Consider the following 208,556-nt stretch of genomic DNA (forward strand, 5'->3'; position numbering starts at 1 on the left):
TTCAAAAATGGCTTTAAATAGCAGGTAATACGGCCCTTCTAAGTCGGTATGCAAGTCATAAAGTATTTTGAGTTTTTCCTTTACGCTTGTGTTGTGGTCGTACTCGACCATTGCAATGACTTTCTCCTGTAGCCGTTCTTTTTGCACGAGTAGGCAAATTTCGATAAACCGCGCTTTGGACTGAAAATAATGATAAAAAGTCTTTTTTGTAATTTCAGATTCTCTCACAATTCTATCGACGCCCACTAAATGAAATCCGTGGTGGTGAAATAAATCAATCGCCTTATTAATAACTTTTAAAGCACGTGTAGAAAATACTAAAGGTGGCATAGTTTTTACCGTTATAAATTCTTGTTGTTTCTAAAAGAGATAGAAATGCCATCACTCTTAAAATGAGTGCTAAAAAAAGGCATGTAAAAGCGGCACAATTAAGGTGTGCTCGCCTATCTCAGGTTTATTGTTGCTATGATTTTTGAGTCGTAACGATTCTTAAGGTGCAGAAAACCTAAAGTCGATTAAACCGATTTATAGAATGTTTAAATGGTATGGACAGAGAGATTTTGGCAAAGGCCAATAAATAAGATGAATTAGTACGCATAGCGGACTCCTTGTGTGTAAAGAAGTTCTACCAGATCACTGTCAAATGATTATGGTGGTAGAACGAGAGAAGGTTGACAGACTGACACACAAGAATCAGCACGCACAAGGCGTCCCTCCCTCGCCCTACCGCTACGAAGGGGGACGAACGAGTTCGCCACCAAAAAGAGAACTTTTTGATGTCTTGTGTGTTAAATCGATCTGTCAAAATCGACTGGCAATGTAGGCCAGCAGGCAAAGGATAATCGGAGAGATTTGGGGTGTCAATGTGATATTGGCTAGAAAATGGATAAATAATTTTTTGTTTTTCATTAGATTAGATTCGTTAATCTATTGAATAGAATATATTATATTTGCTTAACGCACATTAACTTATAAATATGAATACGATCTCAGCTACTCTTTTACGTGAACACCCAATTGAGGGATGCATTAAAGATGCAAATGGCAATTTAAAACCATTTCCTATTCTCGCAATTGATAATGTTCCATTAAATATATGGATGCATCAAAATGCGCGCGTTATTGACGACATGAATGATTTAGTTCCAGCTCAAGGTTGGTTATATGATCATGATAGTGAGTTAGCATTAAGTAACGCATGGAAACTTCTTAAACCAGAAGCTTATGAAAATGTAGCTATTTCAACAGTGGTTCCAATCTTAATTTGCCCTGATGATTTAGATCTAACATGTAGCGTAATTATGGTTGAACAAATTGTTTCCGCAGATCAAGTCATATGGGCTCGTTTTGGTTACGCATTTAACCATATTCACGATGTTGTGACATCTGTAGTCTGGAAAACCTCACCTTCTGCTCCGCGGTTAAGTTTTTCGTTGAGCGAATTTGAAAAAGCATATAATGATTTAAAAGAATTAGACAAAAAATGGAGTGAAGGTTTTATCTAGTTTTTTTAAATATGACCACATATTGAAAGATGCTGCTCTTACCTTCTCTAAATATCATGTAATAAATTTAGGCTAAATAAATGTCTAATAGTTATAAATTTCAATTAAAAATGGAGCTAGATCTAAAATTAATCACGCCTGAAGAGATTCAGAACTGGGCCGTGCATGCACTAGAGAATGATCCAACAAATGAGCTAGCTTTAGACATCTGTTTTTTATCAAACACTGAGCAAATATTACAATATTTCAGACTCACAGAAAAAAGTGAATTTTGTTCATGTTCACGAGATCGCTTAGCAATAAAAGTTATGGAAAATTATATTTTTAAGCATTTAAATACTTGGAATTATAAAGATCAGGTAGATTCTTTCTTTCAGAATACTCATTACCTGATTCATTATTTAGAAAATGCAGAACTAGGTTTGTTAATTCGATCATATAAGAGTCAATTAGATGTGGCATTTCAAGGTTACTCACAATTAGAGCCTGAAACATTATGGGAAAATTTTAAATTAGAGTTAAAAGAACACCTCTCATCTTCGACTCATTCTCATACCTAAAATATGATCACCAATAGATCTAAAACTAGATGGTTTTTATATTGATTAGATTCTTAATAATTATTTTCTGATTTAACTGATAGTGATACACCGATAAAATGGAAATATATTTTATTATTCATTTTATCGGCTTAAATGCTAATTTAATAGTTTTATTCAAATTCCATCTTATTTTTTAACATAATTTGGAAAGTCTTTTAAAATTTCTTTGCATAATTGAGCTTTAGGGGTTTCATCCTCACGCTCTTCGAATTGACTAATACCAAATTTTAAAACCTCTTCAGCATACTCATCACCTAGCTCATGAATCGTACATTTTTTGACATCTCGCATGAATTCTTTTGAATAATACCGATAATTACAGTCATATTGCGCGCGGCTTAAAAAACCATGTAAAGCTACAACTTGCTCGCAGTATGTTGGTTCTTCCCCATTTTTAGGTTGCATTGCATAAACTGATGTTCCTAAGAAAACAGTAAAAACCATAATTAAAAAATTCCGCATTATTTCCCCAATGAAGTTATTAAAAAGTATTATTGATAATGTGACACACGTATTAAATAATAATTATTGATAAAAATCTATTCATTATAAAAAATAGAATAAACTATTTTATAATTTCAATCAGAAATTTAGGATAGGTTAGCTGTATAAAAAATTTACAATTATTACTTGATGCTTATTAGGCTAAAAATTGATGTTTTAGACATATGAGTCAATTCAAGAAAATTTGATTAATAGCAATTGTTCTTAAGTATACAGAAGATTATAAAAATATCTAACATGGAGTTAGACACTAGAAAAACAAACTTCATCAAATGAGAGAGCAAATATGATGAAAAAAATTTGCTCTGATACTATTTTAATTAGAAATATATATGCAGCTACATATTGACAGAAATCCCACTATTTTCTAAAATAATTATGAAGGTGACAGCGACCTATGCGGATCAGTGGATCGAGTTTTTCTTGTGAGACTCCCGTCGTTGGAATAGCTGTTACATTAAGCCCGTCTAATAGCGGGCTTTTTGTATTTTAAGGCATATTTATAATTCTGTGATACATAGCAACGAACATCTGTAATCAGGGAAGAAATGTTAAGTCTATTATTATAATTAAAAAACAAAACTAAAATATGATCATTAATAGATCCCCAATTAGCTAATTTTATATTGATTAGATTCTTAATAATTATTTTCTGATTTAACTGAAAGTTATATACTGTGATACACCGATAAAATGAATCATAAAATCCATTTTATCGGCTTGCCTACAGAAGCTTTTTAAAATTCCATTTTATTTTCTAATATAGTTTGGAAACTCTTTTAAAACCGTGCTACATAATTGGCCTTTCATATCTTCACGTTTGCGTGCTTCAAATTGGTCCATACCTAATCTCATAACTTCTTTACCATACTTTTCACCTAGTTCATGTTTGGTACATTTTTCAGATTCATGAACTAATTCTTGTGAAGTATAGTGATAATTACAATCAAGTTGAGCACGGCTTAAAAAACCATGTAGTTGTACTGTTCTCTCGCAAGTTGTTCGCTGTATATAAGTTTTAGGCTCTTGAGCAGCAGAAACTGATGACCCTACCAATAAAGTGAAAACTGTTACTAAAAAATTACGCATTATTTCCCCGATAAAATTATTAAAAGTATAAGTGGCAATGTTGCTGGTGTATTAAATAATAATTGTTTATAAGTGTCTATTAATAATAAGAAAGTTAGATAAATCCTCTTATCTTTTGAATATTTCATCACCTTATTAAAATTATGGAATTAATTTTTTATGAATAAGTGATATAAGTTTTTATAATTATCTTTATTAGTTAAATTAAATCTCTATTCTAGTTAGCTAGGCATTCTATTAAGCTTAATAAAAGAGATTATAAAGCTATATAAGAATAGCTATAAAATAAAAATGAGAATTAACTTCATTAAATCAGTGCATTTAGTCTTTTGAAAGAATATGCGATAGACATGCAAATAGATTTTTTTAAATAAAATTAAGATATATGTGAAAGTTGTTTTTAAAGCAATTTTCGAAGCAAAAAATACGCATATTTAAATTTTTATAAGATCCGCAAAGAGCACTGTTTAGTCACCCTTACTTAAACAGTGCTCTTTGCTCCATCACAACTCCTATCCAGTAGAGTCCGATGCATAGAAATAGTGTATGGTTGTCTCACTTAAAATGTTGACTGTATTTTCAGTTTTTTTAAATGATCTCAGCATAAAAATCACGTATATTAAAAATTAACAGAAGAATCTTCTTTGGTTTATATTTTGAACAGCACAGAATACACACTAGATCGCATAGATCGGAAAATGTTATCTGCCCTTCGTGGAAATGGCCGCTTAACAGTTGCACAGCTCGCCGAAGAAGTTGGGCTTTCATCCTCGCCCTGCTGGACTCGACTCAAACGTTTAGAAACTCTAAAAATTATTGAAGGCTATACGGTAAACGTAAACCCAAAAGCGATTGGCATTCACGAGTTATTCTTTATTGAAATTACGCTAGAACGCCACGATGACGAAATGCTAGAAAACTTTAGTGAAGCTTTGGCAGATATTCCTGAAGTGGTCGAGGCGCATTTAGTTACGGGTGACTATGATTACTTGGTGAAAGTGGCCGTAAAAGATGCCGAACATTACGAACGCTTTTTACGTAAAAAGCTCTATTCGATTAAAGGTATTCGGCACACGCGTTCAACCTTTGCTTTACGACCACTTAAATCTGCTAATACTGCCGACTTAATGTTGATTGAATAATTGACTTATATAAGCCGCTTTAGATACCTCATTGTTTTAATTTGATTTTATTCAATGTTGCACATAAAACCTTCTTATCGGCTTCTTTTAGCTGAGGGTGCTGAACTGGCCACATATAGCTACAGCCATGCGGTGCCTTGTTATTATTTTTCTTAAGTTCATAGGCAATATTTTTTAAAAGTTCGGTGTTTAAAGAACTAATTTTTAAACGCACTTCGCTTAAGTCCTGAGGCTTCCAGTTGGTTTCAGGGCTAGACAACCAATCTGCTCTATATCGGTACTGAATAGCTTTGGCTACATTCATTTGTGTCACTATAAACGGCTTTACCGTTTCGCTATTCAGTCCAAAAGATTCGGCCTCAGAAAGTGATTGGTCAAGTACTTTCTTTTCTTGAGCTAAATCTTCAATCGGTAAATGCTGCTCTGCTTTATAGCCTGCGACATCTTTCATATAAGATAAGCGCTCGTTAACTAAACGTGCTGTTTGATCATATTGATATGCTTGTGCCAATGAAGAAAAGCACATCAAAGCTGCCACTGTAGTCGCTACTTTAACCGTTTGTTGAGCGTTCTTAATATTTAACATTTAAGTACCTATCGAAATTATTGTTGTGCTGTCATTCCAAAGCAGTACTCTATTTTAAGAACACTCGAAAGTAAAATCTCACGATATGCTAAGTTCTTGGCTCCATGCAGAGTCAGGTTGACGATAGATGTGCTGGCACACTTGTTTTACAGATGAAATAAAGTGCGGGTTTTGTCCATCCCATTTTTCTACCATGCAATACGTCACATGTATGCCTTTGGGCTGAAACTCTCTTGCCAATGACTGCGATAACGCACGAATACCCGCAAACATACTTTGGCTTAATACATCGTGGTGAGGTGAATTGTGAGATGGTGCTCCAAGAAAAATAACTGTACCTCTTTGCTGCTTTAGCATCGGTTTAAGCACTAATTGCGACACGCTCACTGCACTTAAACCTGTAGTCTGCCAACTGTGCTCAATTTCTTCTAAAGATAAAGATTCAATATTTGGCGCAGATGAAAAATTTGGCTGAAAGACGCATAACTCAATGGTATGGCGATGCTCTGTTATATATTTCAGCAGACTTTTTAAATGCTTAGTATTTACCAAGTTTAAACGAACACTTGTTATGCCATCATTTACAGAGCTAACTTGTATGTTCTGAACAATTGAATCATGTACGACTTGATAAACGTGTAATGGAGATTGGCTGTGTTTATCTAAAATTACAAAACTTTGATCAGGTAGTTCTATATCATGGCCTGCAACCACTACACAGCCCTGCTTTTTTTGAAACTTCTGAAATATTGTTTTTAGCATATAAGTCTCTCAAAATTTTTCTTGGTATGGGCGTAAATCTAACTCATGTGTCCAGAGTTCAGGACTTTGTAGGTAAAGCATCCAATAGTTTTCTGCTATTGCATTAAGATTAAGCCCGCCTGTCCCACGTGTAAGGCGTGCTAAACGGCCTAGACCAAATAAAGCTTTATTCACTCTGTCTCCATCAACCATTCCATCAATAATGACATGCGCAATATGAATGCCTTGAGTTTTATATAGTTGAGCTAGATTTAATGCATAAGCTCGTAAGGCAGATTTGCCCATCGTAAAAGCAGCGAAAAAGGGCTTTCCACGTAATGAAGCACTCGCCCCAGTAAAAATAAGCGTACCGTGTTTTTGTTCTTTAAAAATTCTTAGACTGCTTTGAGAAACCAAATAAGCTGATAAAAATGTGGATTGCCACATTTGATTGAAAAATGAGAGTGGACTACGTAAAAAAATTGAGGGAATATTTCCTCCGACATTATGAATAACAGCAGTAATACGTTCGTTTTGACTAGTAATGGTGTCAAACAAGGCTTGTACTTGATGTATATCTTCAGCATCTAAACGAAATGCGGTAGCCTCACCGCCTTTTGTATGAATTTCGGCAGCGACTGCTTCAATTTTCTGGAAAGTTCGCCCAGCAACGTAAACTTTTAATCCTTCTTTTGCAAAATGATGACAAACGGCTGCACCAATCCCCTGTGAAGCTCCGACACCAATAATAACTGCGCAATCTCGTGTTTTACTCGGTGGTTCTAATGACATAGTCGTTTCACCCTGTTTGTTTTTTATACCATAAAGCAATAAACGGACGATTCAAAATTTCTTTACTAAACTTTTTACTTGTTCGAACGACTTCACCAAGTTGAGCAACCACAGCAATGTCCGCAATCGTTTGGTTATCTCCAACCAACCATTCACTTTGTGATAACACCTGATCAATACGATCTAAGTGTTTAATAAACTCTGCTTCAACATTTTCAGCTTTCATTCGACCTAAACCTTGGAAGAAGAGCTGTGTTTTTAATTCGGCTAAAATAAAAGCTTTTACCATTGGCTTTTCATACGCTGGGCGCCCAATGCTACTAATACGGATGGCTTCCTCTAAAGCCTCCGAGTCATTTACCCTTAAATACACCTCATAAAAATAAAGAGACTCATCTGCCCAGTCTTCCCACAGTTCGGCAAGTGCTTTTTCATTTAGATCTTCGGGATAAAATCGCGGTGTATCTGGATAGGCTTCATCTAAATAACGAGCAATACGGGTACTGTCTTGTATACGTTGCCCTTTATCATCTATAACGGGGACTTTACCCACTTTACTCAGCAAAGGAACTTTCGCTCCAAGAATGCCGTTATAATTCACTGTATCAAATGGAATTCCCTTAAATTTCAAAGCTCTTGCAACTTTTTGACAAAATGGGGAAATTTCCCATTGATGCAAAATAATATCCGACATTTATTCACCTTTATTTTTAATTGCCTGTTTTACTTACCAGTTCTTTTTTAGAACTAATCAATAAATATACAGAATAGCTTTTTAAGTCAAACCAATTTTGATGACGGTCAAGTTTCGAATACTAAGAATTATTTGATTTTTATTATTTATATTTTAGCAATTTCCAGACAATACAGTTTGAATTATAAGAAGCTCTGTCATAAAAGAGCTTCTTATATAGCTTTAAAATAATTAATAAGTCACCGTAACCACAACATTATCAGAGTAGTTTCCTGGTTTACTTGCAATGGATGTACCTTGCGGAATTTTTCCATACACTGTAGTGGTTTGAGCATTACCTGTTCCAGTGCCCGACACTCCACCTGCCCCACCAACACTAGCTACCCCACCTGTAGCATCCCATACCGAACTATAAGCGGCATCTTTGTATAACTGATAGGGAACATAATCATTAGTATCATGTTTCATACGCCTGAATCCTCCGCTTATACGGTTATCACCGTCACCCAAATAAATCGTATATGGCGTTCCAGAGTTACATGTTGTATTTATAGCCCCTTGAGTGGTGTAATCGCGACTAGTCGTACTAATATCGTTAATATTGCCAAAATCGACAGTTGAAGTTGAGTTTAATTGGCAAAGCGTCGGCACTACAAAGTTTGCTGTTAAAGTTACATTTCCAGAACTCCAACTGATGACATCTCCTAAACATAACGCCGCTAGAAGATCCATATCCCAAAATAGTTGAACCGTAGCTGTATAGGTTCCTTGAGGGTATGCAATGAGTGACCCCGTTCGCGCGGGTACTTTCACATTTACAGAGTAACTAAGAATATTATTTGAAGCGATTGTTACCACTGGACCATACCAAACATTGGAAGTTTGATTGGTGGTAGAAGAACCTGCTCCGCCTACAGTTGCTGTAACTGTATATGGTAACGATACGCTATTATTTGTAGTAGTTGCCCCTGTAAATACTGTCTTCATACACATAAATGGAGAAATCTGAGGTAGTCCTCCATTCGTGCAAGTAATTGTTCCTGAAAAGTTTACAGTTGCATCGCTATTAATATTTGCTGCAGTGTAAATAAACGTGTTATTTGTGGTTCCAGCTACCGTACAAGCAGCATGTGTTGGACTAAAAAAAGCGTAAACGAGATAAAATAAGCAAATACCTATAAAGTACTTTAAAGATAAGGAATTTTTTTTATAGCTCTCTATTTGAGCCTTATTCATAATATTTAATGACATATATAAGGTCCCAATTTTTTAGTTGAGTACTGATTACTGTTATACGTAAATTCAACTTGGCATGAACCATGATCAAGAAGATCTACCTCAAGTTTGTTTTGTTGTAATAGGTTTGGAATAAATACTTCACCGTCATAGCCCACTACGGCATCTTGTTGCCCATTAATTCGAACGCTATAACCCGGTAATAATGGTGAGTTGTTTTTATCAACTACTCTCACCAAACCTGAAATAACCTGATGAGCACCAAAGTCGACTAAAGTCCCTTGGCGATAGCCTACTACTGTTTTTTGATCTGTAGATTTAACATTCCAATTTAAAGGCAGATATGATGGATCTAAATAAATATGGTTCTCTCTATACGGCATAAGGCTTGGTATAAGAAACCTTCCAGACTTGTCCGTTGTTCCTAAATTTATTCCGCCATTTAAAATTTGGCTTTGCGGTCCGGCATTGGTGACAACAGCATAACCATCTCCAATTTCATTCGCCGCAAATATACGGCCTGCTGCTGCAACTAAAGATCCTGTCGCTGAAAGTGCAACTTGGTCATTATCTCCAATTCGGTTATAGCGACCTGTCAAGTACGCAGCTCGTGCTCGATAAGAGCCATAGACTGATGCATTATTGTCATGCGTATCCTGATTGCGCTCAACATAACCACCCCATCCAAATGAACCAACTTGCGGTTCCGATAAAACAAATACTTCTTGGCGATAACTCAGCCTGCCACTATCACTGGATACACTAGAAATCGCATTGACTCTGGTAGATGGCGTATAGCGCAGCGCAAAGTAAATGCCATAGTCCTTATGGTTTTCATAATCCTTATATGCTGAACTATAAAAACCCCAGTTTTTGTTCAAACTTCCACTTAAGTTGGCAGACAGTAACTTATACGAGTTATCACTGTATTTGATCTGGTTATAGCCGACATAAACACCATAGCCTGTATAAAAGTTATAGTTAATCCCTGCCCTAATAATCTCGTCTGCCAGCGCGCTATAGCTCAAATAATTTTGTGATTCAGCATTAACCTGATTTTCTTTTAAATATCGAATTTGCGACACCCGTGCCAAGTCAAAGTAGTTATCAAATACTTTGCGGTAGCTGGTGTTAAATGAAATATTCTTACTAATTCGCCCTTCTAAACCAACCAGAGCCGAATAGCCATTTTCATCTTTATACTGACTTGCAGCAATGTCGGCATTAATCACCCCAACACCAAACAGGTTCTTGGCAAAACCTGTGCCTAGATTCGACAGGCCATCTGTTGAAGCCTCTGCACCACCGCTTAAAGTCAGTGAGTTGCTGTAGCCGTATCGAATCGCGCCCGAAGCAAAAGTGGCATCATCATAATCGTTTGAGTACAGCCCATAGTTATAACGTGGAACCCCAACATCGACTGAAAACTCATTTATGCCTTTTGCCAGAATCTTCGATGAAAAGTAATAAGGTTTTTTGGTAATGGTTTGCTGACCTGTCGCATCGGTAGTTACCAGCGTGACTTCATTTCCTGAAATAAACGGCAGCTGTTTAATGTCAAATGGGCCTGAAGGAACAAGGCCTGAATAAATTTTTTGTTGATTAACGTATAAGTCTAGTGTTGAAGGCAGTGCTGCTGAACCGGAAAACTGCGGTAATGCCGAGGTAACAATATCACCACGCTGGGTATAGGCACTCGACCACTGCAAACCGGCAAGACGTACACTACTGCCCCAGTCAGAACTATTAGAAATAAAGTCACCTAGGGTATATATCCTGACTTTTTCAGGGTCTACATATTGCCACTTAGTTTCCAGTCGTACCCACTTTTCATGGCTATAGCTCGTTTCATTACTACCGTTATATAAAACGCCTGAAGAAAAGTTACCGATGGCACTGTTAAAAATTCCTTCAGCCGAACCAGAGAAAATACTCTCATCATTGGTTATGGTGTGATACAGGCTGTAATTCAGGAGTGCCGCATTTAAGGGTTTCATTTTTAGCAGACTAGAGCTAGTGGTCTGTTGCCCCGTTAAGTCAACTGAATAACCCATTAACATGTTTGACGGAACTTGTAAGTTTACAGACTGCTCGTTTTCCAGATACTTAAACTGGATTCCTTTAAGTTCGTTAAGACACACCCATTGGCTGTCAGGGAGATGTTCATCCATTTTTACTCTTAAGGTTTTTAAATCACTAGATCGTATATATAACTTTCCGTCCTTAGATTGTTTTACGGAAAACAAATCTTCTGAAGGATTAGAGTTAATAGAAATATTTAAAAACAGCTGAATAAAATTATTTTCTTGTTCTTGTCCATCCGTCTTTTCGTGCATATATTTATTATTGTTACTTATAGACTTAGGAACACTGGGAACCGCAGTGTTTGTATGATCTAAAAGTTGTTCAGCAAATAAATGTGCTGGAAAATATGCGACACATAAGACACCTATAATATATTTCATATAAGCCTCTTAAAGTGTGGTTTTTTTACCATTAACTGTTAGAGAAATACTATATTTGTGATTTGGCTGATATATAAAATTATTAACTGAATAACTTCGTGCTTGCCCTGCAAGGATATAACCATTTATGGTATTTACTTTAATCGGATAACTCTTATTCTCTGTGTTATCTACAAGGTTTAAATCATTTAAAAGTGCATGTCTGTTACCAATATTACTAATATTCAAGGAAGTATCATTTTGCTTCGCATCAATTTTCCAGTTCAGTTGGGTAATCGCATCTTTATTCACTACAAATACAGGTAATGATGAGCGAAGTAATACATTTACACCTTGAGATGCTTTACGGCTATCGATGGGTTTTGGTAATTCATCAAGAATAATACGATAAGTTTTTTCACCAGAAATTGGTTCTGGCTTAATGCGGACTACACGTAAATTATAAGAGTCATTAGGTTTTAATTTTAAGAAAGGTGGACTAATTGCAATATCATCTGTTGGAATTAATTGATCTTGTCCAGCATTCTGAGTCCATTCAAATATACGTATTTGTAAGTCAGCACTTTCGTTCGACTGATTATATAAACTAATTGAAGAAGCTTTTTGATGACTTAAAATTTCCACAGTAACAGGTGAAAGGCGAATTGTAGCCGCGCTGATAGTGCTACATAAAGATATTAATAATCCCATAACAATAAAAATATTTTTTTTCATGTTTTACTCAAATATATCTTTTTTAATATATTAGCCCTTTCGAAAGGGCTAACAGTTTTTCTAATTTGTACGACTTAATAAGTTACTGTTATTGTTACTGTATCAACATAGCTACCAGCGCTTGGCAAAGCTGAACCAGCAGGAATACGTCCATATACATTCACTGTTTGTACAATACCAGTACCAGTTCCACTATAAGCTGTTGTTGCAATACCAATTGCAGTCGCACGGCCTGTATCTGAAAACAGGTTGTAAGGAATATATTCGTTACTCGTTGCCCCACCAATCATACGGCGTTGGGTTGTTTGAGCATTTTTTCCACCGTCAAAAGACAAAGTCCATGGCACAGTGTTGTTACATAAAACTTTGATTGAAGTTCCCCCTGTCGTTGTAGTATCAGCATCTTCATTGGTTGCTAAAGAACTTAGTGTGCCAAAATCTAAAACGGCATTTGTTGTGGTACCGGTTGCAGAGGTATTAAGGACACAACTATTCGTGATTGCAGCTTTAACAGTTAATGTCCCTGTTGCTGTAGCAGCATTTGCTGCATTAACAGAAATTAATGCTATAGCAAGTGCTGATAAATTTAAAAAAGTCTTTTTCATGACTAAAACCTTTTATATTAAGTTGCCAAATTAATAGATATAAAAAAATTAACTCTTATCCTTACAATCATTTTTATTTGACTGCTCTTTTAAAGCTTATTTTTTATCCTATTTTAAATATCATACATAAAAATAATTAAAATGCATGAGTTTGCTATTATTTTTAATTTCCAATTAACAAAATATTGTTAATAAAACTTAATTTCCAATTATAAAAAAAGACATAACACAGTTACAAATAATTGATTTATCTTAATTTAAAATAGATTCAACAATATTTACCTGTAAAAATTTAACCAAATGTTTCAATCTACATTTTTATTGAATTTGATCACAAAAATCAATTTTTTAACAAAATAATTCACTTAAAATTAAAGTATTTTATTTTTTAATATATTTAAACAATACATTTAATATTAATTAAAAAACTTTATAGTTTAAAAATACAAAATAATGACCAAAATAAAGGCCTCATACGAGACCTTTATTAAGTATTTTTAAATAATTAAACGCTTAACATACTATTTAAAGTTTCAGAAACGTTTTTAGATTTCACTTTAGGCTGTAATGCCTGCAAAGCTTGTTGCACTTGCGTACGTTGAGGCTCTGCAAGCGTATACCAGCGTGACAATACCTGTAATAAACGTGAACCTAAAATCGGGTTTTTCTCGTCAAGATATTGCGCAAGATTAATAAAGTGCGCTACACCAAAGCCCCAAGTATTTTCAGGGTTATTTGACAAGCCCCCACTTACGGCGCGAATACGGTTTGGCGTCGTGAGGTCATAATCAGGATGCTGAGTAAGATATTCAATCGTCTCAACAGTGGCATTTGGATTTGCTGCCTGAATCATAAACCATTGATCTAAAGACAATGCTTCATCTTTAAAACGGTCATAGAAATCAGCTAGGGCATTTTGAGCTTGAGGTGCATTTTGCCAAACCAATACACGTAATGCACCTAAACGTTCAGACATATTACCTGTGTTTTGGTATTGGTCATAAGCCAATTCAAATGCAGTTTGATCGCCCTGACGAGCCATCATCATCAGCATGATATTTTTTAATGCACGAACACCCATCGCTAAAGAGAATTCTTTTTGCAAATCTGGGTCAAGGGTAAGATAAGTATCTTTCCAGAAAGAACCTAACTCTTGTGCTAAACGATTCAGCAAGGCTTCACGTTTTACATGAACATCGGCTGGTGCATAGTTCTGATCAATACGGCTTCCCAAGTAACCTTCACTTGGTACATCAAACAATCGTGATGCTAAAAGTGGGTCACGGCCAACTAGTTCAGGTAAAGTGCTCTGAATAGCTTGAATGTACGCATCGGCAGAATGGTCTTCTAACAAAATACGTTCAAGCAAGGTTTGCGTTGCTTGCCACTGGTTAAAACCATTCGTTTCGTGTTGAATTAAGAAAGCTAATTCTGCATCGGTATAATCAAATACAAGATTTACAGGCGCAGAGAAATTACGAAGTAACGAAACAACTGGTTGTTCAGTCACACCTGTGAATTCAATGGTTGCCTCATCTTGATCAAACAAGTACACACCATCTTTAACATCATTAACGAATAAACTATCACTGTGCAATGTATATTGCTCGCCTGTTTTAGCATTAAATAGCGCTAAAGCCACAGGAATTGGAACAGCTTTTAAATTTGGATATTTAGGATGAGCTTTCAGACTTTGTTTAAAGCTTAAACGGTAAGTTTGTGCTGCTGCATCGTACTCACCTTTTGCTTCAAGCTTTGGTGTACCCGGTTGGTTATACCAAGTTAAAAATGCAGATAAATCGACACGCGAACCTGCTGATAATGCAGCAACCCAGTCTTCTACAGTTACGGCTTGTCCGTCATGACGGCGGAAGTATTCGTCTGTTCCCTTACGGTATTTTTCTTTACCAAGTAAGGTCGACATCATGCGGTTAATTTCCGCACCTTTTTCATAGACTGTCGCTGTATAGAAGTTATTAATTTCTACAAAGTGGTCTGGACGTGGTGGATGCGATAATGGACCTGCATCTTCAGGAAATTGGTGTGATTTAAGTACAGCAACGTCATCAATACGTTGAACCGCAGCAGATTGTAAGTCTTCCGAGAAAGATTGATCACGAAATACCGTTAAACCTTCTTTTAAGCAGAGCTGGAACCAGTCACGGCAAGTAATACGGTTACCTGTCCAGTTATGGAAATATTCATGGGCAATCACCGACTGTACACGCATAATCGCAGCGTCAGTTGTGTATTCTTCATCGGCAAGTACACATGAGGTATTAAAGATGTTTAAACCTTTATTTTCCATTGCACCCATGTTGAACTGGCTCACCGCAACAATCATATAGTTGTCGAGGTCATACGCACGGCCGTAGTGTTCTTCATCCCAACGCATTGAATGCTTTAAAGCTTCCATTGCGATATGGCATTTTGGAATGTCTTTCTCGATGGCATAGATTTCTAAGGCAACATCACGACCTTCAGAGGTCGTATAACGATCTTTAAGTACAGCTAAGTCACCAATAACACAAGCAAACAAATAGCTTGGTTTTTTAGTTGGGTCTTGCCAGATTGCAAAGTGACGGTTTTCACCCGCTTCACCTGTTTCAAGCAAGTTACCATTGGCAAGTAACACAGGATATTTTTTGTCTGCTTCTACACGTGTAGTAAAGACGGAAAGTACGTCTGGACGGTCTGGATAGAAGGTAATTTTGCGGAAGCCTTCAGGCTCATTTTGCGTAACAAACAAATCGCCAGCTTTATATAAGCCTTCAAGCTGAGTATTGGTTTCCGGATGAATAATCACTTGAGTCTGTAAAATGACTTCATCTGGTGCGTTAGTGATCACCAGTTGCTCACTATCGAGTAAATATTGTGCAGGAGTAAGCGTTTGACCATTGAGCTGAATAGATTGCAACTCAAGGTCACGGCCCAACAGCACCAAGTCTCCAGCAGTTTGACGCTTCATGACTAAAGTTGAATCAACAATTGTTTTATCGTCATAAACTTGAATATCAAGATTAATGGATTCAACCAAGAACGAAGGTTTTTGATAATCTTTTAAATAAACTGTTTGATCTGCCTGAACGGGAGGCTGTGCCGCAATATTCATCTTTATTCCTTATATACTTTTCGAAAACCGTAGTACGAATTTTATGAACTTGATCATACACATTCATACATACTATGTTTGCTTACCTTAATAAAATTAATGGGACTTGATTTATACATTTCAAATTAGAATCTGGTTTTATTAGCACAGATTAGACCAAAATTACGATAATCGTTGTTTATATAATCAATCTATACAATAAAAATAAAACTCCTTTCGCTTTTAACATTTTTTAGGAGCTGCTTACATTTTAGGCATGGTTCTTGCCTTAGCTCATATACCAGTATAAGTATTTCGATCAGAACAAGAGGTAGCTACTATGGAATTAAAAACTTATTTACATCGTTTAGAAAATATTAAAGCTATTCATGATCTAGATGCAGCGGGACTCGACCATCATGTGATTGCCGTGTTTTTAACTGCTGAAGGTATTTCAATGACTGCTCAGGAGGTAACAACTATCGTTAATACTTATGACGCATTAGGTAAAGTGAAATTACCAAGTAAAAAAGTACAGGCGCTTATCAATGCTAAAAAACTTGGACAACATGACGAGAGCTTACCGTGCCCTGTTTAACCTTAACTTTTAACCCCTTATGAAAACCTAAAATCTTTATTTTGATTTTAGGTTTTCTATTTTTGCACCAAACAAAAATACAATCTCAGCTATCGGCAATGCGGCTGTGTATAATAGGTCAATCATGATTGAGTTAAGTGTTCGGAGCGAAATGGCCTTACAAATTCTACAGAAACAGCTAGATGAAAGTAGCCATTGCCCACTCTGCCAAGCTTCAATGTATTGGGTAGATGCCGAACAATTTGAGCAAGACATTCAGTTTCATGAATGCAGTCATTGCCAGCACCGTGTATTTAAAGACACAAAAATGACGTGTCACTGTGACCAATGCACTAAACAAAGAAAGAAACTTTTACAGCAAACCCGCCTACAAGAACAACGCCAGTTTAAGTCAAAAGATCAACCTCAACGTAGTCTGGAGCAACTTAGTTTTTTAAATAAACTTTTTCTGCTTAGCCTGCTCGATGATTATGCACGTGACGATGTTGCGCATGACGAATATATTCACTGGGACCAAATAAAATATCAACCTATTACACCCAACTGGATGTTCCAAAATCATCTCATTAAACAGCTTCATAAAGATGGGATTTTAAATGCACAGGATCAATCTGACGAACCACAGTGCTTTTATTTAAACATTCGCCTAGATGGCTATAGTGACCCAAGCTTATACAGTGTAGCCCAACAACTACGTCATTGGTTCTATGAAAACTTAAGTCTTGGTATTCCATTTCGTAGTGCCGACGAAGTGAAAGACGTCCTTTTTCAAGTGCTCTATCAAGAAATTATTCAGTTTACTCAGTTCTATTGCCGAACATGGGGTATTCAAATTGCTGGTAGCTCTAACTTTCAAACTTTTTGCTATCGTTTAATGGACTCATTGGCCATTGGTCAAATTTATTATTTGATTCAAACTGCACTCGAATATCTTTATAAACAAAAGGCGCTACAGCCACGTAATGAAAAGTTTATTAATACCAATTTATTAAAGAAAACTTTAGAGCAATATCGGGAACGGGCTTTAGCTGAAAAGTGGGAAACTTCAATATTGCCACGCCCTTACAATATCCCCTACAGTAAAATGAGCCACATTTTGTTTAACCGCTTTTTAGGTTATGACGAACACATTTTTGTACAACCTGTATGGAAAGCATGGCGAAAAATTGAACCTCGGTTAAACTTTTACTCGGTTAAACGGTGTATGCATTGTGGTTCAAATGATTTAAGTGTTGATTATGATGCAGCAGATTATGTTTCTTTGATTTGCGAAAGATGTAAGCATCAAGATCACTATTTTACCCGTTAAATTCGTTATCTCTGGCTTATAAGGATAATCAGATGACTTCAACATCCAACCTCATAGAACAGGTGATTGAAGCTTGGCAAAACATGCAGGCTCAAACGCCTCTTGTGCAATGCATCACCAATAGTGTTGCAGCCAACTATACAGCCAATGTGTTACTGGCTTCTGGTGCATCACCTGCGATGATTGATAATCCTTATGAAGCAGAAAGCTTTACCAAAATTTCATCGGCTTTAAGCATTAATTTGGGGACACCTACTTCAGAGCAAATGCAAGCCATGCAAATCTCTGCCAAAACAGCACAGCTTAACAATATTCCTTGGGTACTTGATCCAGTCGGTTACGGCCCAATTTTAGCTTGGCGTAGTCAAATGACAGACGAGCTTTTACAGTTCAAGCCAAGCGTTATTCGTGGTAATGCCTCAGAAATCAGTACCCTTGCAGGCAATCAGGTTCAATCTAAAGGTGTAGATAGCACTTTAAGTAGCGACCAAGCCTATCAACAAGCTTTTCCTCTCTTAACACATGCAAGTTGTATCGCTATTTCGGGCGAATCAGATTATATATTGTCTCATGAAATAGATGCAGTGATTCAAGTGAACGGCGGAAGTCCTTTACAACCAAAAATTACTGCAACAGGCTGTGCTTTAGGTGCGTTAATTGCCGCATATAGCGCTGTGACAACACCAACTATTGCTGCTCTCTCAGCTCATGTTCATTTTGCAATTGCAGGTAAACTTGCTGCAAATCAAGCGCAAACGATGGGAAGCTTTAGTAGCATCTTTATGGATTATATCCATATGCTAGATGACAACCTGATTGAACAATATGCAGATATCAAACTTATAAAGATACAGGCATAACCTAATCTATGCCTGTATCAGATTAGACTCACTTTAGAAGTAAGTAAATGTCGGTAACAAGGTCACACTCGTTCACTTCGTGCACAAAGTTGTGATAGTGAAAGAAAACTGGATAATCCCCTGCTTCTTCTGGTTGTTCAGGTAACCAGTTTCTAAAGATGTAATACACGCTATCTTTAATCTGGTCATGGCTACCCAAATGTCTTACGGTTGCATAGCGCCCCGCAGGAATTTCACCTGTCTGCACGCCGTAACTATTTTCAGGTACAGCTTTTTCAATTGAACCTGCAATATCAAACCGAAATTCATCAGATGGTGTCTGATCTGGGTCAGCAAAAGGAATACCATAAGTTTTAGACTTGGTTACGGGCGATAAACCTGTTTCTTTACGCCAAGCAATAAAACGCGCAGCTGTTTCCAAGACTTTATCTGGACTTCCTAAATGCGATAGATAGGCAATCTTTTCAGCAGGACGCTCAACAATATTTACATTCATTTTTAGCTCACTTTTTGGAATCGTAAAAACAAACTTCTGGTGCCAAGATTCCCAGTCTGGTTTATCTCTAAAAGCCCGAGGAGTTTGATCAAATGAACGCTTAAATGCACGAGTAAATGCCTCGGGACTGTCAAACCCTGCTTGTAATGCAATCTCAATAATCTTGAGATCGGGTTCAAAAGCCAGTTGAAAAGAGGCCCGCTTTAAACGAGAAAGTTGAATAAACTTCATCACATTTAAACCAATATGAATGGCAAAAATGCGATGAAAATGAAACTTAGATAAGGTCGCAATCTGGCTCAATCGGTCAACATCTAAATCTTCGTCTAAATGTCTTTGAATATAATCGCAAACCAGTTGCAGCTTTTGTGTATATACAGCCATACATTTATGTCTGTTCATTCGATAGCACTACTTTTACATAGTGCTCATCGCTATTCTTGATCGAAATTGCGCTTTTTATAGTTATACAACTTGCTTAAAATAATCTTCTCTTGGCATGTCAATTAGCTCAACACACAATTGAATTTCTTTATTAAACCCTTGTTGTAAATATCTTTTGTTGCTAAGTGCTGCTAATAATTGCTCACCCACAAGCTGTTTTTGTTCAGCCGTTCTTCCCGACAAAATATACGCCTTTACATGAATATAAGCTTGATCAGCTCCTAAGCCAATGAGGAAAACATCATCTTTACGCGCACGGCTTTTAATGTCTTCTGGGCTAAATAACTCTGTCTCAATGAGCGTACTATTAATTTCTTCAAGTAATTGTTTTGCGTTCAATCCAGTTAAATTTTCTGAATAATCCACTACTACGTGCGGCATAGCCACCTCAATTTATGTAATAAGTAATTAAGCCAATCAAACTTTATTCAATAAATAATAAAGCTAATCGAACCTGATCATATCCCATTCGAGGACTGGTTGCTTCAACAATTGGTCTTAGTTTGATCGAACCATCATCAGAAAAATGATCTGGATTTTGACGTTTTTTCAATTTCTTATAAATTTTACGGACTTCTTCGACCACTTCTTCACCCGGATGGGCAACCGAAATATCTAGCTTTTGTTCTTTATGAAGTCGAGCCAAATGATTAATAATCGTCGCTGGTGTCAGACCACGTTCATGCGCGATGTCTTCAATCTCGTAGCCTTCTTCAAACAATGCACGTGTTTCATCTAGCGTTGCCGTAGCATAATTTTGCTTGCCACCTTTTGCGAGTTTCTTCTCATTCCGAGAAATCTCGGTTTCATTTAAGGTGCCTCCACAGTGACGAATAAAGGCTTTATGCTGAGCCGTTAAATCTACATCTGCAAAGTTATCTTCGGCTTCAGCCGATAACTCCTGAAAACGGCGATCCGCTTTGACCGCTAAACTATCTAACTCTAAAGCTTGTTCATTAATACCTAATAACTTTAATCCAGTTAAAGATTTTAAGCGCGAAAGAGCAACATAACCTTGCCCTTTCTCAAAGGTGTTCATGAGGTTAATTTCTGCAGCTTCTAAAGTCATACCCTGACTTTTATGAATAGTAATCGCCCACGCTAAACGAAGTGGAATTTGCTGAAAACTTGCAATCACTTTGCCTGCTTCATTTTCAACTGACCATGTTTCAGGGGCAACGAGCAATGTCGTGCCATCGGTTAGTTTTACTTTCGGCAGTAAGCCATTTTCGTCATCTTCTTCAAAGCCGATAACTTCACCTAAACTACCGTTGATATATCCCATATCAAAGTTGTTTTTGACAAACATAACTTTGGCATGCTTTTTCAGTGTGAGTTCTTCTGGTGCGCGTACCGAAGATTTTAAAGTTTCTAATAACTTTTCATTACCATCTAAAACAGCATTGAATTGATGCCCTTCATTATCAATTTCATTTAAGTGCTGATAATTGATATTGTCGACATCCATATTGTGCGTATAAAGACGAGTAAAGGTCTCACCAATATCATGCGAGCGAGATTGACGCAGTGCGTGTAAATGATCTGATTGAATATTCTGCGCACGAATGGCATTTAAAATTTGATTCAGAATTTCATCGTCTTGGCGGTGTTGTTCTGTTAAATAACATACACGAAATTTGGCTTCGACCCATGCATCTGACATAAAACAGAATTTGTCACGATTAGCTTCACCATTACGTCCTACAGGTGGTAACTGGAAGAAATCTCCAGCCACAATGACTTGAATGCCACCAAATGCCTCATCACTTTCTTTAAAAAATTTTAGGACTTGATTGACCAGATTGAGCTGCTTGGCATGTAGCATCGAAATTTCATCGATAACGAGAACTTGCGCATTTTCAAGGTGTTCCTTGAGATATTTACGCTCTTTCATACGTTTTAGGTCATCGTCAGTTAACTGATCTTTAATACCGATGCCCGCCCACGTATGAATGGTCATGCCATTCATATGCGTTGCCGCAATACCTGTAGATGCTGTAATGGCCACAGGTACTTTACGTGCTTTTAGATATTGGATGTACTGATTGAGTGTATAGGTTTTCCCTGCACCAGCCGAACCGGTTAAAAAAACATTTTCACCTGCTTTGAGCAGTTTAAGCGCAGTTTCCTGTTTCATAATCTCATATGTACATCTTCAACAGCCCATAGCTTAACGATTTTCCCGAAAAAATTAAATGAATGCGCCAAATTTTATATAAAGTCATTAAAAATCAATAATTAAGTCCTAAGTAATATTTGGTAGGTTTTTGGTAGGTAGGAAAATAATCTTCAGATCACAATACTAAGCCCATGGTGAGGCTCACCTGTAATAACAAACAATGGATTTATGGAAAAAGGAATCACTCCATGGCTTTTAAAAATATTGCAGATCAAACAAACGGTTTTTATATTCCTTGCGTATCACTCTTTGGACCAGGATGTGCTAAAGAAATTGGTACGAAGGCACAAAACCTCGGCGCAAAAAAAGCATTAATTGTGACCGATGAAGGCTTATTTAAATTTGGCGTTGCAGACCTTATCGCAAACTATTTAACTGAAGCAGGCGTTTCGAGCCATATTTTCCCGGGTGCAGAACCTAACCCAACCGATATTAATGTTCACAATGGCGTGAAAGCCTATAACGACAATGGCTGTGACTTTATTGTCTCTCTAGGTGGCGGTTCATCTCACGACTGTGCCAAAGGTATTGGCCTAGTTACTGCAGGCGGTGGTCATATTCGTGACTATGAAGGTATTGATAAAAGCAAAGTGCCAATGACACCACTGATTGCAGTGAACACAACGGCTGGTACTGCATCTGAAATGACTCGTTTCTGTATTATTACCAATACAGACACTCATGTAAAAATGGCAATTGTTGACTGGCGTTGTACCCCACTCATTGCAATTGACGACCCGAAACTCATGATTGCAAAACCAGCTGGTTTAACAGCGGCAACAGGTATGGACGCGTTAACTCATGCAGTTGAAGCATATGTTTCTACTGCGGCAAACCCGATTACTGATGCGTGTGCAGAAAAAGCGATTACGATGATTAGCCAGTGGCTCCAACCCGCTGTCGCAAATGGTGAAAACATCGAAGCGCGTGATGCAATGAGCTACGCACAATACTTGGCTGGTATGGCATTTAACAACGCGTCATTAGGCTATGTTCATGCCATGGCGCACCAGTTAGGCGGTTTTTACAACCTACCTCACGGCGTATGTAATGCAATCTTGTTACCACACGTTTGTGAATTTAACTTAATTGCTTGCCCAGATCGTTACGCAAAAATCGCCGAGTTAATGGGTGTAAGAACTCACGGGTTAACAGTGATGGAAGCTGCTTATGCTGCAATTGACGCCATTCGTAAACTGTCTTCATCAATTGGTATTCCATCTGGTTTAACAGAGCTAGGTGTGAAAAATGAAGACCTTGCGGTCATGGCAGATAATGCTCAGAAAGATGCATGTATGCTGACCAACCCTCGGAAAGCTAATCATGCTCAAGTTGTGGAGATTTTCAAAGCAGCTCTTTAATCCTGATGTAATAGCATGTCCCTCTAGTAAGTCAAATCCCTCCGACCGTTGACTTACTTTTTTGGGGAATACTTAGCTCCAGCGGTATTCCCTTTTTTTAGAACCTATACTCCAACCTTCTCTAAACCTGATTGACAATTCGCCCATTTCATTGAAGGATACTCAGCATGTCTTAATTACAATAGCCCGATAACAATGAATACATCTTTAGCTACTCAAACTTATGTTCCAGATATTTTAGGTACTGGCTACGAACAGCTTACCCTCAACTTTCCTGATGATTATGAAGGTAAAGTTGTAGCCACCTTAGTCCGTAAAAAAGCCGCTCAACCGACTCAAAAAGCCGTACTGTATATTCATGGTTTTTTAGATTATTTCTTTCAAACCGAAATGGCTGAGCAATTTAATGCTCATGGTTATGACTTCTATGCACTTGATTTAAGAAAATATGGGCGTTCAAAATTGCCTCATCAAATTTTCTATAATGTGCATGATTTAAATGAATACGACGCCGAAATTACCCAAGCATTAGAGATTATTGGCGAAGAGAAACATACCCAAGTCTTACTTGCTGGGCATTCGACTGGCGGATTGACAGCAACGCTTTATGCAACACATCACCCGAATCACCCTCTTATTAAAGCACTATGGGCAAATAGTCCGTTTTACGACTTCAATTTAAGTCTAGTCGAAAAGAAATTTGGTATTCCAATGCTCAGTCGAGTAGGAAAATATCTGCCAAAAGTTAAATTTCCAAGCCAACTGAACAAATGGTACGCCACCAGTCTTCATAAAAAATATCAAGGTGAATGGGACTTCAACCTCGACTGGAAACCTGCATCTGTTTCTACAGTTCAACTCAGCTTTATTCACGCCATTCATACGGCTCAAAAAGAGATTCATCACGGAGTTAAGCTAAACGTTCCTGCACTGATTATGCACTCGCACCAAACTAAAAACCCTAAAAAATGGGGACCAGATGCGACTCAAAGCGATATCATTTTAGATGTTAAAGACATTGCCAAATTTGGTAAAAAAATGAAAGGCGATGTCTCTGTGGTTTCTATTCACAATGGATTGCATGACTTAGTGCTTTCAGGCCAGCCAGTACGGGAACAAGTCTATCAACAATTGTTCCAGTGGCTAGATCAAAAAATCACTTAACTGAGTTTAGGTGAGTCAAGGTATTTCACCAGCAGTTGATGCGCAGGATGTTCACTCGGTAATAGCTCCATAAGGCGTTCTACCGCATCAATTGCTTCAGGAAAATGAGCTAAATGCTTAAGTAATAAATCTGTTTCTTGTGTTTTAAAAATTGCATCACTTAAGCGTGATTCAAGACAGTCACGCCATGCACATAAAAATGGACTTTCTGTTTTTGCAAGAAATACACCTGTGTAAAGCTGCAAAGCTGAAGCTGCATATCCCGCATCTAGTGCTTGTTCAGCTTGTAAAAAATCGGCTTCAACATGTACAAGTAATCGATATGGACGTGAACCAAGCAAACCGCCCAAAATATCGCGTAGTTGAGACATTTCAGCTTTAAGCGTGCCCATGCTGACTTTACGTTCGCCATAGAGTGCCTGATAAAGATGCTCTAAAGTTAGACCATGTGGACATAAAGCCAATATCGTCAATATTTCAATTTGACGCGGCGTTAATAACAGACTTTTGCCATTAAATTTAACTTGTGGTGTCGAAAAAGCACGAATATGTAATTGCTGGCGCTGCTGCTCTAGCAAAGCGGATTGAATAATGGATGCACAACGTTCAGCAGCCAATATTCCTAAACTATTATGATTCTTCCAAGTGGTTGATAAATCAACAACCCCTAGAGTTTGTTTTGAGTATGGATCGATAATCGGCGCAGCATAACACACCCAATCATGAATCGATTCCATGTAATGTTCGTTTGAAAAAACACAGCTTGATTGTTGAGTTTTTAAAGATAACGCTAAGGCATTGGTGCCCACAAATTCTTCACGCCATTGCCCACCTTGTACAAAGTGAACACGCTCAGCTGCACTTTGCATTTGAGCACTTGTTGCCGTCCAGATAATCGTACTGCCGATATCACCGACAGCAATCACCATTGAAGATTGCTCTGCAATATGACGTAAGTCGTCGGCACATTGGCTTAGAGCCATATCTAAAGCGTTTTGTGAAGCAGTTTTTTTCTCGACTAATGGAGCCGCAAAACGTTCTTTAGGAATCGCTGCAGAAGCTGATCGTTCCCACGAGCTTGCAATACTTTGGCCGAGTTTGGCAGCATTCTGAGGAGAGAGACTATTTTGCGTGCGCAGTTGATCAATCAGCGTCCGTTGCTGCAATAAATCCTTTTTTGTGAACATTTGTAAATTCCTTATATATCCACATTTCTATTCCAACCTTTCTCCAACCTTCTTCTTTATATCCTAATTATACAAAGTACGAAAGTACCTACTGACAGGGTTCTTGTTAGTCTTTAGTCCTAAAAAGCAAAGGAATATTTATATGCGCTATATCGATCCAAATCAACCAGGCTCAAAAGTTCAATTTAAATCACAATACGAAAATTTTATTGGCGGTGAATGGGTAGCACCTGTAAAGGGTGCATATTTTGACAATGTATCTCCTGTTGATGGAAAAGCTTTTACACGTATTCCACGCTCTAGTGCCGAAGATATTGAGCTCGCTCTAGATGCAGCGCACAAAGCGAAAGCAACATGGAATAAAGCATCACCAACGGTACGCTCAAATATCCTTTTAAAAATTGCTGATCGTTTAGAAGCAAATCTTGAAATGCTTGCTGTTGCAGAAACTTGGGATAACGGTAAAGCGGTTCGTGAAACTTTAGCAGCAGACCTCCCACTTGCGATTGACCATTTCCGTTATTTCGCTGGATGTATTCGTGCTCAAGAAGGTGGTATTTCTGAAATTGATGAAGATACCATTGCGTATCATTTCCACGAACCACTCGGTGTCGTTGGTCAAATCATTCCATGGAACTTCCCAATTTTGATGGCAGCATGGAAACTTGCACCAGCTTTAGCAGCTGGTAACTGCGTTGTGATTAAACCAGCTGAGCAAACTCCAGTGGGTATTTTGTTGGTGGCTGAACTCATCCAAGACATTTTACCGCCGGGTGTACTCAATATTGTCAATGGTTTCGGTTCAGAAGTCGGCCGTCCTTTAGCGACAAACCCACGTATTGCAAAAATCGCGTTCACAGGTTCAACTCAAACTGGACAAATGGTGATGCAATATGCGACTGAAAATATTATTCCAGTTACCTTAGAACTTGGCGGTAAGTCACCAAACCTTTTCTTTGAAGATATCATGGATAAAGAAGATGACTTCTTAGAAAAAACACTTGAAGGTTTTGCTATGTTTGCCTTAAACCAAGGTGAAGTATGTACTTGCCCTTCTCGTGCTTTAGTACAAGAAAGTATTGCTGATCAGTTCTTGGAGATGGCTGTCGAACGTGTAAAACGTATTAAAACTGGTCATCCACTTGATACTGAAACCATGATTGGCGCTCAAGCATCTCTACAACAACAAGAGAAAATCTTACGTTGTATTAACACTGGTCGTGAAGAAGGTGCAGAACTCTTACTTGGCGGTAGCGGCCGTAAAGAAGTAGGTGATGGTTACTATGTCGATCCGACTATTTTTAAAGGTCACAATGGCATGCAAGTTTTCCAAGAAGAAATTTTTGGACCTGTACTTGCTGTGACAACGTTCAAAGACTTTGACGATGCAATTAAAATTGCCAATGACACCATGTATGGTTTAGGTGCAGGTGTATGGTCACGTTCAGCTCACATTTCTTACCGTGCAGGTCGTGCTATTGAAGCGGGCCGTGTCTGGACAAACTGCTATAACATCTACCCTGCACATGCTGCATTCGGTGGTTACAAGAAGTCTGGTATTGGCCGTGAAAACCATAAGATGATGCTAGATCACTATCAACAAACTAAAAACTTGTTGGTGAGTTATTCAACTAAACCAATGGGCTTCTTCTAAGTTTCGCACCAAGTTGATACCAAACTATCAACACTAGAAAGAAGTAAGATGACTAATTATATAAGAAGCCAGTAATTTAGATTGCTGGCTTCTTCATTTACGATTGTTAAGCTTGAATTTTTATCATTTAGAATAAAAAAGTTCTATCTACTCTCTGAAATGCTTCATTTAGGCATTGCTTTTGCATTGATTCATACAAACCCACTCGCAGGAGTATTGTATGAATCAACCAGAAACAGCTTCCGTCATTTCTTCAGGCACAGAAGTCTCATCAGCCGAATATTTTGCTCAGCGTCAACTCAAACAAGGTACGGTTGGTTGGTTACTCCTGATTGGTTTAGGCGTAGCTTATGTGATATCGGGTGATTTTGCTGGCTGGAACTTCGGCATTGCTCAAGGTGGTTGGGGTGGCATGTTTATTGCCACTGCCCTCGCCGCAATCATGTACCTATGTCTATGTCTTTCTATGTCAGAAATGTCCACCATGATGCCAACAGCAGGTGGCGGTTATAGTTTTGCGCGTGCTGCTTTTGGTCCTTTTGGGGGCTATTTAACAGGAACAGCCATTTTAATTGAATACGCGATTGCCCCTGCTGCTATTGCTGTCTTTATTGGTGGTTATTGCGAATCTCTATTTGGCATAAATGGCTGGATGATTTACCTCGCCTGCTACGCCATTTTTATGGGCATACATCTTAAAGGTGCCGGTGAAGCTTTAAAAATCATGTTCGCAATTACCCTTGTCGCTGCTGTTGCTCTTGTTGTATTTATTGTGGCAATGATTCCACACTTTAATGCACAAAATTTATTTGATATTCCAATTGGTACAGGTGTAGGCGCAAGCAGTTTTCTACCTCATGGCTATTTAGGCATCTGGGTCGCAGTTCCCTTTGCAATCTGGTTTTTCCTTGCAGTTGAAGGTGTGCCATTAGCAGCCGAAGAAGCAAAAGATCCAGCCAAATCTCTCCCACGTGGTTTAATTGGTGCAATGCTCATCTTAACAGCGTTTGCCATGCTCATTTTATTCTTGGGTGCGGGCGCAGCAGGTGCAAGTACTTTACAAAAATCAGGCGCTCCGCTCGTAGATGCTCTGGTTAAAGTTTATGGCACCAACACTTGGCTTGCGACTTTCGTAAACTTTGTCGGTTTAGCTGGTTTAATCGCGAGTTTCTTTTCAATCATCTATGCCTATTCACGTCAAATTTTTGCACTCTCTCGTGCTGGTTACTTACCGACATCACTCTCTTTAACCAATAAAAATAAAGCGCCTTATCTGGCAATTATTATTCCAGGCATTATTGGATTCTTGCTTTCACTCACCAAAGAAGGCGATTCACTGATTTTAATCGCGGTTTTTGGTGCCACAATTTCTTATGTATTGATTCTTTTATCCCACATCAAACTACGCCTCTCTAAACCCGACATGCCTCGTCCTTATAAAACTCCTGGGGGAATCGTTACTTCAAGTATTGCGTTAGTCCTAGCAGTCGCTGCTGTAGTTGCAGGCTTTGTTGTTAACCCAAAAGTTTGGTTTATTGCTGCCGCTATTTATGTCGTATTTATTGCTTACTTTTTATTCTACAGCCGTTATCATTTAGTTAAAGGTACACCAGAAGAAGAGTTTGCAAATATTAAAGCCGCAGAACAAGAACTATAAAATAGGATGCAACTATGAGTTATCGCAATATTGTGGCCAATCAACAGTATCACTTTGCTGATTTGAAGACCTTGATGGCGAAAGCTACGCCGCTACGTTCAGGAGATGAATTAGCAGGTGTAGCTGCCAGAGATGCAACCGAGCATGTTGCGGCACAAATGACTTTGGCCGATGTACCACTTAAAACCTTTTTAAATGAGGTTGTGGTCGATTACGAAACCGATGAAATTACACGACTGATTATTGATGAACATGATCTGGCAGCCTTTGCCCCTATTTCACACTTTACAGTAGGTGATTTCCGAAATTGGTTGCTTGGAGAAGAAGCAACTGCCCAAAGCTTAAAAACATTAGCATCGGGCTTAACTCCGGAAATGGTAGCTGCTGTCAGCAAAATTATGCGCAATCAAGATTTGATTTATGTCGCAAGCAAATGTGAAGTGGTTACCCAATTTCGTAACACGATTGGTTTAAAAGGCCATCTTTCTACCCGCTTACAACCTAATCATCCTACGGATGATGTGCTTGGTATTTCTGCCAGTATTTTAGATGGTTTGATGTATGGCAATGGTGATGCCGTTATTGGCATTAACCCCGCAACAGATAACCTACATAATTTGTCAGAGCTACTAAAACTACTTGACCATGTCATTCAGGAATATCAAATTCCGACACAATCTTGTGTACTTACCCATATCAGCTCAGGTATTCAACTTGCTGAAAAAAATGTGCCAATTGATTTAATGTTTCAATCAATCGCAGGGACCCAACTGGCAAACGAAGGATTTGGAATTTCACTCGATTTACTACAAGAAGGATATGAAGCCACACTCGCACTCAAGCGCGGAACCATTGGACAAAATGTTATGTATTTTGAAACGGGTCAAGGCAGTGCCTTATCCAGTAATGCACATCACGGCGTTGATCAGCAAACATTAGAAACGCGTGCTTATGCAGTAGCTCGTAAATACAATCCGCTTTTAGTGAATACAGTCGTTGGCTTTATTGGTCCTGAATATCTTTTTAACGGTAAACAAATTATACGTGCAGGACTAGAAGACCACTTCTGCGGTAAGTTACTCGGAGTACCAATGGGTTGCGACATTTGTTACACCAACCATGCCGATGCAGACCAAAACGATATGGATGTTCTCCTTACTTTATTTGGTGCTGCGGGCATTAACTTTATTATGGGAATTCCCGGTTCGGATGATGTCATGCTCAACTATCAAACGACCTCATTCCATGATGCCCTCTATTTAAGACAACTCCTCGGTTTAAAACCCGCCCCTGAGTTTTCAGCTTGGCTTGAACAGCAAGGTATCTTTAAACAGCAAAACTCTCAAATCTGTTGGGCAGACCATATGCCTGACCAATTCTCTCGTCTGCTCATGAACTAGGGAGAACACCATGAAACTGAATCGTGATATTCAATATCCATCTTCTACTCATCAAGACCAGTGGGAAAAACTTAAACAGTTTACCGATGCCCGTATTGCTTTGGGCCGCGCAGGTTGTAGCATCCCCACACAAGCCTTACTTGAGTTCCAATTGTCTCATGCACAAGCAAAAGATGCAGTTTATCAAGATATGGATGTTTCCTATTTATCTGAGCAATTAGCGCAAAGACAGCTACAAAGCATTCATGTTCAAAGTAATGCCCCTAATAAGGAAATCTATCTTAAACGTCCTGATTTAGGCCGTCAGCTTTCAAACCTATCAAAAGTAGCCTTAATTAAGAAGTATGCAGAAAATCCGCAACAATATGATGTTTGTATTGTGGTCGGTGATGGACTCTCTGCAAGAGCGATTGAAGCGAATGCCATCCCATTCATTACATCGTTAAGTGAGCAAGTTCAGCAAGAAAACTGGACTCTTGCACCCATTGCACTGGCAACAGGCAGTCGGGTTGCTTTAGGTGATGAGGTTGCTGAAATCTTTAAAGCACCCATGCTAGTGATGCTTATCGGAGAGCGCCCAGGTTTAAGCTCTCCTGACAGTATGGGAATTTACTACACATGGAATGCATATTCAGGCTGTCTCGATGCCAAACGTAATTGTATTTCCAATGTACGCTCAGCAGGCTTAAGCATTCCTGTTGCAGTACAACGGTTAATGGCACTCATGAAAAAGTCAAAACAACTTGGCTTTTCAGGCGTTAATTTAAAAGATGAACATCAACTTGCAGATATAGGCCTTGAGACAACTCAAAAGCTATTATTTTAAACAGTAGAATATGCAAACAGATTCATTCAAAATAGGTAATCGTTTGCATAACAACATTATCTTAACGAAAAATATCAATTTTCAGGTATTGACGATTTATACAGATATTTTCTTCTTTATATTTATCGCTATACTCCACCTATTGATCTTCTATGAATCATTTGTATGAGCACAACAAACGCCTTCCCAAAAACTATTTATGCCATTCAGCATCTTGCTTTCGAAGACTTAGGTTCATTAGAAGATGTCTTTTATCAACTTGGCTTCCGCGTCCGTTATTTTGAAGCGGGTGTAGATGATTTAACTGCTGCTTTTGCACACGATGGATTAACTATTATTTTAGGTGGTCCAATCGGAGTTTATGAAACTGAAGATTATCCATTTTTAAAAGATGAAATTGCTTTACTTAAACAACGTTTAGCAGCGGATAAACCCACACTTGGTATTTGTTTGGGTGCACAGTTAATTGCTTATGCACTTGGTGCTAAAGTATATGCAGGTCATCAAAAAGAAATCGGTTGGAGTCCACTCAGCTTAAGTTTACGTCCTAATCAGGTATTATCTCCTTTGCTTAATAATGTTCATGTTTTACATTGGCATGGCGATACTTTCGATCTTCCTGAAAATGCTGCCCTTTTGGCTAGCTCAGATATTTATACCAATCAGGCATTTGAAGTTGGTAATAATATTCTCGCGTTGCAGTTCCATATTGAAACTACTGAAGAACATTTTGAAAAATGGCTTATTGGCCATACATGTGAACTTCGTAGTGCCAATATTTCAATCCAGAAACTTCGTGAAGAAAATAAAAAATATGCTCAAAACCTCGAACATGCTGCTTTTGATGTTATTCAAAAATTTCTTAAACGAATTGGATATAGTGGTTAATATTTAATTCAATATATTAGTTAAATTATACTTAGAAAGCCAAGTGCTCATTTTTTACCCAGAGATGGATTATTAATCCGTCTTTGGGAACCTTTATAATTAATTTCCGTGTATTATTAATTTATTAACTTTGTAACATAAAATAAACGCTGATTTACTATGGAAATCCTGAAATTTATTAAAAGCTTTAATACAGTGAACACTTATTTATTGCTAGCATCTATTCTTCTTATAATCATTGTTCTTTATTTCTACGTGGTTAATCCGGCTTAGCCTATTTGCCAAAGCACCATAAAGCATAATATGTGTAAGAAAATAGATATAAAAAGCCCAACTGAGTTGGGCTTTTTATATCTGCTATTTGCTCAAAAACATTTTACGCGTCTTACTTTTTCTCAGGTTTGAAGCTGTCTTTCAAATCAAGAACGCGGTTAAAGACTGGTTTTTCAGGAGTGTGATCATGTTGATCAGCAACAAAATAACCTTCACGTTCAAATTGGAAACGATCTTCAGGACTCGCTTGAGCTAAAGCAGGCTCAATCACAGCCTGTACCACTTTCAACGATTCTGGATTAAGGTTTGCCAAGAAGTCATCATCTGCATCAGGCGCTGCTTCAGTAAATAAACGATCATAAATACGCACCTCAGCAGGAATACCTTTTGTCGCAGATACCCAGTGAATTACGCCTTTTACTTTACGGCCTTCAGGGTTCTTACCTAAAGTTTCAGGATCAATTGAACATTTCAGCTCAATCACTTCACCATTAGCATCTTTAATGACTTCATCACACTTGATGACGTAAGCATGGCGTAAACGCACTTCACCATCAGGTGTTAAGCGCTTAAAGCCTTTAGGAGGAACTTCTTCAAAGTCTTTACGGTCAATATAGATTTCCTTGGTTAAAGGAATTACACGGTCCCCCATATCCACGTTAGGATGGCGAGCATGTGTAAGATCCATATCTTCTGGTAAATTGGTCAAAGTCACTTTAAGTGGGCTTAAAACAGCCATGCCGCGCGCAGCAGTATTTTCTAAAGATTGACGAATGCAGAACTCAAGCATAGCAACATCAACAATACCGTCAGTTTTAGACACACCTACACGTTTACAAAAATCACGTAAGCCCTCTGGCGTAAAGCCACGACGGCGCATACCGACAACTGTTGGCATACGTGGATCATCCCAACCATTTACATAACCACCTTCAACCAACTTACGCAATTTACGTTTAGAGGTAATCGTATAGTCTACGTTTAAACGAGAAGATTCATATTGGTGTGGAACAGATTTAGATTTAACCTTTTCAACAATCCAGTCATAAAATGGACGGTGATCTTGGAACTCCAATGTGCAAAGTGAATGAGTGATTCCTTCAATTGCATCAGACAATGGATGAGCATAGTCATACATTGGGTAGATTTTCCATTTGTCACCAGTTTGGTGATGCTCTGAATGCAAAACACGATACAAAATCGGGTCACGCATATGCACGTTCGGGCTTGCCATATCAATTTTGGCACGTAGAACTGCTTCACCTTCTTTGAGTTCACCGCTGCGCATCTGTTCAAAGCGAGCAAGGTTCTCTTCTATAGAAGCATCGCGATATGGAGAATTTTTACCAGGTTCGACAAAATTACCGCGATTTAACTTAATTTCTTCAGGAGATTGCAAATCAACATAAGCATCACCTTGCTCAATTAACTGAATTGCCCATGCATAAAGCTGATCAAAATAACCAGAAGCATAGCGTGGTTCACCATTCCAGTTAAAACCAAGCCATTTCACGTCATTGGCAATACCATCAACATATTCTTGTTCTTCTGCATCTGGGTTTGTGTCGTCAAACCGTAAATTACAAAGGCCATTAAACTCTTCAGCAACACCAAAGTTTAGACAGATTGCTTTTACGTGACCAATATGTAAATAACCATTTGGTTCTGGCGGAAAACGCGTTACGATTTGTTGTGCACGTCCGGCAGCCAAATCATCAGTAATGACTTGGCGAACAAAATCTAATCCAGCCTGTTGTTCTTGCTGCGCAGAATCGACAGAGGCATGAGTATTCGGTGTCGGGTTGTTTGGCAGGTTCGAGACAACATCATTAGGCTTCATAGTGTATCAATCACTTCTTTGTAGATAAAATTTCGAAAAAATAAACGCTATCTTCATTTTTCACAAAGATTTTAACGTTTTTTACTTGCCTTGTAGTTTACAGTTTGCTTATGCTTCTCTCAACCAAAAAACCCATGGTCATAAGCCCATGTTTAGGAGATTAATGTAATGAGTTTTCCTCAAGTCGAATTAAACACCAATAAAGGTCGTATTGTTCTTGAACTAAATACTGAAAAAGCACCAAAAACAGTAGCAAACTTTTTAGAATACGTACGTGACGGTTTTTATGACGGCGTTATTTTCCACCGTGTCATTGATGGTTTCATGATCCAAGGCGGCGGGATGGATGAAAACTTCAAAGAAAAAGCAACTCGCGATGCGATTGAAAACGAAGCTGACAACGGTTTAAGCAATGATGTTGGTACAATTGCTATGGCACGTACTCAAGCGCCTCACTCTGCTTCAGCACAATTCTTCATTAACGTAAAAAATAACTCTTTCTTGAACCATACTTCAAAAACTGCTCAAGGTTGGGGTTATGCTGTATTTGGTAAAGTTGTTGAAGGTATGGACGTTGTAGAAGCAATCAAAGGTGTACGTACAGGTAACCGTGGTTATCACGCTGACGTTCCTTTAGAAAACGTTGTTATCGAATCTGCTAAAATTATTTCTGAATAATTTTAGGAATAAGCTGTGACCTATCTGTTTATTTCAGATTTACATTTGTCACCTGAACACCCTCGACTCGTTCGAGGGTTTTTAGATTTGTTGATACATTATCAAAATAAGCAAACACAGCTTTACATTTTAGGTGACTGGTTTAACGCTTGGATTGGTGACGATTATTCAGCCCCTTGGCTCGATGAAATTGTCGAAGCTTTAAAAGCATTTAATCAAAAAGGTAATCGAGTATACTTTCAAGTCGGTAACCGCGACTTTGCTCTAAATCAGGTTTTCCTGAATAAGTTTAATGGTGTGCTATTACCAGATACGTATTATCTTAATATTTCAGGACAGCAATATCGTTTAGAACATGGTGATGCGTTGTGTACAGATGATATTTCTTACCAAAGATTTAGAAAAATTATTCGAAACCCGCTTTTAGTGGCTTTTTTACGTCGAACCCCTCTCAGTTTTCGCACAAAACTGGTCAATGGTTTTCGTAAAAAGAGTCATTCTGATAAACAACAAAAAAGTTACGAGATTATGGATGTGAATGAACAGGCCGTAATTGCTGCTTTAGAAAATGTTGATGCACTTATTCATGGTCATACTCACCGTCCCGCAATTCATGAGATACAACAAAAGCAAAGAATTGTATTAGGTGATTGGCGTGAAGATCATGCAAAGATTTTAGAAATAGATCCCTCTTCACATATGAAACAAATTAAACTAACTGATTGGTATTATTAATTAATAATTATTTATTTTTCAAATGTCTAGCTTGTTTATATAAATCGAAATCCCAGATCATACATAGACAGGTAATGAATACAAATTTCCAGTTTATATGTCCGTACTTTTGATATTCGATATATAAAATTAAAATGCACAATACAAATGCAAAAATTAGAAAAGCTTTAACAATTCTAATTTCTCGCAGTTTACTTTTTCGATTAATTGATATTAATTCAAACATTTTCAATAAATTAGTAAAAAATCTATATAAGTATTATATTTATTTATCACATTAAAATGCAGATGTTTTTCTATAAAATCGCGTATGATGCCAAAGATTAAAGCCCTTCCATTGTAATATGATTGATATGGAGTAAAGTATGGATATATTAAATACGGTTAAAAGTCGCTACACCACAAAAGCCTATGATCCTGAGAAGAAGATTCCTCAAGAAAAATTCGATAAATTACTAGAAATCTTACGCTTTACACCTTCTTCAGTAAATATCCAACCTTGGCATTTTTTAGTTGCTGACAATCCTGCGGCTAAAGAACGTATTGCTAAGGCTTTAACAGGTCGCTACGCCTACAATGCGCCAAAAGTCCTTGAGTCATCACATACACTCGTATTTTGTACAAGAACAGATATTTCACCTGAGTTTTTAAACCAGTTACTTGAACAAGATGATTTAAGTGGCCGATTCAAAGATGAAAAAGCAAAACTCGGCCAAAAAGATACTCGCCATGGCTATGTAGAGTTTTATCGCAATGAGCAGAAGAACTTATTTGGTTGGATGGAAAATCAAACCTTTATTGCTTTAGGGCAACTACTTTTTGCAGCTGGATTAGAAGGGATTGACGCAACACCCATGGGTGGTTTTGACGAAGATATCTTAAATGAAGAATTTAGTCTAAAAGAAAAAGGCTTACGGAGTTCAGTCATTGTATCACTTGGCTATAGAAGCGAAAATGATTTTAATGCCAAGCTCCCAAAATCTCGCCTACCTGACGATGTGATTTTTACTCACTTATAAACTTAGCAGAGTTCAAAAGAACTTTCTTTTGGACTCCTATTTCATAGTAAGTGCTAAACATACTAGACCACTTATTCCTAAAATTGTTCCTAACATGGTTGGCAGTTTTAATTTTTCTTTATATAAAACTACACCACAAACGATGCCAAGCAACACGACTAAAATATTCATGCTTGCAAAGACAATTGCGGGAGAGTCTTTAAGTAAAATATGGGCTTTTACATATAGAGCTATGTTTGAAAAATTCAGAACTCCAAGTAACAATCCAGCCAGTGTATTTTTAAAATTCCATGCTGACTTTTTTTGGAAAAATAAATAAATAATTGATAAGACAAAAGATGTCATAAAAATTAGATTCAAAGTTAACGTAAACTGCAAACCTAAACTACTCGTATATTTTAATAAGATATCTACTGCTGCATAACCAAACCAAACACTCATCAAAGCAAAAACTGCTTTTTTTGACTGCTGGCCTGAAGAACCATTGAACTGTCCAAATACAATTAAAAAAACAGCAAAAATTCCTAAACCGATTCCCAACAATTTAAGAGAGCTAAACTGTTCATGAAAAAAGAAATAAGCTGCTAACAAAGAAAGTACTACTGATAGCCGCTGAGCGATTTCAGTTTTGACAATACCAGCATATTCTAATGATTTTGCAAGACACAAAAAAATACTCGGTAGAATGATCCCTAATGCAAAAATTAGCCACCAAGGCGTATTCTGTATAGATATATGCTGTATATCTGGCTTAAACCACCAATAGCATAACAAGCTTGCACTTGCATAATTCCATGCAATCATCTGCATGGGCTGGTATCCCTTTTTCTTTAAATTTTTTAGCAGCACGGAAACCAAAACACTGCACAGTGCTGCAGCAAATATTAATATCATTCGCAAAGAACCTATTAATTAACCAAAATTTTAAGAAATGAGATGAACTGAAAGCTGCCTAATTTATTTTTATATTTTTAAAGCCATAAAAAAACCAGTCAGTTTATGACTGGTTTTTTATGGTAATCAATTAACGATTATTTTCGTCTTCTTGACCATCTTCAAATTTAGAATCGCCATCAAAACCGCCTTGGTGTCCACCGAAGCCACCTTGACCGCCGAAGCCGCCACCTTGACCACCGAAGCCACCTTGACCACCGAAGCCACCTTGACCGCCGAAGCCGCCACCTTGACCGCCGCCAAAGCCAGTACCTTGACCACCGAAGCCACCTTGACTACCACCCTGAGCTGGGAAACCTGCACCTTGTGCACCTGCTGGACGAGGGTTACGAGCTGGAACAACCGTAGAAATAGCGTGTTTGTAAACCATTTGACTTACAGTATTTTTTAATAAAACAACATATTGGTCAAAAGATTCAATATGACCTTGTAATTTAATACCGTTAACAAGGAAAATAGAAACTGGGATACGTTCTTTACGGAGAGAATTTAAGAACGGATCTTGTAAAGTTTGACCTTTAGACATTTTTAACTCCAAAAAAAAATTTTTAAATCAGCGCAAAAAAACTATCTTTATTTTTCAACTAAAAATTATAAAAAGACAGTGTGCAAATTTTGCTTTATCCATAAGAGTTTCGCAAGTCTTCTTTCGCCTGCTTTATCGTCAAGTAAGTTTTAAAATCGTGTATTTCTTGCAAAGAACGTAACCACGTATATTGACGTTTGGCAAGTTGTCGTGTTGCAAATAAGGCTTTATCCTCCATTTCGTGCTTTTTTTTGAGACTCATATCACTTTTTAATAGAAATTCTAGAGCTTGTCGATAACCAACTGAACGCATAGAGGGTAAATTTTCATCTAAATCGTATTTTTCAATTAGAGACTCAACTTCACTCAAAAAACCGATATCCCACATTTTGCTCAATCTTTGCTCAATGCGTTGATGTAATTCTAACCGATCTGGAAGCAAAGCATAGTTATGAAATATGTATCGATATGGTACATTTTTTGGTTGTTCAGCCTGCAATTTAGTAATTGGTTGACCTGTAATACGATAAACTTCAAGCGCTCGGATAATTCTTTGCTTATCAGAAACTTTAAATTTTCCAGCAGCAATCGGATCTACTAGCAATAAATCATTATAAACGGCATCCCAACCTTCATTTGCCGCTTTTTCTTCAATTGCTGCACGAACATTTGCATCAGCACTTGGTAAATTACTTGATAAGCCTTCCAAGAGCGCCTTGAAGTACAACATGGTTCCTCCTACCAAAATAGGAGTTTTACCGCGCGAATGCATTTCATCAATTAAAGCACATGCATCTTCAACAAACTGAGCAGCCGAATAAACTTCAAGTGGGGTAATAATATCAATCAAATGATGTGGATATAGCTCCTGCTCTTCACGAGTAGGTTTAGCTGTACCTATATCCATATCTTTATAAACAAGTGCAGAATCAACTGAAATTAACTCAAAATTTCCACGCTCATAAAGTTCACATGCCAAAGCGGTTTTTCCGCTTGCAGTCGGTCCCATTAAATTGATGACGGGCAATTGATTTGACATGTAAAACTACTCTCCTCGAGCAAATAATTTATCTAGTTGAGATAATGGAAATGCACGCCAAGTTGGACGGCCATGATTACACTGACTCGCAAATTCAGTTTGTTCCATTTGGCGCAGCAAAGCATTCATCTCAGAAAGGCTGAGTTGTCTGTGCGCTCTAACTGCCCCATGACACGCCATACCTGCTAACAGTTCATCACGCTTTTGCAATAACCCTTGTGCTTCATCATTTGGATCTAAATCATTTAGAAGTTCTGGAATAAGATTTTCAAAATCTGCTTTTTGCAAAATAGCTGGCACACCACGCACAATCACTTGCTCGTCGCCATACAAATCAATCTCCAACCCTAAACGCTCAAGTTGAGGTTTTAAATCCTCAACCCGTACAGCTTGCATACGGCTAATTGAGATCACTTTAGGTATAAGCAACTGTTGAGATGTCCAAAACTCAGGTTTATCCCAAGCATTTTTCATTTGTTGCAGCAAGATACGTTCATGTGCTGCATGCATATCAACAATAATAAGACCTTCCGTATTTTGCGCCAGAATATAAATTCCATGAAGCTGAGCAATGGCAATACCTAATGGAAATTCATCTACTTTAGCAACAGGCTCAATATTTTCCTCAACTGAAAAATTGGCAGCAGGTTGATCGCGTAAAGGTGCTAAGTAAGTCTTTAATGCATTATTTAACTGCACAGAACCATTATATTTTTGGGGTTGTTCTGCATAGTGAATAGCTTGCGGGCGACTATTATTAAAATCAGTTAAAAGTTCAGTAGCGGGCTGATAACTACTCGGTTTGTCTACTGTTGCATCAACAGCTTGCTCTGTACGATGCAATGTGAATTGTTCTTGATATTTAGGCTGAGGCTGTACCCATGAGGCCTGAGTATCGTCCACTTTCATGGCTTGTGCCAAATCAGCACTCGCTGTCTGAAATTGTGCTAGAGTTTCTTTAGCGTAATGTCTTACAAACTCATGTACTTCACGTTGATTTAGAAAACGAATCTCATGTTTGGTTGGGTGAACGTTAACATCAATATTTTCAGGATCAACTTCTAAGAAAAGTAAATAAGATGAATGCTGATGACCATGTAAAATACCGTCATATGCCATTCTTAAAGCATGTGAAATGGTTTTATCTTTCACAATTCGGCCATTTACATAGACATATTGTAAGTCTGCTTGAGCACGTGCATCTGAAGGATGTCCTAACCAACCCGACAAACGCATGTTGATACTGTCAGCATCTATCCAGTAAGCATTTTGAACAAACTGTTGGCCCAATAATTGCTGTACACGCTGAAATCTTAATTCACCGCTATCGGCTATTGGTAAATTAATCCGAATATTATCGTTATGCTCGAGTACAAAACGTATATCAAAATGTGTTAAAGCCAGACGACGTACAATTTCTTCAATATGACCAAATTCAGTGGTTGGTTTTTTTAAAAATTTACGGCGAGCAGGAACGTTAAAAAATAAATCCTGAACTCGAATATGAGTGCCCTTTTGTGCAGCCACAGCTTGTACTTGTTGATGATCAAAAGCTGTACCATTCACTTCAACCTGATGACCAATTCCGCTTTCATCTTGGCTACTGGTTAAAGTTAATCGTGAAACCGCAGCAATAGAAGCAAGCGCTTCACCACGGAAACCTAAACTGACGATTGCTTGTAAATCTTCTGCTGTTTTAATTTTACTTGTTGCATGACGCATGACTGCCAATGGTAAATCATCAGAATGTATTCCATGCCCATTGTCAATGATCTCGATTAGTGTTGATCCGCCTTGTGCAATCCGCACAATCAGTTCAGTTGCACCCGCATCAATTGAATTTTCTAATAACTCTTTTACAACCGATGAAGGACGCTCAATTACCTCTCCGGCAGCAATCTGGTTGGCTAACGCGGCGTCTAATGTATGAATACGACGTTGTGCTAGCTTTTCATCAGTCATGAAGCTGTTCCTGCAAAGTCTGGTACAAATGCTCTGTTGGTAAAGTTAAGGTGACGAAACGATTAAGTTCATCATCTGATTTTTGAATATCAATAACAATATCTGCCTGTGGAATTTCGTCTCCACCTTTCGACGGCCACTCAAATAAAAATAGTGCATCCTGAATGTCTAAATAATCACGGATTCCCATTAATTCAAGTTCGTAGGGGTCATTCAAACGATATAAGTCAAAATGAAAAATTTCTTTATTATTGATTTTGTATGGTTCAACAAGTGTATAGGTAGGACTTTTAACCGAGCCTTTATGCCCTAAAGACTGCAAAAAATAACGGGTTAATGTCGTTTTACCGGCACCCAAATCGCCAATCAGATAAATCACGCCAGCTTGAACATGCTGCGCCAATGCCTGAGCTAAACGCTGGGTATCTTCTTCATGATTTAAGACAATTTTCAATGAATACGACATAACACACATAACATGATTCAAAATAATCGATATGATACCATTGCCCTGCTTTAAAGCCTACTTAAGTCCTTAACAATGGCTTTTTTTACACCACATTTATTAAATATTGACACACTTTTATGTCTAGTCCGATTGAATTTTTCCCACCTATGATTGATGGCGTAAGCGCAAGCCAAGTCTATCTTCCGACTCAAACAAATGCTCAGACCATCTATCAATTTCTCTGCGAAAATTTTCCTCATATAAAAACAGTTGAGTGGCAACAACGTTTTCAAGATGGGCTTATTTCCGCGGCAAATGGCGAAAAATTAACATTAGACAGCCCCTATATAGCAAATACTCATATTTTTTATTATCGCTTTCTTGCTTATGAAGCCCATGTTCCCTTTGAACATCAAATTTTATTTGAAAATGATGACTTGCTTGTTGTAGATAAACCTCATTTTTTAACCATTAGTCCAACAGGGCAATATGTACAAGAAACGCTATTAGTCAGATTAAAAAAACAAACGGGTAATGAGTTTTTAACCCCAATCCATCGATTAGACCGTGAAACTGCGGGAGTCGTTTTATTTTGCAAACGGCCACAGTCACGCGGGGTTTACCAACAGTTATTTGCAGATCGTCAAGTTCATAAGATTTATCATGCAATCACTCAATATAAAGCTGAATTAAAATTTCCTCAGACTTTAAAACTCTATTTAGATAAAGGTACGCCCTTTTATACAATGTGCGTTATTCCCCATACTAAAACCAATACAGAAACAAAAATTGAGTTACTTGAGCATAACCAATCTTGGGCTAAATACTGTTTAACACCCACTACAGGAAAACAACATCAACTCCGTGTGCATTTAAGCCATTTGGGAATTCCGATTAAAAATGATCCGTTTTACCCAATAGTTCAACATAAAGCTGACGATGATTTTTCTCAACCGTTACAGCTATTAGCTAAGCAAATTTCTTTCATAGACCCCCTCACAAAACAGGAAATGGTTTTCAATTCTCACTTTGAATTGACACTGTAATCATATCGTAATGACAAAAAGATTATTTTTTATGCTGAAAGACATTGAAATTACATTCCGATGGTTTAAAATAAATCCCTAAAAATTAAAAATCATTTGGTTTTGTTATTCATGCGAAAAACAGAAGTTTATCAGGTTCGACTTGACTCCCAAGAGAAAAAACAGGCTTTTGCTGTTTTTAAACAATTGGGGATTACCCCTGCCCAAGCAGTGCGACTGTTCTTTAAACAAGTCGTCTTAACTAAATCTATTCCTTTTGCTATCGAAAATCAGAACATTAATATGGAACAATTATTAAAACTGAGAAAAGCGAAAGCATCTTCCTTAAATCAGAACCCTTCAAGTTTAAATGAAGATGATGACCACGAAGATTTATTTGAAGAGTTAAATGCCTTATTAGGTGAAAGTGACAACACTTAACAGTGTTGCATTTTTAAACAACTTTTAACGTCAATTGGTTGGTTTTTTAGTTATGCTCTCTTTGTAAAAACATAAACATAAATACAAGGAGCGCCTAATGATTGTAAGACGAGCGACCAAAGAAGATTTAACACAACTTGCTGTCCTATTTGATGAGTACCGTCAATTTTACGGTGCATCTTCGAATCTTGATGAATCACATCATTTTTTAAAACAACGTTTTGAAAATAAAGAAAGTGTATTCTTTATTCATATTAAAGATGAAAAAATCACAGGTTTCGTATTACTGTACTTAGGTTTTTCTTCAGTGGCTTGTTCAACTTATTACATCTTAGATGACGTATATGTTACTCCAATGTTCCGTCGTCAGGGTTCAGCAAAACAGCTTATTGATACAGCTATTTTATTTGCAAAACAAGAAAATGCTTTACGTATTAGCCTAGAGACTCAAACGAACAATCATGAATCTCACCGCCTCTATGAAAAAATGGGCTTCATTAAAGACAGTGAATTTCAGACATTTCATTGTTTTCTTAAATAATATTTTGAGCGAGTTGTTTTTCCTGCTCAGACAAATACACCCAATCCCCTTCCTCAATTTCAGGTAAGACCAGTTGGCCTATTTGATATCGATGCAGTTTTACGACTTTATTGCCAACAGCAGCAATCATTCTTTTGACTTGATGATATACACCTTGATGAATGGTCATCGTTAACTGATGAGTTCCAAGTAGTGCTACATCTGTAGCAGCAAATATCCCTTTTTCTTGGTGTAAATTAACGCCTTGAGTAAGCATTTCAATTTGTTCAGGTGTGACTGGGTCATAAGTCGTCACATGATAAACCTTTGGAACATGTTTACGAGGATGTGTTAAAGCTTGAAGATATTTACCATCATCAGTAAGTAACAATAAGCCAGTTGTATCTTGATCTAAACGACCAATGGCTTGCACACCACGTTGAATCATAGTTTCAGGCAATAAGCTAAAAACACTTTGATGATGCTGAGGATTGTGCGAACACTCGAAACCTTGCGGCTTTTTCAGAGCAATATAAATTTTTTCTCGATACAGATAATTTTGACCAAAAACAGAAAATTCAAAATTTTCAGGAGAGAATTGCTTTTTAAGATCACTCGCAACCTCTCCATCAATACTTACAGAACCATTTTTTATTAACTGCTGGCAATATTTACGTGAACCGAACCCTTGTGATTGCAAAATTTTTTCCAGCAGCATAAAGCCTTCTCTTTAAAACCAAACCATTATTTTAACGCAGTTTTAGAACTTTATTACCCTTTTTGCTTTATCAACTTTGTACTTAACTCTCATCATTTTGAAGTTATTCTTCAATGACGCGATAAATTTTCTCGTTTTGTTCACTTTCAAATAACAATTCAGTCGTAGGCAAGATAATTTCATTATCCACAATAATATGTTCAATTCGCTGACTTAGCTTTAGAGGCTCATTTCCATGTTCAACTAAATTCTTCTTTAACTGAGCTTTTGCATCATAAATTTTTTCAAATTGATCTTTAATTTTAATATCGACAATGTCCATATGAATCATCCTAAAATTATGACTAATGATTATTTTTATATCACAACATTTCAAAAGAAGAGTTTTTAACTTGTTAATTTATATAACATCGTTTCCAATCGTAACCAGAAAGCAAAACTCTTTATGATTGAATCATATAGACTAAAATTGTCATTACAAATTCATACTCTAATCTTTGCAGCTTTTAAAAGCTTTCACATTTTGATTCTCAATTATTATACAATTCAAATTATTTGCTTTCCTTGCCACTCTCCATGCTTGCCCAATTCGATGTTAATTTAGTTGTTTTACTGGTTTTGCTGATTTGTGGCTTATTGAGCCAAAATGCTGCTGTAACAATTGCAGCAGGTGTGCTTATTGTGATTAAAATTACCCCGCTAAATGACTTTTTTCCTTATATCCAAGCGCACGGTCTTAATTTAGGAATTCTTATTTTAACGATTGGCGTACTTACCCCCATTGCGAGTGGCAAGCTTAGTGGAGAAAGTATTTTAAAATCGTTTGTTAGTTTTAAATCTTTAATTGCCATTGCAATCGGTCTACTTGTTGCTTGGTTAGGTGGACGTGGTGTAAAACTTATGTCAAGCCAACCTGATGTAGTTGCAGGCTTACTCATTGGTACAGTTGCAGGCGTTGCACTCCTTCGTGGTGTACCAGTTGGGCCACTCATTGCAGCAGGGCTATTATCTTTATTTATAGGCAAATAAAAAGGCACATTTAAGTACCTTCTCATTATTAATTGGACTAAGTGCCCATGTTTAGCCTGAATAATAAGAATTTCGCTTTAAAGAGAACTTTTCTAACTGTTTTAAAAATCCCTCAAAATAGCTCTTCTCTTTTTCTTCAACTCGATAGCCTGCATATAATGTACGTCTTAAACCATTTTGAGAAACACAATCTAAACGGCGGCTAGTGACCCATCCCTTTTGCTCATATTCATTTACTACCCAGTCTGGTAAAGCAGCAATACCTCGCCCACTCGCTACAAGCTGAATAAGCATTTGAGTTAAATCTGTTGTGCGAATTTGTTTTGGTTGAATATTGGCAGGTATAAACAGTTTCGACATGATATCTAAACGATGCTTATCAACGGGATAAGTAATAAGAACTTCTTCTGCAAGGTCTTGGACCGTAATATTTTCAGCACGTACCAATCGATGAGTGTTTGATAGAACTAAACGTGATTCATATTCAAAAATTGGAAAATATTCAATTCCTTTTAATGCAATTGGATCGGCTGTAATGAGTAAATCAAACTCGCCATTTTGTAAAAGCTCATGTGGGTTTGACTCAAAGCCTGAAGCAAAATCTAAATCAACATCTGGATATTGATGACGGTATTGATTGAGCAAAGGCATTAGCCAGTCAAAGCAGCTATGGCATTCAGAAGAAAAAATAATTCTACCCGTTTGCCCATGCACAATACGAGTAATATCACTTTGAGTAATTTGAATCTGTGGCAATACATCATCAGCCAATTTGAGCAAGCGCTGTCCAACGTTAGAAAAGCTAACAGGTCTGCTTCGACGATTCACAACCTCTACCCCATACCAATGATCTAATTCTTTTAATTGGTGAGAAATAGCAGAGGGCGTTAAACACAAATCATTAGCTGCCGCAACAAGTGAACCATGTTCACGTAATGCAACCAAAGTTTTAAGATGACGAATTTCTAACATGGGCAAAAGCCTAAATAAATAGATTTATCCATAAATTTTGAAAATTTTCTCTTATTTGAAGAAAATAGAGTGAGTCTAGATAAATCATTATTAATGAATAGTATTCATCTTATCACAATATTAATTAATGTGTCTCAACTTACTTTTTACTTGATTATTTTTAAGGTAAATAAGCCAATTAAATTTTAAGACAATGATTTTATTTAATATAATTTTTTAACATATACAAAGAAAAAGGCCTAACGGCCCTTTTCATTTCATCACTCTGCTTTTGGTTTAGGGAATGCCTGCTCAAAATCGATGAGCTTAAAACTTTTCACCAAATCATCTTGCCCGTACGTTACTTCATAAGAAGTTTCTTTCCCACTAAAATACGCCTCAGTTGGTGTTCCAAATACTTCCCATAGCCCGAATGACGCAACATCCGCTATACCGTGTCCAAATGCACGGCTGACTTTCGCCCATTTTGGATAGCCTTGTTGGAAAGTATAAATCTCGACTCTTGTACCATCACGATATTCAGAAAGTACAGGTGCTCCTAGCTCAGCAATGACATAATTGCGAGAACTACCCGGATTTAACACGTTTAAATTTTTTTTACTTGGTTGATTACCCGCCATAAAGACTGAGCAACCTGACGTAGATAACATAACCAACCCCATAAGGCAGGCAATACTTAATTTTCTCACGATTTAGATTCTCTATTTTTTAAATATTTATACAACTTATTGTAATGCCTAAAGTATTACGAACTTATCATATATAATTTATTAAAAAATTTCGATAAATTATTTAAAATAAATATAAAATGCTTTTGCTTAAAACCTGCAACTGTACGCTCAATGTTTTAGTTTTTTATTATTTTGACCTCTTTTCCCTTATACTTTCATTTTTGAGTCTCCTTTTTTAATTTATTATGGCGTCCCCCCAATCTTCATCCAACACACCTCAACATTATTCACTGTTCTTAGCAATTTTCTCTCTCGCAGTTGGTGGTTTCTGTATTGGCACCACAGAATTTGTGGCAATGGGCCTTATTCAAGAAATTGCACACAACCTAAATATTACAGTACCTGAAGCTGGACATTTTATTAGTGCGTATGCATTAGGTGTTGTTATTGGTGCCCCTATTATTGCTATTTTGGGTGCTAAAGTTCCTAGAAAGACTTTATTGCTTTGTCTCATGCTGTTTTATGGTATTGCTAATGCTTGTACAGCCCTAGCAGATACGCCTGAGACCATTTTAGTTTCTCGTTTTATTGCAGGTTTACCCCATGGTGCATATTTTGGAGTGGGTGCTCTAGTCGCTGCTGAACTTGCAGGCCCATCACGAAGAGCTTCTGCAGTTGCACAAATGATGATGGGTTTAACCGTTGCTACTGTTATTGGCGTACCTTTAGCGACATGGTTAGGCCAACATTTTGGTTGGAGAGCAGGTTTTGAATTTTCAGCAACGATTGCATTTTTTACTTTAATTGCTGTAGCTTGCTTTGTGCCGAATATTCCGGTTCAAGCTACTGCCAGTATAAAAACAGAATTGGCTGGGCTTAAAAATATAAATATGTGGTTAACCCTTGCGGTCGGTGCAATTGGCTTTGGAGGCATGTTTTCGGTATATAGCTATGTCTCACCTATTTTGACTGAATATACAAAAGTTAATATTCAAATCGTTCCTATTGCGCTAGCACTGTGGGGAATCGGAATGGTGATTGGAGGTTTAGCAGCTGGCTGGCTTGCAGATAAAAACCTCAATAAAACCATTGTAGGCGTACTTATTAGTTCAGCAATCGCCTTTGTTGTTGCAAGTTTTCTAATGAGTAATATATATAGTGCTATTGCTTCTTTATTCTTAATTGGATTGACTGTAATGGGCTTAGGCGGAGCATTACAAACACGCCTGATGGATGTTGCAGGTGATGCACAAACACTAGCAGCTTCGCTTAATCACTCAGCTTTTAATCTTGCGAATGCATTAGGTGCATTTTTAGGTGGTTGGGTACTGAGTCATCAGATGGGCTGGATTGCACCGATCTGGGTAGGATTTGTATTAAGTCTTGGCGGTCTTATTATTTTACTTATTGCATTTGCTGTCGAGAAAGCAACTCAAAAAGCCTGACTAGCGCCAGACTTTTGACCAAAATACTAGTCTGTTAGCTTTCCACCACAATGTGGGCAATAACATTTCTTTTCCCTTTCCACTTCTTTTTCTTCTAATACCTTTTCGCGCATGATTTGAATAATCAGATTATGCGCTTGTTCTTTTGGCAATCCGACTTTTTGCCGAATACGTTCTATTTCAATTTCATCGTGAATGATATCTATACCACGCACTTGAAGTAACTCTCGGAACTCTTGTTCAAGGCGCTGATTACGCTGGTTCAGTTCATTAGCTAAACCAGAGGCTAAAATACCAGCCGGTAAAGCAGCAATCCCTACCCCCAAAATTGTAATCAAAGCACCTAGCAACTTTCCTAAGCTGGTTACGGGTGTGACATCACCGTATCCGACTGTAGTTAAGGTAACGACTGCCCACCACATTGCTTTTGGAATAGAGCTAAAAGCTTCTGGTTGAGCTTTATTTTCAACCACATAAATACCTGAAGCAGTCATAATAATCATAATGATTAAAATGAAAATTACTGCCTGAAACGAGCCCTTTTCCCTTTTAATGACACAAAGCAATATTTGCAAAGAGATAAAATAGCGGGTTAATTTTAAGAGTCGAAGTAAACGTAAAATTCTAAGCATACGAAGATCTATTCGTACAAAGAAATTTAGATATGCAGGCAGAATTGCCATGAGGTCAATCAGTGCCTCTCCACTCTTCATCCAAGCAAAACGCTGTTTCCAAGCAGGTTGTGTCGGATCACGTTCGACTACACTCCAGAGGCGCAAGAGATATTCAATACTGAAAATTGTGATAGAGATATTTTCAAAGTAGTCAAACCATATACGATAGCTGTAATACAGATCATTTACTGTTTCTAGCAATACCGCAATTACATTACCTATAATTAAGAAAACCAAGAAATAGTTAATACATCGACTTACTGTCGTTTCGTAATCATGATCATGAAGGTTGTTATAGAAGAACTTACGTAATGCCTTCCAAGCTAAAACTCGCATACGGATCTGAGCCACATTATTTTGAACATATATTAAGCTCACATACGTAAATTCACCACTATAACTCTTAATAAAATATTTTATTAATTGTATTAGCTAAACAATCATAAAGAATATTTCATATTTTCTAATTATATTTTAATGGGCAGCAACATATCTAAACTCATTTTCTTCCCACCATTGCACATCATAAATACCACCATGTGATTTCAAAATGACATTAATATAATTTTGAAGCAGCATAATATGATGAGTAATATCCAATTTTCTAAAAAGAAATCTTTTCAAAATTGGTGTATTTGGTGAAATAAATATTGCGAAACCATTGCTATATTCTTCATAAACACTAATACCAATATACATCGTGATCTCTGGTAGAGGTACTTCTATTTCCCAACCCCAACGCTCAGGATTTAATTCGATATTTAAGTGATATCTATTTTTCAAGATACTATAAATATATTGTGCAATATCCTCAGTTTTCTGTACTAATGTATTTCCGTCTTCTGTTGATAATTTTTGATCATATAACTGATAGTCATCAAATTTAAATTCAACAATTGTCTTTAGCATTTTTAAGTTCCATATATAAAATACCCGTGTTCTTTTTAATTATTTTTAAGTTCATGAAAACATTTTAAAACAAAAACTTCTTTAATATCTAGCGCTATATTTATTTTTACATTTTAAATATACAAAATATGATCTATTTAATATTTTAATTTGAAAATTGTGTATTAATTCTCTTTTAAATAAAAAAGGAGCTGAATAATCAGCTCCTTTTTTGTACTAAATTGAGGTATTAAGTCAATTGAGCAGCAGCAATTTTCTTAGTATCTACTTTATCAGCAGCATTTGTATATTCGCCCATTTGGTCGAAATTCAAATATTTGTAGATGTCAGCAGACATACTGTCAATTTGAGCTGCATATTGTTGATATTCTTCTGGAGTTGGTAATTTACCAAGTACAGCAGCAACAGATGCAAGCTCAGCAGATGCTAAGTAAACGTTAGAACCTTGACCTAAACGGTTAGGGAAGTTACGTGTAGAAGTCGATACAACAGTTGTGTTCGGCGCAACACGTGCTTGGTTACCCATACATAATGAACAACCAGGCATTTCAGTACGTGCACCAGCACGGCCATAAGTGTTATAGAAGCCTTCTTCCATTAACTGGTGTTCGTCCATACGTGTTGGTGGAGCCAACCATAAACGAGTTGTTAATGAACCGCTTGGTACTTTCTCAAGTAACTGACCAGCAGCACGGAAGTGACCAATGTTCGTCATACAAGAACCGATGAATACTTCATCAATTTTGTCACCTTGAACATCAGAAAGAAGTTTTGCATCATCTGGATCGTTCGGGCAGCAAAGAATAGGTTCTTTGATTTCTGACAAATCAATTTCATACACTTTAGTGTATTCAGCATCCGCATCAGCTTTAAGTAGGCTTGGGTTTGCTAACCATTTTTCCATGTTTTCAACACGGCGAGCCATTGTACGAGCATCACCATAGCCTTGTGAAATCATCCACTTAAGCATTGTGATGTTAGAACGTAAGTACTCAGCAACCTTCTCTTCAGAAAGTGTGATTGCACAACCAGCAGCTGAACGTTCAGCAGAAGCATCAGAAAGTTCAAATGCTTGCTCAACTGTTAAGTCAGTTTCCATTTCTGTTAAGTCGATTTCTAAGATACGACCAGAGAAGATGTTTTTCTTACCTTTTTTCTCAACAGTAAGATCGCCTTCTTTGATTGCATAGTAAGGAATCGCATGTACAAGGTCACGTAAAGTGATACCAGGCTGCATTTTACCTTTGAACTTAACAAGAACTGATTCAGGCATATCTAGTGGCATTACACCAGTTGCAGCAGCGAAAGCTACAAGGCCAGAACCTGCTGGGAATGAAATACCAATTGGGAAACGAGTATGCGAGTCACCACCAGTACCTACTGTATCTGGAAGAAGCATACGGTTTAACCAAGAGTGGATAATACCGTCACCTGGACGTAAAGACACACCACCACGGTTCATGATGAAGTCTGGAAGTGTATGTTGCATTTGTACGTCAACTGGCTTTGGATAAGCAGCAGTGTGACAGAAAGATTGCATAACTAAGTCAGCAGAGAAGCCCAAGCAAGCTAAGTCTTTTAACTCGTCACGAGTCATAGGACCAGTTGTATCTTGAGAACCAACTGTAGTCATCTTAGGTTCGCAGTAAGTACCAGGAATTACACCTTGACCTTCTGGAAGACCACATGCACGACCAACCATCTTCTGAGCTAAAGTGAAGCCTTTGCCAGTTGCAGCAGGTTGTACTGGAGTACGGAATAATGTAGATGGTGCAAGACCTAAAGCTTCACGCGCTTTAGCAGTCAAACCACGGCCAACGATCAAGTTAATACGACCACCAGCACGTACTTCATCTAAAAGAACTGGAGTTTTGAGTTCAGATTCAGCGATTTGCTCACCGTTTTTGAACGCAGTTACTTTAGCTGCTGAGTGATCAATCTTAAGAACGATTTCGTCGCCCATGTTCATGTTCGCAACGTCAATTTCTACAGGTAACGCACCAGCGTCTTCCATAGTATTGAAGAAAATCGGAGCGATTTTAGAACCTAAGCAGAAACCACCGTCTTTTTTGTTTGGAATGTGAGCGATTTCGTCACCGAAGAACCAAAGCACAGAGTTTGTTGCAGATTTACGAGATGAACCTGTACCAACAACGTCACCTACATAAGCAACTTGGTTGCCTTTAGCAATAAGTTCTTTGATTTGATTTAATGGACCAACTTCACCTGGTTTTTCAGGATTGATACCATCACGCTCGTTTTTCAACATTGCGTTTGCGTGTAATGGGATATCCGGACGGCTCCAAGCGTCTTGAGCTGGAGATAAGTCATCGGTGTTTGTTTCACCCGTTACTTTGAATACAGTAAGTTTGATTTCTTCTGGTACGTCTTTACGGCTAGTGAACCATTCAGCATCAGCCCAAGATTGTAAAACAGCTTTTGCATTCGCATTGCCAGCTTTAGCTTTGTCAGCTACGTCATGGAACGCATCAAATACAAGTAATGTTTTTTTCAATGCTTCAGCAGCTAAGCTACCTAATTCAGCATCATCTAGAAGCTCAACTAAAGGCGCTACGTTATAGCCACCAAGCATCGTACCTAGTAAATAAACTGCACGTTCTTTAGAAACTAGCGGAGATGTCGCTTCGCCTTTTGCAATCGCTGCCAAGAAAGCTGCTTTTACGTAAGCTGCTTGGTCAACACCTGCAGGAACACGGTTTTCAAGCAAATCAACCAAGAATGCTTCTTCACCTGCCGGTGGGTTTTTTAATAACTCAACAAGTTGAGCAGTTTGAGCATCATCAAGTGGCTTCGGTGGGACTCCGAGTGCGGCACGTTCAGCAACGTGTTGGCGGTAAGCTTCTAGCACGGTGTTCATTCCTCTTTTTTTAAAAAATTACTTGTAAATTCCAGCTTTCACAAAGCTTCACAAGTAATATGGACTACAAAATTTTACTAGAGTTCAAGCTAAAAGTTAATGCGCGCGGGGTGTTTCTCCGTGATGCCCATTATTTTGTAACTAAATACCCCTGTGTAAATAATGATCTTAATGACTGACTTATCATGCGATATTTTGAATTGAAAGAACACTCCACCTTAGTGGAGTGTTGACGATGTCTTGCACACTTAGAACTTTTTGTAGTTTGGCATTTTGTCATGTGGTGTAACTAAGCATTCATCTGCCATTTGTTTTCTAATTTTTTCTTGTAGGGCTTCTGGGTTAGTTTTTAGCTCATCTTGTGGAATAGCATAAACTTTCTCAATAATATTCAAGATGAATTTTTTGGTGATCTCATCTTCAATTTTATTTGCATGCTCAACCGCTTGAGACTTTTCAATTGCTTGCTGGCGGTCAAACACAATACTTCTAGCTGCATTACCAACACTGGTACAAAAGCCATGCCATTGTTCTTCAGGTGTCAAAGGTTTTTTCTCTGTACAGCCGACTAACAGCATTCCCATCAAGACAAATAAAACTTTTTTCATCATTACTCTACACAGACTAAGCTGCCCACATCATACTGAATCTGACAGACTTTGCAAAAACTGCCATAAAAAAACCGAGATACTCGCTCACGGTCTTTTATATGAAGTGTCAAAAATATAGGTTGCTTTACTCAAATTAATTAAAGAACTTAATATCAGTAGGTGTAGATATTTTTGCAGCATCGCCAGCAGGTTTTAAACTACCGCTTTTTGCATCAAAGCGGAACAAACTGATGTTATTACTATATACATTCGTCACATATAAATATTTACCTGTTGCATCAAAGGAGAAAGCTCGTGGTTCAATGCCATTAGCTTTATAAATGACTGGTTGACCTAACAACCCATTTTGTTGAATTTTAAATACCAAAAGTTTGTTGTCTGCACCACGATTGGCAGCAATGATATATTTGCCATCTGGACTCAAGATAATTCCACTCGCACTCTTAAATTCAGGTGTTTTATCTTCGTGTACCAACTTTAGCTCAGCAATTTTTTTCAAATGTCCATCTTGTACATTAAACGCTACAATTTCACTTCGCATTTCTGCGGTAATGTACGCATGTTTGCCATTTGGAGAAAACACCATATGGCGCGGTCCAGAACCATGAACAAACTTCACATCTCGACTGCTGTCTGCTTCAAGTGGTTGGGGTTTGTTAGGGTTATAACGAAAGGCATAGACTTTGTCATTTCCTAGATCGCTCGCATATAAATACTTACCATCTGGGCTGAAAGTTGTCGAATGTGCATGACCACTTTCCTGACGACCTTTGACATGGCCAGAACCTTCCGCGAAAACAATATTCTGTACCATTTCACCTACATGTCCATTTGGCAAAATTGGCAAAACGGCTACACCACCACGACCTTTATCAAATGCAGAATAATTCGACACGAATAGGAATTTACCATCTAAACTGATTGAGGCGTGTGTTGGATGCCCACCATGGCTATCTACTGTGTTTAGCACCTCTACCTTTCCGTTTTGAACTGATAATGCAGTGACCTCTCCTAAATTTTCTTCATTTGTTGTATATGCAAAACGGCCATCTTTCGATTTCACAATCCAAGAAGGACTTTTCATTTTTAAAACTTTAATAGGAGTTAAAGTCCCATCCGTATTAACTTTAAACTGGTACAAACCTTCACTGGCCTGTTTTGGTTTTTGCACAAGTGGTGCATTAGGAATAGATGTCCAAGTTCCCACTAAAGCGATTTGTTGATCTGCGGCATTCACCATGTTGCCCCACCCAAGTGATAAAAACGTCAACGACAAAGTTGCTGTTAATTTCTGAATCAATGCACGATATTTAAGCTTTATATCGTTATCCTTGCTCTCTGTAATTTCAACACAAATAACTTTTTTCACTGGCATTTCCTTGAAAATTCACCTTATTTGTAATTATCAACAAGGCTTTATCGATCTAATTTCATTTAATGATTTTGAAAATTAATTTATAAAACAGCAATTTTCAAGTGAAGTTTCTTTAACCAGAACCGTGTTTAATATGTGATTACTTCAAAGTAAATTAATGATCTATATGAGAATTATTAATTTTTTTAAAATGGTATAACCTTAATAAAATAAGAGCCCACTTAAAGTGAGCTCTTAATTCATACATTTAGAAACGCCAGTTGTAGAATAAGTCGATCGCTCTTTCTAAAGACTGACTTGCTTCTAAATATAAACGGCGATTCATTTGATAACGTAAGGTAAGTTTATTGACTGGCGTAAATACACCAACACCATAACGAATAAATAAGTCAGGTGTGATATATCCAGTTAAGCTTACCTGAGTATCATCCCCTGTACCTTGGGCATCTAAGGCAAGTCCACTTAAACCAAAAGTACGACCAATTTGATTCGTTAAAGCACGAGTGCCACCTAAGCCCATACTAATACCTGCGGCAGCAATAGTATTGTTTACATCAGATTTAAAACCTTCCGAATTACTTAAACCGCTTGAACCTTCATTAATACGACCTGTTACCAATGCATTCAAGGCTTCTTGTTCAGACAAACCAGCATCATTATAAACTTGAATACTTGGTGATGACGCAGTACCCGTAACACGCACACCAACCATACTGCCCTGAACATTTTTATTCGCATCAATATCTAAAGTCGGGTTTGACAGTGGCCCATTGAAACGAGCAATTGCACGATTTAAATCTAAGCTTTGACCGTATGCTTCAATTTTCACTTTTTGACTTACACCAATAGCACCCATCGCGCGCATCGCAGTTTCATAACCACGTTGAGTCAAGTTCAAACGACCAACTAAAGGAATATTACTGTTAAAGCCTTGGAAGATTACTTGGTTACCAATATTCACCGAAATATCAGCACGAATATCCCAAGGTTTAGCTGCGCGTAAAATTGCAAGTGGGTCTTGGCCCTGACGGACGATACGCACATCTGAAGATGTATTAATAACAGGTGCCGTTGTTTCAGGCATTGAAATACGTGCACGAGGAACATCTACAGACCCTTTCAAACTTAAACGTTTATCGAAAGGATACATATCAAGTGTCAAATTCGGATTTGCAATTGCTGTAATTAATGGTGCTTGGCGTACCAGTAAGTTATCACCTTTTAAGTTCAACTGTAGACGCGGTGAATCTTTCCAGTCGAAACTGCCTTTAAGTAAACCTACCCCTTGTCCACTGTTAAATGCACCATCAATTGTTGCCATATCCTGACGAATAGATGAATACACTTGTACGTTGGTTAAGTTCACTGGCAGGGAAATCATACTGATCGCCCCGTTTTTCAATCGCATTTCACCCGTAAACTGCGGTTGGGTTAAAGTACCATTTACTTTACCAGCTAAAGCTAACGTACCACTCATTGAGCGTACATCTTGAATAAATGGTTTCAAAACTTTTAATTGCACATCATTAAAGGCCACCTCACCACGCATTGGCATAGAGGGTTGGTATGGATTAATAATGACATTTGCATAGCCAGTACCAATATCAGGTGTTTTGACATCAACGCGTAACAATAGACCATCTGAAATGCTTTTCGCAATTACACTGAGCTCGTCATAAGTCAACGTGGTTGGCGGATCCTGAGGATCTTCAGCAGCTAGGCCTAGTTCACCTTTTCGAGTTACTAAACGTGCGTCAAGTTTAGGATGCCCACCATTTACCCAAGAAGCTTTTGCATAACCATTGAGCTGACCTGTCATTGCCAACCCTTCTGGCATGAAAGCAGCAAAATCACCTAAATCCAGATTTTGAGTAACAAATGAAATATTACCCTGTGCTTTACTTACACGTACAGGTTGATCAAGACATAACTGACTATTTTTACTCTGCCAACAATGTTGCCCAACAAATAATTCAGAACGTGCTGATGAGAAAATAATAGGTGCATTTTGATTTTGTGCTAAACGAATTCGTCGCGAATCAAAACTTCCTTTTTGAATTTGGCCTAACCAATCATTATTTTGGTTAAAACCACCTGCTAACTGAACATAGAATTTAGAAACATTATTATTTGCCTGCACTTTTAATAAATGCGCTTTCCGTGTTCCTGTTAAATTAACTTCAGCAGACTGAATTAGACGGCTACCACTACGTAAATTATCTAACTTAGCTGTGAGCTGGGTTGGTGTTGTTTCAGATGTTGGTAGTTCACCCTGTATACGCAGTTTTTTAATGCTCACTAAATTAGTATACGCAAAGTTATCAACTGCAATATTCGCGGTAGCTTTTAGGCGAGGTTGAGATTGGACACTCAAATCTCCATAGGCACGTCCACTCAAACCAGGATACAACTCATAAAGTGCAGGTGCATTGAGCTTAATTTTTAAATTTTGCGCATTACCCGTTGCTTGTAACTGATTTTGTGCATAAACCAAAAATAAATTATTCGCTTCGAATTGTTGAGGTAAAAAGCCCTTTTGGTTCGAATCCATAAGTACAGATAAGTTACCTTTACCTCTCACTGGCTTGTTATTCAAAAATCCTGCAAGATTCAACTGTTGAATATCAATACGCTTTAACTTATCAGACCAAACACCTTGCGTTTTTACATTTCCTGAAATTTCGCCTTTTACACTTGAAGCAAAATATTGAGGTTTAAAACGTACAAGCGAGCTATTGATATCCCAAGCAATACGATCTTTTAAGTTTACTGAGCCAGTCGCATAGATTTTTCCAGCAACACCATCATGTTGTAACTGGTTAATTCGAATAAACTCTGGAGTACCCGCAATAGAGAACTTTAATAATCCATTCGCCTGATTAAGTGCTTTCAAAGATCCATCATAATTAACTGCAAAACCTTTAAACCCACCACCTGCTTTAACATCATTAAATAATAAAGCAGCTGTACTTTTCCCTGCTAACGCAACCGTTTCTTGGCCTGCTTGAGCCAATTGACCTTTTAAATCGATTTTTTCAAGTTGAATAATTTGTTGATTTAGCTTTGCAAAACCACTTGCTTTGATTGATCCATTAAGTAGGTTAACAGGTGCTGCTGTATGAATACTTTGCGGATTAAAGTCTTTTGCATTTAATAAGGCATTCCAAGCCAGCTGACGTTTTTCAGTAGGCAATAAAACCTTGGCCTGACCTGTAAGACTGCCTTTTTGAGCAGCAAAACTAAAACTAGGAACATTGAGAATATTATCTTTCACATTCAACGTTGCGAGATATTGTCCTGCTGGTAATAGAGTCTGTTCATGCTGATATACTTTGGTTGCGACTTTAATATCTTGCTGACCATCTCGCAAAGTCAGATCAACTTGTCCACTATCACTGCTCAACCAACCTATATATGGCATAGCACGGTCTATTTTTGACCAAGCCACATTCATAAACATTGGTTGAGGTTTTTTATTCTTTTCAGGTGCTTGGTTTAATTTAAGTTTCCAAGATTCATAACGGTCGAAGTCTACATTCGCTAATACTTCAGTGCCTTTTTCTAAAGAACCAGTGGAAGAAACTGCTGCATCTAAACTTGGTGGTAAGAAGTCCTGAACGACTTGAGGAATCGCTTTATCTTTAGGATTAACATGATCTAAACGACCTTTTATGTCCCAAGTAACATAGTCTTTCCAGCTCACTAACCCTTTAAGGTTAATTGCACCTTTCATGACTTGGCCATTAAAGTCAGTAATATTCAACTGATGTACTAAATCAGTATTCATTAAGGCATTGTATTGGCCTTCAGGTAAGTTCGCACCTTTTAAATCTGTATCAAGTGCTAAGTTAAGCTTTTGAACATTACCCTCAAATTTAATAACACCATTTTTAGCAAATAATTTTTGATCAACTAGTAAAGGCAAGTGATAATTTTTAAGTGACAAAGCCCCTTGCATTGGAACTTCATGACGAACTGGATGTAAAACAACCCAGCCTGTTAAGAGGTCTGGTGTTGTCGTTGCTACGCCAGCTTGTAATGTATCTAAACTTCCTCTGGCTGCAACTTTTATATTTTGAATATTTAAGCTTTTTAAAGAAGGAATTCTTAAATCTGCTGTCGCATTAAGCGGATATTTCCCACTAAAATCCATGTTCCCTGTTGCGTTATGTACAGAAAGATAACCCATATCCATACTTGAGTTTTCAAACTTCAGCTTTGTCTCTGACCACAGCGCATCGTTTAAGTGGACATCATGAAAATTTACAACAGAACCCGAATTTTTAATTTCTAAATGATCAACATCTGCCTTGTCTATACGTAAAACAAATGGCAGTTTTATAGGTTTAAATCCAAATGGTTTATCTGACGGCGGCGCTTTATTAATAATGATTAAGTTACGTACATCTGCGTTGCTTAAATGGACTTCTTTTTCTAATAGTAAAGAACGCCATCCTAAGCGAACATCAGCTCTATCTAAAGTAACATCGACTTCTGCCAACTGAACAATAATATTTTTAAGGATAATCCCTCTAAGTAAATTACCCCCTTCATATTCATATTTAATGACTTGTTGAGCTTGTAAAACACGGTCTAATAAAAAACGGCTTCCACGGTCAGTCGACATCATAATAATGATGGAAGCAACAAGTAATAAAAGTATGATTAATATTGTCAGCAAGAAGCTACGCAAAATACGTCGCTTCTTAGGAGAGCTTGGTGCCGAAGTGGGCTGCTGTTCTACTTCCGCCATAAAATAAACCTAATAAAATTTTATTTTTAAAGTTGTGGACCAATAAAGAAATGCAAACGAATTGGATGATTTTCATCTGAAATACCCGAAGCTACATCCAAACGAATTGGGCCAATAGGTGACTTCCAACGAATACCAACACCAACGCTATAAGCGGTCGGGTTACTAAAATTCTTATCGTAAGCATTACCAAAATCAGAAAAAATTGCTGCTCGCCAACCTTCTTTGAATTGATAGTTGTATTCCAGAGAGCCTACCGCTAGAGCTTGTCCACCAATTTTATATCCATCTACTTCCGGAGAAAGACTTTTGTAGTCAAACCCACGAATTGTTTGGTCACCACCTGTAAAGAATCTTAAATTGTATGGAACTTTATCAAACTCATCGGTAAAAATATAACTAAGATCTGATCGGCCCACAAACTGATGGTCATCATGCTCACCTAAAGAATAAATAAATCTCCAACCAGCTGTTGCAATTGCCATATTGGCATCGGAAAGTAAACTGCTACTTCCCAGTTCTAACTTATAACTTTGTTTAAATGCTTTAGTTGGGTTTAAACGTGTATTACTTGAAGTTTTAGAAGTTTCATAACCAAACAATAACGCTTCTTGCTCTGAAGCGGCAGTTTTAAAAGCATCGGGTAACTCAGAAATATCGACATTTCCTTTTTGAGTTAAACGATCCAGACGATAACGAACTCCAATGGTATGTTGCCAATCACCTAACGGTTTTTTAATAACGCGCTCTCCACCAAACACGGCAGATTCGGTTAATAAACTGACATCAGGCCCAATATTATCTCTAGTCTCACGTTCATAACCACCCACAATGTTAAAGTAGTCATTTAATGGGTGTTTATAAGGAATACTATAACGGCCATCTATGGACTGACGAATTTGAGAAAGCTCAAAGTTCGCGTCAAATGAATGACCATATTCGTTCACAATTGAACGACGATATTGACTACGTAAGCGAGCTCCCGTATCGGTACCATAACCCACACCAGTTTCCAGACTATTTAATCTGTCTGCATTTAAAGTCACAATAACTGGAATTCTTTTTTCTTCACGTGCTTTGGCTTGTAAACGGTCTTGTTCCGATTCTTGCTCTTCATGATCTGCTGCAGTTTTTAAAGCGGCTGGAGCTGCAGCTAATTGTGCATTTTCAGTCCCAGCAAATTGTTTTTCGTCTACAACATTTTGACTAACCTCTTTAGTAGGTGAGGCTAATTGACGTGCTTTAGCAAGTTGTTGTTGCTCTGGAGAAAGCAGTTTTGATTCGTCAATCGTAACATTCTGCTGATCGACCAGTGCTTGTAAATCTGGAGGTAACTCAAGCGGCTTTTCAATTGGATCAGGTTTAATTGAATCGACCAGAGTATAGTTAAAATACCGCGAGTTAGTCAGGTTATTAGCTAAAGCATTTACACGCCAAAATGTATAGTCATCGCCCTCTTTCCAAGGCGCCATACTTTCCAAAATATTTAATTTGATAGGTAATGGTTTTGAAGGATCGCTCATACGAAACTCAACCTTACCAAGCTTGTATCGCTCACCCGTTTCATATTTGAGATTAATATCTGCTTTGTTTTCAGGTTGGCTGACTTTTACATCGTGTAACCGCCAGAATGCATCAAAGTATCCATTATTTGATGCAGCATCTACAATTCGGCTTTTAGTTGTTTCATACAGACCATGGTTAAAAATATCTCCTACATCTTGGTCTGGAACTAAACGAATAACTTGGAACTGTGGTTGTTTTGCACCTGCTCCACTAAATTCAATATTTTGTTCATTAATTCGAACAGGTTGATTTGGTGTGACTTTTACGCGTACTCGACTTGCACTTAATTTTTCAAAACGAAATTCGGCATTGTAATAACCTACAGCTTGTGCGGCTTGGTTACTTAAACTTCTAAGCTGTGGTAACGCAGAATTAAAATCTTCAAATGATTCTTGGGTAAATGTAGATAACTTACCTTTGATATTTTTAGCAAGATCATCCGGTGCACCACTAACCTCCGCAGTGATACGTGGAATTTGTTCCATCGGAGTCACACGCGGCGGACGAATTTTATTGATAATACGTTTAAAGAAACCTTTCTCTTCAGGTGGTTCTTCTGTAGCGGCTGTAAGTTCTGGTAAAGTTTTTCCTGTTTCATTTGCTTCGACTACAATCTTACTATCCGATTGAATCTCACTCATGAGTTGGTCAATATTTACAGGTGCTTGAGTAATTTCATGTAATTCTGCTTGAGATGCATCATTGACCACCATTTCTGGATGTTTTTGAGTTCCATTTTGGAAGTTTTGCGCTTCAGTTTTTGCCTCTTCTGCAACCCGATAAATTTCATTTGCCATACTCTGATCAACAGGCATAACAGGTAAATCATCAAGGTTATCCAGCGTGATTGGCTTAAATTCTTCAATCTGATTTGGAAATTGTTCTTGTTGTTGCAATATAGCCAAGCTATCTTGTTGCTGCTGTGCTTGAGTTACAAGCGTCGCAACATCCGTAATTGGAACATCATTTTGGTTATTTGTACTCGTTTGTTGTAGTGATAAATCAGTTACGGTCTGTTGGGCTGGTGGTGTTACTGTTTCTGCCGAACTTTCGGCATAACAAGGAGTAACACATAAACTTAACAATAAGCTGCTACAAATAAGTTTAGGTATACTCTGCATTTTTAAGATTAAATGCATAGAGTGAGAAAGAGTTGACTGTTTAAACTTAATTTTAGAAGGCATGGAAAACTCTAAACTTATTTTTTAATAAACGCACCAATATGAGGATAAAACTCACTCGAAACCATTGATTTTTCATTTAATCAAGCGTTAAAAATATCATACATGGTTTTCGATGCAAATTAACACTCGGTCACATTTTTTAATAAAACTCAATGAAGCTTGCACATGATGAAACAAGATGAATCCCTGATGACATCACGTCGGTTTGTACCGATGTTTTTTACACAGTTTTTTGGCGCATTAAATGACAATGTTTTTAAGCAAGCTTTATTGTTAGTCATTACGTATGGTTGGATTCAACAACAATCTGCCCCAGTAAGCACACTCAATAATTTAGCAGCATTATTGTTTATATTGCCATATTTCTTTTTTTCAGCAACTGCTGGACAAATTGCAGACAAATACGAACGATCACAACTTGTACGCGGCATAAAAATCTTAGAAATTATTATTATGCTCATTGGTTCTGCTGGCTTTTTATTGGGGCATTTATGGTTGCTGCTCTTCGCCTTATTTTTAATGGGTACACATTCAACTTTCTTTGGCCCAATTAAATATGCAATTTTGCCTGAAATTTTAAAACCAAACGAACTCATGTCGGGTAATGCCTTATTTCAATCTGGTACATCGATGGCGATCTTGTTCGGCATGATTTTAGGTGGTGCCGTAATCGCATCATCAGAAGGCAATTTACTGTGGATTAGTATGACTGTAGTCGCTATTGCTTGCATAGGCTATGTGTTTAGTCGCTTTATTTTGCCACAGAAAGTTGCTGCGCCAGATTTAGATATAGACTGGAACTTTATTCGGACAAGCTTCCAAACCATTACATATGCCAAAAGTTTACCGTTAGTGTTCACAATTTTATTAGGTAACTCGTGGTACTGGTTTTATGGGGCAACTTATTTAACGCAAATTCCGCAGCTGACTCAGCAAAATCTTCATGCATCGGAAAATGTAGTTAGCCTGTTACTCACCTTCTTCTCTGTCGGAATTGGTGTTGGTTCATTACTTTGCCGTAAAATTGGTGGTTCGGAAATTAATATCAAAATGGTGCCAATCGGTGCAATTGGCCTTACTGTTTTTGCACTTTACCTTGCAGCCAGTCTAGCTTTTGTACCTGAAAGAACTGGAGCATTACTGACCTTAAAAGATATTTTCACTCAAGGTTGGGTTTACTACCACGTCATGATTGCTGTTACTTTATTGGGTATTAGTGGTGGTTTTTATATTGTTCCTTTATATGCCATGATGCAGGCTTACTCACCACGCTCACATCGTGCCCGTGTTGTTGCAGCGAATAATATTTTAAATGCTGTATTCATGGTTTCTTCTGCAATTTTCTCAATCTTAATCTTAAGTGTTTTAAAAATTGATATTAAAATACTATTTATTATTACAGCTGTACTTAGTGCAATCTTTAGTATCTGGCTTCTCGCCCGACTAAAACCGATGCTTGCCACAGCACATCTTTCTTTGGAGGACTAATTTATGCGCCACTACACAGGAATTGATCAACTTATTAACTCCTTTGATCAGGCATTACGTAGTCTTGTCCCAGGTGCAACAGCAGCACAGCGCCAAAATCCGGCTGAAACGGCTGAAACAAAACTTGGAGTAGAAGATGCTCGCCATGTTGCGGGCTTAATGCGTGTTAACCATAGCGGTGAGGTATGTGCTCAAGCGCTTTATCATGGACAAGCATTAACGGCGAAATTGCCAAATGTGCGCCGCGAAATGCAACAGGCAGCGATTGAAGAACAAGATCATTTAGCTTGGTGCGAAGATCGTTTAAAAGAGTTGAATAGCCATACAAGTTTATTAAACCCTATCTGGTACGGGCTATCATATGGTATGGGTGCTCTTGCAGGTATTGCTGGTGATAAATATAGCTTAGGCTTTGTTGCTGAAACTGAGCGTCAGGTGAGCATGCATTTGCAAGATCATTTAAACCAATTACCTGCTCAAGATGAACGCTCTCGTAAAATTTTAGAGCAAATGAATGAAGATGAATTACATCATCGTCATACAGCACTCGAAGCAGGTGGTGTTGAATTACCTTATGCGGTAAAAATCAGTATGACCGCTATTTCAAAATTAATGACAAAAACGAGTTATTATCTTTAAAAAAACAAAGGATTGATCTCATTCAGATCAATCCTGTTTTAAATATTATTTTAATCCGTGATCATATTTGAAACGTTCAATATCTCGAATTGAGTTCCAATAGTTACGATTAATACGGTCACGATCATTTTGTAGATCTCTTAAAAGCTTACGATAACGTTCACGTTCTTCTGGCTTTAATTTTTCGTTATAAGCACTGTCAGAATACTGCTTAAACTTTTCATCATAACGGTCGTATTCATTTTTTGCATTGTAGTAATCTGAGGCAGCTCGATAATAAGGTCTTAAACGATTACGCTGCTCGATTGGGCATACATTAATATTACCGTTCCCCTCTAAAGCGTTATAAAAAATGTTTGATGGCTGGCAATAATACCCTAGACCTTCTTTATAGCCACGTTCATATGACTTTTGATCTGGAACAATATTAGCTTTTCCACATGCTTTGTAATATTGATCTAAGCGCGGTGAAGAACCTTTTGCTCCATCTTTCTCACCCACTAATGACCAATTTGCAGTCTTACATTCTTCTACGCTCATTGCAGCACAACCTGAAAGGCTGATTGCTAAAATGGCTAAACCGATATTTTTCATATTAAGAGAACTCAAAAATAAAATTTAAAAAACGCAAAAAAAAAATTTCATTACATACCTATATAAGTCCTACTTTATTCGAGACTTATACATAAATGTTTAACTGGATAAGCATTTTAAGTTTAAATCAGTTTCACCATCTGACCAAATGATAGAGTTCAATTTCCAACCACATTTAACTTTAGAAAGTGAAATCCGTAGAAGTTTTATATCTCTCCTACTATTCATATACGCTAATTTTACTTTAAAAATCCATTATCAAAATAAATCCCAATACATTGATTATAAATATAAAAAATTAAATTTTTCATAAAATATTCTTCAACCATCTTTACTCTTTTTTTACGCGATTTCCTTCAAAGGCTCAGGTAGGATTTGAGTTAAATAACCACCAAGGTTTTTTATAATGAGTACGCTTATTTACCCCAATTTAAACTTAAAAGATTCTCACTTTAAGGCATTTAAAATATCAGATGATCTTATTCCACAAACGAAAATCGATACCTTTAACTCAGAACTTTTTTTAAAAGAAGTTGATGAATATTTAAGTTTATATCCTCAGACTCAACACATTGATATTTGTCTACACGACTTAAACGGGCATATTCGTGGTAAACGTATTGATGTTAAGAGTCTAAAAAATCTATCGAATGGATGTTATTTTCCACTTTCTGTTTATGCCATGAGTCTTGATGGTAAAGTGATTGAAGAGACAGGCTTAGGAAAATATATTGGTGAACCAGATAGACTTTGTCTACCCATTTTAGGCAGTTTACAACCTAGTGCTTTATCTCCTGAATTAAATGCTCAGCTTTACCTATCCATGCAAGAAGAAGATGGTACAGACTGCCGCTATGAACCACGCAATATATTAAAAAAAATATTAAATCAGTTACACGATCATAATTATTTTCCTGTCATGGCTGCCGAGCTAGAGTTTTATCTTTTCTCACCTCAGTATCAGGCTGAAACATGTATAGAAAACCAATGCTTTGATATAGATGCACCAAATAACTATCAACAAGTCCTAGATGAGGTTGAAAAAGCCGCTCTACTACAATCTATTGAAATTACAGCTATTGTTGCAGAGTCATCTCCTGGACAATATGAACTAAATCTTCAACACAGCCATGACATTTTGAAGCTATGCGATCAAATTAATGCTTTAAAAAGAATTGTAAAGCAAGTCGCAAGAAAGCATGACTTAACTGCTTGTTTCATGGCGAAACCGAACTTAGCAAAAGCTGGAAGTGGCATGCATTTTCATATGAGCATGCTGAATCAATACCATGAAAATATATTTAGCTCAGAAGAAGAAAAAGATGAGCTGGCAGCGAAATTACTCAACGCGATTAGCGGACTCATTGAGTTAATGCCTGCATCTATGGCGATTTTAGCGCCTAATATTAATTCTTATAGACGTTTTAAAATTGGTCATCATGTGCCATTAGAAGCCAATTGGGATACCAATAATCGTAATGTCGCAATTCGTATTCCATGCTCAGATGTACAAAATCAACGCTTAGAATATCGGGTTGCTGGAGCTGACTGTAACCCCTATCTGGTTACAGCCACTATTTTAGCGGGCGTATCTTATGGCTTATCTCATAAGTTACCGCTACCAAAACCTGCACATCTTTTGAAGTTTCAAGATGAGCACATTTTATTAGCCAACAATCAGCCGGAAGCCTTAAAAATATTTAAAGGAAGTCTTATTTTAAAAGGGTATTTAGGGGCAGACTTTGTAGAACATTGGTACACAGTGAAACAAGCTGAATATCAAAACATTTATAGCCAAATGACTGAAGCAGAACAACATTGGGATATATAAATAAAAAAGCAAAAAAACTATAAACCACTTTGCAAACCCTTAGGGAGAAATACCCTAAGGTTTTTTTTATATCTCATTAATGATTTTTCTGTTTAGCTAAAAAGCGTAATCCCACACCAGGTTCAGTAGCAATATAACGTGGTTGAATCGCGTTATCTCCCAGTTTACTGCGTAACTTACCCACCAAAATACGCAAATAATGCGTATCTTCCTGATGGGTTGGTCCCCATAATTCTTTTAAAAGTTGTGGCTGGGTTAAAAGCTGCCCTTGATAGCGTATTAATAGCGTTAAAAGTTGAAACTCTTTTCGAGTTAAAGTAATTGACTGTTGCTCGACCCAAACCAAACGTTGTGTGACATCGACTTTAAGATAACCATCGTCATAAATATGTGCTTCTTGCTGAATCGGTTGATTTCTTAAGATGACACGTATGCGTGCCAAAAGCTCTTGGACACTAAAAGGTTTGGTCATGTAATCATTTGCGCCAGCATCGAGCAAAGCAACTTTTTCGTATTCATCAGCGCGTACAGATAGCACAATAACCGGCACATTTGACCAGCTACGTAACTCTTGAAGGACTTCTTTCCCATCTAAATCGGGTAAGCCCAAATCTAGGATAACCAAATCAGCCCCTTGTGTTGCTAAAGCTTCTAGACCTTTATAACCCGTTTCGCAGAGCGTGGTTTTATACTTTTGAGTTCTTAAAGCAATGTCTAAAAATTTACGGATTTGAGGCTCATCATCAATAATCACAATGCGTGTTTCTACAGGTGATGTTTCTGAACTTATCATGAATTTACAACTTATTCTTTTACTGGGTGAATGGGTAATCTGATTTGAATTAAAGTACCTTTATTTTGGCGCCCTGAAAATGCTTCTATTGTACCCATATGAGCACCAATAATCGCTTTTACGATTGTAAGCCCTAAACCAGTACCAAATTTTCCACGGTCTCCTCGTTCCATCGTATAAAACATATCAAAAATACGATGTCTTTCGTCTTCAGGAATTCCCGCACCTCTATCTTCAATTTCAATTTTTACTTCATCTTCTGATGAAAGTTGAGCACGAACCATGACAGATTCATCTGGAGGTGAAAAGTTTGCGGCATTTTCTAAAACATTAAAAATAGCTTGCTCTACCAGCGCTGGGTGAACATACAAACTAATGGATTTCTCAGGTAACTGAACAACCACTTGAGTATCTGGTTTATAACGCTTTAAACGGCGGGTTGCCGAACCAATTAACTCATCTACTCCAATCCAGTCTCTTTTTAAAGTTAAGCCTTCGTGGCCTAAGCGCGTCATATCAAGCAAGTTTTGAATATAACGGTCTAAACGCTCACCTTCTAAATGAATTGTTTCAAGTAAATCTTGCTGGTCTTGTTCTGACATCTCAGCTTTAAAATTGGCAAGCGTGTCTGCTGCGCCAATAATAGAAGCAAGTGGTGAGCGTAAATCATGCGATACCGAAGATAATAAAGCTGAACGTAAGCGCTCTGTTTCACTAGTAACTTTTGCTTGTTCAAGTTCATTGACCAATTGGGTTCGAAGTGCTGCCTGTGCAATGTACTCAATTACACTTTCAGTTAGTTTTTTTTGCTCAAAATTTAGAGAAACTACATCATCCTTAAAGTAAATTCCCACTATACCTAGGCTATTTTTCTGTTCTAAAAGTGGTAAAAACCACCAGTTTGATTGACTAAGAGTATCGGTAAAACGCCCACACGGTTGTTGATGTTTTAAGCACCATTCTGCGGCTACTTTTTCTTTATCATTTAGCTCAATATCAGATGAAATGACTCTATCTTGAATAGAAATCCACACTTTAGTTTGAAGCTGGGTTTCTAAAGTCATACGTCCTGTTTGCATGACTTCTTCAAGGTTCACCGCACTAGAAAGCTTACGTGCCAAGTCTTGCATCACTGTGGTGTAGGCATTGGCAGCTTTTAAAGACAAAACTTGCTGGCGTAACTGAGAAGCCAACCGCCCAGCGATTAAAGCTGCTGCAAAAAAAGCAACAACGGTAACTACACCTTGGTGTGCTGAAATTTGAAATGTAAAACGTGGTGCTATAAAGAAAAAATTGTAGGCTAAGAAACAAATAAGAGCGGCTACTACTGCAGCAAGCATTCGGGTTTTCGTTGCTACAATTAAAACTGAAATAATGAAAATGACAGAAAAGTCTTCAATACCCAATAGAACTTCGGCAAAGTGAGCTATAAAAATACTGACACATGTAACCGCTAAAACAAAAACACTTTCTTTTAATGATAAAAATGATGGCTTTTCAAGTTGAGTTGTCTTTTTAGTGCCCTGTTCTGGATGCAAAATCGTTAAAGCAATCGAATTTTCTTGATTTAATAATTGCTGAGCTAAATTTTTCTTAAATAACTTTAACCACCACGGCGAAATACTTTTGCCAATGACCAGATTGGAAATACCTCGATCAAGTGCAGCATCCATTAACACTGATGCAACTCGATGCCCATATAAAACTTCTGTTCGCCCCCCGAGTTGGCGAGCCAACTCAAATGCTCGGTCAATTTCGATATATTCTTTTTTATATGAATTTCCTGAACTCTGCCCAAAGTCCAAACTTTTAGCAACATTCACTACAGTCCATGTTGCTCCATAGCGTTCAGCTAACCGACAACCTGCCCGCACTAAATATTCAGAAGAACCTTGTCCATCTATCGCAATCATCAATTCATTTTGCAACGAGATAGACTTCAAACCCTTAGAGGTGTAACTCTGTTTTAAATCTAAATCGACATGCTCAGCAACACATTGCATTGCTAGTTCACGCAATGCTGTCAAATTTGAAATGCTAAAAAAGCCTTGCAATGCCAGATTCGCTTGCTCCGGCACATAGACTTTTCCTTGATGGAGCCTTTCAATGAGTTCACTGACAGGTAAATCAATTAAACGAATATCTCGAATACGATCAAATACACGATCTGGCACAGTTTCATTTACTCGAATGCCCGTAATCTGATGCACCACATCGTTTAAGCTTTCTAAATGCTGAATATTCATGGTGGTAAATACATCAATACCTGCATCTAGCAATTCATTGACATCTTGCCACCGTCGTTCATGGCGACTATTGGGTATATTGCGATGAGCCAACTCATCAACTAAAACAATTTCCGGATGCCTGAGTAAAATAGCATCCAAATCCATTTCTTCTAAAGTATGCCCCTGATATTGCATTTCCTTTCTAGCAATTTGAGGCAAGCCTTCCAAAATTTTTAGAGTTTCTATTCTTCCGTGGGTTTCAACAATACCAACAACAACATCTGTACCTTGTTGAAATAACTCTTTAGCGCGGGCAAGCATGGCATAGGTTTTGCCGACACCAGGCGCTGCACCGAGAAAGACTGTTAGTCGACCGGCTTGATATCTATTTACATGATTTAATAAGGCTTCAGCCTGATTTTCGCGATTGCTTTGCACTTGATATCATCCGGTAAACTAACAATTTTATTTTCAAGTTAATGTGTAGATTGTAATTGATCTAAAGCGATATTGAGTTCTAATACATTAACACGAGCTTGCCCTAGTACACCAAACTGAACTGGTTCAATATGCTTTTGTAGTAACTCTTCTACAACTTTAGGGTCTAAATGACGCGCTTGAGCCACTCTGGCAACCTGTAACTGAGCTGCCTCAGGGCTAATATGCGGGTCGATACCACTACCTGATTTCGTCACTAAATCACTTGGAATAGGGACATTACCTGTGCGGTCTTGTTGTTTAACCGCAAGAATCTGAGCATCAATTTGTTTTTGAAGCTCTGGATTGGTAAGGGCTAAGTTTGTGGCCCCCATAGATATTGGGTCATAAGCAACCGCTGAAGGACGTGGATGAAAATAAGCCTCTCCTACAAATGGCTGAGCGACTAATTTTGACCCTAGAACTTTATGGTTTATTTCAATCAAACTACCATTTGCTTGATTGTTAAATAACACCTGTCCCGCACCTGTAGCGATCGCACTATAAACAGCACCACAACCGACAAGGGTAAAAATTAGAAGTCCGAAAGATGCTCTTAAGGTCTGACCCAAATTTGCTTCTGAATTTTGTGCATAAGTTTTCATTTCAAACTCCAGATTACAAACCAAATAATTGAACAATAACAACATCAATCGCTTTAATGGCAATGAATGGTAGAACCACACCGCCCACCCCATAAATCAACATATTTCGACGTAGTAACTGAGTTGCAGTTGAAGGTTTAAATTTCACGCCACGGAGTGCGATTGGAATTAATAGCGGGATAATAATCGCGTTAAAAATTAATGCAGATAAAATCGCGCTATTTGGACTCGCCAAATGCATCACATTCAATACTTGCATTTGTGGAATCGCAGCAGCGAACAATGCAGGCAAAATGGCAAAGTATTTAGAGACGTCATTTGCTAACGAAAATGTTGTCAAAGCACCGCGGGTAATCAGTTGCTGTTTCCCAATCTCAACCACAGCAAGAAGTTTGGTTGGATCTGAGTCTAAATCAACCATGTTGCCGGCTTCTTTTGCAGCTTGTGTACCCGAGTTCATGGCTAAGCCAATATCGGCTTGTGCTAGTGCTGGCGCATCGTTAGTTCCATCACCGACCATCGCAACTAAACGACCTTGTTGTTGTTCGGTGCGAATACAAGCGAGTTTATCTTCTGGTTTTGCTTCGGCAATATAGTCATCTACACCCGCTTCAGCAGCAATCGCAGCAGCGGTTAATGGATTATCACCTGTGACCATGACAGTTTTAATACCCATTTCTCTTAAACGAGCAAAACGTTCTTTAATACCGTGTTTAATTACATCAGAGAGTTCAATCACACCCAATACATGATGTTGATTTGCAACAACCAACGGTGTTGCCCCTTTTTTAGCAACTTGTTCAACACGTGCTTTTAACTCTAGATCTTGAGAATAATCTTCATCTACAAATTTCAAGATTGCATCTAAAGCACCTTTACGAATTTGCTCACCATTCGGTAAATTCACACCAGAAATTCGAGTCGAAGCACTAAAAGAGATAAATTCGGCTTGCTCAGGTTCTTGCTGTTTTAAACCTTGTTCTTTTGCTAACTTAACAATCGATTTCCCTTCTGGTGTTGGGTCGGCAAGTGAACTTACCCAAGCAGCAGCTCTCAACTCCGACTCACTTACAGAAGTTAAAGGATAAAAAGAAGTCGCTTGACGGTCACCATAAGTAATGGTTCCTGTTTTATCGAGTAAAAGCACATCAATATCACCCGCAACTTCTACTGCTTTACCTGATTTCGCCAAAACATTGGCTTTGAGCGCGCGGTTCATACCCGCAATACCAATCGCAGGTAACAAGCCACCAATGGTTGTTGGAATTAAGCAGACTAACAATGCTACGAGTACAACCGGATCAAGTTCAATATGCAAATAATGAGCAATAAATGGTAGGCTAATCACAACAATTAAGAAGGTAATTGTCATCACCATTAATAAGAAGCCAAGTGCAATCTCATTTGGTGTTTTTTGACGATTTGAACCTTCAACCAAAGCAATCATACGGTCTAAGAAACTTTGACCAGATTCAGCAGTCACTTGCACAACAATACGATCTGTAAGAACTTTAGTCCCACCAATAACACCTGAACGGTCAGTTCCAGCTTCACGTAGCACAGGTGCAGACTCACCTGTAACAGCCGATTCATTAATGGTCGCAAAGCCTTCTACAATTTCACCGTCGGCTGGAACAAGCTCACCTGCATGAACTTCAATATAATCATTTAAATGAAGTTCAGTGGCTGCAACTTGAGTTGCTTGGCGGTCTGTCAAAGAATTAAGTCTTCGAGCAGTCAAGTTTTCTCTTGCTGCACGTAATGAAGATGCCTGTCCACGACCTCTAGCCTCTGCAACTGCTTCAGCATAGTTAGCAAATAAAATCGTAATGAACAAAATTGCTGTGACGACCAAACCGAATACCAGTGTGGCATATCCCATTAAGGTACTTAGAGCAGTGATTACTGTTCCAAGCCATACAATTGCCATGACTGGATTTTTAATTGCATGCTGGGGTAACAATTTTATAAAAGCATTTTTCCAAACTTCAAAACTTGGTACTGCCACAGTTGTTTTATGGCTATTTATATGAGTTTGTGTATTCATTTTCACTCGCCTCCTTAGCCTTTAACCAACAACAGTTGATCGGCAATTGGCCCAAGGACAAGAACTGGCATAAATTGTAATAAGGTAAGCAATACAACAATCGTAATCAGCGTTAAGGCAAAGGTTGGCGTTTCAACCTGAAGGCTACCTGTTGTTTCGGGTGCTTTTCTTTTTGCTGCTAAACGTGTCGCAATCATTAATGGCAAAATTAATGTCGGGAAGCGTCCTAAAAGAAGAGCAAGACTACAAGTGACATTCCACCATACGGTGTTGTCTCCAAGGCCTTCAAAACCTGAACCATTGTTGGCAAACGCAGAAACATATTCATAGAACACTTGGCTAATACCGTGTGGTCCAGGGTTTGTGATACCTGATAATCCCGGAATACTAAGACTCAAGGCTGTAAAAGCCAGAATAATAAGAGGCTGAATTAAGATAATAATCGCAAGTAACTTGATCTCTGCTGCTTCAATTTTGCGTCCAAACAATTCAGGTGTACGGCCTGTCATTAAGCCTGCAATAAATACAGCGAGTAACAGATAAATCATAAACTGTTGCAGACCACAGCCTACACCGCCCCAAATGGCATTAATCAACATATTAATGAGTTCAACCAGCCCAGTAAGAGGTGCCGAAGAATCATGCATCATATTGACCGAACCATTATTTACTTGTGTGGTCAGCGCAGCCCACACTGCTGATGATGCAGCTCCAAATCGTTGTTCTTTACCTTCCATTACGGCAATTTGCGATGCTGTCGATGACATACTTTCAGACCAGACAGCTGCTGCACCTGAAATAACCGACATTAAAAGCATGCTACCAAACACAAAGTAGGCAAATTTTTTACGTCGAGTAAAATGTCCCACCATAAAAACGACTGTGATTGGAATGAGTAAAATCGCTATCATTTCTAATAAATTAGATAGCGGCGTTGGATTTTCTAAAGGTACAGAACTATTTGGACCATACCAGCCACCACCGTTACTACCCAATTGCTTAACAGCAACCATGGGTGCAACTGGACCTAATGGAATTTTTTGGGTTTGTACGGTATTCGCTTTATCAATAAGCTGTACTTCTGGCCCACCCTGAAAAGTTGCTGGTACGCCTTGGCTGTTAAGCAACAATGACCAGACAAAACAGAGTGGAAGCAAAAAGCGGACTGTAGGGCGTATTACATCTGCCCAATAGTTACCAATTAAAATTTGATCTGGCTGTTCAGCAACATCGGCCGCAATATGGCTAGGACGTTGATAAAAGAAAGCTCTTAAGGTCGCAACAACTAAAGCTAATCCCATCATTGGTGTGATGACTTGCAAACCTACAATACCTGTCATTTGCGACAAATAAGACAATTGAGCTTGACCAGAATAATGCTGTTGGTTTGTGTTGGTTAAAAATGAAATAACTGTGTGTAATGCTAAATCCCAACTCATATTTGGTGCATGATTTGGGTTTAATGGCAGCCATGCTTGCGTCATAAAAATAGCAAAAACGGCTACAGCTAAAAAAATACAGCTAACAACAAATGCTAAAGAATATTGTTTCCAGTTCATTTGTTGTTGTGGAGATATACCTAACAAGCGATATACAGGATTTTCAATCCAACGAAATAATCCATCGCCAACCATCGGCTGATTTGCCATTACTTGCGATAGATATTTGCTAAGGCACCATGCTAAAAAAATAGCAATAAATAAAACAAGGATAAGTTCTAACATGGCTATTCTCCTCTATACCCCTTGGCTTGATTTGCCAAAATGGAAATAAGGAGAGATGAAGAAATATCACTTTTTTTGAGTCCGCATAAGGCTATGCCAGACTGATGCAAGATGCGCATTTGAGAATTTATAAGCATCTTTATTGTCCTGAAGTAACACTAATTTAGTGGATTTCAGTATGGATAAAATGCTCGTAAATTCTCTATTGAGGAACTCAAAGGCCGCGTAAATTTTGCGTAAATTTTAGTTTGAAAGACCTTAAAATTTAAAATTAACAACTGGGTAAAGCGTACTATCAGCCTTTAGTTTTTCACAATGCCAAAGTTCATATAAAGGAATTTTTACATCGAGCGCCAAAGGTAATTTTTTAGAATTAAATTGCATATGGTCCAGATCACTTCCCCATGCAATCAAATCTACATCTAAAGAAATATGATGCGATGGTCGAACACGTCCAGAATCTGACTCAAGTTTCTTTAAAAAAGATTCAACTTGTTCAGATGATAAGGTGCTTCGTAATAGACACGCTGAATTCCAGTAATCATCTCCAATACCATCTCGGCATGGAATTTGATAAACAGATGAAAACTGCACTTTCCCCAAAGTTGCTAATTGCGTATAAGCAAAAGTAAAGTGCTGATCTGCGTCTAAATTACTCGCTAGGGCGAGTGCAAAAATTGTTTCTGGTGCGTTCAAGACGAATTCCTACAGCATTAGCTTCTGCAATGATGGCTGGCTTACGGATGGTTATGGTAATTTTTTCAATTGTTGGAAAGGTTTCAAATAAACATTGCAAAACTAGATGAGCTGCGTGCTCGATTAACTCAGGTTTGGCTTGCTGAATAGTTTGAGCCGATAACTCACAAATCTGGGCATAGTTGAGTGTGTCCTCAAGTTTGTCAGATGCTGCAGCTCGGCTCAAATCATTATGGATGGTTAAATCCAACATTAAAGGTTGAATGATTTGTCTTTCCCAGTTGAAACAGCCAATCACTGTCTCAACATTCAAGCCTTCAATAATAATGGCATCCATAAATTTAAACTGACCTTAGTGCTTTAACAACGAAGCAGGTTCCATATTTTGAACCATTTTCAAACGTTGGTCTGCATAAATATCAGTATATGGTGCGAGTACGCGCATAAAACGATCGAAATAAAGCATTTGCTTAAATAATAAGGCAAAATCTCGAGGGAATTTAATACCGTGGCGCTCACCAACCCCTACCATATCCATCATAATGTCGTTTAAATCGGCAGGATTAGTAGACAGAATCTGCTGTGGATCGGCCATTAATACGCCATTAAACAAACGCTCTAAATCTTGAGCTAAAACCTGAACATCGACCTTGTTATGGGTCATACCCATTTTGAGCATATTTTCAGCCATAGCCTGATAATCAGTCTTTTGCAAAGCATCCATAAACGCGATACATGCTGTCCAGACTTCTGGTTTTAACTGACCCACAATACCGAAATCGATAAAACCAATTCGGCCATCTTCAAGCAACATTAGATTTCCAGCATGTAAGTCAGCGTGGAAACTCTTACAGAGCATAAGACTACCAAACCATGTATTCATGGCAGTAATGAGTACTTGTGACGGATCTTTAGCATATTGTTTCACGACACTAAAATCTGTCAAAGACACACCATATAAACGCTGCATGGTCAAAACACGGCGTGTAGAAAACTGATGATAAACTTTAGGGGCTGTCGCAGCTTGGTTTTGTGAAATATTTAAATATTCCACAAAGTCATCTAAGTTCTGGGCTTCCTCAATGAAATCGACTTCACGCACCATACGAGTTTTAATTTCATCAACAATGTCAGAAAGAGCAGCAAACTTGATTTTAGGGACTGCACGTTCAAGCAGCTTTGCAGCCCAATGCACCACATTTAAGTCAGTGTATAAAATAGTTTCTACGCCAGGTTTTTGTACTTTGATAACGACATCTTCACCTGTCGTTAGTTTAGCTGCGTGAACCTGAGCAATTGAAGCAGAAGCTAAAGGTTTTTCATCGATATAACTAAAAATCTCGCTTAAATCACGCCCTTCAAATTCAGAGGCAAGTACGCCTTGAATATAGCTAAATGGCAGAGTTGGAGTCTGATCCAAACAACCTTGAAATTCTTCTACATATTCACGCGGAAATAGCGATGGTGTACTCGCGATAAACTGACCAAGCTTAATATATGTTGAGCCAAGCGACTCAAAAGTCTCACGCATGAGTTTGGCATTACTTGGCTTATCAGTTGCGTACTTAATACCAGCTTTAGCCGCAACCACTGCGGTTTCACCGATACGGGCAACTGAGCGCAATCCATCAAATAAAATATTTTTTTTCATATTTCTTTAGAACCAGAATATTCGTCTCAAGTGTAGCAAATTTTGCTTTATTTGCTGATTAGCTTGCCTGACAAAGTGGACAATTTATATCTTTATCAAAATTAACAATACGTTGCGTCATATTTAACCCATCCCAAAGTAACAGTTTTTGTTTCAGAGGAGTGCGATTAAGCCCTAAATATAATAAAGTGTGATGTGCTTGTAATGACGCTATCATTACAGGAGTTGTTGCAAGCACTCCTGACTCTGCACAGCGAAGGCCTTCATTGTCATGCTGTTCTTTTGGGAATAAACATTCATAACAAGCTGAATCACCTTCAACCATAAACATTTGCGCCCGAAAGCCAATTGCAGAAGCACTAATTAATGCGACCTGATGCTTTTTACAAGCACTATTCACTAAATAGCGAGTTGTAAAGTTATCACAACCATCCAGCACTACATCTTGGTGTTCAACAAGTCTATCAATGTTATTTTCGTCTAAACGTTCATTAAAGTATTCAACACAGATATAAGGGTTAATTTTCTGTAACCGTTTTGCTAAAACTTCAGCTTTATAACCACCAATATCTTCATGACCAAATGCAATTTGACGCTGTAAATTACTTATCTCAATGGTATCGGCATCAATGAGTGTAATTTTTCCAACCCCTGCTCGTGCGAGTAGCTCTGCACTGCTACAACCTATACCACCAGCACCAACAATCAGTACATTGGCAAGTTTGAGTTTTTCCTGAGCTTCAATATCCCATCCATCAAGTAAAATCTGACGGCTATAGAGATGCATTTCTTCATCACTTAACTCTACAAAATCGATATCTTGAAGCTCGGTCACACGTTAATCCTTTCATTTAGAAGCCAAATGATTTTATGACTAAGTCAATCATTATGAAAGCTATAAAATAGAAACAGTTTTTTATTCGGTTACTGCTGTATTGTTCACATTACTTCTTTCACACTTTCTGCAACAATAGAACGAACTAGTTTCTTTGTTACTTAGGCTAAATATGTCTCAATCATATATTGCACCAGTAGAGTTAGAAAAAGCTTATCGTTTATTAAATCATGGTCCAACTGTGCTGGTTTCTGCACAACATGGTGATGACTGCAATGTAATGGCTGCCGCATGGGCATGTGCCTTAGAGTTTAAACCTGCCAAAGTGACGGTCGTTTTAGATAAAAGTACTAAAACCCGACAGCTGGTTGAGCAAAGTGGTTATTTCACACTACAAGTTCCTTGCTATGCACAGCTCAATATGACCAAGCAACTTGGTACCATTAGCAAATTACATGACCCACAAAAACTTGAACACTGCGGGGTTGAGCTGTTTTATCAAAAAGATCTGACCAGTCCGCTTGTATCAGGTTGTATCGCATGGCTGGTATGTAAACTTATTCCTGAACCACATAATCAGTCAGCTCATGACCTATTTATTGGTTCTGTTGTGGGCGCCTGGGCAGATAGCCGCGTTTTTAGAGATGGGCACTGGCATTTTCAAGATGCACCAAAAGAACTTCGAAGCCTGCACTATATTGCAGGTGGAACGTTTTACTTAATTGGTGAAGAAGTGAAAGCCGACATCTAATATAAAAAATAAAGGGAAATATTTATAATTTCCCTTTATTCAATTTAGTTTGCGTAGGCTTGCTGCATTTTTGCAATTTCTTGCTGCTTCAACAGTCCTCTTTGAATTTTACCGCTCGTGGTTTTTGGTAGACTGTCCACAAACTCAATTTCTTTTGGATACGCATGACGAGATAAACGGTTACGAACATATTGCTGTAACTTATCTTTTAATGTTTCACACGCTTGATAAGCAGGCTTAAGTACCACAAAAGCTTTGACTATTTCGGTTCGTTCCGGATCAGGTTTACCTATTACAGCTGACTCTAATACTGCCTCACATTCTAACAAAGTACTTTCAACATCAAATGGTCCAACTCTATAGCCCGATGTTGTAATGACATCGTCAGCACGCCCCACAAAATCAATGCCGCCATGTTCATTTAAAATGACCGTGTCACCTGTTAAATAATACTTACCAACAAATGATTTGCGATTATTGCCACCATAGCCTTTAAACCACATTAGTGGGGATTGCTCCGAGTCCATCGCCAAAATACCAACACCACCTGTTGGTAATTCTTGATAATTTTGGTCTAACACCGCAAAACGATGCCCTGGAATTGCAAAACCAGCTGAACCTACTTTTAATGGATGCTCAAGCGCATGGTGGTTCGCAATTACCATGCCGAGTTCAGTTTGGCCATACTGATCAAAAATATTGACCTCTAAATCCTGTTTAAACCAGTTCACAACCTCAGGAGTTAATGGCTCACCTGCACTACTCACTACGCGTAAATGTTGTTTAATTGAAGGGTCAAATTTTTCCTTAAACCCAAAGAACATTCGAAATGCCGTCGGAGAGCCGGTTAAATTACTTACTTTATACTTTTTAATTAACTCAATTGCCTGATCTACATTAAATGAACGCTCATCCATAATAATGCTATGCCCCAAGCTTAAAGGCCCGGTAATGCCATAGTACAAACCATATGCCCAGCCCGGATCTGCCAGATTCCAGAACATATCCTCTTCACGCAAATCGACAGCATGGGTCATATAACCTTTAAATGCCAAAATTGCTTTTAGTGGAACGGGTACAGACTTCGCCAGTCCAGTTGTACCAGAGGTAAACATCATTAAAAAGTCATCTTCAAAGCTACGATTTACTGGCTCACATTGCTCAGAATAGCGCTGTAAAGATTGCCAAAAATCGAAGTCATGCTCAGACAAAGGACCAGTCTGATGAACAGTGACAATAACCGGAACATTCAAGGTATTCAGTTTAGGGCGCTGTTGATCATTGGTCACAATCAATTTAGTTTGAGCAGTCGTAATACGGTGATCAATCGATTTTGCTTCAAAGGCAGTAAATAAAGGCTGATAAATAGCGCCTATACGCCACGCTGCCAAAATTGTAATTAATAACTCAGGCGTTCTCGGTAGAAGTCCTGCAATACAATCTCCAGATTGAATTCCTTGCGCTTTAAAGAAGTTAGCAAGTTTTCCAGAAAGCTCAGCAAGTTGTTCGAAAGTATAGTGCTCTGCCTGTCCGTTTTTTCCTTCCCAAATGAGCGCTATTTTATTTTTTCCTACATAACGCTCACAGCACTCAACATAAGCATTTATCGCTTGGGGATGCCCAACAAGTTGCCCTTCAATAAGTTTTGCAAGATCAAATTGTTGATAAGCTTCTGCCAAAGTTTTCATGATGCTCACCTTCATTCCGTTTGATGATTAATTTTGTGTTAGGCCACAAAATCTGTCCTGACTGTTATTGTTTTTGCTAAAGCTCGAAGAATATTTCTTCAACTTTTCCATCTATTTCAAATAAAACTAATAGCAAAAATGTTCCATTTCAATTGCAAGAAACCGCACATGATGTGCGGCTTCTTGCAGTTTTAAGTTTAAAAACTCAATATCTTATGAACTAAACTTGAGCCACTTCACGAGCAATCACCAAACGTTGAATATCTGAAGCACCTTCATAAATCTGGCTTACACGGACATCCCGATAAATTCTCTCAACAGGGAAATCACTGACGTATCCATAACCACCATGAATCTGGATTGCATCCGAACACACTCGCTCAGCCATAGTTGATGCAAAGAGTTTCGCCATTGAGGCCTCTTTTAAACAAGGTAGTCCCGCATCTTTTAAAGTTGCCGCGTGCAATACTAGCTGATGTGCAGCTTCAATCTGAGTTGCCATATCAGCTAAGCGAAAACCAACCGCCTGATGCTGAACCAGCTCTACACCGAAGGCCTTACGTTCATTTGCGTATTGGACAGCAGCATCAAAAGCAGCTCTTGCCATACCGACAGATTGAGCCGCAATACCAATACGACCAGCCGCTAAATTAGATAACGCAATTTTATAACCTTCACCTTCTTGTCTAACCAAATTTTCTAAAGGAATTCGGCAGTCCTCTAACGTTATGGTCGCTGTGTCCGAAGCATGTTGACCCATTTTGTCTTCAATTCGAGTCACCAAGTAGCCTTGTGTATTGGTCGGTACAAGAAAGCATGAAATGCCTTTTTTGCCAGCTTGTTTATCTGTAACCGCAAATACCAAAGCCACTTGAGCATTTTTACCACTGGTAATGAATTGCTTTACGCCATTGAGTACCCAATGGTCGCCATCTCGCTCGGCTTTACATAAAATCGCGCTCGCATCGGAACCAACATGTGGTTCAGTTAAACAAAAGCACCCTAGCCATTCGCCAGAAGCAAATTTTGGCAAATAGGTTTGTTTTTGCTGCTCTGAACCGTATGCCAGTGTAATACCGCAAATCAAAGAGTTTTGTACGCTGACGATTGTCGAAATAGCACCATCACCTGCAGCAATTTCCTCAATTGCGAGTACTAAAGATACATAATCCATTCCGGCACCGCCCCATTCATCGGGCACAGTCATTCCCATAGCGCCTAGTGCACCTAAATCTTTTAACTCCTGAGCCGGAAATTCATGGGTCTTATCGCGATGTGCAGCTGTTGGTTTTAACTGATTTTGCGCATAGTTACGCATCATCTCCTGAACCATGCTTTGTTCAGCATTTAGAATCATTTCAACATCCTTATTTTATTATTTTGCGGCCATACGAATTGCACCATCCAAACGGATAACTTCACCATTTAAATATGAGTTTTCGGCAATGTGGGCAACCAAACGAGCAAACTCTTCTGGTTTTCCTAAACGAGATGGGTACGGAACCATTTGCCCCAAAGCATCTTGTACATTTTGTGGCATACCCTTAAGCATTGGAGTTTCCATAATTCCCGGTGCAATGGTCATAATACGAATAGCATGTCTCGCTAACTCACGAGCAATCGGCAAAGTCATCGCCACAATAGCGCCTTTTGATGCAGAATAAGCTGCTTGTCCAATTTGACCGTCAAATGCTGCAACAGAAGCAGTGTTAACAATGACACCACGGTCCTCTTCACCTTCTTCAACCGTGTTTTTACTCATTGCATCTGCTGCAAAACGCAGCATATTAAATGTACCAGTGACATTAATATTTAAAGTCTTTGTAAATAATCCCAAGTCATGAACACCCTCACGACCAACTACTTTTGCAGAAGGGCCAATACCGGCACAATTCACCAAACCATGTAAATGACCATGTTTAACCAACACATCTTTAAAGAACTGCTCAGCAGCAACTTCATCGGTTACATCAAGTTTTACAAAGTCAGCTTTTGGCCCTAACTGTTTCGCCTGCTGCTCACCTGCTTCTACATTCATGTCAACTAACGTGACTGAGGCGCCTTGTTGCACTAAATATTCAGCCGTTGCAGCCCCTAAACCAGAGCCACCACCTGTAATCACGAAATGTTTTCCTTGAATTTTCATTATGTAATGTCCTATAGAAATGTTCTTTAACCTTAATAGTGAGAGTAAAAGTTGTTTTTTTTCGATACAATTTCAAAAAACCTCAAAATGCTTGCAGCTTTTGATCAATCCAAATTTTGAATATGAAATATTTCACTTGAAATACGTAAAAAAATGAGTCTTTGACATGGTTGTCCAATCTTCTTTAAGTAAAGGAACAATTTCGATTGCACTGGTACATGAAGCATTAAGTGCGGCTTATACCAAAGGGTTAAATACTCAAATCATTTTGAATAAAGCTGGCATTCCTGCTGAATTGCTCATGACACCCAAAGCCCGTGTTCCGGTAGCAACGTATGCACAATTATGGATAGAACTTGCTAATGCCATGAATGACGAGTTTTTTGGGATGGATAGCCACCCTATGCGTCGTGGCAGCTATAAATTACTTACAAAACTCGTCAGTACGGCTGAAACTTTAGAAAAGGCTCTCTACGATATTTTGATTTTTTTTAATTTTGTGCTTGATGATATACGTGGAGAGTTAATTCGAGAACAAGAAAAAGCTTATTTGGTCATTCGTGATCGTGAACAACCTAAACGTATGTTTACTTACGCAACCTTTTTAATGTTGGTACATGGGCTTATGTGCTGGTTAATAGACCAGCGAATTAGTTTAAACAGTATTGCTGTACGCTGTTCAAAACCAAACGATATTCAAGATTATCTAGTTCGTTTCTGTGAGGATATACAATTTAATGCCGAGATAAATCAGGTTGAGTTTGATGCCCACTATCTAGATATTAAAATTAAAAAAGATAAAAAAGCGCTTTATGATTTTTTAGAGCAAACTCCACAAAATCTTTTAGTTCGCTTTAAAAATGAAAATGCCTTGAGCGTTCTTATTCGTCGTCATTTATTAAAGCTTCACCCAGCCCAATGGCCTGAACTCAAAGATATCGCGCAGCAACTCAATATTTCAGAAGCTACTGTTCAACGACGTCTCAAACATGAAGGGGTAAGTTATCAGCAAATCAAAAATGAAATTCGATGTGATATTGCAATTGAACGTTTAAGCAAAAGCAATGATTCAATACAAGACATTAGTGAAGACTTAAATTTCCACGACCCAAGTGCTTTTCACCGTGCCTTTAAAAAATGGACAGGTGTTAGCCCAGGTGCTTACCGGGAAGCTACTCTTAGCTCCACCGCTTAAATAGTTTCAATTTTACTTATAATGATGCCAAAGTGACGCGATCATTTTGGCCATAATCTTGAATAGTTTTAATCTGACTAAAACCATGCTCTGTGAAAATATGTCGAACTGCTTGCCCCTGATCATAACCATGCTCTAATGCAATCCAGCCTTGTGGTTTTAACCAGTTTTTCCCTTGAGCAATAATAATTTCAATATCAGCCAATCCTTGATGGTCTGCAACCAATGCACGGCGTGGTTCTGTTGCCAAAGCTTGCATGTGCTCATCTTCTGGATCGATATACGGCGGATTAGAAACAATTAAATCAAATTTTTGTGGTTCTAGTGCTTCAAACCAAGCACCGCAAGCGAATTTTACACGTTGTAAATTATGAGCTTGTGCATTTTCTTTTGCGACTTCTAAAGTAGGCGCATAAATATCAGTTGCGGTTACCTGCCAATCTGGACGTTCACTCGCTAATGCAAGTGCAATTGCACCTGTCCCCGTTCCCAAATCCACAATATTTGCATTCTTTGGCAAATTTAGATTTAAAACGGTTTCAACTAAAACCTCAGTATCCGGACGCGGTACTAAAGTATCTGATGTTACTTTTAAATCGAGCGTCCAAAATGCTTGTGAACCTGTCACATAAGCTAAAGGTTCACCGTTTTGAATGCGCTCAATACCAGCTACATAGTCTTGCTCTTGTTGGGTTGTTAACTCTTGCTCAAGTCTAAACTTTAATTCAAGCGAATTAATTTTTAGAAAATGCTCAAGTAACCAAGCATTCTCCTGTCGTTCATAACTGTCAAGCTCACCACGAATTGCAAGCGCTTGAGCAATATTCATTAGCCACCATTTTCCTGTGCAAGCATCGCAAGCTGATCTGCCTGATATTCACGATGCAAGCTATCGAGTAATTCAGTTAAATCACCTTCCATAATGGCATCTAACTTATATAAAGTGAGGTTAATACGGTGATCCGTCATACGCCCTTGTGGGTAGTTATAAGTGCGAATTCGTTCAGAACGGTCACCAGAACCGACTAAATCACGGCGCATTTCAGAAGTCGCTGCATCGGCTGCTGCACGTTTTGCGTTTTCTAAACGTGATACTAACAAGGCCATCGCTTTAGCTTTGTTTTTATGCTGTGAGCGTTCTTCTTGACACTCAACCACTGTACCCGTTGGAATGTGAGTAATACGTACTGCCGAATCAGTTTTGTTAATGTGCTGACCACCCGCACCTGACGCACGGTAAGTATCAATACGTAAGTCTGCTGGGTTAATTTCAACGTTAGTATCAACATCAATTTCAGGCAAGATTGCAACCGTACAAGCCGATGTATGCACACGGCCTTGTGATTCAGTCGCTGGCACACGTTGTACGCGGTGCGCGCCACTTTCAAACTTCAAGCGGCCATAAACGCCATCACCATCTACACGGCAAATGACTTCTTTAAAACCACCATGCTCACCTTCATTTTCAGAAAGGACTTCAATACGCCAGCCTTGTGTCTCGGCATATTTGCTGTACATACGGAACAAATCGCCTGAGAAAATTGCAGCTTCGTCACCACCAGTTCCAGCACGAATTTCTAAATAAGCAGCATTAGAGTCATTTGGATCTTTTGGAATCATCAAAATATTGAGCTGGCTTTCTAGTTCTTCAAGCAATGCTTTATTCGCCTGAATTTCTTCTTCTGCCATATCTTTAAAGTCAGGGTCCGACTTCATCATTTCAGCAGTTTCAATGTCTTCTTCTGCTTGACGGTATTTGCCCCAAACTTCGGTAATTTCACTTAAATCACTATGTTCACGAGACAGTTTACGGAAACGTTTGTTATCGGAAATCACTTCTGCATCGGCAAGCAATGCGGTAAGTTCTTCATGACGATCACAGAGTTGATCAAGTCGTAAACGGAGTGACGCTTTCATAAGAGGAAATATCTCAAAAGTCCAAAAAACTTATCTAGATAAATATAAGAAGATAAGCCAAATCATAAAAATAGCGCATAGTTTACAGATTATGCTGATTAAATGACATATGTAATCCTTCAATTCATGAACTTTAGAATAGGCTTCTCAACATTCCTAAGTACATTAAATTAGATATTTTCCCTATCAAACGCTCACTACTTATTTTCAAACATTTGTATTGGTCAACTTTTCGGTCAGATTGATGGTTTTACATACGTTTTTAATAGAAAGCATACAAACGAGACACTAAACTCCAATAATCAAATGGGGGTTCTCCACATTTAAAGAGAAGTGTTTTGTTACATTTGCCGTAACGAAAGATATATGGTCCTGCAACTTGGGACATGGAGTAAGTAATGAAATTAAATACTTTATTATGCAGTGCGGTTTTAGCTACTTCTATGATGACTGTAGCACATGCTGATAATACAACTCACGTAGCAGCTGCTTCAGCTTTAGGTAGTGTAGCTGGTACTGCAATTGGTAAAAGCATGGGTGGTACATCTGGCGCAACAATTGGTGCTGCTTTAGGTGGTGCTGGTGGTGCAGCAGTTGCTAGTGATCGTCGTCACCGTACAGAGTCTGCAATTGGCGGTGGTTTAGGCGGTGGTGCTGGCTATACTGTTGGTAAAAGCATGGGTGGTACAAACGGTGGATACATCGGTGCTGCTTTAGGTGCGGCAGGTGGTGGTGCTTTAGGTAATAAAATTTCTAAAGACCGTGATTATGATCGATCTTCAAAACACTGGAAGAAAAAACACCGTCATCGCCACTAATCACAGTGAAGACATAGACTTAAAAACACCTTCGGGTGTTTTTTTATAGTTAAAATTTTGTGGCCTTAAAATATATCGTTCATGATTTATTCACATCTTAATAGAAACAATACAAAGCAGACACAAAACTATCGTATCAGCATGAGCCTTCTCCATAATTTTCACGAAATTTTTAATTACATTTAGCTCAAGATATAAAGATTGCTCTTTAGCAAAATGAGCATGGAGTTCCAAAATGAAAATGAATATTTGGTTAGCAAGTGCATTAATCGCAACAACCTCTATGGTGTCAGTTGCACATGCAGATAATGGTACCCGTGTAGCAGCAACTTCGGCTCTAGGTAGTGTAGTCGGTACAGCAATTGGTAGAAGTATTGGTGGTACATCTGGCGCAACAATTGGTGCTGCTTTAGGTGGTGCTGGTGGTGCAGCCGCAGCAAGTGACCGTCGTAACCGTACAGAAGCGGCTATTGGTGGCGCTTTAGGTGGTGGTGCTGGTTATACCGTTGGTAAAAACATGGGTGGTACAAACGGTGGTTACATCGGTGCAGCAGTAGGTGCCGCTGGTGGTTCTGCTTTAGGTCGTAAAGTTGGTCAAGACCGTAACTATGATGACCGTTATGACCGTCGTTATGATCGAGATGACCGCCGTTACGATCGTCGCTATGATCGTGAAGACCGCCGTTATTACAACGATCGCGCTTATTATCGTCATGATAATGGCTTACACCGTGGATGGTATAAACATCACTAATTGGTATACAGACATCAAAAAGCACCCTAGCGGTGCTTTTTTATTTGTGAGTGAAATTTATATCGAAAAAAATCGATATACATCACCTCATTTATATCGTATTATTTCGATATAACGTTTTTTGAGAATATCGCATGCGATCACTTCAAGACACCAAATTTTCAATTTTGGAGCTAGCTCCAATACGTGATGATAAAACAATCGAGTTTTCATTACGTCATGCATTAGAGCTCGCCCAACATGCAGAAAAATTAGGTTATGACCGTTTTTGGCTTGCAGAACATCATAATATGGATGGAATTGCGAGTTCAGCAACTGCTGTTTTACTTGGCTTTATCGCGGCTCATACCCAGCGCATTCGTTTAGGTTCAGGTGGTATCATGCTACCAAACCATGCACCATTAGTGGTTGCAGAACAATTCGGTACATTAGCAACCTTATATCCAAATCGTATTGAGCTAGGTTTAGGTCGTGCTCCTGGTACAGATCAGCTCACTATGCGTGCCTTACGTCGTGGGCATCAGGAAACGGAAGATCAGTTTCCTAGAGACGTTGTTGAGATTTTGCAATATTTTAAAGCACCTCAACCCGGCCAAAGAATTATTGCCACTCCTGGACAAAATACTCATGTGCCTGTCTGGTTATTGGGTTCAAGCTTATTTAGCGCACAATTGGCTGCGAAGCTAGGATTACCCTATTCATTTGCATCGCATTTTGCGCCACGCATGCTTGGTCAAGCGATTGAACTTTATCGTGAAAATTTCGAACCTTCTGAATATTTGGACAAGCCTTATGTCTCAATGGGCGTACCTGTTGTAGTTGCCAATACAGATGAAGAAGCTCAGTTCCTAGCAACAAGCGCATACCAACGTGTTTTAGGATTAATTCGTGGTGAAAGCTTAAAACTCAAACCGCCAGTTACATCAATGCAAGGACTATGGAACACAGCAGAACAACTTTCAGTTGAAAATTTCTATCAGATGGCACAAATCGGTTCTGCTGAAACAGTACGTTCAGGTTTAGAAAAGCTTTTGGCTACATATGAAGTCGATGAGTTTATTTTTACTTGTGACGTCTATGATACAAATAAACGTTTAGAAAGCTTTACTCAATTAATGCAATTAAAATCAAGTCATTAATATCTAAACAAAGTCTCATGCTTGGCTCAGTTCCAAGCCTGAGATAACCACCCATCTGAAAATACTTTACCCAGCTACCTTGCTTGGTTATTTATATTAAAACGATAAAAAATCATCATAAATGAAAACCAAAAGGACTTTTGGAAAATGAGTATTGAACTTAAAAATAGTGTTGCAAAATCAGCTACTTTTCAAAATTCAGTTCAGGATTTTGACGCTTTTAACGGTCAAGTTCTTTTATCAAATACAATCAAAGCATATGATTTTTCTAATTTAAATGTAGCGATTATTGGAACGGATCAGGAAACTGTCACACACTTAGACAAAATCTGCCAACAAGCAAAGTTTGTAACTGTATTTCAAATCACACCACACTTTATTTTGCCCCATAGTCAAATTGGTATACATCGTCTCATTACCCATCCACTTATTGCTAAAAACAGAAGGCTATTTAACAACCGTGTAAAAAGTATCTTAGCTCTACGTTTTTTGGAAACCCAAGTAAATGAAACATGGCTGAAGCGTCTTTTGACTCCTAATACAGCAAAAGCCAATAAAACATTTTTTAAATCTGATAACTATTATGCAGCTCTACAGAGACCAAATTGTAAATTACAGACTTGGCCAATTGTGAAAGTTACTCAAACGGCTATATACAGTATGGATGGCACTCAGCAAACCATTGATGTCATTATTAGAACAACTTCTTGAAAATAAAAAAAGCATGGTTGAAATACCATGCTTTTTTCATTCAGTTCAAATCATATTTTTGCAAATGCCCATGCTCATCATAATGCAGAATGACACGTTGAGCTTTTTGCAATTCTGATAATGACGCTGTACTTACTGTAAATTTAAAAGCCAATAAATCATCAGAACTATTTGGCGCTTTACTACGTCGATCATCACCATGAAATCTAAGCCAGTTATAACTTGCCCATAAAATTAGAACCAAAGCACTTAAGCAAATTAAAAGAAGTAAATGCAGTAAAGTTTTGACTTCCGAAATATGGTCTACCCACACATAGTCATAAATAAGATGTCCTTCAAAAAACCACAGAAATAATGACACTAGCGGAAAAAGCAGCCACATTAAACAAAACCAACCTATTGTTTGCAAGGTATAGTTCGCGGTCTTATTTTTTACATATTCAGGCTGATCAATATATTCAGGTATGTCTAAAACTTCTACGTCAGTATTTTCTTCATTTTTCATGAATTATCTCCACGGAAGCCTCGATCGGGACTAACCCAGCGGGCACGTTTTTTTGTGTTAAATATAGTTTTAGGTACCGCAACCACGCTGGTAAATAACGTTAGTAACCAGAAAAACAACGGATACCAAATTACCCAAAAGTAATTTCTAAAAAGACGCCCACGGTCATAACGATGATCGATCCATAAACTGACTAAAAATTGGATGAGACATGTTCCACCCAATATCACGCCATACCACTGTGGCATTAGAGAATTGATCTGCCACTGCTGAGGCAATTCAATAAATAGACCAATCAAGAAAAGTAAGAAAATAAAGATCATCACATATGACCAAACAATACTGACTAAAGCTTCAAGCATGACTGGCCACATACGGCGCAAGCGAACTTTGAACATTTTTGGAATATATTCCAATAAGACTTCTACCCCACCTTGTGCCCAGCGCAAACGCTGTTTCCAAAGACCTTTAAAAGTTTCAGGCATGTAGATATAACAAAGCGCTTGAGGAATATATTGAATATCCCAATGGTCCATTTGAAGCTTCCAAGAGATATCAATATCTTCGGTAATTTTGTCGTCAGACCAAAAACCGACACGAACTAAAGCAGTTTTTCTAAACGCTACAATTACCCCCGATACTGTAAAAATACGGCCATACGTGCGCTGTGCTCGCTTAATTAAACCAATAATTGAAGAAAACTCACCAACCTGTAATTTTCCTAAAATACTTGAGCGATTTAAAATTCTAGGGTTACCAGTGACAGCCCCAATACGTGGAAATTTTAGAAATGGCTGCATGAGCCAAAGTACAGCATGAGGATGTAATAAAGCATCCCCATCAATACAAACTAAATATTCGTATTTGCTTACTAACACTCCCGATCTTAAAGCAACTGCCTTACCTTGGTTTTCTGCTAAGTGCACGACTCTCAGACGAGTATCTTGTGTTGCTAACTCATCAAGAATCTCTGCTGTTCTGTCACTACTACCATCATTTACAGCAATCACTTCAAAATTTGGATATTTTGTTTGCAAGGCATAACGAATGGTTTGCCGCACTTGAGCTTCTTCATTAAAACAAGGAATAATAATGCTGCAACCTTCATTTGAAGGCTCAGGTAATTGCTGTTCATGGTATTCCCGTTTAAAGAAAAACCAGAGACCACCTACCATCCATGTCCACGCCATAAGTAGCGGATATAAAAAGGCAAAAGCAAATAGAATATCGAGTAATACTCTCATTACTTTTTCCCCTCATTCGCTAGACCTGCAAAGGGCTGATACATCACAGAACTGGAATTTAAGCTCATTGGGTTATATAAATATTGGTGAACACTTTTTGAGTTTTTAGGGCTATAGCCATCAACACCAAATTTCTGAATACCTATACGTTGAATATCAAAAAGACCTTGTTTCACTTCTTGCCAAGCATTTTTCTGGTCATTTTCTGGCAATGTTAATGTCAGCATAATTCTTTGCTTGTATTTCGCATCAAGCGTGTTTAAAAGCTCTAAGGCTTGTTTAAATTGTTTTTGCTTACCCACCATATTAAATTTTAGGTTCACTAAATCATTCTGGGTTAAGAGTGATTTTAAAAGTGCTGGTAACTGCTCAATATGCTCTAAGTCTGGTGTCAGCAACAAACTAAACTGGGCCTGATTACTCATATTCAAATAAGGCTTTGCAGCTTTTTGAGTCAGTTGACTCAGTTGTGATAATTGCTTTACTTGTTCAACACAGTTGCTTTCGTTCAGCGTTGTGTTTTGCATTGCACAATTTAAAGCAGTTCCGGCATTAAGCTGAATACCACTTAAATTGCTATTAAAACGCGCAATATCTTTAGCTAAATCTGCCACCAAAAATGGTTTATTTTTTTGAGGATAAATAGGTAGTTCTAAAATAACCGCCTGACCTGCCCGCGTTTGTGCCTGCCATAAACTACGGTTCAAAATATCTTGCTTAACTGGCATTTGAGTTGTTGGGAAATAAGCAACGTCATATTGCCCATCTCCATCTTGGTCATCTAATGGCTTCAATATCAGCGTATTGTTTTTTAAGCTATAAAGTTTGGATAACAATACCCCTAATTTTTCATCTGACTGAGTATTAGTTGAAGCAGCTAATTGCTTTAAATCCATACTCACAAAATGTTTTGGCTGCTTATACAAATCTTTCTCTGCAGAGTTCAAAATATTAAGCAACGTCTCCGATAGCTGCTCAGCTGTAGAGTTATCAACCATAAGACTACGTTTGAAGGTAACGTCATTAATTTGGTTCACCCCATCACGCCCTAAACTAAAGGAAAAAGTAAACCCTGCTTGTTGAGCTATTTTTTCTAACTGCTGATTGACCGCACCATACGGCCATACAATCGCTTTCGGCTCTACACCCAATTCTTTTTTTAAGACATCATGAGATTTTTTTAAATCATTCAAAATACGTTGTTGATATTCCGCGTCGGTTTCGTAACGCGCCTGTGATTTTAAATACATATAAGAAGTTGCTGCGGGTTGTTCATTCCCTTGAGGATTAGCAAGCACACCATGATGCAAATCATCACTATGGCTTGCAAACTCAGCTAAGCCAGAAGCCTGCATTTCTCGTACTTGCTTCCAATTGACCAAGTTCCCTTGTCCATAGGCTTCATAGCCAGCTTTTGTATTACCATTTAGCCAACTGGTTGGGAGTGCAAAAACTGCCGGAATCTGATATTGCTTAAGCAGTGGAAATATACGACTGTAGCTACTTAAAGCACCATCATCAAAGGTTAACAAAATGGCATTATGAGGTAGCTCTTTGCCTTGCTTACGAGCCTCTTCAATATCTTTTAAGCGTATTGGCTTCCACTCAGATTGACTGAGCCAGTCAAAGAACTGCGCTAAATTTTTAGTTTGAATTGCATAAATATCCCGATCGCCCTCTTTTAAAACATCATCTCTGACGTCATGAAAAGTTAAAGAAACCACATGATTTTTTGGTAAATCTTTTTCTATCTGGGCATATGCAAATTGCAGAGGTAACAATGTCGAGGCCAAAGCACAGCCCAACATTTTCGAAAATAAATTATTCATTAAAAACGCCCTTCAAATCCGAAAATACCATAGGTATGCTGTTCACCATGTCCATCGTAAGGATGGTATTGCCAGCCAATTCCATAATTGAGTTGCCATGTCCGTGATAGCTGCCATTGATGTTGATACTGCAAAGAATAGGTTGGTTTAGTGGAATAATCGGCTTGTTTATAAAAGCCCACCCCAGCCTCGAAATGCTGTTTAAATGAACGCTCATATTCACGCCAAGTCACCCAGTCATGACTTAAGTTCAACTCGGCGCTGTAATGCGAACTTGGGCTAAAATAAGCGGTTTGATCTTGGCTATTACTGCCGAAAAAACCACGGACAGTGCCATAAGTAATGTGATGCGGCGCTGCAAATAATCTTTCGCGCCAAAAAGTTGAAAATTCTTGTTGTTTATTGCCATCACTAATATCAGTCAAACCGTAACTTGCGCCAATTTGACGAGATTCATCCTTTTGCCATGTCAACGCAGCTCTATAAGATTGACCATCTTCTCCTGCGTCAATCGCTTGTAGAGGGATGTCAGCCTGACTGTTATATTGCAATTGATACTGCCAGTGATCATTTAACCACTGTGACCAATCAAGACGAACACCAGCTTGTCCGCCATCTGTACTTTGCGACAAAATTGCAGATAACGCCTTACGATTGGCTTGCCATTCGGCCCCAACACCATAGCGCTGGTTATGCACGTCGCCAAAATTGTATTCGCCATAACGATCTTGATGCCAAGCGAATAAACGATAATTATCTTTTATCCACGGACTATTAAGACGAGTTTCCATCTCACGGTCTTTTAAACCGTTTTGTCCACTTACAGAATCGCTATTATTAGCTTTACTTTGCCCCCAAGTCGTTGAATGTGAAATCGTAGCTCTATTACGATCATCCAACTCTTTGCGGCTTTTAATAACACCACTATCTTCGGGGTAAAACTGTACTAAGTTTTGCGTTGTTTTACGCCATGTCTGGATATCACCTAAAGCCTGAGCATTTTGCATTTCATTAATGCGAGTATCTTTAGCAATCGGATCTATACCATTTAAACGAGAAATTGTTTTTTTTGCTTCTAGAGGCTTCTCTCTCCAGCGCTCCACACGGGCAAGGTTATTAATCAAACTTTCATTTGCAGGTGCCTGCTCTACTGTTTTTTGAAAGTGTTTTTCAGCTTGATCTAAATGATTTGCATAAGCTAAATGCATTCCCTTTAAAGCAATATAATCGTCTCGATCAGGATGGCTCGTTTTATCTACACCCTTTGCCTGACTATATTTATAAGTCGGAATAAGATGATCAACTTTTGCCAAAAGCTGTTCCGCTTCCTTATATTTTTCTTGTTCAATATAAGAATAATACAACCCGCTATAGACGATCATATCCGGATAATTTTTTTCAGTTAAAAGTGTCTTATAAACAAGTTCAGCTTGCTTCGGCTTTTGCTTAGCTAAATAACTATCAGCAATTGCATGACGTACATATGCAGGTAATTTCTCAAGCGGAATATTTAATTGAGTAAAATTATCTAAAACCGCTTTTGCTCGCCCTCTAAAATCTAATGCATATAAATAATCGTAGTGAAACCTTAAATAGTTAGGATCTTCTGGTTTTATTTGCTGTTGTAACTTTTGCCCCTTTTCTAACACGCTATCTAATTCAGTAAAACTTTCTGTATCTGATAAGCCTTGGCGATTTAAATATTTATAACGGGTAATTGAATTATTGACCTGCTGAGAAAATTCACTCACTTGTAAAGTTTGCTGTAATTGCGCAGTTTGCTGATTTTTTTCGCTTGTTTGGAGTAATTGCTGAGCTTTTTTATATGCACCAATAGCAATCAAGTCATAGACATACTCTTGTAAAACGGATGAAGACTTAGGTTGTTGCTGATAAGCATGCTCAATTGTTGCTAAAGCATCTACAGGCAAATTAATTAGACGGTAAGCATATGCAATACGTACCAATTGATCAGCATTTAAATTTTTAATATTGATTTTAGATAACAGAGTCTTAGCATTCCCTATTTCTTGCGATTCAGCATATAAAACAGATAATAAAATGCGCCCATCAATCGTTTTTTGAATATTAAGCTTATTTGCCCATTCAATCGCTATTTTAAAATGTTTAAAATCTCGAAAATTTTGAATTAAAGGTAGCTTTGCATATTCCGGAAAATTCACATAATTAATATTTACCAATAAATCTGTAAATTTAGTTAGATCCTTTTTTTCATTAGACATAACAATTAAATAATCAGCCAACAATTTTTGATCATGAGGATACTGTTTTAACAATTGATCTAGCTGATAAACAGCTTGTTGAGTTTGCCCTGCTCTATAATCTTGAATAGCCTGCTCACGCAAGACATCCACTTGAGCGGCGTACAATTGAATTGGCAAGAGATATACCAATGAAAAAACACATTTTTTTAGCATTTTGATAATCGGATAGTCCCATATCGAGATGGGAAATTATAGTTAAAAATGTGAACTTCATCACAATAATCAAAATGCGCATGATATTTAAAATAAATGCAAAATATGAATAAAAAAAGTATTTGTATTTTTAAAAAATAACTAAAAACAAATATTTATAAAAACATAGATTATTAGTTTATATACATTTCTTTTCAAAAAGCTTATTTTAACTCACAAACTGTAGTGTAAGAGTTTACTCTCTGATAACTAATCAGAAACGATTCATTAACTTGGCGTTTTATATTTAAAACTTTTATTTTTAATATGTATATAAATTTAAAACCATTCAATCTAATTAACTTTAAAGTATTTAAATTGAATGGCTAAAATAAGCAGCTGATTTAACTAACCGATACGTCGTTTTAAACCGGTCATTTGTAAAATACGAGTAGAGATTTCTTCAATTGACATTTCAGTGACATTTAAATATTTAATACCTTCTGAAATATAAATACCTTCAATCGCTCTTAATTCCATTTGACACTGACTAAAACTTGCATATCGACTATTTGCTTTGCGCTCGCTTCGAATAGCAACCAACCGTTCTGCATCAATCATTAAACCAAAGAGTTTGCTACGATGCTCTCTTAATACTGCTGGTAGACGGTTATCGTCCAAATCTTCTTCTGTCAAAGGATAGTTAGCTACACGAATACCAAACTGTAGTGAAAGATAAATAGAAGTTGGGGTCTTACCTGAGCGAGACACACCAATTAAAATCAAATCTGCTTTATCGTAATGACGGGTACGCGCCCCATCGTCGTTATCAAGTGCGAAATGCACTGCATCAATACGTGCTTTATAATACTCAGAATCAGTAACTGCATGTGTTTGCCCAACTAATGTTGTTGGCGGCGTTCCAAGCTCCTGCTCAAGTTTACTGATTAGTCCTTCAAATACATCTAAATTAACCGCTTTTGCAGTATTAATAATTTCACGGACATGCGGATCAACTAAAGTATCAAATACTAATGGTAAGCATCCATCACGGGTTTGACATTTATTAATCTCAACCACAATAGCCATTGCTGCCTCTTCAGTTGTGATATAAGGCATGATGTGAATGTCAAAATCTACATTAGGGAATTGTGCTAATAACGAATGTCCAAGAGTCTCGGCAGTAATTGCAGTTCCATCAGAAATAAAAAAAACACTCCGCTTATACTGTTTACTTTCTGACATTAAAATTCTCCTTAAACATTTGTCTTAGTGCTATATAATCTTTATAGTAAACTGATCTTACATGACTGTCGCTTAGTAAAATTCTCAACTAAGCACTTTATTTTTTTAATTTCATGCCAAGATAGACATTAATACTGCAAAAGTGGAGTGAAAACTTTGGAAGCGCGCGTAATCGGTCTAGAAAAATTAGGGAAACACGATGTCGAACTCGTAGGTGGGAAAAACTCATCTTTGGGTGAAATGATCAGCCATTTATCAAATGCTGGTGTATCGGTACCTGGTGGTTTTGCAACAACTGCTGAGGCCTATCGTGAGTTCTTAGACCAAAGCGGTCTTAACGCTCGAATTCAAGCAGAACTTGCACAACTTAACGTCGATGATGTAAATGCACTTGCAGAAACAGGCGCTAAAATTCGTCAATGGATTGTAGAGACTCCACTCACTGCAACCTTAGAACAAGAAATTCGCGCCGCTTTTACAGAACTCTCTAACGGCAACCCTGATATCGCGGTTGCCGTTCGTTCATCTGCAACTGCTGAAGATTTACCAGATGCATCTTTCGCAGGTCAACAAGAAACTTTCTTGAATATTCGTGGTATTGATAACGTACTTATCGCCATTAAAGAAGTATTCGCTTCTTTATATAATGACCGTGCTATTTCTTACCGTGTACACCAAGGCTTCGATCATGATGTTGTCGCATTATCTGCGGGCGTTCAGCGTATGGTTCGTTCTGAAACTGGCGCTGCGGGTGTAATGTTTACTCTCGATACCGAGTCTGGTTTCCGTGATGTTGTATTTATTACTGCATCTTATGGTTTAGGTGAAATGGTTGTACAAGGTGCAGTTAACCCTGACGAATTTTACCTATCTAAACCACTATTAAATGCTGGTAAACATGCGGTATTACGCCGCAACCTAGGCTCTAAGCACCAAAAAATGATTTATGGTGAAGAAGGTTCAGCTGGCAAATCAGTTGTTGTTGTTGATGTTGAAAAACAAGAGCGTCAACAATTCGCATTAAATGATCACGAATTACAAGAATTAGCAAAACAAGCGCTTATTATTGAGCAGCACTACGGTGCACCAATGGATATTGAATGGGCAAAAGATGGTGACGATGGTCAAATCTATATTGTCCAAGCTCGTCCTGAAACCGTTAAGAGCCGTCAAAATGTCGGCACAATGGAGCGCTACCTACTTAAACAAAGAGGTACTGTTCTTTGTGAAGGTCGTTCAATTGGTCAACGTATCGGTTCTGGTAAAGTTCGTATTGTTAGCTCAATTAAAGAAATGGACAAAGTACAAGACGGTGACGTACTTGTATCTGACATGACTGATCCAGATTGGGAACCAGTAATGAAACGTGCTGCCGCGATTATCACTAACCGTGGTGGTCGTACGTGTCACGCGGCAATTATTGCTCGTGAACTTGGTGTTCCGGCAATTGTAGGTTGTGGTAACGCAACTGAGGTATTGACTGACGGCCAAGAAGTTACTGTTTCTTGCGCTGAGGGTGACACTGGTTTCATCTACGAAGGTGCATTAGATTTTGAAGTTCAACGTAACTCTGTTGAGTCTATGCCTAAACTTTCATTCAAAATCATGATGAACGTAGGTAACCCTGACCGTGCTTTTGACTTTGCTCAAATTCCAAACGAAGGTATTGGTCTTGCTCGTTTAGAGTTCATTATTAATCGCATGATCGGCGTTCACCCTAAAGCGCTTCTTAACATTGAAAGCTTACCTCGTGAAACTCGTGCTGCTGTAATGACACGTACAGCTGGCTATGCATCACCTGTAGAATTCTATGTTGAAAAACTAGTTGAAGGTATTGCAACACTTGCAGCAGCGTTTGCTGACAAACCAGTAATCGTTCGTATGTCTGACTTTAAGTCAAATGAGTATGCAAACCTTATTGGTGGTAAGTTATACGAACCGGAAGAAGAAAACCCAATGCTTGGCTTCCGTGGTGCAAGCCGTTATGTTTCAGATAACTTCCGTGACTGTTTTGAACTCGAATGTCGTGCACTTAAAAAAGTTCGTGATGAAATGGGTCTAACCAATATCCAAATCATGATTCCATTCGTGCGTACAGTATCAGAAGCAAAACGTGTAATTGAGCTACTTGCTCAAAATGGCTTGAAACGTGGTGAGAACGGCTTAAAAGTAATCATGATGTGTGAATTACCAACTAACGCATTGTTAGCTGAACAATTCCTTGAACACTTTGATGGTTTCTCTATCGGTTCTAACGACTTGACTCAATTAACACTTGGTCTAGACCGTGACTCAGGTATTGTTTCTCACTTATTTGACGAACGTGATGCTGCTGTTAAAGCACTTCTTTCTATGGCAATTCATGCTTGTCGTAAAGCGGGCAAATATGTGGGTATCTGTGGTCAAGGACCATCTGATCACCCTGACCTTGCAAAATGGTTAATGGAACAAGGTATTGAGTCAGTGTCTCTTAACCCTGACTCAGTTTTAGATACATGGTTCTTCCTTGCTGAAGAAAAAATCAAGCAAATCTAATTTGTTATAGAAAAAGACCCATCCGTGGGTCTTTTTTCATCTTTAGAATAGAGAATTTTTACTTATGCAAATTTACTTGGCACGTAATAATCAACAAGCTGGGCCTTATACCTTAGAACAACTAAATCAGATGTTGGCAAGCCAACAGGTTTTACTCACTGATTTAGCTTGGCATGAAGGCATGACAGAGTGGAAAGCTTTAGGAGAATTAACCCAAGGTAAACTTGTATATCAACCTACGGGTTATTCTGCTTTTTCAGCAAATACAAATACGACTCATAATGAGACAATTCAGCACATCCGTGTAGAAACTAAAGCACATGAACTTGCTTCAATTTCATCTCGTGCTCTTGCAAAAATTATTGACTTATTACTTTGGTTACCTATTGCAGCCATTCCTTCTTTCTTCTTTAACGAAGCTCAATATAAACAACTTTTTGAGTTACAAAAACAGATGCAATCTGCAGAAGTTGCCTCAACTAAAGCAGCGGAACTTCAACAACAGCTTTTTACGCTTATTCCGATTGAAGCATGGCATACAATGTTAGTTTATGTCGTCATCATGCTCGCTATCCAAGCTTTTCTTTTAACCAAATTTGGCCAAAGTATAGGGAAGAAAATTGTCGGAATTAAGATTGTAGATGCTGAAACTAATGGTAAAGTTAATTTAACGCGTGTCTTCTTACTTAGAAGTATCGTTTTCATTATATTAAACTTACTGTTTATGCCTATTAGCACAATTATTGACTATGCTTTTGCATTAGGCCAAAAACGACAGGCTCTACATGACAAAATTGCAAGAACAAAAGTGATCAAATGAGTGTGAATGACTCATTCATTTAAAGTCTAAAAAAAAGGAGGCACCCCACCTCCTTTTTTCTATAGAGAATTGATATTTAAATAAAAGCTCTATCAAGATTCGATACCCTACAAAAAAAATCGGGTTTTAAAACAATTATTTCAAGCTGCTTTATGTGTAGCTTAGTTTGTCGATATGAGGCATAATGCCCTACAACGTAGCGGTGTCGCATCATTGAGAAGTCTAAATTTTTAAGACTAGCATTCTCAATCATGCGACACTTTAATCGCTATCCCATATTTAATTAGGGAATGGGACTCTTCACCGAGGTTGTAAAATGAGACAAACGATTTTAGCTGTATTGTCTTTATCAACGCTTGCCGCACTTTTGACTGGGTGTGGTGGTGATATGGTACTTCTAAACTCTAAAGGTCCAGTTGGTCAAGGTCAAAGTGACCTTATGATGACTGCGATCTATTTAATGTTACTTGTGGTGATTCCTTCAATCATCATGGCATTATGGTTTGGTTGGAAATATCGTGCGTCAAATAAAGATGCAGACTATAAACCTACATGGGCACACTCAACTGCAATTGAAGTTGTAGTATGGGGTATCCCTGTCATTATTATTGGTATTTTAGCTTGGTTAACTTGGTGGGGTTCCCACAAGTATGACCCATACCGTCCTTTAGAATCAGATAAAGCACCTTTAACTATTCAGGTTATTGCTGAACAGTTCAAGTGGATCTTTATTTATCCTGAACAAAACATTGCGACTGTTAACGAAGTACGTTTCCCAGAAAAAACTCCGTTAAGCTTCAAAATCACTTCTAACTTCACAATGAACTCATTCTTCATTCCACAGTTAGGCGGTCAGATTTACGCAATGGCAGGTATGCAAACTCACCTTCATTTGTTAGCAAATGAAACTGGTGTATATCGTGGTTTCTCTTCTAACTACTCAGGCTATGGTTTCTCTCAAATGCGTTTCAAAGCGCATAGCGTTACAGAGCAACAATTCAATGAATGGGTAGCAGCTGTTAAAGCTGGTAAGGGTTCAACTATTAATCCAGAAGCAGTTCAAAAAGCTACGCTTGACCAAGCTGAATTGGCAACCTTACGTGATGGCGACCGTTCTAAGCACCAAATCGAGCATTTAGTAAATCGTGCTAAAGCTGCTGGTGATCAAGAAGCACTTGCTAAAGCAGAAGCGATGAAACCGTTCCCGACTAAGCCGCACCCTGTGACTTATTACTCTTCAGTTGAACCAAAACTGTTTGAAACAGTTATCAACCATTATATGAGTAACTATCATGGTGTTGACCACTCTGCTGAACATGCAACAGCTGACACTCATGCTGCAGCTGAACACGCTGCTCAAGGGGAATAAGACATGGATATGATTTTTGGTAAACTGGGTTGGGACTCTATCCCGACAGAGCCAATCGTACTTGTCACCATGGTCCTTATGGCAATTGGTGCAATTGCAGTGCTTGGCGGTATCACCTATTTCAAAAAATGGGGATATTTGTGGAATGAGTGGTTTATTACTGTAGACCATAAAAAAATTGGTATCATGTATATCATCGTATCTGTTGTCATGCTTCTGCGTGGTTTCGCCGATGCAATCATGATGCGTTTACAACTTTTCCTCGCTAAAGGCGGCGGCGAAGGTTACTTACATCCTGACCACTACGACCAGATCTTCACCGCACACGGTGTAATCATGATCTTCTTCGTAGCAATGGGTCTCGTTGTAGGTATGATGAACATCTCTGTACCACTACAGATTGGTGCTCGTGACGTTGCTTTCCCATTATTAAACTCTTTAAGCTTCTGGTTATTCGCTGGTGCTGCTGGTTTAATGATGCTTTCACTTGTATTAGGTGAATTTGCTGCAACTGGTTGGATGGCTTACCCTCCTCTATCTGGCATTCAATATTCTCCTGGTGTAGGTGTTGACTACTATATCTGGGCACTTCAGGTTTCTGGTCTAGGTACGCTTTTATCTGGTGTTAACTTCTTCGTTACCATCATTAAAATGCGTGCACCTGGCATGAAATTGATGGACATGCCTATTTTCACGTGGACTTCACTTTGTACGGCTGTATTAATCATTGCATCATTCCCTGTATTAACAGGTACACTTGCAATGCTTACTCTAGACCGTTACTTCGGCTTCCATTTCTTCACAAATGAGCTTGGCGGTAGCCCAATGCTTTATGTGAACTTGATCTGGACATGGGGTCACCCTGAAGTATATATCTTAGTATTACCAGCATTTGGTCTATACTCAGAAATCGTTGCAACCTTCTCTCGTAAAGCGTTGTTCGGTTACAAGTCTATGGTGTATGCAACTATCGCGATTACAGTTCTTGCGTTCGTTGTATGGCTTCACCACTTCTTCACCATGGGTGCTGGTGCGAACGTTAACGCGTTCTTCGGTATCATGACCATGGTTATTGCGATTCCTACTGGTGTGAAAATCTTCTCTTGGTTATTCACCATGTATAAAGGTCGCATCACCTTTACTACTCCAATGTTATGGACGCTTGGCTTCCTTGTAACATTTGGTATCGGTGGTTTAACTGGTGTACTTATGGCTGTTCCACCTGCGGACTTCTTAGTACACAACTCATTATTCTTGATCGCTCACTTCCATAACGTAATTATCGGTGGTGTGGTGTTTGGTATGTTTGCCGGCATCATTTACTACTGGCCGAAAATGTTTGGTTGGAAGCTCAATGAAGCATGGGGTAAAGCTGCGTTCTGGTTCTGGTTCTTTGGTTTCTATTTTGCATTCATGCCACTTTATATCCTTGGTTTCATGGGTATGACTCGTCGTTTGAATACATATGACAACCCAGAGTGGGACCCATACCTTGCGATTGCATTATTTGGTGCTGTTCTTGTTGCTATTGGTATTGCATGTTTCTTAATGCAAATCATCGTTGGTTTCTTACAACGCAAAGACAACATGGACCTTACAGGCGACCCATGGGATGCTCGTACGCTTGAGTGGGCGACCTCTTCTCCAGCTCCATTCTATAACTTTGCGCATGAACCAGATGCAAGCGGTGTTGACCGTTTCTGGACTGACAAAGAAAATGGTGTAGCATACGCACGTAACACTAAATATGAAGACATCCACATGCCGACTGATCGTGCTGCTGGTTTTGTCATTGCAATGTTCATTACACTTCTTGGCTTTGCACTTATTTGGCATGTTTGGTGGCTCGTTGTTGTTTCATTCGTTTCTGCTGTTGTTAGCTTGATCGTAAGCTCATTCACTAAGAATGTTGATTACTATGTTCCAGCTGCTGAAGTTGAGCGTATTGAAAACGAACGCTATGCTTTACTTGAAAAACACTTGAAGAAGGACTAAGGAAATGGCTGAAGTACTTCATCACGACAACCACGGCCACGATGGTCATCATGAACATGATGATACTGACTTAACCGTCTTTGGTTTCTGGACATACTTGATGAGTGACTTGATTCTTTTCGGATCACTCTTCATTGCGTTCGCTGTATTAAGCAGTCATGTTCCAGCAGGAACTCCAAGTGCATATGACTTGTTCCATAACTCATTAAGCTACGTGTTAACTGAAACATTTGCCTTATTGATTTCATCGGTAACATTTGGTTTTGCTGTACTTGCATCTTATAAAAAGAATGTAAATCAAGTGATCACTTGGTTATTTATTACATTCCTTTTTGGTGCAACCTTCATCGGTATGGAGCTGTATGAATTCCATCACCTTGTTGAAGAAGGTCACGGTCCAACTCATAGTGCATTCTTGTCGTCTTTCTTTACCTTGGTTGGTACGCACGGTATCCACGTAACTTCTGGTTTAGTGTGGATGTTAGTATTGATGTATCAAATCAAAACTAAAGGTTTGACTTTACCGAATACACGTCGTCTTGCTTGTTTAAGCTTGTTCTGGCACTTCCTTGACATCGTTTGGATCTGTGTATTCAGCGTCGTTTACTTACTGGGAGTTCTCTAATGAGTAGTCATGAGCATAATGCTGCTGGTGCGTCACACGGTAACTTTAAGCAATACACTGTAGGTTTTATTCTATCTGTTATTCTTACCATCATCCCATTCGGGATGGTGATGGCAGGTGGTTTTAGCCGCGGTCTTTTAGTTACAGTAATTGCTATTACTGCTGTTGCTCAGGTTCTTGTACAACTTGTGTACTTCTTACACATGAATACATCATCTGAGCAACGTTGGAATATGATTGCATTTATCTACACAATTCTATGTATCGCTGTACTTTTAATTGGTTCTGTGTGGATTATGAATTACCTTCACTACAATATGATGATCTAAACTGATTGTCATGTTGAGAAAGTATCTATTCCTGACTAAACCAGGAATTCTCTTCGGTAATTTCATTACCACCTTGGGCGGCTTCTTCTTAGCCGCCCAAGGCTCTATAGACATCTTATTATTATTACTCACCCTTGTTGGAACAACGTTAGTTGTTGCTTCTGGCTGTGTTGTTAATAATGTTATAGATCAAGATATTGATATAAAGATGCAGCGTACACAAAACCGTGCACTTGTTAAAAAAACCATCTCTCCTACTGTTGCACTTGTATATGCATTTGTACTTGGATTAATTGGTTTTAGCATTTTATGGTTTGGTGTAAACGGTTACGCATTTTTATTTGCAGTCATTGGTTTTGTTGTCTATGTCGGTTTTTATAGCTTGTGGACTAAACGTACCTCAATCCATCAAACCGTTATTGGTAGTATCTCCGGAGCGAGCCCTCCTGTTATTGGTTATACAGCAGTAACTCATCAATTTGATGTGGCAGCCCTGCTTTTGTTTTTAGCATATGGTTTATGGCAAATGCCTCACTCTTGGGCAATTGCAATTTATCGTTTTGATGATTACAAAAATGCAGGAATTCCAATTTTGCCTGTAGCACGTTCAATTTATCGCACGAAAATTGAATGTGTAATATATATCCTGTTATTTGCAGCTGTTTTGAATGGGTTATATTGTTTTGGCTATACCAATATATTCTTTTTAATTACCTTTAATGCGTTGACCGCATATTGGTTCTACTTATCAATTATTGGATTTAAAGCCGAAAACGACCAACTTTGGGCCAAGCGCTTTTTTCTTTACTCAGTAATCTTAATTACTTTGTTAAGTTTAAGTTTTAGCTTTACCTATCAATCCCCCGCTCCAAATCTTCCTCTCTTTTAATTAAGGGAGGATTTCCTCCTCAAAAACAAGTTTTCATATTTCTTATCAAAAGATTTGTTTTTAGTCTAATTTTTACCTATAATTCAGCCTTCGCATTTTATGCGACGTAGCTATTTATATTATATTTTAGCTATGACTCCTTGCTTCTAATTTTTTAGGGGCTGTTTAAACCGTAAGGAGCTGACAATGCGTCATTACGAAATCGTACTTTTGGTACACCCAGACCAAAGCGATCAAGTTGTAGGTATGGTTGAACGCTATATCTCTCAGATCAAAGAAGCTGAAGGTCAAATTCACCGTTTAGAAGATTGGGGCCGTCGCCAATTGGCTTACCCAATTAACAAAATTCACAAAGCGCACTACATTCTTATGAATGTTGAATGTGGTCAAGCTACGCTTGATGAGTTAGAAGAATTATTCCGTTATAACGACGCAATCATTCGTAACCTTATCATCCGTCGTGAACACGCAATCACTGAAGAGTCATTGCTTGCTAAGAGTGCTGAAGAAAAGCGTGCGCGTAAAGCTCAACGTGAAGAAGCACAGCAAGTTGCTCAAGAAGCTGAATAAGGAGAACATCAATGGCACGTTTTTACCGTCGTCGCAAGTTCTGCCGCTTTACAGCTGAGAATGTTGCGTACATCGACTACAAAGATATCGACACTTTAAAACAGTACATCACTGAAAACGGCAAGATTGTTCCTAGCCGTATCACTGGTACTAAAGCTCGTTATCAACGTCAATTAGCACTTGCTATCAAACAAGCTCGCTATTTGTCTTTGATTCCGTACACTGACAACCATAAGTGAGGTGATCTGTGGACGTTATCTTATTACAACGCATTAAGAACCTTGGTAAATTAGGCGATAAAGTATCAGTTAAAGCTGGTTACGGCCGTAACTTCCTTATCCCTCAAGGTAAAGCAGTTGCAGCTACTGAAGCTAACACTGCTGCTTTTGAAGCTCGTCGTGCTGAACTTGAGAAGCAAGAAGCTGAAATTTTAGCTGCTGCTCAAGCACGTGCTGAACAATTGAACGAAGTTAACATCGTTATCACTGCTAAAGCTGGTGACGAAGGTAAACTCTTCGGTTCTATCGGTACTCGTGACATCGCTGACGCATTAACGAATGCTGGTCTTACAGTTGACCGTGCAGAAGTTCGTTTACCTAATGGTGCGCTTCGTCACACTGGTGAATTCAACATCGCAATCCAATTGCATCATGATGTTGTTGCAGAAGTTCTCGTTACTATCGTATCTGAGTAATTTCTCATCAAAAAAAAGAGCATGCTCACGCATGCTCTTTTTTTATATCCTAAATTTTTGCAACAAAATTAGATATATTAATTCCTGATCAGTTCTTCAGTTTAATTGGTTTTTTAATTAGGTAGTTTATTTACTTTTGTTTTAAGATAGTTCTTGGCTTAAAACCCTTTTTGTGTACACATTTTATCATCAGGTCTAATTATGTCTCAGGCGAATGCCACTTCTTTAACGCTTTCATCTCCAACAGAAAACAAAACGAGTGAATCAGGCCAACTTAAAGAGTTTCGCACTCCCCCACACAATTTAGCCATTGAGCAAGCTGTACTTGCTGCGCTGATGACTGTTGCTGAATCTTTTGAACAAGTGAGTGATCTACTCAAAGAAAATGATTTTTATGCAACTCGTCATAAGTACATTTATCGTGCGATTGAAAAATTGGCACAGGAAAATTCCCCATACGATGCCGTCTTAGTGAATGACTGGCTTTTAAAACAAAATTTACTTAGTGCAATCGGTGGTGAAGAATATTTGATGCAGCTTATGGCTGACTCGCCTTCGAGTTTCTACAACCTTGAAACTTATGCGACCAAAATTAAAGAATTCTCTACGCTACGTAGCATGATTAAAGTCAGTACTGAAATTTTGCAAAATGCTTATGACACAAAAGGTCGAGGTGTAAGTGAAATTTTAGATTTGGCCGAAACCAGTATTTTTTCTTTAGCAGAACAGCATAATAACAACAAAAAAGATTCTGGCCCTAAAGCAATTAGCTCTGTAACTGCTGATGTGATTAGCAAACTTGATGAGCTCTCAAAACTCGATGGCAATATTACAGGCTTAACCACAGGCTTCTTAGAACTTGATAATAAAACTTCTGGTATGCAACCGGGAGATTTAATTATTGTCGCAGCACGTCCATCTATGGGTAAAACCACCTTTGCAATGAACTTGGTTGAAAGCGTCTTGCAATACAACCAACTTCCAGCTTTGGTATTTTCGATGGAGATGCCAGCAGACTCAATTGCTATGCGTCTAATTTCGGCAATGGGTAAAGTTCATCAAGGGCATTTGCGTTCAGGTAACTTAGATGCCGATGAATGGACTAAAGTTACAGGCACTATTCTGCAACTTCAACAAATGCATTTGTATATTGATGACTCATCAGCCCTACCCCCAACTGAACTCCGTGCTCGTGCTCGGCGCGTTGCCAAAATGCATGATGGCAAAATCGGCTGTATCATGGTCGACTATTTACAGCTTATGAAAGTTCCAGGTATGGGTGATAACCGTGTAGGCGAGATCTCGGAAATTTCACGTAGCTTAAAAGCATTAGCGAAAGAAATGCAATGTCCTGTTATCGCGCTTTCTCAGCTTAACCGAAGTCTGGAAAACCGACCAAACAAGCGCCCAGTAATGTCTGACTTACGTGAATCGGGTGCGATTGAGCAGGATGCCGACTTAATCATGTTTATTTATCGTGATGAAGTCTATAACAAAGAATCTAAAGAAGCAGGCACCGCAGAAATTATCATTGGTAAACAGCGTAATGGTCCAATTGGTACTGTTCGTCTTGCCTTTGAAGGTCAATATACTCGTTTTAGTAATCTCTCTCCTGAGTATTACAGCCAATATGATGATGAAGAATAAACTCTATCTCTAGCCCAAAGGAGTAAATGAGGGTGCGTCAAGCAACAGTTTATATTGATCACAAAGCGCTTCAATATAATTTAAACCGTGTCAAACAACTCGCAGCAAATTCAAAAATCGTAAGTATGGTCAAAGCCAATGCTTACGGACATGGAGTCAAAGACTGTTTAGCAGCCTTAAATGCCTCAGATGCCTTTGGTGTCGCTTGCTTACAAGAAGGCTTAGAAATTCGACAACTCGGATTTAAGCAACCTGTAACTTTAATTGAAGGGGTATTTTCTGAAGATGAAATGCCTATCGCAATTGAAGAAAAATTTGAATGTATAATTCACCATCAACAACAGTTTGAGTGGTTAATTAAATATAAACAAGCCTATATCGCCCAAGGTCTAAAAGTATGGGTTAAGCTGAACAGCGGTATGAACCGCTTAGGTTTTAAAAATCCGGAAATTATTGAAGTTATTAAAACTTTAAAATCTGAAGGATTTACTTGTGTACTTACGATGCATTTTGCCAATGCAGATGTAGACCACCCACTTAACGAGCAGCAAAAACAACAATTTTTGCACGTAAAACAAGCTTGTGATCCAGTTTTAGCATCTTGTTGTAATTCAGCCGCTATTTTTAAATGGCCAGAACTAAATTTCGACTACGTACGTCCTGGTATCATGCTCTACGGTGCTTCACCTTTTGCAGATAAAACAGTACATGAGCTTGATTTAAAACCAGTCATGTCTTTCACAGCAGAAGTTATCGCGGTAAATCATATTCAAGCTGGTGAACATGTTGGTTATGGTTCTACTTTTTGCGCTCAAAAGGCTATGGATATCGCAATAGTTTCTATTGGATACGGGGATGGTTATCCACGAGCTTATATAAAGCAAAATTTTGTCGCTGTTGATGGCAAACTTTGCCCAGTTGTAGGGCGAGTTAGTATGGATATGATTGCAATTGATGTCACAAATACCCAAGTAAAACTCGGTACTCAAGTTGAACTTTGGGGTAAACATCGTTTAGTTGATGATGTTGCTGATGCAAATGGCACAATTGGTTATGAATTACTTTGTCGCTTAAGTACTCGACCAGTCCGCCAAAGCACTTAATAATTTAATCAATAAAAAATCCAAGCTCTGCTTGGATTTTTTATTTAAAGTCATTTTTAACGCCAATAATCATCGGTAGGTTTTGGCATTTCTTGCAGTCCACGACGTAAAGTATCCGACCACTGATGACTTATTTGTGAAAAATAAGGATCATCTTCACTAATTCGCTTCCCCATAGGGATTACAAAACTATCTTTAGTATAGACTAGTGCATCTAAAGGTAAACCTACAGAAACATTAGAACGCAACGTCGAGTCAAACGAGATTAAGCTACAGCGCAGCGCATCATCCAACGGCATAGCATAATATAAAGCACGATCTAAAATAGGCTTACCGTATTTACTTTCACCAATTTGAAAGTAAGGCGTATCTGTCGTTGCACAAATAAAATTACCTTGTGGATAAACATTATAAAGCTGCATATCGCCGCCTTTAATTTGCCCACCCACTAAAATACTACAGGCGTAATTCATTTGTTCTTGAGTATCCGAGCTAATATCCTCTAAAACATTTTTTAAAGTCTTACCAACTAGATCAGCCACTTCAAACATTGTGTTAATGCTATATAGATTAGGCTCTTGTTGCAAAGTAAGGGCATTTTGCAAATGCCCGATAACCGCTTGTGTTGTTGCTAAATTACCTGCTGTTTGCAAAGCAATAAATCGCTCACCCGTCACACCAAAAGTATGAAGTTTACGAAACACAGAAATATGATCGACCCCTGCATTAGTTCGAGTATCACTTATAAACACCAAACCCTGCTCTAATCTCAGTGCACAACAATAGGTCATTTCGCTCTCTTCACATTCAACAGGCCAACACTTGAACCACAGACATCATATTTTCGACTCCACCTTTTTCTCTCACACCTCTAATCGGCGCAACATCAAGATAGTCTCGACCAACCGCAAGATAAATATGATGCATTGGTGTAAACAATTGATTGCTTACATCAAAACAATACCACTGATTATCTAAAAATACCTCCGCCCAAGCGTGACTGGCAAGGTGGGGGGAATTTTGATCAAATAAATAACCAGAGACATAACGTGCTGGTAATTGTAACGCACGGCACATAGCAATTAAAACATGTGCATGATCTTGGCATACTCCCTGTCCTGCATGAAAACCCTCTGTAGCAATCGTATGAACAGAGGTACTATCTGGTTGATAAGGCATCTTTTGCAAAATATTTTCACTGAGTAAAGCAATATGTTTTCTATCTTTTACCGTTACAATTCTCCGAGCAAAATCCAACATTTCAGAATCATATTTTGTGGCTTCTGTATTTTGAAGAAATAGGCTCATAGGTATAGATACATCTACTCCACCTATTTCTGTATTAAGAAGCTCGACAATCCCTTGCGCCATAAAAGTTAAATGCTGATACTCGTAGCGCTGAGTAGCCGTTAACCAAATATTATTAAAGATATCCCTTTTGAGAGTTTTATCTCCAGGCACACTGATTGCCCAATTCAAGACATGCTGATGTAATGATGTTTGAGGCATCATTTTAATATACTGAATACTGTTTTTAGCAGTTTCCGTATAGTGATAATGCGTTTGATGATTGATCATCAGTTTCATAATTATGCCTCGAACATATATTCCAACTGCTGTGTGAAATTATAGTAACCCTCCCAATTTGGATGATCTTTCAACAATGTCCACACTTCATTTAATTTATCCCCCCCTAAGTCATTAAGTCGTTTGAGTAATTTTTCCAAATCTTGTAAAAGCACTGTAAGGTCTTGTTGAAAACGTAGTTGTATATCGAATTGTTCAATCTTTTGGCCCAATTGCAGAAAAAGGGCAATATCCTCATGTTCAGCACTAAGTATTTGATTACATTTATCCAAAGCCTGATTTAATGAATCAGGGTTAGCTTGAATAGACTTAATCGCATGATTCAATTCCGCATACGCACTAGAAGATAATATTCCTCTTAATTCATGGATATTATCTTTGGCAATAGCGAACTGGTTCAGTAATGAATATGTTTGTTGAGTATCTAACATATAGCAATTCAGTAATTCCGCTTGCTCAATAAGCAGCCCAAATGCTGATGCAAATTGACTTGCTTTTTCATCATTTGTAAATGGCAAGTGTGATACAGCAAATTTAATCCGCATTAAATAACGGCCCAACCAATAAATGTGGTGCGCACTCGAATTGAGTAAAACCATAAATTTCCTCTTTAACCAACGATTAGGAATGTAATGTCTCAACAACCCATGTATCTTTAATACCTCCTCCTTGTGAGGAATTTACGACTAAAGATCCTGCCTGCATGGCTACTCGTGTTAAGCCTCCGGGTACAATTTCAGTGCGATAAGGAGAACTCAATACAAACGGTCGTAGGTCAATGTGACGTTCAGCCACCCCTGATGTTGTTAAAGTCGGTGCAACAGATAAAGCTAATGTTGGTTGCGCAATATATTCATGCGGTGTAGCAATCAGTTTTTTTCTAAATTCATCAATTTCACATGAGCTCGCTTTAGGTCCAATTAACATGCCATAACCACCAGAACCTTGAGCCTCTTTAATTACTAATTGGTCAATATGAGTGAGTACATAATCCAAATGTTCTTTTTCTCGACATTGATAAGTAGGTACATTCTTTAAAATTGGTGTTTCTCCCAAATAATATTGAATCATCTGATCAACATATGGATAAATTGATTTATCGTCAGCAACCCCTGTACCAGGTGCATTGGCAATCACTACATTTTTCTGTAAATAAGCAGACATAAGCCCCGCTACCCCAAGAGCACTATCAGGTCGAAATGCAAGTGGATCTAAGAAATCGTCATCTAAACGTCGATAAATCACATCAACTTTTTGGCGCCCGCGAATGGTTTTAACAAAAACTTGATCATTTTCTACAAATAAATCTCGGTTAGTAACCAGTGGTACATCCATTTCACGCGCTAAAAAAGCATGCTCATAATAAGCACTGTTAAAACGCCCTGGAGTTAAGAGCACAATAAAGGGTTGATCAACTTCTGAATTTTCTTGAAGTATTTCTTTTAATAAACTTGGATAATGTTCAATTCCTTGTAAATTATTAGCAGCACAAAGCTCAGGCATAAGTTGTTGACTAATATTTCTACTTTCAATCATATATGACACCCCTGAAGGTGTTCTTAGGTTATCTTCTAATACAAAGAACTCCCCATCGCCATCACGAATAATATCTATTCCACTAATTTGAGAATAAATTTTACCTTTTAGTGAATGCTTGAGCATATGTGGCTGAAAGGCTTCATGACAAACAATCTGGTTCTCTGGAATTAATTTCTCCTTCAAAATATGTTGTCCATGATAAATATCATCTAAAAAGTAATTTAAAGCTTTAACTCGCTGCGCACAGCCTGCTGCAATTTTTTCCCATTGTTTTTTTTCAATAACTCTTGGAATTAAATCAAAAGGAATCGTCCGTTCCGCGCCCTCTTTATCACCGTATACATTAAAAGTAATCCCTTGATAGAGAAAATGCTGTTTGGCCTGAGCATTTAATTGCTTAAGTTCATCTAAGGTACGAATACTCAACCATTGCTCAATTTTTTTAGAAGCTGCTCCATTAAACGTTACATCATCTAACATCTCATTGAAAAACTGCGATTTTAGTTGTTCAAATAAATTCGTCTGTACAGAAAGATTTTCTATAAACGATGGACTCTGGTTAAGTAATGCTGCGTTGGTCGCCCGCTCTTGTAAAAAATATTCAATATCGGCTTGTAGGTCTTTCTCTTGTTCTGACATAGCAACCTCGTCTTATCATTTATCTATATTTCATTTTTAAATAAGCAATTTCAGTGCCACTTATATATCTATAATACTTATTGGCTTTCATTGTTATAACTTTCTTCTAAATTTTAGCATTGATTGTAACGGCAGCCACAAACTGAATCTGACAAACTTGCTAAATGTGTAAAGTTTTTTTATTGTGGTGACACCAAAGCAATTGGATATAGATTTATTACGCTTATGTCTGTAATAGAAAAAGAAACTTCAAATAGTTTATATCGCCAATGGCAGATTTTATCTCGCCTCCCTACCGGTAAATGGATCGGAACTCGAGAATTACAAGAAATGCTTGAGCGTGAAGGTATTGAAATCAGTTTAAGGACAATTCAGCGTGATTTAAATCAAATTGCTCAGCGTTTTCCAATTGAAAGCAATAAAGCCGTACCTCAAGGCTGGCGTTGGCAATCAGATGCTCCAATTCAAAGCTTACCGCATATGACAAGCTCTCAAGCGGTGACCTTTATGATGGTTGAAGAACATCTCAAACATTTGCTTCCACCTAGCCTATTAGATGAAATGGGGCCTTGGTTTGACTTGGCAAAACGCAGTCTATCTACACAGAATAATGTAAGGCAATGGATTAATCGTGTACGCATTGTGCCAGCAAGTCAGCCGCTTATTCCACCTGTAGTCGATCGTGCTGCTCAACAAGCTATATACGAAGGCTTGCTACAAGACAAACAAATTGAATGTGTATATCAAGCTCGTGTAAACCAAGGTGAAGACAAAACTTATATTTTAAATCCACTTGCTTTGGTCCAAAAAGGTGCTGTCATTTATTTAATTTGCACCCGACATGACAAAACTGAAGTACAAACATTTGCTTTGCACCGTTTCAGATCAGCAAAAGTTTTAGAAAGTCGTGCGCTTCACCCCGTCAACTTTGATATTGATCACTATATTGACTCAGGTGCTTTAGGTTTTAGAGTAGATTACAACCAACCTACAGAATCTATTCAACTCACATTAACAATGACTGAGCAAACCGCTAAAACTTTTTATGAAAGCCAGTTAAGTAAAGATCAAACAATTACTCCAATTGAAGAAAACATTGTCGAAGTTACAGCAACCGTTCCATTTACATCTCAACTAGTGTGGTGGTTACGAAGTTTTGGGAAAAAACTACTACGTATCGAACCTATTCAAGTAAACAATGCTGTACGAGAAATTGAATCTGAGAATAAATAGATATAAAAAAGAGAACCTCAAGGTTCTCTTTAGATTTTGAATTATCATTTTCTTAATTTTATATTGGCATTTATATTTTTGGTTATGTTCAGATCAATATGTTCTCCCCCACCAAAACTGATCTGCCTCTTGTCTTGTTTTGCGCTATTTTAAACATGAGCATTGGCATGCCATTTCATCTCTATTGTAACGAATCGATTTCATTGTCATATTTAAAACCCTCTTGTTTGAACGTGAATTTAATATAACCTTCGTTTTGAAACCTGTGAAATAAGAAAAAAAGGAAGCGAAATCTATTTTCTTCCTTAGGAAATTTCCATATATTTTTTGATCAGAAAATAAAAAAGCCCAGTATAAACTGAGCTTTTTTACATACTAAAATAATTAAGCTGTTTTTCTCATCATGTTATTTTTACGAATCGTGATCATTACAAGCTGAACAGCAGCTGGTGTAACACCAGGAATACGACTCGCTTGAGCTAACGTTTCTGGAAGAACAGTTTTCAATTTCTGAGTAATTTCACGCGATAGACCAGAAACAACATCATAATCGAAATCGGCTGGAATTTTTGTTTCTTCAAGACGCTTTAATTGAGCTACATCTTCATGCTGACGGTTAATATAACCTTCGTATTTAACAGCAATTTCAATTTGATCACCAACTTGTTCAGAAACTTCCGAACCTGTAAGCTCTGCAATTTGAGCAAAACTAATATTAGGACGTTTAAGTAAATCAATCGCACTACATTCTTTACTCAAGTCAGCACCAGTCATTTCGACAAATTTCTTACCCATTGGATTATTAGGCGCCGCCCACAAATGTTGTAGACGCGATGTTTCGCGCTCAACTGCTTCCATTTTTTCACAATAAGCAGCCCAACGAACATCATCAACCAAACCAAGTTCACGACCAATTGTTGTTAAACGTTGATCGGCATTATCTTCACGTAACATCAAACGATATTCCGCACGTGAAGTGAACATACGGTATGGTTCTTTTGTACCCAAAGTAATCAAGTCATCAACCAATACGCCCATATAAGCTTGGTCACGTTTCGGTGTCCACTCTTCTTGTTCCCAAGCACGGCGTGCAGCATTTAAACCAGCAAGTAAACCTTGGGCACCCGCTTCTTCATAACCGGTAGTACCGTTAATTTGCCCTGCAAAATACAAGCCGTTAATTGCTTTGGTTTCAAGGGTGAATTTCAAAGCTTGCGGATTGAAATAATCATATTCGATTGCATAACCTGGACGCAAAATATGGGCATTTTCCATACCACGAATTGAGCGAACAAGTTCAAACTGAACATCAAATGGTAATGAAGTCGAAATACCATTTGGATAAAGCTCATGTGTATCTAGGCCTTCTGGTTCTAAAAATACCTGATGCGAGTCTTTATCAGAAAAACGATGAATCTTATCTTCAATTGAAGGACAGTAACGCGGACCTACACCTTCAATGACACCGGTATACATTGGTGAACGATCTAAACCACCACGAATAATGTCATGTGTTTTTTCGTTAGTATGCGTAATATAGCAGTTCACTTGTTCAGGATGCATCGAAGCATCACCCATGAATGACATCACTGGAGACGGAAAGTCACCCGGTTGTGGTGTCATAACAGAGAAATCAACTGAGCGCGCATCAATACGTGGTGGTGTCCCAGTTTTTAAACGACCTACTGGTAGTTTTAATTCACGTAAACGTTGAGCAAGTGCAATAGAAGGAGGATCTCCTGCACGACCACCGCTTGATTTTTCTAAACCAACGTGAATAACACCGCCCAAGAATGTACCTGTAGTTAACACAACAGTTTTTGTGTCAAAACGAATACCCATTTGGGTAACAACACCCTTAACGGTATCGCCTTCAACAATCAGGTCATCAGCCGCTTGTTGGAAAATATCAAGATTTGCTTGGTTTTCTAAAGTTTCACGAATTGCAGCTTTATAGCGAACACGGTCAGCCTGAGCACGCGTTGCACGTACTGCCGCACCTTTACGTGAGTTTAAAATACGGAATTGAATACCACCTTTATCAGCAGCCAAAGCCATCGCACCGCCAAGTGCATCAATTTCACGTACTAAATGTGATTTACCAATACCACCAATTGCTGGGTTACAGCTCATCTGACCCAAAGTCTCAATGTTATGGGTCAAAAGCAAAGTCTGTCGTCCCATACGCGCCGCAGCAAGTGCCGCTTCCGTACCTGCGTGACCGCCACCGATAACGATAACATCATAAACTTTAGGATAGTGCATGAGTACAAAAACACCAGAAAAAAAAGACGGAACATTATAGCAAAATTATCTGCTTATTGATGTACATAATTACAAAATTGTCATCACATGATTTACGCTACACCACATGTTTTGACATTTTGTTGCATGAATTCAATACAAAGTGAATGTTTTTTGAAATATTTCATTTTAGAATAAAAATTGTACAGCACTTATATGACTTTAAAACTAACGTAACTAGAAGGAACACAAAATGAAAAGCACCATGTTAAAAATCTTAACTGCATCTCTCCTTTGTTTTTCAGGCGTAACGTTGACCCACGCTGCGACCAATCATACTGCAAAGTCGACTCATATGGCTAAATCCAGCAAAACAACTCATCATTCTGCCGACTCAAGCAAATCAGTGATGCAAAAAGAACTTAGAGCTTGTGCGAAAAAACGTCAGGGCGAATGGGTGTCTTACAGCCACAATGGCGCAACTTTTAACGGTACTTGCCAACCAAATGAAAACGGCAAATTACAGTTTAAAGCCCCTGCTCCTTAATATAGTTTTGACTTAAGGTATAAAGAAATCACTTAATTTTCTTCTATACCACATCATCATTTTCAAAAGCGGTCCATTAAAGATGGGCCGTTTTCTTTTTTAAAGTACTCTAGTCGGCTACAATAGGCCTTTAAATAAAATTTTAGGTCCTTTTCGTGAAGTGGTTACAAATACACATTACCGTTGATCAAGAACAAGTTGAATTCACAGAAACACTTTTAATGTCTCTAGGTGCGGTAAGCGTAACTCTGGATGATGCCGAAGATCAGGCTCTACTTGAACCATTACCAGGCGAAACACCTTTATGGAATAAAGTCATTGTTACAGGTATCTATCAACAAGACGAACAAGACCCAATCGATGTCGATACATTAGAAGCTTTCTTAAAAGCTCAACTTCCAGATGTGCCAATGCGTCATGAAGAACTTGAAGACCAAGTTTGGGAACGCGCATGGATGGATTATTATGAACCTATTCAAATTGGGGAAAAATTCTGGATCGTACCTGAATGGTTAGAGCCACCAGAAGCAGACGCGACCAATATTAAACTTGATCCAGGTCTAGCTTTCGGCACAGGTAACCATGCAAGTACATTCTTATGCTTACAATGGTTAGGCAAAACTGATGTTAAAGATAAAATCGTAATTGATTATGGTTGTGGTTCAGGCATTTTAGGTGTTGCAGCTTTATTATTAGGTGCTAAAAAAGTCTATGCGACAGATATTGATCCGCAAGCTGTTTTAGCAACAAAACAAAATGCTGAGCTCAATGGCGTTCTAGATGGTTTATATGTTGGCCTCCCTGAAGAGTTTGATCAAGAATTCAAACCTCAACAAGCAGATGTTTTAGTTGCAAATATTTTAGCAGGCCCTTTGATGGCACTTGCGCCAGAGTTTGCAAAATTAGTTAAATCTGATAGTGAGTTCGCACTTGCTGGTGTAATTGAAGAGCAAGTTGCTGATGTTTCAGGTGTTTATTCTGAATTTTTTGATATATTAGATATTGAAAAGCGCGAAGAAAATTGGTGTCGCATTTCAGGAAAACGCAAAACAATAAACTGAGACTATTTAACTCATGAATGAAAAACAAACCCGCTGCCCTAAGTGTTTAACAGTTTATAAAGTTTCTCTTACCCAGTTAACTGTTGCTCAGGGTATGGTTTGTTGCCCTAAATGTAATTTAAATTTTAATGCTCTTACCAACTTGGTTAGTGTTGAACTACCAGAACCAACAAACTTATCTGTTTTAGCCAATGGTTCTATTCAAACACGATATATGACTCACTCTCATGTTTTAGATATCTTTGATCAAAAAGTTGAAAACTCTAATATTGATCTTCTGACATATTTAAATAATTTAAATTACTTTCATAATGAACCAATCAATGCACTACCGAATCTCAACTTAGCAGAGCAAGCAACCTCCCCCGAACAAGATCATGGTAAAAAACATAGTTGGTTATATTATACGCTTTGGAGTTCGGCAAATCTGATTCTGATTTTGGTTTTCACTTTTCAGATTCTCTGGTTTAACCCAAAACTCATGCAACAGAGTCCTGCTATTAGTCATGCATTTAATTATGTATGCGAAATTTTGCATTGCAGTAAGTCAGCTGAACAATACGAACTTCTTAATATAGAGAAAGTGAAACTACGTAGAATTGATTCAGAACATACTCAAGTTTCAGGTGTTTTGGTCAATCAAAATAATAAAAGTATTGAGCTACCAAGCCTAAAACTCAGTTTTGGTTCACAAACTGATCAAGAACAAATCATTTTCACACCTAATCAGTACTTGGTAGAAAATTTACGTGGAATTCAACGTATTCCAACCAATACACCTTTTAGATTCCAATTTGTCTTAAATAAAAGCAAAAAGAGCTTACTAAATTATCGATTAGAAATTGTCCACCCCTAAATTGTAAAAAAAGTGAAAAAAAAATAAAAAAAAATGCAGTTAATTTGCTCACTTTTTCCTAGACAATGGTATGATACGCGCCACGAAAGCTTTGACTCATATACTCCTCGCTCTCAATTCAAAAAATATACTGTTAAGCATGTGTGCTTTTCTAAATTAAGCGCATAGCCTAACTTTTTTTGTTTTTGAGGGGGCTGTAACAAATATTTAACTATTGTTACGCTTATTTTTTACTCAATACGAAGATTTATGGCAAGCTAATTGTTCTTATGTTTTAGAGTCACTGTTTTAGGATCTAAAACAGGACTCCGTATTTTAGACCACATTTATATACTACTTTACCCAAGCTAGTATTTGATTTTCGGATTAACTCGCATGAATAGCAAATCTCCTATTTTTACTGCACAATCTGATGTTGCTCTTCGCATCCACGTGGATCGCGCAGTTCGTCATTATTTTGCACAATTGCAAGGTGAGCAACCATCTCAGGTATATGACATGGTGCTAGCAGAAATGGAGAAACCTCTTTTATCTGTAGTTCTTGAATATACTCGTGGCAACCAAACACGTGCTGCAGAAATTCTTGGACTAAACCGCGGCACTTTACGCAAAAAGTTAAAAGCTCACGGTTTAATGAGTGAATAAATGATAAAATGCTCACGACGTCGTGGGCATTTTTTTATGCTTCTAATTGGTTTTAATCCGTAGACTTGAAATTGTTGACTTGAACATCATGACTATTAAACGTGCTTTGATTTCTGTATCAGACAAAACAGGAATTGTCGAATTTGCTCAAAACCTTGCAGCTTTAGGGGTAGAATTATTATCTACAGGCGGCACATATAAGTTGCTTAAAGATAATAACATTGCTGTTGTTGAAGTATCTGAACATACTGGTTTCCCAGAAATGATGGATGGCCGTGTAAAAACACTACATCCCAAAATTCATGGCGGCATTTTAGCTCGTCGTGGTCTAGACGAAGCAGTTATGCAAGAACACAACATTGATCCAATCGATCTAGTTGTAGTCAACCTTTATCCATTTGCAGCTACAGTTGCTAAACCTAACTGCTCACTTGCTGATGCTATCGAAAATATCGACATCGGCGGTCCAACAATGGTTCGTGCTGCTGCTAAAAACCACGCTTCTGTGGGTATTGTTGTAAATGCTTCAGATTACGATACAGTGATTAACGAATTAAAAGCTGCTGGTTCACTTTCTTATGAAACACGCTTCGATTTAGCTGTTAAAGCATTTGAACATACTGCTCAATATGACGGCATGATCGCTTCTTACTTAGGCGCTCGCGTTGGTAAGACCGAAGGTGAAGCTGATTTATTCCCTCGTACGTTCAACACTCAATTAAATAAAGCACAAGACTTACGTTACGGTGAAAACCCACACCAATCTGCTGCTTTCTATGTTGAAGCAACTGCAAAAGAAGCATCTGTTTCTACAGCAAAACAATTACAAGGCAAAGAATTGTCTTATAACAACATTGCTGACACAGATGCTGCACTTGAATGTGTTAAATCATTTGCTAAACCAGCTTGTGTAATTGTAAAACATGCTAATCCTTGTGGTGTTGCGGTTTCTTTAGACGGCATTAAAGCTGCTTATGATTTAGCTTATGCAACAGATCCAGAATCTGCTTTTGGTGGCATTATTGCATTTAACCGCGAGTTAGATGTTGCAACTGCTCAAGCAATTGTTGACCGTCAATTCGTTGAAGTTATTATTGCTCCAAGTATTGCTGATGGCGTACTTGAAGTAACTGGTGCGAAGAAAAATGTTCGTGTTTTAGTATGTGGCGAATTACCTGCAATTGATGCACGCGCTCCACAACTTGACTATAAACGCGTTAACGGTGGCTTACTTGTTCAAGACCAGGACTTGGGCATGATCACTAAAGATGATCTTAAAGTAGTTACTAAACGTGCACCTACTGAACAAGAAATTGATGACCTTATTTTCGCATGGAAAGTTGCGAAATATGTAAAATCAAACGCTATTGTTTATGCAAAAAACCGTCAAACTATTGGTGTAGGCGCGGGTCAAATGAGCCGTGTTAACTCAGCGCGTATTGCTGCAATTAAAGCAGAACATGCTGGTTTGGTTGTTGAAGGCGCTGTTATGGCATCTGATGCATTCTTCCCGTTCCGTGACGGTATTGATAATGCGGCTAAAGCTGGCATTAAATGCATTATTCAACCAGGTGGTTCTATGCGTGATGAAGAAGTCATTGCAGCAGCTGATGAAGCTGGTATTGCAATGGTCTTCACTGGTATGCGCCATTTCCGCCACTAATTTAAATTTAGTCCTCCCTAACCCTCCTTTTATTCAGGAGGGTTTTCCACAATAATGGAACTATCTCTCCACTTCGAGAAATAGAGGGGGATGAAAAAGGATTAAAGTTAAGGAACAAATTAAAAATGAATATTTTAGTTTTAGGTAGTGGTGGTCGTGAGCATGCTTTAGCATGGAAAATCGCGCAAGATGCCAAAGTTACTCAAGTTTTTGTTGCACCTGGTAATGCTGGTACTGCAACAGAAGAAAAATGCGTTAACGTTCAACTTGATATTTTAGACAACCCAGCAATTATTGCTTTTGCTAAAGAAAATAATGTTGAACTCGTTGTTGTTGGTCCAGAAGCACCGTTAGTAAATGGTGTAGTAGATGCTGCACGTGAAGCGGGTGTAAAAATTTGGGGACCGACTCAATATGCAGCACAACTTGAAGGCTCAAAAGCATTTGCTAAGCACTTTTTAAAACGCCATAACATTCCAACTGCTTTTTACGATGTATTTACTGAAGTTGATGCAGCTAAAGCTTATGTTGAAAAAAATGGTGCACCAATCGTTATTAAAGCTGACGGCCTTGCTGCTGGTAAAGGCGTAATCGTTGCAATGACCAACGAAGAAGCTTTTGCAGCAATTGATGACATGCTTGCAGGTAACAAATTTGGTGATGCTGGTTCACGCGTTGTAATTGAACAGTTCCTTGCTGGTGAAGAAGCTTCTTTCATTTGTATGATTGATGGCAAAAATATTTTACCAATGGCAACTTCACAAGATCATAAACGTATTTTTGAAGGTGACCAAGGTCCAAACACTGGCGGTATGGGTGCCTACTCTCCTGCTCCAGTTGTAACTCCAGATGTTTTTGAGCGCGTAATGACTGAAATTATGCGTCCAACTGTTGATGGTATGGCGGCTGACGGACATGTTTACACTGGATTCTTATATGCTGGTTTAATGATTGATGAGCAAGGTCAACCACGCGTAATTGAATTTAACTGCCGTTTTGGTGACCCTGAAACTCAACCAATCATGATGCGCTTAAAATCATCTCTTGTTGATTTGGTTGAAGCAGGTATTGCAGGTAATTTACCAAAAGAAGCTGAGTGGGATGAGCGTAAGTCAATCGGTATTGTACTTGCAGCAGAAGGATACCCAGATAGCGTACGTAAAGGTGATGTGATTTCTGGTATCGGCCAATCACCTGAAGATACTAAAATCTTCCACGCAGGTACTGCAACTCGTGAAGATGGTCACATTGTGACTTCTGGTGGACGTGTACTTTGCGTAACTGCTTTAGGTGACAGCGTTCTTGAAGCACAAATTAATGCTTTAGAAGTATGCGGCCAAGTAACTTTCACAGGTATGCAATACCGTAGTGACATCGGTTACCGCGCGATTGCACGTGAAAAAGCTGAATAAAAGTTAGCAAAAAAAAGCTTCCTATTTAGGAAGCTTTTTTTATTTTGTGCGCCAATAGAAGAAAATGATATAAATTTTTTAGAAGATTTATTAAGATATCAACAAATAGAAAAAAGCCCTCTATATCAACTACATTTTTATTGCTATCATTAGTACATAGTTGTAACTGTCATCAGACACTGCTGTTTTAATAATTTCCATAAAGACTTGCTCTACAAATTATGCCTGTAGAGAGTTTTTTAATATTCTAAATTTATGAATGCTCGTTTGGCTACTGTTGGGGATGAACTGTTTGGGGAAACAGTTTTTGTTTATTAAACAATTACCCTCTGTTATAGCCAAAATATGCAAGCAAATTATGGAACCCCAGAAAAAGATCACAGAGTTTAGACTAGTTGTAATTCCAACTCCTCTCTTTTCATATTGATATAGATCAATCGTTATTGTTCTATATCTTAATCAGGACTTTTTTAAATGAAAAAGCTGATCAGCCTTTTTTTAAGCATGTCAGTAGTATTATTGACAGCATGTAGCAAACAAGAAAATGCTCAACAAGCCGAACAAAACAATGATAGTTCCAAAGTACAAAAGGTAGTAATTGCCTCTACAGGTTCGGATGCTGACATTTGGCGTTATATCGCATCTTTACCTGAAACCCAAGCTGCTGGACTGAAGTTAGAAGTAAAAAACTTCTCAGATTCCGTTTCAATGAATACAGCAGTTGCAAATAAAGAAGTAGATTTGAACGCATTCCAAGCTTATTCTTATCTTACTGTATTTAATAATTCAAACCCGGATAAGATTGCAGCGGTTTCTACCACTTATATTGAGCCAATGGGGATTTATTCAAGTAAATACAAAAAAATTGAAGAACTTCCTGAAGGTGCAATTATTTCAATCCCGGATGATGCTGCCAGCGAATCTCGTGCGCTACTCTTGTTACAAACTGCTGGCTTAATCAAGCTTAAAGCTGACTATAATCCTATTCAGGGCAGTCCAATTGATGTTATCGAAAATCCTAAAAAGATCAACATCAAACCAATCAAAATGGAAACTGCATTACGTCTTAAAAATGAATTTGATGCAGTTGTATTAAATAATACCATAGCACTCGAGGGAGGTTTAAACGTACTCAAAGATTCTATGTTCTATGAACCTATTGATCAAATCTCAAAACTTAGTGTCAACGTTCTAGCAACTGCTGAATCACGTAAAAATGATCCTGTCTTGCAAAAAGTTGGTAAGCTTTACCACACTGCAGCTGTTAAAAAATACATTGAAGAACACTTTGGTGGAACAAAAGTTGACGTAGACAAACCAATCAGCTATCTCTCAGAAGCTAAATAGTAATATAATAGCCCAAACGTGAAACAGGCAAATTATCTTTGCCTGTTTTTTCTTTCAAGCATAGTTTCTGACGATATGATTCAATTTAAAAACATTTCAAAGCACTATCAGCTCAAAAGCCAAACCATACGCGCACTCGATCAAATCAATTTAGAGATTCCAGAGGGCAGTATTTTCGGCATTATTGGCTATAGTGGTGCAGGTAAAAGTACTTTAATTCGCCTGATTAATTTACTTGAACGACCAAATGAAGGTCAGATTATTATTAATCAAAAGGACTTCACTGCTTTAGATGCACGTTCATTACGTCAGGAGCGTGCAAATATTGGTATGATTTTTCAGCATTTCAATTTGCTTCAAACCAAAACAGTTGCTGAAAATATCGAAATGCCAATGCGCCTGCTAAATTACAAAAAAGCAGAACGTGAAAAGCGTTTAAATGAATTATTAGAGTTTATTGATCTTAAGCATAAAAAAGATGCCTATCCAGATGAACTGTCTGGCGGTCAAAAGCAACGTGTTGGTATTGCTCGTGCTTTGGCAAATCATCCTAAAATTTTATTATGTGATGAAGCCACATCTGCACTAGATCCGCAAACTACTCAATCAGTTCTAGAGCTTTTAAAGAAAATCAATCAAGAACAGAAAATCACAATTGTTATGGTTACTCATGAAATGGATGTCATTGAATCTATTTGTGACCATGTTGCAGTTATGGAAGCTGGTAAAGTGATTGAGCAAGGCTCAACTATTGATATTTTTAGTAATCCTCAGCATCCAACAACTAAAAACTTTATACAAACTGTCTTACATCAGCAGTTGCCAGTTAACATTCTAAATCAATTAGAAAATCAACATCACCACAGCATCTATTGCCTACAATTCTTAGGGCGTTCGGCTCAAGAACCTGTGATTCAGTCACTTATTAAACAATATGATATTAGTTTAAATATCTTATTTGCCAATATGACTGAAATTAATGGCACAGTGATTGGTCAAATGTTTGTACAGCTTTTAGGTGACCCGCAGTTGATCGGTCAAGCGATTGAGTTTTTAGAGAAAAATGAAGTGAGCGTAGTTCAATCAGGAGATCAAGTATGAGAGATTTAATCGTACAATGGTTAACTGAACTTACTCAGCCTTTCTGGCAAAGTTCCCTTTCTATGGACCAGTTTGTAACTGCATTACAAGAAACCTTTAATATGGTGTTCTTTGCGCTTATATTTGGTGGTATTTGGGGCTTCATCCAAGGCATTATTCTGCTTGTAACTCGCCCAGAAGGGATCTTACCAAACAGATTCATTTATCATTTGCTTAACCCAATTGTAAATGCATTGCGTTCTCTGCCATTTATTATTTTACTTATTGCAGTTATTCCACTCACCAAGTTCTTGGTAGGCACTTCAATTGGTACATGGGCGGCAATCGTTCCTTTAACGATTTATGTTGGACCATATATGGGCCGACTTATTGAAACTTCCCTACTTGAAGTAAATGAAGGAATTATCGAATCTGCTCAAGCAATGGGTGCAACACCTTGGCAGATTATTTCACGCTTTATTTTACCTGAAGCTCGTAGTTCTCTTATTTTGAACTTGACGACTGCTACGATTAGCCTTATTGGTGCAACCGCTATGGCTGGTGCAGTTGGTGCTGGTGGTATTGGTGACTTAGCCATTTCTTATGGCTATCAACGTTTTGATACAAGCGTTGTGATTTTAACAGTGATTATCCTCTTGCTTTTGGTACAGATTGTACAGACTTTAGGCAACTGGCTCTCTAAGATACGCTAAGTCATTTATATAGAAAGCTCCCTAAACGGGGGCTTTTTGTTTTTATAGTCTCCTGTTATTAAAAAGTTGAGTACATGGCTTAATGCCATTTTCTGTTATCATCAAAATTAGTGGTTACTCTTTGGATTTGGTTTCAGGATAAAACAATGCGTTATAGAATTCATTTTATTGATGTGCAAAATGCCCTACAAAACTATATCTGGATTTTAGAAGATACTGAAACTCATGAAGCTGTTGCTGTGGATCCAACAGAAGGTGGATTAGTCACTCAATTTTGCAATGACCATCATTTAACCTTAAAGCAAATTTGGCTTACTCACTGGCATAAAGATCATATCGGTGGCGTTGCAGATTTAACGGCTAACTCCACTTTGGCTGTATATGGCCCAAGAGATGAGCTAAGCAAAATTCCTGGTATTACTCATCCCCTTCAACATGATGACCATTTAAAATTTAATGATTTAAAGGCAGAGATTATTGCCACACCAGGTCATACCTTAGGGCATATTGTGTATTTTATTGAGGAACTGAATGCCCTCTTTTGTGGTGATACTTTGTTTGCAATGGGGTGTGGCCGACTATTTGAAGGTACGGCAGAGCAAATGTATCACTCTTTAAATCGACTCGCAGCTCTTCCAACCACAACGAAAGTCTATTGTACACATGAATATACACTCTCCAATGCTGAATTTTCCTTAAGTGTTGAACCTGAAAACCACGCATTACAAGAACGTGCAGAACAAGTCCGCATACTTCGCAAAGAAGGTAAAATTACTTTGCCAAGTAGTATTGAACTAGAATTGGCTACTAATCCATTTTTACGTGCTGAAAGTGTGGAAGAGTTCGCTCATTTACGTAGTTTAAAAGATAATTTCTAAGTTAATCGGATTTATAGAAAGATACAGTTCAGTTTTAAAAACTGTATCTTTTTGAATAGCGCGTGTTTCATGAAATTATTTTTTACATTTATTGATTTTAAATTAACTTGTTTTGATTAAATTTTACCCCAAACTTTATATTTTTAAATTTATATAAAAAACAATTAGTTAAATTTTAAACAAACATAAATTGATTACATAAAAACCGAATAATTTTATAAAGTGAAAGAGATTACATTATCTATTTTACTTTTTTTACAAGTTGCAAAATAAAACAAAGTTTTCCCCCTTTAAAAAATCTAGGTAAATCCCTATTAATAAATAAGGTGTAAGACACGGATAGAAGAAGGAGTTCTCACGTGAAAAAGGTTGTTAAAGCTAAAAATTTAATTGCGTTCCGTATTTGGTTAGAAAAATTAGGGTATTCGGTTAAAAACTTGGCCGATGGAAAAGGTTTCACTTTCAGTTTTAAAAAAGAGTATGGCTTAGTCACGTGTGATTTGGCAGGTAATGCTTTAGCAATGCAATTAGGTGAAGAATTTGAGGATCACTTAAAAGCGTAAACTTGAGCTGTTTTGCATATACTATTTTCAGTATAGGCAACTTAAAAGTTCTGTTTTCAAAGTAGATCTATATGAGAGTTTGTGAAAATTTTATATTGGCCTCCCATAATTAAGCATTTACATACAAGATAGTTTTTTTAAATTAAATTTTCGACTAGATATAATAAAACCTGTAGCATGGCGCCTCTCCCAAATTGCCAATTGCTACAGGTTTTTTATTTCGAATTAAAATTTTAAATAATTAATTCGTTTTAGATTTACCTAATGCTTTATCTAGAACGTCCTTGTCCAGAGCTTTGTCCCAACGAGCAACAACAATTGTTGCGCATGCATTACCAATTAAGTTAGTTAATGCGCGACACTCAGACATAAAACGGTCGATACCTAAAATGAGCGCCATACCTGCCACAGGTACAGATGGGACAACTGACAAAGTAGCAGCGAGTGTAATAAAGCCTGCACCCGTTACCCCTGCTGCACCTTTTGAACTCACCATTGCCACTAAAAGTAATGCAAGTTGTTCACTAATGGATAAGTCCACATTACATGCTTGTGCAATAAATAAAGCAGCCATGGTCATATAAATGTTAGTACCATCAAGGTTAAATGAATAACCTGTCGGAATGACTAGGCCCACTACAGATTTTTCACAGCCTGCTTTTTGCATTTTATCCATTAAAGACGGTAAAGCTGCTTCAGATGAACTTGTACCTAAGACTAACCAAAGCTCGTCTTTGATATAGCGAATTAAAGCAATAATTGAAAAGCCATTGTAACGTGCCACTGCACCTAAAATGATTAGTACGAACAGTACAGCTGTAATATAGAAAGTCATAATCAATAGTAATAAATTACCGATTGATTCGATTCCATAAGCACCAATAGTAAATGCCATAGCTCCAAAAGCACCAATTGGCGCAAGTTTCATTAACATTCCAACCAAGTAGAAAACTGGTGCCGTTAAGTTATTTAGGAAATCAGTGATTGGACGTGCACGATCGCCTAAAGCAGCTAAAGAAATACCAAATAGTACTGCCACAAATAGAACCTGCAAAATTTCACCACCAGCAAGCGGACTTACCAGTGTTTGCGGGATAATATTCATAAAGAAGTCAGTAATATTGGTGGCATGAGCCTTCTCAACGTAAGTATTTACCTTATCGCTGACTAAGGTTGCTGGGTCAATGTTTAGACCTTTACCCGGTTGAATGATGTTTGCCACAATCATACCAACCACAAGTGCAAGACTTGAGAAAGTAATGAAATACAGCATTGCTTTACCAGTCACACGCCCGACACGACTCATGTTCGTCATGCTGGCAATACCAGTGACCACAGTCAAAAAGATTACGGGAGCAATAATCATTTTAACGATTTTGATGAATGCATCACCAAGCGGTTTTAAGCTCTGTCCAAGTTCAGGGTAAAAATGACCAATTAAAACGCCTAAAATAATTGCAAATATGACCTGTACATACAAAATTTGGTGAAATTTCTGTTTTTTCTGTACCGTTTCTTGGTCAAGGGTATTGAAATCCATTATCTAAATACCTGTTCGATGGGGATAAAAAAATAAAATATAAAGCGGGCACCACAAGCTGCTTTAAAGGAAGTGAAGCCATTGTAAAGAATAAAAAACACCCTGTGTCATAAATTTAAAAAATGTTAAAACCAAAAATCATGTAATTTTTTGTATATAAAGTTCATATTTCACTGCACTATTTAACAATTAAATTTGATAAAAACTATTATTAAATCTCATAAGAATATGTTTATTATTAAATTTATTCTGTTAGTGATTTAGCTAAAGACTTTTAAATCTAATTTTGGAACTAACTAAATGCACATTTCAATAATAAATGATTAAAGTAACTTCATGTTTATTTTAAATTATGAGAATTTAATTTTTAAATAATAAGAAAAATTGATATATAATTATTTAATAAAAACAAAAGCCTATATATTCCGCTATTTAAATTAGCCATTTTCATCTAAAAAACGAAGAGGCTTATATGCTTAAACGAATAGGCGTTTTAAAAGACTATGTACATAATCCAAATTTAGTTCCTGATTGGTAAATAGAATCCGAAATAACATGGGTGCAATTACAGTTTCGATAATTTCTTGGTTTGGTATAGTGAACTCATTTCTTAATTTTGCACGATTTTGAATAATATCGAGTTGTTGAATAATTAAACTTTCACACATACGGGCATTAGAATCAGAATTTGATGTATAGAGCACATCTCGCAATAAATCTTGACCGACTTCGGAAGAATACTCTTCAAAATATTGTTCAACCCAAGCTGTGATATCTCGTTTAAATGAACCTAAATCTTTAGGTTCCATGTCTGGTTTGAGTTCATTTAAAGCTACATCTGAAAACAGTTGGTTGATATCACCCCATCGACGGTAAATAGTTGAAGGAGTTACCCCTGCTTGTGCTGCAATCATTGGAATTGTAATTTGGCTTTGCTCGAAATCTTTTTGTAATTCTTTTACAGCATTATGTACCGCAGTTTGTATTCTCTCACTGCGACCACCAGGGCGTAATCCACTAACAACTTTTGCCATTTATAAACTCTGTAAAGGGATAAAAATTTATAAATATTTATATCTATATACAAAATACACTAAAGCTAAAGATTTGCTTTAGCGTCAAAATAATGTATAAAAGCTAAATATTCGCTTTTATGTTATTCATGTTATATGAACAATTCAAGTTCAAAACGGTCAAGAGCTGTTTTTAAATTAGATGCTGCAAGTGCATTGGCACTCAATACTATTACGCTCATGACATTTATGGCTGCATCTAGTGCACCAACGCCGCTCTACCGCCTATACCAACAGATATGGCAATTTTCACCTGTCACATTGACTCTAATTTTTGCAACTTATGCTTTTACCCTGCTGGGATCATTACTGATTATTGGTTCTCTGTCTGACTATATTGGGCGTCGACCAGTCATTATTGCAGCCATTTCTCTGCAAATTATTTCAATGAGCTTCTTCTTGTACGCTTCAGATGTTGCGATGTTATTTATTGCACGAGGCTTACAAGGCATCGCAACTGGGCTTGCTGTTTCAGCTATAGGTGCAGCAATTTTAGATTTTGGTAAGCTTCATGGCTCACTGATTAATAGTATTGCACCAATGGTTGGTATGGCTGTCGGGATTTTTCTGACCTGTTCTATCTTGCAACTCTCCACTCACCCGTTACAGCTTGTTTTTGAGTTTCTATGCTTTCTTCTTATTTGTGAACTTATTTTAAGTTTTCTTACTCCAGAGACAGTCCCAAAAAGAACTGGTGCACTTGCTTCTTTGAGACCCGCGATGGCTATTCCTCCACAAACGAAAAGTGCTTTATTAAGTATTAGCCCTATTAATATTGCACTTTGGATGGTCAGTGGTTTCTTCTTGTCACTTATGCCATCTTTACTGGCAAAAATTTTCCATACTTCATCGGCATGGCTAAATGGTATTATGTTTATGGCGCTCGCCCTTTCTGGTGCAGTAGGTATATTAACGCTTAGAAAATCGACAAATTTCCGTATTTTATTAACTGGTACTCTTTCAATTGCTATTGGTTCAATCATTTTATTTTTAGCAATTAATCTTACAAATGCAGTTGTGTTATTTCTAGGTTCAATTATTACTGGAATTGGTTTTGGTACGGCGTTTATGGGAGCCATTCGTAGTGTAATGCCGCTGGCTCTTCCAGAAGAACGTGCAGGCCTTATGGCTGCATTTTTTGTGGAAAGTTATTTGGCTTTTAGTATTCCTGCAATTTTAGCTGGATATTTTGTAGGGAAAGTTGGGCTGATGCATACAGCAAATAGTTATATTTGTTTTATTGTCTTATTGTCACTTGTTGCCCTTTTCATGATTTTTAAAAATTTTAAAAATAAATAACCATATAAAAAAGCCTCGAACTGAGGCTTTTTTTAACATTTACTGGTCACGCCAGCGTTTTAAAAAGCGTTTTATATACTTTTTAAATGGCCACGTAAACTGTTTTACAAAGCTATTTGGAATTTTATAGCCAACCGTTCCATAAACACTTGCCAAGTGATTCGGCATATATACAGTTTTAAATAAGACATCATAGAGCGGAATAAAAGCAGCGTAATTTTTATCAATCGCAGGTTTTTCTGAAGAATGATGCCAATGATGAAATTCCGGTGTTGCGATAAACCAACGTAGATATGGAAAGCGAAAACGTACATTGGAATGAATAAAAATCGCGTGAAACGAAATAAAAATTAAATAGGCAAAAACAGCAGAAGTATGAAAACCTAAAAGGAAAATCGGTAAGGTCGCAATAAAACGAGTCATTAAAACTTCAACAACGTGTAAACGGGAAGATGCTAACCAATCCATATACTCAGTCGAATGATGAATCGCATGAAAACGCCATAAAAAGTTAACTTCATGCATAGCACGATGTAACCAATACACCGTAAAATCGACCACAATAAGCAATTCAATAAACTGTAGCCAAATTGGCTGAGCTTGAACGTATGGCACAATTGGATTATCAGGTAAATGCGTAATCCAATATTGAATTGGCATAACCGTTAAGAAGCTAAATAGTTGAATACCAATATGGCTGACCATGAAATATTTCATATCGGTCACCCATCCTACTCTTAAGATCTTTTGTTCAGGATTTTTCGCAAAAAAACCCTCAAGTGGTATAAAAATGAAAGCCAAAATGACTAAGGTAAGTACAAAATAATCAATGCCTGCATAAAATGGTACGCTTGGAATGACTGGAGCATGAATAACACCACAGCCTAATACTGCTGCTATGAGTGCAAAACATAAACCATAAAAGCCATATCGATTTTGTCGTATGATTGCACTAAATGCTCCAAAACCAGCGCTAATAATAATGCCTGTGATTAGTCCATAATAAAAAAGGCTATAGTGCTTTGCATAAAGTGGACGTAACTCTGGGGTTGTCAGCACACTGGGAAATAAAAAACATAAAGCACCGAAAAGGCAAAGTAGGCTTAATGCCATGGAAATAAAAGCACTAATTTTTCCTAAACCTGCATTAAGCTCTAAATTTTCAAATCTTGCTCTTAATTGATCGGTCATAATTCATATCAACAATTCTTTTTATCTATACGGCGCATGCTAACAAAATTTAATTATTAATTGTAAAAAGAACCCCATTTAACTCAAACTAAAAGATAGATGGATAAATAAAACTAACTAATCAATCTAAAATAAGGATAAATTAGTTAGTTATTTTAAAATATCAAAATAAAATCAAAATAATGAAGACATCAACCGAGTAAAAGCTATTTATTTTTTATATGGAGTCTCATAGGTTGTTTCAGCGACAGGTGAAACACGCCAAATTGTATTGCCTACATCATCTGCAACTAACACGGCACCCGAAAAATCTATTGCCACCCCAACTGGACGTCCATAAGCCTTACCCTTATCACTGAGGAATCCAGTCAAAATATCTTGCGGTGGACCAGAAGGTTGACCACTTCTAAATGGTACAAAAATGACTTTATAACCACTGTGAGGCTTGCGGTTCCAAGAACCATGCTGCCCGATCAATGCCCCACCTCTAAATTGTGGCATCAGCTCGGCTGCATAAAATGTAAGACCTAAAGAAGCCGTATGGTTGCCTAGTGCATAGTCAGGTTTAATTGCACGAGCGACCATTGCTGGATTTTGTGGTTTAACTCGCACATCTACGTGTTGACCATAGTAACTATAAGGCCAGCCGTAAAAAGCGCCATCTTGTACCGATGTCATATAATCGGGTACTAGGTCACTACCAATTTCATCGCGCTCATTTACAACCGTCCATAATTTACCGCTTTGAGGTTGCCAAGCCATACCATTTGGATTACGCAGTCCTGTTGCAAATGGACGAGACTGACCGCTTGCAATATCAAACTCTGTAATTTGTGCACGGCCTTTTTCTTGATCTAAACCATTTTCGCCAACATTACTATTGGAACCGACGGTAATGTAGAGCTTGGTACCTTCACGGTTAGCAATGACATTTTTGGTCCAATGATGATTTAAAGGACCGCCCGGTAAGTCTAATACTTTAGTTCCGCTCGCAGTAATCTGTGTTTCTCCTTCTTGATAAGGGAAACGTATGAGTGCATCTGTATTGGCTATATATAAGTTATTACCTACTAAAGCCATACCAAATGGTGAGTTTAAGTTTTGAAGAAATACCGTTTTTTTATCAGCAACTCCGTCTCCATTAGTGTCACGGAGTAAAGTAATACGGTTAGCACTTGGATGAGATGAGCCTGCCCGTCTCATCACAAACGTCATGATTTTACCTTTAATGCCTTTGCTGTCTTCTGGTTTAGGCGGAGCATCTGTTTCAGCGACTAGTACATCACCATTTGGTAGTACATAGAGCCAGCGTGGGTGTTCAAGTCCTTTAGCAAATGCTTTTACTTTTAAACCATCTGCTGGAGTTGGCATAGCCCCACTCGGCCAACCCTGTGCAGGTGCTATATTTACGGTTGGAATTAAACTTGTTTTTGGTTCAGGTAATTTTGGATCTGGTCCATAACTCTCTGTAATTGGATATTGAGAGGATGAAGCACACCCTGTAACTAGAACTACAACGGTCGTGCCTAAAATCGGCAGTAAAAAACGTATAAGCATCCTTTATCTCCAATTCTTATTTTTCGCAATAAGCATAGGGTAATGCTTTAGAAGAGAGACTTATAGTTTATTTATTTAACTATACTAAGGAATACCGTCCATATTTTTAAACTTTTAATACATAACTAGTGTTTTCTAGACACGCAGATCAATTTAGCCATTAACTTCAAAAGCTTCAGACTAAAACTTGTTATACGGATTTTTACGTAAAGTATTTAAAAAGCCCTCTTTATCTTTTGGCGAAATCATCACCTTTGCTACTCTTCCATTTTTCATATAACTAATTTTAAGCCGATCTAGCGATAGTGCTGGAGATGAAAGTGGGTTATGCGTCGGTTCTATTTGGATAATATCATCAATATTAATTTTCCAACGGAAAACCAGACTCTTAATGACTAATGTACTATTTTCTACCACATAGTAAGTGCTAAAGATTGGGAACCAAATAACTACAATAACTAAACTATAAATTATGAGATGCGAAAAATTGGTGCCTATAGAAGAATGATGAACTTCTTGATAAATTTTAAAAATAATATTGGCAGTGATCACAACAAATATTAATAAAAGCCACCAATCAATTTTTGATCTAAATTTCAAAAGTTATCCTCCACGTCTAAATCTCATTTATAACGAGTATTTCTATATATTTTTATAAAATAATCGAACTAAAAATTAGCTTTAAATGTTAATGATACAAAATCTCGATCATCTATCGTGCTAAATTCATTAGAACCAAAAAAGTTATTATAGGCAATCTCTGCTGTATATTTTTGCTGATACGTCATAGATAGCGCCGCTGTTACACTCATTTGCCCTTCTTGAAAGTTTTGGCTATATCCATAAACATCATGTCTAAAACTAAGACTTGGCGTAATCACTGTAGAGGGTAAAATATCTTGATAATTTAATACGCCACGTAATCGGTAGCCAAATGACCATTCATTAAAAAATCCGTTTTTATTACAAAAGCGTTCATTTAAATTGTCTATTTCTGCATTGGTAAGATGAGCTGTACCATACGGCGTACATTTAAACTCGCCTGTTTCAGGATTATAAGCACCTGTTGACAGCTCACTACGGCCAAATGCGCCTGTCCGGCCAAACCGATGATTACCAATATCTGCAATATGGTTTAAGGCAAACTCTGTAGACCATGTCATCGAATTTGCACCCCAAATATTGAATATGCTGTCAGATGCCCCAACTGACAATTGTGTTACGGGTAAGCGTACATATCCTTGAATATATTGACCTAATTCAACAGTTTTTCCCGGAGGTGCAAATGGTGTTCCTTCCGATAGCACTTGAGCATAGACAATGTCTGTGCCGTTTAATTGTAAAGGTTGATTGGGTTTGTAGGTTAATTCACTAAAAACGGTTGTTGTTCCAACTTTCCCAGTCAAACTTAATCCAAACATTTTGATATTTTCAGGATAGATAGAAAAATAATTCGCCGTATTAAAATGTTCGGGTCCTGCTGCTGTTACAGCCGTTCCATCAAAGTTTGCATTACGGCTATGGTAGTTCGCATAGTAAATACCTAGCTCAGCATTCTTTAAACTTGGTAATGTCTGTTTTAAAGCAATACCATATTGGCCATTGTCCTTTGCTTTTCTACTTTCTGTACGTGGAATATAGGTACGTAAACGAATTGCGGTATCTGATAATTTATCTCCACCTCCAGCAATCAGAACTGGACCTGCATTTTCGGGCACAAAGTCTGAAATCTCAAAGAAAGTTCCGTTACCATCAACAACTGAAGGTCTAAATTTAAATTGATAGAACCCTTCTATTTTCAAATTTTTATTAATGCTTGTGTCGAATGAAAACATTTCGGTTGGAATGATTCTTTCTTTTGCATCACCACCCGGTCGGTTAATTGCAGCAAAATCGAATGCACTCACTGAATTTAAACCGTTTTGAAAAAACTGAGATTTCCCCCAATTTAAAGTCTGTTTGCCTAATTTTAAATTGATGCTTTTTCCATCGCCCAATTCAAAATCTTTCCATATATAGGCATTCCATAAATCGATACCTTTGAACTTTGCGAGCCTTGGCCATGCTGAATCATTAAAGGGTTTAAAGTCTCCTTGTCCTGTCTCATAGGCATGGTCATACCAGTATTTAGTGCTAATGACCGCACCCTGCTGTTTTCCATTTAGCTTAACTTCAGTTATACCTCTGATGATCTGTGAAATGGCATCATATTTACTAAAATTCATACGCCCATCATCACCATTCACATCAATGCTAGCGCCTTGTTTACCTATTTTGTTTGCGTCAGGCCGATAAAGTAATGAAACGGATGGATCTTGTGTACTCCAACAGGCTCCTAAGCTTAATGTTGTTTTTGTATCGACCTTCCAGTCTTTATCAATATCAAAACTGGCTGCATTTGCTTTAGACATAAATAAAATTAGGCTTAATGAAACACCTATTTTTTGAATATATAAAACGTGATTATTTCTTTGATTTAAATAGACGTAATGACCCATCATATTATCTCCCTATCAATATGATTTTTCTTATTTATTGCTTATTACTCAAAGCCATCCATTGGCTTTTAAATGGTTTACCTAAACAGGTATTTTTTGCACTAGGCTGGTTGTTCGACCTGATCTAACTGTTGAATAAATTGTTCAGCTAAAGGCCAATAGCCAAAGCCAGATGCAGGGTTTAAATGTCCCACTTCCCCCAGATTTACGAGTTGACTACCCCACTTTCCTGCCATTTCACTTACAGCTTCATAACGAGCTAAATGGTCATTGGTGCTTGCAACCAAAATGCTGGGGAAAGGTAGTGTTTGATTAGGTAAAGAACTCCATCCTTCTTGATGAAGTACGGTTGGACTTGGATAATTTTCTGGCCAGCTTTCGTTTAAGTCAGGTGGCGCCACAAGCAAAGCACCTTGAATTGGTCTTTGATATTTTGCAGCCCAGTGTATTGTCATCAGCACACCTGCGCTGTGTGCAACTAAAATGACAGGCCCTTGTATTTGTTCGAGTTGTGCCTGAATAGCAGTAACTCTATTTTCACAATTGAGTTTATTAGTTTCTACAGGTGGTACAGAGCGAACCTTTGCTAGCTTTGTTTCTAAGATCGTTTGCCAATGCTCGGGAACATGATCGCGTAACCCCGGAATAATTAAAATTGTTGCTTTAGTTTGTATTTTTTCCATTTCGACGCCTGTGAATTTTGCCATCTAGGAGGCTTAAGAATTTTTATAAAACTCCATTCACAATAAAGGCTCATTTCAGTTAATGGTGTACATAAGACGTCACGGACTTTTCATTTGACGACACATCTTTTTAAAATTTCGTAAATTAATTAAAATAGTTTTTGTAATTACAAATGAATTAAAAGAATAACTTTAAAATTGAATCGACATCATGATTAGGCGCTTAAATAAAAGCTTTTGTAATGTGGATATTTTAGTTATAACTAGATATGAGCTGTAAGGAATATGGCTGATTAAGAACAGGAGATAATAAAATGGTGCCTCTTGCGCATACCGCCTCTTTAAAAAATTATTTGGCAGTTGCTCAGCAATTAGATCTAAATCCCTACCATTTATTATCACGTGTTGGGCTTAGCCAAACTCAATTGAACGATCTTAAACAACGTATTCCTGTCGATAAAGCCATTACCTTGCTTGAAGACTCAGCCCAGATGAGTAATTGTGATGTTTTCGGTTTACATATGGCTGAACAACGTGAAATCGCGGATTTTGGTGAACTAAGCTTATTATTAAGTTACCAATATACTTTGAGAGAAGCGCTACAAACGATTGTTCGTTATAGGAATTTACTCAATAACTCACTTGAAATATATATAGAAGAAATTGACGATACGGTTGTTATTCGAGAAGAAGTTATAACCACAAATTGCGGATATAGTCGCCAAGCCACAGAACTTGCTTTAGGAATTACCCATCGTTTTTGTGCAGCACTCATGATGCAAAAATGGCGGCCGTTAAGTGTCCACTTCACTCATAACCCACCCAATGATTTAACTCTGCATCGACGGATTTTTGGCTGTGCGCTAGAGTTTGGTAGTGACTTTAATGGTATTGTTTGTACGGCAGCCGAACTTGATACAACAAACCCTCAAGCAAATTTGGCTATGGCTAACCATGCACAACGTTATTTAGATATTTTGCAAAATAGCAATGAATCGACCATGATTTTTGATATTCGTAAAAGTATTTATCTTCTCTTGCCAATGGGACGCGCTACGATTGATCAAGTCGCTCAAACACATGGTATTCATGTACGGACTTTACAGCGTCGATTAGAAGAAGCTCAGACGAGTTTTAGTGATTTAATGAATGAAGTACGCAAAGATCTCGTATTTCGTTATTTAAAAAATCTAAATTATTCACTTGCTCAAGTGTCTGATATTTTAGGTTACTCAATGCCGAGTTCTTTTACGCGTTGGTTCATTAGCCAGTTTGGTATGTCACCGAATATGTGGCGTAATCACAATAAAGCCCTGCTTAATTAATTCTTTTGTGTTTGATACCAAATGAAGTCATTTAAAATGTAAGAAAGCTGGAGAACCACTCCAGAACTTCCTTAAAAATCTAATTTTTAAAATTAAAACCACAAGCGCATAAGTCCAAGAACCAATACCACTAAAAAGATGCTTTCGCCGATCATTAAAAGGATTGGTTTAATGCCGACAGATGCTAATTCTTTTAACTGAGTTTTCATCCCTAAAGCACTAATTGCGATGACTAAAAACCAGCGTGATAAGTCATTAATTCCATTTTGAACCATCGCTGGTACCCATCCTGTACTGTTAATACAAGCGAGTAGTAGAAAGCCAACAGCAAACCAAGGCAGTAATGGTGGTCGCTCTCCGGTTGAATCTGCTCCTTGCATACGGGTAATCATAGCCGCACAAACAATTACTGGAAGCAGCATTGCTACACGCATAAGTTTAACTACAGTCGCCGTATCACCTGTTTGAGTAGACATGCTATAACCAGCGCCGACCACTTGCGCCACATCGTGAATCGTAGCACCAAGAAACACACCAGCCGCTTGTGGTGATAACTCTAGCCACTTCGCAATCATCGGATAGACAATCATTGCAAAGGTTGAAAGTGCTGACACACCAATCACGGTAAACAAGGTCGCTTTTTCTTTTTGCGGATGATTTGGAAAAGCAGCCGATAGTGCCAATGCGGCTGAAGCACCGCAGATTGCCGTGGAACCACCAGTGAGCATGCCAAATAGTTTTTGGAAGCCTAAGATTTTAGCGGCAATAACAGAAACGGCAATTGTGACAATAACCAGAGTAACGACTAACGCAACAGGCTGCCAACCTAGTGCGGTAATTTGTCCTAAAGTTATACGCATGCCGAGTAACGCGATGCCCATCCTCAGCACACTACGTGCGGTGAACTCGATACCTGCCTTACATTTACTTTCAGCCGCTAAAAAATTCACGCTCATGCCGAGCAGTAGTGCAAATAGCATGACTGGCGCACCATAGTGCTCTGATAAAAAACAGGCAGCCGCAGCAACGACCGAACTGACCACAAAGCCTGGTGCTAATTCTCTTGTACGCTGGGAAAAATTTTTCAGGACTAAACTACTCATGATTTTCCCCACAACCCATCACAATAAATACCTTGTCCTCGATCACTTCTACGGGATAGGTTGCAACTTTGAGATGAGCAGAATTAACTAAACAGCCATTTGTTAAATCAAAGCGTAGGCCATGGGCACAGCACTGAATCACTCGTCCTTCTAGACTTCCACTAAATAGCGATGCGCCCTGATGAGGACAGCTGTCATCGATTGCATAAAATTGAGTCGCAACGTTAAATAGTGCGAGAGTTTTATCTCCAACTTTTAAAAAAGCCCGCTCACCTGAATTGGGAATTTTTTCAAAAGGCACTTCAAATCGATTAGTCATATCAACTCTCCTTGCCCCAAAAGTGCTTCTTGCATCGCTTGATAAAGTACATCTGCTGATTGCGCGCCCACCAAGGCTGAAGCCCGATCAAAAATAAAATAAGGCACGCCATTACCTCCTGTACTTGCAGAGATAAAATCTTGATGATCATGAATAAGTAAATCTTTGATCAGTTCATGCGGAAAACCACAGCGTTTCGCAATTTTGTATAAAGTAGTGGTATTTCCGATGTCTAACCCATCATAAAAATATGCAGCAAAGAGTTGTTCTAACAATGCATTACACTGCTCAGGAGTTCCTATCTTTAAAGCTTTATCAAATAAGCGATGAGCTTTGGCCGTATTTGGCATGCGTTTAATTTGCTCAAAATCGATCTTGAGCCCAACTTTATGTGCAGCTTTATTGACCTGTTCTTGTCTCATACGAACTGCTGTCAAGCTACCTAACCGTTTCAAATAAAACGTTTGAAACGGTACACCTTCAACAGCTAAATCAGGTATAAGCTGAACACCTCGCCAATGCACAACTACTTTGACTTTGGGATGAAGCTGATAAAATCTATTTATAGCGATCAGTAACTGACGTTTTCCGATCAAACACCAAGGACAAATAAAGTCAAAAAATACATCAATATGTAATTGCCGAATCATCATTTGTTATTCATCCCGCATTTTTGTATTTGGTTACCTGAATGATTTTTAAGCTCAGTTATTCCTTGCTGCTCAAAGCGCGCGATATCTTTGTGATAATGGCGTTTGGCATAAAAAAATACGGCTGCGGCTGCAATACTGACCAATGGCATAAGTTGAAATGCGCTATGTAAACCAATCACATCAGATACTTTGCCAACGACTAAAGGACCAAGCGCTAAACCAAGAAAATTGTTAGCTAAAGTGAGTGTTGCAAACGCAGAGCCATGAACAGAGTTATGAGTGAGATTGGCTACCATGGCACTAGATGGCCCATTGGTTCCTAGGGCAATAAACATTCCGAGGCAGATGAGAAGTAACTGGTTACGTCCCGCAGGCACAGCAAAAGCAATGAATAAAAGAACACAACCGAGCAAGCAGTATGTAATCGCTAAACTGACCTTACGATCTGGACAGTTACGGCCCAAATAATCACACAACATGCCGCATAGAATTGTGCCTACTGCACTACATAGCAAAATGACCGCTGCCATCACACCTGCCTTGTCAGTACTCATGCCGTAATAGCGATTGAGATAACTCGGCATCCAGACAATCACTGTGCCACCAACAAATAATTGCAGACCACTACCAATGTAAGTGGCAATGACTGAACGACTTGAATATAAAGTTTTTAAAGGGCTTTTAATGTGCTGGGTTTTACTACGATTTTTGTTTTGAGGGGCCGCGTTTATTCTGTTTTCTTTCACTAATATTGGATATAGAAAAGCCAAAACAAGACCAAATAAAGCAATGCCTCCAAAAGCCCAACGCCAACCGAAATGCTGTGCGAGTACACCACCTAAAGCCACACCCAAAAACGAGCCAAATACGCCGCCCGCCATAAAAGCACTGGCGAGTGTTGCACGCATTTCTCGTGGAAAAACAGCCACAACCACCGCGATTCCAACGCTGCCATAAGCAGCTTCACCCACACCAACCATAAAACGAGCAATAAACATTTGCTCATAATTTTCAGCCAGTGCACATCCTAAAGTCGCCAAACTCCATAACGTCGCCATAATGGCCAAGCTTTTCACTCGTCCAAAACGGTCTGCCATTAATGACAACGGCAGAGTCAATAAACCCACCATTAAAGCGACAATGCCACTGAGCAAACCTAACTGACTATCGCTGAGCAACCACTCATTTTTAAGTAAAGGAAAGACTGCGTTTAAGACTTGCCTTGACATGTAATCTGAAATGAGCAAACCAAATGTCAAAGCAAAAACAAGCCATGCATAACGACGAGGTATACTGATTGACGTATCAACATCGCTCATCTGATCTGAATACTGATGTGCATTCATACGACCTCCTTGTATTTTTTATAATTTCTATTTAGCTAGTGCAGCAACGCACTTTTAAAATCAAAGCGAATAAGCTGCACTACAATTGAGGTCTAAATTCCGTTAGACCCTGTCACATTAGTTACGCTGCGGCACGCCTTTTTGCCCTGCTTTACGGTTGGGTGCCATACCATTTGCGATTAGGGTTTCTTCAATACTGTTGTATTGCACCCCAATACGATAAATTTCACGGGCTTCTTTTCCTGAGGCAATTTCACGGCCTAGTTCATGAGCAATTCGAACGGTTTGCTTAATTTGCTCTACAGATGAAAAACGGCGTCCATGATGATCAATGATCGTGTCTTCGTTACCCACACGGGCATGTAAACCCATTGCCATCGACATCGTATTAAAAGGCAATACATTTTTGAGCAGAGATTCTGATGTCAAAGTACATCCATCAGGTACGCGATGAATAAAATTAAAGAAATTAAATGGGTTTGGACCATCGAAACCGCCACCGATTCCAATCCAAGTTAAGTTTAACGGCCCCATGTACAATCCTTTACGTACCATACGTTCTAACGTCTCAAGACCATGCATACCCGTTAACTGAAAGTGTGGTTGAATATTGTTTTTACATAAGCGCTTGATATGTTCGGCAACCCATGCAGGTCCTGCTGGCACGGTCATTTCTGCATATGCTGCCTGAGTCGCAGGATGCGCCAGTGAAGTCCCTTCTAAATATTCAGGATAGAGCAATTCCATAATATTCATTTGTGTGGTGTTAATTGCCACCGTAACCTGATCGGGCTTTGGTGTAAGTTCAGCCAACATATGTCGGGTGTCATCACTTAACCATAGAGCTGCCTCACCTTCACTCTCTGGTGCAAATGAAATCGAACCCCCTACCTGAATAATCATGTCAGGCACAGCTTCACGAACACCTGCGATAAGCTCATTAAACTTTGACAAGCGTTTAGAGCCTTTGCCATCAAGTTCGCGCACATGTAAATGCAGCACTGTCGCGCCCGCTTCATAGCACTCAACCGCTTTTTGTATTTGCTCATCCATGGTCACTGGTATATCTTCGGGAAAGTCTTCTGGCATCCATTCGGGTCCATATGGCGCAACTGTAATTACCACTTTTTCCATATTTTCTGGGTGCAATGAGTCGTCAAAGAATTGCATGTGCATCTCCTGATATATTTTTAGAATTTTCAATTAAATAAAATTATTAACCTATAGATTTAATAGGTTGCGTCACCAATAATGCCAGCCCGTTCCATTTTTCGGTGGCAAGGTGGATAATCCATGACTGCATAATGTTGTGTACTGCGGTTATCCCAGATTGCAATGCTGTTAGGCTTCCAACGCCAACGCACTTGAAACTCTGGAATATAAGCTTGAGAAATTAAGTAACGCAGTAGTTCGGCTGCGCCCGGATTGGCATCTTGTCCAAATCTGACTCGGTCTTTGGTGTGATAGTTACTGAAGTGAGTTGTGAACGCATTGACGTATAAAATTTTCTCGCCCGTTTCAGGATGAGTACGTACCACTGGGTGCTCAGCATCGGGAAACTTTGCTTTTAAATCCAAGCGTTTTTCAAGTGGCATGGCTGCACCAAAACTCGCTTCTATGCTGTGATAAGCGCGTAAGTCTGCAATCTTCTCTTTAATATCGTTAGGTAAAGACTGATAGGCCATGACCATATTGGTCCACATAGTGTCACCACCTACAGGTGGGCATTCAACACAGTGCAGCACACATCCCATCGGTGGAACCTTGCGCCAGCTTGCATCGCTGTGCCAAGCATTTTCATAACGATCGACGGGACTTTCGGGATGCTTATAAATCTGCACCAAACCCGGATGATCAGGATGGCTGCCTACCGCAGGATGATCTTCGAGCTGTCCAAATTTTTCTGCAAATGCAACATGATCCTGACGAGTTAAGTGCTGATCTCGTAAAAACAACACACGGTGTTTAAGTAGTTGTGTGCGAATTTCAGCAAATAATCCATCATCATAAATCGCATCAGCAAGTTTGACGCCACTGAGCTCTGCACCAATATTGCAAGTTAACTGTTCAATTTGCATAAGAAATCCCTTCAAATTACAAAGATTGATGAACCTATTGTTTTACGTGCCTCCAAATCACGATGAGCTTGCACGGCATCCTTTAGCTCATAGCGCTGATTAATTTCAATTTTGATTCGTCCATGTCGAACATGATCAAATAATTCATTTGCCAGTTCTTTCTTCTCGGCAGGATCTGCAATGTAGTCGGCCAAAGCTGGACGTGTCACAAACAATGAACCTTTCACGGCGAGTAATACCGGATCAAAAGCAGGGATTGGACCAGACGCTGTTCCTACGCAGACCAGTAAACCACGGCGTTTGAGTGAGTCTAATGAATTCATAAAAGTCGTTTGACCGACACTATCGAAAACGACATTTACACCAACGCCGCCTGTTAACTCACGTACACGTTCGGCAACATTTTCATGGCTGTAGTTAATGACATGATCACAACCGTGAGCTCGCGCTACCGCAGCTTTTTCTTCAGAAGATGTAGTACCGATAACAGTTAGGCCAAGTAATTTAGCCCATTGAGAAACAATCAGCCCAACACCACCAGCAGCTGCATGTAATAAAATTGAATCGCCCGCTTTAAAGTCATAAATGCGGCGCATCAGATAAGCAGCGGTCAACCCTCTCATGGTCATCGCTGCCGCTGTTTCACAAGAAATTTCTTCGGGTAATTTAATTAAAGCATTTGCTGGAATTAGACGGTGGGTGCTATATGCACCTAACGTATTTAAAAAACCTGTATAAGTAACTCGATCACCTACTTTAAGCTGAGTTACTCCTTCGCCTAAAGCTTCAACGACACCTGAAGCTTCGACGCCCATGCCATTAGGCATGGGAATTTGATAGGTTCCATTACGAAAATATGTATCGGCATAATTTAGGCCGACTGCCACATGACGTAGGCGTACTTCTCCAGCTTTTGGATCTCCTACTTCTACATCTTCATAGCGCATTACTTCTGGCGTTCCTGTTCCATAGAAACGTATAGCTTTCGTTAACGTCATGTCCTATTCCATATTTTGGTTTTTTATTGAGTGCCTATAAAAGCAATAACCAAAATTACAACAGTTAGGATATGGGCCACTTTACATTTCACGACACAAGCTTAACGTTTAATGACAGCCGAACTTTACTAAAGTTGGTTTTATATTTATCTAACGAAATAAGGACTATGTTCATACCTATGAAAAATTAAAATAATTCTAAATATTTACGATTTATTTTTTTAAGTTAGCTTTTTAAATGTACTATTTTTTAATTAAAAATTCCTTTACCCTGACCTACTTTAACTATTTTTAACTTTCACGGTAGCTCAGGCGTTTAATTAAGTTCATTTATTTCTTATGTCAAAAAATTTAGCAACATTGATTGGTTTAAGTGCCATCCTGATGTGGGCCTCAATGGTGGGTTTTGTAAAACATATCACGACCGTCATCGGGCCAGATGTTGGAATTACACTGATTTACTCCTTAAGTGCGTTGCTACTCCTTATTATTTTTAGAGTGCCAAATTTTAAGTTAATTTCTAAAAAATATTTAATTTTAGGTGCCATTTTATTTATTGCTTATGAGCTATGTTTTTCGTTTGCACTTGCTTATTCAAAAACAGCACAACAAGCGATTGAAGTAAGCATTGTGAACTACCTTTGGCCAAGTTTGACGGTTCTAGCTTTTGTCATTTTTAAAGAGCTAAAATTTAATGTATTTATTATTTTAGGCTTAATTATTTCAATTTTTGGCATTATTTTTATTCAGACCGGAAATGGAGATTTTAGTCTAAGTCGAGTTATCGATAACTTTTATAGCAATTCTCTAAGTTATATTTTGGCATTTATAGGTGCCATTATTTGGGCTTTTTACTGTGTGTTGACTAAGAAAATAGGTAAAGGGCAAAATCCTATTTCTATTTTCTTTATTGGCGTTGCTGCGACTTTATGGCTAAAGTTATTGTTTAGTGGCCAAGCTGTTTTGCCATCACTCGATTTAAATATGACTTTATCTCTAGTCTTTGCGTCCACAGCAATTGGGCTAGGTTATGCAGCATGGAATATTGGCATTATTCATGGCAACACCACCATGCTAGTAGTTGCTTCTTACTTTACGCCCATCATCTCTTCTCTGCTTGCCATGTTGGTTTTACAAACCGAGTTATCAATCAGCTTTTGGCAAGGAACAGCTATGGTTACAGCAGGTTCACTCATCTGCTGGCTTTCAACGAATTGGACAGTTATTCGTTCTTATTTTAAAAAGGATTAAAAGTTTAGGTCATACTGATACAGATTTATCAGCAACAGAATTAGCATTAGTTTTTTGCTCTAAAGCAAAATTGACAGCTTCTTTTGCATGAATGGTGGTGGTGTCAAATAACGGTACAGAAAATTTAACATCACCAATCAACATACAAATTTCAGTACAGCCTAAAATAATACCTTCGGCACCTTCCGCAATTAGCTCCTCTACCACGGTCATATACTTTTGTTGTGACTCTGGCTTAATTATGCCCAAGCATAATTCGTCATAAATAATGCGATGCACTGTTTTACGACTGGTTTCATTTGGAATAATCACCTCAATTCCATGGTTTTGTAATCTGGCTTTATAAAAGTCTTGTTCCATGGTGAAAGCTGTTCCCAATAGTGCAACTTTTCGGATATTTTGACTTAAAATTTCTTTCGCTGTGGCATCAGCAATATGTATAAAGGGAACCGCAATCGCCTCTTCAATTTGAGAAGCTACGTTATGCATAGTATTGGTACATAATACTATACAATCCACCCCAGCTTTCTCTAAATTGATTGCTTGCTGAGCTAAGTATTCGCCTGCCTCTTGCCATGAACCTTTCGATTGTAAAGCGGCTATTTCTTCAAAATCGATACTATTTAAAATGACTTTAGCCGAATGTAACTTGCCTAATTTGTTCTGAACTGTTCTATTAATTTGTTGATAATAAAGCGATGTAGACTCCCAGCTCATTCCGCCTATTAAACCAATCGTTTTCATTCGTTTCAGTCCTTGTATTTGATCTATTCTTTATAGCCATAAAAAGCTAAATGCGACTAGAAGGAAATTGCTCTCTTTATTAAATCTATAAACTGTTTTATAAAATATATTTTTTAAAACTAATTAATAAAAACTTTATGTTAGAAACAGACCGCTTAATCTTAAAACCATTTGTTCAAGAAGATTTATCTACAGTCATTGAGATGTTACAAGACAAAGATTTTATGGCTTTTTCCCCTTATGGTCACTTAATACCTGAAGCTGCAACGACTCGTTTTTTTGAAATATTAGAGCATTATAAAAAGTATAATTTTGGCAAAATGGCTGTGGTCTTAAAAGATACTCATCAAATTATTGGTTATTGTGGGTTTGAAACTTGTGAAGTTGATGGCAAAACAGAAGCTGAACTAGGTTTTAGACTTATTAAAACTCAACGAAATAAAGGCTATATTGTTGAAGCTTCACTTAAGTTACTAGATGACATGAAAAATCGAAATTTTAAGCATGTGATCGCTTTTTCAGAAAATGATAATTTACCTGCTCACAACCTATTAAATAAGCTTGGTTTTGAAGAAACCAACTCATCTAGTTATATGGATATGGATGTTATCTTCTTCAAAAAAGATCTATTATTTTCTTCATAAGTATTATTCCTATAGAAAACTTTAAGTTAATGAAGATCTATTTGCTTCAAAGAAGCCACCATTAAACGCATATCAAAAAATATAAGAATTCACGCAAATTTCACGACAGCCTCTTTAATTTAATCTTATAAAGTTGGCTAGGATTCATTCATGAAAATTATAACTACTGCCCTAGGGCTGATTACCTTAGTAGGTCTAACAGCATGCAAAAGTGTGCCTAGTTATTCAGGTGATTATGGTAAAGCCGAACAACAAATTACTGGTGTTACATTAAATGATGAACAAGCACTAGAGATTGGTAATCACTTTGTTGCTGCGTTTAATACTTTGGGCACACCATCCTTTGTAAGTAATGCAAGTAATCTTTATGCAGATCAGCTCTATATCAACGATACACTCTCACAGTTCTCTCAGAAAAAAGATTTGATTAAACACTTTGAGGGTATGAACACACGCGTCAGTAACGTCACAGTCACACTCATAAGTGCAACACATCATCAAGATAGCGCTTATATCCATTGGTATATGACCTATGACTTTAAAATGCTAGGACGCTCAAAAACTATGGCTTCCTACGGAATTAGCCAAATCAAAATTAATGATCAACAGAAAATCATTTTCCAACAAGATTTCTGGGATCCAGCAAACGGTCTTTATCGTTCTTTACCTGTATTTGGAGGAGTTTATAAATGGATATTGCCGTTCAAAAAAGCCGAATCTTAATACTTCTGGGTATTTTAATTGCATCTCACGCAAATGCGGCTGAACTAAAGAAATGTAGTTCAGCACCTTTAATGGTAACGAGTCAAAAAGTAGGAAATGTCAGTTACTTTGCTGAAGATTGCTTAAAAAGCTGGCAAAACCAAAGCATAAAAATGGATTTTAGCTATAACCGAGATATTCCCGAATGGGCATTTAAGCGGGCGGCAGCACACTATTTGAAGAAAAATATTAGTGGATTTGATGCAAAATCTCCACTTAATCATATTAATGAGCTTTATAGACCAATTAAGAGCGGAGATTTATATAGTCTTTATTACCAACATGAAAATCAAAAACTGGAGTTAAAATTAAATCAAAAACTACTAGGTTCTATAAATAATCCAAATGCAAATCAATATTTTAAAATCTGGTTTGGTAGCGAACCATTTAATGCTAAATTAAAACAACAACTATTAAATTAATGGCTTAATAAAATCTTATGGGTAATCACTTTATCCTCATGGTTGAGGACCATTTTGAACTGGCGGCAACAGTCTGTGAATTTCTTGAAGTGCATGGTTATGTCATCGATCATGCACGTAATTTAGATGCAGCCCGTTCTTTTCTAAAATCACAGCACTATCATCTTTTACTTCTTGATATAAATTTACCCGATGGTTCTGGTTATGACCTCTGTAATTGGTTACGTACTGAACAAGGGGTTGATATTCCAGTGCTGATGCTGACAGCCAGAGATACGTTAGATGACAAACTTAAAGGATTTACTGCTGGCACAGATGATTATTTAGTTAAGCCCTTTGATTTTAATGAATTAGTGATGCGTATTCGTGCCTTAATTAAGAGAGCTGCGGGTGAAGTCGCGAATCATAAAATTCAGATTCATGATTTAATTCTTGATAGCGCAACTCAAACCGTAGTTCGCGCTGGAAATAATATTGAATTACCACCTATTCAATTTAAACTATTAAAAATTTTGATGCGCCAGTCTCCGAAAGTGGTTACCAAGCAAGAGCTTATGATGGAGCTGTGGGGAGACGAAGAACCTGAAAGTGATGCTTTACGCAGTCATATTTATAACTTAAGAAAAATGGTAGATAAACCATTTGACCCTAAACTATTACACACAGTAGCAGGTGTCGGTTTAAAGATTGCTTTGGAAAATTCGGCCGATTAACTTAGATATACCACAACAATTAAACCTGTTGCTTGTTCTAAGTCTAATTCAGGATGTGTAGCTAAATAGTATTGCCGATCAAACAGTTCGACTCGCCATCCTAATTGTTTGCAAAGCTTCTGTACCAGTTGCAACCCAATGCCATGACCTTTAACTTTTAAAGAAAGCTGTGAATCGCTAAGCTCTTGCACCTTCACATCATTAGGTAAAGAAATTCCTATACCATTATCAGCAATAATCAAACTGTTTTTTTGCTGAATAATATCAATTTGTGAGCCTTGAGAGTAATTGAGGGCATTGCGCAAAATATTACCTAAAACCATTTTGGTCATAGAAGGATATAACCAGCGCGGTTGTTCTGCTAAGTCTGTGTGAATATGAATATGTATACCCTTACTCTCACTCATGACTTGCAAGCTTTCAACTAAGTCTCGCACAATTTGCGATAGGAAATTTTTTTCCGATGGTAGGCTTTTTACTGTATTACGTGCAATTGCGAGTAAAGTGTCGACTAATAATTGCATATCTTCAATCGTATTATGAAGTCGAACTAAGGCTTTATCATCACCGTATCTAGCCTGACAAAGCTGAACATTGCCTTTTAAAATCGTAAGTGGAGTACGAAGTTCGTGACTTACATCTCCAGTGAACTCTCGCTCGCGTCGAATAAACTCACTTAAGACCTGATGATATTTTTCCAAGGCTTGTTTCAGATACTCTGCTTCCATATTGCCATTGGTATTTATATCTTTAAAAGGTGAAGCTTGTGTGTCTTGATGTGCCCAATCAATATTTTCTAATGCATTTGCCAAACGGGTAATTGGGGAAAAATAGCGTCTTGCTCTTCGGTTTGACCACCACAAAAAACTGTATAAAACAGATAAACTGAACATCAGTGGAGCAAGTCCAAATAACCAAATCAGCTTGTTGACGTTACTCTCGCCAAATACCAAAAGTACATGCTGTCCATTACGCTCACCGTATACGGTCATACGTTCTTTACCATCAATAAAGATTCGATGTACCCCACTCTCTAAATGCATATCTTTAAAAGGTTGAGGTGCTATCTGGGTATTCCATCGATATCCATATAAATTTTTAGTATCTGGCAAATCTGCGTTCGGGTTACGATCTATACGTAACCAGTAATGTTCCATTTCCTGTTCTAAAGCAGTTTTAAGTAAAGAACCCTTAATTACCCAAGCACTACAAGCCAACCCGACCACAATCGATAATGCGATTAGAGCAATCTGCAACCAATAATATCGATTGAACATTTTGGCTAATGGATGGCTAGATTTGCCATCGCGTCGAGTTCTTATCATATCGTTATCGCCGGGATAGGCTGTAGAAATTACAAAGGTCTCTTTTTAAATAAAAAGTGGCCAATGACCCATTCTTGTCCTTGCTCAAACCCAAAAAGTTCAGCACAAGCCATGAAAAAAATACGCCAGCGTTGCCACCAAATATTGGCATCTTTTCCATAGATTTTTTTAAATAACGGTTTAAGTTCTTCCTCTTGATTATCCATATTATCAAGCCAAGCGTTCGCTGTTCTCATATAATGCTCACCTGACCACTGCCAGTGTTGAGCCAGTTCTAAATGCTCTTGAAAATGTAGAAAAGTGGAAGTTGAAGGCATTAAACCGCCAGTAAAGAAATACTTGGACATCCAATCATAGTCTGATTTTACTTCAAAAGGATAATGCAAAAAGCGATGACAAAAAATATGACACCAGAGTAACCCATCTGGCTTTAACCATCCCTGAATTTTTTCAAATAGACGTTGATAGTTCCGCACATGTTCAAACATTTCGACCGATACAACACGATCAAATTGGCCCTTGTCTAATTCGAGTACATTTACATCACAAGTGAGTACTTCAACATTGGTAAGCCCTCTCAACTTTGCTTGCTCGAGAATATGTTTTTTCTGAGTCGCGGAGTTTGAAACAGCCGTAATTTGTGAGCGTGGATAATTTTCCGCCATCCATAAGGTTAAAGAACCCCAACCGCAACCTAACTCTAAAATGTGTTGACCATTTTTAAGTTGGGCTCTTTCACAGTAAAGCTGAAGTGCCAACTCTTCTGCCTGATCTAAAGTTGTTGTTTTGGTTGGAAAGTAACATGCACTGTATTTAAGCCTTTTTCCAAGTACTGTCTGAAAAAACTCGGTCGGTAACTCATAGTGCTGTTCATTTGCTTTATCTGTTTCTACAGCAATTTCACTCTTTTTGAGTAAATTAAGAACGTCCATATAGCGCTGTGCCCCTTGCTCAGGGTCATAACGGCCTTCTTGAATTAAGCGCTTTTTACTTAAAGCACGAATTGCAGCTCTAATTGCATGATCTGGAATCACACCACTTTCAACAATTTTTAGAGACTGATGAACAATAAAATCCATATGAGCACCTATTTTTTTGGTCTTCGCGGAATAAACATTGAAGTTCTTTGTTGATAATCAAGATAATTTTGACCGCGGCTTTTGATTGCTTGTTTTTCACTAAATGGAATACCCGTGACGTAGTATAAAAATAGCCACATCAACACAGGATAAATCCACAATAAATATTCGTCTGCAGCTAAACCAATAATGGGATAGGCAAACCAATGTAACCATTCAAAAAAGTAATTTGGGTGTCGTGAATAACGCCATAATCCTTGATCCATGGTTTTGCCATGGTTTTCCGGATTTAACTTAAATCTGTATAACTGCTGATCGGCAAGCTGCTCACCTATGAAAGCAATCGCCATAACTACAGCTGCAATCACTAAAGCGATTTTATATTCACTACTCCATAGGCCTGCTTCTACGTTAAGCAGTGTCCACATCGGTAAAAAGAACAGAAACACTAAGAATGTTTGAAATATAAAGAATAATAAAAAGCCAAAATGCTGGAACTTACCCATGGCCTGACGCATATTTGCATATCGACCATCTTCTTTTTGTTCAGACTGATAACGTCTTAACAGGTGCCAAAACAGTCTTAAAAACCATAGACCGCTAAACACGCCGATAAATAGCCTTACTTCAACTGGAGCAACTGAAATGAGTAAAGAAGACACAATAATATTAATTGCCAGACAGAAGCTCCAAGCAGCATCTACTATTCCAGCACGACCATTTAGAGTTGCAAGTAACCAGCTTATCAACATGATAAGTAAGTCCAGAATGAGCAAATTCCATAACATGAGCTGTCTCCTTGCTAAAGGTGTTTGAACTAGTAACTGGTACTTTCAAACAACAAGTGAACATTGCTTATCACGCCTTCTTTAAAACCGCCCTCGCAATAACATAAATAGAAATCCCACATGCGAATGAAGTTTTCATCGAAACCTAGAGCCAATACCTCTTCCCTTGCAGCTAAAAAACGCTCTCGCCAATGATGAAGTGTTTGCGCATAACTTAGACCAATGTCATTTAAATACTTTAGCCTTAAACCACTCTCAGACGCGGTTTGAGTTAATACACTCACACTCGGAATGAAACTACCGGGAAAAATATAGCGTTTAATGTAGTCAACAGTATTGAGTGCTTTTTTATAGCGAAAATCTTCAATGGTGATGGCTTGAATAAGAGCCAAACCTTTAGGTTTTAAAAGTGCTCTACATTGATCAAAATATGTCGATAGATACTGTGCACCAACTGCTTCAACCATTTCAATTGAAACCAGCTTATCAAACTTACCTTCGAGCAAACGGTAGTCTTTTAATTGCACATCAATACGATGTGCTAAACCTGCTTCATTTACGCGGGTAATCGCTTCATCGTATTGGGCTTGCGAAATGGTAATGGTAGTCACTCGGCAGCCATAATGCTGAGCGGCATAAATTGCAAAACCACCCCAACCACTTCCGATTTCCACCAAGTGATCTAATGGTTTTAAATCCAACTTTTTACAGATAATTTCTTTTTTTAAATCTGATGCTTCTTCGAGTGTCATATTTTCATTTTCAAAAACGGCGCTCGAATACATTAAAGATGGATCTAAAAATAATTTAAAAAAATCATTACTTAAGTCGTAGTGCTCGGCAATATTTTTACGGCTACCACTTATAGAATTCTTTCTATTTTTATACCAAGCTTTAAGAAAAAACTGGCTCGCTTGGGCAAACATATTTTGATTAAGCTGGTCTAATACATCTCGATTACGCGCCAAGATCTGAATCAACTCGACAAGTTGCTGGCTGCTCCAATCTCCACGGATATAACCTTCTGCTGCACCTAAAACGCCATTTTTTAAAATGAGTTCCATCAATAAAGGATTATGTACTTCAACCACAGCATGCAAGTCTGATACTTCACCCACCGTACCATTCCATGCACCCTGAAAAGTAATCTGCCCATGACGTAATTTGAGAAGGCTTTTGAGTAGTAATGGTAGTGAGTCATCTTCACCATACAGAAATGTTTTTATCATGTCTTATCTACCTTGATCTTTTTAGGGTGACGATAAAATGGCACTTTTTTTCGCCACAACTTAAATGCCTCTAAATATATTGAAAACAGCATTTTAAAAGGCGCCAAGCTGTTATTAACAGCATATCGATATTGTTGTGAAGGAAATGTGATGGGTATAAGTTCAAAACGCATAGTGGCGTCAAAGACTTGATTTTGTTCTTCAAAGAGCTGCATATGAATGACATTTTGTTGATCTGAAAAACTAAACCGCCAACGGTAAGTCAACTGCATAGGCATAAACGGCGAAACATGAAATGATTTTTCAAATTTAAAATCAAAACTTTCATAATCCTTTATGTGACTGTATTGGTTTGTACAATCATGAACATAAACTTTTCGTTCATTCCAAGGGGTGTTGGTAATTTCACTAACAATAAATACAGGTTTTCCAGTTTTAGTTAGAACAAAATAAAATACGACCGAGTTAAAACGAAAACCTAAACATCGAGGTAAAGCCAACACTCTGATTTGCCAGTCTGGTCGGAAATGTGAGTTGTTATTTTGAAGTATTGCTTTCTCTACTCTATCCCTTATAGAGCCACGATACATATTTAAAAAATCATTTTCAGATAGTTTTAGTACATTCCAATGATCGGTAGACCAAAGTGAGCAATCTTTTGAAATTTCATTTAATTGATCTGGATCGAACCACAAATAATTTAAAGTCGAAGTGAATTGGTGCTCTTTAGGGCTATAACGTCTATGACGAATAAGTGCAGGAGCTATAGCAAGTTTATTTAATAACATTTGAGAAGCCTCCTGCTTTTAATATTTATAACACTAAGATTTGCTCTACAACACGAGCTGCACTACGGACCCCATCTTCATGAAAGCCCCATCCCCAATACGCTCCACAAAATGAAGTACGATTTTGTCCATTAATCTCTTGCCAGCGTGATTGGGCTTGAATTGCTTTTGCATCAAATACCGGATGACGATACTGACGTTCCACCAAAATATCCTCGGGTTTAATTTTCATATTTGGATTTAAGGTAGAGAAAATTTGAGTTTTGCAGGATAAGTTCTGCAAATTATTCATCCAATATGTAAACCCGTAATGTATAGCGGACGTATCATTTTCAACTTGTGATGTTGGCGTTACATGTACATGCCAACTTGCCCACTGCAAACGGCTTTTAGGCATAATCGAAAGATCACGGTGAACCACCATTCGATTATCTTGATAACCAAATTGGCTTAATATTTCTTGTTCCAGAGATGACGCATCTTTTAATAAACTTAGGCTATCGTCAGCGTGGCTTGCAAAAATGACCCAGTCATATTGTGATTGTCCTTCAACGGTTTCAATCAACACCTTTTCTTGCGAACGGCTCACAGCTTTTACTTCAGCAAACTTCCATTCAAGAGATGGGCAGTTCTTTTGAATCGCACGAATATAACTTGCCGAACCGTGTTTGACTGTTTGCCATTGCGGACGTTCTTTTAGCTGTAACATGCGATGATGCTGAAAAAAGCTCACCACAAATCGATATGGAATTTGACCTACTTGCTCAACCGGAGCCGACCATAAGGCACCGCACATCGGATAAAGATGCTCATAACGGAACTCATGACTATATTTGTGTTGGTCTAAATATTCTTCTATGGTTAAAGTAGGCTCAATATCTGCCACATCAATATTTTTATTATCATCATAAAAACGCAGTAAATCTGACAACATTTGCAGAAATTTTCGGTTTAAAAAGTTTTGCGGACGTGCAAACAGCGACCATTTTTTTGAAGGGTTATATTGAAGCCCACTCACCAGATTATTTACCGAAAAACTCATATCGCTGCTTTGAGTTTCTACACCTAATTTTTTTAGCATATCGGTAAATAACGGATAGTTATAGTCATTAAACACAATAAAACCACTATCTACCGCGACTTTAGTGCCTTCTATCTCTAGCTCGTGAGTGTCAGTATGACCACCAAAATAGTTATTTTTTTCATATACCGTAACCTGATGTTGTTTTGACAATTTCCAAGCGGCATAAAGCCCCGATATACCTGAACCAATAATGGCAATCTTCATAACACTTCCCCATTTTCAATTTTTTCTATTGGTAGATCTTTAATTTTTTTATATTGGTAAACTTTATTCGGTACGGGTTTTAACCCCCATACCAAACCAAATAAAGACATGACTTTGAGAATATAAAAGGTGATATCAATCTGCCACCAATGAAAACCTTGTCGTACACTGCCCGCGTAAAAGTGATGGTTATTGTGCCAGCCTTCACCTAGCGTAATTAGAGAAAGTAAAAAGTTATTACGGCTATCATCTGGGGTATTAAACTCACGTGAACCATAGCGATGAGCAAGCGAGTTAATACATAAAGTTGCATGAATTAGAAGAACAGTAGAAATCACAAATCCCCACACTAAAAGTTGTAAGCCATTTGTTCCTAGTTCGGGATGATGTCGAGCTAACCATGAACCTAAACCATAAATTGCCAAAGCCGTCAAAATCACAATAGGCAGACAAAATCGATCAAGCAAAATTAGTTCTGGATACTTCAACCAGTCTTTAATGACTTTTTTTCGAGTGGCAAAATTTTGCTCATTTAAAAACCAACCAACATGTGAATACCAAAAGCCTGCTTTGGCTGAATGAGGATCTTGATCGGTGTCGGTAAAATGATGGTGATAACGGTGATGCGCTGCCCACCATAATGGTCCGCGCTGCGCGCTCATGGTTCCAATGAGTACAAATATGAATTGAACAATACGTGAGGTTTGAAAAGTTTTATGCGAAAGATAACGGTGAAAAAAAGCGGTAATCGCAAACATACGTATAAAATAAAAACCGAGCATAAAGATCACAGCGAACCAAGACACGCCGACCCAAAACGCAGCCAAACAAGCGATATGTAATAAAATAAAAGGAATAATTCTTAACCATTGAATTTTCTTCTCAATGACATATTTGCTAGACGTATCCATTTGCGCATTTTCTGAATCTGACCAGCTATCGATCCAGCGTAGAAAAAATTTAGACATTGATTCTTCCTGATCTAAAGCATTTCTTTTCTGTTTTTTAATTTAGAAAATGCGCAATGAATTTTATGTGAAGATCTTAAAATTACGAATAAAATTTAAGATCTTCTTCATCAGTTATTTTCTATTTAGACTGTGTAGTTTTAACAAGTTTAGAAACATCATAACCATACTGTTTCGCAGTTTGCAGATAAGACTGGTATGTCGCTTCATCAAGTTGAGGGCTACGAGAAAGAATCCATAAATATTTATGGCTAGGGCCACCCACTAAAGCAACCTTATAGTCCTGATCTACTCTTAGAACCCAATAATCACCCTTGGTAAAAGGAATCCATCTGAGGCCAGAAGGTAAAAAGCTCACCTTTAATTTACTGTTACCTTCATTTTGCGGATAAGCCACACCTTCAGATGAAATCATTTCACCTTTTTTATTGGTACAGCTATTTAATACACCTACGGTTTTGTCCGCGTTAATAGAATAGTTTGCTGTTGTATTGGCTACACAATTACGCTGAAAAAACATAGGTAAATGTGCAATTTCATACCACTTACCTGTGTATTTATTAATATCAATAGACTCAACCGCGACAGGTTTCGTGTTGTTGTCTGCATACGTACTAAAAGGAAGCGCTACACTAACCATAGCAAGGCCAGTACTCACAACAAGTGATTTAAATGATAATTTCACAATGATCCTCCTATATTTATTTAATATTCTTAACCATACTGCAGAGTGCTGTGAACAAAGTGTGAATTTTAAAAATTAATGAACGCTATTAAGTATTTAATTTAATATTTTTGAAGTGTCTAGAACTGGAAAATCAAGCTCAAAGCACACACCTTCAACCGTGTTATAAACACGGTAAAGACCCTCATGTAAATCCATAATTGAAGCGACAATTGATAAACCTAATCCACCTGTCTGGTTCTCATCACTTCGACTTGAGTGGCATTGGTAGAATCTTTCAAAAAGATGCTCAAGTTGATGTTCAGCAATTGAAATACCACTGGTTATCACACTTAGACTTACCACTTTCTTGTGATCAAGTGTCTTATATTTACTTGTAATAAAAATAGTTCGCTTATTCCCACCATGAACCAGTGCATTTAAAATCAAGTTATAAACTGCTCTTTGAAATAGCTCAGGATCTGCAAATAACTTTTGGGTTTCTAAATTTAAACTAAAATGGCAGTGTTGTTCCTCAGCTTGATACTCAAAAATTTGGCATAGGTTATCTATAACTTCTTGGATATTTATGTCTTGTTTATTGACGAGAACCATTTTCTGATCGGCTCTTGCCAAGAAAAGCATGCTATCAATCATGCGTTTTAATCTGTGGTAGTCATCTAAATGAGACACCAGCAAATCTTCATATTGTTTAACCGAACGTTCGCCAGTTAAAGCAATCTCGGTTTGCCCAATCAAATTATTTAAAGGCGTACGGAACTCATGAGCGATATCTTCAGAAAAACGGTTGAGCTGCGTATAGCCTTTTTCAATACGCTCAAGCATGTGGTTTATATCTTTTGAAAGCAACTCAACTTCTAAAGGAGAATTTGAGAGATTTAACCGTTTCTGTAGCTGGTTTACGTTAATAGAGTGAGTTTGCTTGCGAAGCTCTTGTAACGACCGTAAACCTAAATGGCACGCTAAAATGCAAAGCACAAAGATTGCAAACACGCCCCCGACCACATACATCAAAAGACTTTCTTGAAAAGGTAAAAGAATATTGATACGTTCCGACCACTGTTTACCTGCAATAAGCAAATAAGGCTCTTGATTAATCGTTATGGTTTTCCAAGCAATTCGAGTTGGATATGGGTTATTGGCTAAATCTTGAAATTGAAGAGTGTTTTTTTCTGTAAACTCAGGTAACTGAATATGAAGCGGATTGATATTAATTAAAGCTTTGTCTTTATGGATGAGCAGAAACAAGTTGTCTTGATTGCCAAGCATGTTTTGATACAGCTTAGGCCGCGCAATAATTTGCTCTACATTTTCACTGTCTTGTAGCAAAATTTCCAAACGGTTAATTCGCTCTGCTAAAGCTTTATCTTGCTGCTTTAATAAAATCTGGTTAATGCCTAAATAGGTCATAAACCCGACGGAACATAAAATTAAGGCAGAACAAAGCGTGACCAGTAATGTAATACGGACTTCAAGCGAACGTAGTAATTTAAAGTTCATAAGCTAACCGAAATTTTATAGCCCAAGCCACGTATGGTATGAATGAGTTTTAACTCATAGCCTTCATCAATTTTGCTTCGTAAACGGCGTACCGCGACGTCAATAAAGTTGGTATCGGTGTCAAAGTTAATATTCCAAACCTCAGAACCAATTTGTCTACGCGTCACGATTTGCTCTTTATTGACCAATAAATAACGTAATAAGTTAAATTCGGTTTTACTCAGTTCGATTAAGTTGCCACTACGCCATACTTTATGACCAACCAAATCCATTTTTAAATCGCTAATAGACAGCTCATTTTCTTGCAGATATTGCTGTCTTCTTAACAAACTTTTAATGCGTGCCAATAGTTCAATATAGGAAAACGGTTTAGCCAAGTAATCATCTGCACCCAACTCTAACCCTTTCACCCTATCCATTACCTGATCTTTTGCCGTTAAGAAAATCACCGGAATTTTAGAAAACTGGCGTAGGACCTGTAATACGCTCCAGCCGTCTATGTCAGGCAACATCACATCAAGAATAAGCAAATCATATTGATCCCTTTTTAGCATTTCCAAACCTTGAAGCCCTAAGTGAACACACTCTGCTTGATATCCGGATTCTTTTAATCCTTTGACCAAATAAGTGGCGATCTTGATCTCGTCTTCAATAATAAGGATACGCATTTTGTAGAGACTCATTTGAAAGATGACAACTTTGTAATGTGATTGTCATGCTTGAAATTAAGCAATTTGTTTAAGATTTTCAAAGCGACATAGAGGCGATCATTATGAAAAAATTGAACTGGCTGATGTTAACAGCCGTGCTATTCGGTAATAGTACTTTTGCACAGCCCCCTGCTTTGAATCAAGTTTATTCGTTAGATCTAAAAACCGCCCACCTTTTAGCTGAAAGTGCTAAAGAGGCATGCAAAAAATTAAATCAAAACATTGCGGTTGTTGTTGTAGATCGCGGCGGTAATCCTTTAACTGCCGAACGGCATGAGCTGGTGGGTCCGCATAATTTAATGGCTGCCGAGAAAAAAGCCTATACCGCGTTATCTACCAAAACATCGACCTTAGTTTTAAGCCAAAACAGTAACCAAAACCCCGATGCAAAAAATTTAACCACCGTAGCGAATTTACTTTTGTTAGGCGGTGGCGTACCTGTCCGTTTTGAGAACCAAGTAATCGGAGCAATTGGCGTTGCGGGTGCTGGCGGTGCACAAAATGACAATCAATGTGCAAGCAAAGCCATTGAAACCGTTTTTAATTCATAAGGAGTTAGTTCAACATGACAAAATCATTTATTGCTTTATCTTCGTTATTTATAGCTTCGGCTACATTTGCACAAACTAATCCGCTGAGTGTGCATGTGTTAAATTTAGAAACGGGTTTACCCTCTTCTCAGGTTGAAGTCGTTTTAGAAAAAAACACCAATAACCAGTGGGTAAAACTCAACCAGCAAGTGACCGATTCAAATGGTCGTATTACTGCACTCTATCCAGAAAATAAAAAACTAGAGCAAGGCGTTTATAAAGTTACTTTTAAAACTGAAGACTGGTTTAAAAAGAACAAACAGCAAACGTTCTTTAGTGAAGTACCCGTAATTTTTAAAGTGGACGGCAGCGTAAACCACTACCATATTCCGTTACTACTTAGCCCGTACGGTTACTCAACCTATAGAGGCAACTAAAATAAAAAAGCCTTTATCTGTTTTTAGACAGATAAAGGCTTGTGTTAGAACATTTTACTACGAACAAACACCATTCGTGATCGCTATTTTTTTGTTTGAATCTAATGCCACAATTGAAGAAGAAACCGAATTAATAATCTGGCCCATCGCCTCACTTGAAGCACTTACAATTGCATCCATTTTCTTAGCTTTCTGATCAATTGGCTGTTTAAACGCAATTCGACAATTGAGCTGAGATCCTGCATTGGTAATGACTTTTGGATTAGATGACTCTAATTGAGTTGGGGGTATTTGACGCTTCACGACCCAAGACACCGCAATATTAATATAGCTTTTATCAACAATATCAAAATGAGAAAAGTCTGTAGAAACTCGATATAAAGGCTGATTGTTTCCAGCAAGCCCACTGCTATAACTGTCAATTGCGCCTAATTTTTGCTGTAAACCTGCCGATAGAGTATCGCGTAATTGTGTACTCATAGTCGACGTCCAGCGCTCATTGTTTAACACAGTAGACTTACCACTACTGTCTTGTAGCACTAAAGGCGCACGGTCTAAACGGTCTGGAAGACCAACTGGTAGAACTTCAATAACTCGAATACTTGAGCTAACTGCCGGAGTTATTTTAGGACTAATCGTATAGTAGTTCGGCGTTGGTGAACTCGAACAGGCCGTCATAGCAACTGCCGTTAAAAACAGGCCGCTCCCAAGCAGCCATTTGGCTGCTTTAGGATGTTGAAAAGATAGAGTGTTTTTATTTTTCATCATCGGCCTCTGGTGTCTTACCACGAATAATTGATTCAGGATGTTGCTCAATATAATCTGCCATGAGCTGTAATGAAGCTGCTGCACGTGTCATTTGCTGCAATGCTTTACGTACGTCTTGTTGTAACGGCGCATCACTCGACAAGATAGACTCAGACGATCTTACAGTTTTGCGAACATCGTCTAAGGTTGCTTGTAAACCAGGTGCAACTTTACCATCTAACTGTTTAACCAGCTTGTCGGTAGACTCAATAGCTGTATTCATATTCTTAAGCGTTTTACGAACATCTTGCCCAATTTCAACTAATGGGAATTTAGTTAACTTATCGGCAATTTGAGAAACCTGTGCCTGTAAGCCACTCAACTCTGTTGGAGTAGTTGGAATCACCACGCGGTTATCACTCAAAATTTGTAAGCTAGCTGGTTTCGCTTTAGGGAACTTATCTAAGGCAATATAGTTTTGGCCTGTTAAGAGGTTGCCCGTTCTCATCTGCGCACGCCATCCATGCTCAACAAAATCTTTGAAAATGTTGCTATTTGGATTGAGTGCCTGTCCATTTTCAACACGTGACGGATAAATGACCGCCTCAACGCGCATACGAATTTGCTTATAGTTATTATAGAACTCCGCATTAATCGATTTAACATTACCAATTTCAATACCCATGAAATCAATTGGCGCACCAGCAGCTAAACCGCGAAGTGAATGATCGAAGTACATAATCACGCCACGTGGCTGACCATCTGGTTCTTTGAGCGCATCGGATTTTGAGTCCCAAAGATTAAAGCTGCTCTTATTGGCCGCTACAGTCGCATTTGAGTTTTCAGGGAAACCAAAAGCAATACCGCCAGCAACAATACTCGCAAGAGATTGAGTATCTAAATTAAAGCCTGAAGCATTCAAACTCACATCTATACCACTTGCTTGCCAAAAGCGTGCATCTGTAGTCACAAACTTATCGTATGGTGCACGAATAAAAGTCTGAAGCTGCACACTTTTACCGTCATCAGCTAGCTTATAAGCAGTAATTTGCCCGACGTTAATTCGGCGGTAATAAATCGGTGAACCGATATCTAAAGATCCCAAGTCATCGGCTTTCAAAAAGAATTCTTTACCCGGCACATCGGAAGTAATCACTGGTGGTATTTCTAAACCCGTAAATTCAAGTTTTTTCTCGGGTGACTTACCGCCATCTACTTCAATATATGAACCTGACAATAAGGTGTCTATGCCTGAAACGCCACCTGTTCCAATACGTGGTCGTACTACCCAAAAACGTGAATCTTGCGCGGCAAAGTTGCTGGCATTTTTACGTAAATCAATTCGCGCAATAATATGTGAGCGGTCATCGGCTAGATCAATTTGCCGTACAACACCAATATCAACCTGCTTATAGCGCACAGTTGTTTTACCTGCAACTAAGCCTTCTGCTGTACGAAAAGATACTTCAATTGTTGGCCCATTAGAGAGCAATGCTTTCACTGCGAGTGAAAGTGCAATTAAAAGTGCAACCAATGGAACTATCCAAATTAATAGAGGTTTCCATCGATTTTTCTTTTCTTGCGGTTCTGGTAAATCATTCATGTTTTCCAGTTCAACATCAGTCTCATGATGATCTGATGTACCGCCGTTTGTTTTGTTTTCAGACATACTCATTTTTCTTTTATTGACTGGGATTAATGGAATCATTATTCAAGGACGAATGCTCTACCTGAATAACTGTGGTTTTTTCCGAAGAAAAATCATTGGGTTTATTGGTGTTTTGGGATGCGTAAAAATTATCCCAAATAATACGTGGGTCAAAACTTAAAGATGCAAACATGGTTAAGACTACAACTGCACCAAACGCAATTGAACCTGGCCCTGCCAAAATAGTCGCAAGCGATTGAATTTGAATAAGTGCAGTTAATAAAGCGACCACAAAGACGTCAATCATAGACCAGCGTCCGACAAACTCTACAATTCGGTAAAGTTTGATACATTGCTCTGGTGAAAATTTCCAAGCTGCCGATGACTGTATATATACAACCAATAATAGGAAATACAAAATAAATAGCTTAAGCATCGGAATAAAAATACTGGCCATGAAAATGACCACCGACACTAAATAGTCTCCATTTTGCCAAAAATAAATCACACCACTCATGATGGTGTCTTTCTGGCTGCCTAAAAGTGAATCGGTTATTGTCATCGGCAGTACGTTAGCCGGTATATACAAAATAGTTGCAGCAACGACTAGAGCAAAGGTACGGTTTAAACTTCCCTGTTTGCGCTCATGCAGTACACTACGACATCTAACGCAGCGTAAAACTTTATTCTTTTTAGCAGCGACTACTTTATCTACTTTTGATGAGTTTAATAACCCACAGCAGTGGCATAATATCAGCGATAGATCTTTGGCTCGTGGATATTGCTTTAGAACCATGTCGGTATTTTCGGCCTTGAGTGCAGTCACTTTTTTTATCGTTTTCATAGTGGTGACCTATCAATTTCGTTCCATATATCGCTTACCTTTATGGACGTAATATAAACCATCAATAGGCTCAAGACCGCAAATGCCCACAAGGCAATTTCTGGAATAACAAGCACCATACCCATTAACTTTACAAGGGTGACCAAAATTCCAATCAGGAATACCTCAACCATTCCCCAGACTCTCATAAAATAAAGCGTTCGTAAGGCAACTACTAAAAACTTTGGTCGTCTTTTAAATATACTGACCGTACCCAGTACATAAGCCATTAATAACAAATATGAAAGTGGCACAATAAACGTGGTAATTAAAATTAAGACACCGACAAAAGCCCGATCATAATGAAACATGACCCATACAGCACCCAATAAAGTGGTTTCAGATATATTCCCTTGCAGTTCAATTTTTACAATCGGAAAGCTATTGGCAATAACAAATACGATTAAGGCCGTTAAAATGAGGGCCAATAAAGTCGTAAATGGCTTAGTATGCCGATAAAGCTCTGCACCACAGCAAACACAATAAGCTCTTTTTCCATAAGCAAGCGGAACTCTACGATAGACGGTATCGCACTCCTCGCAACCTGCTAATTCTTTAAGCTTCATAGGCATACTCTAAGGGCTATTTTTTAACTGTTTTACACAAACACTTTTATTACTAAGTTAAATTAAAATATAAAGCAATCTAAAAACTATACTGGGCAATACAAATTTGAGAATAAAAAATTACCGCAGATGCTGTTCAATATATTGTTGAAACTGCTGAATAATATGTACTGATTGTGTGGTGGAATTGAAATAAAGACCAAAGTTTAAAGTCTCCAGTTTAGGCAGTACATCAGTTTCTATGGTCTGAATATCTAGTGGAATTTGAAAACATGATCTTAGACTAATGCCAATCCCCGCCCGTATAGCAGGCCATAGCCCTTGGACTGAGTTACACTCATAAGCAATATGCCAAGCAATACCCTTTTGCTCAAGTACCTCAATCGCCATTTGCCTTAAAATACAAGGTTGCTGTAATACCACAAGTGGTATAGAGGCTCTATTTTCAATGATTTGCAAGATATGGGGATGAGGACAGAATAACCATTTTGTCTCTACACTTTTAAGCTCATGAAAGTTTTCAATTACTGGTTTTTGCTGCCATATAAGTGCTAAATCAAGCTCTTGCTTTTGTACTTTATCAATCAAGTTAAGGTTGCGGTCAACCCGAATTTGAAACTGTACGTTTGGATGCTGCAACATAAACTGAGCGATAAGTTGCTGTAAGGTTCCTTCAGCAAAATCTTCTTGTAAACCAAAACGAATGACTCCACTCGCTTGAGTCTGATGCAGCTTTAAAAGCACTGTATCGTTCAAAGCCAACATGTTTTTTGCATGGCTCAGCAATAATTCACCACTTGGGGTTAATTCTAATAGTCGCCCCTGTTTTCTAAGAAGCTGGCAACCTGTTTGTTGCTCTAGCTTTTTTAATTGCGCACTAATTGCGGCCGGTGAACGACATAAGTGTTGTGCTGCTAGCTGATAACTCCCAAGCTCGATTCCTTTAACGAATGCACGTAAGGCATCTAAATCAAGATTGGTTGGGGGTTTAGTATAATCATTCATAAAAACCGAACTATTAGTTAGAAAAGTTTTGATTTTTTTAACTATACCAAACTGCCATATTAGCAACAACAGCATCAATGTTGAGTTCTAAAATGTTCAGAAAAATTGATATTCATAATTTGGAAATGATTTCGCCCAAACTTTATGAGTTCGGCAAAGACTATTTATTTGCGGATATCTGGCAAAGACAGATGCTTGATACTCAAACACGTTGTTTTATTACGATCACTGCGCTTGTTTTACAAGGGCGTTATTCGCAGCTCGAATGGCATATAAAAAATGCCTTAACTGAAGGCATCACAAAAGAACAAATTATTGAAGCCATTACCCATATTGCTTTTTATGCAGGCTTACCTACGGCCATTTCAGCACTAGAACATATGCCAGAGGAGATATGGTCATGCCCATGATTCGCTTTACAACCAGTTATGCATATACAGATCATGAAAAAGCTCAGATATCAAAAATTGTGCAGACTTGTATGGAAAGTTATTTTGATACTCCCCCAAATGATTGCTTTCATTTCTTTGAGCACTTGGCTCAAGGCAATATATATGTTGATCCTGATTACTGGGTGGAGTCTTCCCGCACTGAAAAATTCATGCTGCTATACATCACTTCCGGTAAAGCCAGAACAGCTCAGCAAAAATCAGATTTAATGCAGCATGTAACAGCACAGCTCCATCAAAAATTTAAGATTCCAGAGCAAGATGTCATGTTTGTGATTGTGCAAAATAGCCCAGAAGATTGGTGCTTTGGTCATGCGCTACGAGCAGATATTTACTTAAAAATGTTAGCTTCGAAACAGTAATTTCAAAGTTTTAAATCGCTATAAACCACTATTTTTAAGGTAATAAATATTTTTAAATATCAAGCTTCCATAACACGAAGCTTTTTATTTAAAAATGAAAATCCCTCAAGTTGAGTTTATATTGTTTCTTTAAAATAAGTCTTATTATGAAGATTTATTTAAATATATTCTAAATATATTAAACTTTAAATTATGCTATCTAGTTAACAGAAACTCATTTTTAAGTAGATTATTTTTTAATTTGAATAAAAACCATTACTTAAACGACAGTAAAAATATTAAATTACTATATATCAATAAATTACAAAAAACATATGCAAAAAAATTAATTCAAAGACAATTTTATTTCATAAAATATTCTTTATATTATTGTAAAAAATTTTTACCTTACATTCAAAACCAAAGCTGATTTAATCACTCAGAATTAGTGACATGCATACATCACAAGCACTTTAAACGACTTATTTTCTATAACTAAACTTAAGAAAATCATTAGACTTGAAGGTTTGCTTAAGTAATTTTCATATAGTATTTTAAAAATGAAAAATAAATAAATTTATATATTAAAGATAGATCTAATAATAAAAGTGAGATCAAAATGATTGAATGGTTACAAGGTGTTTTAAAACATAGCCCCGAAATATTATTGTTCTTATCACTCGCAATTGGCTTCTGGATTGGACAGTTCCAGTTTGGAAAATTTCAGTTTGGTGGAGTCGCAGGCTCCCTACTTGTAGCAGTCGTTCTAAGTCTTATCGGTGTACCTGTTGATAACGGCGTTAAAGCAATTTTATTTGCACTCTTCATTTACGCGGTAGGCTTTGAAAGTGGACCCCAGTTTTTTAAATCACTCGGGCCACAGTCTATAAAAGAAATTTTGTTAGCAGTATTTATGGCAGTGTGTGGTTTAGTCACCGTTTTAGTTATGGCTAAAATTTTCCATCTCGATAAAGGTTTGGCGGCCGGACTCGCGGCTGGTGGTATGACTCAATCTGCAATTATTGGTACTGCCGGAGATGCCATTTCCAGACTCGATCTGCCTCTGGCTGAGATTCAAAGACTTCAAGCAAATGTCGCGATTGGCTATGCGGTGACTTACATTTTCGGTTCTTTGGGCGCAATCATTGTATGTGTAAATATCTTGCCTAAATTTATGGGTAAAGAGATTCACGACGATGCTCTAAAAGCTCAAAGTGAACGACTTAAAGGTGCTTTTGAACTCGCACCGGGTCAGGAACTGGCAATGCCGGAAATTGTTGGACGTATTTATAAAGTTAAACAAGCCAATGGGCACACTATTGCGGAACTTGAAGCAAAAGAAGCAAGCATTACGATTGAACGGTTAAAACGTAAAGATCAGTTTATTGATGTTGCTCCTGAACTCACCTTACAAACAGACGATGTGGTATTGCTGGTCGGTCGCCGTGCCAGTGTAGTTTCCGTAGCCGAGCAAATCGGACCCGAATTGCAATCATCGCAGGGTATGGAAATGATTATGGATACCAGCGATGTCATCTTAAGAAATTCCAAATACATTAACCGTACCTTAGGTGATATTAAGGCCAATACTCCAGCCTATTTGAAGCACGGTATTTATGTACTTGCGATTAAACGTAACGATGAAACTCAACCTTTAAGTGACGACACCGTTCTAAAGCAAGGTGATGTCGTTACTGTCTATGGTACAAAAAGTGACCTCGACCGTTTAGTGAAAGAAGCTGGCAAAGCCTTACCTGAAAGCCTAAAAACAGACTGGATTTTTCATGGTGCAGGTCTTGTCGTTGGTTTAGTGATTGGTCTTTTTGTGATTCGTTTGGGCGATGTGCCATTAACGCTTGGCGCTGGCGGTGGTGCTTTACTATCAGGTCTTCTGTTTGGTTGGATTCGTAGTAGAAATCAGGTACATGGCAATATGCCGTTAGCGGCTTCACAGCTTCTTAAAGACTTAGGTTTGGCAGGTTTTGTTGCAGCGGTTGGCTTACAATCAGGTTTACAGGCCATTCAAACCATTAAAGAAAGTGGTCTTTCACTCTTTATGATTGGAGTAGTTGTAACACTGGTTCCGTTGCTGCTTTCCATGCTGTTTGCTCGTTATGTTCTGCGTTATAGCAACGTTGCGGTAATGGCTGGAGCGCTATCTGGTTCACGCAGTGCAAACCCTGCTTTTGGTGCCATCTTAGACAAAGCAGGCAACTCAATTCCGACTGTTCCTTTCGCAATCACCTATGCCCTCGCAAATGTGTTCTTGACCTTACTCGGACCACTAATCGTAGGCTTAGCCTGATTTTATACATTGAATTAGAAATTTTATTCATCTCACTATAATTAAGGAGACGTCCCATGGGGAAAGTCGATTATTCTAAATACGCAAAACTCAGTCCGTTTGAACTGAAAGATAATTTAATAGAATTAGCTCAAAGCCGAACTGACCGCATGATGTTAAATGCTGGCCGAGGCAATCCGAACTTTCTTGCGACTATCCCACGCCGAGCATTCTTTCAACTAGGTCTGTTTTCGGCAACCGAATCCGAATTTTCATTTTCTTATATGCCAGAAGGTCTAGGTGGCTTCCCTCGCCCTGTTGGACTCCAGTCACGTTTTGACAGCTTCATTTTGGAAAACCGCGATAAACCTGGTGTGGTCTTTTTAGGTAAAGCCGTATCTTATGTACGCGACCAATTAGGCTTAGACCCAGATCTTTTTTTACTTGAAATGGTTGAAGGGATTTTAGGCTGTAACTACCCTGTGCCAGACCGCATGCTTCGAGTAAGTGAAACGATTATTAAAGAGTACGTCTTACGAGAAATGGGCGTACAAGGCATGCAAAAAAGAGACTTAGATTTGTTTGCTGTTGAAGGCGGAACAGCCGCAATGGCCTATATTTTTAACTCATTAAAAGAAAATAAAATTATTAAAAACGGCGACCGCATTGCCATTGGTAGTCCTATTTTTACGCCATATCTGGAAATTCCGAAACTTAATGACTACCAACTTGAAGAAGTACTCATTGAGGCTGATCCTAAACTCGGTTGGCAATATCCAGAGTCAGAGCTTAGAAAGTTAGAAGATCCGTCTATTAAAGCGTTCTTCTTAGTCAACCCAAGTAACCCGCCATCGGTAAAAATGAGTGATGAAGGTCTTGCGATTTTGGCGGATATTGTTAAAAAACGCCCCGATCTGATTATTTTGACCGATGACGTTTACGGTACGTTTGCCGATAACTTCAAATCACTTTTTGCGATCTGTCCTGATAACACCATTTTGGTTTACTCGTTCTCTAAATACTTTGGCGCAACTGGTTGGCGACTTGGTGTAATCGCACTTTCAAATAACAATGTGCTTGATAAACAAATTGCGAACTTATCGAAAAAAGAGAAGAAAGAGCTTGAAGAGCGCTATTCATCTTTAACTACAGACCCATCAAGTATTAAGTTTATTGACCGTTTAGTTGCAGACAGCCGTAATGTTGCTTTAAACCATACTGCAGGCCTGTCTACCCCACAACAAGTGCAGATGGTTTTATTTGCACTATTTAATATGATGGACTCACGCCAAAGCTATAAAAAAGCAGTTAAGTCTGTTGTACGTGAACGCGATGCAGCACTCTATCGACAACTTGGCGTCGAGGTTCCAACAGATCCAAATGCTGTGGACTACTACACCCTTGTTAACCTTGAAAACACCTCACGCACTCTCTATGGAGATGAGTTTGCCGACTGGGTGATGAAAAATAAAAATCCGACCGAGCTATTATTTAGAGTAGCAGATGAAACAGGTGTGGTTTTATTGCCGGGTTCTGGCTTCGGTGTGCAGCATCCTTCTGCCCGTGCGTCATTGGCTAACCTTAATGAATACCAATATGCTGCTATTGGTGACTCTTTAAGACGCTTTGCAGATGAAGCTTATGCCGAGTATTTAAAAACCAAAAAAGGAAAATAACTATATATAAAAAGTGAGGCTCTAGCAGCCTCACTTTTTTACGACCTATTTATTTATTGTTTATTTAGGTTTTACAAATAGTCACTCCACCATCGGCGAGTACAGCACTCCCTGTAATAAAGCTTGCATCATCACTTACTAAAAAGAGCGCCACTTTGGCAATTTCATCGGGTTCTGCTAAACGTTTCATCGCATGTATGCTTTTTACAAACTCTAGAACTTCTGGAGAAGAAGCGGCCTCTTGACCCATTGAAGTATTTGTTCCACCGGGCAAAAGTGCATTTACTCGAATGCCTGACGTTGCATATTCTGCTGCCATCACTTTGGTTAAACCAATGAGTCCCGCTTTGCTTGCAGCATAAGCCGCCATTTGAGGAAACCCGATATGATGACCAACAAAAGAAGATGTAAACAGTATTGAACCATAGCCCTGCTCTAACATGACTTTAAGCTGCTCTCTGGCAGACTGAAACGCACTGGTTAAATTATTCTGAAGAACATAATTCCAATTTTCATCGGTTGTGTCGTGAGTCAGTTGATATTCTCCCAACAGGCCTGCGTTATTAAACGCAATATCTAACCTGCCATAATATTGCGTAGCCATATCAATTGCTCTTTGCATGGTTGTAGGGTCATTAAGATCCCCTGCAATAAAGTGCGCAACGACTCCGTCTCGATTCAAACTATCGCAAAGCTCTTTTAAAACACGCTCACGGCGTGCAACCAGAATAACTTTCGCTCCTTCGGCTACAAATAACGACGCGGCACTTAAACCTATACCTGAACTTGCACCCGTAATAATAGCCACTTTGTCTTTTAATCTGCTCATACTCACAATTCCATCTTGATTAAATTGATGGATATATTTTGAGTAACCCGAAGAAAATAGACTCTCTGATTCTTGCTGTTTTTGAAAAAATTAACTCTATAAAAACAGCCTACTAAAACAATTTTAGTTTCGTGCCAGTTCTGCTTCTTTCTCTAACAATGCACGTTTACGCTCAACGCCCCAACGATAACCAGAAATAAAACCATCATTTCGAACAACACGATGACATGGAATAGCAACAGCTAACATGTTTGCAGCACATGCCCCTGCAACAGCCCGAACCGCTTTAGGTGAACCTATTTTTTGGGCTATATCGGAATAACTAGCTGTCTGCCCCGCAGGAATTTCTTTCAAGGCTTGCCATACTCTTTGTTGAAATGCAGTCCCTTGAATATCTAGTGGTAAATCTAATCCGATTTGTGGCGCTTCAATAAACCCGACAATATGCGCAATCAGTTGCTCAAACTCATCATCACAGCCAATCAAATCGGCTTCTGGAAATTTATCTTGTAAATCATTTAAAAGCTTTTCAGGGTCATCGCCTAGCAAAATTGCACAAATTCCTTTCTGGCTTTGGGCAACTAAAATGTCTCCTAAAGAGCACGCTCCTATGGCGAAAAAAATGCGTACACCCTTACCGCCAGATTTCCATTCTTTCGCTGTCATACCTAATAGCGAATTTGAATTTTCATAGAACTGACTATTCGAATTAAAGCCTGCATTAAATATTGCATCAGTCACACTGATATTTTCGTCTAGGTTTTCTCTTAGCTTTTTACTTTTATGGGCATCGGCATAGCCTTTAGGTGTTAGGCCAGTAATTTGCTTAAAAACTCGGTGAAAATGATATGCGCTCATTCCTACATGATCTGCCACATCTGATAAAGACAAGTTTTCTTCATGTAGTTCAATGTATCTACACGCTTTCTCGATTTTCTCTACAAGCTTTGGATCGTGTGCATTTGAAAGTCTGTTTTGTATTTTTTGGCTTGCTCGATAACCATTTTTCTCGGCTTGCACGGCATTCTCAAAGAAAACTACATTTTCTTTTTTAGGCAGTCTTTTTGTACTTGATGGCAGACAATACATACCTGAGGTTTTCACGCCATAAACAAAATATGCATCAGCTTCTGCATTACGATCAACAATTGCTTGCCATCTATCTTCGTCTGTTATCCACTGATTTTTCATTTTGCTCACCTCAATTGCAATTTAATATTTAATGACTTATTTTCGCAACTTTGTTGATAAGCAAAACTCTTGGTATTGCTATTTTAATCTTTTCAACGCAAAAACATTCCAATGCAACTTTACTCCGAGCACACCCAATAAAATTAAAGCTGCACCTAAAATTTGAGTATTGGTCAGCACATGATCAAAAAAGAAATAATCAATTACTATGGTCGATATAGGATAGATAAAAGATAAGATGGCAATGTTATTTAAAGGTATTTTCTTAATTGCCGAGTACATTAAATAGTAAAGAAATGCTGTGTGTAAAACCCCTAACCCAAGTACAAACAGCCACTGTTGGCCTATCGGTGGATTTGCAAAAACCGAAATAAACGGAGTCATAACAATGGCTCCACTTAAGGTTTGTATAAGCACAATTAATAAAGGCGGCGTGTTAGTTAGTTTTTTAGTGATTAGAACCGATATTGAATACAGTGTAGTAGCTATAAGAACCAAGCCTAAACCTGCTAACTCACTGGAGTTGACCGAGGCACTACCTAAACCAATAATTACAATTAGCCCAGCAAAAGCAACTAGGGTCCATAGCACATCATTTTTATTTAGCTTTTCATGAAAGACCAAAGCCCCTAAAAATAAAATCACAAACGGGTTTACGTGATAAACAATCGTGGCTAAAGAGATAGAGGTTTTAGGGAAAGCAGCAAACAGCAGAATCCAGTTAAAAATAATAAGTAAGCCCGATGTCACCATTAAAAATAGTTCTTTTTTGCCAAAATATACTTTTTTAAAATGACCGTAAAACAAACAGATGGGTATTAAGCATAAGGCTGATATAAGGCAGCGGAAAAATACGATGTTAATTGGTGATTGACCTGATTTAATCACAAATAGGCCAATACTCCCTGAAAGCAGCATAGCTACGACCATTTCAAGTGTGCCGACTTTTGTTTTTAACTTGTGTTCATCCACAGCTTTCTCCAATAGTTTTATATCGTTAATTATTCGACTTATTTATGTTTATCTAATTGAGTAGAATTTTTAAGATAAATCTTTTTAGTTTCAGATATATAAAATTTAAATTATTCAGTTATTTAATATAAAAAATAATATATCTTACTCATTTAAACTTTAAGAAAAAAACAACTATTTAAGAATTTATCTGGAAAATAGAGACATACCGAACGATGTGCCAAATGAAGGAAACATCCCTAAAATTTGATAAATCTTATTAAATTAAACATTACATTTTTATAGATTATATCATAATCCAAGATATGCGATTAAATACATACAGTTCTGTCTTTCTTTTGTTTAAATTTCAACCATATCGACTAGTCTAACAGTCCCTCTATCAACTAAAATACCAAGCTTAATTCTTCAACAAAATGCAATAAGCCCTTATGAATGCACAAATAAAATTAAAAAAACCATCAAAACGAGAAATTATTCTAAGAACAGCAACTCAGCTCTTTATTCAGGAAAGTTATATTGCTGTCGGTATAGACCGAATTATTGCTGAATCTGATATTGCCAAAGCGACCTTTTATAAACATTTCCCATCTAAAGAAGAATTGGTGGCCGCTTGCCTACAGGAACTAAAACTTGATATCCAGATTGCGGTAGAAGAGCAAATATCTACACGATCAGTTCCTTTAGAAAAATTAGAACAACTCTATATGTGGTATATCAATTGGGTAAATCAAAATGGTGCCAGAGGGTGTCCATTTCATAAAGCACGAATGGATGTAGGAAGCTTATATCCAACTATTCATGTCGTGCTAGATGAATATCGAAATTGGTTATTTGACACTACCAGTTCTATTTTTAAAGAATTAGAAATAAAGGATCCTATAACGCTCACTCATTTATTCCTCTCTCTCCTCGATGGCTTGATTAATGCGTCTGTTTGCGAAGAAAATCCAATTGAACCAGAGAAAACGTGGAACTATATCAATACATTAATTGAGCTAGAGACAACCTAACCGGAAATCTAACCCTATATTTTCTAAAGAATTGAATTTAAGTGAAAATTTAATCTCAGAAATATAAAATTTAATTTATTCAGCTATTTAATATGAAAATTAATTTTGACGTTAAATTTGTTTCTGGTTTAGTAGGTTCATTAAATATTCAAGTGATACCTATGGACCTCGATAGAAATGAAAATTGTATCGGCTCTATAGTTGTTGATGAAATTGCTTTTTCACTCGTTGAAAATTTATTTAACCGAGATAAAGAAAAGTTTTTCCATTGGGGAAATACTTTTATAGACTCTGAAAATATCAAAGAAATTATAAAAGATTTGTATAAGCTTCATTCATTTATAAATCAGTTAGATAAATACGATAAGACGTTAAAGCTCATTTTCGAAAAAGAAACAAAATGGTTTGCAAATCACTTCAATTTTTTTAAACCACAAGCTCTCAACATGATCATAGAAATTACCAAATTTCTTGAGAGAGTCGAAAACAAATATGATGGCATTACCGTAATAGGTATTTAGCAACCCAAGCTCAATAGCTTGGGCAGCAATGAGTTGTTAGATTACCCTCATCAAATAGTAATCTAACAACTTAGTTTGTTCTTCAATTTTATCTGAAATTAAAAGCCTCAAAATTGCTCCATCTATCATAAATACCAACAACTCAGCTTCTGTATATGAAGCCATTTTTTTAGTTTCTGCTATAAGGCAGAAAATTTCATTTTTTAGCCAGCGTCTATAACGCACAGCACTTTGGTAAGCATGAGGATAAAGTAATTTAGTTTCAAAAACCGCTTTAAACAGTAGGTAATAAGCGCTATTTAAGTCGGCATGTAATAGATAAATTTGTCTGAGTTTATTAGTCAAAGTGGAATATTGGGTTGTTTCTAGTACCTCTCTTACTTTTTCCATGAGCGTTTCTTTTTGCAGTAACAGGCATATTTCAATAAGGCCTGCTTTTGAGTGAAAATAGTTGTAAAGCGTACCTTTTGCAATTTTGGTTTCTTTAGCAATCAGGTCTACGCCTACATTATGGAACCCATGTATCGTCATGAGTTGAATGGTAGTTTGAATTACATGTAGTTTTTTGGAAGATGTTTCTAAATTTCGCATAGTTTTACCGCTTAAAATAATTTTTTGTTGTATATAAAAGAGATATAAATACCCTCACTCTTAAAATGAGTGCTAAATACAGGCATAAGAAAGCCGCACAATAATGGTGTGCTCGCCTATCTCGGTTTTATTGTGGCTATGATTTTTGGTCGTAACGATTCTTAAGGCGTAGAAAACCTAGAGTCGATTAAACCGTTTTATAGACTTTTTAAGTGGTATGGGCAGAGAGAATTTGGCAAAGGCCAATAAAGAAGAATTAGTACGCATAGAGGACTCCTCATGTCTAAAGAAGTTCTACCGAATCACTGTCAAACGATTATGGTGGCAGAACGAGAGAAGGTTGACAGACTGGTTAGACGCCAGCACACCCGAAGGTGTCCCTCTCCCGTCCTACCGCTACGGGAGGAGACGAGGAGCTTACACACAAGACTATTCCTCAGAAGGAATAATTCTGATGTGGTCTAAATCAGCCTGTCAAAGCCGGCTGGCAATGTAGGCCAGCAGGCAAAGGATAGTGCTCTACCCTATTACAGTCAAGCATACAAAATGACATTTGTTTTAAAATAGATCATTAAAAAGTAAAGATAAATAATTAAAATTTATTGTTAAATTGGGGTTTATAAAACACTGACATAAGGCTAAGTAGCTATTATTTCTTCTTTAAAGATTTCAAGTAAATTGATTTAAATTTTATAAAAATTATAAATTCAATTAATTACATAGATATTAATTTCATAAATAATAAATTAATAAAAACTCATCACTGGTGAGGTAAATAGGTAAGTTTATCAGGGCATTTCTTTTTCAAGTGGTTTACGGGTATATGGTATAAATTCTTTTTTGATTGCTCCAAATAATTGAAAATTTTGCTTAGCCATATTTAAGCTAATACCATTTGCTCCTCCCATATAATCAGGATCTTCATTCTGAACATTGTCATCTTCCCAAAAACAAACTGCACAGATATCGAACGAACCATACGGCAACTCATCAAATGTAAGATAACCACAGCAAGGGCATGCGTAAGACACTATTTTCTCCTATCTTTATCTATATAGACTTATTCAAAGATGAACTTGCAAAAAAGCAGCTAAGGTAATATTTTAGAGTAATTACTCTAAAATGAGATTTAATAATGAAAAGTATAAAAATTGGTTCATATCAATGGATGCAAGCTACTAATGGTCAACTCAATTTCAAAGAAAAAATTAAATTAATTCAAAAAATTATGATGCCTAGCATCCTGAATTCTATAAAAATAAATTATCATAGATTTCAAACTAGCAATGATTTTGATATCGGAAAAATTGTAATACCAGATACTCAAATGATTAAAATCGCACTTGAAGAACTAGAATCAAAAGCAAGTCTATCTATCTACAATCATTCATGGCGAACATACTTTTGGGGAGCCGCTCTAGGCAATTTACAAAAAAGACATTTTGATCATGAATCACTCCTAATAGCTTCTCTTTTTCATGATATTGGTCTAACTGAACAACATATTCATGATAAAGGTTGTCAATGTTTTACGTATGAAAGTGCTAAACAATTTGAGAAAAAGGCAAAAGAATATAACTTTGATGAGAAGAAAAGCGAAGTGATTAAAGATGCTATATGTCTTCACATGAATGGATATATAGATGAATCTGATCCAGCGGAGGTTATTCTATTACAGCAAGGAGCATCTTGTGATGTGATCAGTGACAATCAATATAGACTGCCCTTATCATTTAGAAATGAAATCTTAGAAAAATACCCTAGAAAGCAATTTAATAAAGAATTTATTGAACTTATTAATCTAGAAAGAAAACATATCCCTAATTCAAGGACTAGTTTATTGTCTAGACTAGGCTTACCAATCATGATTAAGTCAAATTTATATAAAGAATAATTAAAAATTTAAGTCATGAGAAACTTCAATTAATGGCTGTCTTATCTTTCTAGTGCGAATAGATTTTAAATTTATGCCATTCCATAACTACATGTTAAAAATGGCTATCAAAACATGACTTAAACAATTCAAATCACTATACTTTTAGAAGCAAAACTTGCTTAAAACAAAAAAGCCAATTCTTTCGAATTAGCTTAATTACAACAGACCAGCTTTACTTGAAAATTGCTTTTTGATTTTGTTGTTCGCAACAATCTTCATCTTTTCTTTTTATAAGCTTAAATTAGCTGTTCATTATGACAAGATGATTAAAAAAAAAATCGCCCGAAGGCGATTATTGAAAAATTGTACCTTTTATAACACTTTTACTTTTCCAATTTTTTTGTAAAAGCTTGAGAGTTAAAGTACTCGGTTATTTCTTCACCCTGATTTTCAGTTTTTTCAACTGGCAAAGCCACTGAATCAAACTCTAGTCTTAAACTAATAAACTCAGGAATAAACTTCTTAATTGGAGGTGGAGCTTTAGGCCCTCCCTCAGTAATTTTTTCTATGAACCCCGCCAACCATAAAACATACTCATTTTCATGATCGTAATGGGGTACTAAACTTATATCAATTTTTACTTTACACTCGTTAAGTGGTTTGCTAAATAATTCATTAAAATCAATATAGTTGTACTTAAGTTTAAATACAGTTCCAACGATTTCTTTACGAATAAATGTCATCAGATGATTAAAATTTTCAATGGTATCTTCTGTGAAGAGCTCACTGTCTTTAACTTTTCTATAGACACTTTCTGCAATCATTAGATATTGAGGCATCAAAGTATCCTTAATTTGTTGGGTGGTATTTGCACCACCTCTAAAGTAAGTATGATTTAATTTATGTAACAACATGTAACTATATGAAACATCACGTAAGAATTGTTTATTTTAAGTTAATATATATTTCAAATAAATTATAATTCCTGACATTATATTTATTAAAATTATTTAATATCAATAAAATCAATTAGATAAATTTTATTTTTTTTAATTTAATCATTTAAATGTAAATCTAAATGATTCAAAAAAATCTAACTTTTAATAGTTTTTTGGTCTTAGTAAAGCAAAACTAAGACTCAAACATTCTATCTAAAAATGAAAAAATTCATATATTTAATTAAAAGTGAAAACTATATCACACTTCAAACAAATTAGTATTTTGAGTACATATTCCACTAAGCCTGTAAGTCTATTATGCTTGAATTAACGAATTGTTAAATATGTATGATGGAACAGCAAACTTTATTACAAGAACTGAATTCTCTCATTGAATACTATTCAAAAAGAACCGATTGCCGACCTACGCGAATACGCATCGGCTATAGAGCATATGCAAAACTCATGCTGTGCCCGCCCTTTGCGGATGAAGTAATGAACTCGGCACTAGATCCAAATAAACGTAAATATAAAAAGATAAAGATTAAAATTACCAAAGATGATGATCAATTAGAGCTTGAGTAGTTATATCTTGCAAATATCTCAAATTAGTTTGTATCTACCTTAAAAATTTCGTTTTAAGATTTCTATTTCTTCGGCTGTAAGATGAGTTAGTAGTATTGTTGATAGCTCTTTATTAGAGTTTAAACCAAAATACAATTCTTCATTTTTAAAGTAAGATATTGATTTTCCATAATTTAAAAAATTTAATACTAAGTAATCTAAGCCTATAACTAATTGTAGTTCACAATTAAAATCATCTTTAGATATGCTTGAATAATCCTCAGACATTATATTCCAATCTGAGACATCAAATTTAGGTAAAAAATTTTCCACAGGAAATGTAAATTCAAAATTACTGCTATTTTTCAATATATTACTATTGTTTATTGATACAAGAGTAATATTAATTACTTCGCCAGTGTTACTTAAACCTAGTTCAAATAAACAAGTTTTTCCATTTCCACATCGCCAGTATAGATCAGCTAATCTACTGTCAGTGAATTCAATAGAAAAAGGAATGTATGAATCGATGCTAGTCAAAATATGCTTAGGCAGTTGCTTATCAGACATAACTAACATACATCATCCCTATCGTTCTAAAGTTAAATCCTAAAATAATTATTTGATTGTAAACTAATTTTCAAGAAAAAAAGCCCATGAACTGAGCTTTTATCTTTTATACAAAACAGCTTTTAAAACTCGACTTGTACCGTAACCGTATCTTGATAAGTTCCCGCTGGTGTGGTGTCTGCATTTTCATCTACAATTTTTGTGGTAAACACATAGCTCTGCTGCGTCACACCGTTATGTACACCGGGATTAAGAGTCGCATTTAAACTCGACCAACGCTCGTTACCACTTCCCCATCGGTCATTCGATGAGTTTTTAAAAATATCGTATTTTAAATACGTATTTCCCGTTTGTGACTTCATAGCACGCTGGTTACCGTTTTGCGGAGAAAGTCCATTATTTAAACTTACATAATATGGTGTATTTACAGAGCAACGTATTCCCATAGATGACTGCACAGGCTCAAGCTTAGAAGCAAAAGCTGCCGTTCCAAAGTTTACGTCTTGCGTTAAAATTCGGCAATCTGGAAGCACGGTAATGGAAAGTGAACCAAGCGAGTCCGCTCCACTTCCCCAGTTAAAACCAATTCCTAATGCCCCACGTCTAAACCCAGGGCTTTCAAAGAAGACCCCAATTCCAATAATTGCAACTGCCGGTACAGAATAGAACCACTTTACTTTCAATGGTGAGTCAGCCTGATACACACCCGGAGACACACTTTGCCCAGCAGGAAGGCGGATATAGAAAGGCAAATTGCCATCTGGCCCACTAAAAAGATTGACCAGCGTAAAGCTACTCATGTCTTTTTCTTGGCCTAAGCTAATGATTTCATTATTACTATCTAAAATAACAGCATTGAGTTTTTCTCCAGTTTGAGCATTGGTAAATGAATTCGACATTTGCTCAACCCGATATTTTAAATAAGTCATGTTCGCCAAAGCCAAGCTAAAACCCGTACATGACAAACCCGAATTAAACTGTGAAGAGTTTTCACCGTTTTCTGTTAAATAGATTGACGGAACCGAAATAGAGGATGAACCCGAAGCACTCACGCTACAAGCAGCATGAGTCAAATTTCCAGCCAGCATCAGTCCAGAAAACATGCCTAAATGGCGAAGTAATTTTTTTGTTTTTATATTCATGGTAAAGATACCTCATGACACGTAACAGGCTTAACCACCACAATCTGTTGCTTGGCTTGTTCTACATCTACAGAAAAGTCTGCTTTACAAATGCTTTGATCCGAACGTTGAACCGTCACGGTGTTGTTCGGTTTTAAATTTTCTAAATAGACAATGCCATCCATTCCCACATAAGAAGACTCTTGGTCAGCTCTATGTACCACAGAACCAACAGGCATAGGTTTGCCGTCCGCTTGAGTTAAATAAACGTTGGCAGCAATAGACTGATGAACTGGGAACTTAATCACAACACCCGAGCCGCGTTTAGCAGCAATGCGTTGTTCAACTTGTGTGATGGTGAAGTTTGAAGGTAAGTCGATTGGGTCGACGCTGTATTTACCCGAATAATAAGGCGTCACCGATGGCACAAAAATATGGCCTTTTTTATTACTACGACCAATTAAACTGTTTTCGTATCTGACCAACACATCTGGTACTTGGTTGGTATCAATCAAGGCAAATGAATCACCTAAACGGTTTGAAGCAAATACTTCACCCGCCATATAAATAAGTGAACCTGATAGACCAAACCAATAGTTATAGTCATGGTTTCCAGACATACCAAAGTCGGTATTGATATAACCGTTACGGTAATTGACGCGTGCCTGATTTAAATCTTCACTATTTTCATTATAGCGTCGGGTTAAATCGACACCGAAACCACCTTCAGAAGGTACAGAACGGTTGAAATTAACATAGCCCGTATCGCCCTGTTTATTAAATGCATAACCTGAGTTTACAGTCGCGTTTCGTTGGAACAGTGGTATCGAAAGCTGAAATGCAGCACTCCACTCTTTTTCGATAAAGTCACGGTTGGCACTTAGTGAAACGGTTACGCCATTCATATAAGTCGGTAAAACTGGTGCCCATGACAAGTTTAAAAAGCGGTTTTTAAAGTCATTTGCTTTGGTGTTGATATAACCCACACCGAAGGTGCCTGAGTTTTTGGTGGCAAAGTACGTATTGGCCGTTAAGCTTTTATTACTATTGACCGAAATTAAATTGCTATATTGCAGCCGTGAAAGATCGGTATATTCATCATCACGCTGGTTATGGTTAATGCTAAAACCAAAGCGATTACGGTTATAGCTGTACCCGACCGTATATTGCTTACCCTCTAAGTCTTTGGCTCGATCTTCAGACATAGACTTATCGGCTGTACTTTGGCTAAAAGAGGCACTCAGCACACCTAGGTTTGCAAGCTTGAGTACAGACCCAGCACCAAATAACTGTAGGTCTGAAGAAAGCTCAGTACGCCCTTCTAAGGTAAACCAGTCATTTACTCCATAACGGGCATCGGCTGCACTTGCAAACTTTCCATAGGAAAAATTCTTAAGTCCGTAGTCTTCTCGAATTTTTCCTAAAGACAATGAGTAGTCAAATAAGCCCGGTTTTAATAATGTATTGGAAATATAAAAAGGAACGGCTGTTGCGACCTGTCGCCCGACTGCATCGGTTGTGACGACAACGGCTTCACCTTTACCATTAATAAAGGGAACGTTGTTTAATATGAATGGGCCAGACTGTACTTCAGTTGAGCTGGTCTTTTGTCCATTAATAATTAAATCGACTGTGCTTGGTAAAGCAGCTTGTCCAATAAACTGTGGTAAAGGATAGGTAATTAAATCTGGTCGAGTTGAATAGTTTCTTTGTACCTGAAAACCGCCCAGACGAACTGAACTTCCCCAAGTCGTTTTGCTACCCGTAATAATGTCACCTAGCACAAAAGACGTGGCGTTATTCTGGTTATCAAATTGCCAAGACGTGTCATAACGACGGTAACCGTCATTGTCTAAAGACTCGGCATTACCTTCATTTTTATATTGGTTTTTGACATACACACCAGAGTTTTTTATCACTCCTAACGGAGAGAAAAAGCGCTGTTCTGTAAATAAACTACTAGTTGAGCCCCCCTGATGCGGTCTATAAGTATAAAAATCATAGTTATTGAGCAGCCCTATACCCGACTGAGCAACGACAGGTTTATACCATGAGTCTTTACCCAAAACTTGGGTCGGCATCCAAGCGGGTGGAAAGTTAAGCTTAAAATATTGGTTTGATGACTGATATTCGTAGCTTACATCTTTCAACTTATCTAAAGATATCCAGTCACTCGCATCGCCACTAAACCCCAAAGTTAAAACATCTTGATTGGTTAAAGTAGTCTCGTTGTTGTTTAATAGCTCTTGAGGAATTTGAATTTCCAAATCATTTATTAGCTTGTTTTTTTGTATAAAGTACTCATCATTTTTAACAATAACGGGCACAACTTGCTGAGCTGAATATTGGTTTACCACCAAATCTAGATACAGCTTAAACAGTTGATTAATTTCGTTAATATCTTTTGGTGGTGGGGGTAAATCGCCAGCCAAAGCAATATTTGGAATATTTAAGCATCCACCCGACAACAAAATTAGTAAAATACTTTTGCATAAATTATTATGCCGAAGGATCATGTTGGATCCTCCATTTTAGTGATTTCGATCAACTCTTGTTTTATGCCTGAGCTATCAACACCATAAATTTTAGATGTTTTTAATAACTCATTTGCAGTCGACTTATCGATAGCAAACTTTACGGTACTATTCGATAAAACATAGCCAAAAGCAGCTTTCCCTAAAGAAATATCATTACCAGTTTTTGAAGTTTTAAACGCCGAAAGACGTGCAAATTTTTGGCCATTGTTTTTCAAATATAGCTCAGACTGGCCTTGGTCATTATTGCGGACTGACCACTGTAAAACGGGTTTGGCCAAAGGATTTTTTGCATTGGCTTTTTGGCTTTCTTCAGTTAAACCACTACCAATACCCTTTCCATAGGCAAATAATGGAATTGAGTAACGCATTTGGAAACTTACTTTAGAAGCGTCTTGCTCGTTTCCATCAGAAAGACGAATCGGCAATTCATCTACAATCAAACGATATGACTGTTCTTTGCCATCTGGCAAATTGGTACTTTTAGTTAAACGAAGCATATGCTTCTCGCCTGCTTTAATTTTAGCTACAGGCGGGCTAGGTATAATGTCTGATTGCTCACTATAATTATCTTTTAAGCCATCTTGATTCCATTGGAATACCCGAATTTGCACCATCGCATCGGTCTTGCCTGTGTTTTGAAGCCAAACTGCGGTCGCTTTTTCATTGGCTTCTATTTTTGGATAAATGGGCCAAATTAAAAAAGTCGCTTGCGCCATCACAGGTGTCACAAGTGATAATGTACTTGCAAATAAAAAAGATTTTAAAATGCTATTTTTAATAAATGCAGAGTTGTTCATACAAATCACCATGTAATCATTATTGAAACAGTATCTTTATAAATTCCGGCGGTATGTGATTCATTATTATTTCCTAAATCAACCACACCATATATTTCAAAATTTACAAGACGGTTTGTTGGAGTAGTTGTAGGTAATAAATATTTATTACCCACAATATATTCAGTTGTTAAATTACTTGAGTTATACAACTTATAAGATAAATAATTAGATGATGAGTTTTTCATACGTCTAATATTATTATTAAGATTTTCACCACCATCAATAGAAATACTCACCGGTAAATTTTCAGTACAACGTATATTCCATGAGTCTTTACTATTTATAATATTTGAAACTACTTTATCTTTTGATAAAGCTGAGTATTGACCAAAATTAATACTTTGCTCAATATTATCTATTGAACATCCATTTTCAATTTTAGCTTGAACTTTGAAGCTTGAACTTAATTGAGGATCTGCTGCGTAGATACACTGACTAACTGACAGCAATAATATTGCTTTCAAACAAAAGTATTTCATTTTCTTAAAACTCAATCGTAATCGGCACTATATCTGTATATTCACCCTTAGATATACGACTACCATCATGGGTGGCTTGGCCATAAATATCGATATTTTTCTTAGTATTCAAATCATTAAGAATAAAAACATCGTTTGCTCTAACAACTTGTTTGTTTAAACCATAGAGCAAGTTATAAGCAATAAAATCTCTACCATTACTTAGAGCATGATAATAATTTTGTGAAAAATTAGTGGGAACTTGACTGTCATTATTTCCAGCTCCAAAAGTTATTTTTAAAGTTGAAATACCAGAGCATTCAATCTGTAGACCTGAGTTTCCATTATTAATTAAGCTTGATTCTAATATTCCATTAAAACCTGTCGTAGCATCTCCAAAATCAATAGTTCCTAAGTCTAAGTTTGTAGAATTATTTTCAACAATTTTATTATTAATAGAACAAGAAGGTAAAAGTTCAATTTGCGTTGTTAGTTTTGCTCCAATTTGTCCAGCATTTACTGAAGTAAATAATGAGTATAAAATTATAAATACTGAACTACGATTAAATATCATTTCCCCTCCATCTTAAACAGGTTTACTTATATTGAAGTAAACCTGCCACTCAATTAATTATTTCTTTTTTATTTTTAGAAATTTACTGTGACTAATAGAGTATCTTTATAATCACCTTGCGCTTTTGCTGTGCCAGTATTTGGAGCAATTGCACCGAAAATTGGAACGGCTGTTGCTTGACCGCTCACAGTGCTAAATTGTTGTGGTTGATTCACAACATAAAGGTTAGTACGTGCAGCATCACGGTAAACGTTATATGCAACTACATCAGCAGAAGCAGTATTTTTCAAAGTACGATCAGTACGCTCACCACCATCAATTGCAACTGTAAAATCAACAGGATCTGTGCCATCACAAGTCACAGAAATGTTGCCACCTGTTGCTGCTGAAGCAACCTCAGCTGTTAATACGTTGTTCCAAGTGCCAGAAGTTTTACCAAAATCTAAAGTACCAAACTTGTTCATATTCCCTTCAGTTTGACTACCACCTACAGTACAGCCTGTTGAGATATTTAATTTAACATCAACTTGTCCAGTAACAGCCGCTTGAGTATTTACTGCATAACCAGCAACTATTAATGCTGCAAGAAGTGATTTCTGAATGTTTTTCATATTCATAACCTACATATATAATGATTAGTTTTGTAGAACAAAATGAATCAAACTCGATAAATAAAATGCGAACAATTTGTTTTACATATAAAACAAACTACTCTTTACTATTGTGTGATTCTTTTCACAATTTAATAACAATTATTTAACTTGTATACACATATTACAAAAAGACTATGTTGATTTATTTAAACCACATTTTTTATTGTCTGTAAAAATAGCCAATTAAATACCCACCCCTACTTTATAAAATCAAGGAAAATATATAAAAAATTAATATCAAAAATCATATAAAAATTAGTCAATATGCATTCAAATACAATTATTTATAATTCATCCAAATTCCACATTTAGCCCTAACCATTTAAATAGGTCGGTTGACCTATTTAAACCAGAACTAAACAAAATAAAACAAGTCACCTGACCTATTTTTTTGGTTTTAATTAAGTCAATTGACCTATATTAAAAAACAATAGGTCATATGACCTAATTTTAGTTTAATAGAATTTAAATATTTTATTTATATTTTTCTAATTTCATGGTTTAGAATGCCTTTTTTTAAATAGTACTTACAGGCTGGATAATGATCAAAATTGATACCTTTGATACTATACAAATTAAGAAGTCCTTTACCACACTAAAAGGACAAGAAAGAATAAAGCAAATCTTAAAAAATGCTGAAATAGTTTTTCTAACCAAAGGTTATTCTGGCTTTAGTATGAGAGGAGTTGCTACACAATCAAATATTAGTTTAAGTACCTTGCAACATTATTTTCCCAATAAAGATATTTTATTACAGGCTTTACTTAATAAACTCACTTGTGACTACATACAAAGAATTGAAATTTTAATCAACTTAAATGCGAATGAACCACCTTTACATCGGTTTATGAATATTATTACCAATATAATATATGAAATAGAACAACCGATTATTACCAATACATTTAAGGAGTTTTTTTCAATTTCAGATCATTTACCTTATGTATATGAATCATTGTCAACTATACAAAAGTATAATCTTGAACTTATATATAAGATTATTCTACCCATTCATAATGAAATATCATCAGAAGAATATAAAGAAAGAGCCATTATTATAATTACACAACTCAATGGATATTTAGTTCAGCATTCGAACAAGAATACAGATGAATGTTATAAAGAATTTCTAAGAAATATAGTTTTAAAAAATATATCAAGATTAGTGAGTGAACCATAAGATTAAAAACATAGGAGTCATTTCTCCTATGTTTTTAATATAAAATCAGAATATAATATTTAGACCACTTGCTACGTTACTTAAAAAACAATAAAAATGATTAAAAAACAGACTAAAATTATTTTTAGTTGAACAATAAATTAAATAGAAAGATAATAACTTTAGTAATGAAGATTTAACTTTTTAAAATTTTAGAGAACTTTAATGAATAATGCTAAAGCATTAAAACTTATAAACTTTGTGTTAGCCTTCCTGTGGATATATCAGGGACTTGTCCCTAAAATAATTTTTATTAATGCTGATGAAATTTTTGTGTGGCAATCAATAGGTCTTTCTTTTGAATATGCAAAGCTTGCAGGCCGTGCAAGTGGTTTAGGAGAAATTATTTTTGGTTTATTGTTTGTATTTATAAACCAAAAATATATTCACTATTTAAGTATTTTGGGGTTGTTGGGTCTATTGCTTTTAATTGGTTTTCTCATACCTTCAACGCTGATCTCACCTTACAACCCTATCGTCATGAATATTTCGATGATAAGTTTATCAGTCATCTATCTGCTTTTATTAAAAGAGCAAACGACTTATTTGCATAAAACTGCTCAATAACGGCCTAATTTTTTTAAAATTATATAGAGATTTCAATGAGTTTATCAAACCGTGAAGTTGGATGTGTGGTGATTACTGGAGGTACTAAGGGTATTGGTTTAGCACTCGCCCACGCGTTTTTAGAGCTTGGATGTTCGGTTGTGATCGCTGGCCGCAACTTAGAGTCTCTTAACCATGCACTTAGTTATTTAAAAACTCATTTCAATAAAGAAAAGTTCACTGGCCTATGCTGTGATGTCACACAAATATCAGACCTACAAAACCTATGGGATGTTGCCATACAGCATTTTGCTCAAGTAAATGTATGGATTAATAATGCAGGAAGCTGCCACCCTACCAAGGATTTTTTTGACCTTCAATCTGATGAATTAAACGCAGCCATTTCTACCAATATTTTAGGCACAATGCTTGGTTCTCAAGTCGCTTTAAAAGGCATGCTCAAACAAGGTCATGGTCAAATCTTCAATATGGAAGGTTGGGGAAGCAACGGCGAATGGAGTGCTGGTATGACTGCCTACGCTACAACTAAAAGAGCGGTAAGTTATTTTAGTAAAGCACTTTATAAAGAGACTAAGTCGACCTCTATTTTAACTGGTACTCTCAGCCCAGGCATGGTGGCAACCGACTTGTTAGTTTCGTCTTGGACAAATGGTAACGTACAAAACTGGAAAAAGATGAAACGCTTATTTTTCTTTGTGATTGACCCACCTGAGGTGGTTTGTGCGTATTTAGCAAAACAAATTCTTCAAAACAAAAAAACCAACCGACGCATCGCATGGATGACGCCTTGGAAGCTTTTCCTTAGATTTTTACAGCCGTATTATTGGCGCAGAAACCCGGTTAAAGGCACGGCGTTAGAGCATCTATAGGTGGGTTTAATATGATTAACCAACTCACTTCATTAAATGACGGTTTGATTGGTAAACCGAGAGAATTTAGCAGTTAGCTACTCTTTCCTCTAGAAAAGCCTCAGTAAAAGTACTTCTAAGAAGACTTATTACTGAGGCTTATAATTAATCAATACTCTCATTCTCTGAGACATTATCTTTATTTAAAATCTGTCCTTCTCGTTTTGGTCGAATCAATGGTGCAGTTGGTCTAGGGTGATGAGTATGGGTGTATTGCATGCCCACTCCCGCATTTACATCATCTGCTGCAATTTCAGTTTCAAAACGCTCATTATCCAAATCTCGAATTTCTTCGGTAATTCTTTCTACTTCGTCTTCATCTACACCAAGCTCTTGCAAAATAACGCCACCAAACTTAATTGCAGACTCGAACGTTTCACGGATCATAAAGTCCACTTTTTGTTTGACTAAATGCAATGAATGCTCACGGTCATATGAGCGTACTAATAATTTCGCCAAAGGAAATTCGTGGGTCACGAGTTCTACGATTCTATTGGTTGTGTCCTTACTATCTACACAAACCACTATCGCTTGTGCAGTTGCAGCGCCAGAAGCATGTAAAATATCGAGGCGGCAACCATCGCCATAATAAATTTTAAAACCAAACTTTTCGGCGTTTCGAATCATGTCAGTATTATTATCAATAATGGTGACATCTACGCCTCTTGCCAACAGTAATTGACTAGTTACCTGCCCAAAGCGCCCGAAACCAATCATTAAAACACTACCGCTTAGTCCATCCGCAATATTAATGTTTTCCAATGAAACTTTTTCTTTCGCTTGAGTAAACCGTTTAAAAATAATACCCACTATTGGAGTCAATACCATTGAAAGTACAACAATAGCAGTAAGGTTAGATTTAACGGTACTATCAATAACTTGAGCACTTAATGCAGCAGAGAAAAGTACAAAAGCAAACTCGCCACCTTGTGCCATAAGTAAAGCGCGATCTAAGGCTTCAGTATGAGGGCTTTTCGTTAATCGAGCCACTATATAAATCATGAGTGCTTTGGCAAACATCAGGGCAATTACACCACTCACAATTAATTGCCAGTTTTGAGCAACTACGGATAAGTCCAGTGACATACCAACCCCAAGGAAAAACAGGCCCAGTAAAATTCCTCGGAATGGTTCAATATCGGCTTCAATTTGATGTCTAAATGTAGATTCAGATAGAAGCACACCTGCTAAGAAAGCGCCCATTGCCATTGTCAAACCACTGACTTGCATGAGCAATGCGGCACCCAACACAACCAATAATGCAGCGGCTGTCATGACTTCTCGGGCTTTTGCAGCAGCCAAGAGTCTAAATAATGGATTAAGTAACCAATAGCCTGCCGCAATAAGTCCCGCAATTGCTAACAAACCAATTCCAATGTTTTCTAAACGTGCCGATGTACTTTCGACAACATGATTTGGTGCCATAAAAGCAACAATAGCCAGCAATGGCACAATCAATAAATCTTCAAATAATAATATGGCTACAATTTTTTGACCGCGGGGTTGCGTCAAGTCACCTCGATCGCCTAGTAACTGCATGACTATAGCGGTCGACGTTAATACAAACCCTGCTGCACCAATAAATGCCACTTGCCATGAAAAACCAAATAATAGTCCTACCCCAGTCAAAGCCAGTGCACAAATGATGATCTGTAGTGTACCAAGACCAAAAATTTCGCGCCTTAAGCTCCACAAATGTGATGGCTGCATTTCCAAGCCAATCACAAAGAGGTACATCACAATTCCCAATTCGGCAATATGCAGAATTGCAGTGGAATCTTGAAAAAAAGCAAAACCAAATGGACCAATAATTAAGCCCGCAATTAAATAACCTAATACCGAACCCAAACCAATACGTTTGAAAATAGGGACTGCGATTACAGCCGCTGCCAATAAAACCACTGGAGCAACCAGACTCATTGAATGTGCTTCTTCGCTCATACATTTCTCATTTTATTTATTTGCAATTCATTCTATGTGAAAAAGAGGTTTAGGGGCGATGCTTAGTGATGAGAAAACGTACCCATAAAAAAAAGCCCTTACGGGCTTTTTCTAATTAAGCAATAAATTTCAACATAAGCTGAATCACTGTTGCATTAATTAAGTCGACAAAGAAAGCACCACATAGTGGAACAATCAAAAATGCCTTATGCGAAGGGCCATACATGTTAGTAATAGCTTGCATGTTTGCAACAGCAGTTGGCGTTGCCCCCATACCAAAACCACAATGGCCTGCGGCTAAAACTGCCGCATCATAGTTTTTACCCATTACTCGGAAAGTCACGAAAGCTGCATATAAAGCCATGGTCAGTGTTTGTGCACCTAAAATAACCACAAGCGGACCAGCTAAGTCGGCAAGTTGCCAAAGCTTTAATGAAAGCAATGCCATTGCTAAATAAAGAGATAAAGAAGCATTACCAAAAACATCAATCGCACGGTCGAAAATATCAATTTTCAACACGCTTTCTAAAATGTTTCTTAAAATTACGCCGCCACCAAGTGCCCAAACGAAGGTTGGCAACTCAAACCATGTTCCCTTACTAAAACCTGTCATAAATTCAGCAAACGCTAAACAGGCTGCAAACATACCCAATGTAGTAATTGCATTATCGGCTGTAATTAAACGAACTTGATGCGGATTTTCAAACGGCGCGAGATCATCCGAATTTTGTTCAACATGCGTATCACGATTTTGAATTTCCACATTGGTTTTTGCTTGAGCTAAGCCATAACGATTAATCAGCAATTTAGCTAGTGGACCACCAATCACACCACCAATGATCAAACCAAAAGTAGCGCTCGCCATACCTAGCGCTAATGCACCTTGTATACCATGCTGAGTTTCTAAAATTTCACCCCATGCACCTGCTGTACCATGACCACCCGTTAAAGTAATTGAACCTGCAATCAAACCAATAAGTGGGTCTAAACCCAACAAGGTGGCGAGGCTCATACCAACAGCATCTTGTACAACAATAAATGAAGCGACACATATTAAGAAGATAACTAAAGCAGTACCGCCCTCTTTAAGCTTCATAAAATTGGCACTTAAACCAATTGAAGCAAAGAACACGAGCATAAAGCTGGTTTGCAACTCACTGCTAAAAACAACGCTATATCCCCACAATGTGTGGACAAGTAAAGACACTACAGCAGCAACCAAACCACCAGCTACAGGTTCGGGGATATTGTAACGTTTTAAAAAATCAATCCGATTGACAAGAAAGCGGCCCAACAGTAGAACGATGACCGCCGAAATTAGTGTATAAAAACCATTAAAAACAAATTCCATATATACTACTTTCTAATTACATTTCTAATTGATTGTAAAATAATTATATTTTATTTTTTCATATGTAAAAAAAACACAAATAAACTTTACAAAATTACCCTAGCAATGTGTTTTTCACTATTCTTAAAAATAGCTTAAAATTTTTAATAATTAATAAAAATTTATCTAAAAATTATTATTAATTTATTAATATCAAAAACTTATATTAAAAAATTCATATTTTATAGTATTTGTGACTTGATATCTTAAGCAAAAAATACTGTCTTTTAAGTCACTGAACTCCCCTATTTTTATCGTTAATATGCCTCAAAACCAGCTCGTTATTGCTCTGGGCAACATCTTTACAGGTTTTATATTCAATGAGTTTATTGCTTAAAGTTCGTCAAAATGTGCCGCAGGTGCAATCGCTTAAAACATCTCTTAAAAAACATGCTGGTCAGAAACTACCGCACATGCTAGCCAATGCATCAGATCTGTTTTTTAGAGGCCAGCAAATTGCCTTGTCAGGAAAAACGCCTTTTGATGTGATTTATAAGCATGAAATTATGAGCTTACGTCACTATAGAAATGAGGCTGAAGTTCCTACGCATAAACACCGCGTACCGTTGGTGATTGTTCCGCCATTGGCAGTCAACATGCTCATTTACGATTTATTCCCTACACGCAGCCTTATACGTTACTTTTTAGCTCAAGGATTTGATGTTTATTTAATAGACTGGGGCGTACCAACACTACATCAGGCAAAATATAATTTTGGTACTTATGTAAAAGTTTTTATGCCTGAATTGTTGAAGCAAGTCCGTGCACATAGTGGACAACAGCAGCTTTCATTACATGGCTGGAGTTTGGGCGGTGCACTTTCACTCTGCTATACCGCGTTATTTAAAGATAAAGATATTAAAAATCTGATTATTCTTGCTTCACCGATCGACACTCACAAAGCAGGCTATATGGGCAAACTCTATGGAAGCCTAACCAAACCTGCCGAATGGGTTCGCAAACACACACCTTTGCGTATTCGCCAACACGTACCAAGTAAAGTGTTCCATATACATGGCTGGCAAAACACACTAGGTTTTAAATTAACTGACCCGATTGGCAACTTAAAAACTTATTGGCAACTTTTTAAAAATTTAGATAACCGAGAATTTATAGTAGACCACGCCACCTCTAGTTCATTTATAGATAACATGCTGGCTTATCCAGGCGGCGTGATGCGAGACATTATTCTTCGTTTCTGGATAGATAATGAACTTTCAACGGGCGTAGTTAAATTTGGTGAACTCACTGCCAATCTTAAAGATATTGAATGCTCTGTGTTAGCTGTGGGTGGTAGTACCGATATTATTGTGACCAGTGATGCTGTGAAGCCACTTATGGATTTAATTAGCAGCCAAGATAAAACTTTTAAAGTTGTCTCAGGTGGTCATATGGGTATAGTTTCCGGCAGCCAAGCACCTACTTTTGTTTGGCCAGAAATAAATAGCTGGTTAGCTACACGTTCAAGTTAATTTACCCATACATCAACACCAGTGTAGCCAATCAAACCTACACTGGTGAATATCAAATTTTGCAAAATTATTCTTTTTAATCACATTTATATTTCAATATATTTTATTCCAAAATTTTAAACCACCTTTATATTTTAAATATATAAATCTACAACAAGATAATATTACTTAGTGTCAAAAAATTATCACAAACACAAAAATCATAAAATTTATTTATAAAAAGTTTATTTTAAAAATAAAATATTTTATCAAACGTTAAAAAATAATTAATCAAAAAACCACACAACAAGTTAATGCTTTTCTTTCAGAATGATTACCTTCTTAAAGGGGATGTTACTTTTTGTTATTTTTGTAAAGCTTACATCAATAAAATTTTGCAATAAATATTTGAAAAAAAAGTATTTTAAAAAATTAAGCTTTGTAAAATTTGATCATTATTTAAACAAATGTAGGCAATGTCTCACAAATATGTAAGCTAAAGCTTACAACACAAGCGATTGTTTTTCCTATAATTAATTTCAGTACATATAAGCACTCTTTACTATTAAATAGAAAGCTGAATATTAATAAAGAGATCTGGAGAAAATGATAAAGTCATCTTTATTAATATAAAAACTCTCAATAATAGAAAAAGAATCTCAAAAATTAATATGTACTATCTTTCCTCTGGAAACAGAGGAAAGATACCTTTTAATTCTTCAGATAGGATATAGAAAATGTTTATCGCAAAAAATATATTTGTATATTTACTATCAATGTTGGCTTTATGCTTAATGATTATTCTCTTTAACTATCTCGGAATGAATGAAACCTTAAACCTACTCATTTCTTCGGCTCTGTTTGGAATATTTATTACGTGGTATTACAAAGGTAGCGGTCTATGTATTGCTCTATTTAGTTTTTTCTATTGGGCAATGTTTGTGATTAGTCAAAGTTTAGAAGTGATATGGATGCTCGCGACTTCGGTTATTGTTTATCTCGTAATGACGAAACTAGTACCTAAGCTCAAGAACATTCATATCGGTATCGCATCTAATAGTTAAAATGGGTTTACTCCCCGATTGACCATTCCAACTTTCTTATCTGTATTAACCTTAGTTTGCTCTGCAACTAACAATTCATTTAAAAAGTTTTTAAGATTTTGTTGATCTAGAGAAAGTGGGTTAAAGGTATTTTCTCCCATCTTAAGAAAGAAAGCCTCAATATTTGTATTACGTTGTACATATTTCATTGACCAACGTTGAAAAGCGTTTTGGTCGATGGAATATGTGCATAACCATTTAACATTGTAGTGTCTTTTATCTTTTTGGATCTTTTCAAATAATTGCTCTACCACCTCTTGTTCGCCTTCTAAACATTGAAAAAATGCATTATCGGCATAATAAAGTACCCCACAAATCTCGTTTAAATCATTGAAATCACGAGCTTCAGTCAGGATATCACGCAAATCTTGTAGCAAATCTTCATTTTTTTCGTTTCGTTGGCTGGCATAACACAGTCGAACGTTCATAAGACTTCCGTGAAATATAAAATTTCATTACTAATTGAATTTTCAAATTAACACACCTTTCTTAGAATTACTTTATATTTTTTCTTATAAAAATCATAATTTTAGGTATTTTTATAAAAAGCCCAAATTTCGCTCAAACTCCCAAGACTAAAAAATGTATTAAATCCCTAGTACTAGATTTTTTGTTTTTCGTGCTAAATATAGAGTACGGTTGTTGAGTTGTTTGAATATTACAAGTCGCAGTTTAGTTATTTTTTAATAAAAAAAACCACATCGGGTGATGTGGCAAAAGATGTAACGCAATGAACACTAAAACAATCGGTGTAACAGAGGATATATATTAAGAATAAAAAGCAATTATTAAAATAAACTTAATAAAATTACCATAATTAAAGATTTTCTAAAAAATTTGATAAGCCTTGAGGTGATCTGCCTTCCAAGCGACTGCTGGTTGTTACACGCACTAAATTACTCCAAGTAATATTGCAGCAATGTCTGGTCAGTTTCTCAATCAGTGAAACATCCTCATGACATGGAATCGACTCAAAACCACCCACTTGCATATAAGCAGCAGCACTAAAACTTAAATTTGCACCATGAATATGATGATGATCCATACAATCTTGATAATGTGATAAATACTTTTTTTGTTTTTGAGCCGATAAATGACTCAAATCATCTAAAGTGACAATACCGCAAATTGCATCGGTAGGTTGATGTCGAATTTGACAACTTAACCAGTCTGAACTAACTATAGTGTCGGCATCTGTACAGGCAATCCAGCTTGCTCCATTTTGAATAAGTTGGCGAATACCCAAATCCCGAGCCTTGCCAACGCATTTATAATCACATTCAATCCAATTTACTGCGTAACGCTGTACAACTAAACGCGACATATCTGTACAGCTATCTAGTACAACCATGACCTCGATTTGTTCATGTGGAACTCTTTCGATTGCAACCTGAATCGAATGTAAACAGGCAGATAAATATTGCTCTTCGTTATGCGCTGGAACTACCACACCTATTTTCATCGTAATTGTTCTCGCTGAGCTATGGATGATGTGCTAACCGTCCAAACATCAATCATAAAATCTGGATCGTTTAGGCTTAAATAGTGATGAAATGGAAAATATTGCTGAAAGCTTTGGTGAACTTGCTGAGCATTCAATTCAAAATCTTGAATATCGTGTCGCCAATGGCAACACAAAATTTCCCCTTCCGGTTTTAATGCATGCTTTAATTTTTTAATAAACTCATCTAACTCATCACATGTGAGGTAATACGCCACTTCACTAATCACAATCAGGTCAAATTTTTGTTCGTACAACTCTTCAGGGATTTTTCTATTTTCTACAGTTACATGTTCAAATGATTGTAAGCGCTGAGTCGCTAAATGAACGGCGTGTTCAGATACATCAATACATAAAAGATGAGCCGCACGTTTTGCCAAATGAACACTTAAATGCCCATTTGAACAGCCAATTTCCAAAACATTTTGATAGTGTGGTCGTGTTAATAATGCAAGACAGATTTGTCTTTTACGGGCTTCATACCAGTGATAATCATAGCCCCACGGATCATTATTAGTACGATACAACTCCTCAAAATACATACGAGAATGAGTCACTCAGATATACCTCATAAGGCATTAAAAGCCGGCTAATTGCACTTGAAGATAAAACGGCGGAATTTCCTGTGCTTTCATCGGCTTCAATTTGGGTTTTAAATTGCATAAGCGCTTGATGTTTTTTAATTAACTGATTTTCCGTTAGGGCATAAGCTTTTGCTTTGGACCAATCAATCCGTGAGTCTAAAGGCTCTGCCCAATGCCATGCCCAAATCAATACATGTAGACAGAGTAACTGATGAGCTTTTGCAAAGGCCTGTACCGTTTTTCCGACGGCTTCGTGGTCGGGATGACCATCAAATTCATAGCTACAAACTAAAATATCTCCGGGCTGAACGATTCTGCTGAGCGCTTGATTCAACTGATGAGTCTGCAAATGAATCTGACCATCCATAAGATTTAAAGCAATTCGTTCAGAAAAATCTGATACACCTAGACTATCCAAAGCAGCTAAAGTTTCTTGTGGTCGTAAATCGTTTAATTGGTCTGGGCTGTATTTTGTTGAATGAGGATGGCTTTGCGTGCCATTACTGACCGCCACAATAATAATGTGGCAGTTTTCTTTGACTAGCTGTTGCATTAAACCACCACAACCCAGCACTTCGTCATCGGGATGCGGCGAAATAATCACTACTCTTTTAGATTGAAATAACTGTAAATTCAGCCCATCTAAAGGATGCTTTTTAAATGCCTCTAGCCATCTGAACTTCGATGTACCCTCACCTGAAATCACTCGGTCCTCGACCAAGGGATGCTTTACAGTTCCCATAAGCTTTTCTCCGACAAACAGAGTTTTGCAATAGACTCATAGTCAAAAGCTGCATGGCTCTGTCGAATAAAGACGGGCAAATCAGCAATGAGCTGAGAAAATATAGCTTCTTCACAATAAGGCCTTGCGCCTAAAGCTTTGCCAACGATTTGAATAACACTCTGGCAGCATTGTTCTGTTTGGGCACGTAATATACGGATTTCACGCTCATGGCTGAGCAGAGGCTCGTCATCTATAAGCTTGGCACTATATTGAAAATACTGTTTGGTTACAGAGAGCTGTTGAGCTAACTCTCCTAAATACATTTTTTTAAATGCGTTTGGATTAAGTTTGCAGCTTTCATGTAGAAAGCCAACTAAGCGTACCGCCGCACCATACCAACACGCAGCGACACCAGCGGCACCATGCCAAAATCCAGGCCGCTCCAAATAGCGATTTGGCTGACCTATAACAGTAACGGGAGTATTATCAAAATGTACTTGGGCTGTTTGAGTTGCCCACATGCCGACTGCTTGCCAGTGGCTGAGGTCAACCTGAACCGAAGGATGAGCCAATTCAACAATACAAAGCTGTGCTTGACCTTGTTTGTTCTTATAGCTCATTAAAGCCTTGTGAATAAACTCAGCGCCAGAACACCAAGTTTTGATACCGCTACAGTGATTGTTCTCGACTTGTAGAGGTGCAGGCCCACCCTCTGCTGCCCATACCGCCCAAGTTTGGTCGTCTATTTCAGCTTGATAACCCAGTTCATTTAAAATACTTAAAGCATCACAATGCGACTCAAATAATTTAGCAAGACTTAAGTCGTACCCTGCAATTTGAGCAAACATTTGCCACCGATGATAGGTTTGACCTGATGCGGGATAGGGTAAATTTTTAGCCAAATCTACCAATTTGTAGAGTAAATCTTGGCGTAGCTGACTTTTGTTTTCAGCATGAGTATCTTCAAACTCATTCAACATACTCAAGATTTTCATATTTATAGATATTTTAATATTCATTACAAATAATTATTCAAAAGTATTCACTTAAACATATCGAAATAATTCTGTTTATTTAAAGATATAAAATGTAATAAAAAGATATTTTATACAATCTTTATTAAATGAATATTTCTTTTTATTTCATTGTTATTTAACTATATCGCTTAAGTGAAAATATAAAATAATCATGTAAGGTTTATTAAAAAACAAAGATTTCTCCGATTTTATCCAGTAATTTAGTTTCTACGGTTTTTCTATTTCCAAAGAAGAGGTCAAAAAATGAATACTTTAAATATTAATGATATTAAAAAACATGCCGACGTTATTGCTTCTTGTGGCACAAAAGTAGGAACTGTCGATCACCTTGAAGGTGAAAACCAGTTAAAACTTACTCGTGATGAAAACGATCAACATCACCTTATTCCAACGTCTTGGATTGGTGAGGTAAAAGATGATCAAGTGATTTTAAATAAAAATTCACAAGAAGTTAAAGACAACTGGCAAGCGATTTAAGTCTTTGGCAGAGTTATTTTATAACTCTGCCGCCTATTTAAAATATAAATAACAACTAAAATAAAAATATCAGACTTAAAAATAAAAAGCTCCTTTTTCATTAAGGAGCTTTTTATTTATATCATTAAAATTTTATTTAATATTCTTATAAATTACTCTGATTTATAGCAACCGAACGGGTTTCTTTACGCTTTCGGGTCACAACCAATCCGCAAACTACCACAGCCAAAGTCACGCCTAAAGATAAAGTTGTTTCATAACTATATGCTGGTGATAAGAACATATAAGCGAGCACACTTAAAATAATGATAATCACAAACCAAGTCAGCCATGGAAATAACCACATTTTAAATGGAATTTCCGCTCCAACTGCCTCTAGCTTATGTCTTAAACGTAGCTGTGAAAACGCAATAACCAAGTACACCAGCAACGCAATTGACCCTGTACTTGAGAGCAATAAGCTAAATACTTTTCCTGGAAATACATAGTTAATAACACAGCACACTAAACCAATAAAAGTTGAGGAAAACACCGCAATAGCAGGTACACCCGCATAATTCACTTTAGTGACTGCCTGCGGTGCTTCATTGCGTGTTCCTAAGCGGAATAGCATACGAGAAGACGTATAAATTGCGGCATTCATACAGCTTGCCACAGCAATAAACACAACCGTATCAATGATAAGTTTAGTACCCGGTACGTTTAAGCTCATTAAAACGTATTGGAATGTCCCGTACTTCTGTAAGTCCGGTGAACGCCAATCGACAAGTGAAACGGCAATAAACATTGAGACCACAAAGAAAAGAATAATACGGTACAGCACCAAATTGGTGGCACGTCTAATTTTCTGTTTAGGGTTGGATGACTCTGCCGCGGCAATCGAGACAATTTCTACCCCAAAAAATGAAAATGCCGTAATTAAGATGGCAGATAAAATACCTCCCATACCGTGCGGCATAAAGCCAGCGTTGTTATATAAATTGGCAACACCGCTAACATTTTTAGCTAAAGGCCAAACACCTGAAATTGCCAAAATACCAATAATAATGAAGCCAATAATGGCAACGACTTTGACTAATGAAAACCAGAATTCAAACTCGCCAAAACTTTTGGTACTAAAAAAATTGGCTAAGCTTAAGAACACAATAAAGCAAAATGCATAAATAGAAACTGAAACGCCCGGAAACCACGAATGTAAAATTTCAGCACCTGCGATGGCTTCTACCGGAATCGCAAGTACCCAAAACCACCAATATAACCAACCAATCGTAAAGCCTGCCCACGGGCCAATTGCTTTACGGGCATAGGTAGAAAATGAACCAGTGTCTGGCTCTAAAACGGCCATTTCACCTAACATGCGCATCACCAGAAATACCATAATGCTGGTAATCAGGTATGCAAGAATGACCGCAGGACCTGCTTTGGCAATTGCCGAAGATGAACCGACAAATAAACCTGCGCCAATAACACCGCCAATACTAATCATTGTGATATGGCGATTTGAAAGTCCTTCGCCTAATTTTTTTGTTGTATCATTATTCATATTTCATTCCTTAAAAATATATCCATAAAAACAATCTATTACATGTCAAAATCCTACAGTTATGAAAAAAGGGAAAACTGCTGTTTTCCCTGATAGTAAAAATTAATTTAAAGTTGGCATTGAGAACTGTTTTGCTTCACGGACTTGAGCCGATGGCCAACGTTGAGTAATGGTTTTACGGCGTGTGTAGAAACGGACACCGTCTGGACCATACGCATGTAAATCACCAAACAACGAACGTTTCCAGCCACCAAAGCTGTGGTAAGCCACAGGTACTGGTAAAGGCACATTAATACCGACCATACCCACTTGAATGTGACTGCTAAAATAGCGCGCTGCCTCACCGTCACGGGTATAGATACAAGTACCGTTGCCATATTCGTGGTCATTAATCAGTTGCATGGCTTCTTGCATACTATTCACACGCATAACTTGCAGTACAGGACCAAAAATCTCTTGCTGATAACTGGTCATGTTTGGAGTGACTTGGTCAATTAAAGTTGGCCCAACAAAGAAGCCTTTTTCATAGCCTGCCGGTTTTGCATCGCGGCCATCTACCACAATTTTTGCGCCTTGCTGCTCTGCACTTTGTATATAAGCCTGCACTTTGTCTTTATGTGCTTGGGTAATGAGCGGTCCAAAATCGTTGCTTGCATCTGCATAGTTGCCGAACTTCAATTTTTTCATTTCTTGAGTAAGCTTATCAATCACAACATCGGCAACTTCATCGCCAATGGCAACCGCAACCGAAAGTGCCATACAACGTTCGCCCGAAGAGCCAAAAGCTGCGCCTAGTAATGAAGTCACCACGTTATCAATATCGGCATCCGGCATGATAATCGCGTGGTTTTTTGCACCGCCTAATGCTTGGCAACGTTTACCTGTTGAAGTCGCTGTACGGTAAATATATTCAGCAATTGGGGTCGAACCTACAAAGCTGACTGCCTGAATACGAGGATGGTGCAATAAGGCATCTACCGCTTCTTTGTCACCATTCACCACATTAAATACGCCGTCAGGTAAACCCGCTTGTTTTAATAATTCTGCAAGGTATAAAACCACTGAAGGCGCTTTTTCAGAAGGTTTTAAAATAAAGCAGTTTCCGCAAACCAGTGCCATTGGGAACATCCACAACGCCACCATAGCTGGGAAGTTAAATGGAGTAATGCCAGCGACAACACCTAGCGGTTGGAACTCGCTCCATGAATCGATATCTGGACCGACATTTTTTGAAAACTCCCCTTTTAAAAGCTCTGGTGCGCCGCAAGCATATTCAACGTTTTCTATACCGCGTTGCAATTCGCCTTGAGCATCATGAGAAATCTTACCGTGCTCTTGTCCAATCAAAGCGCAAATCTTTTCGGCATTTTGTTCTAATAATTGTTTGAACTTGAACATGACACGCGCACGTTTAATAACTGGTGTATCGCGCCATGCAGGAAATGCTTGCTCGGCTGCCTGAACTGCTTCATTTACCGTTTGAGCATCTGCAATTTCGACTTCTTTACTAATTTCACCCGTCGCAGGATTGTAAACAGGCTGTTTTCTTGCCGTTTTAGATACAATTCTTCCTTGAATGAAATGCCCTAGCACTTTTTTGGCTTGTTCACTATGCGTACTATTTTCAGTTGAAACTTCTTCATAGCTAAAATCTTCTAGGCCATTTGTCATTGTTGTTACTCCTTACTACAATTAGTTTTGAGATCAAACTGTATTTTTCATTTGGTTTTTTAAAAAGCATCTATTACCGTTATAGATGCCCATGGAATGTCTCTAAGTTTTACTTCACTTGATAAAGCGCATCGCCCACGGCATTCATTAAGCGGTCAATATCTGCCTCAGTGCTGTTAAACATTGGACCGAACTGAAGCGTGTCGCCTCCAAAGCGAACATAGAATCCTTCTTTCCAAAGTTTCATACCAAGCTCAAAACCTCGAATGGTGGCATCGCCATCACGTGGTGCCAATTGCATTGCACCAATCAAGCCACAGTTACGTATGTCTAAAATGTGCGGTGCGCCTTTTAAACCATGCAGCATTTTTTCAAAACTTGGAGCCAACGCCGCCGATTGAGCCAACAGATTTTTCTTTTCTAAAACTTCAAGCGCAGCTAAAGCGGCAGCACAAGCAACCGGATGTGCCGAATAGGTATAGCCGTGAGTAAATTCAATGGCATGTTCGGGTAGGTCCTGCTGCATAAAGGCAGAATAAATTTCATGGCTTGCCACCACTCCACCTAAAGGAATGGCACCGTTGGTGACTTGTTTCGCAAAGTTCAAAATATCTGGTGTTACCCCAAAATACTCTGCCCCTGTCCACGTTCCTAATCGCCCAAAGCCTGTAATCACCTCATCAAAAATTAACAAGATGTCATGCTGATCACAGATCTCTCTTAAGCGTTGTAAATAACCCGTTGGCGGCACAATACAACCAGCCGAACCGGAAATAGGCTCTACAATGACGGCTGCAATATTTGAAGCATCGTGTAGCTCAATTAACTTAAGCATTTCATTGGCAAGTTCTACCCCGCCTGTTTCTGCACAGCCTTTGGTAAAAGTTAAATTTGGCTGCAAGGTATGCGGTAAATGGTCTACATCCATAAGCTGACCAAACATTTTACGGTTGCCGCCAATACCACCTAAGCTTGTCCCCGCAACATTTACCCCATGATAGCCACGAGCACGACCAATCAATTTGGTTTTGCTTGGTTTACCTTTAATACGCCAATACGCACGTGCCATTTTTATAGACGTATCTGCCGACTCCGAACCTGAGTTGGTAAAGAAAACGTGTTGTAGTTTTTCAGGCATATGCTGAACAATTTTATCTGCCAGCTTAAAAGAAAGTGGATGACCAAACTGAAAAGCTGGTGAATAGTCTAGTTGACCTAACTGAGCACTTACCGCTTGTTGAATTTCGGGTAAGGTATGACCAGCACCACACGTCCATAAGCCCGAAAGTGAGTCATAAATTTCACGGCCCGAATCATCAATCAGGTATGACCCTTTTGCACCGACAATCATGCGCGGGTCTTTAGCAAAGTTTCGATTTGCAGAGAAAGGCATCCAGTGTGCCTGATAATTTATATGCATATTATTATTAAGTTGAACCGCATCTAAAGTATGCTCTGAGTCGCTAAATTTATCCGTATCAAACATAACCATTCCTGTTTATTTTCAAATTATGGTTTGAGTGTACATAGCGAGATAAGTTTGATAAATTCAAATTATCTTGAGTTTAGATTTAAAAAAACAAAACTAAATGAAACCTAAAAAATTAAATCAAGTCACTGATTTTGATATAAAACTTCTCAAAATATTTAAAACGGTTTGCGACTGTCACAGCTTTACATCTGCCGAAAGTATTTTAGGTATTAGCCGCTCTGCAATTAGTTTGCATATGAGTGATTTAGAAAATCGTTTGGGCATTCGACTATGTCAGCGAGGGCGTGCCGGGTTTGCCCTCACCGATGAAGGACGGGAAATTTTAGAATATATTGAAGTACTCACAGCAGCGATTGAAGACTTCCGCTCTAAAGTCAACCAAATGCATAACCGCCTCAAGGGTGAGTTTAATATCGGGATTATTAACAACCTTGTGACTATGCCTAGAGGCTATATCACCAACACCTTGACTCAACTTGCCGAAGAGCATGCCGAAGTTATTATTAATATTAGTATGAGTACTTTGTCAGATATTGAGTGCCGCGTGCTCGATAACCGTTTGCATGCAGGCGTTATTCCCCTTGTGACGCCTTTGTCTGGTTTAGACTATTTCGATTTATATAGTGAAAGTTCATTTTTATACTGCGGCAAAAACCATCCTTTATTTAACCAATGTAGCAATATTAATTTAAATGAATTAAAAAAATGGCAAGCCATTCTTCCTAATTATGCGATTACCTCAGAAGCCGCAAAGCTACATCAGCTTTTAGACTGTAAAGCGACCGCAAGTGACCGCGAAGGGATTGCCTTTCTAATTTTAACCGGCAAATTTTTAGGTTTTTTACCCGACCACTATGCAAAAAAATGGGTTGAAGACGGTGTGATGCAACCTGTTTTAAAAGACAAAATGCACTACACTACCCCTATATGCTTAATTACTCATAAGGGTAAGAACCACAATAATATTTTAAAAACCTTTATGGAGATGCTTGAGAAACGAATCAATAGTGATTAAAAATATTTAGGCATGACAATTTTACTTAACAATTTGATAAAATCACATAAATAGTTAGAAAAGTAAGTAAATATGCATTTAAATAAAAATTTATTTTACGTTCATCGCTGTGTAACAGGCTTTTATATTTTAATGTTGATCATAGCAATTTTCCTACTGGCAAATTATGGAGTAAAAAAAGAAAACTTAATTTTTTCTGTTTTTGTTCTTGCCATTTATGCAGGCTTAGGTGCTTTACACTTTAGAGCTTCAAATGAAGTATCTAAAGGGACTGAATCGGGCAAAAATTTATCACAGGGTGTTGGAGTATTACTATTGCTTGGATTCCCGATCGGTACAATTTTGGGTATTACCATTTTAGTTCTAACGACTAAAAAACGTTGGCAGTGGGGAGAACTACCAGAATATGAAAATATTGAATAAAGTTTTATTTACAATATTGTTTTTTAGAAACCTCTAGTAATTTTTTGATGACCTAAATTTATTAGCTTTAGTTTCATAAGAGACTAAAGCTAAATTAATATCAGCTTAAGCCTCACTTTATGCATAAAGTTACATTTATAATCTCAAGAATAAACCAAACCAAGCTTTAGTAAAAAGTAATCCAGTACCTTCTCTGTTTCAGCCACATTGCAGTTATCTAACAATTGAATAATCGTGCCCTCAATCATATATAAAAAGAGTCTGGCCTCATTAAATGTTGCATCGATTTTTAACTGTCTGAGATGGCTATAAATTTCATTGATAAGCCACATTCTATATCTCACTGCGGTCTGAAAAGCATTTGGATAGCTAATTTTTGTTTCAAAAACAGCCTTAAATAATATGTAATATGGCCCTTCTATATCGCTATGTAAAAAGTACAGCTTCTTAAGTTTATCTAGTGTACTTGTAGCGTGGTCATATTCGACCATTTCAATCACTTGTTCTTGAAGACGTTCTTTTTGCACGATTAAACAGATTTCAATGAAGCGCTGTTTAGAGTGAAAATAGTTATAAAAGGTCATTTTTGTGACTTCGGTTTCCCTCACAATTTTGTCGACGCCAACAGTGTGAAATCCACCGTGATGGAACAGATGAATCCCTTTTTTTACAACTTCAAAAGCACGTGTTGGGAGTGTTAAATTTGGCATAGTTTTACCGTTATAAAATAAATTTTTGTTGTATATAAATGAGTTAAAAAAATCTGTGCCCTTTCTGGGAGAAAAAAAGGCACAGCAAAACCCATAAAGACTGTGCTTGGCACATCTCGAGTTTTATAGTTGCTAAATTTTTAGTCGTGACGATTTAAAGCTTGATAAACCTAATGGCAATCAAACTCGTTAATAAACTAAGTTGTGTTGTTATAGCTTTTGGCAAAGGCTGCCAAGAAATAATGAATGTACAAAGCCAACTCCTTTTTATTGGGAGTTCTGCCAGACATTAAAATTATGGTGGCAGAACGAAAAGGGGTTGACGGACTGGTCATAGAGCCAGCACACCCGAAGGTGTCCCCCTCCCGTTCCGCCGCAGAGGGGGCACGAGGGGCTAAGCATTAAAAGTAAAACCTTTAATGCTTCTATGATACGGTCCGTCAAAACCGACTGGCAATGTAGGCCAGCACGCAAAGGATAATAGTCACTCTATTTATCGTCAAGCACAAAAAGTGACAACTGTTTTAAAATAAAACAGACAAAGTATTTGATAAATCAGTGGGTTTTTAAGATGAACTACAAAATCTACGGGTAAAATCAGATGTTGTTATTTCTATAGTTTTTTAAAAAATAATTGAGTTCAGCAATAAGAAAGATTGGGCTAATTCTTATAGTTCCTAATCAGAATAGATGAGAAAAATAAGCCTCTTACTCTCAGTTGGCTTGAGGCTTGGTAAATTCATTTTAATAGCGCCCGTTTAAAGATGCTACATAAAATAATTAATGGTTCTTTTTAGAGAATTTATGACCTTTAGGAAGTGGAGCATCACATGGTTGATCCGTCTTTACATCGACCATTTTCACTGGCCCATCATTGTAGACCGTTACTTTACAGCCTTTTACAACATATTCCTGTTCAATACCACCGTACCTTTCATCATCAGAAACGGGAGCTACAGAAGTTACACCATAACAAGCTCCATCAGCACCACATTCAACCTCTACTCCACTAACATCAGCTCCACCTGCTTCTGCCACTTCTGCTCCAGCAGCTTCCATTGCATCAACCTCTTCAACCTGTGTCTTTGCTGCATATGTATTTGAAAGACTCATCATCAGAAAAACTGCAAGAAAGAACTTACTACTGCGATTTATTGAATTCATGTTTTATCCATATCTATTGATTTGAAATTGGTGCTTTCTGGGAAGAAAAAGCTTCAACTTTCCTATTTTTCAAAAAATATTAAAAAAATTTTAGAAGTCATACAATGTCATATAATTAGGTTAATTTGGGAGCAATTTTTTAAACTACCTTAACTTTCATAGATAACTTCATACTGACCATTTAACTCTTCTCTTAAAAGATCGAATAATTCACTTCCTAATAGTTTCGTTTTTACAACATAACTAATTTTATTTATAAATTTTTCAGCCAATCTGGTTCCTCTTCTGCAATAATGTCAACATACTCTCTATTTTCAATAACTTTAATCCAACCCCCACTCCACAGCTCAAACATAGACAGTTTTTCAATAATATATAAATTGTTATCAAGCTTAGATATAGAAATCATCCCAAATTTATCATGAATATATTCGCCACCTGCACCTGCTGGTACACGAGCATCTATATCTTTATGATTCCAATTCAAAACTTTTCCTGTTACCTGCGGAACAGCCTCCAAAAACTCAATTTCAAATGTACTAGATATTTTGCACACACATGGAATATCATTTACTTCCAATATTTTTTTTGTATACAAATTATCTTCAAAATTAACGATTACTTCTAACATTCTTTATAATTCCTAGCTATTACTGTTTCACCAGTAAATACTTTTATATCACTATATTTTTGATACGCTATTAAATATTATCCCCAGCTTTAAGTTGATTATATTATTAACAATTTCCACTACATCTACATCTTCATCCAAATACTTTTCATACCAATAATCTATTTTATTAAGAGGATTAAAAATAACACCTAAACAACCACCTTGATTATTATCAACATAAAAAGACATATCATTATTTAAACAATACTTTTCAATATCAAAAAGAATAGCAGGCACTACCCGCACATAATCATCATAAATATAGTAATATAGGCAATTATTTTTAACAAACCCACCTAAAACAAAATACTTCTCCCCTACGATTAAAGCATAATCATAATTATAGCCATAATCATAATTTACTGATAACTTGAAAAAACTATTAAAACTACTCCCTTTTTCAACTAATGCTTTTCCAATGGAATTAGAAATACATTCAACCACAGTTATTACTCCTATTGAACTTTCGATCGCTGCTCAACATTATCTACAGTTTTATCACGTACTCCTACGAGTCTAGATGCTGAAGCAAGTCTTGCTAAAGCCCTGCTTCCTGTTACAAATCAGTATGTAAAGCCTGTATGCTAGTTGCATATGTATTTGGAAGACTCCTCATCAGAAAAACTGCAAGAAAGAACTTACTACTGCGATTGATTAAATTCATGTTTTATCCATAGCTATCGATTTAAAATTGGTGCATTATGGGAGGGGATGAAAATTAATTAGCGATAGTAGAATTTCTACTTCAACTTATTTAAAAGCCTTTCTATATCAACCTTATGTTTATTATATACATCTTCCTTTATTTCATATTGAAATATTCTATTCAGATGATAACTCAATAGAGTTAAATCTTCATTATTTTTATCAGTTACAATTTCTTCCAAAATTTTTATAAACTCTGACAACGGTGAAATCTTCAAAAATACTAAATATGGACTTTCTGATGAAAATGGTAACTTATGTAAATAATAATTCATTAATATTTTTCTTTCCTTTTTTCCCCATGAAAAATGAGGAATTAACTGGAATGCAAAATAATAATCCTCACTATTTAAAGGATAGTTATGCAACAACCAAAAGCATCTTTCCTCATTAGTATATTTTTTTAAACTTTTGATAATACTCTTTAATTCATTAATCATTTAACCTTCCAGAAAACACAAAATTTTATAGATTTTACCTACTATCTCAAACTTTTAAATTGTATAGGTCAAATGCTTATGTATCACTACACAGAAAACTTGGCCTCATTTTATAGCTAGCATCTTTTTAGCTATTCCACAAACTATCCTTAAATTAATAAAATCACTAAAATATAAAAAACTCTAATACTCTTATATCTATGAACGAAAAAGCAATTAGCCAATATTTAAGTTTTATTCTAAGACACAAACCAGAAGAAATTGATCTAACATTAGATCGTGAAGGTTGGGCAAATATTGAAGAGTTAATTTCCAAGTCACAACCAGTCAAGAATGTAGATTTAGAAGAAGAAATTATTAAGAATATTGTGAACAATAGTGATAAAAAGCGCTTCCAAATTTCTGACGATGGAAAATATATTCGTGCTGTACAGGGCCACTCAACCACAAGTGTCGATATCACTCTAAATAAGCTTGTGCCACCAATCTCTCTTTATCATGGTACAGCTCAAAGATTTATAGATTCTATAAAAGAACAAGGTTTGATCTCAAAGGATCGTCAATATGTACATCTAACAGAAAATAAAGACACCGCTCTATCTGTGGGAACACGTTATGGTAAACCTGAGATTTTAATTATTCATGCTTTAGAAATGCATAAGAATGGATTCGAATTTTTCCAAGCTGAAAATGGAGTCTGGTTGGTTAAACATGTACCAGTAGAGTTTATTGTTTTTCAATAAATAGCATAAAGCTAAGAACCAACTTTATAAAAATCGCCTAAAATAAAAAAAGCTCCATTAACAGGAGCTTTTTTTGAATCTTGGCAGAGGATCAAGGACTCGAACCTTGACGAACGGTT

At 37.6% G+C, this 208,556-nt stretch carries 197 protein-coding genes and 1 pseudogene; 81 read left to right on the forward strand and 117 right to left on the reverse strand.

The features are described from left to right. Positions 1-330, reverse strand: a 330-nt coding sequence (locus B554_RS0112240) for a TetR/AcrR family transcriptional regulator (RefSeq protein ID WP_019458272.1), incomplete at its 3' end; no start/stop codon positions are given. 647 nt (positions 331-977) lie between these two features. On the opposite strand from B554_RS0112240, the gene B554_RS0112245 reads away from it, so the two are divergent. Next, complete coding sequence (locus B554_RS0112245; protein ID WP_019458273.1) at positions 978-1,505, forward strand: hypothetical protein; 528 nt, start codon at positions 978-980, stop codon at positions 1,503-1,505. Between the two features lie 80 nt (positions 1,506-1,585). After that, entirely contained in the window at positions 1,586-2,065 is a 480-nt protein-coding gene (locus B554_RS0112250) for a hypothetical protein (RefSeq protein ID WP_019458274.1), read from the forward strand. Between the two features lie 168 nt (positions 2,066-2,233). Here B554_RS0112250 and B554_RS0112255 read toward each other — a convergent pair whose 3' ends face one another. Beyond that, positions 2,234-2,569, reverse strand: a complete 336-nt coding sequence (locus tag B554_RS0112255; RefSeq protein ID WP_019458275.1) for a hypothetical protein — start codon at positions 2,567-2,569, stop codon at positions 2,234-2,236. Between the two features lie 792 nt (positions 2,570-3,361). Further along, positions 3,362-3,700 carry a hypothetical protein gene (locus tag B554_RS0112260; protein ID WP_019458276.1) on the reverse strand — a complete coding sequence of 113 codons (339 nt, stop codon included), beginning with the start codon at positions 3,698-3,700 and terminating at the stop codon, positions 3,362-3,364. A 656-nt stretch (positions 3,701-4,356) separates the two neighbouring features. Here B554_RS0112260 and B554_RS0112265 point away from each other — a divergent pair. Next, positions 4,357-4,842 carry an Lrp/AsnC family transcriptional regulator gene (locus tag B554_RS0112265; RefSeq protein WP_031944950.1) on the forward strand — a complete coding sequence of 162 codons (486 nt, stop codon included), beginning with the start codon at positions 4,357-4,359 and terminating at the stop codon, positions 4,840-4,842. 28 nt (positions 4,843-4,870) lie between these two features. On the opposite strand, the gene B554_RS0112270 is transcribed toward B554_RS0112265, so the two are convergent. From B554_RS0112270 to pepN, 9 genes are all read right to left on the reverse strand, one after another. Further along, positions 4,871-5,428: a chorismate mutase gene (locus tag B554_RS0112270; RefSeq protein ID WP_019458278.1), complete on the reverse strand. Its 558-nt coding sequence runs from the start codon at positions 5,426-5,428 to the stop codon at positions 4,871-4,873. A gap of 78 nt (positions 5,429-5,506) precedes the next feature. Beyond that, a complete protein-coding gene (locus B554_RS0112275; RefSeq protein WP_019458279.1) occupies positions 5,507-6,190 on the reverse strand; it encodes an SDR family NAD(P)-dependent oxidoreductase in 684 nt (227 codons plus the stop codon). 9 nt (positions 6,191-6,199) lie between these two features. Then, the gene (locus B554_RS0112280) at positions 6,200-6,961 is read right to left on the reverse strand and encodes an SDR family NAD(P)-dependent oxidoreductase (protein WP_019458280.1); all 762 of its coding nucleotides are present in this window, start codon (positions 6,959-6,961) and stop codon (positions 6,200-6,202) included. 7 nt (positions 6,962-6,968) lie between these two features. Continuing rightward, the gene (locus B554_RS0112285) at positions 6,969-7,655 is read right to left on the reverse strand and encodes a glutathione S-transferase family protein (protein ID WP_019458281.1); all 687 of its coding nucleotides are present in this window, start codon (positions 7,653-7,655) and stop codon (positions 6,969-6,971) included. Positions 7,656-7,886: 231 nt separating this feature from the next. Next, on the reverse strand, positions 7,887-8,906 hold the full coding sequence (locus tag B554_RS0112290; protein WP_019458282.1) for a spore coat U domain-containing protein: 1,020 nt from the start codon (positions 8,904-8,906) through the stop codon (positions 7,887-7,889). Further along, complete coding sequence (locus tag B554_RS0112295) at positions 8,897-11,356, reverse strand: fimbria/pilus outer membrane usher protein (RefSeq protein WP_019458283.1); 2,460 nt, start codon at positions 11,354-11,356, stop codon at positions 8,897-8,899. The genes B554_RS0112290 and B554_RS0112295 overlap by 10 nt, the downstream gene beginning before the upstream one ends. 9 nt (positions 11,357-11,365) lie before the next feature. Next, on the reverse strand, positions 11,366-12,070 hold the full coding sequence (locus tag B554_RS0112300; protein ID WP_019458284.1) for a molecular chaperone: 705 nt from the start codon (positions 12,068-12,070) through the stop codon (positions 11,366-11,368). Between the two features lie 74 nt (positions 12,071-12,144). Further along, entirely contained in the window at positions 12,145-12,675 is a 531-nt protein-coding gene (locus B554_RS0112305; RefSeq protein ID WP_019458285.1) for a spore coat U domain-containing protein, read from the reverse strand. 505 nt (positions 12,676-13,180) lie between these two features. After that, positions 13,181-15,787, reverse strand: a complete 2,607-nt coding sequence (gene pepN / locus B554_RS0112310; protein ID WP_019458286.1) for an aminopeptidase N — start codon at positions 15,785-15,787, stop codon at positions 13,181-13,183. 319 nt (positions 15,788-16,106) lie between these two features. Here pepN and B554_RS0112315 point away from each other — a divergent pair, with 319 nt between their 5' ends. From B554_RS0112315 to thiM, 3 genes are all read left to right on the forward strand, one after another. Then, on the forward strand, positions 16,107-16,364 hold the full coding sequence (locus tag B554_RS0112315) for a hypothetical protein (RefSeq protein WP_004700972.1): 258 nt from the start codon (positions 16,107-16,109) through the stop codon (positions 16,362-16,364). Positions 16,365-16,515: 151 nt separating this feature from the next. Beyond that, positions 16,516-17,673 carry a hypothetical protein gene (locus B554_RS0112320; protein WP_025465206.1) on the forward strand — a complete coding sequence of 386 codons (1,158 nt, stop codon included), beginning with the start codon at positions 16,516-16,518 and terminating at the stop codon, positions 17,671-17,673. A 32-nt stretch (positions 17,674-17,705) separates the two neighbouring features. After that, positions 17,706-18,533: a hydroxyethylthiazole kinase gene (thiM, locus tag B554_RS0112325; protein WP_019458288.1), complete on the forward strand. Its 828-nt coding sequence runs from the start codon at positions 17,706-17,708 to the stop codon at positions 18,531-18,533. Between the two features lie 28 nt (positions 18,534-18,561). Here thiM and B554_RS0112330 read toward each other — a convergent pair whose 3' ends face one another. The 3 genes from B554_RS0112330 to B554_RS0112340 all read right to left on the reverse strand — a co-directional run bounded on the left by B554_RS0112330 (position 18,562) and on the right by B554_RS0112340 (position 21,610). Beyond that, complete coding sequence (locus tag B554_RS0112330; RefSeq protein WP_019458289.1) at positions 18,562-19,413, reverse strand: AraC family transcriptional regulator; 852 nt, start codon at positions 19,411-19,413, stop codon at positions 18,562-18,564. 81 nt (positions 19,414-19,494) lie between these two features. After that, a complete protein-coding gene (locus B554_RS0112335) occupies positions 19,495-19,854 on the reverse strand; it encodes a 5-carboxymethyl-2-hydroxymuconate Delta-isomerase (RefSeq protein WP_019458290.1) in 360 nt (119 codons plus the stop codon). Positions 19,855-19,897: 43 nt separating this feature from the next. Continuing rightward, positions 19,898-21,610 (reverse strand): AAA family ATPase, encoded by a 1,713-nt coding sequence (locus B554_RS0112340; RefSeq protein WP_019458291.1) that lies wholly within the window; start codon positions 21,608-21,610, stop codon positions 19,898-19,900. Between the two features lie 230 nt (positions 21,611-21,840). Between B554_RS0112340 and mdh the strand changes: the two genes are divergently transcribed. Both mdh and B554_RS0112350 read left to right on the forward strand, forming a co-directional pair. After that, entirely contained in the window at positions 21,841-23,013 is a 1,173-nt protein-coding gene (mdh, locus tag B554_RS0112345; RefSeq protein WP_019458292.1) for an iron-dependent methanol dehydrogenase, read from the forward strand. A 195-nt stretch (positions 23,014-23,208) separates the two neighbouring features. Further along, complete coding sequence (locus tag B554_RS0112350; RefSeq protein ID WP_019458293.1) at positions 23,209-24,177, forward strand: alpha/beta hydrolase; 969 nt, start codon at positions 23,209-23,211, stop codon at positions 24,175-24,177. Here the strand turns inward: B554_RS0112350 and B554_RS0112355 are convergent. Beyond that, a complete protein-coding gene (locus tag B554_RS0112355; RefSeq protein WP_004700959.1) occupies positions 24,174-25,364 on the reverse strand; it encodes a helix-turn-helix domain-containing protein in 1,191 nt (396 codons plus the stop codon). The two genes, B554_RS0112350 and B554_RS0112355, sit on opposite strands and share 4 nt — an antisense overlap. A 142-nt stretch (positions 25,365-25,506) precedes the next feature. Between B554_RS0112355 and B554_RS0112360 the strand changes: the two genes are divergently transcribed. The 6 genes from B554_RS0112360 (at position 25,507) to B554_RS19155 (ending at position 32,062) form a co-directional block, all read left to right on the forward strand. Beyond that, positions 25,507-27,018 (forward strand): aldehyde dehydrogenase family protein, encoded by a 1,512-nt coding sequence (locus tag B554_RS0112360; RefSeq protein WP_004791594.1) that lies wholly within the window; start codon positions 25,507-25,509, stop codon positions 27,016-27,018. A 220-nt stretch (positions 27,019-27,238) separates the two neighbouring features. Further along, a complete protein-coding gene (eat, locus tag B554_RS0112365; RefSeq protein ID WP_019458294.1) occupies positions 27,239-28,675 on the forward strand; it encodes an ethanolamine permease in 1,437 nt (478 codons plus the stop codon). A 14-nt stretch (positions 28,676-28,689) separates the two neighbouring features. Then, a complete protein-coding gene (locus B554_RS0112370) occupies positions 28,690-30,075 on the forward strand; it encodes an ethanolamine ammonia-lyase subunit EutB (RefSeq protein WP_019458295.1) in 1,386 nt (461 codons plus the stop codon). Positions 30,076-30,085: 10 nt separating this feature from the next. Next, entirely contained in the window at positions 30,086-30,901 is an 816-nt protein-coding gene (gene eutC, locus B554_RS0112375; RefSeq protein ID WP_019458296.1) for an ethanolamine ammonia-lyase subunit EutC, read from the forward strand. A 165-nt stretch (positions 30,902-31,066) separates the two neighbouring features. Next, positions 31,067-31,789 (forward strand): glutamine amidotransferase, encoded by a 723-nt coding sequence (locus B554_RS0112380; protein ID WP_019458297.1) that lies wholly within the window; start codon positions 31,067-31,069, stop codon positions 31,787-31,789. Between the two features lie 159 nt (positions 31,790-31,948). Then, the gene (locus tag B554_RS19155) at positions 31,949-32,062 is read left to right on the forward strand and encodes a hypothetical protein (protein ID WP_081325758.1); all 114 of its coding nucleotides are present in this window, start codon (positions 31,949-31,951) and stop codon (positions 32,060-32,062) included. A gap of 112 nt (positions 32,063-32,174) precedes the next feature. On the opposite strand, the gene B554_RS0112385 is transcribed toward B554_RS19155, so the two are convergent. Beyond that, positions 32,175-33,902 (reverse strand): glutamine--tRNA ligase/YqeY domain fusion protein, encoded by a 1,728-nt coding sequence (locus B554_RS0112385; protein ID WP_019458298.1) that lies wholly within the window; start codon positions 33,900-33,902, stop codon positions 32,175-32,177. Positions 33,903-34,070: 168 nt separating this feature from the next. Here B554_RS0112385 and B554_RS0112390 point away from each other — a divergent pair, with 168 nt between their 5' ends. Together B554_RS0112390 and B554_RS0112395 are read left to right on the forward strand one after the other, a co-directional pair. Then, the gene (locus B554_RS0112390; RefSeq protein WP_004700945.1) at positions 34,071-34,580 is read left to right on the forward strand and encodes a peptidylprolyl isomerase; all 510 of its coding nucleotides are present in this window, start codon (positions 34,071-34,073) and stop codon (positions 34,578-34,580) included. Positions 34,581-34,595: 15 nt separating this feature from the next. Next, the gene (locus B554_RS0112395; RefSeq protein WP_019458299.1) at positions 34,596-35,315 is read left to right on the forward strand and encodes a UDP-2,3-diacylglucosamine diphosphatase; all 720 of its coding nucleotides are present in this window, start codon (positions 34,596-34,598) and stop codon (positions 35,313-35,315) included. Positions 35,316-35,322: 7 nt separating this feature from the next. On the opposite strand, the gene B554_RS18675 is transcribed toward B554_RS0112395, so the two are convergent. Beyond that, positions 35,323-35,541 carry a hypothetical protein gene (locus B554_RS18675; protein ID WP_019458300.1) on the reverse strand — a complete coding sequence of 73 codons (219 nt, stop codon included), beginning with the start codon at positions 35,539-35,541 and terminating at the stop codon, positions 35,323-35,325. Between the two features lie 139 nt (positions 35,542-35,680). On the opposite strand from B554_RS18675, the gene nfsB reads away from it, so the two are divergent. Beyond that, on the forward strand, positions 35,681-36,334 hold the full coding sequence (gene nfsB / locus B554_RS0112400) for an oxygen-insensitive NAD(P)H nitroreductase (protein ID WP_019458301.1): 654 nt from the start codon (positions 35,681-35,683) through the stop codon (positions 36,332-36,334). A gap of 36 nt (positions 36,335-36,370) precedes the next feature. Here the strand turns inward: nfsB and B554_RS0112405 are convergent, their stop codons facing one another. The 5 genes from B554_RS0112405 to tsaE all read right to left on the reverse strand — a co-directional run bounded on the left by B554_RS0112405 (position 36,371) and on the right by tsaE (position 41,281). Further along, positions 36,371-37,228, reverse strand: coding sequence for a DMT family transporter (locus B554_RS0112405; protein WP_019458302.1), 858 nt, complete (start codon positions 37,226-37,228; stop codon positions 36,371-36,373). A gap of 130 nt (positions 37,229-37,358) precedes the next feature. Next, positions 37,359-37,814, reverse strand: a complete 456-nt coding sequence (hfq, locus tag B554_RS0112410; protein WP_019458303.1) for an RNA chaperone Hfq — start codon at positions 37,812-37,814, stop codon at positions 37,359-37,361. 94 nt (positions 37,815-37,908) lie between these two features. Beyond that, positions 37,909-38,853, reverse strand: a complete 945-nt coding sequence (miaA, locus tag B554_RS0112415) for a tRNA (adenosine(37)-N6)-dimethylallyltransferase MiaA (RefSeq protein ID WP_019458304.1) — start codon at positions 38,851-38,853, stop codon at positions 37,909-37,911. A gap of 6 nt (positions 38,854-38,859) precedes the next feature. Next, the gene (mutL, locus tag B554_RS0112420; RefSeq protein WP_019458305.1) at positions 38,860-40,815 is read right to left on the reverse strand and encodes a DNA mismatch repair endonuclease MutL; all 1,956 of its coding nucleotides are present in this window, start codon (positions 40,813-40,815) and stop codon (positions 38,860-38,862) included. Next, positions 40,808-41,281 carry a tRNA (adenosine(37)-N6)-threonylcarbamoyltransferase complex ATPase subunit type 1 TsaE gene (tsaE, locus tag B554_RS0112425; RefSeq protein ID WP_031944951.1) on the reverse strand — a complete coding sequence of 158 codons (474 nt, stop codon included), beginning with the start codon at positions 41,279-41,281 and terminating at the stop codon, positions 40,808-40,810. Before tsaE ends, mutL begins: the two co-directional genes overlap by 8 nt. A 119-nt stretch (positions 41,282-41,400) precedes the next feature. Here tsaE and B554_RS0112430 point away from each other — a divergent pair, with 119 nt between their 5' ends. The 3 genes from B554_RS0112430 (at position 41,401) to B554_RS0112440 (ending at position 43,270) form a co-directional block, all read left to right on the forward strand. Then, positions 41,401-42,309 (forward strand): pseudouridine synthase, encoded by a 909-nt coding sequence (locus B554_RS0112430; protein ID WP_019458307.1) that lies wholly within the window; start codon positions 41,401-41,403, stop codon positions 42,307-42,309. 111 nt (positions 42,310-42,420) lie between these two features. Continuing rightward, entirely contained in the window at positions 42,421-42,729 is a 309-nt protein-coding gene (locus B554_RS0112435; RefSeq protein WP_004700921.1) for a type II toxin-antitoxin system RelB/DinJ family antitoxin, read from the forward strand. A gap of 97 nt (positions 42,730-42,826) precedes the next feature. Then, positions 42,827-43,270 carry a GNAT family N-acetyltransferase gene (locus tag B554_RS0112440; protein WP_004700919.1) on the forward strand — a complete coding sequence of 148 codons (444 nt, stop codon included), beginning with the start codon at positions 42,827-42,829 and terminating at the stop codon, positions 43,268-43,270. Here the strand turns inward: B554_RS0112440 and B554_RS0112445 are convergent. Continuing rightward, positions 43,263-43,967 carry a pseudouridine synthase gene (locus B554_RS0112445; protein ID WP_019458308.1) on the reverse strand — a complete coding sequence of 235 codons (705 nt, stop codon included), beginning with the start codon at positions 43,965-43,967 and terminating at the stop codon, positions 43,263-43,265. The genes B554_RS0112440 and B554_RS0112445 overlap by 8 nt on opposite strands. Before the next feature lie 103 nt (positions 43,968-44,070). Then, on the reverse strand, positions 44,071-44,289 hold the full coding sequence (locus B554_RS0112450; protein ID WP_019458309.1) for a hypothetical protein: 219 nt from the start codon (positions 44,287-44,289) through the stop codon (positions 44,071-44,073). A gap of 254 nt (positions 44,290-44,543) precedes the next feature. On the opposite strand from B554_RS0112450, the gene B554_RS0112455 reads away from it, so the two are divergent. Next, positions 44,544-44,996: a DUF441 domain-containing protein gene (locus B554_RS0112455; RefSeq protein WP_019458310.1), complete on the forward strand. Its 453-nt coding sequence runs from the start codon at positions 44,544-44,546 to the stop codon at positions 44,994-44,996. A 51-nt stretch (positions 44,997-45,047) separates the two neighbouring features. Here B554_RS0112455 and B554_RS0112460 read toward each other — a convergent pair whose 3' ends face one another. Both B554_RS0112460 and B554_RS0112465 read right to left on the reverse strand, forming a co-directional pair. Then, positions 45,048-45,968, reverse strand: coding sequence for a LysR family transcriptional regulator (locus B554_RS0112460; RefSeq protein WP_004700912.1), 921 nt, complete (start codon positions 45,966-45,968; stop codon positions 45,048-45,050). A 260-nt stretch (positions 45,969-46,228) separates the two neighbouring features. Then, positions 46,229-46,657 carry a hypothetical protein gene (locus B554_RS0112465; protein WP_025465208.1) on the reverse strand — a complete coding sequence of 143 codons (429 nt, stop codon included), beginning with the start codon at positions 46,655-46,657 and terminating at the stop codon, positions 46,229-46,231. A 227-nt stretch (positions 46,658-46,884) separates the two neighbouring features. On the opposite strand from B554_RS0112465, the gene B554_RS0112470 reads away from it, so the two are divergent. Continuing rightward, the gene (locus tag B554_RS0112470; protein ID WP_019458312.1) at positions 46,885-48,084 is read left to right on the forward strand and encodes an MFS transporter; all 1,200 of its coding nucleotides are present in this window, start codon (positions 46,885-46,887) and stop codon (positions 48,082-48,084) included. 26 nt (positions 48,085-48,110) lie between these two features. Here the strand turns inward: B554_RS0112470 and B554_RS0112475 are convergent, their stop codons facing one another. The 7 genes and pseudogenes from B554_RS0112475 to B554_RS0112505 all read right to left on the reverse strand — a co-directional run. Beyond that, positions 48,111-49,094 carry an ion transporter gene (locus B554_RS0112475; RefSeq protein WP_019458313.1) on the reverse strand — a complete coding sequence of 328 codons (984 nt, stop codon included), beginning with the start codon at positions 49,092-49,094 and terminating at the stop codon, positions 48,111-48,113. A 138-nt stretch (positions 49,095-49,232) separates the two neighbouring features. Next, a complete protein-coding gene (locus B554_RS0112480) occupies positions 49,233-49,667 on the reverse strand; it encodes a hypothetical protein (protein WP_004700904.1) in 435 nt (144 codons plus the stop codon). A 229-nt stretch (positions 49,668-49,896) separates the two neighbouring features. Beyond that, positions 49,897-52,536: a bifunctional aconitate hydratase 2/2-methylisocitrate dehydratase gene (locus tag B554_RS0112485; protein ID WP_004700901.1), complete on the reverse strand. Its 2,640-nt coding sequence runs from the start codon at positions 52,534-52,536 to the stop codon at positions 49,897-49,899. A 257-nt stretch (positions 52,537-52,793) separates the two neighbouring features. Further along, positions 52,794-53,156 carry a hypothetical protein gene (locus B554_RS0112490; protein WP_031944952.1) on the reverse strand — a complete coding sequence of 121 codons (363 nt, stop codon included), beginning with the start codon at positions 53,154-53,156 and terminating at the stop codon, positions 52,794-52,796. A gap of 133 nt (positions 53,157-53,289) precedes the next feature. Further along, the gene (locus B554_RS0112495; RefSeq protein WP_019458316.1) at positions 53,290-54,531 is read right to left on the reverse strand and encodes a lactonase family protein; all 1,242 of its coding nucleotides are present in this window, start codon (positions 54,529-54,531) and stop codon (positions 53,290-53,292) included. 247 nt (positions 54,532-54,778) lie between these two features. After that, complete coding sequence (locus B554_RS0112500) at positions 54,779-59,284, reverse strand: translocation/assembly module TamB domain-containing protein (RefSeq protein WP_019458317.1); 4,506 nt, start codon at positions 59,282-59,284, stop codon at positions 54,779-54,781. A 26-nt stretch (positions 59,285-59,310) separates the two neighbouring features. Next, positions 59,311-61,764: pseudogene (locus tag B554_RS0112505) on the reverse strand (autotransporter assembly complex protein TamA); the annotation flags it as partial. Positions 61,765-62,199: 435 nt separating this feature from the next. Here B554_RS0112505 and B554_RS0112510 point away from each other — a divergent pair. Beyond that, positions 62,200-63,522: an MFS transporter gene (locus B554_RS0112510; protein ID WP_019458319.1), complete on the forward strand. Its 1,323-nt coding sequence runs from the start codon at positions 62,200-62,202 to the stop codon at positions 63,520-63,522. 3 nt (positions 63,523-63,525) lie between these two features. Beyond that, positions 63,526-64,161: a 2-polyprenyl-3-methyl-6-methoxy-1,4-benzoquinone monooxygenase gene (gene coq7 / locus B554_RS0112515; protein ID WP_004700887.1), complete on the forward strand. Its 636-nt coding sequence runs from the start codon at positions 63,526-63,528 to the stop codon at positions 64,159-64,161. Between the two features lie 45 nt (positions 64,162-64,206). Here coq7 and B554_RS0112520 read toward each other — a convergent pair whose 3' ends face one another. Then, complete coding sequence (locus B554_RS0112520; RefSeq protein WP_019458320.1) at positions 64,207-64,755, reverse strand: DUF2799 domain-containing protein; 549 nt, start codon at positions 64,753-64,755, stop codon at positions 64,207-64,209. A 406-nt stretch (positions 64,756-65,161) separates the two neighbouring features. Here B554_RS0112520 and B554_RS0112530 point away from each other — a divergent pair, with 406 nt between their 5' ends. Then, on the forward strand, positions 65,162-66,586 hold the full coding sequence (locus B554_RS0112530) for a glutamine synthetase family protein (RefSeq protein ID WP_019458322.1): 1,425 nt from the start codon (positions 65,162-65,164) through the stop codon (positions 66,584-66,586). Between the two features lie 76 nt (positions 66,587-66,662). Here B554_RS0112530 and B554_RS0112535 read toward each other — a convergent pair whose 3' ends face one another. From B554_RS0112535 to B554_RS0112575, 9 genes are all read right to left on the reverse strand, one after another. Further along, the gene (locus B554_RS0112535) at positions 66,663-67,379 is read right to left on the reverse strand and encodes a response regulator (RefSeq protein ID WP_019458323.1); all 717 of its coding nucleotides are present in this window, start codon (positions 67,377-67,379) and stop codon (positions 66,663-66,665) included. 11 nt (positions 67,380-67,390) lie between these two features. Beyond that, complete coding sequence (locus tag B554_RS0112540) at positions 67,391-70,045, reverse strand: sensor histidine kinase (RefSeq protein ID WP_019458324.1); 2,655 nt, start codon at positions 70,043-70,045, stop codon at positions 67,391-67,393. Positions 70,046-70,083: 38 nt separating this feature from the next. Next, complete coding sequence (gene kdpC, locus B554_RS0112545; RefSeq protein ID WP_019458325.1) at positions 70,084-70,689, reverse strand: potassium-transporting ATPase subunit KdpC; 606 nt, start codon at positions 70,687-70,689, stop codon at positions 70,084-70,086. Positions 70,690-70,702: 13 nt separating this feature from the next. After that, positions 70,703-72,742, reverse strand: coding sequence for a potassium-transporting ATPase subunit KdpB (gene kdpB, locus B554_RS0112550; RefSeq protein ID WP_081400381.1), 2,040 nt, complete (start codon positions 72,740-72,742; stop codon positions 70,703-70,705). Positions 72,743-72,750: 8 nt separating this feature from the next. Continuing rightward, positions 72,751-74,460 carry a potassium-transporting ATPase subunit KdpA gene (kdpA, locus tag B554_RS0112555; protein ID WP_019458327.1) on the reverse strand — a complete coding sequence of 570 codons (1,710 nt, stop codon included), beginning with the start codon at positions 74,458-74,460 and terminating at the stop codon, positions 72,751-72,753. A gap of 258 nt (positions 74,461-74,718) precedes the next feature. Further along, on the reverse strand, positions 74,719-75,156 hold the full coding sequence (locus B554_RS0112560; RefSeq protein ID WP_019458328.1) for a 2-amino-4-hydroxy-6-hydroxymethyldihydropteridine diphosphokinase: 438 nt from the start codon (positions 75,154-75,156) through the stop codon (positions 74,719-74,721). Beyond that, on the reverse strand, positions 75,113-75,493 hold the full coding sequence (folB, locus tag B554_RS0112565; protein WP_019458329.1) for a dihydroneopterin aldolase: 381 nt from the start codon (positions 75,491-75,493) through the stop codon (positions 75,113-75,115). Before folB ends, B554_RS0112560 begins: the two co-directional genes overlap by 44 nt. Before the next feature lie 15 nt (positions 75,494-75,508). Continuing rightward, on the reverse strand, positions 75,509-76,807 hold the full coding sequence (locus B554_RS0112570) for an ABC1 kinase family protein (RefSeq protein WP_016804195.1): 1,299 nt from the start codon (positions 76,805-76,807) through the stop codon (positions 75,509-75,511). Positions 76,808-76,865: 58 nt separating this feature from the next. Beyond that, the gene (locus B554_RS0112575) at positions 76,866-77,642 is read right to left on the reverse strand and encodes a HesA/MoeB/ThiF family protein (RefSeq protein WP_019458330.1); all 777 of its coding nucleotides are present in this window, start codon (positions 77,640-77,642) and stop codon (positions 76,866-76,868) included. A gap of 172 nt (positions 77,643-77,814) precedes the next feature. Between B554_RS0112575 and B554_RS0112580 the strand changes: the two genes are divergently transcribed. Next, on the forward strand, positions 77,815-78,393 hold the full coding sequence (locus B554_RS0112580; RefSeq protein ID WP_019458331.1) for a flavin reductase family protein: 579 nt from the start codon (positions 77,815-77,817) through the stop codon (positions 78,391-78,393). Between the two features lie 44 nt (positions 78,394-78,437). Here B554_RS0112580 and B554_RS0112585 read toward each other — a convergent pair whose 3' ends face one another. The 3 genes from B554_RS0112585 to B554_RS0112595 form a co-directional block, all read right to left on the reverse strand. Beyond that, positions 78,438-80,081, reverse strand: coding sequence for an AMP-binding protein (locus B554_RS0112585; protein WP_019458332.1), 1,644 nt, complete (start codon positions 80,079-80,081; stop codon positions 78,438-78,440). Between the two features lie 220 nt (positions 80,082-80,301). Continuing rightward, complete coding sequence (locus B554_RS0112590; RefSeq protein ID WP_019458333.1) at positions 80,302-81,438, reverse strand: acyl-CoA dehydrogenase family protein; 1,137 nt, start codon at positions 81,436-81,438, stop codon at positions 80,302-80,304. An 18-nt stretch (positions 81,439-81,456) separates the two neighbouring features. Beyond that, entirely contained in the window at positions 81,457-82,227 is a 771-nt protein-coding gene (locus tag B554_RS0112595; RefSeq protein ID WP_019458334.1) for a 3-hydroxyacyl-CoA dehydrogenase, read from the reverse strand. A 166-nt stretch (positions 82,228-82,393) separates the two neighbouring features. On the opposite strand from B554_RS0112595, the gene B554_RS0112600 reads away from it, so the two are divergent. Then, positions 82,394-83,422: an AraC family transcriptional regulator gene (locus B554_RS0112600; RefSeq protein ID WP_019458335.1), complete on the forward strand. Its 1,029-nt coding sequence runs from the start codon at positions 82,394-82,396 to the stop codon at positions 83,420-83,422. Positions 83,423-83,438: 16 nt separating this feature from the next. Here B554_RS0112600 and prmC read toward each other — a convergent pair whose 3' ends face one another. Together prmC and prfA are read right to left on the reverse strand one after the other, a co-directional pair. Continuing rightward, positions 83,439-84,251, reverse strand: coding sequence for a peptide chain release factor N(5)-glutamine methyltransferase (gene prmC, locus B554_RS0112605; protein ID WP_019458336.1), 813 nt, complete (start codon positions 84,249-84,251; stop codon positions 83,439-83,441). After that, positions 84,251-85,339: a peptide chain release factor 1 gene (gene prfA / locus B554_RS0112610; protein ID WP_004700863.1), complete on the reverse strand. Its 1,089-nt coding sequence runs from the start codon at positions 85,337-85,339 to the stop codon at positions 84,251-84,253. The genes prmC and prfA overlap by 1 nt, the downstream gene beginning before the upstream one ends. A 398-nt stretch (positions 85,340-85,737) precedes the next feature. Between prfA and B554_RS0112615 the strand changes: the two genes are divergently transcribed. The 4 genes from B554_RS0112615 to B554_RS0112630 all read left to right on the forward strand — a co-directional run bounded on the left by B554_RS0112615 (position 85,738) and on the right by B554_RS0112630 (position 88,761). Next, positions 85,738-86,157 (forward strand): glycine zipper domain-containing protein, encoded by a 420-nt coding sequence (locus tag B554_RS0112615; protein ID WP_004700861.1) that lies wholly within the window; start codon positions 85,738-85,740, stop codon positions 86,155-86,157. Between the two features lie 235 nt (positions 86,158-86,392). After that, on the forward strand, positions 86,393-86,911 hold the full coding sequence (locus B554_RS0112620; RefSeq protein WP_004700859.1) for a hypothetical protein: 519 nt from the start codon (positions 86,393-86,395) through the stop codon (positions 86,909-86,911). 134 nt (positions 86,912-87,045) lie between these two features. Continuing rightward, positions 87,046-88,050: an LLM class flavin-dependent oxidoreductase gene (locus B554_RS0112625; protein ID WP_019458337.1), complete on the forward strand. Its 1,005-nt coding sequence runs from the start codon at positions 87,046-87,048 to the stop codon at positions 88,048-88,050. Positions 88,051-88,197: 147 nt separating this feature from the next. Further along, a complete protein-coding gene (locus tag B554_RS0112630; RefSeq protein ID WP_019458338.1) occupies positions 88,198-88,761 on the forward strand; it encodes a hypothetical protein in 564 nt (187 codons plus the stop codon). 40 nt (positions 88,762-88,801) lie between these two features. Here the strand turns inward: B554_RS0112630 and pgaD are convergent, their stop codons facing one another. The 5 genes from pgaD to B554_RS0112655 all read right to left on the reverse strand — a co-directional run bounded on the left by pgaD (position 88,802) and on the right by B554_RS0112655 (position 96,001). After that, on the reverse strand, positions 88,802-89,266 hold the full coding sequence (pgaD, locus tag B554_RS0112635) for a poly-beta-1,6-N-acetyl-D-glucosamine biosynthesis protein PgaD (protein ID WP_004700853.1): 465 nt from the start codon (positions 89,264-89,266) through the stop codon (positions 88,802-88,804). Continuing rightward, positions 89,263-90,510: a poly-beta-1,6-N-acetyl-D-glucosamine synthase gene (gene pgaC, locus B554_RS0112640; RefSeq protein WP_019458339.1), complete on the reverse strand. Its 1,248-nt coding sequence runs from the start codon at positions 90,508-90,510 to the stop codon at positions 89,263-89,265. The genes pgaD and pgaC overlap by 4 nt, the downstream gene beginning before the upstream one ends. Beyond that, entirely contained in the window at positions 90,510-92,339 is a 1,830-nt protein-coding gene (gene pgaB / locus B554_RS0112645; RefSeq protein WP_019458340.1) for a poly-beta-1,6-N-acetyl-D-glucosamine N-deacetylase PgaB, read from the reverse strand. The genes pgaC and pgaB overlap by 1 nt, the downstream gene beginning before the upstream one ends. Further along, complete coding sequence (pgaA, locus tag B554_RS0112650; protein WP_019458341.1) at positions 92,339-94,777, reverse strand: poly-beta-1,6 N-acetyl-D-glucosamine export porin PgaA; 2,439 nt, start codon at positions 94,775-94,777, stop codon at positions 92,339-92,341. The genes pgaB and pgaA overlap by 1 nt, the downstream gene beginning before the upstream one ends. A gap of 387 nt (positions 94,778-95,164) precedes the next feature. Continuing rightward, entirely contained in the window at positions 95,165-96,001 is an 837-nt protein-coding gene (locus B554_RS0112655; protein ID WP_004700844.1) for a pyruvate, water dikinase regulatory protein, read from the reverse strand. 147 nt (positions 96,002-96,148) lie between these two features. Here B554_RS0112655 and ppsA point away from each other — a divergent pair, with 147 nt between their 5' ends. The 12 genes from ppsA to alr all read left to right on the forward strand — a co-directional run bounded on the left by ppsA (position 96,149) and on the right by alr (position 108,577). Then, positions 96,149-98,536, forward strand: a complete 2,388-nt coding sequence (gene ppsA, locus B554_RS0112660; protein WP_171057798.1) for a phosphoenolpyruvate synthase — start codon at positions 96,149-96,151, stop codon at positions 98,534-98,536. Between the two features lie 64 nt (positions 98,537-98,600). Continuing rightward, positions 98,601-99,356 carry an RDD family protein gene (locus B554_RS0112665; RefSeq protein WP_019458342.1) on the forward strand — a complete coding sequence of 252 codons (756 nt, stop codon included), beginning with the start codon at positions 98,601-98,603 and terminating at the stop codon, positions 99,354-99,356. 316 nt (positions 99,357-99,672) lie between these two features. Continuing rightward, positions 99,673-100,725: a ubiquinol oxidase subunit II gene (gene cyoA, locus B554_RS0112670; RefSeq protein WP_004700839.1), complete on the forward strand. Its 1,053-nt coding sequence runs from the start codon at positions 99,673-99,675 to the stop codon at positions 100,723-100,725. 3 nt (positions 100,726-100,728) lie between these two features. Continuing rightward, a complete protein-coding gene (cyoB, locus tag B554_RS0112675) occupies positions 100,729-102,720 on the forward strand; it encodes a cytochrome o ubiquinol oxidase subunit I (protein ID WP_019458343.1) in 1,992 nt (663 codons plus the stop codon). Between the two features lie 4 nt (positions 102,721-102,724). Then, on the forward strand, positions 102,725-103,345 hold the full coding sequence (gene cyoC / locus B554_RS0112680; RefSeq protein WP_019458344.1) for a cytochrome o ubiquinol oxidase subunit III: 621 nt from the start codon (positions 102,725-102,727) through the stop codon (positions 103,343-103,345). Continuing rightward, positions 103,345-103,674, forward strand: a complete 330-nt coding sequence (locus B554_RS0112685; RefSeq protein WP_000094534.1) for a cytochrome o ubiquinol oxidase subunit IV — start codon at positions 103,345-103,347, stop codon at positions 103,672-103,674. Before cyoC ends, B554_RS0112685 begins: the two co-directional genes overlap by 1 nt. A gap of 10 nt (positions 103,675-103,684) precedes the next feature. Beyond that, positions 103,685-104,563 (forward strand): heme o synthase, encoded by an 879-nt coding sequence (gene cyoE, locus B554_RS0112690; protein ID WP_025465211.1) that lies wholly within the window; start codon positions 103,685-103,687, stop codon positions 104,561-104,563. Between the two features lie 186 nt (positions 104,564-104,749). Beyond that, the gene (rpsF, locus tag B554_RS0112695; protein WP_004700831.1) at positions 104,750-105,133 is read left to right on the forward strand and encodes a 30S ribosomal protein S6; all 384 of its coding nucleotides are present in this window, start codon (positions 104,750-104,752) and stop codon (positions 105,131-105,133) included. A gap of 11 nt (positions 105,134-105,144) precedes the next feature. Further along, complete coding sequence (gene rpsR, locus B554_RS0112700; protein WP_000090661.1) at positions 105,145-105,372, forward strand: 30S ribosomal protein S18; 228 nt, start codon at positions 105,145-105,147, stop codon at positions 105,370-105,372. A gap of 8 nt (positions 105,373-105,380) precedes the next feature. Beyond that, positions 105,381-105,827, forward strand: coding sequence for a 50S ribosomal protein L9 (gene rplI / locus B554_RS0112705; RefSeq protein ID WP_004700828.1), 447 nt, complete (start codon positions 105,381-105,383; stop codon positions 105,825-105,827). Positions 105,828-106,028: 201 nt separating this feature from the next. Continuing rightward, positions 106,029-107,474, forward strand: coding sequence for a replicative DNA helicase (gene dnaB / locus B554_RS0112710; protein ID WP_004700827.1), 1,446 nt, complete (start codon positions 106,029-106,031; stop codon positions 107,472-107,474). 32 nt (positions 107,475-107,506) lie between these two features. Further along, positions 107,507-108,577: an alanine racemase gene (gene alr / locus B554_RS0112715; RefSeq protein WP_019458346.1), complete on the forward strand. Its 1,071-nt coding sequence runs from the start codon at positions 107,507-107,509 to the stop codon at positions 108,575-108,577. Between the two features lie 56 nt (positions 108,578-108,633). Here the strand turns inward: alr and B554_RS0112720 are convergent, their stop codons facing one another. From B554_RS0112720 to B554_RS0112735, 4 genes are read right to left on the reverse strand one after another with little or no spacing between them, the layout of a single operon-like run. After that, entirely contained in the window at positions 108,634-109,368 is a 735-nt protein-coding gene (locus B554_RS0112720) for a proteasome-type protease (protein WP_004700824.1), read from the reverse strand. A 16-nt stretch (positions 109,369-109,384) separates the two neighbouring features. After that, positions 109,385-110,164 carry a transglutaminase family protein gene (locus B554_RS0112725; RefSeq protein WP_004700822.1) on the reverse strand — a complete coding sequence of 260 codons (780 nt, stop codon included), beginning with the start codon at positions 110,162-110,164 and terminating at the stop codon, positions 109,385-109,387. Positions 110,165-110,166: 2 nt separating this feature from the next. Further along, the gene (locus B554_RS0112730) at positions 110,167-110,763 is read right to left on the reverse strand and encodes an alpha-E domain-containing protein (RefSeq protein WP_019458347.1); all 597 of its coding nucleotides are present in this window, start codon (positions 110,761-110,763) and stop codon (positions 110,167-110,169) included. Positions 110,764-110,785: 22 nt separating this feature from the next. Beyond that, entirely contained in the window at positions 110,786-112,342 is a 1,557-nt protein-coding gene (locus tag B554_RS0112735) for a circularly permuted type 2 ATP-grasp protein (protein WP_019458348.1), read from the reverse strand. A 225-nt stretch (positions 112,343-112,567) separates the two neighbouring features. Here B554_RS0112735 and B554_RS19045 point away from each other — a divergent pair, with 225 nt between their 5' ends. After that, positions 112,568-113,575, forward strand: a complete 1,008-nt coding sequence (locus B554_RS19045; protein WP_019458349.1) for a helix-turn-helix transcriptional regulator — start codon at positions 112,568-112,570, stop codon at positions 113,573-113,575. A gap of 384 nt (positions 113,576-113,959) precedes the next feature. Here B554_RS19045 and mnmG read toward each other — a convergent pair whose 3' ends face one another. Then, positions 113,960-115,840 (reverse strand): tRNA uridine-5-carboxymethylaminomethyl(34) synthesis enzyme MnmG, encoded by a 1,881-nt coding sequence (mnmG, locus tag B554_RS0112745; protein WP_019458350.1) that lies wholly within the window; start codon positions 115,838-115,840, stop codon positions 113,960-113,962. A gap of 232 nt (positions 115,841-116,072) precedes the next feature. Between mnmG and B554_RS0112750 the strand changes: the two genes are divergently transcribed. The 11 genes from B554_RS0112750 to B554_RS0112800 all read left to right on the forward strand — a co-directional run bounded on the left by B554_RS0112750 (position 116,073) and on the right by B554_RS0112800 (position 126,584). Further along, complete coding sequence (locus tag B554_RS0112750; protein ID WP_019458351.1) at positions 116,073-116,366, forward strand: hypothetical protein; 294 nt, start codon at positions 116,073-116,075, stop codon at positions 116,364-116,366. A 155-nt stretch (positions 116,367-116,521) separates the two neighbouring features. After that, a complete protein-coding gene (gene prmA / locus B554_RS0112755) occupies positions 116,522-117,427 on the forward strand; it encodes a 50S ribosomal protein L11 methyltransferase (protein ID WP_019458352.1) in 906 nt (301 codons plus the stop codon). 13 nt (positions 117,428-117,440) lie between these two features. After that, on the forward strand, positions 117,441-118,283 hold the full coding sequence (locus B554_RS0112760; RefSeq protein WP_019458353.1) for a zinc-ribbon and DUF3426 domain-containing protein: 843 nt from the start codon (positions 117,441-117,443) through the stop codon (positions 118,281-118,283). A gap of 375 nt (positions 118,284-118,658) precedes the next feature. After that, positions 118,659-118,928, forward strand: coding sequence for a DNA-binding transcriptional regulator Fis (gene fis, locus B554_RS0112765; protein WP_001086304.1), 270 nt, complete (start codon positions 118,659-118,661; stop codon positions 118,926-118,928). A gap of 88 nt (positions 118,929-119,016) precedes the next feature. Then, positions 119,017-120,591 carry a bifunctional phosphoribosylaminoimidazolecarboxamide formyltransferase/IMP cyclohydrolase gene (gene purH / locus B554_RS0112770; RefSeq protein ID WP_019458354.1) on the forward strand — a complete coding sequence of 525 codons (1,575 nt, stop codon included), beginning with the start codon at positions 119,017-119,019 and terminating at the stop codon, positions 120,589-120,591. Between the two features lie 125 nt (positions 120,592-120,716). Then, on the forward strand, positions 120,717-122,003 hold the full coding sequence (gene purD, locus B554_RS0112775) for a phosphoribosylamine--glycine ligase (protein ID WP_019458355.1): 1,287 nt from the start codon (positions 120,717-120,719) through the stop codon (positions 122,001-122,003). 474 nt (positions 122,004-122,477) lie between these two features. After that, positions 122,478-123,350 (forward strand): MetQ/NlpA family ABC transporter substrate-binding protein, encoded by an 873-nt coding sequence (locus tag B554_RS0112780; RefSeq protein ID WP_019458356.1) that lies wholly within the window; start codon positions 122,478-122,480, stop codon positions 123,348-123,350. Between the two features lie 75 nt (positions 123,351-123,425). Beyond that, on the forward strand, positions 123,426-124,451 hold the full coding sequence (locus tag B554_RS0112785; protein ID WP_019458357.1) for a methionine ABC transporter ATP-binding protein: 1,026 nt from the start codon (positions 123,426-123,428) through the stop codon (positions 124,449-124,451). Continuing rightward, a complete protein-coding gene (locus B554_RS0112790; protein WP_004700797.1) occupies positions 124,448-125,143 on the forward strand; it encodes a methionine ABC transporter permease in 696 nt (231 codons plus the stop codon). Before B554_RS0112785 ends, B554_RS0112790 begins: the two co-directional genes overlap by 4 nt. Before the next feature lie 146 nt (positions 125,144-125,289). Next, a complete protein-coding gene (gene gloB / locus B554_RS0112795; RefSeq protein ID WP_019458358.1) occupies positions 125,290-126,021 on the forward strand; it encodes a hydroxyacylglutathione hydrolase in 732 nt (243 codons plus the stop codon). 359 nt (positions 126,022-126,380) lie between these two features. Continuing rightward, a complete protein-coding gene (locus B554_RS0112800; RefSeq protein ID WP_000758190.1) occupies positions 126,381-126,584 on the forward strand; it encodes a hypothetical protein in 204 nt (67 codons plus the stop codon). Positions 126,585-126,825: 241 nt separating this feature from the next. Here B554_RS0112800 and B554_RS0112805 read toward each other — a convergent pair whose 3' ends face one another. Further along, entirely contained in the window at positions 126,826-128,124 is a 1,299-nt protein-coding gene (locus tag B554_RS0112805; RefSeq protein ID WP_019458359.1) for a dicarboxylate/amino acid:cation symporter, read from the reverse strand. 476 nt (positions 128,125-128,600) lie between these two features. After that, positions 128,601-129,158: a TetR/AcrR family transcriptional regulator gene (locus tag B554_RS0112810; RefSeq protein ID WP_019458360.1), complete on the reverse strand. Its 558-nt coding sequence runs from the start codon at positions 129,156-129,158 to the stop codon at positions 128,601-128,603. Between the two features lie 135 nt (positions 129,159-129,293). Between B554_RS0112810 and B554_RS0112815 the strand changes: the two genes are divergently transcribed. Continuing rightward, positions 129,294-130,496 carry an MFS transporter gene (locus B554_RS0112815; RefSeq protein WP_019458361.1) on the forward strand — a complete coding sequence of 401 codons (1,203 nt, stop codon included), beginning with the start codon at positions 129,294-129,296 and terminating at the stop codon, positions 130,494-130,496. 39 nt (positions 130,497-130,535) lie between these two features. On the opposite strand, the gene B554_RS0112820 is transcribed toward B554_RS0112815, so the two are convergent. From B554_RS0112820 to B554_RS0112840, 5 genes are all read right to left on the reverse strand, one after another. Further along, positions 130,536-131,687, reverse strand: coding sequence for a sterol desaturase family protein (locus B554_RS0112820; RefSeq protein WP_019458362.1), 1,152 nt, complete (start codon positions 131,685-131,687; stop codon positions 130,536-130,538). Between the two features lie 210 nt (positions 131,688-131,897). Then, positions 131,898-133,244, reverse strand: a complete 1,347-nt coding sequence (locus tag B554_RS0112825) for a PQQ-dependent sugar dehydrogenase (RefSeq protein WP_019458363.1) — start codon at positions 133,242-133,244, stop codon at positions 131,898-131,900. A 180-nt stretch (positions 133,245-133,424) separates the two neighbouring features. After that, positions 133,425-133,844 (reverse strand): PH domain-containing protein, encoded by a 420-nt coding sequence (locus B554_RS0112830; RefSeq protein ID WP_019458364.1) that lies wholly within the window; start codon positions 133,842-133,844, stop codon positions 133,425-133,427. Positions 133,845-133,912: 68 nt separating this feature from the next. Then, positions 133,913-135,742, reverse strand: coding sequence for a DUF1302 domain-containing protein (locus B554_RS0112835; RefSeq protein WP_081400388.1), 1,830 nt, complete (start codon positions 135,740-135,742; stop codon positions 133,913-133,915). 101 nt (positions 135,743-135,843) lie between these two features. Beyond that, positions 135,844-136,449, reverse strand: coding sequence for an RBBP9/YdeN family alpha/beta hydrolase (locus B554_RS0112840; RefSeq protein WP_019458366.1), 606 nt, complete (start codon positions 136,447-136,449; stop codon positions 135,844-135,846). A 290-nt stretch (positions 136,450-136,739) separates the two neighbouring features. On the opposite strand from B554_RS0112840, the gene B554_RS0112845 reads away from it, so the two are divergent. Next, the gene (locus tag B554_RS0112845; RefSeq protein ID WP_019458367.1) at positions 136,740-137,750 is read left to right on the forward strand and encodes an AraC family transcriptional regulator; all 1,011 of its coding nucleotides are present in this window, start codon (positions 136,740-136,742) and stop codon (positions 137,748-137,750) included. A gap of 92 nt (positions 137,751-137,842) precedes the next feature. Here the strand turns inward: B554_RS0112845 and B554_RS0112850 are convergent, their stop codons facing one another. From B554_RS0112850 to B554_RS0112880, 7 genes are all read right to left on the reverse strand, one after another. Then, positions 137,843-138,853 (reverse strand): YeiH family protein, encoded by a 1,011-nt coding sequence (locus B554_RS0112850; protein ID WP_019458368.1) that lies wholly within the window; start codon positions 138,851-138,853, stop codon positions 137,843-137,845. Continuing rightward, complete coding sequence (locus tag B554_RS0112855; protein WP_080961393.1) at positions 138,846-139,154, reverse strand: Rieske (2Fe-2S) protein; 309 nt, start codon at positions 139,152-139,154, stop codon at positions 138,846-138,848. Before B554_RS0112855 ends, B554_RS0112850 begins: the two co-directional genes overlap by 8 nt. A 14-nt stretch (positions 139,155-139,168) precedes the next feature. Next, the gene (locus B554_RS0112860; protein ID WP_019458370.1) at positions 139,169-139,825 is read right to left on the reverse strand and encodes a DsbA family oxidoreductase; all 657 of its coding nucleotides are present in this window, start codon (positions 139,823-139,825) and stop codon (positions 139,169-139,171) included. Further along, a complete protein-coding gene (locus B554_RS0112865) occupies positions 139,822-141,171 on the reverse strand; it encodes an MFS transporter (protein WP_019458371.1) in 1,350 nt (449 codons plus the stop codon). Before B554_RS0112865 ends, B554_RS0112860 begins: the two co-directional genes overlap by 4 nt. Positions 141,172-141,288: 117 nt before the next feature. Further along, positions 141,289-142,341 carry a 3-keto-5-aminohexanoate cleavage protein gene (locus tag B554_RS0112870; RefSeq protein WP_004643365.1) on the reverse strand — a complete coding sequence of 351 codons (1,053 nt, stop codon included), beginning with the start codon at positions 142,339-142,341 and terminating at the stop codon, positions 141,289-141,291. Between the two features lie 59 nt (positions 142,342-142,400). Then, the gene (locus B554_RS0112875) at positions 142,401-143,249 is read right to left on the reverse strand and encodes a TauD/TfdA dioxygenase family protein (RefSeq protein ID WP_019458372.1); all 849 of its coding nucleotides are present in this window, start codon (positions 143,247-143,249) and stop codon (positions 142,401-142,403) included. An 11-nt stretch (positions 143,250-143,260) separates the two neighbouring features. Further along, entirely contained in the window at positions 143,261-144,247 is a 987-nt protein-coding gene (locus tag B554_RS0112880; RefSeq protein WP_019458373.1) for a quinone oxidoreductase family protein, read from the reverse strand. A gap of 339 nt (positions 144,248-144,586) precedes the next feature. On the opposite strand from B554_RS0112880, the gene yddG reads away from it, so the two are divergent. Beyond that, positions 144,587-145,498: an aromatic amino acid DMT transporter YddG gene (gene yddG / locus B554_RS0112885; RefSeq protein ID WP_019458374.1), complete on the forward strand. Its 912-nt coding sequence runs from the start codon at positions 144,587-144,589 to the stop codon at positions 145,496-145,498. Between the two features lie 9 nt (positions 145,499-145,507). On the opposite strand, the gene B554_RS0112890 is transcribed toward yddG, so the two are convergent. Then, complete coding sequence (locus B554_RS0112890; protein ID WP_019458375.1) at positions 145,508-146,242, reverse strand: aspartate/glutamate racemase family protein; 735 nt, start codon at positions 146,240-146,242, stop codon at positions 145,508-145,510. Positions 146,243-146,379: 137 nt separating this feature from the next. On the opposite strand from B554_RS0112890, the gene B554_RS0112895 reads away from it, so the two are divergent. From B554_RS0112895 to B554_RS0112910, 4 genes are all read left to right on the forward strand, one after another. Continuing rightward, a complete protein-coding gene (locus B554_RS0112895) occupies positions 146,380-146,886 on the forward strand; it encodes a GNAT family N-acetyltransferase (protein ID WP_019458376.1) in 507 nt (168 codons plus the stop codon). Between the two features lie 150 nt (positions 146,887-147,036). After that, on the forward strand, positions 147,037-147,609 hold the full coding sequence (locus B554_RS0112900; protein ID WP_019458377.1) for a nuclear transport factor 2 family protein: 573 nt from the start codon (positions 147,037-147,039) through the stop codon (positions 147,607-147,609). Beyond that, the gene (locus B554_RS0112905; RefSeq protein WP_019458378.1) at positions 147,576-148,070 is read left to right on the forward strand and encodes a chalcone isomerase family protein; all 495 of its coding nucleotides are present in this window, start codon (positions 147,576-147,578) and stop codon (positions 148,068-148,070) included. The genes B554_RS0112900 and B554_RS0112905 overlap by 34 nt, the downstream gene beginning before the upstream one ends. Positions 148,071-148,087: 17 nt before the next feature. After that, a complete protein-coding gene (locus B554_RS0112910) occupies positions 148,088-148,783 on the forward strand; it encodes a response regulator transcription factor (protein WP_019458379.1) in 696 nt (231 codons plus the stop codon). Here B554_RS0112910 and B554_RS0112915 read toward each other — a convergent pair. From B554_RS0112915 to B554_RS0112960, 10 genes are all read right to left on the reverse strand, one after another. Next, the gene (locus tag B554_RS0112915) at positions 148,780-150,108 is read right to left on the reverse strand and encodes a sensor histidine kinase (RefSeq protein WP_019458380.1); all 1,329 of its coding nucleotides are present in this window, start codon (positions 150,106-150,108) and stop codon (positions 148,780-148,782) included. The genes B554_RS0112910 and B554_RS0112915 overlap by 4 nt on opposite strands. A gap of 29 nt (positions 150,109-150,137) precedes the next feature. Continuing rightward, positions 150,138-151,187: an SAM-dependent methyltransferase gene (locus B554_RS0112920; protein ID WP_004700749.1), complete on the reverse strand. Its 1,050-nt coding sequence runs from the start codon at positions 151,185-151,187 to the stop codon at positions 150,138-150,140. Between the two features lie 8 nt (positions 151,188-151,195). After that, positions 151,196-151,975, reverse strand: coding sequence for a DUF1295 domain-containing protein (locus tag B554_RS0112925; protein WP_019458381.1), 780 nt, complete (start codon positions 151,973-151,975; stop codon positions 151,196-151,198). A gap of 29 nt (positions 151,976-152,004) precedes the next feature. Further along, positions 152,005-153,204 (reverse strand): SAM-dependent methyltransferase, encoded by a 1,200-nt coding sequence (locus tag B554_RS0112930; RefSeq protein WP_019458382.1) that lies wholly within the window; start codon positions 153,202-153,204, stop codon positions 152,005-152,007. Continuing rightward, positions 153,201-153,992: a DUF1365 domain-containing protein gene (locus tag B554_RS0112935; protein WP_019458383.1), complete on the reverse strand. Its 792-nt coding sequence runs from the start codon at positions 153,990-153,992 to the stop codon at positions 153,201-153,203. Before B554_RS0112935 ends, B554_RS0112930 begins: the two co-directional genes overlap by 4 nt. 25 nt (positions 153,993-154,017) lie before the next feature. After that, positions 154,018-155,280 carry an NAD(P)/FAD-dependent oxidoreductase gene (locus tag B554_RS0112940; protein WP_019458384.1) on the reverse strand — a complete coding sequence of 421 codons (1,263 nt, stop codon included), beginning with the start codon at positions 155,278-155,280 and terminating at the stop codon, positions 154,018-154,020. Beyond that, positions 155,277-156,248 (reverse strand): acyl-CoA desaturase, encoded by a 972-nt coding sequence (locus tag B554_RS0112945; RefSeq protein WP_019458385.1) that lies wholly within the window; start codon positions 156,246-156,248, stop codon positions 155,277-155,279. The genes B554_RS0112940 and B554_RS0112945 overlap by 4 nt, the downstream gene beginning before the upstream one ends. A gap of 121 nt (positions 156,249-156,369) precedes the next feature. Next, positions 156,370-156,933 carry a lipocalin family protein gene (locus B554_RS0112950; protein ID WP_019458386.1) on the reverse strand — a complete coding sequence of 188 codons (564 nt, stop codon included), beginning with the start codon at positions 156,931-156,933 and terminating at the stop codon, positions 156,370-156,372. A 96-nt stretch (positions 156,934-157,029) separates the two neighbouring features. Beyond that, complete coding sequence (locus B554_RS0112955; RefSeq protein ID WP_019458387.1) at positions 157,030-158,433, reverse strand: heavy metal sensor histidine kinase; 1,404 nt, start codon at positions 158,431-158,433, stop codon at positions 157,030-157,032. After that, positions 158,430-159,101 (reverse strand): heavy metal response regulator transcription factor, encoded by a 672-nt coding sequence (locus B554_RS0112960; protein ID WP_019458388.1) that lies wholly within the window; start codon positions 159,099-159,101, stop codon positions 158,430-158,432. The genes B554_RS0112955 and B554_RS0112960 overlap by 4 nt, the downstream gene beginning before the upstream one ends. Before the next feature lie 125 nt (positions 159,102-159,226). Between B554_RS0112960 and B554_RS0112965 the strand changes: the two genes are divergently transcribed. Beyond that, entirely contained in the window at positions 159,227-159,694 is a 468-nt protein-coding gene (locus B554_RS0112965) for a GlcG/HbpS family heme-binding protein (protein WP_077163068.1), read from the forward strand. Between the two features lie 14 nt (positions 159,695-159,708). Next, positions 159,709-160,110: a hydroxyisourate hydrolase gene (gene uraH, locus B554_RS0112970; RefSeq protein WP_005068395.1), complete on the forward strand. Its 402-nt coding sequence runs from the start codon at positions 159,709-159,711 to the stop codon at positions 160,108-160,110. Positions 160,111-160,167: 57 nt separating this feature from the next. On the opposite strand, the gene B554_RS0112975 is transcribed toward uraH, so the two are convergent. From B554_RS0112975 to B554_RS0112995, 5 genes are all read right to left on the reverse strand, one after another. Continuing rightward, positions 160,168-160,875, reverse strand: a complete 708-nt coding sequence (locus B554_RS0112975; protein WP_025465213.1) for a membrane integrity-associated transporter subunit PqiC — start codon at positions 160,873-160,875, stop codon at positions 160,168-160,170. Further along, positions 160,865-162,532, reverse strand: a complete 1,668-nt coding sequence (locus B554_RS0112980; RefSeq protein ID WP_029767837.1) for an intermembrane transport protein PqiB — start codon at positions 162,530-162,532, stop codon at positions 160,865-160,867. The genes B554_RS0112975 and B554_RS0112980 overlap by 11 nt, the downstream gene beginning before the upstream one ends. A gap of 7 nt (positions 162,533-162,539) precedes the next feature. Beyond that, positions 162,540-163,349, reverse strand: a complete 810-nt coding sequence (locus B554_RS0112985; RefSeq protein WP_019458392.1) for a paraquat-inducible protein A — start codon at positions 163,347-163,349, stop codon at positions 162,540-162,542. Continuing rightward, the gene (locus tag B554_RS0112990) at positions 163,346-163,954 is read right to left on the reverse strand and encodes a paraquat-inducible protein A (RefSeq protein ID WP_019458393.1); all 609 of its coding nucleotides are present in this window, start codon (positions 163,952-163,954) and stop codon (positions 163,346-163,348) included. Before B554_RS0112990 ends, B554_RS0112985 begins: the two co-directional genes overlap by 4 nt. 120 nt (positions 163,955-164,074) lie before the next feature. Beyond that, positions 164,075-164,959: a LysR substrate-binding domain-containing protein gene (locus B554_RS0112995; RefSeq protein ID WP_019458394.1), complete on the reverse strand. Its 885-nt coding sequence runs from the start codon at positions 164,957-164,959 to the stop codon at positions 164,075-164,077. Positions 164,960-165,051: 92 nt separating this feature from the next. Here B554_RS0112995 and B554_RS0113000 point away from each other — a divergent pair, with 92 nt between their 5' ends. The 4 genes from B554_RS0113000 (at position 165,052) to B554_RS0113015 (ending at position 169,709) form a co-directional block, all read left to right on the forward strand. Next, entirely contained in the window at positions 165,052-165,369 is a 318-nt protein-coding gene (locus B554_RS0113000; RefSeq protein ID WP_004700718.1) for a carboxymuconolactone decarboxylase family protein, read from the forward strand. Then, positions 165,360-165,770 (forward strand): tautomerase family protein, encoded by a 411-nt coding sequence (locus B554_RS0113005; protein WP_019458395.1) that lies wholly within the window; start codon positions 165,360-165,362, stop codon positions 165,768-165,770. The genes B554_RS0113000 and B554_RS0113005 overlap by 10 nt, the downstream gene beginning before the upstream one ends. A gap of 598 nt (positions 165,771-166,368) precedes the next feature. Continuing rightward, complete coding sequence (aspT, locus tag B554_RS0113010) at positions 166,369-168,054, forward strand: aspartate-alanine antiporter (RefSeq protein WP_004700714.1); 1,686 nt, start codon at positions 166,369-166,371, stop codon at positions 168,052-168,054. Between the two features lie 56 nt (positions 168,055-168,110). Continuing rightward, a complete protein-coding gene (locus B554_RS0113015; protein WP_019458396.1) occupies positions 168,111-169,709 on the forward strand; it encodes a bifunctional aspartate transaminase/aspartate 4-decarboxylase in 1,599 nt (532 codons plus the stop codon). 64 nt (positions 169,710-169,773) lie between these two features. On the opposite strand, the gene B554_RS0113020 is transcribed toward B554_RS0113015, so the two are convergent. The 3 genes from B554_RS0113020 to B554_RS0113030 all read right to left on the reverse strand — a co-directional run bounded on the left by B554_RS0113020 (position 169,774) and on the right by B554_RS0113030 (position 172,701). Further along, a complete protein-coding gene (locus tag B554_RS0113020; protein ID WP_019458397.1) occupies positions 169,774-170,538 on the reverse strand; it encodes an SDR family oxidoreductase in 765 nt (254 codons plus the stop codon). A gap of 123 nt (positions 170,539-170,661) precedes the next feature. Then, positions 170,662-171,729: a bifunctional DNA-binding transcriptional regulator/O6-methylguanine-DNA methyltransferase Ada gene (gene ada / locus B554_RS0113025; protein WP_019458398.1), complete on the reverse strand. Its 1,068-nt coding sequence runs from the start codon at positions 171,727-171,729 to the stop codon at positions 170,662-170,664. Positions 171,730-171,807: 78 nt separating this feature from the next. Further along, positions 171,808-172,701 (reverse strand): DMT family transporter, encoded by an 894-nt coding sequence (locus B554_RS0113030; RefSeq protein WP_019458399.1) that lies wholly within the window; start codon positions 172,699-172,701, stop codon positions 171,808-171,810. A gap of 431 nt (positions 172,702-173,132) precedes the next feature. Here B554_RS0113030 and B554_RS0113035 point away from each other — a divergent pair, with 431 nt between their 5' ends. Together B554_RS0113035 and B554_RS0113040 are read left to right on the forward strand one after the other, a co-directional pair. Beyond that, positions 173,133-173,714, forward strand: coding sequence for a TetR/AcrR family transcriptional regulator (locus B554_RS0113035; RefSeq protein WP_019458400.1), 582 nt, complete (start codon positions 173,133-173,135; stop codon positions 173,712-173,714). 92 nt (positions 173,715-173,806) lie between these two features. Continuing rightward, positions 173,807-174,235, forward strand: coding sequence for a hypothetical protein (locus B554_RS0113040; protein ID WP_004700703.1), 429 nt, complete (start codon positions 173,807-173,809; stop codon positions 174,233-174,235). 36 nt (positions 174,236-174,271) lie between these two features. On the opposite strand, the gene B554_RS0113045 is transcribed toward B554_RS0113040, so the two are convergent. Together B554_RS0113045 and B554_RS0113050 are read right to left on the reverse strand one after the other, a co-directional pair. Continuing rightward, the gene (locus B554_RS0113045) at positions 174,272-174,826 is read right to left on the reverse strand and encodes a TetR/AcrR family transcriptional regulator (RefSeq protein ID WP_019458401.1); all 555 of its coding nucleotides are present in this window, start codon (positions 174,824-174,826) and stop codon (positions 174,272-174,274) included. 788 nt (positions 174,827-175,614) lie between these two features. After that, positions 175,615-175,857 carry a CPCC family cysteine-rich protein gene (locus tag B554_RS0113050; protein WP_019458402.1) on the reverse strand — a complete coding sequence of 81 codons (243 nt, stop codon included), beginning with the start codon at positions 175,855-175,857 and terminating at the stop codon, positions 175,615-175,617. 104 nt (positions 175,858-175,961) lie between these two features. On the opposite strand from B554_RS0113050, the gene B554_RS0113055 reads away from it, so the two are divergent. Further along, complete coding sequence (locus tag B554_RS0113055; protein ID WP_019458403.1) at positions 175,962-176,720, forward strand: HD domain-containing protein; 759 nt, start codon at positions 175,962-175,964, stop codon at positions 176,718-176,720. 365 nt (positions 176,721-177,085) lie between these two features. Here B554_RS0113055 and B554_RS0113060 read toward each other — a convergent pair whose 3' ends face one another. Next, on the reverse strand, positions 177,086-177,541 hold the full coding sequence (locus tag B554_RS0113060; protein ID WP_019458404.1) for a hypothetical protein: 456 nt from the start codon (positions 177,539-177,541) through the stop codon (positions 177,086-177,088). A 450-nt stretch (positions 177,542-177,991) separates the two neighbouring features. Between B554_RS0113060 and B554_RS19015 the strand changes: the two genes are divergently transcribed. Then, entirely contained in the window at positions 177,992-178,225 is a 234-nt protein-coding gene (locus tag B554_RS19015) for a hypothetical protein (RefSeq protein ID WP_025465214.1), read from the forward strand. Between the two features lie 39 nt (positions 178,226-178,264). On the opposite strand, the gene B554_RS0113070 is transcribed toward B554_RS19015, so the two are convergent. The 7 genes from B554_RS0113070 to csuAB form a co-directional block, all read right to left on the reverse strand. Continuing rightward, positions 178,265-178,774: an acetyltransferase gene (locus B554_RS0113070; RefSeq protein ID WP_227501329.1), complete on the reverse strand. Its 510-nt coding sequence runs from the start codon at positions 178,772-178,774 to the stop codon at positions 178,265-178,267. A gap of 122 nt (positions 178,775-178,896) precedes the next feature. Beyond that, positions 178,897-179,916 carry a Csu fimbrial tip adhesin CsuE gene (gene csuE / locus B554_RS0113075; protein ID WP_019458407.1) on the reverse strand — a complete coding sequence of 340 codons (1,020 nt, stop codon included), beginning with the start codon at positions 179,914-179,916 and terminating at the stop codon, positions 178,897-178,899. Next, entirely contained in the window at positions 179,913-182,411 is a 2,499-nt protein-coding gene (gene csuD, locus B554_RS0113080; RefSeq protein WP_019458408.1) for a Csu fimbrial usher CsuD, read from the reverse strand. Before csuD ends, csuE begins: the two co-directional genes overlap by 4 nt. Then, the gene (gene csuC / locus B554_RS0113085; protein WP_155757403.1) at positions 182,408-183,241 is read right to left on the reverse strand and encodes a Csu fimbrial biogenesis chaperone CsuC; all 834 of its coding nucleotides are present in this window, start codon (positions 183,239-183,241) and stop codon (positions 182,408-182,410) included. The genes csuD and csuC overlap by 4 nt, the downstream gene beginning before the upstream one ends. Then, a complete protein-coding gene (locus tag B554_RS0113090) occupies positions 183,235-183,750 on the reverse strand; it encodes a spore coat U domain-containing protein (protein ID WP_019458410.1) in 516 nt (171 codons plus the stop codon). The genes csuC and B554_RS0113090 overlap by 7 nt, the downstream gene beginning before the upstream one ends. A gap of 4 nt (positions 183,751-183,754) precedes the next feature. Further along, on the reverse strand, positions 183,755-184,303 hold the full coding sequence (locus B554_RS0113095; protein ID WP_004700663.1) for a spore coat protein U domain-containing protein: 549 nt from the start codon (positions 184,301-184,303) through the stop codon (positions 183,755-183,757). 74 nt (positions 184,304-184,377) lie between these two features. After that, the gene (gene csuAB / locus B554_RS0113100) at positions 184,378-184,914 is read right to left on the reverse strand and encodes a Csu fimbrial major subunit CsuAB (RefSeq protein WP_004700661.1); all 537 of its coding nucleotides are present in this window, start codon (positions 184,912-184,914) and stop codon (positions 184,378-184,380) included. A 583-nt stretch (positions 184,915-185,497) separates the two neighbouring features. Here csuAB and B554_RS0113105 point away from each other — a divergent pair. From B554_RS0113105 to B554_RS0113115, 3 genes are all read left to right on the forward strand, one after another. Beyond that, entirely contained in the window at positions 185,498-186,136 is a 639-nt protein-coding gene (locus tag B554_RS0113105; protein WP_004700660.1) for a TetR/AcrR family transcriptional regulator, read from the forward strand. A gap of 204 nt (positions 186,137-186,340) precedes the next feature. Beyond that, on the forward strand, positions 186,341-186,742 hold the full coding sequence (locus B554_RS0113110; protein ID WP_019458411.1) for a DoxX-like family protein: 402 nt from the start codon (positions 186,341-186,343) through the stop codon (positions 186,740-186,742). A 35-nt stretch (positions 186,743-186,777) separates the two neighbouring features. Continuing rightward, the gene (locus B554_RS0113115; RefSeq protein ID WP_019458412.1) at positions 186,778-187,611 is read left to right on the forward strand and encodes an SDR family NAD(P)-dependent oxidoreductase; all 834 of its coding nucleotides are present in this window, start codon (positions 186,778-186,780) and stop codon (positions 187,609-187,611) included. Between the two features lie 144 nt (positions 187,612-187,755). Here B554_RS0113115 and B554_RS0113120 read toward each other — a convergent pair whose 3' ends face one another. Both B554_RS0113120 and gltS read right to left on the reverse strand, forming a co-directional pair. Beyond that, the gene (locus B554_RS0113120; protein ID WP_019458413.1) at positions 187,756-189,591 is read right to left on the reverse strand and encodes a monovalent cation:proton antiporter-2 (CPA2) family protein; all 1,836 of its coding nucleotides are present in this window, start codon (positions 189,589-189,591) and stop codon (positions 187,756-187,758) included. Positions 189,592-189,706: 115 nt separating this feature from the next. Then, positions 189,707-190,942, reverse strand: a complete 1,236-nt coding sequence (gene gltS, locus B554_RS0113125) for a sodium/glutamate symporter (protein WP_019458414.1) — start codon at positions 190,940-190,942, stop codon at positions 189,707-189,709. Positions 190,943-191,301: 359 nt separating this feature from the next. On the opposite strand from gltS, the gene B554_RS0113130 reads away from it, so the two are divergent. After that, on the forward strand, positions 191,302-192,453 hold the full coding sequence (locus B554_RS0113130) for an alpha/beta fold hydrolase (protein ID WP_019458415.1): 1,152 nt from the start codon (positions 191,302-191,304) through the stop codon (positions 192,451-192,453). Between the two features lie 716 nt (positions 192,454-193,169). Continuing rightward, positions 193,170-193,496 carry a hypothetical protein gene (locus B554_RS18910; protein ID WP_004700649.1) on the forward strand — a complete coding sequence of 109 codons (327 nt, stop codon included), beginning with the start codon at positions 193,170-193,172 and terminating at the stop codon, positions 193,494-193,496. Here B554_RS18910 and B554_RS0113140 read toward each other — a convergent pair. From B554_RS0113140 to B554_RS0113160, 5 genes are all read right to left on the reverse strand, one after another. Next, entirely contained in the window at positions 193,493-193,963 is a 471-nt protein-coding gene (locus tag B554_RS0113140) for an AnBLUF65 family BLUF photoreceptors (RefSeq protein ID WP_019458416.1), read from the reverse strand. The two genes, B554_RS18910 and B554_RS0113140, sit on opposite strands and share 4 nt — an antisense overlap. A 389-nt stretch (positions 193,964-194,352) precedes the next feature. Beyond that, positions 194,353-194,997: a glycosyltransferase gene (locus tag B554_RS0113145; protein ID WP_019458417.1), complete on the reverse strand. Its 645-nt coding sequence runs from the start codon at positions 194,995-194,997 to the stop codon at positions 194,353-194,355. Beyond that, on the reverse strand, positions 194,994-195,593 hold the full coding sequence (locus B554_RS0113150; RefSeq protein ID WP_019458418.1) for a class I SAM-dependent methyltransferase: 600 nt from the start codon (positions 195,591-195,593) through the stop codon (positions 194,994-194,996). The genes B554_RS0113145 and B554_RS0113150 overlap by 4 nt, the downstream gene beginning before the upstream one ends. Beyond that, positions 195,568-196,362 carry a PIG-L deacetylase family protein gene (locus B554_RS0113155; protein WP_019458419.1) on the reverse strand — a complete coding sequence of 265 codons (795 nt, stop codon included), beginning with the start codon at positions 196,360-196,362 and terminating at the stop codon, positions 195,568-195,570. Before B554_RS0113155 ends, B554_RS0113150 begins: the two co-directional genes overlap by 26 nt. Beyond that, on the reverse strand, positions 196,350-197,324 hold the full coding sequence (locus B554_RS0113160; protein WP_025465215.1) for a hypothetical protein: 975 nt from the start codon (positions 197,322-197,324) through the stop codon (positions 196,350-196,352). The genes B554_RS0113155 and B554_RS0113160 overlap by 13 nt, the downstream gene beginning before the upstream one ends. Positions 197,325-197,624: 300 nt before the next feature. Here B554_RS0113160 and B554_RS0113165 point away from each other — a divergent pair, with 300 nt between their 5' ends. Continuing rightward, on the forward strand, positions 197,625-197,858 hold the full coding sequence (locus B554_RS0113165; protein ID WP_004700640.1) for a DUF2171 domain-containing protein: 234 nt from the start codon (positions 197,625-197,627) through the stop codon (positions 197,856-197,858). A 145-nt stretch (positions 197,859-198,003) separates the two neighbouring features. Here B554_RS0113165 and B554_RS0113170 read toward each other — a convergent pair whose 3' ends face one another. From B554_RS0113170 to B554_RS0113180, 3 genes are all read right to left on the reverse strand, one after another. Further along, entirely contained in the window at positions 198,004-199,401 is a 1,398-nt protein-coding gene (locus B554_RS0113170; protein ID WP_019458421.1) for an amino acid permease, read from the reverse strand. Between the two features lie 102 nt (positions 199,402-199,503). Further along, a complete protein-coding gene (locus tag B554_RS0113175; protein WP_019458422.1) occupies positions 199,504-201,072 on the reverse strand; it encodes a CoA-acylating methylmalonate-semialdehyde dehydrogenase in 1,569 nt (522 codons plus the stop codon). Positions 201,073-201,181: 109 nt separating this feature from the next. Beyond that, complete coding sequence (locus tag B554_RS0113180; RefSeq protein ID WP_081400382.1) at positions 201,182-202,564, reverse strand: aspartate aminotransferase family protein; 1,383 nt, start codon at positions 202,562-202,564, stop codon at positions 201,182-201,184. Positions 202,565-202,661: 97 nt separating this feature from the next. On the opposite strand from B554_RS0113180, the gene B554_RS0113185 reads away from it, so the two are divergent. Both B554_RS0113185 and B554_RS0113190 read left to right on the forward strand, forming a co-directional pair. Beyond that, entirely contained in the window at positions 202,662-203,579 is a 918-nt protein-coding gene (locus B554_RS0113185) for a LysR family transcriptional regulator (RefSeq protein WP_019458424.1), read from the forward strand. Positions 203,580-203,651: 72 nt separating this feature from the next. Beyond that, positions 203,652-204,002 carry a hypothetical protein gene (locus B554_RS0113190; protein ID WP_019458425.1) on the forward strand — a complete coding sequence of 117 codons (351 nt, stop codon included), beginning with the start codon at positions 203,652-203,654 and terminating at the stop codon, positions 204,000-204,002. Positions 204,003-204,145: 143 nt separating this feature from the next. On the opposite strand, the gene B554_RS0113195 is transcribed toward B554_RS0113190, so the two are convergent. The 5 genes from B554_RS0113195 to B554_RS0113220 form a co-directional block, all read right to left on the reverse strand. Further along, entirely contained in the window at positions 204,146-204,712 is a 567-nt protein-coding gene (locus tag B554_RS0113195; protein ID WP_019458426.1) for a TetR/AcrR family transcriptional regulator, read from the reverse strand. A gap of 780 nt (positions 204,713-205,492) precedes the next feature. Then, positions 205,493-205,876 carry a hypothetical protein gene (locus B554_RS0113205; RefSeq protein WP_004700627.1) on the reverse strand — a complete coding sequence of 128 codons (384 nt, stop codon included), beginning with the start codon at positions 205,874-205,876 and terminating at the stop codon, positions 205,493-205,495. Between the two features lie 253 nt (positions 205,877-206,129). Next, on the reverse strand, positions 206,130-206,507 hold the full coding sequence (locus tag B554_RS0113210; protein WP_019458428.1) for a hypothetical protein: 378 nt from the start codon (positions 206,505-206,507) through the stop codon (positions 206,130-206,132). 51 nt (positions 206,508-206,558) lie between these two features. After that, positions 206,559-206,993, reverse strand: coding sequence for a hypothetical protein (locus B554_RS0113215; protein WP_019458429.1), 435 nt, complete (start codon positions 206,991-206,993; stop codon positions 206,559-206,561). Positions 206,994-207,289: 296 nt separating this feature from the next. Then, positions 207,290-207,694 (reverse strand): hypothetical protein, encoded by a 405-nt coding sequence (locus B554_RS0113220; RefSeq protein WP_019458430.1) that lies wholly within the window; start codon positions 207,692-207,694, stop codon positions 207,290-207,292. A gap of 200 nt (positions 207,695-207,894) precedes the next feature. Here B554_RS0113220 and B554_RS0113225 point away from each other — a divergent pair, with 200 nt between their 5' ends. Further along, a complete protein-coding gene (locus B554_RS0113225; protein ID WP_019458431.1) occupies positions 207,895-208,437 on the forward strand; it encodes an RNA 2'-phosphotransferase in 543 nt (180 codons plus the stop codon). Positions 208,438-208,556 lie beyond the last annotated feature (119 nt).

The organism is Acinetobacter sp. GG2, from assembly GCF_000292385.1.
Lineage (GTDB): Bacteria > Pseudomonadota > Gammaproteobacteria > Pseudomonadales > Moraxellaceae > Acinetobacter > Acinetobacter seifertii.

Coding starts and splice junctions, on each gene's coding strand:
- B554_RS0112245 (WP_019458273.1), top strand. CDS start 978: ATGAATACGATCTCAGCTACTCTTTTACGTGAACACCCAATTGAGGGA.
- B554_RS0112250 (WP_019458274.1), top strand. CDS start 1,586: ATGTCTAATAGTTATAAATTTCAATTAAAAATGGAGCTAGATCTAAAA.
- B554_RS0112255 (WP_019458275.1), bottom strand. CDS start 2,569: ATGCGGAATTTTTTAATTATGGTTTTTACTGTTTTCTTAGGAACATCA.
- B554_RS0112260 (WP_019458276.1), bottom strand. CDS start 3,700: ATGCGTAATTTTTTAGTAACAGTTTTCACTTTATTGGTAGGGTCATCA.
- B554_RS0112270 (WP_019458278.1), bottom strand. CDS start 5,428: ATGTTAAATATTAAGAACGCTCAACAAACGGTTAAAGTAGCGACTACA.
- B554_RS0112275 (WP_019458279.1), bottom strand. CDS start 6,190: ATGCTAAAAACAATATTTCAGAAGTTTCAAAAAAAGCAGGGCTGTGTA.
- B554_RS0112280 (WP_019458280.1), bottom strand. CDS start 6,961: ATGTCATTAGAACCACCGAGTAAAACACGAGATTGCGCAGTTATTATT.
- B554_RS0112285 (WP_019458281.1), bottom strand. CDS start 7,655: ATGTCGGATATTATTTTGCATCAATGGGAAATTTCCCCATTTTGTCAA.
- B554_RS0112290 (WP_019458282.1), bottom strand. CDS start 8,906: ATGTCATTAAATATTATGAATAAGGCTCAAATAGAGAGCTATAAAAAA.
- B554_RS0112295 (WP_019458283.1), bottom strand. CDS start 11,356: ATGAAATATATTATAGGTGTCTTATGTGTCGCATATTTTCCAGCACAT.
- B554_RS0112300 (WP_019458284.1), bottom strand. CDS start 12,070: ATGAAAAAAAATATTTTTATTGTTATGGGATTATTAATATCTTTATGT.
- B554_RS0112305 (WP_019458285.1), bottom strand. CDS start 12,675: ATGAAAAAGACTTTTTTAAATTTATCAGCACTTGCTATAGCATTAATT.
- pepN (WP_019458286.1), bottom strand. CDS start 15,787: ATGAATATTGCGGCACAGCCTCCCGTTCAGGCAGATCAAACAGTTTAT.
- B554_RS0112315 (WP_004700972.1), top strand. CDS start 16,107: ATGGAATTAAAAACTTATTTACATCGTTTAGAAAATATTAAAGCTATT.
- B554_RS0112320 (WP_025465206.1), top strand. CDS start 16,516: ATGGCCTTACAAATTCTACAGAAACAGCTAGATGAAAGTAGCCATTGC.
- thiM (WP_019458288.1), top strand. CDS start 17,706: ATGACTTCAACATCCAACCTCATAGAACAGGTGATTGAAGCTTGGCAA.
- B554_RS0112330 (WP_019458289.1), bottom strand. CDS start 19,413: ATGGCTGTATATACACAAAAGCTGCAACTGGTTTGCGATTATATTCAA.
- B554_RS0112335 (WP_019458290.1), bottom strand. CDS start 19,854: ATGCCGCACGTAGTAGTGGATTATTCAGAAAATTTAACTGGATTGAAC.
- B554_RS0112340 (WP_019458291.1), bottom strand. CDS start 21,610: ATGAAACAGGAAACTGCGCTTAAACTGCTCAAAGCAGGTGAAAATGTT.
- mdh (WP_019458292.1), top strand. CDS start 21,841: ATGGCTTTTAAAAATATTGCAGATCAAACAAACGGTTTTTATATTCCT.
- B554_RS0112350 (WP_019458293.1), top strand. CDS start 23,209: ATGAATACATCTTTAGCTACTCAAACTTATGTTCCAGATATTTTAGGT.
- B554_RS0112355 (WP_004700959.1), bottom strand. CDS start 25,364: ATGTTCACAAAAAAGGATTTATTGCAGCAACGGACGCTGATTGATCAA.
- B554_RS0112360 (WP_004791594.1), top strand. CDS start 25,507: ATGCGCTATATCGATCCAAATCAACCAGGCTCAAAAGTTCAATTTAAA.
- eat (WP_019458294.1), top strand. CDS start 27,239: ATGAATCAACCAGAAACAGCTTCCGTCATTTCTTCAGGCACAGAAGTC.
- B554_RS0112370 (WP_019458295.1), top strand. CDS start 28,690: ATGAGTTATCGCAATATTGTGGCCAATCAACAGTATCACTTTGCTGAT.
- eutC (WP_019458296.1), top strand. CDS start 30,086: ATGAAACTGAATCGTGATATTCAATATCCATCTTCTACTCATCAAGAC.
- B554_RS0112380 (WP_019458297.1), top strand. CDS start 31,067: ATGAGCACAACAAACGCCTTCCCAAAAACTATTTATGCCATTCAGCAT.
- B554_RS19155 (WP_081325758.1), top strand. CDS start 31,949: ATGGAAATCCTGAAATTTATTAAAAGCTTTAATACAGTGAACACTTAT.
- B554_RS0112385 (WP_019458298.1), bottom strand. CDS start 33,902: ATGAAGCCTAATGATGTTGTCTCGAACCTGCCAAACAACCCGACACCG.
- B554_RS0112390 (WP_004700945.1), top strand. CDS start 34,071: ATGAGTTTTCCTCAAGTCGAATTAAACACCAATAAAGGTCGTATTGTT.
- B554_RS18675 (WP_019458300.1), bottom strand. CDS start 35,541: ATGTTTGAATTAATATCAATTAATCGAAAAAGTAAACTGCGAGAAATT.
- nfsB (WP_019458301.1), top strand. CDS start 35,681: ATGGATATATTAAATACGGTTAAAAGTCGCTACACCACAAAAGCCTAT.
- B554_RS0112405 (WP_019458302.1), bottom strand. CDS start 37,228: ATGATATTAATATTTGCTGCAGCACTGTGCAGTGTTTTGGTTTCCGTG.
- hfq (WP_019458303.1), bottom strand. CDS start 37,814: ATGTCTAAAGGTCAAACTTTACAAGATCCGTTCTTAAATTCTCTCCGT.
- miaA (WP_019458304.1), bottom strand. CDS start 38,853: ATGTCAAATCAATTGCCCGTCATCAATTTAATGGGACCGACTGCAAGC.
- mutL (WP_019458305.1), bottom strand. CDS start 40,815: ATGACTGATGAAAAGCTAGCACAACGTCGTATTCATACATTAGACGCC.
- tsaE (WP_031944951.1), bottom strand. CDS start 41,281: ATGTCGTATTCATTGAAAATTGTCTTAAATCATGAAGAAGATACCCAG.
- B554_RS0112430 (WP_019458307.1), top strand. CDS start 41,401: ATGTCTAGTCCGATTGAATTTTTCCCACCTATGATTGATGGCGTAAGC.
- B554_RS0112435 (WP_004700921.1), top strand. CDS start 42,421: ATGCGAAAAACAGAAGTTTATCAGGTTCGACTTGACTCCCAAGAGAAA.
- B554_RS0112440 (WP_004700919.1), top strand. CDS start 42,827: ATGATTGTAAGACGAGCGACCAAAGAAGATTTAACACAACTTGCTGTC.
- B554_RS0112445 (WP_019458308.1), bottom strand. CDS start 43,967: ATGCTGCTGGAAAAAATTTTGCAATCACAAGGGTTCGGTTCACGTAAA.
- B554_RS0112450 (WP_019458309.1), bottom strand. CDS start 44,289: ATGGACATTGTCGATATTAAAATTAAAGATCAATTTGAAAAAATTTAT.
- B554_RS0112455 (WP_019458310.1), top strand. CDS start 44,544: ATGCTTGCCCAATTCGATGTTAATTTAGTTGTTTTACTGGTTTTGCTG.
- B554_RS0112460 (WP_004700912.1), bottom strand. CDS start 45,968: ATGTTAGAAATTCGTCATCTTAAAACTTTGGTTGCATTACGTGAACAT.
- B554_RS0112470 (WP_019458312.1), top strand. CDS start 46,885: ATGGCGTCCCCCCAATCTTCATCCAACACACCTCAACATTATTCACTG.
- B554_RS0112475 (WP_019458313.1), bottom strand. CDS start 49,094: ATGCGAGTTTTAGCTTGGAAGGCATTACGTAAGTTCTTCTATAACAAC.
- B554_RS0112480 (WP_004700904.1), bottom strand. CDS start 49,667: ATGCTAAAGACAATTGTTGAATTTAAATTTGATGACTATCAGTTATAT.
- B554_RS0112490 (WP_031944952.1), bottom strand. CDS start 53,156: ATGATGAAAAAAGTTTTATTTGTCTTGATGGGAATGCTGTTAGTCGGC.
- B554_RS0112495 (WP_019458316.1), bottom strand. CDS start 54,531: ATGCCAGTGAAAAAAGTTATTTGTGTTGAAATTACAGAGAGCAAGGAT.
- B554_RS0112500 (WP_019458317.1), bottom strand. CDS start 59,284: ATGGCGGAAGTAGAACAGCAGCCCACTTCGGCACCAAGCTCTCCTAAG.
- B554_RS0112510 (WP_019458319.1), top strand. CDS start 62,200: ATGATGAAACAAGATGAATCCCTGATGACATCACGTCGGTTTGTACCG.
- coq7 (WP_004700887.1), top strand. CDS start 63,526: ATGCGCCACTACACAGGAATTGATCAACTTATTAACTCCTTTGATCAG.
- B554_RS0112520 (WP_019458320.1), bottom strand. CDS start 64,755: ATGAAAAATATCGGTTTAGCCATTTTAGCAATCAGCCTTTCAGGTTGT.
- B554_RS0112530 (WP_019458322.1), top strand. CDS start 65,162: ATGAGTACGCTTATTTACCCCAATTTAAACTTAAAAGATTCTCACTTT.
- B554_RS0112535 (WP_019458323.1), bottom strand. CDS start 67,379: ATGATAAGTTCAGAAACATCACCTGTAGAAACACGCATTGTGATTATT.
- kdpC (WP_019458325.1), bottom strand. CDS start 70,689: ATGAAAACTTATGCACAAAATTCAGAAGCAAATTTGGGTCAGACCTTA.
- kdpA (WP_019458327.1), bottom strand. CDS start 74,460: ATGTTAGAACTTATCCTTGTTTTATTTATTGCTATTTTTTTAGCATGG.
- folB (WP_019458329.1), bottom strand. CDS start 75,493: ATGGATGCCATTATTATTGAAGGCTTGAATGTTGAGACAGTGATTGGC.
- B554_RS0112570 (WP_016804195.1), bottom strand. CDS start 76,807: ATGAAAAAAAATATTTTATTTGATGGATTGCGCTCAGTTGCCCGTATC.
- B554_RS0112580 (WP_019458331.1), top strand. CDS start 77,815: ATGTCTCAATCATATATTGCACCAGTAGAGTTAGAAAAAGCTTATCGT.
- B554_RS0112585 (WP_019458332.1), bottom strand. CDS start 80,081: ATGAAAACTTTGGCAGAAGCTTATCAACAATTTGATCTTGCAAAACTT.
- B554_RS0112590 (WP_019458333.1), bottom strand. CDS start 81,438: ATGATTCTAAATGCTGAACAAAGCATGGTTCAGGAGATGATGCGTAAC.
- B554_RS0112595 (WP_019458334.1), bottom strand. CDS start 82,227: ATGAAAATTCAAGGAAAACATTTCGTGATTACAGGTGGTGGCTCTGGT.
- B554_RS0112600 (WP_019458335.1), top strand. CDS start 82,394: ATGGTTGTCCAATCTTCTTTAAGTAAAGGAACAATTTCGATTGCACTG.
- prmC (WP_019458336.1), bottom strand. CDS start 84,251: ATGAATATTGCTCAAGCGCTTGCAATTCGTGGTGAGCTTGACAGTTAT.
- prfA (WP_004700863.1), bottom strand. CDS start 85,339: ATGAAAGCGTCACTCCGTTTACGACTTGATCAACTCTGTGATCGTCAT.
- B554_RS0112615 (WP_004700861.1), top strand. CDS start 85,738: ATGAAATTAAATACTTTATTATGCAGTGCGGTTTTAGCTACTTCTATG.
- B554_RS0112620 (WP_004700859.1), top strand. CDS start 86,393: ATGAAAATGAATATTTGGTTAGCAAGTGCATTAATCGCAACAACCTCT.
- B554_RS0112625 (WP_019458337.1), top strand. CDS start 87,046: ATGCGATCACTTCAAGACACCAAATTTTCAATTTTGGAGCTAGCTCCA.
- B554_RS0112630 (WP_019458338.1), top strand. CDS start 88,198: ATGAGTATTGAACTTAAAAATAGTGTTGCAAAATCAGCTACTTTTCAA.
- pgaD (WP_004700853.1), bottom strand. CDS start 89,266: ATGAAAAATGAAGAAAATACTGACGTAGAAGTTTTAGACATACCTGAA.
- pgaC (WP_019458339.1), bottom strand. CDS start 90,510: ATGAGAGTATTACTCGATATTCTATTTGCTTTTGCCTTTTTATATCCG.
- pgaB (WP_019458340.1), bottom strand. CDS start 92,339: ATGAATAATTTATTTTCGAAAATGTTGGGCTGTGCTTTGGCCTCGACA.
- pgaA (WP_019458341.1), bottom strand. CDS start 94,777: ATGCTAAAAAAATGTGTTTTTTCATTGGTATATCTCTTGCCAATTCAA.
- B554_RS0112655 (WP_004700844.1), bottom strand. CDS start 96,001: ATGTCAGAAAGTAAACAGTATAAGCGGAGTGTTTTTTTTATTTCTGAT.
- B554_RS0112665 (WP_019458342.1), top strand. CDS start 98,601: ATGCAAATTTACTTGGCACGTAATAATCAACAAGCTGGGCCTTATACC.
- cyoA (WP_004700839.1), top strand. CDS start 99,673: ATGAGACAAACGATTTTAGCTGTATTGTCTTTATCAACGCTTGCCGCA.
- cyoB (WP_019458343.1), top strand. CDS start 100,729: ATGGATATGATTTTTGGTAAACTGGGTTGGGACTCTATCCCGACAGAG.
- cyoC (WP_019458344.1), top strand. CDS start 102,725: ATGGCTGAAGTACTTCATCACGACAACCACGGCCACGATGGTCATCAT.
- B554_RS0112685 (WP_000094534.1), top strand. CDS start 103,345: ATGAGTAGTCATGAGCATAATGCTGCTGGTGCGTCACACGGTAACTTT.
- cyoE (WP_025465211.1), top strand. CDS start 103,685: ATGTTGAGAAAGTATCTATTCCTGACTAAACCAGGAATTCTCTTCGGT.
- rpsF (WP_004700831.1), top strand. CDS start 104,750: ATGCGTCATTACGAAATCGTACTTTTGGTACACCCAGACCAAAGCGAT.
- rpsR (WP_000090661.1), top strand. CDS start 105,145: ATGGCACGTTTTTACCGTCGTCGCAAGTTCTGCCGCTTTACAGCTGAG.
- dnaB (WP_004700827.1), top strand. CDS start 106,029: ATGTCTCAGGCGAATGCCACTTCTTTAACGCTTTCATCTCCAACAGAA.
- B554_RS0112720 (WP_004700824.1), bottom strand. CDS start 109,368: ATGACCTATTGTTGTGCACTGAGATTAGAGCAGGGTTTGGTGTTTATA.
- B554_RS0112725 (WP_004700822.1), bottom strand. CDS start 110,164: ATGAAACTGATGATCAATCATCAAACGCATTATCACTATACGGAAACT.
- B554_RS0112730 (WP_019458347.1), bottom strand. CDS start 110,763: ATGGTTTTACTCAATTCGAGTGCGCACCACATTTATTGGTTGGGCCGT.
- B554_RS0112735 (WP_019458348.1), bottom strand. CDS start 112,342: ATGTCAGAACAAGAGAAAGACCTACAAGCCGATATTGAATATTTTTTA.
- B554_RS19045 (WP_019458349.1), top strand. CDS start 112,568: ATGTCTGTAATAGAAAAAGAAACTTCAAATAGTTTATATCGCCAATGG.
- mnmG (WP_019458350.1), bottom strand. CDS start 115,840: ATGCACTATCCTAAAGTTTATGATGTTATCGTTATCGGTGGCGGTCAC.
- B554_RS0112750 (WP_019458351.1), top strand. CDS start 116,073: ATGAAAAGCACCATGTTAAAAATCTTAACTGCATCTCTCCTTTGTTTT.
- B554_RS0112760 (WP_019458353.1), top strand. CDS start 117,441: ATGAATGAAAAACAAACCCGCTGCCCTAAGTGTTTAACAGTTTATAAA.
- fis (WP_001086304.1), top strand. CDS start 118,659: ATGAATAGCAAATCTCCTATTTTTACTGCACAATCTGATGTTGCTCTT.
- purH (WP_019458354.1), top strand. CDS start 119,017: ATGACTATTAAACGTGCTTTGATTTCTGTATCAGACAAAACAGGAATT.
- purD (WP_019458355.1), top strand. CDS start 120,717: ATGAATATTTTAGTTTTAGGTAGTGGTGGTCGTGAGCATGCTTTAGCA.
- B554_RS0112780 (WP_019458356.1), top strand. CDS start 122,478: ATGAAAAAGCTGATCAGCCTTTTTTTAAGCATGTCAGTAGTATTATTG.
- B554_RS0112785 (WP_019458357.1), top strand. CDS start 123,426: ATGATTCAATTTAAAAACATTTCAAAGCACTATCAGCTCAAAAGCCAA.
- B554_RS0112790 (WP_004700797.1), top strand. CDS start 124,448: ATGAGAGATTTAATCGTACAATGGTTAACTGAACTTACTCAGCCTTTC.
- gloB (WP_019458358.1), top strand. CDS start 125,290: ATGCGTTATAGAATTCATTTTATTGATGTGCAAAATGCCCTACAAAAC.
- B554_RS0112805 (WP_019458359.1), bottom strand. CDS start 128,124: ATGGATTTCAATACCCTTGACCAAGAAACGGTACAGAAAAAACAGAAA.
- B554_RS0112810 (WP_019458360.1), bottom strand. CDS start 129,158: ATGGCAAAAGTTGTTAGTGGATTACGCCCTGGTGGTCGCAGTGAGAGA.
- B554_RS0112815 (WP_019458361.1), top strand. CDS start 129,294: ATGAACAATTCAAGTTCAAAACGGTCAAGAGCTGTTTTTAAATTAGAT.
- B554_RS0112820 (WP_019458362.1), bottom strand. CDS start 131,687: ATGACCGATCAATTAAGAGCAAGATTTGAAAATTTAGAGCTTAATGCA.
- B554_RS0112825 (WP_019458363.1), bottom strand. CDS start 133,244: ATGCTTATACGTTTTTTACTGCCGATTTTAGGCACGACCGTTGTAGTT.
- B554_RS0112835 (WP_081400388.1), bottom strand. CDS start 135,742: ATGGGTCATTACGTCTATTTAAATCAAAGAAATAATCACGTTTTATAT.
- B554_RS0112840 (WP_019458366.1), bottom strand. CDS start 136,449: ATGGCAAAATTCACAGGCGTCGAAATGGAAAAAATACAAACTAAAGCA.
- B554_RS0112845 (WP_019458367.1), top strand. CDS start 136,740: ATGGTGCCTCTTGCGCATACCGCCTCTTTAAAAAATTATTTGGCAGTT.
- B554_RS0112850 (WP_019458368.1), bottom strand. CDS start 138,853: ATGAGTAGTTTAGTCCTGAAAAATTTTTCCCAGCGTACAAGAGAATTA.
- B554_RS0112860 (WP_019458370.1), bottom strand. CDS start 139,825: ATGATGATTCGGCAATTACATATTGATGTATTTTTTGACTTTATTTGT.
- B554_RS0112865 (WP_019458371.1), bottom strand. CDS start 141,171: ATGAATGCACATCAGTATTCAGATCAGATGAGCGATGTTGATACGTCA.
- B554_RS0112870 (WP_004643365.1), bottom strand. CDS start 142,341: ATGCAATTCTTTGACGACTCATTGCACCCAGAAAATATGGAAAAAGTG.
- B554_RS0112875 (WP_019458372.1), bottom strand. CDS start 143,249: ATGCAAATTGAACAGTTAACTTGCAATATTGGTGCAGAGCTCAGTGGC.
- B554_RS0112880 (WP_019458373.1), bottom strand. CDS start 144,247: ATGACGTTAACGAAAGCTATACGTTTCTATGGAACAGGAACGCCAGAA.
- yddG (WP_019458374.1), top strand. CDS start 144,587: ATGTCAAAAAATTTAGCAACATTGATTGGTTTAAGTGCCATCCTGATG.
- B554_RS0112890 (WP_019458375.1), bottom strand. CDS start 146,242: ATGAAAACGATTGGTTTAATAGGCGGAATGAGCTGGGAGTCTACATCG.
- B554_RS0112895 (WP_019458376.1), top strand. CDS start 146,380: ATGTTAGAAACAGACCGCTTAATCTTAAAACCATTTGTTCAAGAAGAT.
- B554_RS0112900 (WP_019458377.1), top strand. CDS start 147,037: ATGAAAATTATAACTACTGCCCTAGGGCTGATTACCTTAGTAGGTCTA.
- B554_RS0112905 (WP_019458378.1), top strand. CDS start 147,576: ATGGATATTGCCGTTCAAAAAAGCCGAATCTTAATACTTCTGGGTATT.
- B554_RS0112910 (WP_019458379.1), top strand. CDS start 148,088: ATGGGTAATCACTTTATCCTCATGGTTGAGGACCATTTTGAACTGGCG.
- B554_RS0112915 (WP_019458380.1), bottom strand. CDS start 150,108: ATGATAAGAACTCGACGCGATGGCAAATCTAGCCATCCATTAGCCAAA.
- B554_RS0112920 (WP_004700749.1), bottom strand. CDS start 151,187: ATGGATTTTATTGTTCATCAGTCTCTAAAAATTGTTGAAAGTGGTGTG.
- B554_RS0112925 (WP_019458381.1), bottom strand. CDS start 151,975: ATGTTATGGAATTTGCTCATTCTGGACTTACTTATCATGTTGATAAGC.
- B554_RS0112930 (WP_019458382.1), bottom strand. CDS start 153,204: ATGATAAAAACATTTCTGTATGGTGAAGATGACTCACTACCATTACTA.
- B554_RS0112935 (WP_019458383.1), bottom strand. CDS start 153,992: ATGTTATTAAATAAACTTGCTATAGCTCCTGCACTTATTCGTCATAGA.
- B554_RS0112940 (WP_019458384.1), bottom strand. CDS start 155,280: ATGAAGATTGCCATTATTGGTTCAGGTATATCGGGGCTTTATGCCGCT.
- B554_RS0112945 (WP_019458385.1), bottom strand. CDS start 156,248: ATGTCTAAATTTTTTCTACGCTGGATCGATAGCTGGTCAGATTCAGAA.
- B554_RS0112955 (WP_019458387.1), bottom strand. CDS start 158,433: ATGAACTTTAAATTACTACGTTCGCTTGAAGTCCGTATTACATTACTG.
- B554_RS0112960 (WP_019458388.1), bottom strand. CDS start 159,101: ATGCGTATCCTTATTATTGAAGACGAGATCAAGATCGCCACTTATTTG.
- B554_RS0112965 (WP_077163068.1), top strand. CDS start 159,227: ATGTTAACAGCCGTGCTATTCGGTAATAGTACTTTTGCACAGCCCCCT.
- uraH (WP_005068395.1), top strand. CDS start 159,709: ATGACAAAATCATTTATTGCTTTATCTTCGTTATTTATAGCTTCGGCT.
- B554_RS0112975 (WP_025465213.1), bottom strand. CDS start 160,875: ATGAAAAATAAAAACACTCTATCTTTTCAACATCCTAAAGCAGCCAAA.
- B554_RS0112980 (WP_029767837.1), bottom strand. CDS start 162,532: ATGAGTATGTCTGAAAACAAAACAAACGGCGGTACATCAGATCATCAT.
- B554_RS0112985 (WP_019458392.1), bottom strand. CDS start 163,349: ATGAAAACGATAAAAAAAGTGACTGCACTCAAGGCCGAAAATACCGAC.
- B554_RS0112990 (WP_019458393.1), bottom strand. CDS start 163,954: ATGAAGCTTAAAGAATTAGCAGGTTGCGAGGAGTGCGATACCGTCTAT.
- B554_RS0112995 (WP_019458394.1), bottom strand. CDS start 164,959: ATGAATGATTATACTAAACCCCCAACCAATCTTGATTTAGATGCCTTA.
- B554_RS0113000 (WP_004700718.1), top strand. CDS start 165,052: ATGTTCAGAAAAATTGATATTCATAATTTGGAAATGATTTCGCCCAAA.
- B554_RS0113005 (WP_019458395.1), top strand. CDS start 165,360: ATGCCCATGATTCGCTTTACAACCAGTTATGCATATACAGATCATGAA.
- aspT (WP_004700714.1), top strand. CDS start 166,369: ATGATTGAATGGTTACAAGGTGTTTTAAAACATAGCCCCGAAATATTA.
- B554_RS0113015 (WP_019458396.1), top strand. CDS start 168,111: ATGGGGAAAGTCGATTATTCTAAATACGCAAAACTCAGTCCGTTTGAA.
- B554_RS0113020 (WP_019458397.1), bottom strand. CDS start 170,538: ATGAGCAGATTAAAAGACAAAGTGGCTATTATTACGGGTGCAAGTTCA.
- ada (WP_019458398.1), bottom strand. CDS start 171,729: ATGAAAAATCAGTGGATAACAGACGAAGATAGATGGCAAGCAATTGTT.
- B554_RS0113035 (WP_019458400.1), top strand. CDS start 173,133: ATGAATGCACAAATAAAATTAAAAAAACCATCAAAACGAGAAATTATT.
- B554_RS0113040 (WP_004700703.1), top strand. CDS start 173,807: ATGAAAATTAATTTTGACGTTAAATTTGTTTCTGGTTTAGTAGGTTCA.
- B554_RS0113045 (WP_019458401.1), bottom strand. CDS start 174,826: ATGCGAAATTTAGAAACATCTTCCAAAAAACTACATGTAATTCAAACT.
- B554_RS0113055 (WP_019458403.1), top strand. CDS start 175,962: ATGAAAAGTATAAAAATTGGTTCATATCAATGGATGCAAGCTACTAAT.
- B554_RS0113060 (WP_019458404.1), bottom strand. CDS start 177,541: ATGCCTCAATATCTAATGATTGCAGAAAGTGTCTATAGAAAAGTTAAA.
- B554_RS19015 (WP_025465214.1), top strand. CDS start 177,992: ATGGAACAGCAAACTTTATTACAAGAACTGAATTCTCTCATTGAATAC.
- B554_RS0113070 (WP_227501329.1), bottom strand. CDS start 178,774: ATGTCTGATAAGCAACTGCCTAAGCATATTTTGACTAGCATCGATTCA.
- csuE (WP_019458407.1), bottom strand. CDS start 179,916: ATGAATATAAAAACAAAAAAATTACTTCGCCATTTAGGCATGTTTTCT.
- csuD (WP_019458408.1), bottom strand. CDS start 182,411: ATGATCCTTCGGCATAATAATTTATGCAAAAGTATTTTACTAATTTTG.
- csuC (WP_155757403.1), bottom strand. CDS start 183,241: ATGGTGATTTGTATGAACAACTCTGCATTTATTAAAAATAGCATTTTA.
- B554_RS0113090 (WP_019458410.1), bottom strand. CDS start 183,750: ATGAAATACTTTTGTTTGAAAGCAATATTATTGCTGTCAGTTAGTCAG.
- B554_RS0113095 (WP_004700663.1), bottom strand. CDS start 184,303: ATGATATTTAATCGTAGTTCAGTATTTATAATTTTATACTCATTATTT.
- csuAB (WP_004700661.1), bottom strand. CDS start 184,914: ATGAAAAACATTCAGAAATCACTTCTTGCAGCATTAATAGTTGCTGGT.
- B554_RS0113105 (WP_004700660.1), top strand. CDS start 185,498: ATGATCAAAATTGATACCTTTGATACTATACAAATTAAGAAGTCCTTT.
- B554_RS0113110 (WP_019458411.1), top strand. CDS start 186,341: ATGAATAATGCTAAAGCATTAAAACTTATAAACTTTGTGTTAGCCTTC.
- B554_RS0113115 (WP_019458412.1), top strand. CDS start 186,778: ATGAGTTTATCAAACCGTGAAGTTGGATGTGTGGTGATTACTGGAGGT.
- B554_RS0113120 (WP_019458413.1), bottom strand. CDS start 189,591: ATGAGCGAAGAAGCACATTCAATGAGTCTGGTTGCTCCAGTGGTTTTA.
- gltS (WP_019458414.1), bottom strand. CDS start 190,942: ATGGAATTTGTTTTTAATGGTTTTTATACACTAATTTCGGCGGTCATC.
- B554_RS0113130 (WP_019458415.1), top strand. CDS start 191,302: ATGAGTTTATTGCTTAAAGTTCGTCAAAATGTGCCGCAGGTGCAATCG.
- B554_RS18910 (WP_004700649.1), top strand. CDS start 193,170: ATGTTTATCGCAAAAAATATATTTGTATATTTACTATCAATGTTGGCT.
- B554_RS0113140 (WP_019458416.1), bottom strand. CDS start 193,963: ATGAACGTTCGACTGTGTTATGCCAGCCAACGAAACGAAAAAAATGAA.
- B554_RS0113145 (WP_019458417.1), bottom strand. CDS start 194,997: ATGAAAATAGGTGTGGTAGTTCCAGCGCATAACGAAGAGCAATATTTA.
- B554_RS0113155 (WP_019458419.1), bottom strand. CDS start 196,362: ATGGGAACTGTAAAGCATCCCTTGGTCGAGGACCGAGTGATTTCAGGT.
- B554_RS0113160 (WP_025465215.1), bottom strand. CDS start 197,324: ATGTTGAATGAGTTTGAAGATACTCATGCTGAAAACAAAAGTCAGCTA.
- B554_RS0113165 (WP_004700640.1), top strand. CDS start 197,625: ATGAATACTTTAAATATTAATGATATTAAAAAACATGCCGACGTTATT.
- B554_RS0113170 (WP_019458421.1), bottom strand. CDS start 199,401: ATGAATAATGATACAACAAAAAAATTAGGCGAAGGACTTTCAAATCGC.
- B554_RS0113175 (WP_019458422.1), bottom strand. CDS start 201,072: ATGACAAATGGCCTAGAAGATTTTAGCTATGAAGAAGTTTCAACTGAA.
- B554_RS0113180 (WP_081400382.1), bottom strand. CDS start 202,564: ATGGTTATGTTTGATACGGATAAATTTAGCGACTCAGAGCATACTTTA.
- B554_RS0113185 (WP_019458424.1), top strand. CDS start 202,662: ATGAAACCTAAAAAATTAAATCAAGTCACTGATTTTGATATAAAACTT.
- B554_RS0113190 (WP_019458425.1), top strand. CDS start 203,652: ATGCATTTAAATAAAAATTTATTTTACGTTCATCGCTGTGTAACAGGC.
- B554_RS0113195 (WP_019458426.1), bottom strand. CDS start 204,712: ATGCCAAATTTAACACTCCCAACACGTGCTTTTGAAGTTGTAAAAAAA.
- B554_RS0113205 (WP_004700627.1), bottom strand. CDS start 205,876: ATGAATTCAATAAATCGCAGTAGTAAGTTCTTTCTTGCAGTTTTTCTG.
- B554_RS0113210 (WP_019458428.1), bottom strand. CDS start 206,507: ATGTTAGAAGTAATCGTTAATTTTGAAGATAATTTGTATACAAAAAAA.
- B554_RS0113220 (WP_019458430.1), bottom strand. CDS start 207,694: ATGATTAATGAATTAAAGAGTATTATCAAAAGTTTAAAAAAATATACT.
- B554_RS0113225 (WP_019458431.1), top strand. CDS start 207,895: ATGAACGAAAAAGCAATTAGCCAATATTTAAGTTTTATTCTAAGACAC.